The 230,686-nt window shown below is 46.8% G+C and carries 197 protein-coding genes, 11 tRNA genes, 6 rRNA genes, 2 riboswitches and 2 other annotated features (2 of these 218 running past the window's edge); of the genes, 51 read left to right on the forward strand and 163 right to left on the reverse strand.

Features of this window, described 5'->3' with window-relative positions:
• The 4 genes in view from SK066_RS19675 to isdG are tightly spaced (each overlapping or abutting the next) and all read left to right on the forward strand, a layout consistent with a single transcriptional unit that may run on beyond the window.
• Window positions 1–881, forward strand: partial view of an ABC transporter substrate-binding protein gene (locus SK066_RS19675; RefSeq protein ID WP_320542738.1) — the 3' portion only. The gene continues 91 nt to the left of window position 1, outside the view; only the last 881 of its 972 coding nucleotides appear in the window; its start codon lies off the left edge, out of view; its stop codon occupies window positions 879–881.
• Entirely contained in the window at window positions 874–1,884 is a 1,011-nt protein-coding gene (locus tag SK066_RS19680; protein ID WP_320542739.1) for a FecCD family ABC transporter permease, read from the forward strand. The genes SK066_RS19675 and SK066_RS19680 overlap by 8 nt, the downstream gene beginning before the upstream one ends.
• A complete protein-coding gene (locus SK066_RS19685; protein WP_320542740.1) occupies window positions 1,881–2,750 on the forward strand; it encodes an ABC transporter ATP-binding protein in 870 nt (289 codons plus the stop codon). Before SK066_RS19680 ends, SK066_RS19685 begins: the two co-directional genes overlap by 4 nt.
• Entirely contained in the window at window positions 2,710–3,069 is a 360-nt protein-coding gene (gene isdG / locus SK066_RS19690; protein WP_320542741.1) for a heme oxygenase, read from the forward strand. Before SK066_RS19685 ends, isdG begins: the two co-directional genes overlap by 41 nt.
• Window positions 3,070–3,399: 330 nt before the next feature.
• Here the strand turns inward: isdG and SK066_RS19695 are convergent, their stop codons facing one another.
• Both SK066_RS19695 and SK066_RS19700 read right to left on the reverse strand, forming a co-directional pair.
• Window positions 3,400–4,527: a helix-turn-helix transcriptional regulator gene (locus SK066_RS19695; protein ID WP_320542742.1), complete on the reverse strand. Its 1,128-nt coding sequence runs from the start codon at window positions 4,525–4,527 to the stop codon at window positions 3,400–3,402.
• Between the two features lie 163 nt (window positions 4,528–4,690).
• Window positions 4,691–5,080: a DUF5071 domain-containing protein gene (locus SK066_RS19700; RefSeq protein WP_320542743.1), complete on the reverse strand. Its 390-nt coding sequence runs from the start codon at window positions 5,078–5,080 to the stop codon at window positions 4,691–4,693.
• 360 nt (window positions 5,081–5,440) lie between these two features.
• Here SK066_RS19700 and gpmA point away from each other — a divergent pair, with 360 nt between their 5' ends.
• The 4 genes from gpmA to SK066_RS19720 all read left to right on the forward strand — a co-directional run bounded on the left by gpmA (window position 5,441) and on the right by SK066_RS19720 (window position 11,512).
• Window positions 5,441–6,190 carry a 2,3-diphosphoglycerate-dependent phosphoglycerate mutase gene (gene gpmA / locus SK066_RS19705; RefSeq protein WP_188777326.1) on the forward strand — a complete coding sequence of 250 codons (750 nt, stop codon included), beginning with the start codon at window positions 5,441–5,443 and terminating at the stop codon, window positions 6,188–6,190.
• Window positions 6,191–6,359: 169 nt separating this feature from the next.
• Window positions 6,360–7,127 (forward strand): DUF4253 domain-containing protein, encoded by a 768-nt coding sequence (locus SK066_RS19710; RefSeq protein WP_320542744.1) that lies wholly within the window; start codon window positions 6,360–6,362, stop codon window positions 7,125–7,127.
• Window positions 7,128–7,404: 277 nt separating this feature from the next.
• Window positions 7,405–8,547 (forward strand): virulence factor, encoded by a 1,143-nt coding sequence (locus SK066_RS19715; protein ID WP_320542745.1) that lies wholly within the window; start codon window positions 7,405–7,407, stop codon window positions 8,545–8,547.
• A 1,187-nt stretch (window positions 8,548–9,734) separates the two neighbouring features.
• Window positions 9,735–9,932: riboswitch (Lysine riboswitch) on the forward strand.
• Window positions 9,933–10,039: 107 nt separating this feature from the next.
• The gene (locus tag SK066_RS19720) at window positions 10,040–11,512 is read left to right on the forward strand and encodes an amino acid permease (protein WP_320542746.1); all 1,473 of its coding nucleotides are present in this window, start codon (window positions 10,040–10,042) and stop codon (window positions 11,510–11,512) included.
• Between the two features lie 184 nt (window positions 11,513–11,696).
• On the opposite strand, the gene SK066_RS19725 is transcribed toward SK066_RS19720, so the two are convergent.
• The 3 genes from SK066_RS19725 to xylA all read right to left on the reverse strand — a co-directional run bounded on the left by SK066_RS19725 (window position 11,697) and on the right by xylA (window position 16,578).
• Window positions 11,697–12,833, reverse strand: coding sequence for a transglutaminase domain-containing protein (locus SK066_RS19725; RefSeq protein ID WP_320542747.1), 1,137 nt, complete (start codon window positions 12,831–12,833; stop codon window positions 11,697–11,699).
• Between the two features lie 468 nt (window positions 12,834–13,301).
• On the reverse strand, window positions 13,302–14,798 hold the full coding sequence (xylB, locus tag SK066_RS19730; RefSeq protein WP_320542748.1) for a xylulokinase: 1,497 nt from the start codon (window positions 14,796–14,798) through the stop codon (window positions 13,302–13,304).
• 463 nt (window positions 14,799–15,261) lie between these two features.
• Window positions 15,262–16,578 carry a xylose isomerase gene (gene xylA / locus SK066_RS19735; protein WP_320542749.1) on the reverse strand — a complete coding sequence of 439 codons (1,317 nt, stop codon included), beginning with the start codon at window positions 16,576–16,578 and terminating at the stop codon, window positions 15,262–15,264.
• 196 nt (window positions 16,579–16,774) lie between these two features.
• Between xylA and SK066_RS19740 the strand changes: the two genes are divergently transcribed.
• Together SK066_RS19740 and SK066_RS19745 are read left to right on the forward strand one after the other, a co-directional pair.
• Window positions 16,775–17,938, forward strand: coding sequence for an ROK family transcriptional regulator (locus SK066_RS19740; RefSeq protein WP_320542750.1), 1,164 nt, complete (start codon window positions 16,775–16,777; stop codon window positions 17,936–17,938).
• Window positions 17,939–18,182: 244 nt separating this feature from the next.
• Window positions 18,183–18,407: a hypothetical protein gene (locus tag SK066_RS19745; RefSeq protein WP_188777451.1), complete on the forward strand. Its 225-nt coding sequence runs from the start codon at window positions 18,183–18,185 to the stop codon at window positions 18,405–18,407.
• A 253-nt stretch (window positions 18,408–18,660) separates the two neighbouring features.
• On the opposite strand, the gene SK066_RS19750 is transcribed toward SK066_RS19745, so the two are convergent.
• Window positions 18,661–19,023 (reverse strand): hypothetical protein, encoded by a 363-nt coding sequence (locus SK066_RS19750; protein ID WP_320542751.1) that lies wholly within the window; start codon window positions 19,021–19,023, stop codon window positions 18,661–18,663.
• A gap of 938 nt (window positions 19,024–19,961) precedes the next feature.
• On the opposite strand from SK066_RS19750, the gene SK066_RS19755 reads away from it, so the two are divergent.
• Window positions 19,962–21,065, forward strand: coding sequence for a hypothetical protein (locus tag SK066_RS19755; protein WP_320542752.1), 1,104 nt, complete (start codon window positions 19,962–19,964; stop codon window positions 21,063–21,065).
• Between the two features lie 399 nt (window positions 21,066–21,464).
• On the opposite strand, the gene trxB is transcribed toward SK066_RS19755, so the two are convergent.
• From trxB to kduI, 7 genes are all read right to left on the reverse strand, one after another.
• Window positions 21,465–22,406, reverse strand: coding sequence for a thioredoxin-disulfide reductase (gene trxB / locus SK066_RS19760; RefSeq protein ID WP_188777343.1), 942 nt, complete (start codon window positions 22,404–22,406; stop codon window positions 21,465–21,467).
• A gap of 482 nt (window positions 22,407–22,888) precedes the next feature.
• The gene (locus SK066_RS19765) at window positions 22,889–24,841 is read right to left on the reverse strand and encodes a heavy metal translocating P-type ATPase (RefSeq protein ID WP_320544927.1); all 1,953 of its coding nucleotides are present in this window, start codon (window positions 24,839–24,841) and stop codon (window positions 22,889–22,891) included.
• A 420-nt stretch (window positions 24,842–25,261) separates the two neighbouring features.
• The gene (locus SK066_RS19770) at window positions 25,262–26,077 is read right to left on the reverse strand and encodes an SDR family NAD(P)-dependent oxidoreductase (RefSeq protein WP_320542753.1); all 816 of its coding nucleotides are present in this window, start codon (window positions 26,075–26,077) and stop codon (window positions 25,262–25,264) included.
• 98 nt (window positions 26,078–26,175) lie between these two features.
• Window positions 26,176–27,039 (reverse strand): sugar phosphate isomerase/epimerase family protein, encoded by an 864-nt coding sequence (locus SK066_RS19775; protein ID WP_320542754.1) that lies wholly within the window; start codon window positions 27,037–27,039, stop codon window positions 26,176–26,178.
• Between the two features lie 554 nt (window positions 27,040–27,593).
• Window positions 27,594–28,346 carry a 2-dehydro-3-deoxy-D-gluconate 5-dehydrogenase KduD gene (gene kduD, locus SK066_RS19780; RefSeq protein ID WP_320544928.1) on the reverse strand — a complete coding sequence of 251 codons (753 nt, stop codon included), beginning with the start codon at window positions 28,344–28,346 and terminating at the stop codon, window positions 27,594–27,596.
• 422 nt (window positions 28,347–28,768) lie between these two features.
• Entirely contained in the window at window positions 28,769–29,530 is a 762-nt protein-coding gene (locus tag SK066_RS19785; protein ID WP_188777355.1) for a DeoR/GlpR family DNA-binding transcription regulator, read from the reverse strand.
• An 81-nt stretch (window positions 29,531–29,611) separates the two neighbouring features.
• On the reverse strand, window positions 29,612–30,442 hold the full coding sequence (kduI, locus tag SK066_RS19790; RefSeq protein ID WP_188777357.1) for a 5-dehydro-4-deoxy-D-glucuronate isomerase: 831 nt from the start codon (window positions 30,440–30,442) through the stop codon (window positions 29,612–29,614).
• A gap of 337 nt (window positions 30,443–30,779) precedes the next feature.
• Between kduI and SK066_RS19795 the strand changes: the two genes are divergently transcribed.
• The 5 genes from SK066_RS19795 (at window position 30,780) to galU (ending at window position 36,389) form a co-directional block, all read left to right on the forward strand.
• A complete protein-coding gene (locus SK066_RS19795) occupies window positions 30,780–31,457 on the forward strand; it encodes a response regulator transcription factor (RefSeq protein ID WP_188777359.1) in 678 nt (225 codons plus the stop codon).
• Window positions 31,454–33,283 carry a sensor histidine kinase gene (locus SK066_RS19800; RefSeq protein WP_320542755.1) on the forward strand — a complete coding sequence of 610 codons (1,830 nt, stop codon included), beginning with the start codon at window positions 31,454–31,456 and terminating at the stop codon, window positions 33,281–33,283. Before SK066_RS19795 ends, SK066_RS19800 begins: the two co-directional genes overlap by 4 nt.
• A 493-nt stretch (window positions 33,284–33,776) precedes the next feature.
• Entirely contained in the window at window positions 33,777–34,787 is a 1,011-nt protein-coding gene (locus tag SK066_RS19805) for a glycosyltransferase family 2 protein (RefSeq protein WP_320542756.1), read from the forward strand.
• The gene (locus tag SK066_RS19810; protein WP_320542757.1) at window positions 34,774–35,151 is read left to right on the forward strand and encodes a GtrA family protein; all 378 of its coding nucleotides are present in this window, start codon (window positions 34,774–34,776) and stop codon (window positions 35,149–35,151) included. Before SK066_RS19805 ends, SK066_RS19810 begins: the two co-directional genes overlap by 14 nt.
• Before the next feature lie 350 nt (window positions 35,152–35,501).
• Window positions 35,502–36,389 (forward strand): UTP--glucose-1-phosphate uridylyltransferase GalU, encoded by an 888-nt coding sequence (gene galU / locus SK066_RS19815; protein WP_250344958.1) that lies wholly within the window; start codon window positions 35,502–35,504, stop codon window positions 36,387–36,389.
• Window positions 36,390–36,601: 212 nt separating this feature from the next.
• On the opposite strand, the gene SK066_RS19820 is transcribed toward galU, so the two are convergent.
• From SK066_RS19820 to def, 14 genes are all read right to left on the reverse strand, one after another.
• Complete coding sequence (locus SK066_RS19820) at window positions 36,602–37,219, reverse strand: GNAT family N-acetyltransferase (protein WP_320542758.1); 618 nt, start codon at window positions 37,217–37,219, stop codon at window positions 36,602–36,604.
• 15 nt (window positions 37,220–37,234) lie between these two features.
• Window positions 37,235–38,335 (reverse strand): threonine aldolase family protein, encoded by a 1,101-nt coding sequence (locus SK066_RS19825; protein WP_320542759.1) that lies wholly within the window; start codon window positions 38,333–38,335, stop codon window positions 37,235–37,237.
• A gap of 151 nt (window positions 38,336–38,486) precedes the next feature.
• Window positions 38,487–38,828 carry a cytochrome o ubiquinol oxidase subunit IV gene (cyoD, locus tag SK066_RS19830; RefSeq protein WP_188777371.1) on the reverse strand — a complete coding sequence of 114 codons (342 nt, stop codon included), beginning with the start codon at window positions 38,826–38,828 and terminating at the stop codon, window positions 38,487–38,489.
• 1 nt (window position 38,829) lies between these two features.
• Window positions 38,830–39,450: a cytochrome o ubiquinol oxidase subunit III gene (cyoC, locus tag SK066_RS19835; protein WP_188777373.1), complete on the reverse strand. Its 621-nt coding sequence runs from the start codon at window positions 39,448–39,450 to the stop codon at window positions 38,830–38,832.
• Entirely contained in the window at window positions 39,450–41,426 is a 1,977-nt protein-coding gene (locus tag SK066_RS19840) for a cbb3-type cytochrome c oxidase subunit I (RefSeq protein ID WP_188777375.1), read from the reverse strand. Before SK066_RS19840 ends, cyoC begins: the two co-directional genes overlap by 1 nt.
• 180 nt (window positions 41,427–41,606) lie before the next feature.
• The gene (gene qoxA / locus SK066_RS19845; RefSeq protein ID WP_188777377.1) at window positions 41,607–42,542 is read right to left on the reverse strand and encodes a cytochrome aa3 quinol oxidase subunit II; all 936 of its coding nucleotides are present in this window, start codon (window positions 42,540–42,542) and stop codon (window positions 41,607–41,609) included.
• Window positions 42,543–42,856: 314 nt separating this feature from the next.
• Window positions 42,857–43,129: a hypothetical protein gene (locus SK066_RS19850; RefSeq protein WP_320542760.1), complete on the reverse strand. Its 273-nt coding sequence runs from the start codon at window positions 43,127–43,129 to the stop codon at window positions 42,857–42,859.
• 183 nt (window positions 43,130–43,312) lie between these two features.
• Entirely contained in the window at window positions 43,313–44,659 is a 1,347-nt protein-coding gene (locus tag SK066_RS19855; protein WP_320542761.1) for a GH1 family beta-glucosidase, read from the reverse strand.
• Window positions 44,660–45,535: 876 nt separating this feature from the next.
• Window positions 45,536–47,221 (reverse strand): ABC transporter substrate-binding protein, encoded by a 1,686-nt coding sequence (locus tag SK066_RS19860; protein WP_250344954.1) that lies wholly within the window; start codon window positions 47,219–47,221, stop codon window positions 45,536–45,538.
• A gap of 148 nt (window positions 47,222–47,369) precedes the next feature.
• A complete protein-coding gene (locus SK066_RS19865) occupies window positions 47,370–48,272 on the reverse strand; it encodes a carbohydrate ABC transporter permease (protein WP_188777384.1) in 903 nt (300 codons plus the stop codon).
• Window positions 48,273–48,364: 92 nt separating this feature from the next.
• Window positions 48,365–49,345, reverse strand: coding sequence for an ABC transporter permease (locus tag SK066_RS19870; protein WP_188777385.1), 981 nt, complete (start codon window positions 49,343–49,345; stop codon window positions 48,365–48,367).
• 863 nt (window positions 49,346–50,208) lie between these two features.
• Complete coding sequence (locus SK066_RS19875) at window positions 50,209–51,765, reverse strand: response regulator transcription factor (protein ID WP_320542762.1); 1,557 nt, start codon at window positions 51,763–51,765, stop codon at window positions 50,209–50,211.
• A gap of 60 nt (window positions 51,766–51,825) precedes the next feature.
• The gene (locus SK066_RS19880; RefSeq protein ID WP_320542763.1) at window positions 51,826–53,598 is read right to left on the reverse strand and encodes a sensor histidine kinase; all 1,773 of its coding nucleotides are present in this window, start codon (window positions 53,596–53,598) and stop codon (window positions 51,826–51,828) included.
• A gap of 272 nt (window positions 53,599–53,870) precedes the next feature.
• Window positions 53,871–54,446, reverse strand: coding sequence for a peptide deformylase (gene def / locus SK066_RS19885; protein ID WP_407673706.1), 576 nt, complete (start codon window positions 54,444–54,446; stop codon window positions 53,871–53,873).
• A gap of 357 nt (window positions 54,447–54,803) precedes the next feature.
• Between def and SK066_RS19890 the strand changes: the two genes are divergently transcribed.
• Entirely contained in the window at window positions 54,804–55,253 is a 450-nt protein-coding gene (locus tag SK066_RS19890) for a MarR family winged helix-turn-helix transcriptional regulator (protein WP_188777388.1), read from the forward strand.
• 146 nt (window positions 55,254–55,399) lie between these two features.
• On the opposite strand, the gene SK066_RS19895 is transcribed toward SK066_RS19890, so the two are convergent.
• The 14 genes from SK066_RS19895 to SK066_RS19960 form a co-directional block, all read right to left on the reverse strand.
• Window positions 55,400–55,717: a thioredoxin family protein gene (locus SK066_RS19895; RefSeq protein WP_320542764.1), complete on the reverse strand. Its 318-nt coding sequence runs from the start codon at window positions 55,715–55,717 to the stop codon at window positions 55,400–55,402.
• Window positions 55,718–55,895: 178 nt separating this feature from the next.
• On the reverse strand, window positions 55,896–56,669 hold the full coding sequence (locus SK066_RS19900; RefSeq protein WP_320542765.1) for an alpha/beta hydrolase: 774 nt from the start codon (window positions 56,667–56,669) through the stop codon (window positions 55,896–55,898).
• 447 nt (window positions 56,670–57,116) lie between these two features.
• Window positions 57,117–57,938, reverse strand: coding sequence for a ZIP family metal transporter (locus tag SK066_RS19905; protein ID WP_320542766.1), 822 nt, complete (start codon window positions 57,936–57,938; stop codon window positions 57,117–57,119).
• Between the two features lie 501 nt (window positions 57,939–58,439).
• Window positions 58,440–59,348: an aldo/keto reductase gene (locus tag SK066_RS19910; protein WP_320542767.1), complete on the reverse strand. Its 909-nt coding sequence runs from the start codon at window positions 59,346–59,348 to the stop codon at window positions 58,440–58,442.
• Between the two features lie 104 nt (window positions 59,349–59,452).
• Window positions 59,453–59,656 carry a YwbE family protein gene (locus tag SK066_RS19915; RefSeq protein ID WP_188777393.1) on the reverse strand — a complete coding sequence of 68 codons (204 nt, stop codon included), beginning with the start codon at window positions 59,654–59,656 and terminating at the stop codon, window positions 59,453–59,455.
• Between the two features lie 226 nt (window positions 59,657–59,882).
• Window positions 59,883–60,143, reverse strand: a complete 261-nt coding sequence (locus tag SK066_RS19920; protein WP_320542768.1) for a YqkE family protein — start codon at window positions 60,141–60,143, stop codon at window positions 59,883–59,885.
• 267 nt (window positions 60,144–60,410) lie between these two features.
• On the reverse strand, window positions 60,411–61,748 hold the full coding sequence (locus tag SK066_RS19925; protein WP_320542769.1) for a hemolysin family protein: 1,338 nt from the start codon (window positions 61,746–61,748) through the stop codon (window positions 60,411–60,413).
• 420 nt (window positions 61,749–62,168) lie between these two features.
• A complete protein-coding gene (locus SK066_RS19930; protein WP_320542770.1) occupies window positions 62,169–62,672 on the reverse strand; it encodes a hypothetical protein in 504 nt (167 codons plus the stop codon).
• A 436-nt stretch (window positions 62,673–63,108) separates the two neighbouring features.
• Entirely contained in the window at window positions 63,109–64,794 is a 1,686-nt protein-coding gene (locus tag SK066_RS19935; RefSeq protein WP_320542771.1) for a glycerol-3-phosphate dehydrogenase/oxidase, read from the reverse strand.
• Window positions 64,795–65,222: 428 nt separating this feature from the next.
• Window positions 65,223–66,221: an iron-hydroxamate ABC transporter substrate-binding protein gene (locus SK066_RS19940; protein WP_320542772.1), complete on the reverse strand. Its 999-nt coding sequence runs from the start codon at window positions 66,219–66,221 to the stop codon at window positions 65,223–65,225.
• Between the two features lie 513 nt (window positions 66,222–66,734).
• Window positions 66,735–68,228: a glycerol kinase GlpK gene (glpK, locus tag SK066_RS19945; RefSeq protein ID WP_320542773.1), complete on the reverse strand. Its 1,494-nt coding sequence runs from the start codon at window positions 68,226–68,228 to the stop codon at window positions 66,735–66,737.
• Window positions 68,229–68,424: 196 nt separating this feature from the next.
• On the reverse strand, window positions 68,425–69,246 hold the full coding sequence (locus SK066_RS19950) for an MIP/aquaporin family protein (RefSeq protein WP_188777458.1): 822 nt from the start codon (window positions 69,244–69,246) through the stop codon (window positions 68,425–68,427).
• Window positions 69,247–69,605: 359 nt separating this feature from the next.
• Window positions 69,606–70,157, reverse strand: coding sequence for a glycerol-3-phosphate responsive antiterminator (locus SK066_RS19955; protein ID WP_320542774.1), 552 nt, complete (start codon window positions 70,155–70,157; stop codon window positions 69,606–69,608).
• A 224-nt stretch (window positions 70,158–70,381) separates the two neighbouring features.
• Window positions 70,382–70,996 (reverse strand): DJ-1/PfpI family protein, encoded by a 615-nt coding sequence (locus SK066_RS19960; protein ID WP_320542775.1) that lies wholly within the window; start codon window positions 70,994–70,996, stop codon window positions 70,382–70,384.
• A 590-nt stretch (window positions 70,997–71,586) separates the two neighbouring features.
• On the opposite strand from SK066_RS19960, the gene SK066_RS19965 reads away from it, so the two are divergent.
• Window positions 71,587–72,549, forward strand: a complete 963-nt coding sequence (locus tag SK066_RS19965; RefSeq protein WP_320542776.1) for a bile acid:sodium symporter family protein — start codon at window positions 71,587–71,589, stop codon at window positions 72,547–72,549.
• A gap of 79 nt (window positions 72,550–72,628) precedes the next feature.
• On the opposite strand, the gene SK066_RS19970 is transcribed toward SK066_RS19965, so the two are convergent.
• The 3 genes from SK066_RS19970 to SK066_RS19980 all read right to left on the reverse strand — a co-directional run bounded on the left by SK066_RS19970 (window position 72,629) and on the right by SK066_RS19980 (window position 75,539).
• Window positions 72,629–73,087, reverse strand: a complete 459-nt coding sequence (locus SK066_RS19970; protein ID WP_188777403.1) for an RrF2 family transcriptional regulator — start codon at window positions 73,085–73,087, stop codon at window positions 72,629–72,631.
• A gap of 426 nt (window positions 73,088–73,513) precedes the next feature.
• Window positions 73,514–74,440, reverse strand: a complete 927-nt coding sequence (locus tag SK066_RS19975) for a manganese-dependent inorganic pyrophosphatase (RefSeq protein WP_250344943.1) — start codon at window positions 74,438–74,440, stop codon at window positions 73,514–73,516.
• Between the two features lie 187 nt (window positions 74,441–74,627).
• Window positions 74,628–75,539: a LysR family transcriptional regulator gene (locus SK066_RS19980; protein WP_320542777.1), complete on the reverse strand. Its 912-nt coding sequence runs from the start codon at window positions 75,537–75,539 to the stop codon at window positions 74,628–74,630.
• 193 nt (window positions 75,540–75,732) lie between these two features.
• Here SK066_RS19980 and SK066_RS19985 point away from each other — a divergent pair, with 193 nt between their 5' ends.
• A complete protein-coding gene (locus SK066_RS19985) occupies window positions 75,733–76,332 on the forward strand; it encodes a rhodanese-like domain-containing protein (protein WP_320542778.1) in 600 nt (199 codons plus the stop codon).
• Window positions 76,333–76,634: 302 nt separating this feature from the next.
• On the opposite strand, the gene SK066_RS19990 is transcribed toward SK066_RS19985, so the two are convergent.
• A complete protein-coding gene (locus tag SK066_RS19990; protein ID WP_320542779.1) occupies window positions 76,635–77,165 on the reverse strand; it encodes a GNAT family N-acetyltransferase in 531 nt (176 codons plus the stop codon).
• Between the two features lie 223 nt (window positions 77,166–77,388).
• Here SK066_RS19990 and SK066_RS19995 point away from each other — a divergent pair, with 223 nt between their 5' ends.
• The 8 genes from SK066_RS19995 (at window position 77,389) to SK066_RS20030 (ending at window position 86,973) form a co-directional block, all read left to right on the forward strand.
• On the forward strand, window positions 77,389–77,676 hold the full coding sequence (locus SK066_RS19995) for a hypothetical protein (RefSeq protein ID WP_188777411.1): 288 nt from the start codon (window positions 77,389–77,391) through the stop codon (window positions 77,674–77,676).
• Between the two features lie 169 nt (window positions 77,677–77,845).
• Window positions 77,846–78,334, forward strand: coding sequence for a DUF4334 domain-containing protein (locus SK066_RS20000; RefSeq protein ID WP_250344940.1), 489 nt, complete (start codon window positions 77,846–77,848; stop codon window positions 78,332–78,334).
• 420 nt (window positions 78,335–78,754) lie between these two features.
• Window positions 78,755–81,568 (forward strand): hypothetical protein, encoded by a 2,814-nt coding sequence (locus SK066_RS20005; RefSeq protein ID WP_320542780.1) that lies wholly within the window; start codon window positions 78,755–78,757, stop codon window positions 81,566–81,568.
• A gap of 11 nt (window positions 81,569–81,579) precedes the next feature.
• On the forward strand, window positions 81,580–82,845 hold the full coding sequence (locus tag SK066_RS20010) for an efflux RND transporter periplasmic adaptor subunit (RefSeq protein WP_320542781.1): 1,266 nt from the start codon (window positions 81,580–81,582) through the stop codon (window positions 82,843–82,845).
• 1 nt (window position 82,846) lies between these two features.
• On the forward strand, window positions 82,847–83,536 hold the full coding sequence (locus SK066_RS20015) for an ABC transporter ATP-binding protein (RefSeq protein WP_320542782.1): 690 nt from the start codon (window positions 82,847–82,849) through the stop codon (window positions 83,534–83,536).
• Complete coding sequence (locus SK066_RS20020; protein WP_320542783.1) at window positions 83,533–84,702, forward strand: ABC transporter permease; 1,170 nt, start codon at window positions 83,533–83,535, stop codon at window positions 84,700–84,702. Before SK066_RS20015 ends, SK066_RS20020 begins: the two co-directional genes overlap by 4 nt.
• Before the next feature lie 115 nt (window positions 84,703–84,817).
• On the forward strand, window positions 84,818–86,281 hold the full coding sequence (locus tag SK066_RS20025) for a sensor histidine kinase (protein WP_320542784.1): 1,464 nt from the start codon (window positions 84,818–84,820) through the stop codon (window positions 86,279–86,281).
• Window positions 86,278–86,973 carry a response regulator transcription factor gene (locus tag SK066_RS20030; RefSeq protein WP_188777423.1) on the forward strand — a complete coding sequence of 232 codons (696 nt, stop codon included), beginning with the start codon at window positions 86,278–86,280 and terminating at the stop codon, window positions 86,971–86,973. The genes SK066_RS20025 and SK066_RS20030 overlap by 4 nt, the downstream gene beginning before the upstream one ends.
• 208 nt (window positions 86,974–87,181) lie before the next feature.
• Here SK066_RS20030 and SK066_RS20035 read toward each other — a convergent pair whose 3' ends face one another.
• The 94 genes from SK066_RS20035 to SK066_RS20500 form a co-directional block, all read right to left on the reverse strand.
• Window positions 87,182–89,137, reverse strand: a complete 1,956-nt coding sequence (locus tag SK066_RS20035) for a hypothetical protein (RefSeq protein WP_320542785.1) — start codon at window positions 89,135–89,137, stop codon at window positions 87,182–87,184.
• 375 nt (window positions 89,138–89,512) lie between these two features.
• A complete protein-coding gene (glmS, locus tag SK066_RS20040; RefSeq protein WP_320542786.1) occupies window positions 89,513–91,345 on the reverse strand; it encodes a glutamine--fructose-6-phosphate transaminase (isomerizing) in 1,833 nt (610 codons plus the stop codon).
• A gap of 905 nt (window positions 91,346–92,250) precedes the next feature.
• Window positions 92,251–93,591 carry a phosphoglucosamine mutase gene (glmM, locus tag SK066_RS20045; RefSeq protein WP_188777427.1) on the reverse strand — a complete coding sequence of 447 codons (1,341 nt, stop codon included), beginning with the start codon at window positions 93,589–93,591 and terminating at the stop codon, window positions 92,251–92,253.
• 197 nt (window positions 93,592–93,788) lie between these two features.
• A complete protein-coding gene (locus SK066_RS20050; protein ID WP_320542787.1) occupies window positions 93,789–95,390 on the reverse strand; it encodes a CdaR family protein in 1,602 nt (533 codons plus the stop codon).
• The gene (cdaA, locus tag SK066_RS20055) at window positions 95,368–96,210 is read right to left on the reverse strand and encodes a diadenylate cyclase CdaA (RefSeq protein ID WP_188777431.1); all 843 of its coding nucleotides are present in this window, start codon (window positions 96,208–96,210) and stop codon (window positions 95,368–95,370) included. Before cdaA ends, SK066_RS20050 begins: the two co-directional genes overlap by 23 nt.
• Before the next feature lie 299 nt (window positions 96,211–96,509).
• On the reverse strand, window positions 96,510–97,124 hold the full coding sequence (locus SK066_RS20060; protein ID WP_188777433.1) for a zf-HC2 domain-containing protein: 615 nt from the start codon (window positions 97,122–97,124) through the stop codon (window positions 96,510–96,512).
• A gap of 401 nt (window positions 97,125–97,525) precedes the next feature.
• A complete protein-coding gene (gene sigW, locus SK066_RS20065; protein ID WP_188777435.1) occupies window positions 97,526–98,095 on the reverse strand; it encodes an RNA polymerase sigma factor SigW in 570 nt (189 codons plus the stop codon).
• 451 nt (window positions 98,096–98,546) lie between these two features.
• Window positions 98,547–101,342 (reverse strand): phosphoenolpyruvate carboxylase, encoded by a 2,796-nt coding sequence (gene ppc, locus SK066_RS20070; protein ID WP_320542788.1) that lies wholly within the window; start codon window positions 101,340–101,342, stop codon window positions 98,547–98,549.
• A gap of 1,108 nt (window positions 101,343–102,450) precedes the next feature.
• Window positions 102,451–102,524: transfer RNA gene (locus SK066_RS20075), tRNA-Gly, on the reverse strand.
• 6 nt (window positions 102,525–102,530) lie between these two features.
• A tRNA-Pro gene (locus SK066_RS20080) sits at window positions 102,531–102,604 on the reverse strand.
• A gap of 21 nt (window positions 102,605–102,625) precedes the next feature.
• A tRNA-Arg gene (locus SK066_RS20085) sits at window positions 102,626–102,702 on the reverse strand.
• Window positions 102,703–102,706: 4 nt separating this feature from the next.
• A tRNA-Gly gene (locus tag SK066_RS20090) sits at window positions 102,707–102,781 on the reverse strand.
• Between the two features lie 6 nt (window positions 102,782–102,787).
• A tRNA-Leu gene (locus SK066_RS20095) sits at window positions 102,788–102,869 on the reverse strand.
• Window positions 102,870–102,886: 17 nt separating this feature from the next.
• A tRNA-Lys gene (locus SK066_RS20100) sits at window positions 102,887–102,962 on the reverse strand.
• 4 nt (window positions 102,963–102,966) lie between these two features.
• Window positions 102,967–103,041, reverse strand: a tRNA-Gln gene (locus SK066_RS20105).
• A gap of 17 nt (window positions 103,042–103,058) precedes the next feature.
• Window positions 103,059–103,134 (reverse strand) — tRNA-Val (locus SK066_RS20110).
• Window positions 103,135–103,258: 124 nt separating this feature from the next.
• Window positions 103,259–103,330, reverse strand: a tRNA-Glu gene (locus tag SK066_RS20115).
• 18 nt (window positions 103,331–103,348) lie between these two features.
• Window positions 103,349–103,421: transfer RNA gene (locus tag SK066_RS20120), tRNA-Thr, on the reverse strand.
• 1 nt (window position 103,422) lies between these two features.
• Window positions 103,423–103,498: transfer RNA gene (locus SK066_RS20125), tRNA-Asn, on the reverse strand.
• An 80-nt stretch (window positions 103,499–103,578) separates the two neighbouring features.
• Window positions 103,579–103,695, reverse strand: a 5S ribosomal RNA gene (gene rrf, locus SK066_RS20130).
• A gap of 64 nt (window positions 103,696–103,759) precedes the next feature.
• A 23S ribosomal RNA gene (locus SK066_RS20135) occupies window positions 103,760–106,681 on the reverse strand.
• Window positions 106,682–106,937: 256 nt separating this feature from the next.
• Window positions 106,938–108,490: ribosomal RNA gene (locus SK066_RS20140) — 16S ribosomal RNA — on the reverse strand.
• Together the 16S, 23S and 5S rRNA genes with 11 tRNA genes alongside form the textbook arrangement of a ribosomal RNA operon.
• A gap of 439 nt (window positions 108,491–108,929) precedes the next feature.
• Entirely contained in the window at window positions 108,930–109,160 is a 231-nt protein-coding gene (locus SK066_RS20145) for a hypothetical protein (protein WP_188778812.1), read from the reverse strand.
• A 199-nt stretch (window positions 109,161–109,359) separates the two neighbouring features.
• Window positions 109,360–109,974 carry a stage II sporulation protein M gene (locus SK066_RS20150; RefSeq protein WP_320542789.1) on the reverse strand — a complete coding sequence of 205 codons (615 nt, stop codon included), beginning with the start codon at window positions 109,972–109,974 and terminating at the stop codon, window positions 109,360–109,362.
• A gap of 154 nt (window positions 109,975–110,128) precedes the next feature.
• Complete coding sequence (locus tag SK066_RS20155; RefSeq protein ID WP_320542790.1) at window positions 110,129–110,371, reverse strand: hypothetical protein; 243 nt, start codon at window positions 110,369–110,371, stop codon at window positions 110,129–110,131.
• Between the two features lie 33 nt (window positions 110,372–110,404).
• Window positions 110,405–111,514, reverse strand: coding sequence for a P-loop NTPase (locus SK066_RS20160; RefSeq protein WP_188777853.1), 1,110 nt, complete (start codon window positions 111,512–111,514; stop codon window positions 110,405–110,407).
• A 394-nt stretch (window positions 111,515–111,908) separates the two neighbouring features.
• Entirely contained in the window at window positions 111,909–113,084 is a 1,176-nt protein-coding gene (sat, locus tag SK066_RS20165) for a sulfate adenylyltransferase (protein WP_320542791.1), read from the reverse strand.
• 102 nt (window positions 113,085–113,186) lie between these two features.
• Entirely contained in the window at window positions 113,187–113,879 is a 693-nt protein-coding gene (locus tag SK066_RS20170) for a phosphoadenylyl-sulfate reductase (protein ID WP_320542792.1), read from the reverse strand.
• 1,177 nt (window positions 113,880–115,056) lie between these two features.
• Window positions 115,057–115,449, reverse strand: coding sequence for a 30S ribosomal protein S9 (gene rpsI / locus SK066_RS20175; RefSeq protein WP_017815392.1), 393 nt, complete (start codon window positions 115,447–115,449; stop codon window positions 115,057–115,059).
• Between the two features lie 19 nt (window positions 115,450–115,468).
• Complete coding sequence (rplM, locus tag SK066_RS20180; RefSeq protein WP_188777860.1) at window positions 115,469–115,906, reverse strand: 50S ribosomal protein L13; 438 nt, start codon at window positions 115,904–115,906, stop codon at window positions 115,469–115,471.
• A 323-nt stretch (window positions 115,907–116,229) separates the two neighbouring features.
• Window positions 116,230–117,009 carry a tRNA pseudouridine(38-40) synthase TruA gene (gene truA / locus SK066_RS20185; protein ID WP_188777862.1) on the reverse strand — a complete coding sequence of 260 codons (780 nt, stop codon included), beginning with the start codon at window positions 117,007–117,009 and terminating at the stop codon, window positions 116,230–116,232.
• 149 nt (window positions 117,010–117,158) lie between these two features.
• Window positions 117,159–117,524 carry a 50S ribosomal protein L17 gene (gene rplQ, locus SK066_RS20190; RefSeq protein WP_188777864.1) on the reverse strand — a complete coding sequence of 122 codons (366 nt, stop codon included), beginning with the start codon at window positions 117,522–117,524 and terminating at the stop codon, window positions 117,159–117,161.
• A gap of 33 nt (window positions 117,525–117,557) precedes the next feature.
• Window positions 117,558–118,502, reverse strand: coding sequence for a DNA-directed RNA polymerase subunit alpha (locus SK066_RS20195; RefSeq protein WP_188777866.1), 945 nt, complete (start codon window positions 118,500–118,502; stop codon window positions 117,558–117,560).
• 133 nt (window positions 118,503–118,635) lie between these two features.
• Window positions 118,636–119,031, reverse strand: a complete 396-nt coding sequence (rpsK, locus tag SK066_RS20200; protein WP_017815387.1) for a 30S ribosomal protein S11 — start codon at window positions 119,029–119,031, stop codon at window positions 118,636–118,638.
• Window positions 119,032–119,047: 16 nt separating this feature from the next.
• On the reverse strand, window positions 119,048–119,413 hold the full coding sequence (rpsM, locus tag SK066_RS20205; protein ID WP_188777868.1) for a 30S ribosomal protein S13: 366 nt from the start codon (window positions 119,411–119,413) through the stop codon (window positions 119,048–119,050).
• Between the two features lie 22 nt (window positions 119,414–119,435).
• A complete protein-coding gene (rpmJ, locus tag SK066_RS20210) occupies window positions 119,436–119,549 on the reverse strand; it encodes a 50S ribosomal protein L36 (RefSeq protein WP_003333770.1) in 114 nt (37 codons plus the stop codon).
• 115 nt (window positions 119,550–119,664) lie between these two features.
• Entirely contained in the window at window positions 119,665–119,880 is a 216-nt protein-coding gene (infA, locus tag SK066_RS20215; RefSeq protein WP_017815385.1) for a translation initiation factor IF-1, read from the reverse strand.
• A 13-nt stretch (window positions 119,881–119,893) separates the two neighbouring features.
• A complete protein-coding gene (locus tag SK066_RS20220) occupies window positions 119,894–120,190 on the reverse strand; it encodes a KOW domain-containing RNA-binding protein (RefSeq protein ID WP_373289174.1) in 297 nt (98 codons plus the stop codon).
• Between the two features lie 9 nt (window positions 120,191–120,199).
• A complete protein-coding gene (gene map / locus SK066_RS20225; RefSeq protein ID WP_188777873.1) occupies window positions 120,200–120,952 on the reverse strand; it encodes a type I methionyl aminopeptidase in 753 nt (250 codons plus the stop codon).
• A gap of 5 nt (window positions 120,953–120,957) precedes the next feature.
• Window positions 120,958–121,602: an adenylate kinase gene (locus SK066_RS20230; RefSeq protein WP_188777875.1), complete on the reverse strand. Its 645-nt coding sequence runs from the start codon at window positions 121,600–121,602 to the stop codon at window positions 120,958–120,960.
• 91 nt (window positions 121,603–121,693) lie between these two features.
• Window positions 121,694–122,992 carry a preprotein translocase subunit SecY gene (gene secY / locus SK066_RS20235; protein ID WP_188777877.1) on the reverse strand — a complete coding sequence of 433 codons (1,299 nt, stop codon included), beginning with the start codon at window positions 122,990–122,992 and terminating at the stop codon, window positions 121,694–121,696.
• Entirely contained in the window at window positions 122,992–123,432 is a 441-nt protein-coding gene (gene rplO / locus SK066_RS20240) for a 50S ribosomal protein L15 (protein ID WP_188777879.1), read from the reverse strand. Before rplO ends, secY begins: the two co-directional genes overlap by 1 nt.
• Before the next feature lie 46 nt (window positions 123,433–123,478).
• Window positions 123,479–123,664, reverse strand: a complete 186-nt coding sequence (rpmD, locus tag SK066_RS20245) for a 50S ribosomal protein L30 (protein ID WP_188777881.1) — start codon at window positions 123,662–123,664, stop codon at window positions 123,479–123,481.
• Window positions 123,665–123,676: 12 nt separating this feature from the next.
• Complete coding sequence (rpsE, locus tag SK066_RS20250) at window positions 123,677–124,174, reverse strand: 30S ribosomal protein S5 (protein WP_188777883.1); 498 nt, start codon at window positions 124,172–124,174, stop codon at window positions 123,677–123,679.
• A gap of 26 nt (window positions 124,175–124,200) precedes the next feature.
• Complete coding sequence (gene rplR / locus SK066_RS20255) at window positions 124,201–124,566, reverse strand: 50S ribosomal protein L18 (RefSeq protein ID WP_188777885.1); 366 nt, start codon at window positions 124,564–124,566, stop codon at window positions 124,201–124,203.
• An 81-nt stretch (window positions 124,567–124,647) separates the two neighbouring features.
• The gene (rplF, locus tag SK066_RS20260; RefSeq protein ID WP_188777887.1) at window positions 124,648–125,190 is read right to left on the reverse strand and encodes a 50S ribosomal protein L6; all 543 of its coding nucleotides are present in this window, start codon (window positions 125,188–125,190) and stop codon (window positions 124,648–124,650) included.
• A gap of 31 nt (window positions 125,191–125,221) precedes the next feature.
• Complete coding sequence (gene rpsH / locus SK066_RS20265) at window positions 125,222–125,620, reverse strand: 30S ribosomal protein S8 (RefSeq protein WP_188777889.1); 399 nt, start codon at window positions 125,618–125,620, stop codon at window positions 125,222–125,224.
• A gap of 32 nt (window positions 125,621–125,652) precedes the next feature.
• Entirely contained in the window at window positions 125,653–125,838 is a 186-nt protein-coding gene (locus tag SK066_RS20270) for a type Z 30S ribosomal protein S14 (RefSeq protein ID WP_013312154.1), read from the reverse strand.
• 70 nt (window positions 125,839–125,908) lie between these two features.
• Window positions 125,909–126,451, reverse strand: coding sequence for a 50S ribosomal protein L5 (gene rplE / locus SK066_RS20275; RefSeq protein ID WP_188777891.1), 543 nt, complete (start codon window positions 126,449–126,451; stop codon window positions 125,909–125,911).
• A gap of 33 nt (window positions 126,452–126,484) precedes the next feature.
• Window positions 126,485–126,841 carry a 50S ribosomal protein L24 gene (rplX, locus tag SK066_RS20280; protein WP_229685996.1) on the reverse strand — a complete coding sequence of 119 codons (357 nt, stop codon included), beginning with the start codon at window positions 126,839–126,841 and terminating at the stop codon, window positions 126,485–126,487.
• Between the two features lie 53 nt (window positions 126,842–126,894).
• Window positions 126,895–127,263 (reverse strand): 50S ribosomal protein L14, encoded by a 369-nt coding sequence (rplN, locus tag SK066_RS20285; protein ID WP_017815372.1) that lies wholly within the window; start codon window positions 127,261–127,263, stop codon window positions 126,895–126,897.
• Window positions 127,264–127,300: 37 nt separating this feature from the next.
• Complete coding sequence (rpsQ, locus tag SK066_RS20290) at window positions 127,301–127,564, reverse strand: 30S ribosomal protein S17 (protein WP_188777893.1); 264 nt, start codon at window positions 127,562–127,564, stop codon at window positions 127,301–127,303.
• A 51-nt stretch (window positions 127,565–127,615) separates the two neighbouring features.
• On the reverse strand, window positions 127,616–127,816 hold the full coding sequence (rpmC, locus tag SK066_RS20295) for a 50S ribosomal protein L29 (protein WP_017815370.1): 201 nt from the start codon (window positions 127,814–127,816) through the stop codon (window positions 127,616–127,618).
• Entirely contained in the window at window positions 127,806–128,240 is a 435-nt protein-coding gene (gene rplP / locus SK066_RS20300) for a 50S ribosomal protein L16 (protein WP_188777895.1), read from the reverse strand. Before rplP ends, rpmC begins: the two co-directional genes overlap by 11 nt.
• A gap of 2 nt (window positions 128,241–128,242) precedes the next feature.
• Entirely contained in the window at window positions 128,243–128,908 is a 666-nt protein-coding gene (rpsC, locus tag SK066_RS20305) for a 30S ribosomal protein S3 (RefSeq protein ID WP_188777897.1), read from the reverse strand.
• Between the two features lie 15 nt (window positions 128,909–128,923).
• Window positions 128,924–129,271, reverse strand: a complete 348-nt coding sequence (rplV, locus tag SK066_RS20310; RefSeq protein WP_188777899.1) for a 50S ribosomal protein L22 — start codon at window positions 129,269–129,271, stop codon at window positions 128,924–128,926.
• A 35-nt stretch (window positions 129,272–129,306) separates the two neighbouring features.
• A complete protein-coding gene (rpsS, locus tag SK066_RS20315) occupies window positions 129,307–129,585 on the reverse strand; it encodes a 30S ribosomal protein S19 (RefSeq protein WP_188777901.1) in 279 nt (92 codons plus the stop codon).
• A 63-nt stretch (window positions 129,586–129,648) separates the two neighbouring features.
• On the reverse strand, window positions 129,649–130,479 hold the full coding sequence (rplB, locus tag SK066_RS20320) for a 50S ribosomal protein L2 (RefSeq protein WP_320542793.1): 831 nt from the start codon (window positions 130,477–130,479) through the stop codon (window positions 129,649–129,651).
• Between the two features lie 13 nt (window positions 130,480–130,492).
• The gene (rplW, locus tag SK066_RS20325) at window positions 130,493–130,786 is read right to left on the reverse strand and encodes a 50S ribosomal protein L23 (protein ID WP_188777907.1); all 294 of its coding nucleotides are present in this window, start codon (window positions 130,784–130,786) and stop codon (window positions 130,493–130,495) included.
• Window positions 130,786–131,409 (reverse strand): 50S ribosomal protein L4, encoded by a 624-nt coding sequence (rplD, locus tag SK066_RS20330; protein WP_188777909.1) that lies wholly within the window; start codon window positions 131,407–131,409, stop codon window positions 130,786–130,788. Before rplD ends, rplW begins: the two co-directional genes overlap by 1 nt.
• Window positions 131,410–131,434: 25 nt before the next feature.
• Window positions 131,435–132,058, reverse strand: a complete 624-nt coding sequence (gene rplC / locus SK066_RS20335) for a 50S ribosomal protein L3 (protein ID WP_188777911.1) — start codon at window positions 132,056–132,058, stop codon at window positions 131,435–131,437.
• 45 nt (window positions 132,059–132,103) lie between these two features.
• Entirely contained in the window at window positions 132,104–132,412 is a 309-nt protein-coding gene (rpsJ, locus tag SK066_RS20340) for a 30S ribosomal protein S10 (protein WP_009226637.1), read from the reverse strand.
• A 330-nt stretch (window positions 132,413–132,742) separates the two neighbouring features.
• Entirely contained in the window at window positions 132,743–133,933 is a 1,191-nt protein-coding gene (gene tuf / locus SK066_RS20345) for an elongation factor Tu (protein ID WP_188777913.1), read from the reverse strand.
• Window positions 133,934–134,054: 121 nt separating this feature from the next.
• Window positions 134,055–136,127, reverse strand: a complete 2,073-nt coding sequence (gene fusA, locus SK066_RS20350; protein ID WP_188777914.1) for an elongation factor G — start codon at window positions 136,125–136,127, stop codon at window positions 134,055–134,057.
• Between the two features lie 50 nt (window positions 136,128–136,177).
• Window positions 136,178–136,648: a 30S ribosomal protein S7 gene (rpsG, locus tag SK066_RS20355; RefSeq protein WP_017815359.1), complete on the reverse strand. Its 471-nt coding sequence runs from the start codon at window positions 136,646–136,648 to the stop codon at window positions 136,178–136,180.
• A 52-nt stretch (window positions 136,649–136,700) separates the two neighbouring features.
• The gene (rpsL, locus tag SK066_RS20360; protein WP_188777916.1) at window positions 136,701–137,120 is read right to left on the reverse strand and encodes a 30S ribosomal protein S12; all 420 of its coding nucleotides are present in this window, start codon (window positions 137,118–137,120) and stop codon (window positions 136,701–136,703) included.
• 137 nt (window positions 137,121–137,257) lie between these two features.
• A complete protein-coding gene (locus SK066_RS20365) occupies window positions 137,258–137,506 on the reverse strand; it encodes a ribosomal L7Ae/L30e/S12e/Gadd45 family protein (protein WP_188777918.1) in 249 nt (82 codons plus the stop codon).
• A 271-nt stretch (window positions 137,507–137,777) separates the two neighbouring features.
• Window positions 137,778–141,392, reverse strand: a complete 3,615-nt coding sequence (rpoC, locus tag SK066_RS20370; protein WP_188777920.1) for a DNA-directed RNA polymerase subunit beta' — start codon at window positions 141,390–141,392, stop codon at window positions 137,778–137,780.
• 146 nt (window positions 141,393–141,538) lie between these two features.
• On the reverse strand, window positions 141,539–145,087 hold the full coding sequence (gene rpoB / locus SK066_RS20375) for a DNA-directed RNA polymerase subunit beta (RefSeq protein ID WP_188777922.1): 3,549 nt from the start codon (window positions 145,085–145,087) through the stop codon (window positions 141,539–141,541).
• A 429-nt stretch (window positions 145,088–145,516) separates the two neighbouring features.
• Window positions 145,517–146,113, reverse strand: a complete 597-nt coding sequence (locus tag SK066_RS20380) for a class I SAM-dependent methyltransferase (protein WP_250345598.1) — start codon at window positions 146,111–146,113, stop codon at window positions 145,517–145,519.
• 88 nt (window positions 146,114–146,201) lie between these two features.
• On the reverse strand, window positions 146,202–146,561 hold the full coding sequence (gene rplL, locus SK066_RS20385) for a 50S ribosomal protein L7/L12 (protein WP_188777926.1): 360 nt from the start codon (window positions 146,559–146,561) through the stop codon (window positions 146,202–146,204).
• Window positions 146,562–146,648: 87 nt separating this feature from the next.
• Window positions 146,649–147,152, reverse strand: a complete 504-nt coding sequence (gene rplJ, locus SK066_RS20390; protein WP_188777928.1) for a 50S ribosomal protein L10 — start codon at window positions 147,150–147,152, stop codon at window positions 146,649–146,651.
• 65 nt (window positions 147,153–147,217) lie between these two features.
• Window positions 147,218–147,384: a sequence feature (ribosomal protein L10 leader region), on the reverse strand.
• Between the two features lie 75 nt (window positions 147,385–147,459).
• Complete coding sequence (gene rplA / locus SK066_RS20395; protein WP_188777930.1) at window positions 147,460–148,152, reverse strand: 50S ribosomal protein L1; 693 nt, start codon at window positions 148,150–148,152, stop codon at window positions 147,460–147,462.
• A gap of 103 nt (window positions 148,153–148,255) precedes the next feature.
• A complete protein-coding gene (gene rplK, locus SK066_RS20400) occupies window positions 148,256–148,681 on the reverse strand; it encodes a 50S ribosomal protein L11 (protein WP_188777932.1) in 426 nt (141 codons plus the stop codon).
• Window positions 148,682–148,848: 167 nt separating this feature from the next.
• Entirely contained in the window at window positions 148,849–149,382 is a 534-nt protein-coding gene (gene nusG, locus SK066_RS20405; RefSeq protein WP_188777934.1) for a transcription termination/antitermination protein NusG, read from the reverse strand.
• Window positions 149,383–149,404: 22 nt separating this feature from the next.
• Complete coding sequence (secE, locus tag SK066_RS20410) at window positions 149,405–149,596, reverse strand: preprotein translocase subunit SecE (protein ID WP_188777936.1); 192 nt, start codon at window positions 149,594–149,596, stop codon at window positions 149,405–149,407.
• A gap of 350 nt (window positions 149,597–149,946) precedes the next feature.
• Window positions 149,947–150,594 carry an RNA polymerase sporulation sigma factor SigH gene (gene sigH / locus SK066_RS20415; RefSeq protein WP_188777938.1) on the reverse strand — a complete coding sequence of 216 codons (648 nt, stop codon included), beginning with the start codon at window positions 150,592–150,594 and terminating at the stop codon, window positions 149,947–149,949.
• A 186-nt stretch (window positions 150,595–150,780) separates the two neighbouring features.
• Window positions 150,781–151,305: an NYN domain-containing protein gene (locus tag SK066_RS20420; protein WP_188777940.1), complete on the reverse strand. Its 525-nt coding sequence runs from the start codon at window positions 151,303–151,305 to the stop codon at window positions 150,781–150,783.
• Window positions 151,306–151,310: 5 nt separating this feature from the next.
• Entirely contained in the window at window positions 151,311–152,057 is a 747-nt protein-coding gene (gene rlmB / locus SK066_RS20425) for a 23S rRNA (guanosine(2251)-2'-O)-methyltransferase RlmB (protein ID WP_320542794.1), read from the reverse strand.
• 142 nt (window positions 152,058–152,199) lie between these two features.
• The gene (locus tag SK066_RS20430; protein ID WP_188777944.1) at window positions 152,200–152,643 is read right to left on the reverse strand and encodes a Mini-ribonuclease 3; all 444 of its coding nucleotides are present in this window, start codon (window positions 152,641–152,643) and stop codon (window positions 152,200–152,202) included.
• 16 nt (window positions 152,644–152,659) lie between these two features.
• Window positions 152,660–154,057 (reverse strand): cysteine--tRNA ligase, encoded by a 1,398-nt coding sequence (gene cysS, locus SK066_RS20435; protein WP_320542795.1) that lies wholly within the window; start codon window positions 154,055–154,057, stop codon window positions 152,660–152,662.
• A 130-nt stretch (window positions 154,058–154,187) separates the two neighbouring features.
• Window positions 154,188–154,868: a serine O-acetyltransferase gene (cysE, locus tag SK066_RS20440; protein WP_188777948.1), complete on the reverse strand. Its 681-nt coding sequence runs from the start codon at window positions 154,866–154,868 to the stop codon at window positions 154,188–154,190.
• A 57-nt stretch (window positions 154,869–154,925) separates the two neighbouring features.
• Window positions 154,926–155,247 (reverse strand) — a binding site (T-box leader).
• A 109-nt stretch (window positions 155,248–155,356) separates the two neighbouring features.
• A complete protein-coding gene (gene gltX / locus SK066_RS20445; protein ID WP_188777951.1) occupies window positions 155,357–156,820 on the reverse strand; it encodes a glutamate--tRNA ligase in 1,464 nt (487 codons plus the stop codon).
• A gap of 48 nt (window positions 156,821–156,868) precedes the next feature.
• On the reverse strand, window positions 156,869–157,351 hold the full coding sequence (ispF, locus tag SK066_RS20450; protein ID WP_320544930.1) for a 2-C-methyl-D-erythritol 2,4-cyclodiphosphate synthase: 483 nt from the start codon (window positions 157,349–157,351) through the stop codon (window positions 156,869–156,871).
• Window positions 157,351–158,046, reverse strand: coding sequence for a 2-C-methyl-D-erythritol 4-phosphate cytidylyltransferase (ispD, locus tag SK066_RS20455; RefSeq protein ID WP_320542796.1), 696 nt, complete (start codon window positions 158,044–158,046; stop codon window positions 157,351–157,353). The genes ispF and ispD overlap by 1 nt, the downstream gene beginning before the upstream one ends.
• Window positions 158,047–158,207: 161 nt before the next feature.
• A complete protein-coding gene (locus SK066_RS20460) occupies window positions 158,208–159,278 on the reverse strand; it encodes a PIN/TRAM domain-containing protein (protein ID WP_320542797.1) in 1,071 nt (356 codons plus the stop codon).
• A gap of 114 nt (window positions 159,279–159,392) precedes the next feature.
• A complete protein-coding gene (gene pssA, locus SK066_RS20465; RefSeq protein WP_320542798.1) occupies window positions 159,393–160,124 on the reverse strand; it encodes a CDP-diacylglycerol--serine O-phosphatidyltransferase in 732 nt (243 codons plus the stop codon).
• Between the two features lie 55 nt (window positions 160,125–160,179).
• Window positions 160,180–161,256 carry a DNA integrity scanning diadenylate cyclase DisA gene (gene disA, locus SK066_RS20470; protein ID WP_188777961.1) on the reverse strand — a complete coding sequence of 359 codons (1,077 nt, stop codon included), beginning with the start codon at window positions 161,254–161,256 and terminating at the stop codon, window positions 160,180–160,182.
• 12 nt (window positions 161,257–161,268) lie between these two features.
• The gene (gene radA / locus SK066_RS20475) at window positions 161,269–162,645 is read right to left on the reverse strand and encodes a DNA repair protein RadA (RefSeq protein WP_320542799.1); all 1,377 of its coding nucleotides are present in this window, start codon (window positions 162,643–162,645) and stop codon (window positions 161,269–161,271) included.
• A 212-nt stretch (window positions 162,646–162,857) separates the two neighbouring features.
• On the reverse strand, window positions 162,858–165,329 hold the full coding sequence (gene clpC, locus SK066_RS20480; RefSeq protein ID WP_188777965.1) for an ATP-dependent protease ATP-binding subunit ClpC: 2,472 nt from the start codon (window positions 165,327–165,329) through the stop codon (window positions 162,858–162,860).
• 19 nt (window positions 165,330–165,348) lie between these two features.
• Window positions 165,349–166,422 carry a protein arginine kinase gene (locus tag SK066_RS20485; protein WP_250345601.1) on the reverse strand — a complete coding sequence of 358 codons (1,074 nt, stop codon included), beginning with the start codon at window positions 166,420–166,422 and terminating at the stop codon, window positions 165,349–165,351.
• Window positions 166,423–166,435: 13 nt separating this feature from the next.
• The gene (locus SK066_RS20490; protein WP_320542800.1) at window positions 166,436–166,960 is read right to left on the reverse strand and encodes a protein-arginine kinase activator protein McsA; all 525 of its coding nucleotides are present in this window, start codon (window positions 166,958–166,960) and stop codon (window positions 166,436–166,438) included.
• 26 nt (window positions 166,961–166,986) lie between these two features.
• Window positions 166,987–167,445: a CtsR family transcriptional regulator gene (locus SK066_RS20495; protein ID WP_250345602.1), complete on the reverse strand. Its 459-nt coding sequence runs from the start codon at window positions 167,443–167,445 to the stop codon at window positions 166,987–166,989.
• Between the two features lie 470 nt (window positions 167,446–167,915).
• On the reverse strand, window positions 167,916–168,323 hold the full coding sequence (locus SK066_RS20500) for a hypothetical protein (protein ID WP_320542801.1): 408 nt from the start codon (window positions 168,321–168,323) through the stop codon (window positions 167,916–167,918).
• Window positions 168,324–168,910: 587 nt separating this feature from the next.
• On the opposite strand from SK066_RS20500, the gene serS reads away from it, so the two are divergent.
• Complete coding sequence (gene serS / locus SK066_RS20505) at window positions 168,911–170,344, forward strand: serine--tRNA ligase (protein ID WP_320542802.1); 1,434 nt, start codon at window positions 168,911–168,913, stop codon at window positions 170,342–170,344.
• Window positions 170,345–170,673: 329 nt separating this feature from the next.
• Here the strand turns inward: serS and SK066_RS20510 are convergent, their stop codons facing one another.
• The 8 genes from SK066_RS20510 to SK066_RS20545 all read right to left on the reverse strand — a co-directional run bounded on the left by SK066_RS20510 (window position 170,674) and on the right by SK066_RS20545 (window position 182,656).
• Window positions 170,674–171,564, reverse strand: a complete 891-nt coding sequence (locus SK066_RS20510; protein WP_188777977.1) for a carbohydrate ABC transporter permease — start codon at window positions 171,562–171,564, stop codon at window positions 170,674–170,676.
• 15 nt (window positions 171,565–171,579) lie between these two features.
• Entirely contained in the window at window positions 171,580–172,458 is an 879-nt protein-coding gene (locus SK066_RS20515) for a carbohydrate ABC transporter permease (protein WP_320542803.1), read from the reverse strand.
• Between the two features lie 43 nt (window positions 172,459–172,501).
• Window positions 172,502–173,830, reverse strand: a complete 1,329-nt coding sequence (locus SK066_RS20520) for an extracellular solute-binding protein (RefSeq protein WP_407673710.1) — start codon at window positions 173,828–173,830, stop codon at window positions 172,502–172,504.
• Between the two features lie 264 nt (window positions 173,831–174,094).
• Window positions 174,095–174,868, reverse strand: coding sequence for a response regulator transcription factor (locus tag SK066_RS20525; protein ID WP_320542804.1), 774 nt, complete (start codon window positions 174,866–174,868; stop codon window positions 174,095–174,097).
• 625 nt (window positions 174,869–175,493) lie between these two features.
• Window positions 175,494–177,299: a sensor histidine kinase gene (locus SK066_RS20530; protein WP_320542805.1), complete on the reverse strand. Its 1,806-nt coding sequence runs from the start codon at window positions 177,297–177,299 to the stop codon at window positions 175,494–175,496.
• Window positions 177,300–177,743: 444 nt separating this feature from the next.
• A 5S ribosomal RNA gene (gene rrf / locus SK066_RS20535) occupies window positions 177,744–177,860 on the reverse strand.
• Window positions 177,861–177,924: 64 nt separating this feature from the next.
• Window positions 177,925–180,847: ribosomal RNA gene (locus SK066_RS20540) — 23S ribosomal RNA — on the reverse strand.
• A gap of 256 nt (window positions 180,848–181,103) precedes the next feature.
• Window positions 181,104–182,656, reverse strand: a 16S ribosomal RNA gene (locus tag SK066_RS20545).
• A gap of 1,038 nt (window positions 182,657–183,694) precedes the next feature.
• Here SK066_RS20545 and catA point away from each other — a divergent pair.
• On the forward strand, window positions 183,695–184,342 hold the full coding sequence (gene catA, locus SK066_RS20550; protein WP_320542806.1) for a type A chloramphenicol O-acetyltransferase: 648 nt from the start codon (window positions 183,695–183,697) through the stop codon (window positions 184,340–184,342).
• A 532-nt stretch (window positions 184,343–184,874) separates the two neighbouring features.
• Here catA and SK066_RS20555 read toward each other — a convergent pair.
• A complete protein-coding gene (locus tag SK066_RS20555) occupies window positions 184,875–186,266 on the reverse strand; it encodes an NCS2 family permease (protein WP_320542807.1) in 1,392 nt (463 codons plus the stop codon).
• Window positions 186,267–186,439: 173 nt separating this feature from the next.
• Window positions 186,440–186,539, reverse strand: a riboswitch (purine riboswitch).
• A gap of 564 nt (window positions 186,540–187,103) precedes the next feature.
• Between SK066_RS20555 and SK066_RS20560 the strand changes: the two genes are divergently transcribed.
• The 5 genes from SK066_RS20560 (at window position 187,104) to SK066_RS20580 (ending at window position 192,383) form a co-directional block, all read left to right on the forward strand.
• Window positions 187,104–187,892, forward strand: coding sequence for an ABC transporter ATP-binding protein (locus tag SK066_RS20560; RefSeq protein ID WP_407673834.1), 789 nt, complete (start codon window positions 187,104–187,106; stop codon window positions 187,890–187,892).
• A gap of 29 nt (window positions 187,893–187,921) precedes the next feature.
• Window positions 187,922–188,713: an ABC transporter permease gene (locus SK066_RS20565; protein WP_320542809.1), complete on the forward strand. Its 792-nt coding sequence runs from the start codon at window positions 187,922–187,924 to the stop codon at window positions 188,711–188,713.
• Window positions 188,713–189,648 (forward strand): ABC transporter permease, encoded by a 936-nt coding sequence (locus tag SK066_RS20570; RefSeq protein WP_320542810.1) that lies wholly within the window; start codon window positions 188,713–188,715, stop codon window positions 189,646–189,648. Before SK066_RS20565 ends, SK066_RS20570 begins: the two co-directional genes overlap by 1 nt.
• A gap of 166 nt (window positions 189,649–189,814) precedes the next feature.
• Window positions 189,815–190,891: an ABC transporter substrate-binding protein gene (locus tag SK066_RS20575; protein ID WP_320542811.1), complete on the forward strand. Its 1,077-nt coding sequence runs from the start codon at window positions 189,815–189,817 to the stop codon at window positions 190,889–190,891.
• Window positions 190,892–191,024: 133 nt separating this feature from the next.
• Complete coding sequence (locus tag SK066_RS20580; RefSeq protein ID WP_320542812.1) at window positions 191,025–192,383, forward strand: aspartate aminotransferase family protein; 1,359 nt, start codon at window positions 191,025–191,027, stop codon at window positions 192,381–192,383.
• 345 nt (window positions 192,384–192,728) lie between these two features.
• Here the strand turns inward: SK066_RS20580 and SK066_RS20585 are convergent, their stop codons facing one another.
• Window positions 192,729–194,414, reverse strand: coding sequence for a PucR family transcriptional regulator (locus SK066_RS20585; RefSeq protein WP_320542813.1), 1,686 nt, complete (start codon window positions 194,412–194,414; stop codon window positions 192,729–192,731).
• A 391-nt stretch (window positions 194,415–194,805) separates the two neighbouring features.
• Here SK066_RS20585 and SK066_RS20590 point away from each other — a divergent pair, with 391 nt between their 5' ends.
• The 5 genes from SK066_RS20590 (at window position 194,806) to SK066_RS20610 (ending at window position 200,390) form a co-directional block, all read left to right on the forward strand.
• Window positions 194,806–196,194 (forward strand): NAD(P)-dependent oxidoreductase, encoded by a 1,389-nt coding sequence (locus tag SK066_RS20590; protein ID WP_320542814.1) that lies wholly within the window; start codon window positions 194,806–194,808, stop codon window positions 196,192–196,194.
• A gap of 168 nt (window positions 196,195–196,362) precedes the next feature.
• Complete coding sequence (preA, locus tag SK066_RS20595) at window positions 196,363–197,649, forward strand: NAD-dependent dihydropyrimidine dehydrogenase subunit PreA (RefSeq protein ID WP_188775650.1); 1,287 nt, start codon at window positions 196,363–196,365, stop codon at window positions 197,647–197,649.
• Window positions 197,649–199,088: a dihydropyrimidinase gene (gene hydA, locus SK066_RS20600; protein WP_320542815.1), complete on the forward strand. Its 1,440-nt coding sequence runs from the start codon at window positions 197,649–197,651 to the stop codon at window positions 199,086–199,088. The genes preA and hydA overlap by 1 nt, the downstream gene beginning before the upstream one ends.
• Window positions 199,088–199,315, forward strand: coding sequence for a hypothetical protein (locus SK066_RS20605; protein ID WP_188775652.1), 228 nt, complete (start codon window positions 199,088–199,090; stop codon window positions 199,313–199,315). Before hydA ends, SK066_RS20605 begins: the two co-directional genes overlap by 1 nt.
• Before the next feature lie 310 nt (window positions 199,316–199,625).
• A complete protein-coding gene (locus SK066_RS20610) occupies window positions 199,626–200,390 on the forward strand; it encodes a hypothetical protein (protein WP_320542816.1) in 765 nt (254 codons plus the stop codon).
• A 150-nt stretch (window positions 200,391–200,540) separates the two neighbouring features.
• Here SK066_RS20610 and SK066_RS20615 read toward each other — a convergent pair whose 3' ends face one another.
• Window positions 200,541–200,924: a hypothetical protein gene (locus tag SK066_RS20615; protein WP_320542817.1), complete on the reverse strand. Its 384-nt coding sequence runs from the start codon at window positions 200,922–200,924 to the stop codon at window positions 200,541–200,543.
• Between the two features lie 203 nt (window positions 200,925–201,127).
• Between SK066_RS20615 and SK066_RS20620 the strand changes: the two genes are divergently transcribed.
• From SK066_RS20620 to SK066_RS20635, 4 genes are all read left to right on the forward strand, one after another.
• Window positions 201,128–201,298, forward strand: a complete 171-nt coding sequence (locus SK066_RS20620) for a hypothetical protein (protein ID WP_188775655.1) — start codon at window positions 201,128–201,130, stop codon at window positions 201,296–201,298.
• Window positions 201,299–201,999: 701 nt separating this feature from the next.
• The gene (locus SK066_RS20625; RefSeq protein ID WP_320542818.1) at window positions 202,000–203,358 is read left to right on the forward strand and encodes a glycoside-pentoside-hexuronide (GPH):cation symporter; all 1,359 of its coding nucleotides are present in this window, start codon (window positions 202,000–202,002) and stop codon (window positions 203,356–203,358) included.
• Between the two features lie 374 nt (window positions 203,359–203,732).
• Window positions 203,733–204,506: an alpha/beta hydrolase family protein gene (locus SK066_RS20630; protein ID WP_320542819.1), complete on the forward strand. Its 774-nt coding sequence runs from the start codon at window positions 203,733–203,735 to the stop codon at window positions 204,504–204,506.
• 34 nt (window positions 204,507–204,540) lie between these two features.
• The gene (locus SK066_RS20635) at window positions 204,541–205,527 is read left to right on the forward strand and encodes a LacI family DNA-binding transcriptional regulator (protein WP_250343740.1); all 987 of its coding nucleotides are present in this window, start codon (window positions 204,541–204,543) and stop codon (window positions 205,525–205,527) included.
• A gap of 575 nt (window positions 205,528–206,102) precedes the next feature.
• Here the strand turns inward: SK066_RS20635 and SK066_RS20640 are convergent.
• A complete protein-coding gene (locus SK066_RS20640) occupies window positions 206,103–206,762 on the reverse strand; it encodes a restriction endonuclease (RefSeq protein WP_320542820.1) in 660 nt (219 codons plus the stop codon).
• 415 nt (window positions 206,763–207,177) lie between these two features.
• Between SK066_RS20640 and rluF the strand changes: the two genes are divergently transcribed.
• Window positions 207,178–207,891 (forward strand): 23S rRNA pseudouridine(2604) synthase RluF, encoded by a 714-nt coding sequence (rluF, locus tag SK066_RS20645; RefSeq protein WP_320542821.1) that lies wholly within the window; start codon window positions 207,178–207,180, stop codon window positions 207,889–207,891.
• 168 nt (window positions 207,892–208,059) lie between these two features.
• Here rluF and SK066_RS20650 read toward each other — a convergent pair whose 3' ends face one another.
• From SK066_RS20650 to guaA, 3 genes are all read right to left on the reverse strand, one after another.
• Window positions 208,060–208,416, reverse strand: a complete 357-nt coding sequence (locus SK066_RS20650; RefSeq protein ID WP_320542822.1) for a nucleotide excision repair endonuclease — start codon at window positions 208,414–208,416, stop codon at window positions 208,060–208,062.
• 204 nt (window positions 208,417–208,620) lie between these two features.
• A complete protein-coding gene (locus SK066_RS20655) occupies window positions 208,621–209,637 on the reverse strand; it encodes an HNH endonuclease (protein ID WP_320542823.1) in 1,017 nt (338 codons plus the stop codon).
• A 324-nt stretch (window positions 209,638–209,961) separates the two neighbouring features.
• A complete protein-coding gene (gene guaA / locus SK066_RS20660) occupies window positions 209,962–211,500 on the reverse strand; it encodes a glutamine-hydrolyzing GMP synthase (RefSeq protein ID WP_188775665.1) in 1,539 nt (512 codons plus the stop codon).
• 373 nt (window positions 211,501–211,873) lie between these two features.
• Between guaA and SK066_RS20665 the strand changes: the two genes are divergently transcribed.
• The 3 genes from SK066_RS20665 to SK066_RS20675 all read left to right on the forward strand — a co-directional run bounded on the left by SK066_RS20665 (window position 211,874) and on the right by SK066_RS20675 (window position 215,241).
• The gene (locus tag SK066_RS20665; RefSeq protein ID WP_320542824.1) at window positions 211,874–212,551 is read left to right on the forward strand and encodes an alpha/beta hydrolase; all 678 of its coding nucleotides are present in this window, start codon (window positions 211,874–211,876) and stop codon (window positions 212,549–212,551) included.
• 370 nt (window positions 212,552–212,921) lie between these two features.
• Window positions 212,922–213,575: a DedA family protein gene (locus tag SK066_RS20670; protein WP_320542825.1), complete on the forward strand. Its 654-nt coding sequence runs from the start codon at window positions 212,922–212,924 to the stop codon at window positions 213,573–213,575.
• Between the two features lie 208 nt (window positions 213,576–213,783).
• Window positions 213,784–215,241: a stalk domain-containing protein gene (locus tag SK066_RS20675; protein ID WP_320542826.1), complete on the forward strand. Its 1,458-nt coding sequence runs from the start codon at window positions 213,784–213,786 to the stop codon at window positions 215,239–215,241.
• 47 nt (window positions 215,242–215,288) lie between these two features.
• Here the strand turns inward: SK066_RS20675 and SK066_RS20680 are convergent, their stop codons facing one another.
• The 3 genes from SK066_RS20680 to SK066_RS20690 all read right to left on the reverse strand — a co-directional run bounded on the left by SK066_RS20680 (window position 215,289) and on the right by SK066_RS20690 (window position 216,916).
• Entirely contained in the window at window positions 215,289–215,528 is a 240-nt protein-coding gene (locus SK066_RS20680) for a hypothetical protein (RefSeq protein ID WP_320542827.1), read from the reverse strand.
• 191 nt (window positions 215,529–215,719) lie between these two features.
• Window positions 215,720–216,184 carry a thioredoxin-dependent thiol peroxidase gene (bcp, locus tag SK066_RS20685; RefSeq protein ID WP_188775671.1) on the reverse strand — a complete coding sequence of 155 codons (465 nt, stop codon included), beginning with the start codon at window positions 216,182–216,184 and terminating at the stop codon, window positions 215,720–215,722.
• A gap of 312 nt (window positions 216,185–216,496) precedes the next feature.
• Window positions 216,497–216,916, reverse strand: a complete 420-nt coding sequence (locus tag SK066_RS20690) for a universal stress protein (protein WP_320542828.1) — start codon at window positions 216,914–216,916, stop codon at window positions 216,497–216,499.
• A 389-nt stretch (window positions 216,917–217,305) separates the two neighbouring features.
• On the opposite strand from SK066_RS20690, the gene SK066_RS20695 reads away from it, so the two are divergent.
• Together SK066_RS20695 and SK066_RS20700 are read left to right on the forward strand one after the other, a co-directional pair.
• Window positions 217,306–217,863, forward strand: coding sequence for a GNAT family N-acetyltransferase (locus SK066_RS20695; RefSeq protein WP_320542829.1), 558 nt, complete (start codon window positions 217,306–217,308; stop codon window positions 217,861–217,863).
• A gap of 651 nt (window positions 217,864–218,514) precedes the next feature.
• The gene (locus SK066_RS20700) at window positions 218,515–221,769 is read left to right on the forward strand and encodes an S-layer homology domain-containing protein (protein WP_320542830.1); all 3,255 of its coding nucleotides are present in this window, start codon (window positions 218,515–218,517) and stop codon (window positions 221,767–221,769) included.
• A 207-nt stretch (window positions 221,770–221,976) separates the two neighbouring features.
• On the opposite strand, the gene SK066_RS20705 is transcribed toward SK066_RS20700, so the two are convergent.
• From SK066_RS20705 to SK066_RS20715, 3 genes are read right to left on the reverse strand one after another with little or no spacing between them, the layout of a single operon-like run.
• The gene (locus SK066_RS20705; protein WP_320544932.1) at window positions 221,977–222,765 is read right to left on the reverse strand and encodes an ABC transporter permease; all 789 of its coding nucleotides are present in this window, start codon (window positions 222,763–222,765) and stop codon (window positions 221,977–221,979) included.
• Between the two features lie 10 nt (window positions 222,766–222,775).
• Window positions 222,776–223,570, reverse strand: coding sequence for an ABC transporter permease (locus tag SK066_RS20710; protein WP_188775675.1), 795 nt, complete (start codon window positions 223,568–223,570; stop codon window positions 222,776–222,778).
• A complete protein-coding gene (locus SK066_RS20715; RefSeq protein WP_250343752.1) occupies window positions 223,563–224,594 on the reverse strand; it encodes an ABC transporter ATP-binding protein in 1,032 nt (343 codons plus the stop codon). Before SK066_RS20715 ends, SK066_RS20710 begins: the two co-directional genes overlap by 8 nt.
• 439 nt (window positions 224,595–225,033) lie before the next feature.
• On the opposite strand from SK066_RS20715, the gene SK066_RS20720 reads away from it, so the two are divergent.
• Together SK066_RS20720 and SK066_RS20725 are read left to right on the forward strand one after the other, a co-directional pair.
• Window positions 225,034–226,155, forward strand: coding sequence for an LCP family protein (locus tag SK066_RS20720; protein ID WP_320542831.1), 1,122 nt, complete (start codon window positions 225,034–225,036; stop codon window positions 226,153–226,155).
• Window positions 226,156–226,757: 602 nt separating this feature from the next.
• Window positions 226,758–228,074 carry a glutamate-1-semialdehyde 2,1-aminomutase gene (locus SK066_RS20725; protein ID WP_320542832.1) on the forward strand — a complete coding sequence of 439 codons (1,317 nt, stop codon included), beginning with the start codon at window positions 226,758–226,760 and terminating at the stop codon, window positions 228,072–228,074.
• 149 nt (window positions 228,075–228,223) lie between these two features.
• Here the strand turns inward: SK066_RS20725 and SK066_RS20730 are convergent, their stop codons facing one another.
• The 3 genes from SK066_RS20730 to SK066_RS20740 all read right to left on the reverse strand — a co-directional run.
• Entirely contained in the window at window positions 228,224–228,829 is a 606-nt protein-coding gene (locus tag SK066_RS20730) for a YjgB family protein (RefSeq protein WP_320542833.1), read from the reverse strand.
• 73 nt (window positions 228,830–228,902) lie between these two features.
• Complete coding sequence (locus SK066_RS20735; protein WP_188775680.1) at window positions 228,903–229,490, reverse strand: TetR/AcrR family transcriptional regulator; 588 nt, start codon at window positions 229,488–229,490, stop codon at window positions 228,903–228,905.
• 113 nt (window positions 229,491–229,603) lie between these two features.
• Window positions 229,604–230,686: the 3' portion of an aminotransferase-like domain-containing protein gene (locus tag SK066_RS20740; RefSeq protein ID WP_320542834.1), read on the reverse strand. 360 nt of this gene lie beyond the right edge of the window; 1,083 of the gene's 1,443 nt are visible here — the last part of the coding sequence; the start codon falls outside the window, past its right edge; the stop codon is at window positions 229,604–229,606.

Raw genomic sequence — 230,686 nt, forward strand, 5'->3', positions numbered from 1 at the left:
CAGCCGCTGCTGCTACGGGCTCGCCAGTATCGATTACTGATTTTGCTAATCGAACTGTACAGCTTCAGCAGACACCACAGCGCATTGTGGCACTTAGTAACGGAGAGGTGGACATCGTCTATGCGCTCGGTGGTAGCGTGGTTGGACGCCCTACATCAAGTCATGGCGCTCCTGTCAAAGAAGCCGAGCAAGCGCAGATGATCGGCTCTACTCATGAGCTAGATCTGGAAAAGGTCGCTCTACTCCAGCCTGATGTTGTGCTTGGTAATGATCCAATGAATGAGAAGGATATTCCAGCAGTAGAGAGCATTGGCGCTCAGATGGTACTTAGCTCAGCGAACTCGGTCGCCGATATTCAGCGTCAGATTACCCTGCTCGGTGGAATGCTTGCAAAGGAAGAGCGGGCGCAGCAGCTTAACGATCAGCTCACCCAGCATATCGCCGCTCTAGCAGAGCGTAGTCAAACCGCCCATACGAAGCCGAAGGCTTTGCTCGTGTATGGCGCACCGGGTACGTATATGGCAGCACTGCCTAATTCGCTCAGCGGTAACATACTCGAGCTGGCAGGTGGCAGTAATATCGCGGCTGATCTACCTGGACTACAGAGCTTCCCTCAATACGCCCAGCTCAGTACCGAACGGGTCGTAGAGGCAGACCCGGATTATGTATTTATCATGACACACGGCAATAGCGAGGAAGTCAAAGCAGGCTTTCTCAAGGAGATGCAGGATAATCCAGCATGGAGTAGCGTGAAGGCGGTCAAACAGAATCATGTTGAAATCCTTCCCTCCGATCTGTTCGGTACGAATCCGGGTACGCGTGTAACCGAAGCACTGGATCAGATGCATCAGCTACTCTATCCGTCAGACACCGATGAGTAAGCCAGATCTGCTTCGACGTTCACGGCGCAGATGGATGCTGGCGATTGTACTGCCGATCCTGCTCATTGTTGTCTCACTATACAGTATCGTCGATGGAGCGATTCATATCCCTTTTGCCGATCTGATGGCGGTACTTAGCAGTCAGCAACAATCGGTATACCGCACAATTATTATCGATCTGCGCATTCCGCGTGTGCTGGTCGGTATGCTGGTTGGTGCATGTCTCGCCGCTTCCGGTGCTTTACTACAGGGCGTAATGAAGAATCCACTCGCTGATCCTGGCATTATCGGCGTATCGGCAGGCGGCGGAATGGCAGCGATGATCACGATGGTCATGCTGCCGCAGTTCAGCTATTTGCTACCGATTACTGCTTTTATCGGTGCCTTTGTCACCGCGATTGTTATCTATGTGATGGCATGGGAGAACGGGGCTTCGCCTGTGAAAATCGTACTGGCTGGTGTAGCGGTTAACGCATTGCTCGGTGCAGTCACGAATGGCATCATGGTGGTGTTTAGCGATCGGGTACAAGCAGTGCTCCCGTGGCTATCCGGTGGATTAAATGGTCGTAGCTGGCATCATCTGGAGTTCATGGCTCCGTATGCGCTGATCGGATTGTTGCTCTGTCTGTTTGCTATCCAGCCTGCCAACCTATTGCTACTCGGTGATGACTCAGCTCGCTTGCTTGGTCAACGTGTAGAGCTACAGCGCTTCCTGCTCATTATGCTTGCTGCACTGCTTGCAGGCGCAGCTGTTAGTGTTGCCGGGCTGGTAGGATTTGTTGGGCTAGTCGTGCCGCATATGATTCGTTTATGGATCGGTGAGGATTATCGCTTTCTGCTTCCCTACTCGATGATTGGCGGCGCAGCACTCGTCGTACTAGCAGACGGTATTGCACGCTCGTGGTTTGATCCGATTGAGCTGCCGGTTGGCATTTTACTAGCTGTGATCGGTGCACCGTTCTTCCTCTATTTATTGAAACGAAAGGGGGCTGCACAATCATGATCTCTACCAATCACGAGTCTGCTCCCTTTTCCAATCCAGCTATTGAGGTAGAACAGATCACCCTGAACCGTGGACATTTTCAGCTGGACGATATCTCGCTCGCTATTCCAGCAGGTAAATTAACCGCCATCGTCGGGCCAAATGGCTCTGGCAAATCGACCCTGCTACGGATTATGGTACAGTTACTCCAGCCCGATCATGGCATGGTAAAGGTGCAGGGTATGCCTGCCACACATTACACACGGCGCGAATGGTCACGTCAGATCACCATGCTACCTCAGCTCAAGGAAGCCTTACCCCAGCTCACCGTACGCGAGTTGGTCGCCTACGGACGCGCTCCACACAAACGCCGCTTCCAATCCTTACATAGCGCCGAAGATCAAGCCATTATCACACAAATGCTCGACTGGACAGGCATCGCTCGATATAGCGACCGTATGTTTCATACCCTCTCCGGTGGTGAACAACAGCGCGCCCGTATCGCGATGGCACTGGCTCAGCAGACACCGATCGTGTTACTGGATGAGCCGACCACTTTTCTTGATATTGCGCATCAATTTGAAGTGATGGATATGCTGCATCGGATCAATCGGGACACTGGTCTTACGATTGTGATGGTGCTGCACGAACTACAGCAGGCAGCCGCCTACTGTCATCATATGATCGCACTCAAAAACGGCCGCCTTGCCGCGCAGGGTGAACCGCTGGAGCTGTTAACCGATACCTTTATCCAGCACGTATATGGCATGAATGCCACGATTCAATATGAAGGCAAATATCCGGTCATCGTACCGGTCATCCCACACTATTCAGGAGGAATATCCCATGATCATCGTAACGAACACTTCGCAAATCACCAAAGGTAGTGCCCATCTGCTCGTTGAACGTTTTGATAAAATAGGCAAGGTCGATTATATGGATGGCTTTCTCGGTCTGGAAGTACTATTTAACGACAGCAACAAGGAATACGATGAGGTAACAATCAGCACACGCTGGGAAACGAAGGATCATTTCCACGGCTGGACACGTAGCGACGCATTCCGCGAATCCCATGCGCATCGTAATATTCCGGATTATATTCTGGATAATAAGATTACGTTTTACGATGTGAAGATTGTACGTCAGCCTCAGCAGGCGAATATGGCTGAATTGCATGAGGCTGAAGGGGATCAGGCGGTGGTTTGATTGATGGCGAGATTAGAATAACGCTATCTATTCGCTATATGCAGGCTGTAAGTAGATGAAGGTGGCGTATCACTGTTGGTTAGATGTAAGGATAACTATAAAAGAAAAGAATTTTACCGATAAGTGATATGACTATACGATTATTACAGATATTATTTTAAAACAGATAGTATTTAAAACACCAACAATCCACTACATTAAAAGATGTATAGAAAAAGGCTACTTCCGTATTGGTGGGAGTAGCCTTTTTCTGATCGAGATACCTGATGAGATGTGTTATTTAAAGCGAAAGGGCGAAGGCGCTACACTGTCGCTTCTTTATTTACTAATTCACTTCCCTCCACTCTCGCCCCGTACCTGCCGAATCCATTCGATATACTGCGTATCACCCAATCCATAGTGAGGGAATAGATGGAGCATGTGCCGAACTAGCTCTGCTTCAGTTTGATCCCGATGAGCGGCAATATGACGCGTCAGCTCGTTGTCTGATTGTTGCAATTGCAGATACAAACGAATACTCTGATACATCACAGGTAGCATGGGTTCTGTGGGCATTTGGTGATGCAGCACAACTTGCTTATATAATGAAGCGAACGTGCCAAGTGTCATCTCAGTCTGCTGTACATCGTAGGTCTGCTCCTGTACGGTATTGAAATATAACGTGCCGGCATAATGCTGTTGCTCCAGATAAGCGAGCATTGTGAGCAAGTTCAGTTGGCAGAACATATCGTCACCAAACCAGAGCACGATACATTTGTAATCGTGCAGATTTGTAAATAGCTGGTGTAGTGGATAGATGACGATCTGCTCATAACCCAATAATGTACTGCCATGTCCCCTGGCGCGTATAGAGCAGAAAGACTCACTGAAAATCTCCTCTGTCGCTTCGTGCACACACATCGCTTCATTAAAAGGAACATAATCACTAGCGCCCATCCATTGATTGGATTGAAACTTTTCGTACATATGCTGTCCATTGAGTACATTTAATATGTCCTGTTCATGGAGCTGTTCTACCTTATCCTGTAACTGTACAATCACTTCGGTTGTCGTCATATCCATTCGAATCGCTCCCTTGGTTTCGTTTAGATCGCGCCTTGCATACATTTGCAATGGCTGTGGATCACGCCGATAGGCAGCAGGTGTGATACCAAACACATCCTTGAATGCTCTGGAAAACGACTCCTGTGAGGAATACCCGTATTGCATCGCAATATCGATAATTCGCTCGTTCGTCTCGCTCAGATGAGCTGCGGCAAGTATCGTTTTGCGTAAGAGAATGTATTTTTTGATGCTAATACCCGTGTGATGACGGAATAGAAAGGAGCAGTAAAAAGGCGAGTAGCCCATTTGCTGTCCGAGCTTGATCAGCGAAAAGTTTTCCAGCTCGGTGAGTGACTGCTCAATCTGATCGATCATCTGCTGTACCGGATGGTTGGAGGTGTCTGGTTGCTTCATACGTTGCCCCTTTCTCGTGTATACCACTGTAGGATCTGTATGTAGTATAGGCGAGCGATAGCGATTCGTTTTTGATAGTAATTGTGATGCTGGGTCTCTTTTTTACCAGCTGGAAGCTACATCATACTATTCTGCGTAGATCACGGGTGAGGATTACAGCGATTTATTTACACCGTGCTTCTAAAAGAACACGTGCACAGGCATCTACTTCCTCAAGCCGATCTGCTGCATCTGGAGCATGTGCCAGCTCATACAGTTCTGTCTGGAACTGTTGTATCACCTCATCATGCAGGCAAGGCAGAAAATCGCTGACCACAAAATATTTCCAGCTGGAATCCTTCGAGCGCAAAATAGCGCGTAGCGGCTCAACCAGATTCATCTGTTGCGGGATCAAAATCGATTTCACCTCAGCATAGATCGGCCAATTCGCATCCTGTAGCCATTCGAGAAGTTCAGGAATGAGCAGCCTGATCTGCTGTGCTTCTAGCTGCCGTAATCGCTCAATTGACTCAAAATCATCTTTGCTTTGTGGGATATAAGAACAGTTATCCATCGGATTCACGCTCCTGTTTGATATTAAAATGTATGTAGAATGTATGTCGTTCATACAAGTCTGTTCTGTGTTTACTATCGTCTGCTGAATCGATACATCGTGATATCCTTGCCATATCACGTATCGTATATATCGATTGAAGGTTATTCGATAACATCTCTTTTTCAACATAATTCTAGACTGCTACGCATTTCTCCTCATTTTTCATTTTCCAATTGATAAAACGTGTATCGCTCCTCTCGATTGTAACCCGCTAGCTATGGTTAAAATGAACATAGAGAGCTATCATTCCTCCATACAACTTTACCTTCTATCAACCGCAAACAACTCATTTGCATTCATCGAAAGGAGCAAGATCGCATGTACAGCGTAATTCTAGTTCGACATGGAGAAAGTGTGTATAATCAGCAAAATCTATTCACTGGCTGGACAGATGTCGCTTTGACGGAGCGTGGTATTCATGAAGCGCGGGAAGCAGGGCATCTTATTCGCGAAGCAGGCTATACGTTTGATATGGCATTTTCGTCGGTGCTCAAGCGTTCGATTCAGACGATGCATTATATTTTGGATGAGCTGGATCTGCTCTGGATTCCGGAGCAAAAGGCATGGAAGCTGAATGAGCGTCATTATGGTGCGTTACAGGGACTGAGCAAGACGGATACTGCCAACAAATATGGTGAGGAGCAGCTTCACCTCTGGCGGCGCAGTCTGACCGTTCGTCCACCCCTGCTCAAGCCGGATGATCCGCGCAGTCCGCGTATCGAGGAGCGGTACAAAGGTATCCATGAGCATGATCTACCGCTTGGTGAAAGCTTGCAGGATACGGTAGCTCGTGTAGGCGACTTCTGGCATCACCGCATTGTCCCGCTCATTCGTAAAAAGGAACGTATTCTGATCAGCGCTCATGGCAATACATTGCGTGCGCTCATTAAATATATGGAAGATATCGACGAGAAAACATTGACTGATCTGAATATTCCGACCGGGATTCCGCTCGTATATGAGCTGGATGAGCATGTGCAGCCGATTCGCCGTTTTTACCTCGGTGAGCAGGAGCATATCGATCGCAAATCCGCAGAGGTTGCCGATCAGGGCAATGTGACGGAGTGATGGCGCAACTTTATCTATAGTATACTGTACCTGTATATAACGATGTGGCAGATTGAACTGGCTCCTCCCTCACCCGCACACATCATTATATACAGCATGCAGATCATCTATACATATACAGGATAGAATGCCATACTCATATACTTCCCCTATGAAGGAGAGATGGATTATGAATCAGGATATGCGCAGCTTGCTCCGTGATTATGAAACGACCCCGGTTGAGATCAACGAGATTACGTACCCGGCACCTCAGAGTGCAGGTCATTCACTGCTCGTTATTCCCAGTGAGAATCTATTGGAAATGATGGAAGAAACCGCCGAGGAAGAGGATTCCTTTGATGCTACAGTGCAAAAGAACATCGCCGAGTCAGCACAATTGACGCTCGCTGACGGCTTACGTCGCTCCATCGCCTGGCTACTGGAATACAATGAATTGCCAGCCGAATATCAGCCACTGGAAAAGCTATCGACAGATCAATTGTATGCGGCTTATCGACTGCTACAGGAATCGGAAGAACCGCTCGATATGCTGGATGAAGAGATGGTGGCTACCGAGCACCATTTACCTGTACCCGATGCGAACTGGGCGGAATATCGTCAGGAGGATGGTGCATTCTGGCTCAAGCTACCGCAGGGACGAGAATATGAAGCTCCGATCATCATCCCGATGGGCGGCTATAATGAATGCCCGATGCCTGAAATACAGGCAACCGTGTTCCGAGCCTGGCAGCAGCAATATGATGCCCTTCCTATTGCAGTCAGTGAAAGCACATGGATTCTACGCACAGGTCGCCGCCCGGAGACGGATGCGGATGCGCTAATACTGGCAAGACAGCATCTACTCTTTTGCCCATATGTACTGGAAAGCTTTGATACGCTTGGGGAATATGCGAGCTACTTGAAGCAGCAGGATATCTGGTATTTCTGGTGGGATTGAGATAGGAGTATGGTATGCGCATGAGCTTGAAAGCTTCACTATTAGGCAGTAGTAGCTCATGTTGCTCGATGTATCCAATTATAGTTTACACATTCAGCACAGGTGTACCTCGCCTGTGCTTTTACTTTGCTACCTACCGATCCAGTGGATTGCCTATGCATTTTAGATCAAGGCTGTGCCAGTGACCCGTCATTTGGGGTACAATAGATAAGGATCGAACCGTGGATTATTCTACTTGCATACTCATTCCATTTTATATACAGGAGGTACACCGACGATGAATATTTTATCCATTGAGCCTACACCGAGTCCGAATACGATGATGCTACGTGTGGACGAGACGCTGCCCGCTGGCGTACGCAAAACATATACGCTGGATAACGAGCGCTCTGCACCTGCTTTTATTCGTGAGATGCTGCATATTAACGGCGTGAAAAGCGTCTTTCATACCGCTGACTTCGTAGCTCTGGATCGCCGTGCCAATGCGGATTGGTCAGCAATTCTAAATGAAGTACAGGAAAAGCTTGGACGTGACGGCGTTGAGAATAAACTAGAGGTTCCAGAAGACCTGTCTGGCGAGCATTTTGGTGAAGCGAATGTGTTTGTGCAGTTTTTCCGTGGTATTCCGATGCAGATTCGTGTCAAAGCAGGAACGAAGGAAGAACGTATTTCACTATCCGATCGCTTTGTACAAGCGGTCACCGAGGTTGCCAGTGCGACCCTGATCAAGGAGCGTAAGCTGACCGACTACGGTGTTCGTTATGGCGAGCTGCCTGATATCGCTCGTGAGGTTGAGCAGGAGCTCGAAGCCGCCTTCCCACCAGAGCGTCTGCGTAAAATTATCGAGCAAGCGATCTCGCACGGTGCAAGCAATGAGGAATTTATCGAGCAACGCCGCGAAATGTCGCAGGAAGAAATCGCTCAAGCGATGGAGCATGCAGACTGGCGCGTACGCTATGCTGCGTTTGATGTGCTGGAGCCCGACGAAAGCAGCCTGCCGCTCATCCGTAAAGCACTAGAAGATGAAAAAATGCAAATTCGCCGCCTTGCTGTCGTCTATCTGGGCGATCTAAAAACCCCGGCAGCGATGGAGCTGCTTTATCATGCGCTGGAGGACAAATCCGCCGCCGTTCGCCGTACTGCTGGCGACACCCTGTCCGATATCGGCGACCCAGCCGCTACACCAGCGATGCTGAAAACCCTTCAGGATAACAGTAAGCTCGTTCGCTGGCGCGCTGCCCGTTTCCTGTACGAAGTCGGCACCGAAGAAGCACGCGAAGCTCTGGAAGCCGCCGCTCTCGACCCCGAATTCGAGGTCAGCCTGCAAGCCAAAATGGCACTCGAACGCATCGAATCCGGCGAAGAAGCCGCCGGCACCATCTGGCAACAAATGGCACGAAGCCGACAGCAAAATAATTAATTCATCCCAAGCCAAAATGAAACGATCCCATCAATACAATCAACATCAAGCAAGATACGATACAACAACCCATACCAAGTTCAAATCATCTTCGATAACCAGAATCACAAAGACCTTTCTATAAAGTATGGCATATAAAATATAGCCTATACCCTTAAACGCAATACGATAAACTCCATCCCATGTACACAAACTCACCCACAAGTTTGTGTACATTTTTTATGGATCACATATTTCATGAATCGCATCCTTTTCCCCCAACAACAATCCCCCCCTCCCAATATCCACTCCCCACCCCGCCATCCCTATTTTCTTACCAAATACTAACCCCCATGACCTTAATTCCCACCAAATCATCAAACTAAATATCCCACGCCTCTCCTCCACACCTAACCATACATTCTTTAATAAAAAATAAACACCACCGTGCAAAACACAACAAATGCACAACAATAACGCATCCATCCACTCCTACCCACTTCTGCTCCTCCCACCCAAAAAGTTATAAAAATCCCCGCACACACTTCATTTAAGAACACAACATTTAAGAACACAAATTTGAATAGAAGGGCATGGTTACAGTTACAGTTACAGTTACAGTTACAGTTACAGTTACAGTTACAGTTACAGTTACAGTTACAGTTACAGTTACAGTTACAGTTACAGTTACAGTTACAGTTACAGTTACAGTTACAGTTACAGTTACAGTTACAGTGTTAAGTTTAAAAATACGAATCACTCAACACAATACGCTATATTAACTAAATTGCACATCGAGCATATGTGTGCAACCGAATCGGAACGGAGGCAAGGAAATAAGGGAAAAGGACGACTTTGGAGCCCGGGAATCTTCATTCCTTCCTAATCCAAAAGATTCCTGGGCTCCACCCGAGGACGTTCCCTTATTCCTTGCCGCAAGTGGATGCTGCCCCCTCACTAAATTAGCCAAACACGCATCACTAAAACCAAAACACTCACTCAGTTCAAAGCAACACCTCGTATCTCTTGTTACTTGTTATTTTTCTCTTATCGCTTGTAACTTCGCAACACAGCACACCCCATGATTTTTCAACTTTCCCATCAAAATCATTGCCAAACCCCCACCAAAAAGCTATACTGTAACACATCCGTGTCAGTATCCATCTGATACGTACGACAACTGCATAATATGCCTCATCACACAACCACGATGAGGTAGAGGTCGCAACATGAATTAGTATGATCGGAGCAGGCAATGGAGTTGCCATAGATGCCGATCGGAAAGGTCATGCTGCCGAAGTGCGGTGCTGCACTCCAATAGCACTGTGCTGGGGCTGTACTCGAAAGGGACAGAACTGTCACAATGAAAAAAACCTAGCCTTTCATTGTGTTGAGCTATCTTAAAGGGGAAGTATGATGCGGGATCGATATCGATAGATCGCAGCTGGCCTGCGGTCTATTTTTTATGACCCTTCTTCCCCTGAACGATGATGAAGGAGTGTATCCAAGCAATATGAGTTCACCTGCAACAAACACAACCAAGACCCAACTGAAAGCTGGCCTGCGTGCCAGACATATGACCATGATCGCACTCGGTGGATCGATCGGAACCGGTCTGTTCCTTGCGAGCGGCGGTGCGGTAGCGAATGCCGGCCCGGGTGGCGCGCTGCTCGCGTATGCGTGCGTCGGTATTATGGTGTATTTTCTTATGACAAGTCTCGGAGAGATGGCAACCTATATGCCGGACTCCGGTTCGTTCAACACATATGCGGCTCGCTTCGTTGATCCTGCCTTTGGCTTTGCGATGGGCTGGAACTTCTGGTACAACTGGGCAGTGACGATTGCTGCCGAGCTGTCAGCAGCTACGATTATTATTAAATACTGGTTCCCGGACAGCTCGTCCTTTATCTGGAGTCTGCTGTTCCTGGCGCTAATTTTCTTACTGAATGTGTTATCGGTCAAAGGCTATGGGGAATCGGAATACTGGTTCGCTATGATCAAGATCGCGGTCGTTGTACTGTTCCTGATTGTCGGCGTGCTAATGATCTTCGGCATTATGGGCGGCGAAGCGGTAGGCTTCCGCAACTTTACGATGGGCGATGCGCCGTTTCATGGTGGACTGCTTGCCTTTATCGGGGTATTTATGGCGGCAGGCTTCTCGTTCCAGGGCACCGAGCTGATCGGGGTCGCGGCGGGCGAGAGTGAGAATCCGCGCCAGCATGTGCCACGTGCGATTCGTCAGGTATTCTGGCGTATTCTGATCTTTTACATTCTGGCAATTCTGGTGATCGGTCTGCTAATTCCGTATACGACACCTTCGCTGCTTGGTAGTGATCTGACTGATATTGGGGTCAGCCCGTTTACCCTTATTTTTGATAAAGCAGGTCTTGCCTTTGCTGCGGCTGTAATGAATGCGGTTATCCTATCCTCGGTATTATCTGCGGGGAACTCGGGGATGTATGCCTCTACTCGTGTACTGTTTGCACTGGCACGTGATGGCAAAGCACCGAAGATGTTCGCTCGACTGAACTCGCGTGGTATTCCGCAAAATGCACTGATCGTCACAGCGGCTTTTGGCATGCTGGCCTTCTTCGCTTCCCTGTTTGGCGATGGGATCGTATATAGCTGGCTGCTGAACGCTTCGGGAATGTGCGGCTTTATTACATGGCTCGGCATTGCGATTAGCCATTATCGCTTCCGTCGTGCTTTTGTCGCGCAGGGACGCGATTTGAATGAGCTACCTTTCCGAGCAAGATGGTTCCCATTCGGCCCATTATTTGCTTTTGTACTGTGTGCGATCGTTATTGTCGGACAGAGCTTATCGTATATTACAGCCGACGGTATCGACTGGAAATCGATTTTCGCAACGTATGTGAGTGTACCGTTGTTCCTGATTCTATGGCTTGGCTACAAATGGAGTAAAGGCACGCGCCTTGTCCCTTTAAAAGAATGCGATCTGGATACGGGTGCTCGTCAGGACGTATAATGCTGTATCGGTTATACGGTTTGCCTGAAATGAGTATCGCTCCAACGACCTCATTCCGCGTTACTTGAAAAGCTACAACCTGTGAAAATAACAAAAAAACCTTTCCGTATGACGTGAACCGAATCTGATGTACAGATTGGTTTGTATAACGGAAAGGTTTTTTATTATTGGGGCTGATACGGACTTATTGCCAGTACAGCGTTACTTTTAGATCGTTATTCGTGCTATTCATTGATTGGACGGTATAAGAGATCGAGCGTACACCGATCGAAGACAGGGAACGCAGATCGCTTTTCAGGCTATTCAGGTTGCCATTGTAACGGAAGACCAGCATTGTTTTGCCGTTAGTGCGTGCGGATTGTACCTGAGATTTGAGTGCTGCGCCAGAGACATAAGCGGTGCTTGTATCTGCGGTGCCGTTACCGATCGTTGCATAATCGAGTGCACGTGCCAGCTGCTGATATACGCTGGATTGTGTGCCACCTGTGCTGATCAGCTTATCCAGTGTGCTCTGATACGTCGTGTTGGCAGCCGGATAAGTTTTCGTCCAGTTATGATCCTTTTTCATCTGCGCATCGGTTAGCAGATAATACGTTGTATCTACGCCATCGCCCTGATCTGGAACAGGATCATCCCATGTTGTATCCAGGTGATACCATGTACCATCCAGATTTACCAGATTCCATGCATGCAGCTCGCCGCCAGCTGTTCCTTCGACGATTAGATTCTGAATGCCAGCTTCCTTGAGCAGCTCATACGTGAGCAGTGCATAGCCCTGACATACGGCAGTCCCATCATGCAAAGCTTCATAGGCGGTATAACGAGTATACGTCTCATCGTATTTTACATTGCGTACAACCCAGTCATGGATCGCCTTCACCTTTTGGTGATCATTCATCCCTGTTGTCACAATATTAGACAGAATCTGCTTTACCTGACTTTGTACATAGCCAGTCTGTGCAGCAGTTTCGCGATAATTCATTGTGACCGTTACTTTGGCGGAATAGGCATTTTGACGCCAACTCAAGCCATAGCTATCCAGTACATATTGTGTGTACGGATCTTTCTCCAGTGCCTGCTCAAAAGCATCCTGAAGCATCGCCTTCAGACCGGAAGTTGTTCCACTGTATACAAATGTTGTCTCAGCATCACGGTTCATTAAAGCACGATAAAGCTGATCGACTACATCGCTGGAACTGTACATAACGGATTGTGCAGTAGCTGCCTGTGCAGACTGCGGAGCATTAACAAGTGGCAAGCCGGCGAACAACAGAGTTCCGGCCAGCAAGGTTTTGGCCCAGAGATGACTTGAGTTTTTCATTCAGACGTATCCGCCCTTCCCAAATTGAATTCACTTTAATGCATTATATCGGCAAAATGACGGGCTGCAATAATAGAATAAACAAGCAAGTTCACAAATTATTTTTGCCTCTATAATACAACGCATGAACAATTCGATAGTTGCGCGCATTCCGTATATTAGCATCTTCTCCCGGGCGGAAAAGCGTGTCATTTTGCTCATTATAACACTGTAACTTATTTAGCACATAGTCCTGAATTTTGCGGGAGTACAAGGCCTGTTGCTACCTTATGAAAAGGATCGATTGCCTTCATATGTATCCCTGCATCTGCTTGCCTATTCTCCCTTGCCAATAGCCGATCCTTTCTACGATCTATACCGCTGAACAGGTAACAATCCCCGGTAAGATTAAAAGAGAAAAGGCGAGCTATACACGCCATATAGCGTTCATAGCCTGCCTCTCTAGTTCGCTCTAGTATCACCTACAACTCATCCACGCAAAGAAGTCAATCTACGATTCAGCTCAGCGGTCGCTGTGTACACATCGCGATAGATTGCAAACAGCTCATCATACTGCTTCGTACGCTCTGCATCCGGTGCATACGAGCGAGAGGTACGCAGGAATGCCGCTGCACATTGCTCCAGCGATTCGAACCAGCCGCTTCCATATGCCGCCAGCATCGCCGCCCCCATCGCAGGCCCCTGTTCATTTTCAAGACGTACGACTGTTGCGCCAAAAATATCCGCCTGCATTTGCAGCCAGGTCTCATTTTTCGCACCGCCACCGATCGAGATCACTTCAGTAATCGACTTCCCAGATTCGCGTAAAATATCGATCGATTCACGTAGTGAGAACGTGATCCCTTCCAGCACTGCACGGGCAAAATGAGGAAGCTTATGCGAAGCATCCATCCCGATAAAGCTACCGCGGATATCCGCATCTGGATGCGGAGTGCGCTCTCCTACAATATAAGGCGTAAACAGCAAGCCGTCGGCTCCAGGCGCAATTGTATCGATTCCATCCAGCAGTGTCTCAAACGATTGCTCTGCTGCAAACGTACTGCGGAACCATTCCAGGCTATATCCAGCAGCCAGCGTAACTCCCATAATATAGAAGGCATCCCGCTCACTATGATTGAAAAAGTGGACTTTCCCTTCAAAATCAAGATCCTTACGCTCCTCATATGACAGCACCACACCGGACGTACCGATACTGCACATCGTCTGTCCTTCCTTCAAAATACCCGCACCAATCGCACCGCATGCATTATCCGCTCCACCTGCATAAACACGCGTACCTTCACTCAGCCCTGTTGCCGCAGCGATATCCGGCAATAATCCACCAACATCGTCAAACGATTCCACGAGACGCGGGCAAAAGGACATCGGCAGCTCAAAAGCAGTCGCGATTCGTTCGCTCCATGCCTTAGCCGTCACATCCAGCAGTAATGTACCTGCCGCATCTGAATAATCCATCGCCAGATCACCGGTTAGCCGCAGACGTACATAATCCTTTGGCAATACAAAGACAGACGCCCGTGCCCAGTTATCTGGCTCATGCTCCTGCACCCATAGAATTTTCGGTAATGTAAAGCCCTCCAGCGCCCGATTGCGAGCGATCTTCAGCAGATCATCGCCGAGTGCTTGTTCAATACGGCGGCATTGTGCGGTGGTTCGTGTATCATTCCACAGGATCGCTGGACGAATTACCTGATGCTGCTCATCCAGCAGGACCAGACCGTGCATCTGCCCGGAAAAGCTCAGCCCTTCAATCTCACTTGCTGGAACCTTCGATACCTCTAGCAGTCTGCGTAGCGACAATAGCGTCTTCTCCACCCAGTCCTCTGGATGTTGCTCACTATAGCCTGGCTTTGGCTGCGATAACGGATACGACTCCGATGTCTCAAAAGCAACCTGTCCCTGTCGATTCACAAGTACCGTCTTCACCGCACTCGTCCCCAGATCAACACCGATCACATAGCTCATACGATAACCTCCCCAATAATAGCCGTTCGTTTACTTTTCATTGTCCATGTATTGATTACTTTGATATGGATTACATTGATATTGCATAATGTTGATATGGATTACGCTTAGCTTATCTCCATGATGGGCATATTCGATTGCTCCCCTATTGATTACGCTTCTGCCAGTTACATCGAACAATTAGTTAAGTCAAATAGCTCGTTATACTGAACAGCCAGTTACAACCAACAATCAGTTATATCAATAGCCCGTTATACCGAACCATTAGCATTATTTGATTGGAATATTTGATCACACTAGGATTAATCCCAGTGCCAGCTATCTGATTAGCCTTTGTCATTCACTTGCCTGCCACATTCGTATATACATGTATATAAAAAGCAACAAAGTCGCTCCCTGCTCCCTTACGGGAACCGAAGGAAGCGACTGTTGTCTGTTCTTCTCGTAGTTATACTTTCGCCAATTACTCTGTCACCAGATACTGGTTCAGGGTAGCTTTCAGCAGTTCTTCGCGACCCGACTCGTTGGCACGTGGCTGCTCATTGTTCAGCGCATACTCAGCCAGCGATGACAGTGTTGCTTTGCCATTGACTACATCCGCACCGATGCCTTCACGGAAGCTGCTGTAGCGTTTGTCGATAAAGTCCTCAAACACGCGATCTTCCAGCAGACGTGCAGCTGTTGTCAAACCTTTCGCAAATGTATCCATACCTGCGATATGAGCGATCACCAGATCGTCCGCAGCGTAAGAAGGACGGCGTACTTTCGCATCAAAGTTAATACCGCCGCGACCGATACCGCCATTTTGCAGCACTTCATACATTGTTGTGGTAGCTGCATACAGATCAACCGGGAACTCATCGGTATCCCAACCGATCAGCATATCACCCTGGTTCGCATCCAGCGAGCCCAGCATGCCATTTGTGCGTGCCACGCGCAGTTCATGCTGGAAGGTGTGTCCTGCCAGTGTGGCATGGTTCGCTTCCAGGTTTAATTTAAAGTGATCGGTCAGATCGTACTTTTGTAGGAAGGCAATTGCGGTTGCCGCGTCGAAATCGTACTGATGCTTAGTTGGCTCTTTTGGCTTCGGCTCGATCAGGAACTGTGCATCAAAGCCAATTTCCTTCGCATAATCAACAGCCATATGGAACATGCGTGCCATATTGTCCTGTTCCAGCGCATAGTCGGTGTTCAGCAATGTCTCATAGCCTTCACGGCCGCCCCAGAATACATAGTTTTCGGCGCCGAGACGTTTACCTACCTCAAGACCTTTTTTTATCTGAGCAGCTGCATGTGCGTACACATCCGCATTACAGGTCGATGCTGCACCATGCATGAAGCGTGGATTGCTGAACATGTTCGCTGTATTCCAGAGCAGTTTTTTTCCAGTTTGCTTCATATTCTGCTCGATCAGCTCGACAATCGTATCGATATTGTTATAAAATTCGCGGAGGCTATCGCCTTCCGGTGCAATGTCTACATCATGAAAACAGAAATACGGAATGCTCAGCTTGTCCAGCAGCTCGAACAAAGCTTCAACACGAGCCTTTGCCAGATCCATACCTGTATAGGAACCCCATGGACGGGAAGCGGTTTCGACACCAAACGGATCAGCCCCACCGGCAACGAGTGTATGCCAGTACGCCATACCAAAGCGCAGATGCTCTTCCATAGTCTTACCAGCAACGACCTGGGTTGGGTTGTAAAATTTAAAAGCATACGGATTTTTGGATTGGACACCTTCATATTGCACACGTTCAATATCTGCAAAATAAGCCATTACATAAATCCTCCTCTGATTCGTTTTCGGTCATGAACTTCCGCGTCCGAATCGGTGTTGCTCCTGTCGTACGCTGTCCGTTCTGCCATATTTAGCTTGAAAGAAATCGTTTACATCGCTATCCTAACATATATAAAAGACTTTGTCTATTCATTAAACAAAGTCATGATCGTTCATTCTGGAGAGGAGAAACATAATGAAAATCACAGGTGATCAAGCACTTGTCAAAAAAATAAATAAATCGCTCGTCCTCGATAATATTCGCCTCTATGCACCATTATCCAGAACACGTGTCTCTCAGCTCACCGGCTTAAATAAGGCTACCGTATCCAATCTGGTACAGGAGCTGATCGACGATCGATTGGTGCTGGAATCCGGTGAAGGTCAATCCAGCGGCGGTCGTAAGCCGCTCATGCTAGAATTCAATCCGAATGCAGGCTATGCCGCAGGGGTAGAGCTGAGTGTGAATGAGCTAACGATTGTACTCACCGATCTGGAGGGCAAAATCATCACCCGTCATACTGAGCCACTGCCTGATCACCGTGTAGAAACGACATTAGAGCTGATGCAGCGCATGATGGCAGTGCTGGTCGCCGAGGTTCCACCGTCCGTGCACGGCTTGATCGGCATGGGCGTGGGTGTACCTGGCATGGTGGATGAGCAGGGCAATGTGCTATTCGCTCCGAACCTCGGCTGGGAGGGCGTACCGCTTCGCGAGGAGCTGGAGCAGCTATTCGGGCTTCCTGTTACGATCGACAATGAAGCAAATGCAGGTGCGATTGGCGAGCTACAATTCGGTGCAGGACGACATGCAAGGCACCTCGTCTATATTAGTGTCGGTATGGGAATCGGCTCCGGTATTATTATCGATGGGCAGCCGTACAAGGGCGCACGCGGCTATGCTGGAGAAACGGGACATATGTCTGTCGAAGCCAACGGTCTGCCTTGCTCCTGCGGTAGCCGCGGCTGCTGGGAGCTGTACGCTTCCGAGCTAGCCTACGAGCATACCCTGATCGATCCACATCCGAATACAAATACCGCATACTGGGTACAGCAAGCGATGTGGGATGAGCCCGAAGCGATTCGCTTATTCCAGTGCATTGGCGAGTACCTTGGCGTAGGCATTACCAATCTCGTTAATAGCTTCAATCCAGAGCTGGTCATTATCGGTGGACATATGCGCCAGGCTGAGCCGTGGATCGCACCGCATGTAGAAGCTGTCGTATCCCAGCGTACACTGCCCTATCACCGCCAAAAGCTTGTCATTCAATACTCTGAGCTGGGGGAGCAATCGACCGTGATCGGCGCTGCCTATGCCGCGATCTCACAATTTCTCGGTCGAGTACGTGTCTCGATCTGACCGTTCTGCGTTTGCATCATATAAGTACGTAAAGTACGGATGAAGTAGGCACAGTAATGATATTTGCCTCCTCCTAATTCAGCCGCAAATAACCGAAATTGCTTCTGCACGTTCGGGTTGTTTGCGGCTGTTTCTCATTGTATTCAGCTGGAAATTATAGTATGCTAACAGCGTCAGGGCTGCAAGTTCTGCTCTGCATCCGGCAACATCAAAAACCATTTTGAAGGAGTTGGCTATAATGACAATGGACAAAATGTGTATGCAAATGATGATGGGGATGTGCATGGAAGACATGATGAGCAAGATGAACAACATGAAAATGATGATGGACATGTGCAGCAAGTCCGGTATGAGCATGAAGGAAATGGATATGGACATGGATATGATGATGAGTCGTCTGCAAGAATGCGATGAGATGATGACGTCCATGATGACGATGATGCGTGATATGAAACAAGCCAGCATGTAATTCACACGGATCTGAGCGATCTGTGAATTATGCTGGCTTGTGCTGTTGGTTGGAGGCTTGAACGCATACCGGTGCAACGGTATGCTTCGTAATTAATCGCAGACCATGCTGATCGATAGCAATCACAATCGGCTTGTTCCGCGCCTCGATCCGGCCAATTCTCCGTTATAGTCTAAAAGTATAGCTCAATATAGGATACCGACCTTTCGATAAGGTCGGTTCTTTTTTATACTAGAAGGGAAGCATCCCTTGATTATCGACAAGACTCACAATCGCTATTCAGCGACAGGCTTTCTGCCTGAATCTGACGCGATACAGAAATACGCTCCAGCTTCAATTGCCACCACTGCTCCAGCAGACGCTGCTTCGAGGAATCGTCGGTCGTTTCACGAATCGAATCGTACAGCGATAATAGCTGCTGATTAATCCGATCAAACTGTCTCCACAGCTGCTCGGTCACCGCCCATTCACGCTGCCACTCCTCCGAGTAGTTCAGACGCTTCAGATTCAGCAAAATCTCCTGTTGCCATTCCTCATCACCGATCTGGATTGCATAGTTGAGCAAGTCTAGGTAATCATCATTTCGCTCTGTTACGATATTATGGATAGGGTTCACGATTTCATTCACCTTCAATCTCTTTGTATACCGATTATTATACTCGGAATAAATAAGATTTCAACCGAATTTCAGCTAAAAGTGACCGGAATCGTTATAGTTTTATTCGATAACAACGATGCTTCGATAGAGCCCTTTTAAACAGATAGACTGGCAAATATTTTGCTTTTACTTGCTTTTTTATTTTGATTTTGCTTGCTAGCTTATTTAAAATTTGACGTAAAATCGCCTTATTTATAATGAACGATACAGCCGATTATAGTCTATAATTTCGATATTGGTAATTGCAGGAACTTGAAGTGTGCTTGTGTATAATGACTTCTGCTGGTATACATCCGGTAACACTACCCAGCCTACAGATAAAAAGAAAGCACGGATAAATAGAGAGAATCGCGCCCGCCCAGCTTGGACTCTATGAAGCTCGCGCAGTACGACTTTATTGGAAAATGTAGTGTGACTTTATACGCAAACGAGCAAGCGTAACGTCCACGTTCGCTTGCTAATAACGATGACGTAAACAGATCATGAACCTACTGTGAAATGGAGAGAAAGCAACTATGCATTTTTGGGAAACTGCTGATATTTCGTTGCCCTTTTATGTACTGATGTTTTTGTTTGCCCTGATTATTGTGCCATTGTTCAGTCTTGGTGTATTTAATTTTTCGCAAGCGAAGCGCAAAAAAGGGATTTCCCTATTAATGGCCGGCTTTGGAATTTTTCTAGTTTTTCAGGCGATATCGAATGTCTGGTTTTAGTTCAACAAATGGATAAGAATCGATCAATCCGCATCGATTCAAGTATAATAAAGCCAGTAACTCTTTTTGGAGCTGCTGGCTTCATTTGTATATCTTTATAGATGGAACTTTTTTTAGTTTATAGGCCTAGCTCTCTATAGAACGATCCTACTACGACCTAATACATAACGAAGGAGAATGAATATGAATCTTCATGCCGTATCTTTACCACAGCTACAGCCAAGCCCGGGAAACCTGGTGGCTCTGTGTGTACTACCATCCTTCACAGCAGAACAACCGTTATTGTTGGCTTTAAACACGGATGCAGAGCTATGGAAAATTGAACTGCTAACGGGTATGACTCGACAGTTAGCTACGATCCAATTACCGGAATGGGAGCCTGATCATCCTGTGCAATTGATTGTTAGTCCTTGCGGTCGCTTTGCTGGTATATCGAACCGATTTGGCAAATATGCAATTATTGTCGAACTTACCTCAGGTACAACGATACTCACACTTGAACGAGGGGAGTATCATTATGATAAATCCACTTATCCGCTTGCTTTTATTAGACAAAACGACCAGCTGCTACTGGCTCATGGTACAGACTGGAATCGGCTGGAGCTGACCGCCCTTTTGCCAGAAATGAAACCGCTCAGTACACGAACCATTCCCAACCCTCAGGGCGAATCGGATGCAGAAAAGGCGCATTATTTAAACTATTTTCACGGGAAATTACATAGTTCTCCCAATGGAACATTCCTTGCCGAAACAGGCTGGGTATGGGCTCCAGTTGGAGTAACTCTTGTATGGAATAATAATGCATGGCTCGCCAATGTATGGGAATCCGAAGATGGGACATCACTTGATTCCGTCTGGCAACCGCTGATTGACTGGGATCTACCTATGGTATGGCTGAATGATGAATTGCTAGCCATCTGGGGGAAGCTGGATGAAGATTTGCTGGATGAGGAAGATTGGGGAGAAGAAGGTACACAGTCGGTGATTATGATCTATAATGCAAAATTGCGCACTCGCCATACAGTCATTACAGGTGTCCCTGAATTTCAAACCCGCACCGATCTACCAGACGTATTTGTTCATCCGCAGGCTCAGCTTGCTGCATCTTCTGATGGCAAACTATTCGCCTGGGGACGAGCTGTACCTCTACAGGTATGGAATCTTTCGACACAGCAGACGGAGCACCAGCAGTTAGACCATTCGATTCAACCTGATCTGTACCATGCAGAAACCGATCTGTTTCTCAAAATCGGTGCAGACTCTATTCAAGCATGGCGATACGAGTAGCTGCCATTTGTGATAAAGCATTAGCTTGAATAGATTGCTAGACCTGAAACGATGGTTAGACAAAGATACAGCCTCGTCAGCGAATAGGGTATTTGCTTTTTAGCTTTTTAGCTTTTTAGCTTTTTAGCTTTTTAGCTTTTTAGCTTTTTAGCACTTTATTTTTTACGTATTTTAGTATTTTAGTTTTTTGGTCTCTTGCTTCCTCTCGTTTCTATACCTTGCTTTGCTATAACGTTTAACTATCAACAACATCAAAAATGCACTCCTCCATACCTATTCATTTCCCTAAAAGGGCTTCGAATAGACATAGGAAGGAGTGCATTTTATATCGAAAATATATAGGAAGTTCTACACGTCATACGCGCATTCGTTTTGGGTCACAGGGGGCAATTTACGAACTTACAGCGTTACCGCCGCATGCTCCGCTGCTTCAATGAATTTCTCTGCATCCATCGCTGCCATACAGCCGCTACCTGCTGCGGTGATCGCTTGACGGTAGCGTGTATCCTGTACGTCACCACAAGCGAATACGCCAGGGATGTTCGTTTCGGATGTGCCTGGGTGGGTCATGATGTAGCCGTTCTCGTCTGTGGTGATCTGTCCGCCGAGGAATCCGGTGTTAGGATGGTGACCGATCGCTACGAATACACCGTGAGCTTCGATCACTTCTTCTTCGCCAGTCTCGTTGTTCAGTACTTTCAAGCCAGTTACGCCGAGTGGGCCTGCTACGACCTCCAATGGTGTGCGGTTAAGCGCCCATTCGATTTTGTCGTTCGCACGTGCGCGATCCTGCATGATTTTGGATGCACGTAGCTCTTCACGACGGTGAACCAGCGTTACTTTTGATGCAAAACGAGTCAGGAAGCTTGCTTCTTCCAGTGCAGAGTCCCCGCCGCCGACAACGATGATCTCTTTGTTACGGAAAAAGAATCCATCACAGGTTGCACAGGTGCTGACCCCACGACCGATATTGTCCTGCTCGTTCGGGATACCGAGATATTTGGCAGTAGCGCCTGTGGAGATGATCAGTGTCTCCGTTACGATCTCGCCTTTACCTTCTACTTGCAGCTTGAATGGACGCTGGGACATATCTACATTGTCCACCCAGCCTGTATAGAACGTAGCACCAAAGCGCTCTGCCTGTTTACGCATATTATCCATCAGCTCTGGACCCATAATACCATCTGGGAAACCAGGGAAGTTCTCGACTTCAGTTGTTGTTGTCAGCTGACCGCCTGGCTGAGGGCCTTCGATCACGAGCGGGCTCATGTTCGCGCGTGCCAGGTAGATCGCCGCAGTCAGTCCAGCAGGGCCAGTTCCGATAATTACTGATTTATACATAGTGTATTCCTCCATATGCGATAGTTTGCTTTGCAAAAATCCTTTTTCATTTGACCTTGTTCTCGTGTTAGATGATCGCTAATCGTAGAACGATATCGTTTGAATACGTACAGGAATGAGTAAATGCTTGGATCGTTTATATAGCTGTGTGCTAGATTATATGAACCTGATGCACACATATCAAATATTATAAATTATATTGCATACAATTAATTCGCTTTGAAACTATTTATAGTATGCTTCTAATTGTTCAGATAGTCAAATGAAATTTTGATGAAAAGCCGAATCGCTATTTCACGACTGCGGCGATAACATGAAAATGCGCCCACCATATCGTTTACAGTAGACGCATCTCGGGTTAACGCTAGCAATTCATCGATTCCAGCTCGTTTCGCCGGGCAAGTCTAATCATTTCCTTCATCTATACAAACCTGTAAAAGCTCATTCGCCTATCCTGCCTCTGTGATCATAAGCCTGGTGCATCAACGCGCACGCAATAAACGTAAACCATTTAAAATGACCAGAATCGTACTCCCCTCATGCCCTACTACACCGAGTGGCAAAGCGAGATTATCCGCAAAGTTACCGATAATGAGCAGCGTAATGACGGTCAGTGCGAAGATCATATTTTGACGCACGATGCTTCGTGCGCGGCGTGCCAGACGAATCGTAGCTGCAATCTGTTCAATGCCATCATTCATCAACACCACATCTGCCACTTCCAGTGCGGCACCACTCCCCTTCATGCCCATCCCCAGCCCAACGGTAGCCGCGGCGAGTGCAGGAGCATCGTTTACTCCATCGCCTACCATCACCACATGACCGTACCGTTCTCGCAGTTCTTGAATACGTGCAACCTTATCCTCTGGCAGCAGACCTGCATAGATATGATCGACTCCTGCGGCATGTCCAATCGCTTCCGCTACGGCTGGACGATCTCCGGTTAGCATCGCTACTTGAATACCAAGCTGCTGAAGCTGCTCTACTGCCTCCTGCGCCTGTGGACGTAGCTCATCACGAATGGCGATCAACGCTACCATCTGCTCATCTCGTAGCATCAGCGAAACGGTCTTGCCTTCAGCTTCCAGCTCGGCACGACGACGTACCCACTCTATATCCGCAGCGGGCTGATCGAGCAGATCGGCTCGACCTATTTTCCATTGATGACCGTTCCATTCTCCGGCGATCCCCCAGCCGGTGATCGCTTTCACCTGCTCCAGCTCGTATGGCTGAATGCCACGCTCAGTGCTATATTGCACAATCGCGCGTGCAAGTGGATGTCCCGATATCGCTTCAAGCCCGGCTGCAATCGCCAGCAACTGCTCCTGCTCGCCTGCTTCTGCTGCATCGGTCATCAGCCAATCGGTCACCACCGGCTCGCCAAGTGTTAACGTTCCTGTTTTATCAAAGGCAACCACAGCGGTCATGCTCATATTTTCCACATGGACACCGCTTTTGAATAACACGCCATGACGAGCGCGATTGGAGATCGCTGACAGCATAACCGGCATGATCGAAGACACCAGTGCACACGGCGAAGCGACCACAAGAAAGACCATCGCTTTATAAAAGCTATCTCCCCAGCTCCAGCCTGGTAACAGAGGTAGCAGCGCAATCAGCAGCACCGTTACGACAACGACGATGCGCGCATATAGGGACTCGAATCGTTTGATAAAACGCTGTGATGCAGGCACTTCGGTTTGTGCAGATTCGACCATTTTAATAATTTTGGCAAATACCGTACCTTCTGCGGATTGGGTAACCTCGATATATAACGCACCCTCGCCATTGATGGTACCTGTAAATACTTCATCCCCGGACAACTTAGAGATAGGCAGCGACTCTCCTGTAATCGATGCCTGATTGACTGCCGATTGACCACGTACAACCGTACCATCCGCTGGAATCAGCTCGCCTGGCTTCACCATCACCAGATCACCTACGCGCAGCTGCTCAATCGCGACATGCTCGACTTTGCCGTCACGCATGCGCAAGGCGGTCTCCGGCTTGAGTGACAACAATGCTGAAATATCCTTACCGCTACGCTCATTCGTATAGCTCTCCAGCGCTCCACTCAGTGCGAAAATAAAGATCAGCATCGCGCCCTCATTCCAGTAACCGATTGCGGCTGCACCCATCGCAGCGGCAATCATCAGCAGATTCACATCCAGATCACGCTCGTGAATGAGTGTCTCTACACCCTCACGTGCCTTCTGCCAGCCGCCGATTCCATAGGCGAGAATGTACAGCACGACAGACAGTATGCCGGGACCTTCTGCGTAGGATAGCAGCCAGGCGAGCAGCATCATTGCCCCACTGCCGAGTGCTGCCTGCATTTCACGATTTTGGATGAATGCTTTGAGATTTTGACGTCCTTTGCCTCCGGGTGAAAATGGATTATGTCCCTGACGAGCTGTAGGCAGAGCTGGCATCATTTTGATTGGTTTCATTCGATTCACGTTCCTTTCGCTATACGCTAAATAAGATAGGTTACTGCGTAAAATTCCTTTTTTATTGCAATCCGTATGAGGAGATTGCCAGCACTAATTGAGAATGACTCACATTATTAATGCCCTTAAAACAGCTCATGCTGCTTCGGGTAGCCCCAAAGCAGCATGATTGGTATTGAGAATGATATTCATTTTTGACTCGCTACAATTATTTTTACCTAGACCAACTTTTGATTAGATTATAATTGTTCGCCCTATAAAAGTAAAGCACCTTCTGCCCACAAAATCGTCTTTTTAGACATTGTTTGTAGGTGGAAGATGCTGTATCTTTGCTTTGATGAAGATGGTTTACCTTTATCATTGGATGGAAAGGATTCGGTGCCTATGGGTAGCGCTCGCGCCGCACTAAGGCTTATCTACTCGTCCCCATCCATAACCCGCTTCCTCGGACACATCCTCTGGCATTCCCGGTAAAATAAGTCCCCCATCGACACGCAGATTGATGCCTGTAATATAGGAAGCTTCATCCGATGCTAACCATGCTACCGCTTCGCCGATATCGCGCGGTGTGCCCATCCGTCCGAGTGGAATCTTTTTGCCAAGTGGTTCAGTCAGGGCATTCCGATCCAGTCGATTCACGGTAGCACCGGGCGCGACGCAATTGACACGTATGCCATGCGGGGCAAGCTCCAGCGCAAGCGAGCCGGTGGAACGGATTAGAGCTGCTTTCATTCCTCCATAAATGCTATCATCTGGATACGCACGCTCACCGCGCGAAGACGTAATATGCACGATATTACCGGGCATCTTGCGCTCGATCATCGCCTGTGCTGCATACTTCGCTGCCAGCATCGGTGCCCGGTAGTTAAGCTCCAGCATCCAATCGATATCTTCTTCCTCCAGCTCTAGCAGCGGCTTACGTGTGCTTCCACCTGCATTGTTCACAAGCAGATCGATACGGTCAAAATGCTCCACCGTTTCGCGCACGGTTCGCTCGACCTCTCCGGGCTGGGTCAGATCGCTCTGGATAACAAACGGCGCTGCGCCATAAGTATGGGTTAACTCCTCCACAACCTGCTCCAGCTCTTCGCTGTCCGATTTATAGCTGATTGCCAACCGATAGCCCTTCTGAGCAAGCACGCTGGCGATGCCTCTACCGATTCCAATTCCTGCACCTGTAACGAGCGCAACCTTGCGATGCTCCTGTAGTACATTGCTCATGATCGGAATGCCCCTTTCACTTTTCATAGAAATGGTATGGGCATCATTACCCGTCAATGCGGATGATACATCCTTTGTATGCAAGATTACGCAAACTTTTATGAGCCCTGTCTTAAACGTTGCTCGGTCTGCTGCCAGATCTGGCGCATATACAGGGAAGCCTCTGGCAATTGCTCGCTTACTACGCCCTCAAGCGAGATATCGATATGAGGCTTGTACTGCTGAAGCAGCTCGAAAAAGGTTGGATAATCGAGCATGCCTGTGCCTGCTACGCATTCCTCCTTAGAACCATCGGCTGCCATCTGAATATCCTTAGCGTGAATGAGAATGATGCGATCAGCCAGCAGCTCAAATACATTTCGCAAAAAGCCCTGCTGATCGGCTACATATTCTGGCTTCATCATATTGCACGGATCAAAGAGCATCCCGATTGCTGATGAAGGCACCTCCTCCATCAGCCGTACCATCGCCTCAGCGTTATGCACGGTGTGGACAGCAACCGGCTCAATCGCCATATGCACGCCCCATTTATCCGCTTCCTCGGCTAGCTCGGCTACGGTATCGCGGAGTGTGTTCCAGCCCTTTTCCCTATAATGCTCCGGGTCGGACTGCTGATATGTATCCAGCGAGCCGGTCTCTGTTGCTACCATACTACAGCCAAAATCACGCGCATACCGCAAGTGCTCTTTAAATCGAGCAATCTCCTGCTTACGCGCTTCAAGATCGGGATGCACGGGATTAATATAGCAGCCTAGCACGGCAATACGTACGCCCTGACGATCGAATTGCTCGGCGATATAATTGCCCATGCCCGGACTAAGTCTGCCATTACGTGTGTCGATATCGGAAATGGCTTTGGCGAGTGCTAGCTGAACGCCGGTGAAGCCGCCAGCGGCTACGCGTGCAGCCAGATCGGCGACAGGTTGTTTGCCATAGATATGAGAAAGTACGGATTGTTTCATTAGTGCACCTCGTTTTCAATTAGATGGTTGTGAGGTATATGCAAACTTATACGTTATGGGCGAACACCACTCCGGTAAGGAATAAGGGGACGGACTCAGGTGGAGCCGAGGGAATCTACTGGATTGGGAGTTAATTGTAGATTCCCGCCCCTCCAAAGCTGTAAGATATTTTGCTTCGCAAAAATCACTTTTTATTGCACCTCGTGTTAGGAGATCGCTAACACTGTAAATCGTCCTTTCCCCTTATTTCCTTCCCTTCGTTCTGTGCGGCTCACATGTATAAGAGTTTTCATATACCACTTATAGCAGGTTTAACGTTCGTTTATAAATAAAGTGCAATGCACGATGTACATTGCACTTTATATTTTTTTGACATTGTTATTAAAATCCTTGATATACGTTGATGTGATTTAACATATTTTATAGGTTGAGGCTTGTTAGTAGATACTGTGGGTCGTTTTACATGATGTTTGATCATTTTAGTATGACTGCATTCGTACACGATAATTCTACTACATAGACCTCGATACAGGTATAGATATGATCTTAACTGATTAACGTGCCATCCAGCCGCCGTCTACGCATAGGACGTGGCCGTTTAGGTAGTTGGATGCGTCGGAAGCGAGGAAGACGACTGGGCCTTGCATGTCCTCGGCTGTGCCCCAGCGTGCGGCTGGGATGCGCTCGGTGATGGAATCGAAGCGTGCCTGGTCGGCTACGATTGGGGCGGTGTTGTCTGTTAGCATATAGCCCGGTGCAATCGCATTGACCTGGATGCCTTTGGATGCCCATTCATTGGCGAGTGCTTTGGTAATGCCGGCTACGCCGTGCTTACTTGCCGTATAGCCAGGTACATTAATGCCGCCCTGATAGGACAGCATAGATGCGACACTGATGATTTTACCGCTGCCGCGCTCGATCATATGACGGCCAACGAGCTGGGATAGATAAAATACGGTTTCCAGATTCAGATCCAGCACATCCGCAAAATCCTTCCACGAATGCTCTGCTGCTGGTGTGCGGCGGATAATACCTGCATTGTTTACAAGAATATCAATTCGTCCCTTGAAGGCAAGTGCTTCGGTTACGACCGCTTCCAGGCCATCATGCTGGCTCAGGTCAGCCTGAATCGAGATTGCTTCACGTCCCAGCGCTTGAATTTTGCTGACTGTATCCTCACTTTTGGAATACGATACACAGACGACATCGGCGCCTGCTTCTGCCAGACCAAGCGCCATTCCCTGTCCTAATCCACCACTTGTTCCGGTAACAAGTGCTACTTTTCCGCTCAGATCAAATGCGTTCATGCCCTGTTCAACTCCCTGCATCATAGTGGCTATACGATCATAGGCAATCAGCAGCCAGTGAATTCTGGCTGTGCTGTCTGTTTTTCGAGTGGACTTGCACAGGATAGGAAATTCCCTATCCTGAACTTCGTAGATACTGATCGAGCTTATGAGTTTGTGGCACGGTGGATCGGCTTCCAGTACGTTTAACACCAATCGTACTTGCAGCACTTCACTCCATACGCTCATACGCTCATACGCTCATACGCTCATACGCTCATACGCTCATACGCTCATACGCTCATACGCTCATACGCTCATACGCTCATACGCTCATACGCTCATACGCTCAAGCATAACAGCCTTCACAAAAGATGCTACATGGTTAACGCGTATTTATTCATTGGAACGTTATCAACGAATACCCTGTATTGGCTCGCCAGTTATGCGCCTGCCTGATCCAGTGGAATACCTGCTTGCTGAAAATGCTTGGCCTGCTCGCTGGATAGACCGCTATCGGTAATGATCATATCCAGCTCAGAGCAGGTCGCAAATGTCCACAGTGCGAACTGTCCAAACTTCTGATGATCGATTACGCCGTATACCTTTTGCGCGGTATCGACCAGTGCCTTTTTGAATGGCACCAGATCACCTGTATAAATAGACAGGCCAAACTCGGGATGCAATGCGGTCGACGATACGAATGCCTTGTGAATATTTAATCCACGCACATATTCAATCGCCTGACTGCTCACCAGCATATTCCGATTCCGCTCACCGCCCGGTACGACGAGTCGAACCTGCTCTTTTCTCGCCAGCTCGCTCAAAATGAACAGATCGTTCGTTACTACTGTGAGTGGCATGGAGGGCAGACGACGAGCAATTTCTAGCGTCGTGCTGCCGCCATCCAGTGCGATAATGTCGCCAGGCTGAATATAATGGAGCGCTCGCTCAGCGATTTCGCTCTTTTCCGGCATATGCTTCGTATTAGTGCCCTGACCGGACAAAATGCCGTACTGATCATTTTGCGCCAGTACCGCGCCGCCATGTACACGCACGAGTAATCCCATTTCTTCTAATTTGGCAAGATCCTCACGGATCGTTTTGCCTGTAACATGAAGTGTATCGCTTAATTCACCAACCGTAATTTCCTGACTGGCGATTAATATTTCCATAATGCGTTCATGACGCTTCAGTGCACTCATCCGACGAACCCCCGTCCCTTCCAGTGATCGCTCCGGTGTATGTTGTCTCCCGGTGATAGGGCTGGAATGGTGTTTTTGGGTTTATTTTAAATCCTTCATAGCCACGGCGTCCATATCATCGAACGTCTGGTTCTCACCAGCCATCGCCCAGCAGAATGTATAATTGCTTGTGCCAACGCCGCTATGGATCGACCAGCTTGGAGAAATGGCAACCTGTCCATCACGTACAACCAGATGCTTCGTTTCCTGTGGCTCGCCCATAAAGTGGAACACGACGCTGTCCTCTGGCATGTTGAAATACAGATATACTTCGGAGCGACGGTTATGGGTATGACACGGCATTGTATTCCACATATTGCCCGGCTCCAGCTCGGTAATGCCCATCACCAGCTGACAGCTCTTGATGCCGCCCTGATGGATATATTTATAAATGGTGCGCTCATTGGACGTCTTAATATCGCCCAGATGACTTGGAGTTGCATCCTCGCGCGTTGCTTTGGTCGTTGGGTATGCTTTGTGAGCAGGTGTCGATACGAAATAGAATTTAGCAGGTTCCCCATCATGGCTGGCAAAGCTGACTTCCTTCGTGCCGAGCGATACGTACAGACATTCAAAAGCACCGATCTCGTACTTTTCGCCGTCTGCGGTTACCGTACCGGTTGCACCAATATTGATAATACCGATCTCGCGGCGCTCTAAGAAAAAGTCTGTCCCGATATCCTTCAGATTCACTTCCAGCTTAATCTCCTTGGAGGCTGGAACAGCGGAACCTACGATATAACGATCCACATGACTGTAAACGGTTACGAGTTCGTCCGTTGCAAACAGATTCTCGATCAGAAACTCCTCACGCAGACGTGCGGTATCAAACGTTCTTACATCATTCGGGTGGGACACATAACGGTTTTCCATGCTATTCATCCTTTCGTTTCGGTTTTAATTAGGTTCATATGTGTTTATATTAGTTCATTTTGTTCATTTTGAAAAGGGTTAAATAAAATCGTACCTATATTCCTAAGCTTCTATTCATATTCTATACATATTGTTATGGTAGGATAGACAAAAGCCTTGCTTATTGCAGATAGAATTAGCTATACCTCAGCCTATATTCATCTCTATTTTCTCCATGATTGTCGCGTTTTTGCAGAGATGATGAAGGGGCTGGGTAACGATAGAGTATAGGAATACTTTAAGATTTCTTGTCTTTCTCCGATATGTATAAATACCGATAACAAAGGAGCGTAACACTATGGTACGAATACTGGTTGCTGATGATGATGCATCCATTTTGGAATTAATACATGTGTATCTCACACGTGAAGGATATAGCGTGCATCGCGCGCATGATGGACAGGAAGCGTTTGATATGCTGGGCGATGGTAAATGGGATCTGATCATTCTCGATGTGATGATGCCGCATATGGATGGCTGGCAATTGTGTATGGATATTCGCCGCTATTATGGGGATGTGCCGATTCTGCTCGTCACTGCTAAAGGTGAGTCAGAGGATAAGATCAAAGGCTTCCGACTGGGCACAGATGACTATCTGGTTAAGCCATTTGTGCCAGAAGAGCTGGTCATGCGCGTGAAGGCGCTGCTGCGTCGTTACCGTATTTTCGCAGGCGAGTCGCTGACGATTGGCAATGTACGTCTGGATGCCGCGACTAAGGAGGCTGAGGTGAACGGCGCACTACAGCCGCTGCCAGCAAAGGAATTTGAGTTATTTTATACCCTTGCTGGATTCCCCGGACAGATCTTCACACGCGATCAATTGATCGAGAAAATATGGGGACATGATTACGATGGGGATGAGCGAACGGTAGATGTGCATATTAAGCGGCTACGGGATCGTTTTTCCGAGGAAAATGGCTTTCTCATTCAGACGATCCGCGGCATTGGCTACCGGATTGAGGTGAAAATGGATTGAAAAATATATACAGCCAGCTTGTTGTGACGTTCATTATCGTCGTCGCAGCCAGCTTTCTGATTACGTTGCTTATGTCTGATTGGGTATTTCAGCGGCAGCAGGTGAATTTTGTACAGGATCGTATTCTGAGTGATGCTGAAGCGATGGCAGAGATTCAAGCATCGATCCCTGAAAATATGATGCAAAAATATCTGAATAGTCAGGGTGGACAGACGCAGCTTGTCGTGATCGGAGAGGATGGCACCGAATATCGCTCGGAGGGCAATGGCCCGGGCGGCCCGCTCGGTATCTCCCCTCCACCACTTCCACTGGGGAATGACTCATCCTCGTCTAGCGATAGCTCCAGTTCGACATCTAGCTCTAGCAACGATGATAGCACGTCTAGCAGCAATACCAACCAACAAAGCTCAACAACAGATGATTCTAAAGATGGCTCTAACTCTGCTACATCGTCTAGTGACAGCGGTAAAAGCACAAATGACAGTAAATCAACATCAAGTACAACGAACAAAGAGTCCACCAGTACAAGCACAGAGGAATCGGAAACAAGCAGCAAGCCAGCGAAGCCGCTTCCTCCTCATCTCAAAAACAACTCGTCTACCGATGCAGCGACCGATCCAAAAAAGCCACCTGTACCGCCGCCAGCACCAAAGGATATCGATAAATGGGTTATTCCAGAGTCTGTGCAGCAGCTGGTACTGAGTGGTCAGACGTATCATCCCAAGGAAGGCGATAGCCTGAATGATCCGAATATCCCTTCGCTCAATTTGTCACTGGAAGGCAGTGATGAGGAACGAGAGCCTCGCTATGTAGGTGTTCCATTTGAACGAAATGGCGTGCATTATGCCCTGTTTGCTCGTCCAGCAGCTGGTCATTTTGTGAATCAGTTTAATAAATGGATGTTCCTTGTCCTCTTCGTCATGCTGATCACCGGGGTGCTGCTGTTCCTATTCGCAGCGCGCCTGATTGCCCGACCAATCGCCAAGCTATCCGATGCTACACGCCGCGTAGCCAAAGGCGATTATGATGTACGTGTGAATCTCAAGCGTAAGGATGAGATCGGACAGCTTGGGGAAAATTTCAACCAGATGACGACAAGACTATCCAAAATTGAAGCGATGCGACAGGAATTTGTCTCCAACGTCTCGCATGAAATTCAAACTCCACTTACCTCCATTCGCGGCTTCGCAGTAGCGCTCAAGGATACCGCTAGCAGTGAGCAGCTCAAGCATTTGAAGATCATTGAGCAGGAAAGTGAACGATTATCCAAGCTCAGCAGTAATCTGCTACGGCTTGCCTCGCTCGATGTGGTGAAGCTGAACAAGCAGCATTTCCGTCTGGATGAGCAAATTCGAATGGCGGTCGTATCCTGCGGCCCGATGTGGATGAACAAGCAGATCGAGCTGTCCGCCGATCTTAACAAAATTGAAGTCGACGGCGATGAAGACCTGCTTACCCAGGTATGGATGAATCTGCTATCCAATGCGATCAAGTTTACCCCGGAAAACGGTAATATCTATATTATGCTAACGGAGGATAAGAACTGGATCAAAGCCAGTGTCCAGGATACCGGCTGCGGCATTGATGCAGAGCATGTGGAGCATATTTTCGAGCGGTTCTATAAGGCAGATAGCTCACGTACTTCAGCCGTAGGCGGCAATGGTCTTGGTCTGTCGATTGTACAGAAGATTTTGATGCTGCATGGCGGGCGCATTGAAGCGCATAGTCAGGCAGGACAGGGAACGACGATGACGGTATATTTACCACGTCCAGCGGCAGCTGTGAGTGCGGCTGTTAAAATCACTAAAAAGGCAGCCTCGCAATAATCAGGATAGGTATAGATGTGGTTTCGGCAGTGGATCTGGCAGTAGATTCGGAAAATATAGTATGAATCGTATGTAGAATAGGATGAGTGTATAACAACACGCTTATTATATAGTATTTATATTCATTTATTTGAATGTATATTCAAATTTAGCATCCGCTTAATATGTAATTAACATGTTATTTATTATGATGAATCTATAATATAAATGCTCTTTTCCAAGGCGAATAGCTCCTTTTTTCAGCGGGCTATTCGCCTTTTTATATCATTTTAAAACAATCTTCAGTTTCGTTTAAGCTAGCGTTCATTTGCTGTTCATATTGCGTTGTTATATTTTGTACATCAAGTTATAGCCGATGAAGACAGCTGATCTTATAGTTTGCAGAGGCACATTTGTATTCATGCATGATGCAATAGGATTCATGCAGCATTCATGATCGTAACTGTACCTCTGACATTCATGTGCTTGTATATTCCCAAAGGAGGGCTCACCGATGAAATATTCTATTATTGTTCCGGTTTACAATGAAGAAGAGGTTGTACTGGAATGTTACCGTCGTCTGACCGAAGTGATGCAGCAAACTAGCGAAACCTATGAATTGATCTTTGTAAATGATGGTAGTCGTGATCGAACGGCATCTATCGTTAGCCAGTTATGCAGCAGCGACCAATCGGTGAAAATGATCGATTTCTCCCGTAACTTTGGGCACCAGATTGCCATTACGGCAGGTATGGACAACGCCTCTGGCGAAGCGATTGTCGTGATTGATGCCGATCTGCAAGACCCGCCAGAGCTGATTTTGCAAATGATTGAGAAATGGAACGAAGGCTACGATGTAGTCTACGCAACTCGTGCTGAGCGCAAGGGCGAAACAGGCTTTAAGAAATGGTCAGCCTCCCTGTTCTACCGGACACTGAACAAGCTGAGTGATATCGATATTCCACTCGATACCGGCGACTTCCGTCTGATCGACCGCAAGGTGTGTGAAGCGATGAAAAGCCTCAAGGAAAGCAATCGCTTTGTACGTGGGCTCGTAAGCTGGGTTGGCTTCCGTCAAACGTCGATCTCGTATGTGCGTGAGGAACGCTTCGCTGGTGAAACGAAGTATCCACTTAAAAAGATGCTGCGCTTCGCTTCCGATGCACTGATCGCCTTCTCGCTCAAGCCGCTACGTCTGGCGAGTGTACTGGGCAGCTTTGTCTCCCTGTTCAGCTTTATCTTCCTGATCTGGGTTGTAGGGCAAAAGCTACTTAACTTCAACACAACACCAGGCTGGGCATCCATCCTTGCCTGCGTTCTGTTCCTCAATGGGATTATGCTGATTATCCTCGGTGTACTGGGCGAGTATGTCGGTCGTATTTATGACGAGGTGAAGGGTCGTCCACTCTATCTGGTGCAGGAAAAACGAAATTTCGCTGCCATGCAGCAGCAGCCGCTAAACGAGCAGTCTGTCCGTGGTGAGCAACGTCAAATGGTGCAAGAGCAGCGATATGTTGGTTTCTAAGCTGTTTGGAAGTCAGGCGTTTCGTTTTGCTGCCGTCGGTGTGTCCAATACGGCGATTGATTTTATCGTCTTCATGCTGCTACAGCACCTGACCGGTGTTGCAGCAGCTCAAATTATCGGCTATAGTGCCGGAACCGCGAACAGCTACTACTGGAATCGCAAATGGACATTTGCGCGTGTAAAGGGCTGGGACGGTGCTGAGCTGCTACGCTTTCTGCTGGTGAATCTGTCAGTCGCGCTCATTACAAGCTTTGTTATCACCTTGATTCCTGCTACCATTCCAGTGTGGATCGCCAAGCTATGCGTGACCGTTCTAGGACTGGGGATTAACTTTGGCTTTAGTAAGCTATGGGTGTTTCGCTGAGTGTTCTACAGACTAAGAAATCGATGGAGAACAACGTCATACTGAAGAACAACGGTATGTTATGGAATCGCATGGAGCTGGATAAGATTTTATAAAGTCACTTAAAATTATTCATCGTTATATAGTCATTCGATGCTACTTCATGTTAGCTCACTTGAATTACTATCATTTAGCACATAGGTGCAATTTCGTATATCGTGTACAAGCCACTCTAGCTCCATTTACACCTTTTGATCCACTATTTCCTTTCACTGCTATACTCACGATTATGTTTTACTGCTATACTCACGTTAAGTTATTCTTTTATCCTCTATTACACTTTTACACTGCCAAACAAGGAGGCATTTGCCATGAAAGTACGTAAAGCGATTATTCCGGCTGCTGGTCTTGGCACCAGACTATTGCCCGCTACCAAAGCCCAGCCGAAGGAAATGCTTCCGATCGTCGACAAGCCTGCGATCCAGTATATTATCGAAGAAGCCGTTGCCAGTGGGATTGAATCGATCCTGATCGTGACCGGTCGAGGCAAACGCTCGATTGAGGATCATTTTGACCATTCGGTTGAACTGGAGTTGGAGCTTGCTGCCAAGGGCAAAACGACGTTGCTTGAGCAGGTTAATCATATTTCCGAGATGGCGGACATTCATTATATTCGTCAGAAAAAGCCGCTCGGTCTGGGACATGCTGTTTTATGTGCCCGTCAATTTGTCGGTAATGAGCCATTCGCTGTACTGCTCGGCGATGATCTGATCGTGAACGAGCAGCAGCCCGGACTGAAACAGCTCATTAATCAACATGGTTCGCCTTCTACCGCTATCATTGGCGTACAGCATGTGCCTCATGAAGAAACGAACAAATACGGTATCGTTGCACCAGCCAGCATGCCCAATGATCCGCATTCACTGATCCAACTGAGCGGGATCGTCGAGAAACCGGACATTGCCGATGCTCCATCCAATCTCGCAGTCATCGGTCGTTATGTGCTGCCAGCGGAAATTTTCGATATTTTGGAAGATACACTGCCTGGCAAAGGTGGCGAGATTCAATTAACCGATGCACTCTCGCGCTTGCCACATCTCGCTGCACTGGAAATTCAGGGCAAGCGTTATGATATCGGCGATCCACTCGGCTATGTGAAGTCGACGATTGAATTTGCATTGAATCGTCCGGAGCTACGTGGGGAGATTGAGAAGTATGTGGAGGAGTTGTATAATCGCTCGCGTGCAGCTGTAAAATAAATAACGATTCTCTTATCCACACCATTCCAGACCATACCATACCTTTCTACAGGGGATGGCAGCTGAAAAATAGAATGCAAAAAGCCTGCACTTTAACGAGTACAGGCTTTTTTGATTACAACGATAGGGTTACGCCAAATCATGCCAGTACAGTCGATGCTGGGTTAATAATTTAGACGACTTCGTCTAGCACTAGTTGTATAGCATCTACCTTAATCTCGCTTCTGCCGCTGCTGGAATTCACGTGAAAGAATGCTCATATTGATCGCATCATGGTATTCGTAATCATAGTACAGCACTTCTCGCTGAACACCCTCCTTACAAAATCCGAGCTTTTCATACGAACGAATCGCTCGCTCGTTAAAGGAATAGACGGACAGCTCAATCCGATGTAGATTCATATTACCAAACGCATAATCCAGCAGCATCTCCATCGCTTCCGTACCATATCCCTTACCAAAGTTAGACGATTCAAAAATAGCGATTCGGACATGTGCATTACGGTTTATACGGTCGATGTCCATTAAGGAAAGCTCGCCGATCACGTGCTCTACATGAGGAGTATTTTCTAGTAATGAAAGCTCATCCATACGCTGCTCTTCCGGTTGGAGGCAAATGAGCAGATCAATTCGGCTGGAATCACCTGCATTTTCCTCAATAAATCGAGCGACACCATCACGCGTGAATAGTGTATGCGTTCCGGTCAGACGGCGCATCTCCTCATTCATTAACGCCGGATAATAGGTATCTATATCATCTGTCGTGTAGGTACGCAGATATAATCGTTTACTTTCCAGTACGCGGGTACCTTGATATAACATTGGGCTCATTCCTTCCTCGTCTCCTTACGCTCTCTTCGCAAGTTCCCCATCCAGCCATTTCATCGCTGTACGCAATTGCTCTTGCGGAACCAGCGCATATTTATCACCGATGGTGCATTCAAAGCTACAGCTTCCCTGATGATCGGCTACATAGGAAGTGAGTCCAATATCGTGCTGGAGCGCGAATTCCTTGAACACCTGCCGAGTCGTTTCAATAGGACAGTCGATATGAACATGGAACATATTCGATACAGGCACTTCGGGTAAGGTATGAATATGAGAGCAGGCATTGAGCAAGCTAGCGAGCTCTTTAGCCTGTTCGTAATATTCGCTCATTTTCCCAATACGCTGCTCGTAGTAGTATTTGGAGCTTACGATATACGGATACAAGCCGATCAGATTACCGCCATGTCGGTGCTTCCACACCTTCGCTTCCTGCATCACATCTTCATCACCAGCTAGAATCGCTCCAGCAATACCGCCGATGCCTTTATAAAAGGAAATATAGACCGTATCGAACAGGCTGCAAATTTCTGCGGCTGTTTTGCCATAATAGGGAGTAATCTCAAATAAGCGTGCACCGTCCAGATGCAATCGAATCCCTTGCTGGCGACAATAGTCTGCGATCGCTTCTAGCTCTTCATAGGGCGGTAGCTGTCCTCCGATCTCACGCTGCGGTAGCTCAAGCAGCACACAGGCGACATCTTCCGTGATACTCGTTACATCTTCTAGCCGGGTGACACGGTTCTTATCTCCTATCAGTACGGCTTCGATATGATGTAGCTCTTTTAACGCATCCTGCTCATGTAGCTCCAGATGAGATAGCGGATGATACGCAACACGCTTGACGCCTTTCCGATCACACCAGATGCGAAGGGCAATCTGCTGTGCCATCGTTCCACTCGGGAAAAATACCGCCGCTGGCTTACCCAGAACATCAGCCATTTGCTGCTGGAACTGCTCGATTAATTCACCAGTACCATAATGATCACTACCTGTCGTACCATCGACCTGCTCAAATGCTTCCTTCAACACATTAATATTACGAGGGCCATTGCCACTGACTCGAAAAGCGGCCTTCACAAAAGCCTCTTCTAACGTAGGTGTATATGTATGCTCATCCATTGCTGTTCACTCCTATTCTGTGCGCGTTGTGGTTATATTATATGCGAAAATGCCTGCCGACTCTATCTGGATGTGCATCCATACAAAAAAAGCCCTTCCGGTTAACCCGGAAGGGCTTCGTTATGCAGCTAGTATAGCTACAATGGATAACTTAGTAGCCTACGCCATTGTACGTCATGATCCAGATCGAGCCGGATACAACGACCAGTACAATTGCCAGACCGAAGATCAGTGCCATTACGTTCCAACGAGGTTGGTTACCCTGACGCTCACGTACGTGCATGAAGAAGAACAACTGCACGACGAATTGCAGAACCGCTGTAACCATAATAATAAGGATGGTTGGCAGCTGGGACAGCATGTGGTTCAGAACAACAACCAGTGGAATGATGGTCAATACGATCGACAGGATAAAACCGACGATGTAGGACTTCAGCGAGCCATGTGCATGAGCTTCGTCATGACCATGGGAATGATCGGAATGGTTCGCCATCTTACATCACCCCCATCAGATAGACGACCGACAGGAGGAAGATCCAGACGGCGTCCAAAAAGTGCCAGTACAAGCTGATAACATTGACTTTACCGCGTGTTACATCGGTAATGCCTTTGCGTGCTAGCTGAATCATAATCAGCAGCATCCAGCCCAGACCCATCGATACGTGGAGTCCGTGCGTACCAACCAGTGTGAAGAACGAGGTTGCGAATGCGCTGGTACCGTAGTTAAAGCCTTCGTGTACCATTTTGATAAACTCATCAACCTCAAGGAAAATAAAGGATGCACCGAGAATCCAGGTTACGACCAACCAGCTAATCAGCTGTTTAACTTTACCTGCATTCATTGCCAGTACAGCCAGACCACTTGTGAAGCTGGATGTGAGCAGGATGAATGTCTCCGCGATAACACCCGGCATTTCGAAAATCTCGTGAGCTGTTGGTCCACCTGCCGTGTTGTTGTGCAGGACAACATACGTGGCAAACAGCGTACCGAACAGGACAACGTCCGTGATCAGGAAGATCCAGAAGCCAAGCATTTTCAGCTCTTGCGGATCATGGTGACCGTGATCATGACCATGTGCATGATCATGACCGTGCTGTGATACGGCTTGTGCCATTAAAGTGTCCCCCTTAATGAAGCCTCAGTCTTTTCTACTTCCTCGGCAGGGATGTAGAAGCCCTCGTCATCATTCATCGAACGGGCAGCCAGACACGCAAGTACGCCGGCGAGTCCAAGAACTCCCATCCACACCCAGTGGAAGGTGAAGCCAAAGCCCGCAATGAAGAAGAAAGTAGAAAATACAATCGGGATACCCGAGTTGCTAGGCATATGAATTGGTTCGTATTTTGGTTTGGCATCCTTTTGAGGAAGCTTACCCGCAGCACGACGCTGCTTGTCGACCCATAATGGATCTCTGCTGTCCACTACCGGAGTAATGGCAAAGTTGTATTCTGGAGCTGGGGACGGGATTGTCCACTCAAGTGTATGAGCATCCCACATGTCGCCAGTTGTATCTTTTTCACGATATTTGAAGCTATACGCAATTTGAACGGCTTGCAGAATGAAGGCAATACCCATCAGGTACGCACCAACCGTCGAAACGACGTTCAGTGGGCCCCAGCCTGTATCCCAGTCAAATGTACTTACACGACGAGTCATACCCATCAGACCGAGCAGGTATTGTGGCATGAAACATACGTAGAAACCGATGTTCCAGAACCAGAATGACCATCTACCCAGCGTTTCGTTCAGCTTGAAACCGAACATTTTTGGCCACCAGTAGTACATGCCGGCAAAGTAACCGAACACAACCCCACCGATCAGAACCTGGTGGAAGTGGGCAATCAGGAAGTAACTGTTATGGTACTGGAAATCAGCAGGCGCAACCGCGAGCAGAACCCCTGTCATACCACCAACGATAAACGCCGGAATAAACGCTACTGTCCATAGCATCGGCAGATCGAAGCGAATTCGTCCACGATACATCGTAAACAGCCAGTTGAAGATTTTAACCCCTGTCGGGATTGCGATCAACATCGTGGACAATGCGAAGAAGGCGTTAACGTCCGCACCGGAGCCCATTGTGAAGAAGTGGTGAGCCCATGTGAAGAAGGAGACGAACGCGATGATCATCATCGCAAATACCATCGAGGTGTAACCGAACAGCTTTTTGCGTGAGAACACGCTGACGACTTCGGAGAAAATACCGAACGCCGGCAAGATAACGATATATACCTCTGGGTGACCCCACATCCATATCAAGTTGATATACATCATCGGATTACCGCCACCGTCAAGGGTGAAGAAGTGTCCTCCTCCGAAACGGTCGAGGAACAGCAGTGCCAGTGTAACTGTCAAAATTGGGAATGCAAAAATGATGATTACACAAGTTGCAAATACCGACCATGTGAACATCGGCATTTTCATCATTGTCATGCCTGGTGCACGCATTTTAATGATCGTTACAAGGAAGTTGATACCTGTTGCCAGGGAACCAATACCGGAAATCTGGATACCCCAGATATAGAAGTTTTGTCCTGGTCCAGGGTTAAATTGTAGCTCGGACAGCGGTGGATAGCTCAGCCAGCCCGCATCCGGCGAACCGCCGATAACGAAGGACAGGTTGAACAGCATTGCGCCCAGGAAGAACAGCCAGAAGCTGAGGGAGTTCAAATAAGGGAACGCAACGTCACGCGCACCGATCTGTAGCGGTACAACAACGTTAAACAAACCGAACATAAATGGCATCGCCATAAACAGGATCATAACAACACCGTGTGTCGTAAATACCTGATTATAGTGTTCTGGATGCAGGAACTCAAAGTTCGGAATTGCCAACTGAGTCCGCATCATGAGCGCATCGACGCCGCCGCGGAACATCATAATGATCGCAGCCAGAATGTACATGATACCGATTTTTTTGTGGTCAACCGTAGTCAACCAGTTGCGCCAGAGCCATTTCCACTTTTTGAAATAGGTCAATCCGGCAACGATGGCAATGGTTACTAATCCAATGGATACGTCTGCACCATAGATCAACGGATCGCCAGTAACAAAAAACTCGGATGCAAACTGTTTAAGATTTTCAAGCATCGTTGAGCTCCTTTCACTTTCTTGGTCCATGCACAGCATCATGCTGGCATGTATGGTGGCATTGCATGAATACCATTTGAATACAGCACGAATGTCGGGAGAAGCTCTCCCGACTCGATTCATACTTACAACGTGGATGTATGCGGCGCATACCATCCCTACGACAGAAACTCAACCGATTTACTTGCCGTCCATTTGTGTTTCAGGCGTAGTGTGTACCGGTTGACGACTTTCAGACAAACCGCCAGGCAGATATTGTGTCACCAGTTGTTGGAACAAATTCTCCGGGAATGCCGAAAAATACTGCTTGTCCGCTGTACCTGGGATCGCAAGCGACTGATACGTATCCATCGTCATCGGCTGGGATTCGGTTTTCACCTTGTTTACCCATGCTTCATAATCGGATTCAGTCACTGCATTCACATCAAAGTTCATCGCACCAAAGTGCTCACCACTAAAGTTAGCACCGGAGCCGTAGTACTTGCCTGTATGATCTGCCTGCAAATACAGGTTCATCGCCATACCAGACATGGTATAAATCTGTCCACCAAGCTGAGGAATCCAGAAGGAGTTCATCGGAGCATCGGAAGTCAGTTCGAAGCGAATAGGTCGGTCTTCAGGAATAGTCAGTGTATTCACAGCTGCAATTCCTTCCTCCGGATAGAAAAATGCCCATTTCCAGTCCATCGAAACGGCTTGAATAACAACAGGCTGTTTGTCAGACTTAATGGCCACGGAAGGCTCGAGTGCGTACGTATAACGTACAGTCACGATACCGAGCACAGCAATAACGACGATCGGAATACCCCACCAGATAGACTCCAGCACATTGCTGTGGTTGAAATCTGGATCGTACTTAGCCTTTCTGCCCGGCTTGTCACGGTATCTCCATACAATAACAAAGGTCAGTATGGTTGTCGGTACGATAACGATCGCTGTCAGAATCGTAGAAATGATAATGACATCGCGTTGTCCTTCTGCAATCGGTCCTTTCGGGTTAAGAACAGCATAGTTGCTAGAACCAGCAAACAACGCCCAAACCGTCAGAGCCAGCGACAACACCGTCACAACCAGAACAACCCAGAACATAAGGCGCGAACCTGGTTTTTTGCTCATCTTGATCCCCTTTCTCACTTAACGCTCATGACGTTCATAATGTTGAAACCACACATTCCTATGTTAACACTAAGTGTCCTTTTTGCGTATCCATAGAAGGTGTAAATTTCAGTTTTTTTTGGCTTGTTAACAAATCTGTCAATTTATTAGCAGGCAGAAGTGAATGTTTTCACATTATTTAAAGATTAACATATTTTTACTTCGTAAAAAAGCCCCTTTAAGAATTATTCTTAAAGGAGCCTTAATTTTAAAATGCTCGCTGTCTAGCTGTCTTTACCCCCATTGGAATGGCAAACGGCTAGCAGACGATCATCCTAATCGTCCTTAATCCCATCCTTACCTTCATCGCTGCGTGCCTGCATCGAGCCAAGCCATTTGGCGAGCGAATAAATGAAGGCAAAGGCAGCTAAACAGCCTACACCGATCATCAGTCCAAGGTTGTTGTCGTTAAATGGTTGCAGATTCAGCACGATCAGCAGAATCCCTGCCGCGCAGCACAGCCATGCGACTACAGTCAGCATTTTACTCAGTCCATATGTGTTTTGTGCCGAGTTATTACCACTCGGGCCTCTAGATTTGGTAGCCACGAAGTCCACTCCCCTTTCCCGGATAGTCGTATTGCTGTGATGTCTACCTGAATCATTCCATCGATTGGTCTGGCGTACCAGGCAGAAGTACTATACGACTTATTACCACAAAAGGAAGCTTTTGATTCGCTACGTCACATTTATATTTTATAGCGCGCTGCTTCAATAGAAAGAGTACGGAAATTAGCGCGTCTCCATCCAGTTGTTACGGATAACATTTTGATACCAGTAGAAGCTTTCCTTCGGCGTACGTACCTGTGTGCGGAAATCGACATGAATCAGTCCAAAGCGCATCCGGTAGCCCTCTGCCCATTCAAAATTGTCCATCAGCGACCACGCCATGTATCCTTTTAAATGGATACCATCATTGATAACGCGATGCACCTGAGCGATATGCTGCTGTAAGTAGCTGATACGCATGGAGTCATTCACAATGCCATTTTCTGGCCCATCGTTAATGCAAGCGCCGTTTTCCGTAATATAAATATCGATATTGCCGTATTTTTGCAGGTAATGGATCACGTCGTATAAACCAACCGAATCGATCGGCCAGCCGATATCGGTTTTGAACAGTCCCATATCGATCGGCTCGCTGTGCAGATAGCCTGCTTCTGGATTGTAGCGATTCACTGTCGGATGATAGTAATTGATTCCGATCAGATCAATCGGCTGCTGAATGATCTCCATATCGCCCTCCTGCACAGGTGGTGTAGCTCCAGCTTGCTGGAACCAGTTGTACAGTGATGCTGGATAGCTTCCTTTATACACTGGATCAAGGAACCAGTCTGCATACACTTCAATATTACGATTGCAGGCAGCGCGATCCTCTGCACTCTTGCTGTAAGGAACTGCCCATGCCACATTCGGTGCAATTCCGATCTGTCCATCTACCGGACTGATCTCACGGAATAGCTTAACCGCATGTCCATGCGCAACGAGCAGATTGTGACCTACATTCAGCGCAATTTGCAAATCGGTATTCCCCGGCGCATGCTTGCCTTCCAGATTCGATAAAAACGCAATACACCACGGCTCATTGAACGTAAGCCAGAACTTGATTTTACCTGTAAATTCACGGAACATGACCTCCGCATATTTAACAAAGGCATCGATTGTGCGCCGATTCTCCCAACCGCCTACATCCTGTAGCGCCTGTGGTAGATCCCAGTGATACAGCGTACAAAACGGCTCAATCCCTGCCTCCAGCAGCTTATCGACAAAACGATGATAAAAGTCGATCCCTTCCCGATTGATCTCCCCATCTCCATCTGGAATAATCCGCGGCCATGCAATCGAAAACCGATACGTATCAATACCGAGTTCCTTCATTAGAGCAATATCCTCTTCATACCGATGATAGCTGTCTGTAGCAATATTCCCATTATGCCCATCAAACACCTTGCCCGGTGTATGAGCAAACGTATCCCATATCGACAGCCCACGCCCGCCTTCCTGATAAGCGCCCTCAATCTGATACGAAGCTGTAGCTGCACCCCAGCGGAAATCCTTCGGGAATTGGAAAATAGTCATGTGGTAGTACCTCCTGAAAAGTATGTAGTTTGTGAATTTTGTGGCATAGTAGTGTGTACGCTTACATCATAGTTTATCTTGTGGTGGGGCGGTAGGCTGTAACTTATGTTTCTGGGTGCGGAAAATTAAGAAGTTGATATGGTATATGAAATATTATGCTGGGCTTAGGGATATCCACTCCGGCAAGGAATAAGGGGACGGACTCAGGTGGAGCCGCGGGAATCTACTGGATTAAGAGTTAATTGTAGATTCCCGCCCCTCCAAAATCGTCCTTTCCCCTTATTTCCTTTCCTCCGTTCTGTGCTTGGCGTGACATACTGTGCTCTTGATTAAAATATAAATTTAGACTCTCTCATCAAAAATTATTCACTTCGAAAAGTCTGAATTCGTACTTTTCTATATCGACTTATTGGTTATGCATTATCTGCTATGTATATAAAACTTAAGCCTTCAGATCTTGCATTCAAATCTTTAATTCCATAGTCTGTCCAATAAGAAAGCCAAAGTAGGCTATACATCAGCACTCGTATGAACGTAACCTTACGCAACGGAGGGAAGGAAATAAGGGGAAAGGACGACTTTTGAGCGCAGGAGTTCACATTTCACTCCATCTCCCAAGTCCCTTCCTGCGTGAGACGGGAGTCCGTCCCCTTATTCCTTTCCGGAGTGCTTGATGCTCTACACCGAAAGATTTTTACTCATAACAGCTGATTAAAATTATGTATTCAAACAATCCATACTTAGCAACAAAAGAAAAAGGAACGCTACTATGCGCTCCCTTTTCCTAATACTTAATTCTGCTTAACTTCATAATTACATAACCACATATTATACTCGTTCAACTCTCAACTACATCTGGGTAATTCCCGGGAAATATTATTTTTTATTCGTTCCCCACAGCTCGACTGTATTTTTGATCAGTTCGCTGTAGCTTGCTTCCATCTTCTTCATTTCGTCCGTGCTCAGCTCAGAAACCATTTGATCGTAGATGCTGTCGAATTGGTCTGGTTTTGCCAGAATCGCTTCTGGGATGCGTTTGCGGACGATATCCTGGGATTTTTGATAGGCTACATTGTAGCTTGGGTCATCTGGGGATGGCAGATTGTAGGCTGCGCCCCATGCTTTAACCGGGAATTCGTCTTTGGATGGGAACAGGTCTTTCCATGTCGTTGCTCCGTATGCCTTGAGCGCATCTTTTTCTGGTTGACTGTAGCTTGCCAGGATTTGCTCAGGGAAGTTAGTTGTATAGTAGTTACCTGTCGAATCCTTCACACTATCTCCGTAGTGAACAGAGAAGTTGTACATGCCGATACCGGATTCTTTAGTGAAGTTCGTATTGTCATTGATTTTACGTTCCTGAACATCTGCTGGAATGACACGCTTGCCATCCTTCACTTCATAGTGCTTGCCTTCGATCCCCCAGTTGTTCAGCACCTGTGCTTCATCGGAAGCCATCCAGTCCAGGAACTTGATGATGCGAATCGGGTCTTTGGCAGATGTCGTAATACCGATACCATAGCCAACTGGTGGGCCGATATCCTGGAAGGAACGATCCTTCGTCGAATCATCCAGCTGTAATGGATAATGTCCGTATGTGCGCTCTGACATGCCCGATGTTTTCAGCGAATTTTCTGCCTGCTGATAGTCCCAATCCTGATCGATCAGACCCAGCACACGACCGCTGGCGATTTTGGACAGATACTGGTCATTTTTCTGTGTAAAGGTTTCTGGATCCAGCAGACCTTCATTATACATATGGTTCAACCAGCGGAAATATTCTTTTTCCTCTGGACGCTTGTAGTGCAGCTGTGCTTCATATGTTTCTGGATTAATGTAGAATTCGCCGTCATCCGGTGCACCTGTCGCAAGGAATGCCGGGTTCGTTACTGTAATCATAATTTTCCAATCATCTGCGTTCAATGTGAGCGGGATCGTTGGTTGTCCATTGATCGTTGGATGCTTCTCTTTGTACTCTTTCAGTACGTTTTCGAAGTCTTTTACCGTTTTGATCTTTGGATAGCCGAGTTCTTTCATTACCTGATGCTGTACTTCGAAGCCGCCACCAGCATCGAATTTTGCTTCGCCTACGCCTGCATTCGTTGGAATGACGTAGATGGACGGATCGTCTTTGCTGTATTGGAGACGGGACAGATCGTTACCGTATACTTTTTTGATATTAGGACCATATTTGTTGATCAGATCGGTCAGGTCGATCAATGCCCCCGCTTCAACTAGCTTGGTAATCGAACCTTTTGGGAAAATGGTATCTGGATACTCGCCGGAAGCGGTCATCAAGGCGATTTTCTGTGTACCACCGCCGCTCACATCGTACTCGGCATTAATCGTCACATTGGTCGCCTTCGTGATCGCTTGACCTACGTCATCCTTCATATTGTTCCAGGTCGGACTTGCATCCGAGCCGAAGAAGGAAATCGTAATCGGTGTAGATACGTCCGATGTTTCCGTTTGTGTTGGATCACTGCTGCCTCCGCAGGCGGTTGCTGTTGCAAGCGAGACAACCGACAATGGGATCATGATGCGTTTTAACCATTTACCAGCCATTCAAAAGCCCCCTTTGATTTCAGTGGTTGCACTCCATCTCTATATGCTAAGGCGACATAGGCGTCGCCACATAGCTGTTGATTACGATGATACTTTTTTCAAATCTACTTGGATTAGGATACGGCTCAGCTGAATGCGTCCAACCGATTTATGCTTTGACAGCACCCAGTGTCATCCCACTTACAAAATACTTCTGCAAGAATGGATACACAATGAGGATTGGCACGGTAACGACGATTGTGATCGCCATCCGAATCGATTCTGGCGAAATGCTTGCCATTTGCTTGGCCATATCATTCGCATTGACCGCACCGCTTTGCTGTGTACTCTGCTGTAGCACCTTCATCAGCTCATACTGCAACGTTGTCCATTGCGGCGAGCTTGCATTGTACAGATACGTATCAAACCAGGCATTCCATTGACCGACCGCCAGGAACAAAGCAATTGTTGCCAGTACGGGCTTACAAAGCGGTAAAATGACACGCCAGTAGATCGTAAAGTCATTCGCTCCATCCAGCTTCGCTGACTCCTGCAATGCATACGGTAGACCATCGATAAAGGAGCGGATGATAAACACATTGAATGCGCTCACAACACCTGGCAGCACGTACACCCAGAAGCTGTTGATCATGCCGAGATCACGAATCAGCAGGAATGTTGGAACCAGACCAGCAGTGACATACATCGTCAGCGCCAGAAATACCGAGATAAAGCGACGTGCCTGAAAATCGACCCGGCTCAGCGTGAATGCCAGCATCGATGCACTCAGCAGACCGAGCAGCGTACCCACGATGGTACGAAGAACCGAGATTTGCGCTCCTTGAAGCAGTCCCTGATATTGAAAGATAACGGAATAGTTTTCCAGTGTAAAGGCACGCGGGATAATATGAATGCCACCTCGTACCGTATCGGAGGACTCATTGAGTGAAATCGCCAGTACGTTCAAGAACGGATAAAGCGTAACGATCAGCACCAGCGACATCAGAATCGTATTGCACACATCGAATATTTTATCGCCTCGTGTCGCATTGAAGGCTTTGTTAGCCGCCATACGTGATCTCCCCTTTCAAATGAATCGTTGGTGCAGCAAGCCTGTGCCCACTATGACGAGCGGAGAAGACTTGCTACACATGTATCTGTAGGCTACATAATACTTTCCTTGGTTGTTTTCTTGAAAATGCCATTCGCCGTGAAGAGCAGAACAATACTGATCACCGAGTTAAATATACTGATCGCTGTACCATACGAGTATCGGTTCATCTCCAGCCCGTATTTCAGTGCGTACAGATCAAGCACCTGTGAATAATCGGTCACAAGGTTGTTGCCGAGCAAGAACTGCTTTTCAAAACCGATGCTGACAAGGTGACCGATCGACATGATCAGCAGGACGATAATCGTCGTCCGCATCCCTGGCAGCGTGATGTGCCACATTTGCCGGAAGCGTCCTGCACCATCAACCTTGGAGGCTTCATACTGCTCCTGATCGATGCCCGTAATGGCTGCCAGATAAATAATCGTATTCCAGCCCATCTCTTTCCACACATCGGAAGCGGTTACAATTCCCCAGAACCATTGCCCCTGTGCCATAAATTGAATCGGTCGATCAATAATATGGAGTGATACGAGCAATTCGTTAATGATCCCGCCGTCTGTCGAAAGGGACTTGGTCACAATCCCGGCAACAACGACCCACGATACAAAGTGAGGGAGGTAAGAAACCGTCTGCACGGTTCGTTTGAATAAAATCCCGCGTACTTCGTTGAGCAAAATTGCAAACACGACGGGGAAAATAAATCCGAAGATCAAGCCGAGAAAGCTCATCGCCAGTGTATTACGCAGTGCCAGGTAAAACTGCTGATCCTGAAACAATGTAATAAACTGGTCCAATCCCACCCATTTCTGCTCAAAGAACGAGCGCGCTGGACGGAACTCCTGAAAAGCCATCAACCAGCCCCATAATGGTACATAGCTGAATATGAATGCCCAGATGACAAACGGAACCGACATGAGATACAGAAACTTTTGCTGCTTAAATACCTTCCAGAAGCCGCCTGTCTTGAGCTGACGGGCGCTGGCGCTCTCTCCACTTTTACGGGAGGAAGCCTGCTTGGTTGTTGAATCCATCGTCTCATCCACCTTCCTATAATCGGCTTCACCCTGACCGGATGACGCTGTATGAACGTGCCACGCATCTGTGTGGATTACATAACCGATTATAAAAGAAAGCGCTTTCTGTTAATACCTGACAAATTATATGTAAAATCATATAAAAATTAGACATCCTTGTCGGAGCGGCTCGAATCACTAAAAATAATGGTGATTGGTTGTCCAATTTTATAGTTGGAGAGGTATTACGGACTATGCAAAACAAAACTTTAGAAGCAAAATGAAAAACCTGCTTTCTATGGCGAAGCAGGGGGAAGGAGTTTATTTAAGAACATAACAATTTAAAAATGAAATTTTACTGCAAAAGTGCTGTTCTACTGTTTTTGAAGTGGAGGAGCACCATCCACTTCGGTAAGGAATAAGGGAACGGACTCGGGTGGAGCCGCGGGAATCTTTTGGATTAGCAGTGAATGAAGATTCCCGCCCCTCCAAAGTCGTCCTTTTCCCTTATTTCCTTCCCTACGTTCTCTGCTTATTGCGAACTGTATGTAAATATATAAGTGCAGCACTGTACAGTTTTCTGTATCGTTCGTATGTACTTTGCTTAAAGCAAAATACCTTACAGCTTTTAAGCACAGGAATCTACAACGTATTCCTATTTTGTAGATTCCCGTGCGAGACTGGAGTCTGTTTCCTTATTCTTTGCTGGAATGATCGATGTCTCAACAACCAAATAACACTCCAGGATAATTTATTTGATTTGTTTTACAAACTCTCTTAGTAGCAATTTACAAACTAGCATACTTTCAATAACTGCACTATAAACTCACTTTTTGCATGTACTTGCTACAACTACACTACAGCACTCTTAGCATACAGCTTCAATGCTGCTGCCCATCTCCCATCTGCTCGCGATACGCCGACGGCGAAATGCCTGTGTACTTCTTAAATTTGCTGTGAAAATAATCGACGTTGGCATAGCCGACCATCGAAGCGACCTTGTGTACCTTCATGCCCTGAGCGAGCAATTCCTTTGCGCGATCCAGGCGAACGCCGTCGAGGAAATGGTTGAAGGATTCGCCTGTGTACGTTTTGAACATTTTGCCGAGATAGGCGCTGTTGTAGTTGAATACCTCGGCGAGCAGCTCTAGCTTCAGGTTGTCACTATAATGACGGCGAATGAAATCGGTCATTTGCTTCATCACCGACTCGTGGCTGACGCCGTTGATGGATTGTAGCAGTTCCTCCAAGCCCTTTAGGATCAGATCGATCATACTGGCAGCGGTTGGAGCGGAGTATAGCTCGGGGATGAGCGCCAGACACGCCTGTACCGCTGGTCCAGAGCCTGCTACACTGCCAGGTAAACGGCTGAGCGCGAGGGATAGGACGTGCGACGATAAGCTTTTCGTATCGCGCTCGACTAGACCCGCCAGATGGCAGACCGACATTAATTCAGATAGGACACGTTCAGCGGCTTCCAGGCTGCGGATATCGACCGCATAATACAGCCGATCTGCCCACTCGTTTGCCTGTGGAGATGGCAGTGGCTCTTGCTCTATCGGCTCCGACTCGTCGTGATACCGCTTGTTTGCACTCCAGGCAATACCATTTGTACCAAACCAGAAGCGTTGCTCCAGCAAGTCCAGTGCTTCGGCATAACTATCATGAAGGTGCTCCAGCTCATCGGCTACCGATCCAGCTGCCGCATACCATAGCTCGGAGGATGCGGAATGATCCAATAGCCGATCCCGCAGCTCGCCCAGTTCTCGCTCTCCATACGGTCGTCCAGTCAGGATGCCAATATAGTTCCCCGCGCGAAAGGCAATATGGCGCTGCTCCATATTCCACCAGCTATGCAGCTGCTCCAGATACGTTCCCCAGCTATCCAGATGATCGCCACGGCTAGCGTGGTATTCCAGCAGCAGCACCTGATAGGAAGACCAGCCAAGAGATAGCGCCTGCTGCGCGCGCTCCTGCTCTTTGCCAGAGCTACTAAGTAGCATCTGCTCCACCAGCTCATGTGCAGGCACAGGCTGCTGTCGCTGTTCTCCTCTATGCTGCTCCTGCTCCAGTGATTCATGCACACGCAGTAGCTCCTGCTCCATCTCCACCTCATCTACAGGCTTGAGCAAATAGCCGTCTACCCCGTAGCCAAGCGCACGTCTTGCATATTCAAAGTCCGCATGTCCACTCAAAATCAGCACATGCGTCCGACTATGATTGCGACGAAGCTGCTCAATCACCTCAAGTCCGTTCATTCCCGGCATACGAATGTCCATGATCATCAGGTCTGGCTGAATCCGTTCAAACTTTTGCAATGCTTCGCGACCGTTAGCCGCTGCATCCACAACCTCGAATCCGATCCGATCCCAGTCGATAATCGTTTTTAAGCCTTCTCTTATCGCTGGTTCATCATCTACAATCATCACCTTAAACATAATGCTCCCCCTTTATACTCTATTCATCTGCTTCTGTCCTAACGAGAATGCAAGAATGGATTAATCAAACGGGATTTTAAATGAAATCTGAGTTCCTGCATTCGGTGCGCTGGAGATATGCAAGCCATATGCTGCGCCATAGGATAGCGTGAGTCGCTGATGCACATTTTTCAAACCGATCCGATCGCCCTCCCGATCAGCTTGTAGCGATTCACGTACATATTGCAGACGCTCGGCGCTCATCCCAATTCCGTTATCGATCACATCGATCATCACCTCGTGCTCAATCCGAAGGGTACGAATGATAATCAGTCCACCATTTTCCTTCGTCTCCATGCCGTGTACAATTGCATTTTCGACTAATGGCTGGATAATAAGCGGTGGAATGGACGTACCTACGGTCTGCGGATCGATTAATAGCTCATACCCTAGTCGATCTCCAAAGCGAAACTTTTGAATCTCCAGATACGAGCGAATCAGCTCCATCTCGCCCTCAATCGTTGTATGCTTATTGCCAATCTCCAGATTGTTACGGATGAGCTTACCGAGTAACCGAACGATGTAGGCAATCTCCTTTTCGCCGTTCACATGAGCCTTCATCCGAATCGATTCCAGAGCATTAAATAGAAAATGCGGGTTCATCTGGCTCGCCAGCATTTTAAAATTAATCTCACGCTGGCTAATCTCCAGCCGTGTATTCCGTTCATTCGACTCATACACCTGATCCATCAGCTGCCGAATGCTCAGCACCATATCATTGAATCGCCGAGCTAGCTGCCCGATCTCATCCGATCCGCCAATATTAGACGACACCTTCAGATCGCCTGTACCCAGCTTGTTCATCTGTCTGCTTAGATTGGATAGACGGCGTGTAATCAATAACGAGATCATTTGCAAAAAGCCCAGTCCAATGAGTAAAATAGCAACCAGTACACTCGTACCAATCAGGATAATGCGATTGGAATCACGCACAATACTATTGTTGGAAAAGACGGATATGATCTTGAGCCCGTTCGCACTGCTTTCTGGTATTAACGTATCGACAACGATGTTGGATAGCTGCCCATTGACCTCATGCTCATAGATTCCTGGTCCTGCCGAAGGATCGATGTCAATATCAATATTCGGATCATCGAGTCGTTTGCCGATCAGTTCCGTATTTTTGGCAGACACGATATTGCCCTTGTCATCCAGAATCATCGTCTCAAATGGTTCAGCACTAATCAATGAATTCAGATATGATTGGCTTAGCTCAATCACCAGTACACCACTGGTCGTGTAATCGGTAAAATTCACCTTACGCACAAGGCTTAATACCTTGGTCGAGCTGATCGTATCATCCGTGCGATAAAACCAGTTGATAATTCGGCTGTTCATTGCCGCCTGGTACCAGTCACTGCTACGAATATCCGATGTCACACGCATGAATTCCAGATTATCCTGAATCGTATCGTTCGTTGTATAAAAGCGAATCGCAGACACCTCAGAATATAGACGCTGATATTCATCAAACTCCTGGTAATTGCGATACGCTTCAACCAGATCGTATACACGATCATATCTCGTATTCACAACATGGCTGAGACGGGTATCAAACAACAGCTCATTGGAGATATTGGTCGGTACCCGTAGCATGGTGGTCATCTGGTTTTTAATGCGTTCCACATTGTTCGTCGTTTGCTCAATCGCATTGTTCAATGCATCCTGACGCAAATAGTTCACCACGACTCCGCCAATCACAAGCACCGGCAACATGACGACAAAAATGTACGCGATAATGAGCTTGTTTTTAATTTTAATATCGTTAATACGATGGATGAACAACTGCCACATTGGCTTCCCGCTCTCCCTCATCAAGCATGATGACATCAAAGATATTCTTCATAAAACATCAAGGCATGACCTCATTATAAGTAACGACCCTAAAATGTAAAACGCTTACAAACGTGCTTCTGGAAATATACTGTATCATAACATGCTCACAAAGAAAAAGACTGTCTGCAAGCGACAGCCTTCGTTGAAATCCTAAATTTTAAAAAAGTATTAAATTTATCACCCAAAAAGTTTATAAAACTGCAATCCGTAGCCGATATACTAAATTAGCATTAAAGTGGCTTAATATATTCGGTATCCGGCAGACGGAACGGATCTTGCTGATTGATATGATCATAGAACATCACACCGTTCAGATGATCATATTCGTGCTGAAACACAATGGCAGAGAAGCCTTTAAGCTTGAGCTTGAACGGTTCTCCATCTGGCGTATACGCCTGCACGGTTACCTTCTCGTAACGCGGTACATAGCCCTCTATCGGGCGATCTACAGACAGACATCCTTCACCATGCTCCAGATAGGTCATCGCAGCCGAGTGACTCACCAGCTTGGGATTACAGAATACATACTCCACCTGTCGGTCTTGATCATCTACGAAATAGACGACAAACACGCGCTTATCCCAACCGATCTGATTGGCAGACAGCCCAATCCCAGGCCGTAAATCGTATTTTTCAGCTGCTTGCTCATCTTGCGATTGCTTCAAAAACTCCATCATGCGATTGACTTTAGTACGGTCCTCTTCGGACAGCGGAAGGGCTACAGGCTCTGCCACCTGGCGTAATACCGGGTGCCCCTCACGTACAATTTCATCCATAGTTACAAAAGGAAGTGATGATTGATTCAATGTAGCTGATGCCACCTTTTACTTAAAATATTATTTATTTTTTAAAATCATCATGCAAATTGGCAATATTAATAGTTAATTATAAAAAATGTTCAAATTTACGTCAATGACAGCGGTTTTTTGTCTCAATCTGTCGAATTTGCATTGACGTAATACTGGTAACAAATTACTATATTGTTAAGGAAGTTTTAAGAAATGTTTGTGCGAACATCGTAAGACTGTTTTTTGGATTTTGGTTTCTCACATCCTGGCGATCTACATAATGACATTATGATAGCCAATCCATTTCCGGTTGCTTTCATTATACCAATAATTAACTAACAGTTTTATTTATTTTGATTGAGGGGGATTTTACAATTGGAAACATCTGGAGAGCTTTTGAAAAGTTACTTGCTGCTGGTAGATCGCATGCCACGAATTATGGAACTGCCGACGCTGATGCGTCAGCTCAAATCGAATACAACTGAAATCTTTATTCTGCATTTTCTGCTGAACAATGGCAGTCAGTATGGTACAGATATCGTGAAGGCAACAGGACTGACGACAAGCGCAGTTACACAAATTTGCGATAAGCTGGAGCAGGAAGAATTGATCGAGCGTACGCGCTCCGATCAGGATCGCCGCTATGTAAGCATCTCGATCACGCGCAAGGGCGGCCGTGCTCTGGATAAAATTTTTGGCATTATGGCAACCAAGCTGGTCGAGAATATTCGCGACCTGAGTGATGATGAGGCGGATGAATTGCTCCTGCATTTGCGCAGTGTAGAACAACTCGTTTTAAAACGCCGTCAATTGGCAATGAAGTAACCCTTACGACTTTTCGTATACTCAGAATCCACATCACAAAAAGCCTGACAGCTAGGATATGCTGTCAGGCTTTTTGTGTACGGATCGTGATCATAGTCGCGCTCTGGTCGTTCAGCCAGTCTCGCTAGCTACTGTATAGAGCGATCTTACTTAATTTCTGCGAGATATTCGGACACCTGAGCTGGTGTTTTAGCGAATTTACTATGCAGATGAGCGATTTTCTCGCCGCCACGATATACGAGCAGGCTCGGGATACCGCGTACTTCATTTTGCTCTGCCAGATCCTGAAACTTCTCAGCATCCATAGCGAAAAAGCGTTTTTCTGGATTCTGCTCGATAATGTCGCCCATAAAGCGATCCAATGTTTTGCAATCCGGGCACCAGTTTGTATCGAATTTGATCACTGTGTATTCCTGACCATCGATCAAGTTGCGATATTGTTCTTCTGTTTCAATGCGTTCCATGTGTAAAATTGCTCCTTTCTATGCTGGCATACCAGCTTACATCAATGTAGGATGATTCCAAACCAATTATCTTACGGCAATCTATCTTAATTTCAAGAAATATCTTTCTTCATTATCCGCTTTTAAAGCACATTTGGCAAGGTAGTTTTAGCTTATTCGGATCATCCATTTGACTCTACTAGTTCAATAAACGGATCGTATTGCGCGCGAATAACCAATCCATCATTTCAGGAAAACGACGGTAAAACGAATCCGCTTCATGGTCTTCCCCTTCACGCCGTACAAAATACAGCTGATCCGGCTGCTGCTGATTACGCGATAAAATAGCCGCCGCCTCATCGGTTAATGACTGCATCAGCCGTTGACGATTCTGCTTTGCTACACCTTCCAGCGACCCGATATCCATATATACGCGTAACCCGGGGACTAGCTCTCGCTCTGCCATAAACTCAACAAAGCCCTCATACCAGAGCGATGCTGACATCGCCCCAATGCGCCCAAACACCTCTGGATATACATAAGCAGCAAATAACGATACCAGACCACCGAGTGACTTACCAATAATACCTGTGCATTCCGGTCTTGGATCGGTATAAAAGTTACGATCAACCCACGGCTTCACCTGATGGGTTAATGTGTATAGATACTGGCTCGCCCGTCCGCCAAAATGGTCATAGTGGCGACCTGGCTGTAGCTTCTGTGCGGACCAGGGCGTATATTCATGGATGCGATCCTGCGGCGTAATGCCCACCATAATGAGTTCAGGCAACGTACCTGCCGCAAATCGCAGCTCCAGATGATAGATGTTACCATTTAATATCGGATCGAACAGATCGCCGCTATCCTGAACGTACACCACAGGCAATGGATAGCTGGCATGCTCATAGGAAGGCGGCAAATAAATAAGCAGCTCCCGTCCAGCGTGTCTCTCTATCAATAGGGATCCCTTCATAACGACTCTCCTTCTTCCAGCAGCATCTTTTGCAGTTGCGGTGTATAGATGAATTAGAGATAGTTCGGTGATAGGTATGCAATGGTTGTACTTGGTAGTATAGCAAATCCTGTGGAAGATGTCGTGTAGGCGCTTTCCTCTAATTTGAAGATGTTGAGGATAGAGAGCTACAACACGGCGGGAAGGAATAATTAAACCATGGAGAATTAGAAATACCTTATACGATGTTGGTATGCAAGATCTGTATAAACTTTATAGCATTAAAATACCTACATTATCAGATTCCGTCCTATATGCTCCAAATGATGCATTTTGAGAATGATCTTTACAAAACAAGCGGATACATCGATGAATAGACACCGATGTATCCGCTTGTTGGAGTTGAATGTATTCTTTTATTTGTTATATCTCAATACGCTCACAGCTTATTGGACAGCATCTATTCGATCAAATGCTTAACACGAGTGCTGCCAGCAAGCCCATGGAAGCGATCAGGCCGACGATCGGGCCGCCTTCCTCATAGGCTTCCGGTGCCATGGTGGAGCATAACATAGCGATGATGCCGCCGCCAGCGAAGGCGCCAATGCCTGCTTTAAGCTCCTTCGGTAGCATCTCAAGGAACAGATAACCGAGCATGGATGCTAAAGCGGAGATCGTTAGGACGGCGAGCCACATCCAAAATATTTTACGGCGGGAGAATCCGCTTTGCTGCATACCTACCGTACTGGACAAGCCTTCCGGGATATTACTAACAAAAATCGATACTACCAGAACGGCACTTACGCCCTGTCCGGTAAGCAGGCTAGCACCGATCATAATCGATTCCGGGATAGCATCCATAACCGTACCGGCGAAGATGCCGAGTCCGCTCTGGCTTTTGCCGTCTTTGCCCTGCTTGTTTGAGCTGGAGTCTTGTGTACTGGCTTGTTGGTCTTTTTGCTGTGCGGTTCCCTCATTGCTGATCGGGGAAATTTCCTGCTTGATCACATACGAGCGCTTGCGGTTCGCACCGCCCTTGCTGGATACGTATAGATCAAAGATCGTATACACGACCGCACCAACTAAAAATCCAATCGCAGTCGCTGCCAGACCGCCATCCTCGATAGCATCCTCTAGTAGCTCAAACGATGCAGCACCGATTAGCGTTCCTGTACCAAATGCCATAATCCAGCCGATAATCTTTTTCGGAATTTTAAAAAAAGCGGCTACGACTGCACCTAGCAAAACCGCTGAGCCTGCAATCGCGCCCCACATCAGTGCACCCCACATCTCCGTCGCCTCCCGTCTACTATTCACTCTGTCCACTTATTAACCATATTGACGGAGTGTGTCATGCTTTTTATGTCATTTTCTTCGTATGGGTGATGTGGGAAATATACATTTTTCAGTAGGGTTCGTATAACAGGTGGATAAAGATATTTGGGTTGGGTTGGGTTGGGTTGGGTTGGGCTTAGTTCGAACTTAGAATGGATGTGAATGGATCTAATTTTGATTTTATGCAAATCGATGCTATATCCAGCTGCATTCTGCTACACGATATTATGCCTACATTTCCTGTCTTCATTCGCATTCACTCTTTTTACACAAAATAAAAAAGGAGCTACTCTCTACTTTAATAAAGAGAAGCTCCTTTGACAGAGGGCAGTTCCTTTAGCAGGCATCAGCTTCTTTCAGAACCTCCAGAGGCTGATACCTTTGCAAACTTCATTTATAGGTAAACTGTCGTTGATCACGCCAGATACAGCTATGCTTTTTCGTATTCCTGTTCACTTATCGATGCTGTGTATACGTATTTGCAGGACGCAGCGAGCGAATGAGCGATACTTCCTGCTCCGTCAGTGGAGGGAGATTGCCCGCTTCGACGTTATGACGTAGCTGCTCAGATGAGCTTGCTCCTGGAATCACCGCTCCTGTCGCTGGATGTGCAAGTGAATACCGGATGGCGAGCTGGGTCAGGCTACGCTTCTCATCACAAAGCTGCTCCAGATGATGGCGCAGCTTCACAATCTCCTCGCCTTCTATACCTAGATAGCCCTTTTGCGCCTTATCTTCGCGTCCGTGTGCTAGCGCTCCGCTTGCAACAGGACCACGCACGATCGCGCTAATGCCGTGCTCTGCCAGCAGGGGTAATACTTCTTCCTCAGGACGGCGATCCAGTATGCTGTACTGACTCATCAGGCTCACCATATGCGAGCGTTTCACATATTCACGAATGACATTTGGGCGAATCGAGGAAATGCCATACTGACGAATGACACCTTCACGCTTCAATTGTTCAAATGCCTCGATCGTTTCATCGATTGGATCGTCCAGTGTACCGCCATGAAGCTGGTACAGATCGATATAATCGGTTTGCAGACGACGCAGACTGTCCTTCACCGCCTCCATAATGTACGCTTTGGAGGCATCCCACACCCAGCCATCCTTACCCGGAATACGGCGATTACCCACCTTGGTTGCGAGTACAACATCGCTACGACGACCCTTGATTGCTTTACCGACGATCTCCTCATTACGGCCTTCATCGTACAGATCGGCGGTATCCAGTAAGGTGACGCCCAGATCGATCGCTTCATGCAGTAGCGAGATCGCCTTCTGTTCATCCGTACCGAGTGACATACAGCCCAGACCAATCTCACCTACGACCAGATCGGATGCGCCCAGTTTATTTTGTCTCATATGATATGCCCCTTTCTTATTTTGGCTTGCTATGTGTGCATTGCATCGTTTATGAGCTCTACGAGCATATGGATGCGATCGTTCTCGTTGCTATCGAGCTACCTTCATGATGAAGGCGCAATAATATGTTTTACCCGTCCGACGTGTCCAGATACCAGTCGTACCTTAATTCCGTGTGGATGGTTTGGAGAATTGGTCAAAATATCCTTTACCACACCACGTGTTAGTTTACCAGAACGTTGATCCTGCTTGAGTACAATATCCACTTCCAGACCGGCACGGATATTTGCTCGTGTTTGTCCATTCATTTGTTTGCTTCCTCTCATGAACCCTGTCGCATGACATATTGAAGATTATAATACGATAATCATCGATGCTCACGACAGGGTTATTTTCACTTCTTTTTTATATAATTACACCTATTATCACACTGAATAATAACAAAAAAGAGCACCGGCGTTGCGGCAGCAACTGCCACCCTGTTCACACCGGTGCTCCCTTCAACGGATCATCCGTAATGCTATAGCGCTTCGCTTACTTATACTTCTTCCAATCCTGTTTGCTATTCTCCAGCAAATAGCCAAAATCATTATCACGGCGCTTCTGCTCCGCACGGCGCTCTTCCTCTACCTTGAGGCGCTGTTGCTCCTGACGCTCATGCTCCTGCTCACGCAGCTCCGTCGCCTGTGCTTTCAGCTTATCCAGCACATCCGCACTCAGCATATCTTTGAGCGTTGCTGGCTTGTCCTGTGATGGCGCTGCTGGACGTGCAGACGCTTTATTCTTTTTCGCCATATTGTTCACCCCGCTGATTCATATCATACGCGATATTAGCCTGTTTTTACGGGCTCATATCGTTATAAAGCTTCCCTCTATTATACCATAATGAGCCTGCTATCCTCCATGCTCAATCATCCTTACACTAAAGTCTGTAGAGCGAACAGCTATATCTCGAACCAGCATAATAACCGAAAATAAATCCTCATTTGCTCCTGATATACACTACAGCTCATACAGATATAAGAGGGGCTCACCCTATCCTCTAACTATGCTCATGCTGTACTATTTTCGCTCGTCCATATCGATCGTATCGTCCTCTATATACGGCTGCACCTCAATTGCACGAATATGCTGCTGCTCCATCCGCGTCACGGTAAAAGCAAATCCATCCTCGACGACCGAATCGCCTTCACGTACATTGAATTTGCGCGACCAGATCCAGCCGCCAATCGTATACGCTTCACCAGCTTCAATGTCTGTACCGAGACGACGGTTTACCTCATGAATGAGTGCCTGCGGCTGAAGCTGGTAATGCTTTTCGCCCAGCTTCGTAATCGCCGGTGTTGGTGGCGGCTCACTATCGGACTTGGACGGAATATCGCCTACAATTTCCTCCAGTACATCCTCCAGCGTTACGATCCCCGCTGTCCCGCCATATTCGTCCAGCAGCACCGCCATATGAATATTATCCTTTTGCATCCGTCCTAGCAGCTCGCGTGCAGGCACCGTTTCGATCAATTGTAGTACCGGACGGATAAATGGCACGATCGGCTCTTCAGGTGAATGCTGCGCCTGTACCACATCACGTAGCACCTCTTTCACATTGAGCAGGCCGATAATTTTGTCTTTGTCGCCTTCCAATGCCACAGGCAACAGGCTAAATGGCTCTTCCTTCACAATCTCATAAAAGCGCGCCAGTGTCGCATCCTGTGCAATATAGATCATTTCCGTACGCGGCACCATAATCTCACTGCCGACCAGCTCATCAAAATCAAACACATTGTTCAAATACCGATACTCTGTCGGTGTAATGCTACCGCTCTTATACCCCTCAGACAGGGCAAAACGAAGCTCAGCCTCACTCTGCGCCGCCTCATGCTCTGAGATCGGCTTTACCCCGAACAGCCCGGTAATCAGGCGCGAGGAACGACTCAGCACCCAGTTAAATGGATACGTAATCCGGTAAAACACGATCATCGGACGTGCAAAAAATAGCGCCATCGGCTCCGCAACCTGAATCGCAAATGACTTCGGCACCAGCTCACCGATCACCACCTCAAAATACGTCAGCAGCAGGAATGCCAGAATAAATGATAGGATCGACGTGATCGCCTCTGGAATATGCAGCAATACAAACAGCGGATGCAGCAGCTCCTCAATCGTCGATTCTCCTAACCAACCAAGTGCCAGTGAGGTGAGTGTCGTTCCGAGCTGACATGCGGACAGAAATTCATCCAGCTTGCTAATGATCGACTGTACCGCACGAGCATTTTTATTGCCTTCCTCTGCCAATTGATTAATACGCGATACACGCACACGAATAATCGAATATTCTGATGCCACAAAAAAGGCAGTCAATAAAATGAGTAAAATGACGAGAATGACGTTAATCGTCTCCATTCTTATAATCGCTCCCTTCGCAATGCTTGCTATATGTACCCTTTTACTCAATGTATTCTAGTATATACCCTTATTCATCCTTTTTCTTATCTTTTTACTTGTTGCGACATCTACTCATCCTTTAACCATAAGCTCAGACCGTCTCCCATCCCATTCAAACCATAACAAAAAGCCTGCTCTACAAGTAGAACAGGCACATATGGGTTTGTGATATAGGATTTTATGATATAGGACTTTATGATATAAGACGTATACCTTCCTGGTATCTATTAACTACAGATGTACGACTAACTACAAATGTACGACGACCGATCCACCTGTATGAGGCATCCGATCATTCAAAATTCAATATCGTTTATCCTTCACTGTACCCCTTGATCTACATCGGTACAGCTTAATCTAGGTTGCAGCAAGATACACCTACCACTCCTGCTTACGCGCAAACATCAGCCATGCCCCACCTAGCAGCAGCGCAACGGCTACAAGCGGCTGCACAAATACAAAACGCGACAGCACCGAATCGATCGAAAATACCGCAAAAAATAGCAAGGACAGCACGGTTAGCAAATTAATCGGAATGAGCAGCCATTTATTCCGCGATCCAAACCAGTAGAATTCAAACAATCCGACCGCCACCGCCAAAATAAAGCCCGGCCACATTACACTCCACAGACCAAACATTTGTGCAATCTGGCTTACCAAGCCGCCCACAATTAAAATCCCGCCCGGAATCAGCATTCCAATCCCTTTTCTCCCGACGAGTGAAAAGGTCAGCCAGTGCAAAAACAATCCTAGCGGAATGACAAACAGGGTTGGCCAGAACACAGCAAAAATCTCACCTGTATTCCCCGAGCCGCCCGGATTCAAAAATAAATACACACCCAGCAACAACAAAACAGGTGCCAGAATCGCCCTTCTAATCATGCGTAATCCCTCCTCTGGTTATGATGCTCTTTTTTATATGTAGCTTGCGTATACAAATGAAGCGTTGCCGATTCATGATGTTCACTAGCCCTCATTGTACCACAGCGCCTACCGAGTGACTTCCGCCCCCGGGTAATGCGTCAACCTAGACTTTAGTCGGGGAAGCCAAAAAGCCCTTCAGCTACTCTGATGAGCAGCTTGAAGGGCGATATAGAAGATATAGAATACGTGATAGCATCCACAATCGACACACATTTACTTTCATCAATGAACAGACACGTATTTATCTACAGTAAACACAGACGCGAATGCTAATCATCCATCATTCATTCATCCGCAAAGATATGAATGATGCGTGTAGGTGCTACTACTACGTATAGATACTGCTTGTACCGTCTATCAAGACGCTTGAGGCTACGCTGCAAGAGATGATGAATTAGACCGCAAATTCACTGCTTGCTTCGGCATCGGAAGGAACAACAGCATCATGCAATTGCGCTTCCAGCTCATCCGTATAATGACGTTTTTGCTCTGGTGTCCAATCCAGACGTTTAGCCATATACTCGATCACCGGCTGCTTCCATTGCTGTACCCATGCGATATTGAAGAACAGGGCACCGGTACGACGAATGAAGAAGTCGACTGGCTTGACGGTCATTTCCTCTGTCATTGCATAAGCGATACGTACACGCACATCGACAGGTAGATTCAGCTCAGCAGCAAACTCATCCTTCTGATTCACCAGTGCGAACAGCTTGCTTACATTGGAGCCATAGAAGCTTGCCAGATACTCCCCTTGCTCACGTGTCAGTCCAACATTGGCACCTGCATCGGCATGCTGACGGATGAACGCAGGCAGACCTTTCGAGCCACCGACATTACCGCCGGAGATTGCCATATGCTTTGTTTGGCAAGGCTTGAACGTTTTGCCAGTTTCCTTGCTCAGCAGTGTACTTGCTAGATCCACAACCATCTCTGCCATTTTACGATAACCGGTCAGCTTACCACCAGCGATCGTGATCAGACCGCTATCGGACTGCCAGATTTCATCCTTACGGGAAATTTCAGACGGCGATTTGCCATCCTCGTGAATGAGTGGACGTACACCCGCCCAGCTGGATTCCACATCATCTACAGTAACATGCACGGTTGGGAACATATAGTTAATCGCATCGATCACATATTGACGATCCTCGGTCGTCATACGTGGATGAATCGGATCCGCTTTGTAGACCGTATCGGTTGTTCCGACATAGGTTTTTCCATCGCGTGGAATAGCGAATACCATCCGGCCATCCGGTGTATCAAAGTAAAGCGCTTGCTCCAATGGGAAGCGTGCATGATCAATAACAAGGTGAATCCCTTTGGTCATTTGCAGCGTTTTACCTTTTTTCGAATTATCGATCTTACGCAGTGTATCTACCCATGGGCCTGCTGCGTTAATGACCTTGTGAGCCATAATCTGATATTCCTTGCCACTGATGGTGTCTTTCACCTTCACACCTTTGAGCGTACCATTCTCATAAATGAAGTCGACCGCTTTGGCATAGTTTACAGCATAAGCACCACGCTCTACCGCTTCCTTGATCACCTCGATCGTCAAACGTGCATCATCGGTACGGTACTCTACATAATAGCCGCCGCCCTTCAAGCCATCCTGCTTGATCAGCGGTTCCTTTTGCAACGTTTCCTGAGAAGTGAGCATTTTGCGGCGTTCACTGCTTTTTACACCTGCGAGGAAGTCATATACACGCAGACCGATCGATGTGCTGAAGCTACCAAATGTACCACCCTGGTGGAACGGCAGCAGCATCCATTCTGGTGTAGTAACGTGTGGGCCGTTTTCGTATACGATCGCACGCTCTTTCCCTACCTCTGCCACCATCTTCACTTCAAATTGCTTCAAATAACGCAGACCGCCGTGTACGAGCTTGGTCGAACGGCTCGATGTACCTGCCGCAAAGTCCTGCATCTCGATCAGACCTACGCTCATACCGCGTGTGACTGCATCCAATGCGATACCTGAACCTGTAATCCCACCGCCAATGACCAGAACATCCAGCGTTTGACTACTCATCTTTTGCAATTCTTCTGTTCTTTTGTGTGCCGAAAAGATCGTCATTTGTATTGCCTCCTATATGTTAATGAGATGGGGAATGGTGCAGCTGTACAATCACACCATTTCATTTGAATATTTTTCCAGATGAAACCGTAAAAAAGAGACCACGAACAGTACACTGAATCGGCAAAAGCCGTGTGTATGCGTGGTCTCTCAAAGTCTCATGACGAATTTATTAACTTGTTAACGTTATTATAGCATATTCATGTGAGGGTAGCAAAGAAATCGTTCAAATTTTATAAAGATTTTGAATCGACTGATCGTTACGCTCATTTTCTGGATGATTGCTCACGTAAACGAATGACGCTTGAGTAGCGGAAGATTGTAGGATTTTAGGTTTAGTTTAGGACTTATATGAGCTGCTCTATGCTTGTTAGATCGTCTGAGGTTATCAGATAAGGATGAGATATTCTATGCTTGCGTTCACTCACTTATGAAGCTGAACCGGTCAAGCTTTTCACGATAAAATCAAGCTGTGCATCCATCGAGATCGGATCGTTGAAATAATACGCGACCGGATCGATATTGAACACATGCTTTTCTTTAACCGCAGGCAGGTTTTTCCACAAACTACTATTGTAGAGTGCCAGACCGCTCGTATCGCCATCGCCACCCCATGGAGCGGTGAAGATATAATCACCTGCAAAGTCAGGTACATTTTCCAGTGAGATATCGACATAACCCGGGCCATTATCGATCGCTTCTTTTTGTGTGGTTGGTGTGCCTTTTAGACCTAGCTCCTGGTAAATAATCTCGCCGCCACGTCCGTAACTATCCCCCATAATATACACGCCTTTGGCATAGGGCTGAATGATCGAGATCGTTTTGTTGCCTACCGCTGCCTGTACTTTTGGCTTGGCTTCAGCGATTTTGCTTTCCCATGCGGACGCAAGCTCTTTCGCTTTGTCTTCTGTGCCTGTCATTTTACCGAATTCCTGTAGCTGCTCTTTGTAGTTGTATTGACCGTATTTGATCGCTACAGTTGGAGCGACCTTTTCATAGTTAGCAAGATTCGCATCGCCATCCCATACGACGATCAGGTCTGGATTCAGTGCCAGCACTTCCTCTACCTTTGGCGTCTCTCCCAGATTCGTAACGCCATCGGTTGTACCTTTTAGCATACTGCTAGCGAATACATGATCGACTGTCGCGATTGGCTTCAAGCCCAGTGCCACAAAATAACCATAATAGCTATCTGCCAGCACCACGATGCGTTTTGGATGATTCGGTACTTCGACCTCGCCGTTCGCTGCTTTATATTTGATCGTAGTCGGCTGTGCTTCTGTCGACGTTGCTGCTTCATTGCCGCCTGCTGGCGCGGTCGAAGCGTTGCCTGATTGTGAACCAGTCTGTGCCTGTCCACATGCTGCCAGTACAACGACCAGTAGCATGGTCATCAGAATCATGCTGTAATTGCGAAAAGTATGCATATCGTAAAACCGCCTTTTCCTCTAATTGTTTGATTGATAAAGATTATCATTTTCAATAGGGATTATCGTAGCATATTATGCTCTGTATTTCACTATGTAATTTCAGGAAAATATCCGATTACATCGCATCGCTAGGGGATTGTCGGTAAGGTGTCGCTAAAGTATGAATAGGATGAGAGAGGACGGGTAATCGATTAGCTCCTAGCTTCTATGTTCTAATAACTCGTTCACAAGGGGCTACTCTTCTGAATCGATAAATCAAAAGCCTGCATGTCTGTATGGTAGACCGCCAAATGTTCATTAGTTAACCCGAGGGATATTCTAATGTTCATTTGGATCGGTATACTCCATGTCAGCATGCAGGCTTTTTAAGTGTTCGCTTCTTATCTTGCTATGATTTTAATGATTTTTATTATTCTAATCCTCTTTCATCGTGCATCCATCATTCATCTTTCATCGCGGTGTGATGGAATCACACTTCACTGTGAGCTTCATATACAGCGAAGTCATTATTTATTTGAATGCCATCGTCGCATGAACTGCTTTTTGCCAGCCAGCATACAGCTCTTCGCGTTTCTCTTCTGGCATCGATGGTGCAAAGGTATCCACCAGATCGCTATGTGCCGAAGCGATCTCATCCAGACTGTTCCAGTAGCCTACAGCCAGACCTGCCAGATAGGCTGCACCCAGTGCAGTCGTTTCATTAACTGCTGGACGCTCGACCGGAACGCCGAGGATATCGCTCTGGAACTGCATCAGGAAGCCGTTTTTCACCGCGCCGCCGTCTACTTTGAGTGCTTCAACCGTTACGCCGCTATCGCTTTCCATTGCCGTCAGTACATCCTTCGTCTGATACGCCAGGGATTCCAGTGTCGCGCGGATAAAGTGCTCCTTGCTTGTACCACGTGTCAGACCGAAGGCTGCACCGCGCACATCGCTATCCCAGTATGGACTACCCAGACCAACAAAGGCAGGTACGATATATACTCCCTCGGTAGATTCCACGCGAGTCGCATAGTTCTCACTCTCTGCTGCATCACGGAACATACGCAGACCGTCGCGCAGCCATTGAATCGCCGAACCGGCTACGAAAATACTACCTTCCAGCGCATAGCTGATCTTATCACCTACACCGCAGGCGATCGTTGTGATCAGACCGTGCTCGGAGCGGATTGGTTCCTCGCCTGTGTTCATCAGCATGAAGCAGCCTGTACCGTATGTGTTTTTAACCGAGCCCTTTTCATAACAAGCCTGACCGAACAGGGCTGCCTGCTGGTCACCTGCTGCACCAGCAATCGGTACATTTTGACCAAAGAAATGATAATCCACTGTATGTGCGTACACTTCGGACGATGGACGAACCTCTGGCAGCAGAGAAGCCGGAACGCCCAGAATCTCCAGCAGCTCTTCATCCCATTTTAGATCGAAGATGTTGTACATGAGTGTACGGGAAGCATTGGAATAGTCGGTCACATGCGCTTTACCACCGGACAGCTTCCAGATCAGCCAGGTGTCGATCGTACCGAACATCAGCTCACCACGTTCTGCACGCTCACGTACACCGTCTACATTGTCGAGAATCCATTTTACTTTGGTACCGGAGAAGTAAGGGTCAATCAGCAGACCTGTTTTCTCACGGAATTTGGCTTCCAGACCTTGAGCTTTCAGCTCGTCACAGATGCTGGCGCTCTGACGGGACTGCCAGACAAGTACATTGTATACTGGATCGCCTGTTTTACGATCCCAGATTACTGTCGTTTCGCGCTGGTTCGTAATCCCGATACCGGCAATTTGCGATGGCTTGATATGAGATTCGGACAGACAGGAAGCGATAACCGCCAGAATGGAGCTCCAAATCTCGTCTGCATTTTGCTCAACATGACCTGGCTTGGGGAAATATTGTGGAAATTCACGCTGTGCCATATAGACGATCTCGCCTTTTTTGTTAAACAGAATCGCACGGGAGCTTGTTGTACCTTGATCAAGTGCCATAATATATTGTTCCATGAAATAGTTCCTCCTCGAATAGGTTACTGTTCTGCTTGATGATCGATCTGGTTGATCGGTGTATAGAAGGCAATGAGCTACCGGCAAACCGGACGCTTCAATTTGCAATACCGCAATTTGGAGTATAGAGGCTAGAGCAGGGCAGACTGTATCGTCTGCCCATTAAGTATATGTCAGCATCATGTGTAGAGAGGGATCAAGCCGCAGCTTGCTTGGAATTGGTACGCTGAATTTTGCGACCATTCAGATAAGCGAGCAGTAAGCAGATGATCGTCACGCCGATAATGACCCATAGCATCGGTGTAGATTGACCGAGAAATACATTTTTGTAAAAGAGCCCACCGAGCGAGCCACCAAGCAATGGACCGACAACAGGTACCCATGCATATTTCCAATTAGATGGGCCTTTGCCCGGGATTGGCAACAGGAAGTGCATGAGACGCGGACCGAAGTCACGTGCAGGGTTGATCGCATAACCGGTTGTACCACCGAGCGACAAGCCGATACTCACGACGAGCAGACCGACGATCAATGGATGCAGACCCTGTGTGAACTGATTAGCCCCCATCGACAACAATACCATGACGAAAATAAATGTACCAATAATCTCACTCAGCATATTACCGACCGGATGCTGAATGGCAGGCGAGGTGGAGAATACTCCTAGCTTGGTCGCAGGATCCGGGGTAGCTCCCCAGTGTGGCAAGTATTGTAGATAGACGAGCAATGCACCTGCCATCGCACCAATAATCTGTGCCAGAATGTACGAGGGCACCTGGCTCCATGGGAAATCACCATTAAACGCCAGCGCCAGTGTGACGGCCGGGTTCAGGTGCGCTCCGCTAAAGCTACCGACTGCGTACACTGCCATCGCTACGGCGAGGCCCCAGCCTGCACCGATAACCATCCAGCCTGAGCTTTCTGCAAATGTCTTACGTAGCGAGACGCCTGCACAAACACCGCCGCCTAGAGCAATCAAAATCATCGTTCCTACAAGTTCAGCCAAAAACGGTGACATCATATTACCTCCATTCAAGTTGGGAAAATAGATGATTCAACCTTTTTACTGGTGACTAGACAAGATGTAACGAACGTGTACTGCAACAAACCATGAACTGGTTGATACAGCTACAAAGACGCAAAAGAGCCATCGCAAATTCTCCACTGATATTCAGTGGGCTCTGCGTGGCTCTCCGGTTCTCCGTCACATGTATTAACTTGAGTTCATCATATCGTAACATGTAAGCGGTGTCAACATGATTTTTTTCATGTATCCGTCATGCAATATCACTTTAAAAACGCTATACTATTTTTTTATGTCCCCTCAACGGGGCGCATATGCGTGTAACGACAAGCAGTCGAGCGCTAATGTCGTTTCTATTTATAATGGGCAAACAGCTGCGGATTCGATGTCGTTACCGCAGTCGCTCCCGCCTTTAACGCTTGCTCCACTTCCTCTACTGTACGAATGAGCCCACCTGCAAATACAGGCACCCCTGCACGCTGTACAATCTCATGAATCATATGCGGCACTACGCCCGGCAATACTTCAATATAATCTGGCTGCGTCTTTTCCAGTAGTGCATAGCTCTTTTCCAGCGCGATCGTATCCAGCATGAAGACACGCTGAATCGCGATCACCCCTTTTTGCTTGGCTTTTAAAATGACATTGCCGCGTGTCGAGATAATGCCATACGGCTTGATCTCCTGGCATAAATATTCGGTCGCATACTCATCATTTTTCAATCCATGCACCAGATCGGCATGCAAAAACATCTGCTTGCCCTGCCCCTGCGCCATCCGGTAAATGCTTTTCAGCTGAGCGACATGTGTATCCAGAAATACCCCGTACCGATACGAGCTATCCATCAGCTGATCAAACTGCTTCATCGTCTTGATCGCAGGCAAAATAGCCTGTCCTTCGAACATAAGATGATCTCCTTTCCCTTCATTAAATAGATGTTGCTGTACTTGATAGATTTTGCTGTACTTACAAATACATTTGGCTGTACCTGCATGTTGTTGGTCATCTATATTCTACTCAATCCGGTCACGATATTAAGGTGTAAAAACATTTCTCCTATTATATAGTAGATGCTGCATCTAGTGGATACTGGATCGTTATCGTAGCCCCATCGTTCTAACTGCACCGCTTACTCTGCTTCTGGCTCCCAATCATACTCCATCCGCTTCGCCGTAAGCTTCGCAACCTCCATCCCATGATAGCGTCCAACCATATGTAGAGACATATGAATACCAGCAGAGATACCACCGGACGTTACAATCCAGCCCTGATCGACGAACTTCACGCCGGACTGCACCTCGACATGCGGATAATCCTCCTCCAGTCGCTTGAGATCCATCCAATGCGTTGTTGCACGCAGTCCATCCAACAGACCTGCTTCAGCGAGCAGGAGTGCGCCTGTACATACAGAAGCAATCTGTACGCCTGCTTCCGCATAGCTGCGAATCCAGTTCAGTACCTCTGGCTTATAAATCTCGATTTCCTCTGCTCCATAGCCTCCTGGAATAATGAGCAAATCCAGGCGTGGCAATTGATCGAAGCTATATTGCGGCTGCACCTGCAAGCCGTTACGAGCACGAATCATTCCACCATCTGCGGATACCGTATGCACCTGGAAGCCTTTCATACCCGGTTCTGTTTCGGTAATAGAGAACACTTCAAATGGCCCGGCAAAATCCAGCACCTCTACTTCATCAAATAAAAAAATGCCGACTTGATACGGCTTGCATACAGGTCGTTCCATCGTCTCTTCCCCCTTGAATGGTTACGTATGTTACGTATCTTGTATTTAACGCTACTCTCAGAATGACGAGCAGGTATCGTTTCAATCGCCTCAATAGCTGAATATGCGTATGTAGATCATGCTGAATATTTTGATTCTTCCTATAACTATACCGCCTTATGCTGCAAACCGCTTCTGAAATTTTAAATCGTATACGGTCTAGCCTGCTCTTTACCCTTATTGACTTATCTTCATTCTAAGATGGTTACACCCTGCATGCTAGAAAATGAGCAAAGCATGCGCTCTCATCGCAAAAAATAAAGTTACAATGGAGCGAAAAATCGCCATTGTAACTTTATCGTTCAAGACTTTATGTATATTTTACCCATTGCAACCACAAAAAGAGCAGCTTTTGTGCATTATGGACAAAAAATCGGAGGATAAGCTTCCAATTTTCTGGATTTAGAACCATAGTTATGTCAGGTTTTTTAGTGTAAAATGTTTCTTACTGTTATTTGGCACTGCACAGTAATAGAGCATGAACCATAGGCTTTCTGAGCGTTTCAAGCTCGCTATAACAACAAAAAGATAGACGAAGGGGTACGATCATCATGAATTCAATCGCTAAAGCAAGTAAATTTGTCGGGGATACCTTCTCTGTCTGGGTGATTCTTTTTGCATTATTAGGCTTCCTACTACCTGAATGGTTCACAGGGCTAAAAGGACAAATCTCACTTTTACTCGGCATCGTTATGTTCGGTATGGGGCTAACGCTATCTTCTGCGGATTTCCGTGAAGTGTTTCGCCGTCCACTCGATGTCACACTTGGTGTGATCGGTCACTATATTATTATGCCGCTGCTCGCTTATGGACTGGCGGTAGGGCTACATCTTCCACCTGATATTGCAGTAGGTGTGATTCTCGTCGGCTGCTGCCCAAGCGGTACCGCCTCCAATGTGATGACCTTTCTCGCCAAAGGCGATGTTGCACTTGGCGTATCCATTGCCTCGGTATCGACCTTAATCGCTCCGCTGGCTACACCCGCGATGATCTCTCTGCTTGCTGGTCAATGGATGAATGTGAGCGCCAGCAGTCTGATTCTCGATATTTTAAAAGTTGTGATCATTCCGATCGTGCTGGGCGTCATCGTGAAGGCGTTGTTCCGCAAGCAGGCGGAGGCAGCAGCAGTGACGTTACCGTTCGTTTCTACACTGGCGATTGTACTGATCGTCGCGATCGTCGTCGCGCTCAACAAAACGCATATTGTGGAATCCGGTTTGCTGATTTTTGCAGTTGTGATTTTGCATAATGGTCTGGGCTATGCGCTCGGCTATGGCTTTGCCCGTCTCGTCGGTATGAGTCCAGCGAAGCGCAAAGCGATTGTATTTGAGACGGGCATGCAAAATTCTGGCCTTGGCGCCAGCCTTGCTGCTGCTCACTTCAATCCGCTTGCCGCTGTACCGAGCGCAATCTTTAGCGTATGGCATAATATTTCCGGCTCTCTGCTTGCCACCTGGTTTGCACGGCGTGAGCAAAAGCGTCAAGCCCAGCAACAGAATCCTCCAGCTGTCTAAGCGCATAGCAAGCAAAGCTCTGATGCCACATGTACCCATGTGGTGTCAGAGCTTTGTTGTTTTGCGCCTATAGCTGAACTTAATCCGCCATCTGGGCTTGCTGACTCGCGTCCTGCTTTTTGCGTTTACTGGCATCATGCAACAGATCGGACAGTGTATATTTTCTCAAATATTCAATCGCCTGTCCTTCCGCATCCTGCATTACGCTGCTCAGTGCATCGCTCAATGGTGCACAGCTTGTTTTGAACGTCTCGCGCCCTTGTTCTTCGGTACGAATGGCCTGATAAATGTCTGCCAGTGTTAATGTATCTGCTGGTATACGCAGCGAATAGCCCCCATCTCTTCCTTCACGCGTATCGACAATGCCGTGACTAGCTAGCGTCGCCAGAATACGACGTAAAAATGTCGCATGTGACTGAACCTGTGCAGCGATGATTGAGCTTGATACGGTGCCTCCATTGTGTGCAAGGCCTGCCAGGGCGTGCACAGCGGTGTTGAATCGTGCAGGACCAATTGATCTGGCTCTAGATGCAGTCATAACCTTCCCCCTTCTCTTTCCTCATCTCAGATTTTAGCTCAGCGATTAAGTTAAAGCAACACTAATTTGTACTTTCTACAATTCGGCAAATAATAGGTTCACGCACAATTATATGCTTATATGCTTCATTCCGATCACTTTCAAAAGATTCCAGCAGAGCACCCTTTTGCACTTTTCAATTCAGGATCGTGTGTCGGGAATTGAATCATGCTTATAAGCTAAAGTAGAGTTTAAAGTTCATCGATCTTCACGCTTCTACGTATGATTTGACGTATACGCGTTCAAGCTATATTCGTAGCTAAAAAGGCTGTCCCGATCACGAAGCGTGTGCTTCAACGGAACAGCCTTTTGGTTGACTGCGATACCAGCTATCCATGTCGATATGACTCGGTATAGCTGGGGCGACAGCGGTGATCTAAGTATGAATTACTTGGTGAACGTTTCTGTCAGTACAGGAACAACCTGAGACTTACGGGAAACGACACCTTTCAGCAGTGCAGTGTTGTTGTTCAGAGATACATTGTATGCTGCTTCTACAACATCCTGACGTTTACCCAGTGCCAGACCGACAGAGTCATTGTTCAGGATATCTGTAACGACGAGCAGGAACAGATCCAGACCCTTTTGCTCGATAACGCCTTGAATTGTTTGCTCCAGTTCAGCTTGCAGGGACAGTACATCGTTGATTTCAACGGTGTTAACCTGTGCGATTTCAACCTTTGCATCGCCCATCTGGAATTCTTTTGCATCCAGAGAGATCAGCTGTGCTGGTGTTTTGCCGCTCAGATCAGCGCCTGCTTTCAGCATATCCAGGCCGTATTTCTCTGCATCTACACCAGCGATTTCAGCCAGCTCGCGCGCTGCTGCTACGTCTTGATCGGTGCAGGTTGGGGACTTGAACAGCAGGGAATCCGAGATGATCGCAGACAGCATCAGTCCAGCGATTTCCTTGGTGATTGTTACACCGTTCTCTTTGTACAGCTTGTTCAGGATCGTCGCTGTGCAGCCTACTGGCTCTGCGCGATAGTACAGTGGAGCGCTTGTTTCGAAGTTAGCGATCCGGTGGTGGTCAATAACCTCTGTAACTGTAACTTGATCGATATCGTCAGCACTTTGCTGGCGCTCGTTGTGATCGACGAGGATAACTTCCTTCACTTCGCTCACTTTGTCAACCAGACGCGGTGCAGCTACTTTGAAATAATCCAGTGCATATTGTGTTTCACCGTTCACTTCGCCGAGACGAACAGCCTCAGCATCCACGCCCAGCTCTTTTTTCAGGGCTGCATAAGCGATTGCGGATGTGATTGTGTCTGTATCGGGATTTTTATGGCCAAAAACCAGTACCTGTGGCATAATGACACTCCTTTAATGATATAGGTTTGCGGGAAAAGTATATCTTACTTTGCCCGTTTTCTTCAATAGTATACCTTGATTCCAAATTAAAATGAAGTTTATTCTTACTATTTTTATAGGAATTAACAAATTTAACCCGATCCATTTATAGCTACAGCAGCATAGGAGCAGTATCGCTCCGAGCGGACTAGCGTATCATTGATCCTGTAGCAAGTCGGAGACGGCTTAACCGGACAAAGGATTCTACTATGTTGCCCGATTGGGGTGAGTAGAGTAGCTGTGTGTACAGATTCATATCTGGCTGTACCCACGGTAGTAACTGAATGCCCTCTGTGCTGCCCTGCTGAATGCCCATTCCCTGCACCACATATTGTGGCAGAAAACCAATCCCCCAGCGCTTATCAACCGCCTGCCGAATTGATTCCATGCCTGCCATCTCCCAGCGAATATCTGCCTTAACTGCCGCCTCCTGCATCGTACGCAGCAAATACGCCCGATACGTACAGCCTTCCTCTGTCAAAATAAGCGGATGCCCTTGTAAATCCATAGCCGCTATACCTGCCTGTTCGCTTAATTCATGTCCTTCTGGCAGCAATACCATCATGTCCACGGCAAACAGAATCGCTGTGTTCATGCCATCCTCTTGCACCGGAACATCCAGTATGAGTGCGACATTAATCTTCCCCTGCTGTAGCTGAAGAAGTAGCTCCGACTCCGAAGCAAGGACAATCCGTACCTTACAATCAGGCTGCTGGGCGCGAAATTGCTCCAGCAGCTCGGGCAGCACATAGAGGGATAGCGATTCGATCGTTCCGATGGTCAGTATATCCTCCTGCTGGCATGGTGCCTGCAATGCTTGATGTGCCGCCTGCTGTAGCTCTAGCATTTGCCGAGCATAGGGAAGGAGCTGCTCTCCGGCTGCTGTAGGCACCACCTGATTCCCACTGCGAACGAGCAGACGCTGCCCCCCATATAGCTGCTCCAGGCGCTGGATATGGTTCGTGATGCTGGACTGCGCATAGTCCAGTTCCAGCGCTGTGCGTGTATACGTTCCCCATTTGACCAGCTCGCAAAATGTGCGCAAATAGAGCAGTTCCATCTCTCTTCCTCCTGCTATCCGTCATCGATTGGTGTACCTGTGATGTACTATTATGCACTCGATACGGATCAGAGCGCAATGGTCTATTGGAATAGAGTCGTGCGTATGAAGCTGGCGATAATCTTACGTAGTACAAGCTTATACATGACGATTATAGATAGGATGATCAGATACATACATAGGAGCGATAACGATGTACATGTACACTGATGGTTGCATTATCGATCAGATCGATAGCAATCATCAGACTTATCACCGTAGCTGCATCGATTCGATCACGTACAATAAATCGTATATCCATTATCAATTGATCAGAGGAGATGTGATGAATATGACTCAAGCTACACCTCGTTATTCTGCTGTACTCCATACCCCCGCAGCCCCACCGGAGCAGGCGGCATCGTATTTTGCAATGCGCGCTGCTTATGAAACGGATGTGGCCGATGTGATGTCGGATATGCACAAGGGTGCTATCTCATTTCGTTTGTTAGATGTGCGCGATGCCGTTGCCTACGAGCAGTGTCATATTCCAGGGGCGATCCATCTAGCAGGCAGACAGATTAATACACAGACGACAGCGGATTGGGATCGCGAGCAGACGATTGTGACGTATTGCTGGGGACCTGCATGTAATGGCGCTACCAAGGCAGCGGCTACGCTCGCCAGTCTTGGCTTTCGCGTGAAGGAGCTGCTTGGCGGTATGGAATACTGGCGGCTGGAGGGCGGCTCGTTGGAAGGTAGTTTAAAAGAACAGGCACCACTGCACTGGCGTATGCCGGATCAGGTTCGTTAATGGGATTTAGTGGGAGGCTGCTCTGCTCGTCACTACATGAAACAGAATTTCAGTAAGCCGTTCGCAATTGCTGCGTACAGGAGCATAAAAAGGGGCTACAATTCTAACTACTATTTAACGTTTCTGAATAGATTGTAGAGTGAAAGAACAGAATATCTAGCCAAAGATATAACAATTACAGCCAGACAATGAACACAGCAAAATAAAGTCATCTTTCGTAGTAAGCAACAGTTATATTTCATAAGCAACAAGCTGCTATGTCCCCACATAGCAGCTTGTTATCGTTCGCTATCTATTTTTCCTCAACCTTCAAATTCATGCTGCAATATCGAGTACAGCAGCGAATCATGATACGCCCCCTTGTACAACCAGTGCTCTCTCATTCTTCCCTCCAGCTTCATCCCGATGCGCTGCATCACCTTCTCCGATGCCGTATTTTCCGGTCGACATTTGGCAAAGATGCGATGCACACCCAGCTCATGAAAGCCTAGCTGTAATAAAGCATTACAGGCTTCCGTTACATAGCCCCTACCCTGATAGGCAGGATGCAGCACATAGCCTAGCTCGGCATTCGTGGATTCTATAATATGCAGACCTGCTCCACCGATGAGCATATCGTCTTCTTTTCGGCAAATCGCCCATTCATAGCCTGTTCGTGGATTCGCTTGCTGCATCTGGATGACGTCCTGCACATAGCCTCGTGTGTCTGCCTCTGTATTTGGTCCCCATGCTGTATGTATTGTCACTTCAGGTAGGGTAGTGTACTGGTGTATGTATGTCCAATCTTGTTCTACAATCTCGCGAATAATAAGTCTATCTGTACTGAATTGCATGCTGAATCACTCCTTTGATTGTATCGGGTACTTAGTTATCTACAGAGATAGTTACTTATATACACAGAAGTTTACGCTATTTTATACTAGCTTATCGCATCTGGGGTAAAATTTATAATCATATGACCTGTAGTGCCCATTTGAGTTAAGCTTACATTGTACAGGCTTGTATCTATTGCATCTGAAATGCTTTGTCATAGTAATGAAAAATAGGAGGCTACCTATGGACGATCTATCTAAGGAAGTAGACGAGCTACAAAAACAGTTTAGCAGCTCACTCAAGCAATACAGCGAAATGGAGCAAAAGCATTTACTAGAGCAGTTTATACATAATTTAAAAGGTCATAAGGAAAACCAGCCTTATGTGAATGAGGACGATTTGAGAAGCGATTGGGATCGGATTAAAGAATATTTTAGTATTCCATTTGTGCGATATTCCTATCTGTTGGCTATTTTAATTCCGGTTGTTGTGGTTATAGGATTTATTTATATCGCTTTGTGGGTAGAATAGAGTACTGGACAAGAATGAAGAAGACAGTGGATTTTTCCTGTTTTTTAAAATGTCAGCGTTTCACAAATGGTTCTTTCGCCTTATAATGAATTATCAGGATTTTTTACCTGTTAATTACAATTATCTGCGATTCGAGTATTGGATGCCAATTTCATAAGGGGGCGCTTCTATGCTGGAAACACTGGAACCACAATTTTGGAGTATGACGTATCAGGAACGTATCTCTCCACAGGAAGCCTTTGATCTGTACGATGAGCTGGATGCAGTCGAACTCGATGACATGATGGGCGTATGGCGCGGCTTTGAGCTGCATACCGGGCATCCAATGGAGGGTGCATTAGAGAATTTACACTGGTACGGCAAAGCTTTTCATTCCGTGAACCAGGTTGATCCCCTGCTCTTTTACAAGCGTAACGGTAATATTTTCGCTGCCGATCCGGGTCGCATTTTTGATAAAATGAAGATTATCCCGAGCGATGGCGGAGAAGGTCGTCTGCGGATGGTCGAGCATCGTGGTCGCATTACAGCTACACTGCTGTATGATCACTTGCCAATTATGGATCATTTTCGCCGTGTGAGCCCTGATGTGCTGATGGGCTATATGGATATGAAGGGCAATACGGAGCCGTATTTCTTTTATTTGAAAAAGCTCGGTTGAGTTGAAGGCAAACGGGGCTAGGTGCTGTTATAAAATTGTATGGTGTGGATATGGTATGGTACGAATATGGATTGAATTCACTCGCATCGATACGGATCAAATCTGAAATAGAATACACCTATACGATCATCTGTATGAATCGAATAATATCACAACTGAAATAGACATAAACAAGCGTAGCTGCGAGTGCATGAGTAGCTGCGCTTTTTGGCATACCTATAAGATTGCCCTCCTCTTATGCTCTCTACGAACAGCACTTGATCCACCAACGAAAAGCAATTCAGCCACCAGTTTATAAAAAGTTTAAACTTCGTTTAAGCTCTGGATAGAATCAGCACCCTTTTATTTATGGGAACTTTATCTTCGTGATCTACACTACCTCTATAGATATTACATAGACCAGAATCAGGAGGAAAACGAATGAAGAAGTACCCCGCTTATCTCATGCTGCTTGCTGGTATAGTAGCAGCTAATAGCCTATCCGGCGTGCCTGTCGCGCTCGCGGCTCCCGCCAATGTCTCTGCTACACAGAATAACACCACAGCGAATCGCACGCTTGCATCCTTACCGACCATCTCACTCCAATCCGGCGTTAGCGTCCGACTGACGGATATCCAGCTTTCCGCACGGAATACGAGTGGTGTATTAACCTACACACTCACCTACACCAATAAAACCTCCAATCCCTATAAATTAGTCAATTCCTTCTCACGCGCCTATACCTCGCAAAATGGCTTTGTTAAAGGTGTTCCTGTTCCCGAAGATAAGGATCGTATCACAATCGCCGCAGGTAGCAGTCAGGCGATCACGTATTATGTACGCGTACAGAATCAGAATGCCGTCGCTGCTAGTAAGATTGCCATGTACGGCTGGGATTTTAATAGCTCGTCTTATGAAAAGAAGCTCGGTACGTTTACGATTCCTGCCAGCTATTCCGCTGCTATTCCGTCCGGACAGAGCAAAAAGGTTACCGTTAGTGGTACACCGCTCAAGCTACAGACCCAGCAGCTACAGATTGTGAATTTTAATGGCAAGCGCTATGCACGTCTAACGGTCAATTTGACGCATCTGGGAAGCGGAGTCCTAAGCTCACTGCCCTACACGGCGTATTTGCAATCCGCAGGCGGAGCTAGCTATGAGCTTGCACTGGATCAGACAAGTCGCAAGCTAGATATTCAGCCTGGCGAGACCAGCAGTGTGAATTACGTGGCTGCTATTCCTGATTCACTCCAAGCAAACAAGCTGGTAATGCAGATTACACAAACGAATAACGCAGCAGATGGCAAAAGTGACGCCACCTCCAATACGACCAGTCTGGAGCTGCCTGTCGCTTCCTTTAAGCTGCCTGCTGCCAGTGCTTCCAGTCTGATCGTCCCAATTGCCAAGTCACGCAAGCTCACGATTGACGGAACGACGATCGATACACAGTTGCGCGCTGCCAGCATGTCGACCAGTGGCGATAAGGCGGCATGGACACTGCAATTCCGTTTAAAAAATACAGGCAATAAAACGATCATCTTACCCGCTTATGAGACATCGATTCGTTCATCTGAGGGCTATACATTCCCTATTACAACCAAAGCCTTTTCCAGCCTGACACTGAAGCCACTGGAGGAAAAGCTCGTCCAATTGTCTGCCGAAGTTCCGCTACAGCTCAAGCAGCAACAGCTTCAGTTGCAATTGATTGAGCCTGCTGCAACAGTAGCACAGGATAGCAATACGAGCGGTGCCCAAGCAACGGAAACGGCACGTACCGGTACGTCGATTATTTTACCGACCGCCTTTTATATGATTCCGTACCAGCAGGAGCAGCGTCAGTCGATCCAGACCGAGTATACGTTTGATAACAATTATGGCAGCTTCGGCGCTACGGTTGAATCGGTACAGCGTCTGCCATGGACAACCGATGATATCGTCGTTACCAAGCTTCGTCTGCATAATGCAGGTGCTTCCTCCATTGATCTGCCTGCACTTGGCGGCTGGATGAAAACACAAAATAACCGGATCAGTCGCTCGATTCAGCTTATTCCTGAAAATAATGACAGTTCACTTGGCGCTGGCGAGAGCCGTGTCTACTATGCAGTCGCTCATTTTGATACAGGGATCGATATGGATCAGCTCAAGCTGGAGCTGGCTCCAGCTGCGGATTCATCGTCGGACAACTCAGGCAAGACCACATCGTCCACACTGGATAACAGCAATCCGTTCCTAGCGCTTACGATCGGACAACCTGATTCTGCTGTTGCCCGTATTGCTCGCGGGGCATCATTCCATATTCAGACGAATGGTAAAAAGGCTGAAATCAAGGAACGCCGTACACTCACCTATGGCGAAAATAGCCAGAAGATCGTATATACCGAGCTGGATATGAAAAATGAAGAAAAACGCAGTTCCGCATCATCTCGTCTCGTCGCCTACTACAAAACAAAAGATAACGAATACTATGAAGCCACTGTTGTACAACCTGAGCAAGCAATCGGCCCGGACGGCAAGAGTCTGATCAATGTATCTGCCAAGCTCCCTGCTTCGGTGAGCACCGCTGATCTGACACTCGTGATCGGTGAAGGAATTACCGATGGCAAAATGGCTGCAACAGGCACCGCACCAACTGGCTATATTAATGCGACTGAGCTCACCCTTCGTCCACAACCAGCACCAGTTGCTACAAGTGCAAGCAGTGAGATGGATCTGTTCCCGTATCGCTTCGCCATTAACGGTGCAACCGGAACGCTCAATCAAGGCGAGGATACGATTGCGATTAATATGACGTATAGCCTGAGCAAAGACAATACGTACACGATGGGCACATATGGACATACACTGGTGCTGCAATGGGTCGATCAGAATGGTCGCATTCAGGAGAAGAGCTTTGCACCAGGAACGGATCTCACCATTGGTAAGTCGATTCCGTACTCACTTTCCCTGACAAGCAATACGTACAAAACAAGCACCGGCGGTAACTTTACCATTAATGTATACGACGAATTCCAGGGCGAACGCATATTGCTCGGTACGCAGAGCTACCCTATCGACTACGCTGCAATCATTATTCCACCTACCAGCTCGTCACAGGGGAATGGCAATACACCATCTACCGGCGGAACAGGCAATGGTTCTGGTTCTGGTTCTGGTTCTGGTTCTGGTTCTGGTTCTGGTTCTGGTTCTGGTTCTGGTTCTGGTTCTGACAAAGGAAATGACAACAATCCCAGTAACGGCAGTCAAGCTGGTAAATAACGGAGGCTCTCATGTATAACAAAAAGAAAATCTGGATCACTGTAGCTGTGGTCGTTGCGCTTGCTGCTGCCTCTGCTACGGTCTACCTTTTATGGCCCAAGCAGGTACAGGAAACGGTGATTGATGCTACCCCCTCCATCGCCGTGCAAAAGGGCGAAATTACCGTCCTGATCAAAGGCTCTGGCGCTGTCAAAGCAACCAATCAGACCGTTGTTTATACCGAACAGGAGGGCACCATTCGCGAGGTCAAGGGCAAACTGAACGAGCGCGTCAAAAAAGGACAGGTGCTCATCACCTACAAGCCCAAGGATAACACCAAGGACGTAACGCAGCAGCAAAATACACTCAAGCAGCAACAAACCGACCTGCATGATAAGCAGGAGCAATACAAGCAGCAAATGATGGACAATGCCGCCCAGACCGATCTGGACAGCACCCGTCAGGCGATTGAAAAGGCAAAGGATGACATCGCCACCACTCAGACTGAGATTGCACGTCTACTCAAGGAGCAAGCGCCTCCGGCTTCACTTGTCGCTCCCTCGGATGGCACGATTACAAAGGTAAGTGTCTTCTCTGGCAGTGCAACCAGTGCAGGTGCCGAAGCATTTACGATTGTGAACTATCGTGATCTGAGTGCTACGATTCAAGTGGATGAAATGGACATTTTAAAGGTACGTCAGGGCATGAAGGCAACGCTTGCGCTGGATGCTTTACCCGATCAGACTTTTTCCGGCCATGTGTCCACGATTGCCAATGAAGGCTCTGCCAAAAATGGCGTTTCCACCTTCGGTGTAACGATCCATCTGGATGATCCCGGCGAGATCAAGGCAGGCATGTCGGCACAGGCAAGCATTCTCGTACAGCATAAGCAAAATATACTGGTATTGCCGATTGAATCGGTCATCCAGCAGGGCAATCGGTATGTCGTGAACAAGCTCAATAGCACCGCAGGAGCCGCACCAACCTCCAGCCCATCGACAGAAGAGCTGCCCGTTACAGTCGGTATTCACGACCAGAGCCAGGTCGAGATTATTAAAGGGCTAAAAGAAGGCGAGCTGGTCAGCCTACCCTCCTCTGATATGAGTGGACTGAGTACATCGACGGATTCAGCTAATCAGGGAATAGGCGGCTTTACAGGGGATAGCTCCACTACGACCGATTCCAGCTCATCAGCTGCAACGGATAGCTCCTCCACAAGCAGTGGCAGCACAAGTAGCGATACAAGCAATAGCAGCACGGGAGGTAGCGATAGCTCCAGTAGCGGAGGTGCCAGCTAAGATGGAGCCTTTGATACAGATTGAACATATGTCGCACGGCTATATGATGGGTGGACAACGGATGCCGATTTTACAGGATATTTCGCTCACCGTGCATAAAGGAGAATTTGTCGCGATTATCGGTCCTTCCGGCTCTGGTAAGTCCACGCTCATGAATATGATCGGCTGTCTCGATCTGTCCAATAGCGGTGATTATAGGCTAGATGGTCATAATGTGCGCAAGTTATCCGATAATCGACTTGCCCGCATCCGTAACGAGAAGATCGGCTTCATTTTCCAGAGCTTCAATCTACTGCCCAAGCTATCCGCTGTGGAAAATGTCGAGCTGCCGCTCATCTATCGCGGTCTATCTCATCGTGAACGCAAAGCGCGAGCGGTGCAGGCATTAGAGCAGGTCGGACTAGAAGAGCGTATGCATCATCGCCCCAATCAGCTATCCGGTGGTCAGCAGCAGCGCGTCGCTATCGCACGTGCGCTAGCTGGCGATCCACCGCTTCTACTTGCCGATGAGCCTACCGGTGCACTGGACACGAATACCGGGCGTGAAGTGATGCAAATGATCAAAGGGCTGCATGCACAGGGGCATACGATCATTTTGATCACACATGATCTGGATATCGCTGATCAGGCGAAGCGAGTCGTGCGCATTCAAAATGGGCTGCTGACCGAGGACCGGAGGAATGAAGCATGATCTTTTTTCAAAGTATACGCATGGCGCTACTGAGCATCATCGGCAATAAAATACGTTCATTTCTAACGATGCTGGGCATTATTATCGGCGTCTCCTCTGTTATTCTGATCGTATCGCTCGGCCTCAGCTTCAACAACCAGGTAACCGATCAATTTGGTGATCTGGGTACCGATCTGTTGTCTGTGAATATTTTCGGCTATGGAGCGGTCACCTCCATGACACCAGAGGAAGTGAACGATCTTGGTCATATCCCCGGTGTCGGCGGTGTATCGCCGACCATTACCGGCAGTGTCACGGCCAAAAATCGCAATCGCAATACGGATACAAATGTAGAGGGTGTATTACCGGCGTATGAATACGTCAAAGACTTTCACGTACAGCGCGGACGCTTCCTACTCAATATCGACAATCAATATCGGCAAAAAGTCGCCCTGATCGGCTCCGAGACAGCAACGAAGCTGTTCGGCATGCAAGATCCGGTTGGACGCGATATTCGACTGAATGGTGATACCTTTACCATCGTCGGACTGCTCAAGGCAAAGGGCGATAGCCTGATGGGCTCCAATGATAATAAAATCCTCATTCCGCTAGCTACCGCAGAGCGTTTTTTGCAAACAAAAGGGATTCAATCCTTCGAGGTTAAGGCGCGCAATCCGCAAAATATTCCGGCGATCAAGGAACAGCTACAGCAGGTGCTGACTACCAAAATTGGCGATCCATCCGGCTTTGATATTTTCGATGCGCAGGCGATGATCCAATCAGCAGAGAAGACGACTGCTCTGCTCTCTGCTTCCCTCGCAGGTATTGCCGGCATCTCTCTGATCGTCGGCGGGATCGGGATTATGAATATTATGATCGTATCGGTCAATGAACGTACACGCGAGATCGGTATTCGTAAAGCAATTGGAGCGAAAAAGGGCAATATCTTGCTGCAATTTATGATCGAATCGATCTTCCTGAGCACGCTGGGCGGTAGCTTTGGCATCGGTACAGGGCTCGGACTCGTATGGATTGCCGGGCATTTCACACCATTTCAGATTCAATATGCGTGGAGTATGGTGGTAATCTCGTTTGCCTTTTCATTTATTATTGGAGTGGTGTTCGGTATTATTCCAGCGAACAAGGCAGCACGTCTGCGTCCGATCCATGCACTGCGTACGGATTGATTCGATTGATGCGGAGTGGTACACCTACCAGGGCACAGCATTATCCTATTGTGCATTCTATTCTATGCTACAATAAAGCCGTAAACGCACATTTAATGCTCAAAGGAGTCAAGGTATGACTATTAAGCACCGATTGATTATTTCTAACATTTTAATGATTGTCGTACCTGTTCTGATCTCTGCAATCATTATTGCTGCAGGTCAATATATGTCGCTTCAATATTGGAAAGCAAAGTATCCGAGCGATCCGTATGGCTATGATGTGCCTGATACGCTGACCTCTACTGCGATAGCTCTGAGTCAGGATACAGGCAACACACTGTCTCAAAATCGGCAAAAGCTCGAAAGCTATTTGCAAACGAATCATATGCGACTGACGGTGCATAATTATGAGTCGCATAAGCTGCTGCTAGATATGGGCGATACGAATATTGACTCTGCAAATGCGATGATTCAGGCAATCTGGGCATTAAATGGTAAGGGTAGCGTCGTTTTAGAAAATTCCAGTCTGAGCAGTAACACAGTTACTATGGGCGGCAAGACGTATGTCATATCTACGTTTAACGAATATGCCCCTCTCAGCGATACGGCATACAATAATGAATATGATTCGCTTATTACCCTGTTTACAATTTTGTTCATTGTCGGCGGACTGGTAACGATCTTTTTTACCAACCGATTCTTAACCCATTTTGTATTCAAGCATATTAATCAGCCGCTACGGATGCTGATCGAGGGCGTGCAGCAGATTCGCGATGGCAATCTGGATACACGTATCCGTTATACCGGGAAAGACGAATTCGCTGGCGTCTGCCACGACTTTAACGATATGGCAGAAAAGCTCAAACAATCGATGCAGTTAATCCAGCGCCAGGAAAACAATCGCAAAGAGCTGCTTGCCAGCATCTCACACGATCTGCGCTCTCCGCTCACCTCGATTCGTGCTTATTCCGAGGGATTAATGGACGGTGTAGCCAACACACCGGAAGCGCGTCATAATTATATTAAAATGATCAAAACCAAAGCCGAGGACATCGACCGGATGGTAGCGAAAATCTTCCTCTTTTCCAAAATGGATATGGGCGATTATCCATACGACCCGGAGCTACTGGATGTGAATCGCGAGCTGGAATCGCTTGTGCGTGCCACGACCGAGGAATATCGGGATCGCGGACTAGATGTGCAGTTAGATCTTGCTTCCGAGCCTGCCCGCATCTTCGCTGATCCGCTACAGCTCGATAGCATCTTCACCAATATTATGGAAAATAGTCTTAAGTATCGTGAGAAGGAACGCGGCGTATTACAAATCCAGACGATTGTACAGCGAGAACAGATCATTATCTATTTGACCGACGATGGCCCGGGTGTACCGGAACAGTCGCTGGCGCATCTGTTTGATGTGTTTTACCGTAGCGACCCATCCCGTAATAATCCTAATAAAGGTAGCGGACTGGGACTCGCGATTACCGCCAAAGCCGTTGAACGAATGGGTGGCAGCATCAAGGCGCTACTCGCACCATCAGGTGGACTACGTATCATTATTCGTTTACCGTTAATCGTGCAGGAGGAACAAGCATGAAGAACATTCTAATTATCGAGGATGACGAAGCGATCGCCGCCATTGAGCGCGATTATCTGGAGATTAATAACTTTGCCGTACAGATCGCAGACAACGGTATCACCGGCGCAGAGCTGGCACTGTCGGGACGCTTTGATCTGATTCTGCTCGACCTGATGCTACCCGGCGAAGACGGCTTCTCCGTCTGCCGTAGACTGCGTGAGAAGCTCGATATCCCGATTCTGATGGTCACTGCCAAGCAGGAGGATATCGATAAAATTCGTGGTCTGGGTCTGGGTGCGGACGATTATATTGTAAAGCCCTTCTCGCCCAATGAGCTGGTGGCACGGGTCAAGTCGAATCTGGCGCAATATGCACGCTTAAAAGGCAATCTAGAGCAAAGCGCACGCGGTGGCAATATTGAGATTGGCCCCTTTTTGATCAACATCGATGCACACCGTGCGTATTTGAACGGACAAGAGCTGGAACTGAAAAAGAAGGAATTCGAGCTGCTGCATTTTCTCGTTATTAATTCGAATATTGTGTTTAGCAAGGACGCGCTGTATGAGCGGATCTGGGGATTGGATTCGATCGGCGATAGCGCGACGGTGGCGGTGCATATTAACCGGCTGCGGGATAAGATTGAAGCTGATCCGGGGAATCCACGGTATATTCAGACGGTGTGGGGTGCGGGGTATCGGTTTCAGTTGTGAAGATAAATAAAAAGGAAGCTGTGTAGTAAATACGACCACTGCACGACTTCCTTTAATACCTTCACACATTGTTTTAATACTTATATTTGTAAAAATATGAAGCTGGGATTCATTATTTCTTCTTAAAAAATCTATGATGATCCAACTTTTCACTTAGGATAGTTAAATTCTACCAGAGACATATTGGTATAATGAGCTGAACTTAATCTTATCCAGAAATTAGTTGTGCATATTGAAAATAAATTTCCGGAGTAGCTTCTTCCAATGTCATTCTCTGCTCTATCATTTCAACATTATCTTTAACAATATCAATAATTTTAGGATTAGAAAGATAAGATTTTAAATTCTCAAAAAAACTAACATTATCTTTCCATAAATATATTCTTTCTATTTCTTCTGTAGTAAATTCTCCATCTTCTAATTTAGACTTATTATTAATTATATATCCTTCATCCATATAATTTTGAAATGCCATATAATCAATAATTGGTACTTCATCAATTGATATACCTGTAAAATGAGTGTAATTAGTAATAACTACACAAAGAATTTCTTTGCCCTCAATATCTCCTAATGAATCTAAAAATTCATTTTTATTTTTTAGTAAAAAATCTTTTTTTCTAATAACTTGATGTGCACCCTCTTCAAGCCTCTTCAACGAATTATGATAATCTCTCGGTTCCATAGGGAATTTTATATTTTTTATTTCTCCTAAGATTATTACATTATCAAACGATATTAATAGATCGATTTCTTCGGAATTCTCTATATCGATTTTAAAATTACTAGCTTCTAGTATTTTAAAATCGCCTTTACCTTTTAGCTTATTTTTCAAATTACTTTTGATAAATATTTCAAGTGCTGATCCTCTCAAATCCAATGAAAATCGGGCACTTTCTAGCCAAGCATCAATCAGTTGTAAATAATTAGGGTGCAATAATGCAGGCAAGGCAAAATAATACACTTCTTTAACTTTAATAAGTGGCTTCTCCCAAAGGTTAATTCTACTTTCACCATAAAAATCACTCTCGACTAAAGATAAATAAGATTCAATTTGTGACTTGCTATAATGAGTGACTTTCAAAAAATAGTTAATTAATTCCTTTCTTTTAATTCTTACATTATAATCATTTGTTTCATCTAATTTTTTAATTAAAATATGGCCGACTGCTATTAATTCTATATGTAATGCTTGTAAATCATGTACTGTAAGATTACCAATCCCCTCCAACTGCTCATTAGTTAAATGTGGATAAAATGCTACTAATATCGCATATGCTGAAATAAAATCATTTATAATTTCTTCAGGGATGTCTCCATCCATGACAGAAATTTTTATAAATCCTCTAATATTTATATCAACTTGAGATATAAACAAACCTCTACGTTGTCTTTTAAGAGTTTCCAACAAAATTGGTTCTGCCTTTTGAGTCATTATCATCTTATTAGCCAGTTCGTTCCTAATTAGTCGCAAATTACCTACTTGTTTTAAAATAGTCCTGTTTTCATCAATATGTCTTAAATAAATTTTTTCATTCTCTTTATCAATTTTTCCATTTTCCCACAAAACAGTATCATAGGCCTCTTTTATAACATACATAATATTAGCTGCCCTATACATTTTAAAACAATTCTCGTGTAATACTTCCTTATTAAAATTATTATGTATATCTTTCTCATTTGTAAAATATTTTAAATAATTCAGTATAAGATTTAATATATCGACTTGTACTTCGTACATTGCTTCTGCATTCATTGAACCCATAAGACTATGCTCATCTTGTATATGCATTGATGCAAAGTCCTCTATTTTAAACTCTGAGTTATCTTCAATAAAATGTTTTATATCTCTAGTGATTTTACAAGTATCATGATTAGAAAATGAAATTACATATTTTAATATACTTTCGACACTCCCTTCTGAATTGTCTATCATAAGTTTCATATATTGATACATCATCTGAAAGTAATCATTAAAATGATTAGAGTTTTCTAAAATAGATAAAGCATAATGATTGTCTAAAGTCTCTTTTTCTTTCATATTCGCAGAATTTTTTTTCATATAAGATTCAGCTTTATTTAAGGCTTTTTCAAAATTAAATGAATCACTAAAAGGATTAAAACATTTCTCATTCCTCATAATTGAGCGAATCGATTTAGCCATTGTATTCTCCCTTAATTATATTTATTTTATCTTTTAATTTTTAAATAAATATTCTCATAACAACTATTCCTCTACAAATATTATTATCTATTGAGATTTAAATCAATATTTTTTAAAAAAATATAATAATGTATTTTTTTGTAAATAAATTAAATATGAAAATTTCATCCTATGTTCAGCCTTTAATATTTGAAATTCTACTAAATCTAGGATATTTTAAGAAAAATAAAGACGTCCTAAAATTTTAGGACGTCTCATAACAATTACATCATTCATTAAACTAAATCAATAAATGTTTTTTAATCTTTAAGATTACTGAATAAACTCATTCTATTATTGAGTCATACACCAAAAATTCATACTATTTGAGTTCTACTACTCCACCGTCACACTCTTCGCCAAATTACGCGGCTTATCCACATCATGCTCCAGTGCAAGCGAAGCATAATAAGCAAGCAATTGCAGCGTAACAACTGACAGTGCTGGGCTCAGCAGTGGCAATGTTTTTGGAATCGTCATCACGTAGTCAACCGATTTCAGCAGGTCTTCGCGATGCTCGTCATACGAGACAACCATCACTTCGCCGCCGCGTGCTTTCACTTCCTTGATGTTGCTGACGGTTTTCTCCAGTACGTCTTCCTGTGTCGCCAATGCGATAACTGGAATACCGTCCTCGATCAGAGCCAGTGTACCGTGCTTCAATTCGCCCGCAGCATACGCCTCGGAGTGGATGTAGGAGATCTCTTTCAGCTTCAGTGAGCCTTCCTGTACAACCGCATAGTCTACACCGCGTCCGATGAAGAACAGGTGCTTGTGCTGTGCGATATGCTCAGCGTATTTTTTAATCTCTGGTGCCATAGCCAGTACAGTCTCAACTTGCTCTGGCAGAGCTTCCATCGCTGCCAATGTAGTAGCGATTTCCTCTGTTGTTTGTGTACCACGTACTTCAGCCAGATACAGACCGAACAGATAGAATGCGATCAGCTGTGAAGTGTAGGCTTTGGTCGAAGCAACCGCAATCTCAGGGCCTGCCAGCGTTGCAATCACATCGTTCGCATCACGAGCGATCGAGCTACCTACAACGTTCGTTACAGCGATAACGTGAGCGCCGTTTGCCTGTGCTTCACGCAGTGCTGCCAGTGTATCCGCTGTTTCACCCGATTGACTTACCACGATAACCAGCGTGTTTTTGTCAACGATTGGGGAACGATAACGGTACTCGGAAGCAACATCCGTTTCTACTGGAATTTTCGCCAGCTTCTCAATGATATTACGTCCTACCAGACCTGCATGGTACGCCGTACCACAAGCGATGATCTGCACGTTACGGATGTTACGGATTTGCTCAGGTGTCAGCTTCAGATCACTGAAATGAACGCCTTTACCATCGTCATTGATGCGTCCGAGCATTGTATCACGATAAGCTTTTGGCTGCTCGTGAATTTCTTTCAGCATGAAGTGGTCATAACCGCCTTTTTCAGCTGTTACGGCATCCCAATCGATGCGAGTAACTTCGCGAGCAATGAAGTTACCTTCGATTGTCATCAGCTCAACAGCATCACGAGTCAGAACAGCCATTTCACCATCGTTCAGGATGTATACGTTACGAGTATATTTCAAAATAGCTGGAATATCGGAACCGATGAAGTTCTCGCCTTCACCTACACCGATAACGAGTGGGCTTGCTTGACGAACAGCAACCAGCTTGTCTGGCTCATGCTCAGTCAGTACGCCCAGTGCAAATGCACCTCGCATGTAAGTAACAGCCTTTTGTACGGCTTTCACGATGTCACCTTCATATTCGCGTGCAACGAGGTGAGCGATTACCTCAGTATCTGTTTCCGATACAAAATTAATACCGGAGCGAATCAATTCATCCTTCAGCTCCAGATAGTTCTCAATAATACCGTTGTGCACAACGGAGAACTTATGCTGTGCATCTGTATGCGGGTGAGAGTTCGCGTCCGATGGTTTACCGTGTGTAGCCCAGCGTGTATGTCCGATTCCTGCTGTACCTACGAGTGGATGCTGCTCCAGCTTCGATTCCAGGTTAGCCATACGTCCTTGAGCCTTTACAACTTGCAGACCTTCTCCAGTAAATACCGAGATGCCTGCGGAGTCATACCCACGATACTCCAGCTTACGCAGACCATCGACCAAAATTTCTTGTGTATCCTGATTTCCAATATATCCAACAATACCGCACATGTTTATATTCCTCCGCTTCAATAGTTCATTCTAGGGATGAATATACATGAGCACAAGGAAATAGGAGCTCTAACAGTATTCAATTGTGAATGTACATGTCTTCGCTCGCTCTTGTTCCTGCTGCTATGCACATTCATGATTATGATCATTTGTGTTGCACCTGGCCGAATCTTTGTCACCAGGATCACTCCTGGCATTTGGATTCCGCTTTACGGTATGGTGCATTACCGGAAGGTCCCCGCCGAATGTTTCGAACACCTTCACCTCGTCAGCTCGATGCATTTCCGTCCGTCTCTCGAGCTCTGGCGCTTGGTTTAACTAGGATGTACCTCGATCCTCACTTTCTTTTCTGAAGTTAAGCTGCGATCGTAATATAGCGAATGTTACAGTTATATTACAAACAGCAACTCGTTCATTATATGCATCTTTTGCGATTATGGCAATGATAAAAATGTGACAGCTGTATGATTGCTCTCTATGTCGTGCTAGACAGCTACCAGAAGCCAGACCATGTACCATTAACCCGCAGCCAGAAATGTTAAACCGATGCGCGCACGAGGCAGAAGAAAGCCGTTCCATTCAGCTATGGAGGTGAAGCACAGGGTATGTCCTGATTCGCAAACGATCTGTCAGCGTAGTATGCGATGATTAGCACGATGAATGATATGAGAAAAAGTGTGTTATTCCTGTTATCGACACCCAAATCCCATATTATTACATTATTACCTCAAAATTATTAATGAAAATCATAGAAAATAGAATCGGATAACCTATAACAGTAGCGTCTCTGGCTCTATACAATGATCCGAATCGATAACGTTAGATAGCAAACAGATATCTAGGAGAGCTGTATCGATCAAAAAAGAGCATCCCACTTATGCGGATGCTCTTTGCCTATGCAAGTATTACACAAGTTCTTTTTTCACTACATCAACGATTTCAGCCACGAATTGCTCCAGCTCGTCTTTATCTGGGCCTTCCGCCATAACGCGAATCAGCGATTCGGTACCGGACGGACGAACAAGAACACGTCCATTGCTGCCCAGCTTATCTTCTACGCTTTTTACAGCTTCAGCAATTGCTGGATTGCCTTCGTAACGAGCTTTGCTCTCTACACGCACGTTAACAAGCACCTGTGGATATTTATCCATCATCGATTTGAGCTCACTCAGCTTTTGACCGGATGCAACCAGTGTATCCACCAGCTGTACCGCTGTCAGAATGCCATCACCCGTCGTGATGTAATCGAGGAAAATAACATGACCAGACTGCTCGCCACCAAGTGTATAGCCCCCACGCTTCATTTCTTCCATTACATAGCGATCACCTACAGCTGTCTGTGCAGTACGCAGCTCCAGCTTCTCCGTTGCTTTGTAAAAGCCAATATTACTCATAACTGTCGATACGATTGTGCTATCCTTCAGCTTACCTGCGCGATTCATCGCATCGCCGCAAATGCACAGAATGTAGTCACCATCGACCTCTTCACCTTTATCATCAATCGCAATCAGACGATCCGCATCTCCGTCAAACGCCAGACCGATATCAGCTCCGTGGCGTAGCACCTCTTGCTTGAGCATTTCTGGATGCGTCGAACCGCAATGATCGTTAATATTCAGACCGTTTGGCTCAGCGCCAATCGTAATAATTTCAGCGCCTAGCTCTTTAAACAATGCAGGAGCTAGCTCGTAAGCCGAACCATTCGCACAATCGAGTACAATTTTCAGACCTTCAAAGGAATGAGTAATCGTTGATTTCAGATGCTCCAGGTATTTGAACTTGGATGTATCATCATTCACGATCGTCCCCAGCTCTGCGCCTACTGGACGTGGCAGTGTATCCTGCTCCGCATCCATAAGCGCTTCAATCTCCAGCTCTGTTTCATCGGACAGCTTGAAGCCATCTCCGCCGAAGAATTTGATCCCATTATCCTGTACCGGATTGTGTGAAGCAGAGATCATTACACCTGCATCTGCTCCCAGCAGACGGGTAATATAAGCAACTGCCGGCGTACTCACAACGCCCAAACGAATAATATGAGCTCCGATCGAGAGCATACCCGCGACCAGTGCAGATTCCAGCATCAGACCGGAGATACGCGTATCCATACCAATGACCACGGTTGGTTTTTCGGCACCGTGAGTCAGTACGTAACCTCCACAACGTCCGATTTGATAAGCCATTTCTGCTGTAAGCTCTTTGTTGGCGACGCCGCGTACGCCGTCTGTTCCAAAATATTTACCCATGAATTATGCTCCCTTATGATTATATTCAGTTGGATTCTCTCATCCAGTTAGACTGTTAAAATAACAAATTGGGCACATGGATACATCGGTGCGAATGACTTCGACCGATGTATCTGTGTGCAACCCTTCCTTTATACGTCTTCTATATGGTAGCTGTCAATAGCGCAATTCTGATATTTCTGTTTGTGCTATTGCTATTAATGATACGTATTGGCAGATACTGCTGGCTTTCCGAGTGCTTGATCAACGGTGCTAGCTTGAGCACCTGTATTCGTTCCAGCATCCCCCGAGTTGGCAGAGGAATCATTCGATCCGTCTGTTGGTGTGTCTGTTCCCGTACCACCGCTATTGCTTCCTTCCTCGGAAGGCGTTTCGGTGCCACTGCCTGTACCTGTGCCAGATTCACTTCCTGGGGTTTCAGAAGGAGTGGATGAGCCATTTCCTGAATTATTACCTGCTTCTGTCCCGTTACCGGGCTCTCCCTCCCCGGTATTGCCGGAGGAGCCTTCATTGTTATTGGGCTGTGATTCAGTTGACGTGCCTGATCCATTCCCCTCGGTTACCGTGACGGTCACACTAATCTGCTCACCTGGATTGGATAGGCTGACTGTCTCGGGTAGCACAACCTGTACGGGTAGCTTGTATGTGCCTGCTGCGCGTCCACTCAGATTGATCGAAGCTTTAATATCCTCTGGTCGCACGGCCTGAATCGCATCTGGCGCTCCTTTAATACTAATTGCCACCTGCTGACTTTGTGGCTCTGTAATCGACGCTTCCAGATTCGTACCAATTCCCGTTAAGCGCACCGGTACATTTTGCACGGTACGTTCGGAGAATTCCTCCGTTGTAATCTTCACCTGTACAGACGAAGGAGAGATTCGATCAGTTCCCTCCGGCAGATCCAGTGCAGCTGTAAGCGTTACGGTTCCTGCCTGATCAATCGAGCTAAGGTTTACCGAAGCCGTAATCGATGAGCCAAGCGAGGACAGCTCAGATTCAGAGCCGTACACCGTTACCTCATCTGCACTCACCTCTGTACCTGCCAGTACGAGATTGTCTGGCAATTGACCGATATAGCTCAGATTCAGTGGAAGCGTACGTGAAGACGCTCCAATCGGTACCTGTACCTTAATCGATGCTGGCGAGACAACAGCATCCTTCATCGCTGTACCACTTTTATCATAGACTGCCAGTGTGACTGTCTTGCTTACGGTATCACTGGCACCCGCGATATTGATCACACCCTGTACGCTGCCTACATCGCTGAGGCGGCTTTCTGGTAGTGTTACCTTGACCTTGTCAGTGCCATCGGTAATGACAGGATCGCCCTTTTGGTACCCTTCCGCAGGTTCGCCTTCTACCTTAATCTGTGGTACGAAGGTATTCGATGTTTTCTCTTCAATCGTTACCTTTACAAATCCCGGTGTAGACGATACATACTGCACACTTGCAGGCGTCTCTGCTACGATCGGCAGGGTCACTGTACCTGCACCTTTAATATCGCTCAGATTCACCTTCGCTTTATAACTATTGGTCGAAAAGTAGGAAATCAGATCAGATTGTCCGCGCACCTCAATATTAACGGTGGCGGGTTCAATGGATTTTAATACATACTTGTCCTCATCAAATCCATATGGCTGTACCTCTACGTTGTTGATGACACTCGTCCCCATCGCAGCGGACGTTGTCGAGGTGGGAATCGTATTATTATCCATATGAACCATAACCCATAGCAAAATGCTCACCACTAGCGCGAGCACCTTGGCGACAGTATTATTACTGATCCATTTGTCCATCATCTTTATTTCCCCCCTTCCGCTTCCAGAACGGGAGCTTTTTCTCTGTCGTTACATTTGGCTTCAATGCCTCATGCAGCTTCGAGATCAGCGATTCTTCATTAATATCGCGTACGACCTGCCCATTCATTGCCAGTGATACCTGACCCGTTTCCTCCGATACGATCAGCGAAATGGCATCGCCCACCTCACTAATCCCAATCGCAGCACGGTGCCGTGTACCCAGCTCCTTACTAATAAATGGATTCTCTGATAAAGGAAGATAGCAGGCTGCCGCCGCAATTTGTTGTCCTTGAATAATGACTGCACCATCATGGAGCGGTGTATTCGGGATGAAAATATTAATCAGCAGCTCGGAGCTAATCACCGACTGCATCTTGATACCAGATTCCGTATACTCGTTCAATCCAGTCGTTCGCTCAAATACAACAAGCGCTCCAATTTTGCGCCTTGATAAGTAATTGACCGCCTTGATCACTTCATTGATCATACGCGTGATTTCCTCTTCATCCGCCACGGTACGTCCAAATATTTTACCGCGTCCCAGCTGCTCCAGACCACGCCGTAGCTCCGGCTGGAAGATAATAAAGATCGCCAGCACCCCAAATGTAAATGCCTGATTCATCAGCCATTTGAGCGTGTACAGATCAAACCAGCTACTCAGTGCCCATACGACAACCAGCACTAGAATACCCTTTAGCAGCTGCACTGCACGTGTACCACGTACGAGTAGAATCAACTGATAAATGATATACGTTACGATCAAAATATCGATAATATCTTTAATGGAATCCTTCCAAGTCAAGTCCGCAAAATACTCCATACTGCAACCCCCGTTATGTTCTATCTGGTGGACCCTTAACCTGGCATTTGCCGTCCAAGTCTTTCAGGGCTGCCGGTAACGATGCCCATAAATGAGCGTTATTATCCTATTACCCTAACCTGCTACCAACATGACGATCTTTTTTGAAAATAAATCGATGCCTTGGCGGCTGCGGACGATGGGTGAATCTCATTCCTATTTTCTTATTTTACACGCTTTTTCATTCAACATGCAAAGAACATCGGCACCTGCACAAAAAAAGACGCCATCTTGGCAAGAGGCGCCTTTCAGTTCATGATTTAATTGGTAGAGGCGACATCCGCAAATGCAGTTGAAATTTTGTACCAGAGCCAGCCCACTGCTTGATCAATCGTTTGAACCTGTCCGGAGATATGGGCAGTGCTTGCCTGAAATACGCTACCGTCGATGACTGTTACATTGCCTTCGACATCACCGTAGATCCTGGCTTGTCCTTTTTCTATCGTCAAATTGCCGGCGATGGTCTTTCCTTCCGGCACAATAACCGTATTACCTTCAATCACAACTTGATCCAGATTCTGCCCTTTGACGATCATCTCAGGACCTTCATCCCAAAGCGGCAGCGTACCGAGCAAAATCACAAAAAATGCGGCTGCTGCGGTTAGTGCCGGATGACGTTTTAACCATGTTACCCATGCCGACGGCTTTTTAGGCTTTGGCAATGACTGCATGATCCGGTCAGTGAGCTCATCAGATACTGGCGGTTTGCGATGATTGACAGCAAACAAGAGCAATTCTGTCTGCTCTAGCTCTTTAAAAACGGCTCGGCATTCCGCGCATTCAGCCATGTGCTGCTTCAGCTCTGCTGCCTGTCCATCCGGTAGATCGCCGTCCAGATACTCATGAATATAGGAGACGGCCAGTTTGCAATCCATATGAGCCATTCCTTTCTCGTAAAATAGTGCCTCATGCATCATACCATAGATGGCAATGTGCATGGAACAGCGAATACTCTGTTAAATACGGTGTAGCTCCAGTAACGTTTCAAAAATACGCTAAGATTTTTTAGGATATTTTTCCAAGCGTAATTCATACGTCAATATCGATATACTACATCGATATAACGATATCTTACGTAGAGATAACGCTATACTACGTAGCAAATAAGCTAGAATCCGCTACTTACAAAATGTCTTCTTTGGCGTACAATCGAATCCTGTTAGCGTTCATGTTAGCCAATATTGCAGGTAGCTATCCGCAGTCCATTTTGTAACCGCTCAGAATAGATCACTTTGATTGTGAAATTGTCATGCTTATCCTCTATACATATGGAACATCACAATTTATTTTCCAGCTTCTTACGTAAAAACTCCCGACCACGGTGCACACGCGTCTTGATCGTCGTCACTGGCATATCCATCACATCGCTAATTTCCTGTAGCGACAACTCCTGTAAGTAACGCAGCACCATTACCGTTTTATATTTATCTGGTAAGGAATCAATCGCCTGATGAATCAACTGCTGCGTTTCGGTTAGCATATATTCGCTTTCCGGAGTGCGTTCATCCCCAGGGATGAGGGCATAGCCATCGGTATTGTCCTGATCATTCAGCTCCGCATCCAGTGAAAAGCTCGGCTTACGTTTACGCAATCGGTCAATACACAGATTAGTCGCAATCCGATAAATCCAGGTTGAGAACTTTTGCTTCGGATCATAACGATCCAAATTTTTATATACTCTTAAAAAGGTCTCCTGTACGACATCCTCTGCCTCATGCCGATTACTGAGCATACGATAGCCAAGGTGAAACAGCTTGTCCTTATATAAATCCACGATCTCGGCAAATGCGCGCTGATCACCCTTTAGCGCCAGCTTCGCCAGTCGCGTATCTAGATTATCCACCATCACTCCCCCAAACTATGTTCCCGATATGTATAGGTTTACTGCATTTTGTCCTTTTACAGTCCACTTAAAATCGTACTGGATGATCCGGTAAATTGCAATCTTAATCGAACAGTAAATATACAATTTGTTAAAATTCGTCTATAAATTATTCAATTTAGCATGTAATTCGTGCTTATCGAACAACAAATGAAGAATTTACATACCACTCAAATAATTTATATCCCCTCAAGCTACGGTTAAAACCCCCATTTACCGAAGCTAGCAACCGATTACTATTACTATTACATTATTTTAGCAATATAAAAGCTAAACCTGATAAGTAGTCCATAGACTTAACCCAACCTACATATGCTCAATAAACAAAATGGAGCGGCACATAAGCCCGCTCCATTTTAAATAACGTTGTCGTTGGATCATATTCTTCACTTCGACTCCGTCTGTATAACAGATATCAACCTGTATTCCGCAGACCTGCAGCAATACCATTGATAGTGAGCAACACTTCACGTAACAGCTCAGCATCATCTGAACCATCCTCACGGATGTTACGCAGCTCGCTTAGCAGTTGTACTTGAAGGTAGCTTAATGGATCAACATACGGATTACGCAGACGAACCGATTCCTGAATAACCGGTACATTGTCCAAAATCTCCTGCTGGCCGCTAATTTGCAGCACCAGATCACGAGTCAGATTGAACTCTGTTTCGATCATACCGAAAATACGCGTACGTACCGCATCGTCCTTGCACATTTTGGCATATTCCTGCGCGATCATTAGATCCGCCTTTGCAATTGCCATTTGCAGCGTATCGATCAGCGTTTTAAAGAATGGGAACTCCTTGTACATTTGCTGAAGTGTTGCCATATTTTCTGGCTTGTTCTGGTAAAAATGCTGGATACCTGTGCCGGCTGCATACCATGCAGGTAGCAGGTAACGGCTTTGTGTCCATGCAAATACCCATGGAATCGCACGCAAATCCTCAAAACGATCACTATTTTTACGCTTGGATGGACGGGAACCGATATTCAGCTCGCCCACCTCAGGCAATGGTGTCGATTGCTTGAAGAATTTCATAAAGTCGGGATCACGGAAAATCAGATCCTGATACTTGTTGAGCGATACTTCGGAAATGCTACGTACAATCTCATCCCATGCTTGATTATTTTCACCTGCTGGCTCGCCAACTTTGGCAATCATCGCCGATGTAATCAATGCCGAGATCGCTTGCTCCAGACTGCGATACGCAATCCCTTGCAGCGAATAACGAGAAGACAGCACTTCACCCTGCTCCGTAATTTTGATACCGCCACCGATCGTATGTGGTGGCTGTGCCATAATACTGCGATCCAGAGACATACCACCGCGACCGAGCGCTCCACCGCGACCGTGGAAGAATTTGAGCTTGATGTCATATTCCTGACCCATCGCCGTAATTTCATTCAGCGCCAGACGCAATTCCCAGTTCGCAGTCACCACGCCGCCATCCTTGTTGCTATCGGAATAGCCCAGCATGATTTCATGCAGATTGTTCATCGCTGTTACCCCTGCACGATAAGCAGGCAAATCAAGCACACGGCGCATAATCGCAGGTGCTGCATGCAGATCGTCGATCGTTTCGAACAGTGGCACCGCTTGAAGTGTACAATGTACTGTACCATCTGGTAGCAGACGGAACAGACCCGTTTCTTTAGCAAAGACCATAACCTCAAGGATATCACTTGCTCCCTGTGTCATACTGATCAGATAGCTAGAGATACACTTCTTACCGAATTCCTGCTGTGCACTGGCAATCGTACGATACACAGCCAGACACTCTGCTGTACCTTCACTGTAGTTCAGGTAAGGCGAAGTGAGTGGACGCGGATCAACGAGCAGCTTACCGAGCAATTCGATCTTCTCGTCCTCGTTTAATGTGGAGTAATCGTCCACAATTTGCATGCCAGCCAGAATTTCCTTCAGTGCATTTTCATGCTCCTGACTATGCTGACGCACATCCAGTGTTGCCGTATGGAAACCAAATAGCTCGACCTGGCGAATCATTTTCTGCACATACGTATCTGCAACATAATCGGCATAGTGGTGACGTAGACTCTTATCAATCGTCCACAGGTCCTCCAGCAGCTCCGACACGTCGTTGTAACGCTCTAATGTACCACGCTTCGAATCGTCTACAACATTGTTCAGCTTACGCAGCATATACGCAATCTTGATACGATAAGGCTCGTTTTCATTGTTCCAGCTATATGTTTTGTCGATCGTTACGTGAAGACGGTCTTTTTGAATCGAAGACAGCAGTTCTTCCGAAACATCGATAATCGTTGTACTAAAGCTCAGTGAGTTCATCATCTCACGCAGGATGCGCTGATATTCACGAATTGCTAGCTTACGCTGCATCTGTAGCGTTTTCCACGTCACATCAGCGGTTACAGATGGGTTCCCGTCACGGTCGCCACCAATCCAGGAACCAAAGCGCAGGAAGCCTGGTACATGCCAGTGATGATCTGGATAATGCTTAGCAAGAGAACGCTCAAGCTCCTGATACAGCTCAGGCAATACATCAAAGAGCGTTTCGTGGAAATAATACATTCCATTTCGTACTTCATCCAGCACCGTCGGCTTGCGATCACGTAGCTCGTCCGTTTGCCAGAGCGTAATCACTTCATTAAGAAGCTTCTCACGCAGCTGCTCACGCTCACGGAAGGTCAGAGTCGGATTGTCCAGCAGCTTCACATCTTCAGAGATGCGCTTATGGATATCGAGAATAACACGACGCATCGCTTCTGTTGGGTGAGCTGTCATAACAAGCTCCAGCGACAGATCAGCGAGTAACGCTTCAATCTCATCCGCTGTAAAATTGTTCTTCTTCAGCTCCTGTACAGCACTCTCCATTGAGCCCTTCTGTACAGTCTCCCCAGCAGAACGCTCATAATCGCGCTTACGGCGAATACGATGATTCTGTTCAGCAATATTAACGAGTTGAAAATAAATCGCAAATGCACGAATAACCTGATGTCGGTTATCTGAATCCAGATGACGGATTAATGTTTTAAACTCGTCAAATACTTCAGGTAATGATACAGCACGAAGCGATTTGCTAAGCTCACGGATTTTCTCTACAATATCCAAAAGCTCCTGTCCGCCCTGATGCACGAGAACTTCACCCAGAATGTTCCCCAAAAAGCGTACATCACGACGTAGCAAATTGTTAGAATGATTTTTACTTACATTCACAGTCAACTCAGACATGCTTCTCCTCCTATCCTTCCCTACCGGTGTTGATTCTATTGAAGGTTAACATCTTCTTCACATCATACAACAAAGCATGTATGAATACTTTAATTAATTTGCAGGTTGTGAGTATTTATGCAAACATTCTGTCAATCATTCATAATGACTTCACAGCGTTATCGCACTACATTATTATACTACAATCCTTTAAAGTGTGAAGGCTAAATTAGTCCTATTGTCAAAATGACAATCTTCCTGTCTCTAATGTCTTACAGAACATCGCAACCTTACTTTCAATCTATATTAATAAAGTATAGATTCAATTTAAAAAATAAATGTGCTAAATATAGTAGCTCCAACGAATATCGGGCTGCTAATTCTTTAACGAGTAATAACATTCATCCTTGAATACTTGACCGAATACTAACGCCAGTAATAGAAACAATGTGTATCCGCATTATTTTTATACATGATCGTTAAAACAGTACAAAATTCTTATATATGATCTTTAAAGCAGTACAAATGCTTGATAGACAATTTCCTTTTTGATCATACGAACCTTTAACAAGATACTTAACAGAATCAACTTATCCAGCCTGACCCAATCATTACAGTTGCTTTAGCCTATTGAATACGTTTGCATAAAGCAGAGTAAATTAATCCTATCGTACATAATAATCCCCATCAAAATCAAATACCACACATGCCCTATTGCACCCATAGGTGATACTATTTGATGACACTCATCAATACGACTCCATCGTACTTCATCATAGTTTTTGTATTCATTCATTTTATATTGTTTATCGTTCGTTTCTCATCGTCTTTCAACGTTTAACTATTTATGTCTATTTCTATGTCCAATGCCCATCTTTTCCGCATCTCTCGATCTCTCGTTTATAAAAGCTGTGACCCGTATATTCATCCAGTCTTATTTAAACTTAAATTTAAACTTAATAATAAACTGACTAATATTTGAACTCACTAATATTTGAGATCAACAATTATATTTTCTAACATAACTCTTTTAACTAATCTAATTGTTCATTCACTAATTCCATTTCTCATTTTTGCAATTAAAGCTGTATATAGCAAAAAAAGACCGTTTCCGGTCTTATTCACATAATGGAGCGGGTGATGGGAATCGAACCCACGCTACCAGCTTGGAAGGCTGGAGTTCTACCATTGAACTACACCCGCGTACAATCGGGATGACACGATTTGAACATGCGACCCCCTGGTCCCAAACCAGGTGCTCTACCAAGCTGAGCTACATCCCGATGTGCAGTAATATTAAAATATGGCGCGCCCTAAGAGATTCGAACTCCTGACCTTTTGATTCGTAGTCAAACGCTCTATCCAGCTGAGCTAAGGGCGCATAATGGAGCGGACGACGGGAATCGAACCCGCGACCCTCGCCTTGGCAAGGCGATGCTCTACCGCTGAGCCACGTCCGCATGGTATGCGCGTGGAGGGACTTGAACCCCCACGTCGTAAGACGCTAGATCCTAAGTCTAGTGCGTCTGCCAATTCCGCCACACGCGCACATTTTGAATGAAGAATGGTGAGCCATGAAGGACTCGAACCTTCGACACCCTGATTAAAAGTCAGGTGCTCTACCAACTGAGCTAATGGCTCTTAATGGCTGGGGATATAGGATTTGAACCTATGCATGACGGAGTCAAAGTCCGTTGCCTTACCGCTTGGCTAATCCCCAACGTTTAAGAAAAACGATGGTGGAGACTGACGGGATCGAACCGCCGACCCTCTGCTTGTAAGGCAGATGCTCTCCCAGCTGAGCTAAGTCTCCAAAGTATTAGTCGTAAAGGTAATGCCGTCAATACACATTATTCAAACGTATTTCCCAGGCCAGATAGGCACTGACAAACCTTTACATCTTTAATCTTTTAATACCAATTAAAAGAAGAAAGGAATGACCCGTAGGGGATTCGAACCCCTGTTACCTCCGTGAAAGGGAGGTGTCTTAACCCCTTGACCAACGGGCCTCATTAAAAGTGATAACAAGCTCTCAACCGGGATCGAACCGGTGACCTCATCCTTACCATGGATGCACTCTACCTACTGAGCTATGAGAGCATGGCTCCCCGAACAGGACTCGAACCTGTGACAACTCGATTAACAGTCGAGTGCTCTACCAACTGAGCTATCAGGGAATAGTACCCGCTCTTGCGAGCGGCAGCTTACGCTTTCGAAGCCAGCTTTACAGAATAAAGCTGTGAGGTCTTGCTTGTTCGCTTGGCGACGTCCTACTCTCCCAGGACCCTGCGGTCCAAGTACCATTGGCGCTGGAGGGCTTAACGGTCGTGTTCGGGATGGGTACGTGTGGAACCCCTCCGCCATCATCACCAAACGTTCTTGCTACAGGTTAATCACCTGAAAACTGAATCCGAAACGAATCATCGCGTCTTAAAAGTTAGGATAAGCCCTCGACCGATTAGTATTGGTCAGCTCCATGTGTTGCCACACTTCCACCTCCAACCTATCTACCTCGTCGTCTTCAAGGGGTCTTACATACTGGGAAATCTCATCTTGAGGGGGGCTTCACGCTTAGATGCTTTCAGCGCTTATCCCTTCCGCACGTAGCTACCCAGCGATGCTCCTGGCGGAACAACTGGTACACCAGCGGTGCGTCCATCCCGGTCCTCTCGTACTAAGGACAGCTCCTCTCAAATTTCCTACGCCCACGACAGATAGGGACCGAACTGTCTCACGACGTTCTGAACCCAGCTCGCGTACCGCTTTAATGGGCGAACAGCCCAACCCTTGGGACCTACTTCAGCCCCAGGATGCGATGAGCCGACATCGAGGTGCCAAACCTCCCCGTCGATGTGGACTCTTGGGGGAGATAAGCCTGTTATCCCCAGGGTAGCTTTTATCCGTTGAGCGATGGCCCTTCCATGCGGTACCACCGGATCACTAAGCCCGACTTTCGTCCCTGCTCGACTTGTAGGTCTCGCAGTCAAGCTCCCTTTTGCCTTTGCACTCTTCGAATGATTTCCAACCATTCTGAGGGAACCTTAGGGCGCCTCCGTTACATTTTAGGAGGCGACCGCCCCAGTCAAACTGCCCACCTGACACGGTCCCCGTACCGGATCACGGTACCAGGTTAGAACTCAGATGCGATCAGGGTGGTATCCCAACGGCGCCTCCAAGGAAGCTTGCGCTCCCTCTTCCTAGGCTCCCACCTATCCTGTACAAATCGCACCCCAGTTCAATATCAAGCTGCAGTAAAGCTCCATGGGGTCTTTCCGTCTTGTCGCGGGTAACCTGCATCTTCACAGGTATTAAAATTTCACCGGATCTCTCGTTGAGACAGCGCCCAAATCGTTACGCCATTCGTGCGGGTCAGAATTTACCTGACAAGGAATTTCGCTACCTTAGGACCGTTATAGTTACGGCCGCCGTTTACTGGGGCTTCGGTTCATAGCTTCGCTTGCGCTAACCACTCCCCTTAACCTTCCAGCACCGGGCAGGCGTCAGCCCGTATACTTCGCCTTGCGGCTTCGCACAGACCTGTGTTTTTGCTAAACAGTCGCTTGGGCCTTTTCACTGCGGCCCCCTCGTGCTATTCACACTACCGGGGCACCCCTTCTCCCGAAGTTACGGGGTCATTTTGCCGAGTTCCTTAACGAGAGTTCTTCCGCGCGCCTTAGAATTCTCTTCTCACCTACCTGTGTCGGTTTACGGTACGGGCACCTGCTTCCTGGCTAGAGGCTTTTCTTGGCAGTGTGAGATCATGACCTTCGCTACTGTAATTTTCGCTCCCCATCACAGCCTGGCCTTAAAGTGTGCGGATTTACCTACACACAAGCCTCACTGCTTAGACAGGCATCCATCAGCCTGCGTCACTACCCTCCTGCGTCACCCCGTTGCTCATAGCGGCTTTCGGTGGTACAGGAATTTCAACCTGTTGTCCGTCGACTACGCCTTTCGGCCTCGCCTTAGGTCCCGACTTACCCTGAGAGGACGAGCCTTCCTCAGGAACCCTTAGGTTTTCGGCGGATCAGATTCTCACTGATCTTTTCGTTACTCATACCGGCATTCTCACTTGAATTGTGTCCAGCACTCCTTACGGTATACCTTCAACCTCAATTCAACGCTCCCCTACCCCTGATGCAAGCATCAAGCCATAGCTTCGGTGGTGTGTTTAGCCCCGTTACATTTTCGGCGCAAAGTCACTCGACCAGTGAGCTATTACGCACTCTTTAAATGGTGGCTGCTTCTAAGCCAACATCCTGGTTGTCTGTGCAACTTCACATCCTTTCCCACTTAACACACACTTGGGGACCTTAGCTGATGGTCTGGGCTGTTTCCCTTTTGACAATGGACCTTAGCACCCACTGTCTGACTCCCGGAATAAAGTCTGCGGCATTCGGAGTTTGACTGAGCTTGGTAACCCTTGCGGGCCCCGCACCCAATCAGTGCTCTACCTCCGCGACTCATCTTCCGAGGCTAGCCCTAAAGCTATTTCGGGGAGAACCAGCTATCTCCGAGTTCGATTGGAATTTCTCCGCTACCCCCACCTCATCCCCGCACTTTTCAACGTGCGTGGGTTCGGACCTCCAGTACGTGTTACCGTACCTTCATCCTGGACAGGGGTAGATCACCCGGTTTCGGGTCTACGTCCACGTACTAAGTCGCCCTATTCAGACTCGCTTTCGCTGCGGCTCCGGCTTCTCACCTTAACCTTGCACGGGAACGTAACTCGCCGGTTCATTCTACAAAAGGCACGCCATCACCCATTAATCGGGCTCTGACTTTTTGTAAGCACACGGTTTCAGGTTCTATTTCACTCCCCTTCCGGGGTCCTTTTCACCTTTCCCTCACGGTACTGCTTCACTATCGGTCGCTAGGGAGTATTTAGCCTTACCAGATGGTCCTGGCAGATTCATACGGGGTTTCACGTGCCCCGCACTACTCGGGATCCGTCTCGGAGAGAACTTGATTTTAACTACAGGGCTTTCACCTTCTCTGGCGGGCCTTTCCAGACCTCTTCATCTACCAAACTCTTTTATCACTCCAAAGAGACGTCCCACAACCCCAAGAAGCAAGCTTCTTGGTTTAGGCTGTTCCGCGTTCGCTCGCCGCTACTGACGGAATCACTCTTGTTTTCTCTTCCTGAGGGTACTTAGATGTTTCAGTTCCCCTCGTCTGCCTCTCCACACCCTATGTATTCAGATGTGAGTCACTGGAGATGAATCCAGTCAGGTTTCCCCATTCGGACATCCCCGGATCAATGCTTGCTTACAGCTCCCCGAGGCCTTATCGTTGTTCGCCACGTCCTTCATCGGCTCCTAGCGCCTAGGCATCCACCGTGTGCTCTTACTAGCTTAACCTAGTTGGTGGTCTTCTTTACAGAAGAACCTATATCTTACATATTCATGACCGATCCTGTTTACACAGTGTCAGTTAAGAACAGTTTCTAAAACGCGATGTTTCGTTTCGGTATCCAGTTTTCAAGGATCAACTTGAAAGAGGGTTGCTCTTTCAAAACTGACAACGAGTGAGTGTCGGTCAACTAGTGACCCGCGTCTGATTACTCAAACGACTTATATTTGAATGTTTCCGCTCTCCGGAAACGATTCTCCATAGAAAGGAGGTGATCCAGCCGCACCTTCCGATACGGCTACCTTGTTACGACTTCACCCCAATCATCTACCCCACCTTCGGCGGCTGGCTCCTTGCGGTTACCCCACCGACTTCGGGTGTTGCAAACTCTCGTGGTGTGACGGGCGGTGTGTACAAGACCCGGGAACGTATTCACCGCGGCATGCTGATCCGCGATTACTAGCAATTCCGACTTCATGCAGGCGAGTTGCAGCCTGCAATCCGAACTGAGATCGGCTTTTAAGGATTGGCTCCACCTCGCGGCTTTGCTTCCCGTTGTACCGACCATTGTAGTACGTGTGTAGCCCAGGTCATAAGGGGCATGATGATTTGACGTCATCCCCACCTTCCTCCGGTTTGTCACCGGCAGTCTGCTTAGAGTGCCCACCATGATGTGCTGGCAACTAAGCATAAGGGTTGCGCTCGTTGCGGGACTTAACCCAACATCTCACGACACGAGCTGACGACAACCATGCACCACCTGTCTTGAATGTTCCGAAGAAAAGGCACATCTCTGCACCGGTCATTCAGATGTCAAGACCTGGTAAGGTTCTTCGCGTTGCTTCGAATTAAACCACATACTCCACTGCTTGTGCGGGTCCCCGTCAATTCCTTTGAGTTTCAGTCTTGCGACCGTACTCCCCAGGCGGAATGCTTAATGTGTTAACTTCGGCACCAAGGGTATCGAAACCCCTAACACCTAGCATTCATCGTTTACGGCGTGGACTACCAGGGTATCTAATCCTGTTTGCTCCCCACGCTTTCGCGCCTCAGCGTCAGTTACAGCCCAGAGAGTCGCCTTCGCCACTGGTGTTCCTCCACATCTCTACGCATTTCACCGCTACACGTGGAATTCCACTCTCCTCTTCTGCACTCAAGCCCTCCAGTTTCCAGTGCGACCCGAAGTTGAGCTTCGGGATTAAACACCGGACTTAAACGGCCGCCTGCGCGCGCTTTACGCCCAATAATTCCGGACAACGCTTGCCCCCTACGTATTACCGCGGCTGCTGGCACGTAGTTAGCCGGGGCTTTCTTCTCAGGTACCGTCACTCTCAGAGCAGTTACTCTCCAAGACGTTCTTCCCTGGCAACAGAGCTTTACGATCCGAAAACCTTCATCACTCACGCGGCGTTGCTCCGTCAGGCTTTCGCCCATTGCGGAAGATTCCCTACTGCTGCCTCCCGTAGGAGTCTGGGCCGTGTCTCAGTCCCAGTGTGGCCGATCACCCTCTCAGGTCGGCTACGCATCGTCGCCTTGGTGAGCCGTTACCCCACCAACTAGCTAATGCGCCGCAGGCCCATCCTTCAGTGACAGATTGCTCCGTCTTTCGTTCTCTTTCCATGCAGAAAAAGAAAGTATCCGGTATTAGCTACCGTTTCCGGTAGTTATCCCAGGCTAAAGGGCAGGTTGCCTACGTGTTACTCACCCGTCCGCCGCTAAGTCTCAAGAAAGCAAGCTTTCTATCGACTCCGCTCGACTTGCATGTATTAGGCACGCCGCCAGCGTTCGTCCTGAGCCAGGATCAAACTCTCCAATAAAGTGTTTGACGTGCTCATTTTGTTGCTGGCGAGAACATTGCTGTTCTCTATATTTTGAAGAACCGAAGTTCTTCACTCACTCGTTGTTCAGTTTTCAAAGATCAAACTCTTTCGTTGCCGCTCAGTGTCTCTCGCAGCAACTTTTATATCATATCATGTTGTGTTTCTTTCGTCAAGCACTTTTTTTGAAGTGTTTTTCGCTTCAAAGCGCTTCACGAAGGAAGCTCATGATATCTTTTCTTTCATTGTCACTCGTTCGTGACAACTTTTATAATATATCATGTGAACTTCAGAGTGTCAACACTTTTTTCAAACTTTTTAGCCCCGTTGTAGTCAGGAGTGAGTTAATTGAACTCAATCTCCTTCCTAGCGGCGCTAAAAGTTAATTAGTGCGAAAATCAATTTATCATAAATAGCGGAAGCCGTCAACTATATTGAATTAGTTTTTGGCTTCCGGATATCGCGCACTACGTACATATTTAGCTAGTTCCTTTTGTGGGGCAAAGCGTGCATACATTTTGAAGATCGTTTTGTAACGTTTATCGATCGCCTGTCGGATGTCCTGGTTTAAACGCTGATCGCTAAGATCGAATAGCATCTCATCCAGTTCTTTTCGCAATACGTATGCCATCTCTTTGCATTCGTTCTCATTCAGCAGCATTCCAAGCATATTAAGTCCTCCCTAAGTTAGCTCCTCACTTCATCTATCTCGTCTCCCAGACTTGTGCTATTACCATTCCTTTTATAGAAGAAAGTATATGGCTCAGCAAGCAGTTCCGCAGTCTGGTGTTGATATAGTCTGGATAGTGATGATTTAACCGTATTCTATATGCTTGTAAACACATCGTTGCAAAAAGGAAGACACTGTTTTAACTCATTAGCCAGTATGTTAAAGTACTCTCGATTACTGCTGCAACAAACAACAGAATTACGATCCATAGGCTAGCTGGAATGATAGAGCGTAGAAATAGGCGTCGCTCGCTTTTGAGTCTTTGCCGCCCAGGCGCATTCCATGTTGTCAGGGTATCCAGCATAAGCTTACCAAATCGTAGTCCATATGCAGATGCGATGATGATAGCTGGGATCTCAATGATTCCATGTGGAAGAAGACCTTTGACGATGAGCTCAGTAATATTGGCACCATGAACGCTAGCCGATTGGAGCAGATAACCAATAATCATCCCGTTCATTACAAGGAAGAATGCTGGGATAATTCCGATAAAGAAGCCTAGTAAAAGAACGAGAATACTTTTGACGGCGTTATTGAAGAAAATGAACAGGAAGTAGTTCATCTGCACATTGCCGCCCTGTTTTAACTGACTACTGATCGTTCGAAGCTGATCTAGTTGACTGGCTAAGTAGTTACCCAGCTGCTCTGACCAGATGATACCCGCTATAAGACCAAAAACGAATAGAATGGTCGCCACGACAATCATCGAGCGATTTTGTCTTAGATCGTACAAGAAGGTACGAAAGGATAGCATATACTCACTCCTCTATGAAATGATAGGTAGTATGTTGAACAGGTACCTCACAATATATAGAAGATTAATGTGCCGATGTTTAGATTCGTAAGAGCCCTATCGATTATATAGACGGCATTCAGGCTTTCTTTTATATAGTTAGAGAATGACAATATCAGTGTAACATAGCGGGGATGCGAATCACGAATTGCGAATGGTGCGTATGATACTTATAGTAAGAAAAGAAAAACAGGGTGATGCCCTGCGGCTTCATCCCTGTTTGAAACTCCATGCTCCATGCTCCATGCTCCATGCTCCATGCTCCATGCTCCATGCTCCATGCTCCATGCTCCATGCTCCATGCTCCATGCTCCATGCTCCATGCTCCATGCTCCATGCTCCATGCTCCATGCTCCATGCTCCATGCTCCATGCTCCATGCTCCATGCTGATTAATTGTATTTTTCCAGTACTCGCTGCGCAAGCTCCAGATACATTTGTCCGATTTCTGTGTCTTCGGCATATACGGAAGGTGAGAAATCAGGATCGGTTGCTAGATTATCCGGGGCGCCGAGTGGAATTTGTGCTAGCAGCTCGGTATGTAGATTTTCCGCCAGCATGCCGCCACCACCGCGGCCAAACACATAGTCTTTTTGTCCATCACGCGTCTGGTAGTATGCCATGTTTTCGACTACACCGAGAATATCGTGATTGGTCTGAATAGCCATTGCACCGGCACGAGCTGCCACGAACGATGCTGTCGCATGCGGAGTAGTGACCAGAACTTCTTTACTTTGCGGAAGCATCTGATGCACATCCAGTGCGACATCGCCCGTACCTGGAGGCAGGTCCAGCAGCATATAGTCCAGTTCGCCCCACTCTACATCTGCGAAAAATTGACGCAACATCCGTCCTAGCATTGGCCCACGCCAAATGACCGGATTATTTTCACGAATAAAGAAGCCCATCGACATGACTTTAACGCCAAAGCGCTCGACTGGCTGAATGCGACCTTCTTCCACTTCAGGGTATTCTTCAATTCCCATCATATCCGGTACGCTAAAGCCATAAATGTCCGCATCGATAATGCCGACTCGTTTACCAAGACGAGCTAGCGAGGTTGCCAGATTGACGGTAACTGTAGATTTACCTACCCCGCCCTTACCACTTGCAACCGCGATAAAACGCACCCCAGACTCAGGATGAATAATCGACAGATTCTCTAGCCCGGCAGCATGCCCCTTCTGCTCGATCTCTTCGGCTGTAGGCTCTCTTTGCTCATCTGGAGATAATAGTTGTCTTACCGTTGCCATCTCACGCTCAGACGGCTCTCTGAAACGAATATGCAGATCGATCGGCTCCACGATTTTGAAAGCAGCGCGTACAGACTGCTCTACCGCCTCTTTATATTCCTGTCCCAGCTCTATACATACCACAGTCAAGGAAATACGCGTATCTTTGACCATGACATCACGAATAAATTGCATCTCCAGGAGTGGAAATTCATATTGTGGATCTTTTACCTTGCTTAATAGTTCCAATACATAGTCTCTTGATAACATGATGCGCACTCCTTGTTATGATGAATTTCATGGATCCTCTTTCATCGCCAACCCATAATATTGCTATTATAGCATTGTATACGGTTCCGTAGGCAATGAACTACAAATCGATCATGCTCGCACTTTATATGTATTATATAAACGCAATAAACACATTGTACAAATACATTTTGGCTTCAAACAAAAAGCCCTTGTACGATATAACACTATGCGCTACTGGAAACTGCCTTTCGGCTCATTCCTGTTTTACATCGTGTATATGACAAGGGCTAACTATCGACACGCTCCAGAAAATAGAGCTACGTTATGGAATCCATTATTATTGGATCTACTATTCCGTATGACGTTACATTATACTTTTGCAATTAATACTTTCAGATCACGAGTAGTTGAATTAAGCACGGCTCGTTACATGCTCTGCCATACCTTCAATCAACACTTCCGCTACCTCTGGACGTGTAAACTCCGGTGGTGGACATTGACCATCACGCAGCAGCGCACGAACCTTGGTACCGGACAGCGTAAGGTGCTGTTCTTTGGAATGTGGGCATGTTTTACTGGATGCCATATTACCGCACTTAGTGCAGAAGAAGCTATGCTCAAAAAAGAGTGGTGTAATATCTAGCTCTTCCGGCGTAAAGTTAGAGAAAATCTCCTGTGCTTCATACGTACCATAATAATCGCCGACACCAGCGTGATCTCGTCCTACGATAAAATGGGTGCAGCCATAGTTTTTACGCACCATCGCATGGAAGATAGCCTCTCTAGGGCCGGCATAACGCATAGCCGCTGGGAACACACCGAGGAATGTACGATCCTTTGGATAGTAGTTTTCCAGCAGTACAAGATAGCTGCGCATCCGCACATCAGCTGGTACGTCATCCGATTTCGTTTCACCAACTAGTGGATTCAAGAAAAGAGCGTCCACAATCTCCATCGCGCTTTTTTGAATATACTCATGTGCGCGGTGAACTGGATTACGTGTTTGGAAGCCAACAACGGTTTTCCAGCCCTTTTCTGCAAATAAACGACGCGTCTCCGAAGGATCAAAATAAAACTCGCCGAACTTCGCAGGGACCGGACGGTTTACAACTTGAATCGGACCACCCACATAAGTCGTTGGACGAACCAGCAGCTTCTGCACACCTGGATGCTCGGGATCATCGGTTTTGAATACATTCACCGCTTCACGCTGCTGATCTACTGTGTAGATACTGCGTACTTCCAGCACGCCATAGATCACACCATCTTCTTCACCAACAAGCGCTACCTGTTCTCCTATTTGTAGCGTAGCGGCTAGCTGCTCTTGTAATGCTAGCGTAATCGGAATACTCCAGACCGTACCATTCGCTAAACGCATACGCTCCACTACCGACTGATAATCCGCCTCTTCTAGAAAGCCTTCTAATGGAGAAAAAGCACCGACACCAATCAGATCAAGATCAGAAACCGTCCAGCTATTGATCGGAATCTGCTTCCATCCTTTGGCTTGCTCCAGTAATTGAGTACGTGCTTCGCCTTCTACAATACGTTGAACTAGCTTGCCTCCGTGCGGTGCTATGGACGTCATTGAAGTCTCTCCCTTATTTTCAATATAGTTAACGTTGGATTGCTTGCATATAGGGTATTTCTATATGCGAGAACATTTGTATTGATGCTTATGTGCGCTATCTTATTTATGCAAACCACATTCCGTTTTATCATTCCCTGCCCAGCGTCCTGCACGTGGATCTTCACCTGGCATGACCTGACGTGTGCAATACTCACAGCCGATACTCGGGTAATTACGATCATGCAGCGGGTTATAGATAATATCGTTATCTCGAATATAGTTCCAAACGTCTTCGGATGTCCAATCTGCAATCGGATTAAACTTCATCAGACCAAACTTCGTATCATATTCAACCTTCTTCGCATTCGCGCGTGTAGGTGCCTGGTCACGGCGGATACCTGTAATCCATGCATCGTATTGGGAAAGAATACGAGTCAGCGGCTCCACTTTACGAATATTGCAGCAAGCATTTGGGTCTACAGTCCACAGAGACTCTCCATGAGCAGCAGCTTGTTCTTCCGGCGTCAGCTTGGGAGCTACACGCACAAAGTTCATTCCGTAACGTTCAACCATGCGATCCCGTGTCTCGTACGTTTCTTTAAAATGAAAATCAGTATCGAGGTAAAAGATATCTGTCGATGGACTGATCGTTTGCAGCATATCTACAATGACAACATCCTCCGCGCCAAAGCTGCATGCAAAGGTCAAACTATCAAAATTATCTACCGCCCAACGAATGACCTGCTCCGCTGAAGCATGCTCCAGTTCTTCTGCCTTTACTCTAGCCAGCTCTTCTTTTTCCAACAGATTCATATAATTTCCCCCATCATGGAATTTAGATTCTTTTTTCCAAACTGGTTTTAAGTAGGTAAATAAAAAGAAAGTGGTCGGATCTGCAATTCAGCACGATGTTGGACCTGCCTGTTTGCAGCCTATAGCTGGATATATACAATAACTGCATAGATCAGCTTACAGGATGACCGACTTACGATTGTCATGTTTATTACCTTCTTAACCAGTAATTCACTTGCTGATGATTCGCTTGTTGTGAGCTTGTTATGGAATACAATGATTGTCTCCATCGCTTGATCGACTTTGTAGTATTTAAAAACACTAAAACCAACTAAAACACTAAGAATTATATGTATATTATAAAAGTCGTTGATCCCCAATACAAGAGAAAATTCAATATTTTTGAGATCAATTGTTATTTATAAGTGAAAATAGCTTCTTATGCCTATCACCAGCTTGATTTACAAGCTTATATTGATTTCTATGAGCAGTTTACAGATAGCTGTTGATAACTTTTGAAATGATCATGATTTTTTCAGAATTCATTCACATACTCACAAAGTTATCCCCTTTATACCCAGGTTGTTGTTGAATATTGACTCTATTGGGGATTAAAAATGAATTTCAGCTGTGGATGAAAAGCTTTATATGTTTTTGTTAAGCGAAGATTGGGGATAAGTAATCCGGCTTTTATTGGATTCAAGCTGTATTGCGCAACGATAGTATTGCTTGCTATGCAGGATAGTGAATCCAAATCAGACGCATAAAATACGGACTGGTTTACCATGTATAGAGCTAGCGCCAGCATACGGATCCATGTTGATGAAATGAAGCGTATGGCAGTATGCCGCAAGGAGTAAAGAATTAATAGGATTGTAGCTATGGACTTTTACATCATAGATATTTTACAACTAGTATGGGATTGAATGATCGGTATTCTGGTGATGCTGCATCGTGGATGAGTATATCGCATATATTCCAATATAGGCTGCATAGCTGTAGTTTATATTGGGTATGAATGAGGATATAACGAAGTGATACTTATGAGGTGGGGTTCATATGTATGTTCACTTATAACGAAATGTAGCGAGTATCCAGCTGGTAACGAATCATGCTTAGCCAATGTTCACAAGCAAAACAAAACCCCTGACCTGAAAAGGCCAGAGGTTTCGGTACACCTTGTAATATACAAGGAATATTAACGTTTGGAGAACTGAGGTGCGCGACGAGCCGCTTTAAGACCGTATTTTTTACGCTCTTTCATACGTGGGTCACGAGTCAGGAATCCTGCTTTTTTCAGGGAACCGCGCAGTTCAGGATCTGCTTTCAGCAGAGCACGGGAGATACCGTGACGAATTGCGCCAGCTTGACCAGAGATACCGCCACCGTGAGCCAGTACGATTACATCGTAGCTACCCAGAGTTTCAGTCAGGTTCAGTGGTTGCTTAACGATCAGCTTGAGTGTTTCCAAACCGAAATATTCATTGATGTCGCGTTTGTTAATGACAATGCGTCCTTCACCCGGTACAAGGCGAACACGTGCTACCGAATGTTTACGACGACCTGTCCCATAGTATTGTACTTGTGCCATGAAACTGTCCTCCTTTTAATTATCCGCGAAGTTCGTAAACTTCTGGTTTTTGTGCTGCATGTGGATGTTCTACGCCAGCATAAGCTTTCAGGCGCAACTTCATTGCATTACCTTGACGAGTTTTTGGCAGCATGCCGTGAACAGCAGCTTCGATTACACGCTCAGGTTTACTGTCGATCATCTGTTGAGCAGTAGTCACTTTCAGACCACCTGGGTGCATGGAGTGACGATAGTATTTCTTGTCTTGCATTTTTTTACCAGTCAAGCGGATTTTTTCGGAGTTGATTACGATTACGAAATCGCCGCCGTCCACATGAGGTGTGAAAGATGGTTTGTGTTTACCACGGATCAGTGCTGCAACTTCGCTTGCCAGACGGCCCAGCGTTTTGCCTTCAGCATCAATAATATACCACTGGCGTTCTACTTCACTTGGCTTCGCGATATAAGTTGTACGCATGAGAAGTTCCTCCTTAGTCTTTTTGAACATCTGTTGTTCTCGTGCTCTGACGCTCAAGAAGATATTCAATAAATGTAATGTTCACAGTGCATAAGCTGCATCTGTATATATGATCGTTCTTTAATTGGTTGTGTTGTTTATACACGATGTTACATTGTTGTTAGTCAATGGATAAAGCCTTTTAATGGTTATCTTGATTGGGGGCTGTGGGAGAGCCATCAAGAAAACACAACTTTTATTTTACAGGATGGTTCAACGTTAATCAAGCATTATTTATGGTTTTTTCAGACTTTTTTATTGAAAGGTTTCTCAATACGATAAGCCTAAAATTCCAATTCATCATAATGCACGCCCCACATCGTTAACGCTTTGCTGACCGCTGTAGGCCCAGCTGCACTCCGATCACAGGCAGCAATCATACCTGGAATATCATCCGGTGTATATTTGCCTTCCCCAACCTGAATGAGCGTTCCCATAATGATCCGCACCATATGCTGCAAAAAACCATTGCCTGTGATGTAAAAGTGAAGAATGCCCTGGTCCCTTGTATTCTGCCTGGTTTGCGACAGATCGATCTCCAGCCTGGTTTCCAGCACTGTACGCACATGACTTTGCTTTTGCGAATAACGAGACGCAAAGCTGGTAAAGTCATACGTGCCTACAAAATGCTGAAACGCCACATTCATTGCTTCGATGTTCAGTTTACCTGGATGATGCAGCTGCATATGACGCAAAAACACATCTGGATACTGATTCGCATTGATCGTATACCGATACGTTTTACGTTTAGCTGAACGACGTGAATGAAATTCGAGTGGAACTTCATAGGCACCGGTGACAATAATATCACGTGGTAAACGACCATTCAGCGCCAGTGGCCAACGATCTACCGGAATCGGTGACTCCGTACAAAAGTTGAACACTTGCCCTACAGCATGCACGCCAGCGTCTGTACGCCCAGAGCCATGAATTTTGGGACGTTCTCCAATCATAGAGGCGATCGCTTTTTCCAGATGATCCTGTACGGTATTACCGTCAGGCTGCGTCTGAAAGCCGTTATACCGAGTTCCGTCATAATTGACGGTCATACATAGATTACGCATGGGTTATCACCTTTATATCCACATACAAAGTGAGGGAGCTCCAGATGGAGCCCCCTCCTTCATGTTGTTAAACACAACCTTACCCAGACAGAGAAAAAAAGGGCTTTGCCAGAATCACAAGACCCTGTCCACCCTTCTTTATCTGCATGTTACGCGCGGTCTACCAGTTCCAGATAAACCATAGGAGCTGCGTCACCACGACGAGGTCCCAGTTTCAGGATACGAGTGTATCCACCTGGACGCTCTGCATAACGAGGTGCCAGTTCAGAGAACAATTTTTGGATTGCATCCTGGTTGCCATCGAGAGTCTCGCGGCGAACGAAAGAAGCTACCTGACGACGAGCATGCAGATCTCCACGTTTGGACAGGGTGATCAGCTTTTCTGCGATAGAACGAAGTTCTTTCGCTTTTGCTTCAGTCGTTTGAATACGCTCATATAAGAACAGGTCAGTTACCAGATCGCGGAACAGAGCTTTACGAGCGCTGGAGTTACGACCCAATTTTTGGTATGCCATTTTGTATTCCCTCCTTCATCAATGATTAGATGACTATTCTTCCTGACGCAGACCAAGACCAAGTTCCTGTAGCTTCTCTTGAACTTCTTCAAGAGATTTGCGTCCCAGGTTACGGACCTTCATCATGTCGTCTTCGGATTTAGTAGTCAGTTCCTGCACCGTGTTGATGCCGGCACGTTTCAAGCAGTTGTAAGAACGTACGGAGAGATCGAGTTCTTCGATCGTCATCTCAAGCACTTTCTCTTTCTTATCTTCCTCTTTTTCAACCATAATTTCTGCATCTTTTGCTTCGTCTGTCAGACCAACGAACAGCATCAGGTGCTCGGTCAAAATTTTGGCGCCCAGGCTAACGGCTTCTTCAGGACGGATGCTGCCATCTGTCCAGATTTCAATCGTCAGCTTGTCATAGTTCGTAACTTGACCAACACGAGTATTCTCGATGCCATAGTTAACACGGGAAATCGGAGTGTAGATCGAATCGATTGGAATCACGCCAATTGGCTGATCCGCACGTTTGTTCTTGTCTGCCGATACATAACCGCGACCACGGTTTGCAAAAATACGCATGTGGAGTCTGGAACCTGGAGCAAGGGTGGCAATATGAAGATCCGGGTTAAGGATTTCCACATCACTATCTGCACGGATATCGCCAGCAGTGACCACACCTTCTCCTTCCGCGTCAATCTCCAACACTTTTTCTTCATCGGAGTGGATTTTCAGCGAGAGGGCCTTGAGGTTCAAAATGATCTCGGTAACGTCTTCCATTACGCCTTGAACCGTTGAGAACTCGTGCAATACACCATCGATCTGTACAGATGTTACTGCCGCACCCGGAAGGGAGGACAACAAAATCCGACGAAGTGAATTGCCAAGTGTTGTGCCGTAACCACGTTCGAGAGGTTCTACGATGAACTTGCCATAGGTTCCTTCATCATTTACATCTACGGTCTCAATTTTCGGCTTTTCGATTTCTATCACTGCAATATCCCTCCTTCAAAACGTCGCTTCGATGAAACTGTCGCTAAAACTTTATACAATAGACATGCAGCAATCCCAGGCAAGCGGTACGCCTGCACCGGAGTTTGACTACATTTGTAGAGACATGCCTCGATTATACGCGACGACGTTTTGGTGGACGGCATCCGTTATGCGGGATCGGAGTTACATCCTTAATCAGGTTAACTTCCAGACCAGCTGCTTGCAGGGAACGAATCGCTGCTTCACGGCCTGCGCCAGGACCTTTAACCATAACTTCAACGGCTTTCATGCCGTGCTCCATAGCTGCTTTAGCTGCAGTTTCTGCTGCAAGCTGTGCTGCGAAAGGAGTGGATTTACGGGAACCTCTGAATCCAAGACCGCCGGAGCTTGCCCAGGAAATAGCGTTGCCGTGAGGATCCGTAATCGTAACGATTGTATTGTTAAACGTGGAACGAATGTGAGCCACGCCAGATTCGATATTTTTACGGTCGCGACGTTTAGTACGTACGACTTTTTTCGCTTTAGCCATTGATCATTAACCTCCCTTACTTCTTCTTGTTCGCTACTGTGCGACGAGGACCTTTACGTGTACGAGCATTTGTTTTGGTACGTTGACCACGAACCGGCAGACCACGACGGTGACGAACACCACGGTAGCATCCGATTTCGATCAGACGTTTAATGTTCAAAGAGATCTCACGACGAAGATCACCTTCTACTTTTTTACCTTCAATTGCTTCACGCAGTTTTCCTACTTCATCTTCAGTCAGATCGCGGACACGAGTGTTCAGGTCAATACCTGTTTCACTCAGAATTTTCTGAGAAGTCGTTTTACCGATTCCGAAAATATATGTCAAGGCGATCTCAACGCGCTTATCACGTGGTAAATCCACACCAGATATACGTGCCATTACGCTACACCTCCTCGATTAATTAACCTTGCTTTTGTTTGTGTTTCGGGTTTTCACAAATAACCATTACATTCCCTTTGCGGCGAATGACTTTGCATTTTTCGCAGATGGGCTTTACAGAAGGTCTTACCTTCATGTTAATTACCTCCTTAAGCTTTACGGTTGTAAAACTTATTTCGTCAGCATTTTATCTGCAGCACAAATTAGTCCACATAAGTATCTATTATAGCATACTTTTTTGCATTTGTGTTTTATTTACGATAAGTTATACGACCTTTTGTCAAATCATAAGGTGAAAGTTGAACAACCACCTTATCTCCAGTCAGAATACGAATGAAGTGCATCCGCAGCTTACCGGAAACATGAGCGAGAATTTGGTGACCATTCTCCAGCTCAACCTTGAACGTTGCATTCGGCAATGGTTCAAGAACCACGCCTTCTACCTCAATAACATCTTCTTTAGCCACAATGAGTTCCTCCTTAAACCGTATTGTTTTCGGCAGATTCGACAAACTTGGCTACTGCATGACGCAGCTTTCCATTTGTGACCCGTCCGCTTTCTTGCAAACTGTTTACAACTTCGCTGCTGATCACCGCTGTCAGCTCCAGATGAAGAACATTCTTCTTCTTCGGCTGATCAAACTTGCGTTTGTTGCCATCGGCGATATAAACAAATTTCTCATCCGGTATTGCAATGATTACAGCAGGCTGGCCAGCTCCCTTGCCTTTTGAAACCTTCACAATTTGACCAACCTGCGGGGATGTTCCTGCTTTCAACAAAATCACCTACGCATTCAGTGTTGTGAAAATCTCCATACCGTCCGGTGTTACCGCAACCGTATGTTCAAAATGGGCACACAGTGAGCCGTCTACCGTAACTACTGTCCATTTGTCTTCCAACGTTTTAACATGCCGTCCGCCAGCGTTCACCATCGGTTCAATTGCAAGCACCATGCCTGGCTTGAGGCGTGGTCCCCGATCCGCAATTCCGTAATTCGGAATCTTTGGATCTTCGTGCAGCTTGGTTCCAATGCCGTGACCTACGTACTCGCGTACGACAGACATGCCGGCATTCTCGATAAAACGCTGTATTGCATGCGATATAGTAAACAGACGCACATCCGGCTTCACTAGCTCCAGACCCGCAAATAAAGCTCCCTCCGTAACGTCCAGAAGGCGCTTCGCTTCGTCGGAAATGGTGCCGACCGGATATGTCCACGCCGAATCACCGTGATATCCCTGATATTGGGCTCCAATATCGAAAGTCACGATGTCGCCCTCTTGCAGTTTGCGTTTGCTTGGGAATCCATGAACGAGTTCTTCGTTCACCGAAGCACAAATACTGGCAGGAAAACCATTGTATCCTTTGAATGACGGCAAGGCATTCTGGCTGCGAATGTAACGATCCGCAATGACATCAAGCTCTTCCGTTGTAATCCCTGGCTCGATGTATTGCTTGATCAGAGCATGAGTTTCAGCAACAATTCGCCCTGCTTCTCTCATAAAGCCAAGTTCTGTTTCGGATTTGCAAATGATCATTCGACTTAACCCCGAAGCAGTGACACAATATCAGAGGATACTTTGTCAATGCCCTGTTCGCCATCAATGTCTCTCAGCAGGCCTTGATCACCGTAGTAAGTCAACAGCGGGGCAGTTTTGTTGCCGTACTCGTCAAGACGAGTCGCTACGCTTTCTTCGTTATCATCAGGTCTCTGGTAGAGCTCACCACCATCAAGATCGCAAATGCCCTCTTGTTTTGGTGGATTGAAAACAATGTGATACGTAGCGCCGCATGTTCTGCAAATGCGTCGTCCGGTAATGCGAACGAGCAGCTTATCGCGGTCTACCTTCAGATTGATTACGTGGTCCAGCTTACGGTCCATTGCTGCCAGCATGTTGTCGAGCGCTTCAGCCTGAGCCAGCGTTCTTGGATAACCGTCAAGCAAAAAACCTTTCTCACAATCAGGTTGAGCGAGTCGCTCTTCCACAATTCCGTTGGTTACGTCATCCGGTACAAGCAGACCTTGATCGATGTAGGACTTCGCCTTTACACCAATAGGTGTCTCCTGCTTGATCGCCAGACGAAATGCATCGCCTGTCGAGATGTGAGGGATACCAAGCTCCTTAACGATAACAGCAGCTTGAGTTCCTTTACCAGCTCCCGGAGGTCCCATGAATATGATGTTCACGCTACTTCACTCCCCCCAAAACGACTATTGCAAGAACAGCACGGAAAGGTGCCGGTTAGAACGGAATTAACCATTCACCGGAACCTGCCGTCTATTTATTGATAAAACCTTTGTAATGACGTTTGATAAGTTGGCTTTCGATCGTTTTCATCGTATCCAGTGCAACACCGATTACGATGAGAAGCGATGTACCCCCGATTTGAACCGATTTTGGCAAACCGGAAATAGCCCCGAGGAATACCGGTAGTACCGAAATGATTGCCAGGAACAGAGAGCCTGTCATCGTCAAACGTGTCATAACTTTCGTCAGATACGTTGCCGTTGGCTTGCCTGGACGAACACCCGGGATGTAACCACCGTTCTTCTTCATATTATCTGCCATTTGCGTAGGGTTCATTTGTACAAATGTATAGAAAAACGTAAATCCGATAATCATTACTACATACAAGACCATACCCAGCGGTTTGTCATACCACAGATTTGCGGTAATCCATTTTGCCCAACCGTGTGTGGACCAGAAGCTTGCAATAATGATAGGGAATTGAAGCAGGGATACAGCGAAGATTACAGGGATAACACCAGCTGAATTGATCTTCAGCGGGATATGTGTATTCTGACCGCCATACATTTTGTTGCCTACTACGCGTTTTGCATATTGTACCGGAATTTTACGAATACCCTGTTGGATAAAGATAACACCGACTACAATCAAAATTACGACGAGAACAACAACAACCAGCTTGATCACGTTCATGAACGTCTGGCCCTGAGCTAAGAAATCTGATTGAATCATATCGCGGATGTGCTGCGGGATTGCCGCAACGATACCTGCAAAGATAATAATCGAAATCCCGTTACCAATTCCTTTTTCGGTGATTTGCTCACCTAGCCACATCAAGAAAGATGTACCGGCAGTCAATACGATAGCAATAAGAGCGTAACTCCAGAACGTAGCGCCTGGAATCATCTCTGTATTGTATAAACGGTTAAAACCGATAGACGTACCAAAAGCCTGGATCAGACCCAAAATGATTGTACCATAACGGGTGACCTGCGCCAGTTTCTTTTTACCGTGTTCCCCTTGTTTAGCCCATTCCGCAAATTTCGGAATAACATCCATCGACAGTAACTGTACGATGATGGATGCGGTGATATACGGCATGATTCCGAGGGCAAAGATCGAGAAACGAGACAATGCACCACCGGAGAAAGTGTTTAGAAGACCGAACAATTCTTGCCCCTGGTTATTTACAGCAGTGAAAACTTCCGTGTTTACTCCAGGTACTGGTACGAACGAACCGATACGGTAGACAATCAGCACCAGCAAAGTAAAAAGTATCCGATTTCTAAGGTCTTCCACCCGCCATATATTCTTCAGGGTCTTGAACATTAGATCACCTCGGTTTTACCGCCGGCAGCCTCGATCTTCTCTACCGCAGATTGAGAGAACTTATTCGCTTTTACAGTCAGTTTTACAGTCAGATCACCGTTACCGAGGATCTTAATGCCGCTCTTCGCGTTTTTGACCATACCTTGTTCCATCAAGAACTCCGGAGTCACTTCTGTGTCAGCAGCCAGACTGTTCAGTTCAGCTACATTTACCAGAGCGTACTCTTTACGGGTAGGGTTAACAAATCCACGTTTTGGCAAACGACGATACAATGGGTTTTGACCGCCTTCAAATCCTGGACGAACGCCACCGCCAGAGCGGGAGTTTTGTCCTTTGTGACCACGACCCGATGTTTTACCTGTACCGCTACTAGTACCACGACCTACGCGTTTGCGTTCTTTGCGGGAACCAGGAGCTGGAGAAAGCTCATGCAATTTCATCGTTCGTTGCACCTCCTTATTGATAATAGGCTAATCTTTCGATCAATTAGCCTTGAATTTCTTTTACAGATACCAAGTGTTTTACTTGGTTAACCATGCCGCGGATTGCAGCATTGTCTTCTTGAATGACCGAATGGTTCAGCTTACGCAGACCCAAAGTTTTCACAGTAACACGTTGTGTTTCTGGACGGCCGATCACGCTACGGACGAGGGTAATTTCCAATTTAGCCATGTGATTCCCTCCTTAACCGAGCAGCTCTTCGATTGTTTTTCCACGCAGTTTAGCTACGTCTTCAGCACGTTTCAGGCGAGACAAGCCTTCCAGTGTAGCATTAACCATGTTCATGGAATTCGAAGAACCCAGGGATTTTGTCAAGATGTCGCCTACGCCAGCGAGTTCCAGAACAGCACGAACTGGACCACCAGCGATAACGCCAGTACCTTCCGATGCTGGTTTCAGCATAACGCGGCCTGCGCCGAATTTACCGTTTACCAGGTGAGGAATTGTTGTTCCTACGAGTGGAACGTGGATCAGGTTTTTCTTAGCATCTTCGATACCTTTACGGATCGCGTCAGGTACCTCGCCAGCTTTACCCAAACCAGCACCAACCCAGCCTTTACCATCGCCTACTACTACCAATGCGCTAAAGCTAAAGCGACGTCCGCCCTTTACTACTTTAGCAACACGGTTGATGTGAACTACTCTTTCAGTCAGTTCCAAAGTATTTGGATCAATACGCAAGTCGTTTACCTCCTTTTTGCAATAGATTAGAATTGAAGACCCGCTTCACGAGCTGCATCTGCCAGGGCTTTAATCCGTCCGTGATACAAATAGCCACCGCGATCGAATACTACAACCTCGTGTCCTTTGTCTTTCGCACGTTTTGCGATCAGTTCGCCAACTTGAGCAGCTGCTTCTACGCTACCGCCGTTTTTGATTTCGCCGATCTCTTTATCCAGAGTGGAAGCAGAAACGAGAGTTACGCCAGCCACGTCATCGATCAATTGAGCATAAATGTGTTTGGAAGAACGGAACACGTTCAGACGTGGACGTGCAGCTGTACCAGTGATGTTCTTACGAACACGCAGGTGTCTTTTCAGACGAGCTTTGTTTTTATCCGCTTTAGTAATCATGACTTATCTTTCACTCCTTTCATTATACATGAGCTAGCTTCAAGCTAAGCAGCTTGGGGTAATTCAAAATTATCCCCTAGCTTACTTCTTCTTACCAGCTTTACCTTCTTTACGCAGAATGCGTTCGCCTTCGTACTTGATACCTTTACCTTTATACGGCTCTGGTTCACGAACGGAACGGATTTTCGCAGCATAAGCACCTACGCGCTCTTTATCGATACCGTTAACGACGATACGTGTGTTCGAAGGAACATCGAATTCGATGCCAGCTTCTGGAGTGATTTCTACCGGGTGAGAGTAACCAACGTTCAGAACGATTTTATCGCCAGATTTGCTTGCGCGGTATCCGACACCAACCAGTTCCAGGGCTTTGGAGAAACCAGTAGTTACTCCGCTTACCATGTTGCTTACTACGCTGCGTGTAGTTCCGTGCAGGGAACGATGCAGTTTGTTGTCAGAAGGACGCTCAATCGTGATCACGTTACCTTCGATGACTACTTTCATATCTTGGTGAAGTTCACGGGACAGGCTTCCTTTCGGACCTTTCACCGTAAGAGTAGTGTTGTTCAGAGTCACCTCTACACCACTTGGTACTTCAATTGGTTTACGACCAATACGGGACATTGCATTGCACCTCCTTATTTTATGACGTCAATTACCAAACGTAGCAAATAACTTCGCCGCCGCTTTTTGCTTGACGAGCCTCTTTATCAGTTACTACTCCACCGGAAGTAGAGATGATCGCGATTCCGAGTCCACCAAGAACGCGAGGAACCTCGTTGCTCTTTGTGTAAACACGAAGTCCTGGTTTACTGATACGTTTCAGGCCAGTAATTACGCGCTCGTTATTTTGACCGTACTTCAGGAAGATACGGATAATTCCTTGTTTGTTGTCCTCAACGAATTCAGCATCACGGATGAAGCCTTCGCGCTTCAGAATATCAGCGATTTGCTTTTTCATTTTGGAAGCTGGAACTTCTACTGTTTCGTGACGCACTGTATTGGCGTTACGAATACGTGTAAGCATATCAGCAATTGGATCTGACATAGACATGTGTGTGAACCTCCTTCCTGTTAATCAATGATTTACCAGCTTGCTTTTTTCACGCCAGGAATCTGGCCTTTGTACGCCAATTCGCGGAAGCAAATACGGCAGATTTTAAACTTTTGCAAAACGGAATGTGGACGACCACAACGTTCGCAACGAGTGTAAGCACGCACTTTGAACTTCGGAGTACGCTGTTGTTTTACTTTCATTGAAGTTTTAGCCACTTCGCCTGACACCTCCTAAAGATTTTCGGAGAAAAAGGGGCTTATATTAGAACCCCGTACTTAGACCATCTTATTTTACGAAAGGCATTCCCAGTTGAGTCAGAAGCTCACGGGACTCTTCGTCTGTTTTCGCAGTTGTTACGATAACGATATCCATACCACGTACTTTATCGACTTTATCGTACTCGATCTCTGGGAAGATCAGTTGTTCTTTCAGACCCAGTGTGTAGTTACCACGACCGTCGAACGCTTTGGAAGAAACACCACGGAAGTCACGTACGCGAGGCAGTGTAACGTTAACCAGTTTGTCCAGGAAGTAGTACATGCGGTCACCGCGCAGTGTTACTTTAACACCGATTGGCATACCTTCACGCAGCTTAAATCCAGCGATGGATTTTTTAGCGCGAGTGATAACTGGCTTTTGACCAGCGATCAGTTGAAGATCGTTTACAGCAGAATCCAAAACTTTGGAGTTCGATACCGCTTCGCCCACACCCATGTTGATAACGATTTTCTCAACTTTAGGTACTTGCATTACCGTTTTGTATTGAAACTTCGTAGTCAGAGCAGGAACGATTTCGTTCAGGTACATATCTTTCATTCTTGAAGCCATTGGGGAAGGTCCTCCTTTCTTTAACAGTAGTTATTAATCGATTGTATCGCCGGAGCGCTTAGCCACACGAACTTTCTTGCCGTTGTCCAGTGTTTTGTAACCAACGCGGGTTACTTTCTTTCCGTCCTTTGGATCAACGTGCATTACGTTAGACACGTGGATAGGTGCTTCTTGCTCAATGCGTCCACCTTGCGGGTTCAGCTGAGACGGTTTTTGGTGCTTCGTAATCATGTTCACACCTTCAACCAGCACGCGGTTTTCACGAGGATAAGCAGCGATGATGCGACCTTTTTTACCTTTGTCTTTACCGCTGATTACGATAACCGTGTCGTCCTTTTTAACGTGCAGCTTGTTGTTGTGGGATTCCAAAACCTTTTTCACTTTAGCCATTTCTGTACACCTCCTATAACTCACTCAGGCACAGGGCCCTATATCGGAATCGTTTAGATGACTTCTGGAGCCAGGGAAACGATTTTCATGTAATCGCGATCGCGCAGTTCACGAGCAACTGGTCCAAAGATACGAGTACCACGAGGGCCTTTATCGTCTTTGATTACCACTGCTGCGTTTTCGTCAAATGCGATGTAAGAACCGTCTTTACGACGCACAGAGCTCTTCGTACGAACAACTACTGCTTTAACAACATCACCCTTTTTGACAACGCCGCCTGGTGTTGCTTGTTTTACAGAACATACGATAGTGTCACCGATTGCAGCTGTACGACGTCCAGTACCACCCAATACGCGGATACACATCAGTTCTTTTGCGCCGGAGTTATCGGCTACAGCCAAACGTGTAAATGGTTGAATCATTTCTAGTTCCTCCTTCCGGGCAGCTTATCGTTAATCATCAAATGATGACTGCTTCTTCTACGATCTCCACGAGTCTCCAGTTTTTGTCTTTCGACAGTGGACGAGTTTCCATGATTTTAACAGTGTCACCGATTTTCGCAGTGTTGTTTTCATCATGAGCTTTGAATTTTTTAGTGTACTTAATGCGTTTGTGGTACAGGTCATGCTTTTTGTAAGTTTCTACAGCTACAACGATTGTTTTGTCCATCTTGTCGCTGACAACTTTACCTACCTGCACTTTACGGGCATTACGTTCGCTCATAGTGGGCCTCCTCCCTTGCTGACGGGCTCACAGTCCGTCAAATATTGGATATTATGAAGTAATTCCGAGTTCTCTTTCACGAACTACTGTTTTAGCACGTGCAATTTGCTTGCGGACAGCGCTAATGCGAGTAGGATTATCCAATTGACCGGTAGCAAGTTGAAAGCGCAGGTTAAAGAGTTCCTCTTTAAAACCAGCAATCTTTTGCTCGATTTCAGCAGTGGTAAGGTTGCGCAATTCATTAGCCTTCATTTGCTTCACCACCCAATTCTTCACGTTTCACAAACTTAGTTTTAACAGGCAGCTTATGGGAAGCCAGACGCATTGCTTCACGCGCGATTTCCTCAGATACGCCGGCAAGTTCAAACATGATTTTTCCTGGTTTTACGATGGCAACCCATTTTTCTACGTTACCTTTACCGCTACCCATACGAACCTCAAGAGGTTTTTGAGTGATTGGCTTATCCGGGAAAATTTTGATCCATACTTTACCACCACGTTTGATATAACGAGTCATAGCAATACGGGCAGCTTCGATCTGACGGTTTGTTACCCAAGCAGGTTCCAGGGACTGCAGACCAAATTCACCAAAGTTCAGTTCAGTACCGCCTTTAGCGCGTCCTTTCATACCTGGACGATGCTGTTTACGGTGTTTTACACGTTTAGGTACCAACATGATTAGTTGCCTCCTTCCTGAGCAGCTTGTTTCTTAGCCGTAGGAAGAACCTCGCCACGATAGATCCATACTTTTACGCCGATACGACCGTAAGTAGTATGAGCTTCAGCTGTACCATAGTCGATATCAGCACGAAGTGTATGCAGTGGAACAGTTCCTTCGCTATAACCTTCGGAACGGGCGATTTCAGCACCGCCAAGACGTCCGCTAACGGCTGTTTTAATACCTTTAGCGCCAGAGCGCATAGTTCTTTGAATCGATTGTTTCAGAGCACGACGGAAAGAAACGCGACGTTCCAGTTGTTGTGCAATGCTTTCAGCAACGAGAGTTGCATCCAGATCTTGGTTCTTGATTTCGGAAATGTTGATGTGAACTTTTTTACCGCCCGCAATTTTAGTTACTTCGTTACGAAGAACTTCAACTTCGGAACCACCGCGTCCGATAACCATACCTGGTTTTGCGGTGTGGATTGTTACGTTCACACGATTAGCCGCTCTCTCGATTTCGATACGGGAGACAGCGGACTCCTTCAGTTTCTTCTTCAGGTATTCACGAATCTTAACGTCTTCCAGAAGAAGATCGCCAAAATCTTTACCAGCATACCATTTAGATTCCCAGTCACGGATAATACCTACACGCAATCCGATGGGATTTACCTTTTGGCCCACACGTTTTCCCTCCTTTTATTTTTCAGTTACCACCAAAGAAATGTGGCTAGTACGTTTGTTGATCTTACTTGCGCGTCCCATTGCACGAGGGCGGAAACGTTTCAAAGTAGGACCTTGGTTTACGTAAACCTCAGAAATGAACAGGCTGTTCACGTCCACAGATTCGTTTTTCTCGGAGCTGATGAACTCAGCGTTTGCGATTGCGGAATTGAGCAACTTCTCAACTACCGGAGACGCAGATTTTGGTGTGTGACGCAGAATTGCGATCGCTTCACCAACTTGCTTACCGCGGATCAGATCAACAACGAGTTGAACTTTGCGCGGAGCGATGCGTACAAACTTTGCATGTGCTTTCGCTTGCATTGCGTGACCTCCTCTCTTACTGTTACCACTCTATATTAACGTCTTGTTTTTCTGTCGTCATCAGTGTGACCTTTGTACGTACGAGTTGGAGCAAACTCACCGAGTTTGTGACCTACCATATCCTCAGTTACGTATACAGGCACGTGCTTGCGTCCATCATAGACTGCAAATGTGTGTCCGATGAATTGTGGGAAAATTGTAGAGCGACGGGACCAAGTTTTGATCACTGCTTTTTTGCTATCAGCATCCAGCACTTCTACTTTTTTCAGCAAGTATCCATCCACGAAAGGACCTTTTTTAAGACTACGGCTCATCGTTGAAATCCTCCCTTCACTGTTCATGCTTCTTTAACCGGGTACATCAGTCACGCACAAAGATTACTTCGTGCGGCGACGAATGATGTATTGATCGGAAGCTTTACCTTTTTTACGAGTTTTGTAGCCAAGAGTTGGTTTACCCCATGGCGACATTGGAGATTTACGACCGATAGGAGCTTTACCTTCACCACCACCGTGTGGGTGATCGTTAGGGTTCATAACTACGCCTCGAACTTGTGGACGTTTGCCCAACCAGCGGTTACGACCAGCTTTACCGATTTTAACCAATTCGTGATCTTCGTTACCTACGGAACCGATTGTAGCGCGGCATACTTTCAGTACGCGACGTACTTCACCGGAAGACAGGCGGATAGATACGTATTTTTCTTCTTTACCAAGCAATTGGGCTTCCGTACCAGCTGCGCGAACGAGCTGACCACCTTTACCTGGTTTCAATTCGATGTTGTGGATAACTGTACCAACCGGAATGTTTTCCAGTGGAAGGGAGTTACCGATTTTGATATCAGCGTCCGGACCGGAGAATACTTGATCTCCAACTTTCAGTCCTTTTGGAGCGATGATGTAGCGCTTTTCACCATCTGCATAGTGCAGCAGTGCGATGTTGGAAGTACGGTTTGGATCGTACTCGATTGTAGCAACGCGACCTGGTATTCCATCCTTGTTGCGTTTGAAGTCGATGATACGGTATTTACGTTTGTGTCCGCCGCCGTGGTGACGAACAGTGATTTTACCTTGGTTGTTGCGTCCAGCTTTTTTGAAAAGTGGAGCCAGCAACGTTTTCTCCGGTTGATTCGTTGTAATCTCTTCGAATGTAGAAACACTCATATTACGACGAGCCGGCGATGTCGGTTTGTACTTTTTAATAGGCACAGGTTGTCCCTCCTTACTCTACAGATTCAAAAAACTCTAGCGGTTTGCTATCAGAAGTCAAAGTTACGATAGCTTTTTTCCATTCGGAAGTATAACCATTGTAACGACCATAGCGTTTTGGTTTAGCAGGCATGCGAAGAGTGTTAACTTTCGACACTTTCACTTTGAAGATTTCTTCAATTGCCTTTTTGATTTCGGTTTTGTTAGAACGAATGTCTACTTCGAAAGCATATTTCAATTCGCTCATATACTCAGCAGTGCGCTCAGTAATTACCGGACGCTTAATGATATCACGAGGATCCTTCATTACGCGAACACCTCCTGTACCTTCTGAACTGCATCCTTAGTCAGAATCAGTTTGTCGTGCACGAGCACGTCGAGAACATTCACACCATCAGCTGCAACAAATTTAACGCCTGGGATGTTACGAGCGGACAGAGCAACGTTGTTGTCGTATTCCGAAGCAACTACCAGTGCTTTGCGGTCTACGTTCAGGTTGTTCAGAATCGCTACGAATTCTTTTGTTTTTGGAGTGTTCAGAGTCAGAGCATCCAGAACGATGATTTCGTTAGCAATTACTTTAGAAGACAGGGCCGATTTGATCGCCAGACGACGAACTTTTTTAGGCAGTTTGAAAGCATAGCTACGCGGAGTTGGTCCGAATACTACGCCGCCGCCTTTCCATTGTGGGGAGCGGATAGAACCCTGACGGGCACGTCCAGTTCCTTTTTGTTTCCAAGGTTTGCGTCCACCACCGCGTACTTCAGAACGTCCTTTAACTTTGTGAGTACCCAGACGAAGGGAAGCGCGTTGCATAACTACTGCATCGTGGAGCACGCTGGCATTAGGCTCGATACCGAATACGGAATCGCTCAATTCGATTTCGCCTACTTGTTTGCCATCAATGCTGTAAAGTGCTACTTTTGGCATTTCATGTTCCTCCTTTCTTTTTTACTTATTTCTTCACCGTTTCTTTTACTTTAACGAAGCTGTTTTTCGGGCCTGGGATGGAGCCTTTAACGAGGATTACGTTACGCTCAGCATCGACGCGAATAACTTCAAGACGTTGGATCGTTACTGTATCATGACCCATATGTCCTGGCAGACGTTTACCTTTTGGTACACGGTTAGCCTGGATGGAACCCATGGAACCTGGTCTACGATGGTAACGGGAACCGTGAGACATTGGTCCGCGGCTTTGACCCCAACGTTTAATTACGCCGGCAAAACCTTTACCTTTGGAAATACCCGTTACATCAACGAATTCACCTTCAGCAAACAAATCTGCTTTCAGTTCCTGTCCAACCTCGACACTAGCGAGATCAACATTGCGAATTTCGCGAACGTAGCGCTTAGGCACAGTGTTTGCTTTAGTAGCATGTCCTGCTTCCGGTTTGTTTGCGCGATTAGCTTTCTTGTCGGCAAAACCGATTTGTACCGCTTCGTATCCGTCATTTTCCAGGTCTTTCTTCTGCAGAACCACACATGGTCCAGCTTCGATAACCGTTACAGGAATAACGTTACCTTCCGCGGTAAAGACTTGAGTCATACCCAGTTTTCTTCCTAAGATACCTTTCATGTTGACACCTCTTTCTACTTTCCGTAGTACCACAATCTATGTGGATTACAATTTAATTTCGATATCTACGCCAGACGGTAAGTCCAGACGCATCAGAGCATCCACAGTTTGTGGAGTTGGGTTTACAATATCGATCAAACGTTTATGTGTACGTTGTTCGAATTGTTCACGAGAATCTTTGTATTTATGCACCGCACGGAGAATAGTGATTACTTGCTTCTCAGTTGGCAGCGGGATCGGTCCGGATACTCCTGCGCCGGAACGTTTAGCCGTTTCAACGATTTTCTCTGCGGATTGATCAAGAATTCTGTGATCGTAAGCTTTCAAGCGAATACGAATTTTCTGCTTTGCCATTTTAGTCCCTCCTTCTATCGCCCAATTTATTATCGGACATACTCCGTGAAAATTTTCCGACCGCACCGCTCATGGCAAAGGAGCCGGGTGTGTCAGTAACCTCTCACATCATCGCAACGTCTCAGCACAACATTAACTATTATATATGATGAGTTAGCATTGACGCAAGCCTTTTTTGAAACTTTTCCATAAAAAAATAAGACCTGCTTCACAATGAAGGAAGCAGGCCTTATCTACACGTTCGATTAGGATACAATGTTGCTTCGTTACAATACAATGTTGCTTATAGGAATCTTCCTGATCTCTTACGAGACTACAAGGAAAGATTTATTATTTGGAGATGCTAGCAACCGCGCCAGCGCCTACAGTACGTCCGCCTTCGCGAATCGCGAAGCGAGTACCTTCTTCGATAGCAATTGGGTTGATCAGGGATACGCTAACAGTGATGTTATCACCAGGCATAACCATTTCAGTACCTTCTGGCAGAGTGATGATACCCGTTACGTCAGTTGTACGGAAGTAGAACTGTGGACGGTAACCACTGAAGAAAGGCTTGTGACGGCCACCTTCTTCTTTTGTCAGAACGTAAACCTGAGCGGAGAACTCAGTGTGTGGGTTAACGGAACCCGGTTTGGACAGTACTTGTCCACGCTCGATTTGAGTACGATCAACACCACGCAGCAGTGCGCCGATGTTGTCACCCGCTTGAGCGGAATCCAGCAATTTACGGAACATTTCTACGCCCGTAACAACGGATTTTTTAGTTTCTTCGTGGATACCAACGATTTCGATTTCATCGCCGACTTTAACCACACCACGCTCTACGCGACCAGTAGCAACTGTACCGCGACCAGTGATGGAGAATACGTCCTCGACAGGCATCAGGAAAGGCTTGTCAGTTTCGCGTTCTGGAGTTGGGATGTAAGTATCGATTGTTTCGAACATTTCAACAATCTTCTTAGCCCACTCACCATCAGGGTTTTGCAGAGCTTCACGAGCAGAACCACGAGTGATTGGAGTGTCGTCGCCTGGGAATTCGTACTCGCTCAGCAGGTCGCGAACTTCCATTTCAACCAGTTCCAGCAGCTCTTCGTCTTCAACCATATCACATTTGTTCAGGAATACTACGATGTAAGGAACGCCTACTTGGCGGGACAGCAGGATGTGTTCACGAGTCTGTGGCATTGGGCCGTCAGCTGCGGATACAACCAGGATCGCTCCGTCCATTTGTGCAGCACCAGTGATCATGTTTTTAACATAGTCGGCGTGACCTGGGCAGTCAACGTGTGCGTAGTGACGGTTAGGAGTTTCGTACTCTACGTGTGCAGTAGAGATAGTGATACCGCGCTCGCGCTCTTCTGGAGCTTTATCGATTTGGTCGAATGCTACAGCAGCACCGCCGTAAGTTTTGGACAGTACAGTTGTGATTGCAGCTGTCAGAGTTGTTTTACCATGGTCGACGTGACCGATAGTACCGATGTTAACGTGCGGTTTATTACGTTCAAATTTAGCCTTTGCCATTTTAAACATTTCCTCCTTAAAGGTAGTGTTGTAGTGTATTGAAATAAGTACGGAATGCAATTCAGAAAGCGGTCAACCCGCTCTCTGCACATCCCATAGGTAAAAACGAAGATTGGGCGTATTAGCCGTTAGCTTTTGCGCTAACTGCTTCAGCAATGCTCTTAGGCACTTCTTCGTAATGAGAAAGTTCCATGGAGAACACGCCGCGTCCCTGTGTACCGGAACGAAGTGTTGTGGAATAACCAAACATTTCGGACAGAGGTACTTTAGCACGGATAATTTGAGTACCGTTACGGGAATCCATACCTTCGATACGGCCGCGACGGGAGTTCAGCATACCCATTACGTCACCCATGTACTCTTCTGGTACTGTAACTTCAACTTTCATGATTGGCTCCAGCAGGACAGGTTTACACTTGTCTTTTGCGGATTTCAATGCCATCGAACCGGCAATTTTAAATGCCATCTCGTTGGAATCGACATCATGATAAGATCCGTCTACAATTGTAGCTTTAACGTCTACAACCGGGAAGCCTGCAAGAACACCGTTCTTCATTTGCTCCTCGATACCTGCGAGTGCAGGACCAACGTATTCTCTTGGTACGGAACCACCGACGATTTTGCTTTCGAATTGGTTACCAGTACCTGCTTCGAGAGGTTCGAATTCAACCCATACGTGACCGTATTGACCACGACCACCGGATTGACGTACGAATTTACCTTCGACGCGAGCTGGCTGACGGAATGTTTCACGATAAGCAACCTGAGGTTGACCTACGTTAGTTTCAACCTTGAACTCACGACGCATACGGTCGATGATGATATCAAGGTGAAGCTCACCCATACCTGCCAGGATCGTTTGACCTGTTTCTTCGTTAGTCGAAGCGCGCAGAGTAGGATCTTCTTCTGTCAGTTTGCCCAGAGCAGTAGCCATTTTGTCTTGGTCTGCTTTGGTTTTAGGTTCTACAGCGATTTCGATAACCGGATCAGGGAAGTTCATGGACTCCAGAATGATCGGGTGTTTCTCATCACACAGTGTATCACCTGTTCCTGTATCTTTCAAACCTACAGCGGCAGCGATGTCACCAGCGTATACTACGCTGATTTCTTCACGGCTGTTGGCGTGCATCTGCAGGATACGACCGATACGTTCGCGTTTGCCTTTAGTAGCATTCACAACGTAAGAACCGGATTGCAGTACACCAGAGTATACACGGAAGAATGTCAGTTTACCAACATAAGGGTCAGTCATGATTTTGAATGCCAGTGCAGAGAACGGCTCTTCATCCGAGGAATGACGAACTTCTTCTGTACCATCTTCGAGCTCACCTTTGATCGCCGGTACATCCAGAGGAGACGGCAGGTAGTCGATTACAGCATCCAACATCGGCTGAACACCTTTGTTGCGGTAAGAGGAACCACAGATTACTGGGAAGATCTTAACGTCACAAACACCTTTACGGAGAGCAGCTTTGATCTCGTCGATTGTCAGCTCTTCACCTTCGAGGTATTTCATCATCAGGTCTTCGTCCAGTTCTGCAACTTTCTCTACCAGTTCCATGCGAAGCTCTTCAACAGTATCTTTCAGATCGGCTGGGATCTCGATATCTACCGGATCTTTACCCAGATCGTCTTTGTACTGGATAGCTTTCATTTCAACGATATCAATGATACCAACGAAGTCGTTTTCAGCACCGATTGGCAGCTGAATTGCAACTGCATTAGCTTGCAGACGCTCACGCATGTCTTTAACAACATTCAGGTAGTCTGCACCAATGATATCCATCTTGTTAACATAAGCGATACGAGGTACACCATAACGGTCTGCTTGTCTCCAAACAGTCTCGGATTGTGGCTCAACGCCCTCTTTCGCACTAAATACGCCTACGGCCCCGTCCAATACACGCAGGGAACGTTCTACTTCAACGGTGAAGTCAACGTGACCTGGAGTATCAATGATATTAACGCGGTGGCCCTTCCACTGAGCAGTTGTAGCAGCGGACGTGATAGTGATACCACGCTCTTGCTCTTGCTCCATCCAGTCCATAGTCGCAGCACCCTCGTGAACTTCACCGATTTTGTGCGTACGGCCTGTGTAGAACAGGATACGTTCTGTAGTGGTTGTTTTACCAGCGTCAATGTGTGCCATGATACCGATATTACGTGTATTTTTCAAGGAGAACTCTCTTGCCATGAATAGGTACTCCCTTCAAAAATATGAATTTTTGAAAACAGGCTTGAATCCTACCAGCGGTAGTGTGCGAATGCTTTGTTCGCTTCAGCCATTTTGTGTGTGTCTTCGCGTTTCTTCACGGATGCGCCAGTGTTGTTGGATGCATCGATGATCTCAGCAGCCAAACGCTCTTCCATAGTCTTCTCGCCGCGGTTGCGGGAGTAGTTTACGAGCCAACGCAGACCAAGGGAAGTACGTCTCTCCGGCTTAACTTCGATAGGTACTTGATAGTTAGCACCACCGACACGGCGAGCTTTAACTTCGAGAACTGGCATGATGTTTTTGATTGCCGCCTCGAATACTTCCATAGGATCATTTCCTGTACGTTCTTGAATCAGGTTGAACGCATTATAAAGAATGCTTTGAGCAACTCCACGTTTTCCGTCGATCATGATGCGGTTAATCAGGCGAGTAACAAGCTTGCTGTTATACACCGGATCCGGCAGCACGTCTCTTTTGGTAACTGGGCCTTTTCTTGGCATGTTTATCCCCCTTTCTTAAATATGCAGTGCTATTGTCTGCACGATCACTAAATTATTTCTTTTCTTTCGGACGTTTTGTACCATATTTGGAGCGAGCCTGCATGCGGTTGTTAACACCCGCTGTATCCAGAGCACCACGAACGATATGGTAACGAACCCCTGGTAAGTCTTTTACACGACCACCGCGTACGAGTACTACGCTGTGCTCTTGCAAGTTGTGACCGATACCTGGAATGTAAGCAGTAACCTCGATACGGTTAGTCAAACGTACACGGGCATACTTACGAAGCGCGGAGTTCGGTTTTTTCGGAGTCATCGTACCTACACGAGTACAAACACCACGTTTTTGTGGAGCACTCAGGTTTGTCTCTTGACGTTTCAGAGCGTTAAACCCTTTTTGCAGTGCAGGAGACTTCGATTTCTCGATTTTCGCTTGGCGTCCTTTACGGACCAATTGATTAATAGTTGGCATTGTATTGCCACCTCCTTCCAATATGTTTGAGCCTTTTGTAAACCGTCTGTTAAGCCCACAGACCCAGGCGGTTCATAAAAGGACAAATGAAAAGTTTTTGCCTGTCCCTCGACCTGCAAAAACGTTCCTGACTTCCTTTATTTAAGGACGACAGCCATCGCACTTCCAACTTCAATCCCGCAAGCTTTGCCGAGCTCCTTCATCGTCTCCACATAGGTGACTTTGACGTTATGCTTCTCACATAGCTGTACGATCTTGGTAATTAGATGCTGTTCTGCATCCTGCGCAATATAGACTTCTTCAGCCTGGCCTTGCTCAACATTTCGCATTGTCTGCTTCGTGCCGATCTTGATCCGGGCATCCTGTAATCCTTTATCATTAGTCATCTTACGATTCCCTCCAAAAGATCAGGGATAACGTTCTATTCACGCACCTTTGCTATAGTAGCATTACCTTAGGCCAGGTGTCAATACATAAATGAATTTGATTCTAAAAGATTATGACAATATTAAACGCCAACGTATACCAAACACAAAATGGAAACCCGTCCGGAAAAAGGAAAACCCTTCTCCCGTCCGGATTCTCTTTTGAAGTAGCTACAATTATTATCTAACTGTAGCTACTGTATTTCAACACCTGAAGCTAAGCTCCGATCGACTACTCGACCGTTACAGTTTCCAGGTTTTCTTCGTTGCCTTCCAGTTGCTCTGGCTCTTCGAACTTAACGCTACGGTAACGGTTCATACCTGTTCCGGCAGGAATCAGTTTACCGATAATAACGTTCTCTTTGAGGCCGAGCAGCTTGTCGACTTTACCTTTGATTGCAGCATCAGTCAGGACACGAGTCGTCTCCTGGAACGATGCAGCGGACAGGAAGGAGTCAGTCTCCAGAGAAGCCTTCGTAATACCGAGCAATACCGGTTTCGCAACAGCAGGTTCACGATCTGCAATGATTGCCACTTTGTTTGCATCTTCATACTCATACATGTCAACAAAGGAGCCTGGCAGCAGTGTCGTTTCGCCGTTATCTACGATACGGATTTTGCGCAGCATTTGACGGATCATAACCTCAACGTGTTTATCGTTGATTTCTACGCCCTGGTTACGATATACGCGTTGAACTTCTTGCAGAATGTAGTTCTGCACACCGCGAATACCTTTAATACGTAGCATTTCTTTCGGGTCGATCGAACCTTCAGTCAGCTCGTCCCCTGCTTCGATCTCAGCGCCTTCGCGTACACGCAGACGGGAACCGTAAGGTACAGAGTAGACTTTCGTTTCTGCTTCGCCTTCGATCTCGATTTCACGACGGTCTTTCGCTTCGCGAATTTCTTTCACGATACCATCAATCTCACTGATTGTAGCCTGACCTTTAGGGTTACGGGCTTCAAACAGCTCCTGGATACGCGGCAAACCTTGTGTGATATCGTCTCCGGCTACACCACCGGTGTGGAACGTACGCATCGTCAACTGTGTTCCTGGCTCACCGATGGATTGGGCAGCGATAATACCAACCGCTTCACCGATCTCCACATGGTTACCAGTTGCCAGGTTACGACCGTAACATTTTTTACATACGCCATGACGCGTACGGCAGCTCAGTACGGAACGAATCTGTACTTTGTTGATGCCAGCAGCAACGATCGCTTCTGCTTTGTCAGAATCGATCAGCTCGTTGCGACCAACGATAATTTCGCCAGTTTCTGGATGACGAACAGTTTCGAAGCAGTAGCGTCCTTCCAGACGATCGTACAGATCCTCGATAACCTCTTTACCATCCTGGATACGACCAACGATGAAGCCTTTATCTGTACCACAATCGTCTTCGCGAACGATTACGTCCTGTGCTACGTCAACAAGGCGGCGAGTCAGGTAACCGGAGTCAGCCGTACGAAGCGCTGTATCCGCCAGACCTTTACGCGCACCGTGAGTGGACAGGAAGTACTCAAGGACTGTCAGACCTTCACGGAAGTTCGATTTGATTGGGAGCTCGATGATCCGACCGGATGGGTTGGCCATCAGACCACGCATACCGCCCAGCTGGGTGATCTGCGATTTGTTACCACGGGCTTTGGAATCAACCATGAGCATGATGGAGTTGTAGCGATCCATCGATTTCATAAGGATATCCGTCAGCTCGTCCTTAGTACGAGACCAGATTTCGATAACACGGTCATAACGCTCTTCATTTGTGATCAGACCACGACGGTATTGGTTCGTAATAACCGCAACCTTTTTATCGGATTCAGCCAAGAGTTCGGTTTTTTCCGGTGGAACCACAACGTCTGACACGGCAACGGTAATACCCGCACGTGTAGAGTATGTGAAACCAAGCTGCTTGATTTTATCCAAAATGACCGAAGTCAATGTTGTATGGTAAATTTCGAAACAACGCGCAATGATGGTACCGAGATATTCTTTACCGATCGCGCCGGTTTGTGGAACAGCCTTCATGAATTCCAGTACGTCTGTACCTTTTTCATAGATGAAGTAGTGATCCGGAATACCTTGATACAGGTTCGCACGAGTCGGCTCGTTGATGTAAGGGAAGGATTCAGGGAAAATCTCGTTGAAGATAATCCGTCCAACCGTCGTTACGAGCAGACCTGTTTGTTGCTTCTCGGTAAAGCTTGTTTTACCCAGAGCTTTTGCCGGAATTGCAACACGAGCATGCAGGGAAGCTGTTCCACGCTGATATGCAGATACCGCTTCGTTCACGGTACGCAGAATCATGCCGGAGCCTTTGGCTTCCATGTTGTCCATTGTCAGGTAGTACGAACCAAGCACCATATCCTGGGATGGTGTAACAACCGGTTTGCCGTCCTTAGGGTTAAGGATGTTACCAGATGCCAGCATCAGCAGGCGTGCTTCAGCTTGTGCTTCAGCAGACAATGGTACGTGAACCGCCATTTGGTCACCGTCAAAGTCAGCGTTGTACGCTGTACATACGAGTGGGTGCAGACGGATCGCGCGGCCTTCAACCAGAATAGGTTCAAATGCCTGGATACCGAGTCTGTGCAGCGTCGGTGCACGGTTCAATAGAACCGGGTGCTCTTTGATTACTTCTTCCAGCACATCCCACACTTCAGGGCTTACGCGTTCAACTTTGCGCTTCGCACTCTTGATGTTGTGTGCCAGACCTTTGTTTACCAGCTCTTTCATAACGAAAGGCTTGAACAGTTCCAGTGCCATTTCTTTTGGCAGACCGCACTGGTACATTTTCAGGTAAGGACCTACGACGATAACGGAACGACCAGAATAGTCGACACGTTTACCGAGCAAGTTCTGACGGAAACGACCCTGTTTACCTTTCAGCATGTGGCTGAGAGATTTCAATGGGCGGTTACCCGGACCTGTTACCGGACGTCCACGACGACCGTTATCGATCAGAGCATCTACCGCTTCTTGCAGCATACGTTTCTCATTTTGTACGATAATGTCAGGCGCGCCCAGATCAAGCAGGCGTTTCAGACGGTTGTTACGGTTGATGACACGACGATACAGATCGTTCAGGTCAGATGTTGCAAAACGTCCGCCATCCAGCTGTACCATTGGACGAATTTCCGGTGGAATAACCGGCAGTACGTCCATAATCATCCAATCTGGAGAGTTGCCGGAATTACGGAATGCTTCGATAACTTCAAGGCGTTTGATCGCACGGTTACGACGTTGACCCTGTGCAGTACGCAGCTCTTCACGCAGGAATTCCAGTTCTTTGTCCAAATCGAGGTCTTGCAGCAATTTTTTAATTGCTTCTGCACCCATACCTGCTTGGAAGCCATAGCCATATTTTTCACGGTAGCTACGGTATTCTTTTTCAGACAGCAGTTGTTTCTTCTCCAGTGGTGTCTCGCCTGGATCCGTAACAACATAAGATGCAAAGTAGATAACTTCCTCAAGGGAACGTGGGGACATGTCCAGTGCCAGACCCATACGGCTCGGGATACCTTTGAAGTACCAGATATGCGATACAGGTGCTGCCAGTTCGATGTGTCCCATACGCTCACGGCGTACTTTTGCACGAGTTACTTCAACGCCACAACGGTCACAAACGACCCCTTTGTAACGTACACGCTTGTATTTACCGCAATGACACTCCCAGTCCTTGGTTGGTCCGAAAATGCGTTCGCAGAACAGACCATCCTTTTCTGGCTTGAGCGTACGGTAGTTGATTGTCTCCGGTTTTTTAACTTCTCCGCGGGACCAAGAACGAATTTTGTCTGGGGAAGCAAGCCCAATTTTCATAAATTCGAAATTGTTAACGTCTATCAAGAGACACCCCTCCTAAGGCCAAATCCTATTTATTGTAAAACTCTGTATTCCGCACAAAACCCAATGCTCTGTCCCATGAATAGGATAGACCGGAAAAGCTCCGGTCTACTTTCATAGGACAATGCTTGGGAATATGACAAGTGTTATTAATCTACGCCAACTTCGGAGCCTTCAAGGTTGAGGCTCAGTTTATCATTAGTCGTACCTTCGTCTTCGTCATCCAGCTCTTTCATTTCGATCTCGTTTTCTTCTTCGTTCAGGATCTTCACATCCATACCTAAACTTTGAAGCTCTTTGATCAAAACTTTGAACGATTCAGGAACACCTGGTTCTGGAACGTTCTCGCCTTTAACGATGGACTCGTACGTTTTCACACGACCAACGACATCATCGGATTTGACGGTAAGGATCTCTTGCAGAGTGTAGGCGGCGCCGTAAGCTTCCAGTGCCCAAACCTCCATCTCCCCGAAACGCTGACCACCGAACTGAGCTTTACCACCCAGCGGCTGTTGCGTAACGAGCGAGTAAGGACCAGTGGAACGGGCGTGGATTTTATCGTCAACCATGTGCGCCAGTTTGATCATATGCATAACGCCGACCGTAACTTCACGCTCGAACTCGTCACCGGTTCTGCCATCGTACAGGATGGTTTTACCGTTACGTTGCATACCGGCTTCTTCCATCGTATCGAATACATCGTACTCGTTCGCACCGTCAAATACCGGTGTGGACACGTGGATACCGAGTTTCATAGCAGCCATACCAAGGTGAACTTCAAGAATCTGACCGATGTTCATACGGGAAGGTACGCCCAGTGGGTTCAGTACGACCTGTACAGGTGTACCGTCCGGCATAAATGGCATATCTTCTTCCGGCAGAATACGGGCTACGACCCCTTTGTTACCGTGACGTCCCGCCATTTTGTCACCTTCGGAGATTTTACGTTTTTGCGCGATGTATACACGTACCAGGTGGTTAACGCCTGGTGGCAACTCATCGCCGTTCTCTCTGGTGAACACTTTAACGTCTACGACGATACCGTCTGTACCGTGAGGTACTCTCAGGCTCGTATCGCGGACTTCACGAGCTTTCTCACCGAAGATCGCGTGCAGGAGGCGTTCTTCTGCTGTCAGCTCGGTTACACCCTTAGGCGTAACTTTACCAACGAGAATGTCGCCAGCAGCAATCTCAGCACCGATACGGATGATACCGCGCTCGTCGAGATTTTTCAGTGCGTCTTCCCCAACGTTCGGGATATCGCGCGTAATTTCTTCCGGTCCAAGCTTGGTGTCGCGAGCTTCGGATTCGTATTCCTCGATGTGAATCGAAGTGTATACATCTTCCTTCACTAGCTTCTCGCTCAGCAGGATCGCATCCTCGTAGTTATAACCTTCCCAGGTCATAAAGGCTACGACAACGTTACGTCCCAGTGCGATTTCGCCCATCTCAGTGGAAGGACCGTCTGCCAGGATATCGCCTTTTTTGACAATATCGCCAGTTTTCACGATCGGACGCTGGTTAATCGATGTCCCTTGGTTCGAACGCATAAATTTGTGTAATTTATATCTAACAAGGTCGCCTTTGACTTCCTTGCCATCTACATGTTCGATACGGCGCAGTGTAATCTCACTCGCAGTGGAGCGCTCAATTACACCATCAAACTTACTTACGATACATACGCCGGAATCTTTTGCAGCTTTGTGCTCCATACCTGTACCGACCAGTGGCGCCTTAGGAATAAGCAGTGGCACCGCCTGACGCTGCATGTTGGAACCCATGAGCGCACGGTTGGAGTCATCGTTTTCTAAGAACGGAATGAGCGCTGTTGCTACCGATACAACCTGTTTAGGCGATACGTCCATGTAGTCAACACGTTCACTTGGCATAGGCAGGATGTTGTCAGCCTGCTTGTTGTAACGAACGATAACCATCTCGTCCGCAAACGAGCCATCTTCCGTCAGCTGTGCATTCGCCTGAGCGATTACATAGTTGTCTTCCTCATCAGCTGTCATATAGTCGATATGTTCCGTTACACGGTGTGTTTTCGGATCAACACGACGATACGGAGCTTCGATAAAGCCGTATTCGTTAATACGAGCAAAAGTAGACAGGGAGTTGATCAAACCGATGTTCGGTCCCTCTGGAGTCTCGATCGGACACATACGGCCATAGTGACTCGGATGGACGTCTCGAACTTCAAAGCCTGCGCGCTCACGAGTCAAACCACCCGGTCCGAGTGCAGACAGACGACGTTTGTGCGTCAGTTCGCCCAGTGGGTTCGTTTGATCCATAAACTGCGACAGCTGGGAGCTACCAAAGAACTCCTTGATCGATGCAATAACAGGACGGATGTTGATGAGTGCCTGTGGTGTGATCACGTTAGCGTCCTGAATGGACATTCTTTCGCGAACAACACGTTCCATACGGGACAAACCGATACGGAATTGGTTTTGCAGCAGTTCACCTACGGAACGCAGACGACGGTTACCCAGATGGTCAATATCGTCTGTATCGCCGATACCATGCAGCAGGTTCAAGAAGTAGCTGATGGAAGCGATGATATCTGCTGGAGTGATATGCTTCGTCACTTTTTCGATGTTGCCGTTCGCGATTACGGAAACGACTTTACCATCTTCAAGCGGAGAAAATACGTTAATGGTTTGCAGTGGGATGTCGTTTGCATCCAATACACCACCAGCAACGTGATACGTTTTGAAGTTCAGTTCGCCTTCAAGGTATGGCATGATCTCGTCCAGCAGACGACGATCGACCATTTCACCTGCTTCAGCCACGATCTCTCCTGTAGTGGAGTCGATCAGTGTTTCAGCCAGACGCTGGTTGAACAGACGGTTTTTAATGTGCAGCTTTTTGTTGATTTTGTAGCGACCAACATTCGCCAGGTCGTAGCGCTTTGGATCGAAGAAGCGTGCTACGAGCAGGCTTTTCGCGTTATCCAAAGTTGGTGGCTCGCCCGGACGAAGGCGCTCATAGATCTCGATCAGCGCTTTTTCAGTCGAGTCGGTATTGTCCTTATCCAGGGTATTACGAATGTATTCGTCATTACCGAGCAGGTCCAGAATTTCAGCATCGCTGCCGAATCCAAGCGCCCGCAGCAAGACAGTTACTGGAATCTTACGGGTGCGGTCAATACGAACATAGATAATGTCCTTCGCATCCATTTCCAGTTCCAGCCATGCTCCACGGTTAGGAATGACGGTAGCTGTATATGATGTTTTACCATTTTTATCGACTTTAGTGCTGAAATAGACGCTGGGAGAGCGAACCAACTGGCTGACAATAACCCGTTCTGCACCATTGATAATAAAAGTGCCGGTTTCCGTCATCAGCGGGAAATCACCCATGAATACTTCCTGCTCTTTGACTTCACCCGTTTCTTTATTGATGAGACGGACTTTAACCCGCAGTGGAGCGGAATACGTAACGTCGCGCTCTTTCGCGTCGTCTACTGTATACTTAGGCTCACCCAGGCTGTAGTCGATGAACTCAAGCACCAGGTTACCAGTGAAATCCTGAATTGGCGAGATATCCTGGAACATTTCACGCAATCCTTCATCCAAAAACCACTGATAAGATTTTTGTTGGATTTCGATCAGGTTTGGTACTTCAAGAACTTCGTTAATTCGTGCATAACTTCGCCGAGTGCGTCGACCATATTGAACAAGATGTCCTGCCAACTTATACTCACCCCTTAATGTCTACTCACTTAAAAATTTCATTGCGAACTGCTGTTTGGATCACGTATAATAAGTCCATAACACAGAAGTTCACACCCATAAATAGAGAAAAGCTCTTATCGAATTGTTTCGAAAAAAGAGCACCATCAGCTATCAACGGATGTGATCCAGTATCTGAAACCCGGATTAAGGTTGAAAATAACCGAAATACCGATTATTATACGTTTATGGGCAATATTAAACACCCTTTAGTATGCATAATTTTCGTAACTTTCAGAAAACTAAAGCCAAAAAGGGCATCTTAATACTGACATTTTGTAATAATATCATATTAAGCAATCAGAGTCAACCTCTATCGCTTATTCTATAGTGTCTATTCATCGCTGTTTCGATAGGAAGCTGCTTACCCTGGCCGGTAGGCGGCTTTTTTCATTTGGTTGCTTTGAAAATGCGGTAGCCCTTGTCCTTAGTGACTTCCTCTACCTCATCAAATAGCTGCTCCAGCTTTGCTTTCGCTGAAGGCGCACCCTGTTTCTTCTGAATTACAATCCATAGCGAACCGCCTGGCTCCAAATGCGCCGCGGCTTGCTCGAAAATCGTATGCACGGTTTCCTTGCCCGCTCGAATCGGTGGATTAGTGATGACCACGGTAAAGGTTTCCCCTTGTACAGCCTCGAATAGATCGCTCACTCGGATATCAACGTTATGAATGTCATTTAGCTTTGCATTTTCCCGTGCTAGCTCAACGGCTCGTTCGTTCACGTCAACCATCGTTACCCGTCCCTGTGGTGCAAGCACAGCAGCAGACAAGCCCATTGGACCGTAGCCACAGCCTACATCAAGCACACGTGCATCTTGCGGAATATCGAGTGCTTCGATCAAAACTCGGCTACCATAATCAATTCCAGTCTTGGAAAAGACACCGGCATCACTAATAAATGTAAATGGACGTCCACGCAGCTCGGTTTCTAGCTTGCGACGTTCATGTGCAGCTCCTGGCTGACTGGAATAATAATGATCTCCCATATCATTCCCTCACCCTTTCTTCAAAACCTCTTTATAAAACAAACCCCTTGAACGAATTCAAGGGGTTTGTAAGAAACAAGAGAGTCTCTTATTTCAATTCTACAGATGCGCCAGCTTCTTCCAATTTTGCTTTGATGGATTCAGCTTCTTCTTTAGCAATACCTTCTTTGATTGCTTTAGGAGCGTTGTCAACCAGTTCTTTTGCTTCTTTCAGACCCAGACCAGTTACTTCGCGAACTGCTTTGATTACGTTGATTTTGGAAGCACCAGCGGAAGCCAGTACTACGTCGAATTCAGTTTGCTCAGCTTCTGCTGCGCCACCTGTTGCTGCTGCTGCTACTGGAGCTGCTGCAGTTACGCCGAATTCTTCTTCGATTGCTTTTACCAGATCATTAAGTTCCAGTACAGTCATGCCTTTGATTGCTTCAAGGATTTGTTCCTGACTCATTTATAAACCCTCCATATTGGTTGTATTTTTTGTTTGGCTATTAGCCGGCTTTACGCCACATGGGCGTGAGGCAGATGAACAAGGTGCTTACGCGCTTTGCTCTTCTTTCTCGGATACTGCTTTAACTGCCAGTGCGAAGTTACGAACTGGAGCTTGAAGTACGCTAAGCAGCATGGACAGCAAACCTTCGCGGGATGGCAGAGCTGCCAGCGCTTTGATTTCGTCCGCGCTTACTACGCGACCTTCTACAACGCCGCCCTTCAGTTCGAGAGCATCGTTGGTTTTAGCAAAATCGTTCAGAATTTTAGCTGCGATTACTGCATCGTCTTTGCTAAACGCGATTGCGGTAGGACCTACCAGCACTTCGTTCAGTTCAGTCAATTCAGCAGACTCAGTTGCGCGGCGAACCAGTGTATTTTTCAATACCTGGAACTCAACGCCAGCTTCACGCAGTTGTTTGCGCAATTCTGTAACTTGAGCAACGTTCAGACCACGATAGTCAGCAACAACTGTAGATACGCTCTCGCGCAGCTTAGCTGCAACTACTTCTACCGCTTCCTGTTTGGATTGGATAACTTTTGCGTTTGCCAAGTTTGGACACCTCCTGATTGTTTTTTGGCCTTTTGATCATTCCGAAGGAGCAACCAAAAAGTTCTACGGGCATTAAAAAAGCCCCCGTAGAATCACGAAGGCTTGATAAGTTGGAATACCAGGGAGACTGCCGGAGCAGTAAACCTGGTATCCTTTATTCTATCAGAACACCTCGGTAGGAAATTAAGCCGCAAGCGGCACCTACTGTCTACGGTTAAACATATTCAAGTGTAATTGCAAGAACAAGTTCGTGCATCATCACAACTTTTACAGATTATCAAATGTGTTGACAGATGTCAACACTAAATTATCTGTAGTTCGCAGCGTTTACGCGAGCGCTTGGTCCCATTGTGGAAGATACCGCAATGTTTTTCAGGTAAACACCTTTTGCCGCAGCCGGTTTAGCGCGGTTCAGAGCTTCGATAAGAGCCTTAAGGTTCTCGTTCAGTTGCTCTTCAGTGAAGGATACTTTACCGATTGGCGCGTGAATTTGTCCTGCTTTGTCCAGACGGTATTCGATTTTACCAGCTTTGATTTCTTGAACAGCTTTGGAAACATCGAATGTAACTGTACCTGCTTTAGGGTTAGGCATCAGACCTTTACCACCAAGCAGACGGCCCAGTTTACCAACTTCACTCATCATGTCCGGCGTAGCTACGCAGACATCGAAGTCGAACCATCCTTGTTGAATTTTGTTGATCATGTCCTGATCGCCAACGAAGTCAGCACCAGCAGCTTCCGCTTCTTTTGCTTTTTCGCCTTTTGCGAATACGAGAACACGTTGAGTTTTACCAGTACCGTGTGGCAGTACAACTACGCCACGAACAGCCTGATCTTGTTTACGAGGGTCAACACCCAGACGTACTGCTGCTTCAACAGTTTCGTCGAATTTTGCAGTAGCTGCCTTTTTAACCAGGGCAACTGCCTCGGCTGGCTCGTAACTAGCTTCGCTGTCAATCAGCTTAACAGCTTCCAGATACTTTTTACCATGTTTAGCCATTTATTATTCCTCCTTTGTGGTATTAGCGGATATTCCTCCCACATATGCGGAACTAGATGATTCCGCACAGACTGCATTCTTACGAAAGCAGTAAAGACTAATCTTAGTCTTCGATTGTGATACCCATGCTACGTGCTGTACCTTCAACCATCAGCATTGCAGTCTCAACGGACGCTGCATTCAGGTCAGGCATTTTTTGTTCAGCAATTTCACGAACTGCGGAACGTTTAACAACTGCAACTTTCTTCTTGTTCGGTTCGCCAGATCCTTTTTCGATCTTAGCAGCAACTTTCAGAAGAACTGCAGCCGGTGGAGTTTTTGTGATGAAAGTGAAAGAACGATCTTCAAACACAGTGATCTCAACCGGAATGATCAAACCTGCTTGATCTGCTGTACGAGCGTTGAACTCTTTACAGAATGCCATGATGTTGACACCTGCTTGACCCAAAGCCGGACCTACTGGAGGAGCCGGATTCGCTTTACCAGCTGGGATTTGCAGTTTTACCATTTTGATTACCTTTTTAGCCATGTAAAACACCTCCTTGCGAATAGTGGTAGACGGACATCGCTGCCCTCCCACGTAAAACGCCGCCGTTGCGAGCCTAAGCTACACAACCTGCGGTTAAACCGGAAACACCGGTCAGAATCGCTACAGATTGCTCTGTATCAATCCCCTGTGTCATCCTAGAAACCTGCTTATATCTTTTCCACTTGAGTGTAATCCAGCTCAAGCGGGGTTTCCCGTCCGAACATGTTAACATGCACTCTGAGCTTGCTCTTGTCTACCAAAATTTCTTCCACGGAGCCAACAAAGTTCGCAAACGGTCCAACTTTGATGCGTACGGATTCCTTGACCTCGAAGTCGATGTTCTCCTTCGGCTCAACCATACCCATATGTTTGAGAATTTGTTCTACTTCTTCTGGCAGCAGCGCAGTCGGCTTGGAGCCTGAACCTGTTGAACCGACAAAGCCGGTTACGCCAGGCGTATTGCGTACTACATACCAGGAGTCGTCAGTCTGGATCATTTCAACAAGCACATAACCTGGGTAAACTTTACGCATAACGGTCTTTTTCTTACCGTCCTTGTTTACCAGCTCTTCTTCCATAGGAACAAGAACTCGGAAAATCTTGTCTTCCATGCCCATCGACTCAACGCGTTTTTCCAAATTGGCCTTGACCTTGTTTTCATACCCGGAATAGGTATGAACGACGTACCATCTTTTTTCCATATCAAGCCACCTGGAACCCTTCTTAAATTATCGCTTCGATCACAGCGGAAATGCCGATGTCCAAAACCCAAAAATAAATGCCGACAAACAGAATCGTACCAATAACGATAAGCGTGTAGTTGGTCAGCTCTTTACGATTAGGCCAGCGAACCTTTTTAAGTTCAGCCCAGCTTTCGGAGAAAAAGGAAAACACAGACTTGAAGCTTCGTGCCACGATTACACCTCCAAAAGACGATCTGGTTAAACGAAGACCGCATCCAGACCCAAGAGTCTGTTTTGCTCTTCATCCCCATGTGGTCAGGGTGGTTACGCAAGTTCTCAGGCACGCCATTCTTCAAAGCTTTAAAGATTGGCACACTTAAAAACAGGCGATTTTTGGCCTACCTAAAACACTTTAGCATAGCACCCTTACACTGTCAACGAATATTAGCGTTTGTTTTACAAAAATTTTCCGTTTTGTAACATGGTCATTTCCGGCGCAAACGGCCGTATCTTATAGTGGCATCGGCAAAATAAAAAAGACTCTATGACAGAGTCTTCACTTGGTTGCTTTCACTTCGGAGTTCAGTTGTCGTCCCTTACTTCCAAATATCGCTCCAGCTTGCGTTTAACACGCTGTAGCGCATTATCGATCGACTTCACATGACGGCACAGATCCACCGCGATTTCCTGGTAGGAGCGTCCATCCAGATACAGCATCAGAACTTTACGCTCTAGATCGCTAAGAATCTCGGACATTTTATCCTCAAGGCCGGTAAACTCTTCCTTGTTGATCACCAGTTCCTCTGGATCAGACATCGGTGAGCCACAGATCACATCGAGCAAGGTACGGTCGGAATCTTCGTCATAGATCGGCTTATCCAGCGACACATACGAATTGAGTGGAATGTGCTTTTGCCGGGTTGCTGTTTTGATCGCCGTAATAATCTGGCGAGTGATGCACAGCTCGGCAAACACTTTAAACGAAGACAGCTTATCGTTTTTAAAATCGCGAATTGATTTGTACAGGCCAATCATACCTTCCTGCACGATATCCTCGCGATCGGCACCGATAAGGAAATAAGACCGGGCTTTTGCGCGCACGAAGTTTTTATACTTGGTAATCAAGTATTCCAGCGCTTCGGAATCGCCATGGCGGACGGCTTCTACAAGATCTTCATCACTCTGGTAATCATATGGTGATACCATGATATCTTTGAGGTCGACACTCACAAACAATCCCTCCGGTTGCAACGCAAGGTCTCCGTTACCCTATAAAATATAGCATCAGTATATATTATGTAACCTCACATCGTCAACCGAATTTACGCCATTTAACACGGGATTGCACACATATCTGTTCGTATCACCCTAAACAAGAACAGGGGTTCGTAGATAAGCTGTCATATTGCTAACAGCCTACTCTCCCCTGCGCCATTTTTCAAACATGATTCGTTGATGAGCATTAAGCTTCCCATCCAGTGTATTGCGATTGCTATCCAGCTTCTGCTCACGCAGACGCTCTTGAATTTGCTTTTCGCTAATCTGCACCTCAACCAGTAGCTCACGTGCAGATACACGCAGTGCACCCTGACCGAAAATGACGTGCTGCTCAGTCATATCACTGGTCGCTACATAAATCTCTCTGCGCCGATGCCGCAATTGTCCAACAAAGCGCTCAATCGCTTCATCTGCCGTTTCTTTTTCCTTCGTAAAATACAGCTCGACCTTGCCCTGCTCATATACCTTGCCCAGTCCGGGTACTCGATAGGCATCGAATACGGCAATAACCCGACGTCCAGAAAACGCCTGGTAATTTGCCAATCGTTCTAGCAGGCGGTCGCGTGCCTCCTGTAGATTAATCTCCGACAGCTTGGCGAGTTCGGGCCAGGCTCCGATCATATTGTAGCCATCTACCAGCAGCACATCACGGAGATCAGCCATAGTCTCTAACCTAGCGACTGTCGGCGGCGTAGCACTTCGTACATGATTACGCCAGCCGCTACAGAAGCATTCAGGGAATTGATCTGACCTTGCATCGGCAACTTAACCAGCACATCGCATTTCTCGCGAATGAGTCTGCCCATGCCTTTACCTTCATTACCGATGACAATCGCTACCGGGCCGGTGAATACGTCTGCCTGGTATAGATTACTGTCTGTGTTCACATCTGTACCGACAACCCATACACCTTGTTCTTTCAGGCGATCGATCGTCTGACCGAGATTCGTTACACGCGCAACAGGTACATATTCAACAGCACCCGCAGACGTTTTCGATACGGTTGCTGTGATGGATGCAGAACGACGCCTTGGAATCACGACGCCATGTACACCCGTGCAATCCGCTGTACGCAAAATCGAGCCCAGATTGTGTGGATCTTCAATCTCATCCAGCAGCAAAATAAATGGCGCTTCGCCCTTCGCTTCCGCTGCTGCCAGAATATCCTCCACTTCGGCATATGCATACGGTGCCGCCTGGGCGATAATGCCCTGATGCTGTACACCCGGTACAAAGCTATCCAGCTTACGCTTGTCTACATACTGGATCACGATGCCTTTTTCGCGTGCTTCTGTTACGACAGGCTGCACAAGATTCTTTTGCGCACCATCGGCAATCCAAATTTTATTGATACTTCTTCCAGCACGTAGCGCTTCCGTAACGGAGTGCTTACCGGCGATATATTCCTCTTCCATATGTGTTCCTCCTGTATTGTAGATCCCATGTCTACTGTTCATTCATTACCCGCTTTGCTAGCGAGTGCACAATCCTTTACTTTTCAGTCTATTCTGACTGGAACGATAACCGTATATTGAAAATGGAAGCAGCCGCACCTGCTCAAGGCTTAGACGGCTGCTCCAGATGCTGTATTCCTGCGGTAATCAGCTCCAAAATACGTGACTGATTGCCTTTATAGTACAAGTAACCAAGCAGACACTCCCATGCGGTCGCATAGCGATAATCGAGTACGCTGGCATTTTTGGGAACGGTACCCGACTTGGCGTTACGTCCCTGTCTAACGATGCTTGCTTCTTCATCGGTAAGCTGCGGCTCCAGATGCTGTAGCATTTTAGCCTGCGCGCCTGCCGACACAAAGCTGGTCGACAGACGATGCAGGTGATTCGGGCGCAGATTTTTACCGGATATGAGATACTGACGAATTGCTACCTCATGAATCGCATCACCGATATACGCGAGTGCGAGCGGCGGCATCTGATCCAGTGGGCGAGATAGCTCAAAAGGGAACCATAAGCGTGGTTGTTCCTGATCGGAAGATGTCATAAGTTGCCCCCTCCGTTCATTTGCGGCGCCATCTCATACCCTGTGGTGTATCTTCAAGCAAAATGCCCTGTGCGGACAATTGATCACGAATTTCATCCGAGCGTGCCCAGTTTTTGTTGCTACGCGCTTCAACACGTTCAGCGATTAGCTTCTCTACGTCCTCGTCGAGCAGCTGCTCATCTTCCCAGTATAGACGCAGCACTTCGTTCATCTCATCGAACAGAGACAGTAGCGCTTCAAGCGATGCTTTTTGCACGACTTCACGTTGCAGCAGCTGATTGGCTTCGTTGACCCACTCGAATACAGCTGTAATCGCATCCGGTGTATTGAAGTCATCTTGCATTTTCTCATGGAACAGCGCACGAATCGCTTGCAGGCGTACTTCCAGCTCTGTATCTACAGGAGAGGAAGTGTCTGAAGCCGATAGACGGTGCTTCACATTGCCGACTGCATTAGCAATACGCTCGATGCTATTTTCCGCCTGTGTCATCGTATCGTCTGTGTAATTGAGTGGGTTACGATAATGGGTAGACAGCATCAGATAACGAATCGCTGCTGGCTTATGTGCCGCACGCAGGTCTTTAACAAGAATACCGTTACCAAGTGACTTGGACATTTTCTCATCATCGATACGGATAAAGCCGTTATGCATCCAGTAGTTGGACAACGGCTTGCCAGTTACCGATTCGGATTGAGCGCATTCGCACTCATGGTGTGGGAATTGTAGATCCTGACCACCACCGTGAATATCCAGCGTGTCACCAAGATAATGACGCACCATCGCTGAGCACTCGATGTGCCAGCCTGGGCGACCATTGCCCCAAGGACTTTCCCAGAAAATCTCACCAGGCTTCGCTGCTTTCCATAGCACGAAGTCCTCTGGATTCTCTTTACGCTTATCCACCTCGATGCGGATACCAAATTGCAGCTCATCCAGCTTCTGATGAGACAGCTTGCCATAGTCAGCGAATTTGCGCGTACGGAAGTACACATCGCCTTCCTTCGCATAAGCAACACCTTTATCAATCAAAGCGCTGATGAAATCAAGAATAACATCCATATTTTCCGTTACACGCGGATGCATCGTCGCACGGCGAATACCGAGTCCTTCCAGATCAGCAAAATAAGCCTCGATAAAACGCTCAGCCACTTCGATAACCGTCGTATTCAGCTCCTCCGCCTTGCGGATCAGCTTATCATCCACATCGGTAAAGTTTACTGCATAGTCGACTTTATATTTTTGATTTTCCAGATAGCTACGCACTACATCAAAGAAGATCATCGGACGTGCATTACCGATATGAATGTAATCGTAAACGGTGGGTCCGCAAACGTACATTTTCACTTCGCCTGGCACCTGGCTGACGAAATCTTCTTTTTTGCGGCTCATTGTATTGTAAATTTGCAATGCCATACGTTTATCCCTCTCTCTGTTCAACGTCGAATCACTCGGATTCGGCTAGATTATGCTGCTATGCTTCGTGCTATACCTGCTACATCGTAGAGTGCGAGCTCAGATGTGAATCAAGCGAAACCGCTTCGACTCAGCAGGAATGACGATTATGCTCGCGCCCGCTCATCATGCGATGATCAAGCTGGCGTTGCTGTTGCTCCAGCTCCTGCTTGAGTCGATCAATCTCGGCTTGCAGCTCAGCCAGTCGGGATGCCACCGGATCGGGCATCTGGTGACTGAGGCGATCGGCACGCTTCCCATCCTGAATGACAATTTTGCCGGGAATACCGACTACTGTACTGTTAGGTGGTACCTCGCGCAGCACGACTGAATTGGAGCCAATATTGGAATTCGAGCCGACAGAAAAGGAACCAAGAATCTTCGCGCCGGATCCAACAACGACGTTATTGCCAATCGTTGGGTGACGCTTTCCTTTCTCTTTACCTGTACCGCCCAGTGTGACCCCCTGATAGATCACCACATCGTCGCCAATCTCGCAGGTTTCTCCGATGACTACACCCATCCCATGATCGATAAACAGCCGTCTGCCGATCGTAGCACCGGGGTGAATCTCGATACCCGTCATAAAACGGCTCATCTGCGAAATCACACGTGCAATCGTAAAAAATTGTTTGTTGTAAAACCAGTGAGCAAGCCGGTGCGCCCAGATTGCATGCAACCCTGAATAGGTAAAGATGACTTCAAACCAGCCCCGCGCGGCCGGATCATTATCGAACACAGCGCGGACATCGGATTTCAAATTGGTCAGCATTGGATTACCTCTCTTTGCTTGCGCTCATTAAAAAACGCCCCCGCAGCCAGTAATGGCTGCAGAGGCGTCGGTTTACGCGGTTCCACTCTGCTTGGACAAACTGGCGAATTCTGCTCGCCTGACTGCACCGCTATGGATGACAGCCTTTGCCCAACTTGTACAGTCCGTAACGAAGGACCAGACGGCAGAGCCTACTTGTTCGCCATCCGCTTTCACTCAAAATGGGTGAAAGCGGACGGGAAGGTTCGGCTCCGCAGCTCACAGGTGCATTTTCCAACTGGATGAAGTAGATGATTCGCAGCTATCCGCTGTTATACAGCAGAGTCATCCTCTCTGAGACTTCATACACAGATGTACTTTTCCTGATCATTGCCATTATATATGCGGGTTAAAACGACTTGTTATCGAGTTAAACGTATAGAAAAAATGAATCACTGTTCAGGTGATCATTATAACGGACTATACGCTAATAAACAATATACTTTTCGTTAAGCGCCTTTGATCTGTGCTTCCAGACGGGCAATGACGCGGTCACGACCGAGCAGGTAGATCGTATGGTTCAGGTCGCGTCCATGCATTTCGCCTGTCAGTGCAACGCGGATCGGCATAAATAGCTGTTTGCCCTTGTAGCCTGTTTCCTTTTGCACTTCCTTGATCAGCGTTGCTGCAACGGTTGGACTGAACTCATCCGAAGCTTTGATTTTATCCAGCAAAGCTTGCAGAACGGTCTTCACATGCTCTTCACCGAGCAGTTGCTGTGCTTCGGTATCCAGCTCCAGATGCGAGCGGAAGAACATCGCGGACAGATCAACGATATCGGATGCCGATACCATTTGCTCCTGATAGAGAGCGACCAGATCATGTGCCCATGCTTGCTGCTCTTCGCTCAGCTCCGCTGGCAGACGACCTGCTTTTTGCAGATGCGGAATCGCCATCGCTGCGATACGATCCGTATCGGCTTTTTTGATATACGTGTTGTTCAGGTGAGCCAGCTTGTTCGTATCGAATACAGCCGGGCTACGGGACAGACGCTTCGCATCAAAGATGTTGATCAGCTCTTCACGGGAGAAAATCTCTTCTTCTCCTTCTGGTGACCAGCCCAGCAGCACGATAAAGTTGAACAATGCTTCTGGCAGGTAGCCCAGCTGATCATATTGCTCGATAAATTGAATGATCGATTCATCGCGCTTGCTCAGCTTTTTGTGGTTTTCGTTGACGATCAGCGTCATATGACCGAATTGCGGCGGCTCCCAGCCGAGCGCTTCATAGATCATCAGCTGACGCGGTGTATTGGATACATGGTCTTCCCCACGCAGTACATGGGAAATCTTCATCAGGTGGTCATCCAGTGCAACCGCAAAGTTGTACGTTGGGATGCCGTCCTTTTTCACAATAACGAAGTCACCGGTATCTTCCGTCGTAAACGAAATCTCGCCTTTGACGATATCGTTAAAGGTATACGTTTTGTTCTCCGGTACACGGAAACGTATGCTTGGTACGCGACCTTCTGCTTCATAGGCGGCACATTGCTCTGGAGTCAGATCACGGTGCTTACCAGAGTAACGAGGAGTTTCGCCGCGAGCGATCTGCTCTTCGCGCTCCTGCTCCAGCTCTGCCTCTGTGCAATAGCATTTGTAAGCCAGTCCACGATCAAGCAGATCTTGCCAGTATTGACGATAGATGTCCAGACGCTCGGTTTGGCGATAAGGGCCATATTCGCCACCTACGTCAATACTCTCATCCCACTCGATACCGAGCCATTTCAGATAGGACAGCTGATTTTCCTCGCCGCCCTCCACATTACGTTTTACGTCTGTATCCTCGATACGAATGATGAATTTACCACCCTGACTGCGGGCAAATAGATAGTTAAACAATGCGGTACGCGCATTGCCGATATGCAGGTGTCCGGTTGGACTCGGTGCATAACGTACACGAATTTCATTAGACATAATTAGTTCCTCCTGATTCAACAAAATGGTTACCTGCTGTACTCCAATTTAGACGTCTTTCACCAGACAAATCACTGCCTGTGCTGCAATGCCCTCACCACGTCCAGTAAAGCCAAGCCACTCGGTTGTAGTTGCTTTTACATTCACCTGATCTGCTTCTTCCGCTTCCAGTATAGAAGCGATCACTTCCACCATTTGTGGAATATACGGTGCCATCTTCGGCTTTTGCGCGATAATTGTAGCGTCCACATTGCCAAGACGATAGCCACGCTCTCGAATCAGACCCCATACATGCTGAAGCAGCTTCACGCTGTCCGCATCCTTGAATGCCGGGTCGGTATCTGGAAAATGCTTGCCGATATCACCTAGTCCAAGTGCGCCAAGTGCCGCATCTGCAATCGTATGCAGCAACACATCGGCATCGGAATGGCCAAGCAATCCTTTTTCATATGGAATGGTCACTCCGCCAATAATACACGGGCGGCCCTCGACCAGCTGATGCACATCAAATCCCTGTCCTACACGAATCATCATCTATTCTCTCCCTTGCGAGCAAGTAAATATGCAGCGTAATCCAGATCGTCGGGTGTGGTCAGCTTAATATTCGTATAGCTGCCCTCAACGACTGTAATCGGTGTACCCAAACGTTCAACCAGCATCGCATCATCCGTGCCACGAAATCCGGTTGCCTCTGCCTGCTGGTGTGCAGCAAGCAGATCGGTATAGCGAAAGGTCTGAGGTGTCTGAATGGCCCATAATGTACTGCGGTCAGGCGTATCCGCGATGTGCAGATTACGATCTACTTGCTTGATCGTATCCTTAACCGGTACAGCCAGCACGGAAGCACCTACCTGCTGTGCGGCTTCCAGGCAGTGATGAAGCTGCTGATCCGTGACAAACGGACGCACACCATCATGCACCATCACCCAGTCGGATTGTAGCTGCTGAAGTCCATGGTACACGGACTCCTGACGATCATAGCCGCCAGCGACAACCTCTGTCACCTTGAGCAATCCATATTCCTTGATCCAGTCCTTACAGCGTTCCAGATCATCCGCTCCTGTGACGACAACGATCTCGTCTACAAGCTCTGAACGTTCAAACACTTCCAGTGTATGTATAATGATCGGCTTGTTTTGGAGTCTAAGATACTGCTTGCTTTCCACCGTGCCCATACGCGAGCCTTTACCGGCTGCGACCACGATGATTCCGGCTTTTTGTGCCATAATCCCCATCCTTAGCGATAAAGCGTGTGAATTCCATTCCTTAATAATATACCCGTCTGCACCTACAGCACAACAGCGAATAGGAGTAGACACCGCATCCAGCGCTATCCACTCGTTGATTTGCTGGTGGTTTTAAGGCTCTGTCGCCGTTTCGCTTGCAGTTACTGTTCACTCTGTGGATCATGCGGACGGGCGAAGATCATTTTACCGTTAGCGGTCTGTAGTACACTGGTGATCACGATGTCTACCTCACGTCCCACATACTCGCGTCCTTGCTCGATCACGATCATCGTACCATCCTCCAGATGTGCGATGCCCTGTCCTGCTTCCTTTCCTGCTCTTGTCACCTGTACCTGTAATAGCTCTCCAGCAAGCAGCTGCGGCTTTAGCAGGGCTGCCAGACGATTGATCGACAGCACCTGAATCCCATGCAGTCCGGCAATCTGCTCCAAATTGCGATCATGGGTCACCAGAACAGCTTTACGTGCTGCTGCCAACTGTACTAAGCGCTCATCTGCGCTAAGTGTCTCCGAATAATGCGTCGTTGCCACCTCTAGCTCAATGCCAGGTAACGTATGTAAACGAGTGAGCGTATCCAGTCCCTTTTTGCCACGCTGACGACGTAGCGTATCTGAGGAATCGGCGATCCATTGCAGCTCCTGCACAATAAAATCCGGCACGATCACTATTCCATTCATAAAGCCGCATTCGATCACACCTTCAATTCGTCCATCAATCGCAATATTCGCATCGATCACACTAATCATAGGCATCGTAGCGGGCAAAGCTTCCTCTACCGCCTCCACGGGTACTTGCTTTATCTCTGGCTGTGGCGTATCATGATCAGCCTGCTCTGTTACAGCTATCTTTGATTTTCGAAATAATAGCTCGCCTGCACGCTCATAACCGGTGCGCATACCGAGATACCCGAGCGTGAGCATGAGAAATGTACGCACGATCTCATACATAGGCTCCCACCAACCAACAATCGAAGCCCCTAGCCAGCCGAGTACCAGTCCGAGCAGCAGCCCACAGGAAGCAGAAACAACTTTATCGATCGGCATCGCCAGCACCTGCAAGCGGCGCTTTTCCAAGATGACCAGTAATCGCCGAATGATCAGCGACAGTAGCAGTGCAGCCATTAAAATAAGCGCAATTTCAAAAAATGTGCGTAGCGGACTCCCCTCCCCTTGCCACAGCACCATATTCCATTGAATGAGTTGATCGAGCATCTGTCTATCTCCTTTGTTGTCATTTTGCCAATAAAAAAAGCATTCATTCCCCAAGTGAAGTCGAGAAATAAATGCTTTTTATCGTGTGCTTTAATACGTCCGCCTTCGCTTGATTTAACGAAGGGACTCTTTGGATGGATTATCATCATCCTGACGAGTTTGCCGATGGCGGCGCATCAATTTGCGAATATTCTGTTTGAACCCGTAAAGGGCATAAGCCGCAAGAGGTACGAAAATAAGCTTGGATACTTGATCCGGGAACATGATTGCAATCACAACCGCTGCGATGATCACGACCGGTGCGAGCCACAATGCTTTTTTCGGAATGCCGACTTTTTTGAAATTCGGATATTTTACCTGACTGACCATCAGATACGATACGATAAATGTACTGATAATCATATAGGGTGTAGATACTTCATTATGGAAAAGCGACAACGTTGCCAGTACGCCACCAGCTGCCGGAATGGGCAACCCGGTAAAATAGCCCGGTACTCCAGCTTTGACATTAAATCTGGCCAAACGCATCGCTCCGCACATCGGAAAAATCAATGACGCAGTAATCGCAAGAACAGGGTTAATGTCTTTGAATACCATAGCATACATAATGACAATCGGTGCTACACCAAAGGAAACCAGGTCAGACAGGGAGTCCAGCTCTTTCCCAAATTCGCTTTGCGCATTCAGCGCACGCGCCATACGTCCGTCCAGACCGTCCATTAACATCGCTACAATGACCATAATAGCCGCCAGACTATAATTTTCATTGAGCGCCAGTAAAATAGCCAACATTCCAAGTCCCAGGTTAAACAGCGTACACAGGTTTGGAATTGATTTCGTTATCATTTTGTCACCTCAAAGATGGATATATTAACCAATTAACTTTACGATTCTAACGCTTTTAGATTTGTCTGTCAATAAATACTTGCTCTTGAATCCGCTCCAGACCGGAACGAATAGTACGTGCACGAACCTCGCCAATGCCGTCTACCTCGTCTAATTCATCGATAGTGGCGTTGATCACATGATGCAATGCACCGAAGCGCTCAACCAGATTATGAATGATCACATTCGGCAATCGTGGAATTTTGTTCAGCACACGATAGCCGCGTGTCGGTACGATCTCCTCCGATTGCGCTGCCGCCATCGGATAGCCGAGCATTTTGACAATCTGATTCGCATCCATAAGCTCATTATCGGTAATTCGCTTCAATCCATTAATGATCTCATTCAAACGTTCCTCGCTAATATCGCGTCCGTAATCCTTGAGCAGCAGACGGAACTCTTCTTCGATCGTACCGATCAGCTCCTCCATCTGCATCGAGATCAGACGACCTTCCGCACCCAGCTCGGTAATATAACGATCAATCTCCGTCTGAATACGCAACACCATCTCGACGCGCTGGATCACGCCTGCGACCTCGGCAATCGTTACCATTTGCTCAAACTCGGATGCGGTCAGATTCGTCAGTGCCTGACCCAGTACAACCTGATAACGCTCCAGCGTCTGAATCGCCTGATTCGCTTTGGTCAAAATAACACCGATTTCCTTGAGCGCATAACGCAAATTCCCTTTATACAGTGTAATAATGTTACGGCGCTGCGAAATGGAGATCACCAGCTCGCCCGTCTGCTTGGCAACGCGCTCTGCTGTACGGTGACGAATCCCGGTCTCGATCGACGAGATCGAGGAATCTGGGATTAGCTGTGTATTGGCATACAAAATCCGTTTCAGATCATCACTCAAAATAATCGCACCATCCATCTTCGCCAGCTCATACAAATAGTTGGGCGAAAACTCGCAATCGATCGAAAAGCCGCCATCTACGACCTCCATCACCTGAGGGGTGGAGCCGACGACGATCAGTCCGCCCGTTTTGGCGCGCAGCACGTTCTCCAGTCCATCGCGAAAAGCAGTGCCTGGCGCTACCATTTTCAATAAACGATTGATTTTCTCAGCTTGGCTGAGCTCCTTCATTCCCTGTTCCCCCTAGTCCAACGCAGCCTTTAATGCTTCCGCTATCGTATTTACACCTATTAATTGAATATCCTTCGGATGCTTCCAGCCCTTCATGCTCTTCTCCGGCATGATCACCCGTTTAAAGCCCAGCTTGGCAGCTTCCTTCACACGCTGCTCTGCTCTTGATACAGCACGTACTTCACCAGTCAAGCCGATCTCACCAAATACGACATCATCTGGCTTGGTCGGTGCATCACGGAAACTGGAAGCGAGACTGACTGCAATTGCCAGATCGACCGCCGGCTCATCCAATCGCACACCGCCAGCTACGTTCAAGTAAGCATCCTGATTTTGCAGGAACATGCCCATCCGTTTCTCCAGTACCGCAATGATAAGCGCAAGGCGATTGTTATCGATGCCTGTCCCCATACGCCGTGGTGATGGGAAATGCGTTGCCGCAACCAATGCCTGCAATTCCACCAGCATCGGACGTGTTCCTTCCATGCTGGCAATAACCGTCGAGCCTGCCGCTCCCATTGCACGCTCCGACAGGAAGAGCTCAGATGGATTCGACACCTCAGTCAAGCCTTCTTCATGCATCTCGAAAATACCCATTTCATTCGTCGAGCCAAAACGGTTCTTGACCGCACGTAGCAATCGGTACGTATGATGACGCTCTCCTTCAAAGTACAGCACACAGTCGACCATATGCTCCAGCATACGTGGACCAGCAATCGCGCCCTCTTTGGTTACATGACCTACGAGTACCGTAGCGATCCCACGAATTTTGGCAACACGCATGAAGCGCGACGTACATTCACGCACCTGTGACACACTACCTGGTGCACTCGTCACCTCAGGCTGATATACCGTCTGGATCGAGTCAATAACGAGAAAGCCCGGATTGATGCTATCGATCGCTTCCTCGATCAGATCCATATTACTTTCACAAAGTACAAATAGCTCATTGGACAATGCACCCAAACGTTCGGCACGCAGCTTCGTTTGGCGAACTGATTCCTCGCCTGAAATATATAGCACACGCAAGCCTGCCTGTGTGAGCGCATGAGAGGTTTGCAGCAACAGTGTGGATTTCCCGATCCCTGGATCGCCACCGACCAGCACGAGCGAGCCGGGTACAACACCACCGCCAAGCACACGATTTAGCTCTTGAATACCGGTTTGAATGCGCGGCTCCTGACCTGCTTCTACTTCGGTAATCGCCTGTGCTTTTTGCGTTGTTTGAGTCTGGAACAGACTGGAGTTCATCCCCTGCGTTTTGACCGCAGTGGTTTCCTTTTCCTCGATCATCGTGTTCCATGCCTGACAACCCGGGCATTTGCCATACCACTTCGGTGATTCATACCCACAATCGGTACAGAAAAATTTTGTTTTTACTTTTGCCATGGACGTCCCTTTCTATTTATACGTTAACTTGATGTTAACATTTCATTTATTTTAGTGCTAATTCCGAAAACTATCCGGCAATAGCAGACAATATTTTGCAGTCTATTCTATTATAACATTAAAAAGGTTGGTTCCGCGGGCAGATTTGCCTTTGGAACCAACCTTTATTTTTACGATGCTTTCGTTAAAACGAAGTGATTCTAATCCATGGATTAGGACTTCGTCTGGTTGGCAGATACTTCATCTGTCTGCTCGGAAGGCGCTGCCTTCTCTACAGTCAGTGCGCCATCCTTCTCATTGATGATCAGGTGATCACCTTTGGTGACATTTCCAGTCAACAGCTCTTCGGACAGACGATCTTCGATATGCTTCTGGATTGCACGACGCAGTGGACGTGCACCATAGGCAGGATCGAAGCCTTCCTTCGCAAGGAATGCTTTGGCTGTATCTGTCAGTGTAAAGTCAACCGCGTATTCACGCAGACGCTTGCGCAGTTCTTCGGACATGAGGGTAACGATCTCGGCGATATGCTTTTCTTCCAGCGAGTGGAATACGATCACATCATCGATCCGGTTCAGGAACTCCGGACGGAAGTGACGTTTCAGCTCATCCGTTACTTTACCTTTCATGTTGTTGTACTCTGCACCGGAATCAATTGTAGCCGTGAAGCCGAGCGTTGTGTTCCGGCGAATCGCTTCTGCACCTACGTTGGAGGTCAGAATGATCAGCGTATTACGGAAGTCAACAACACGACCTTTGGAATCGGTCAGACGACCGTCTTCCAGTACTTGCAGCAGGATGTTGAATACTTCCGGGTGAGCTTTCTCGATCTCATCCAGCAGAACGACCGAGTATGGCTTACGGCGTACTTTCTCTGTCAGCTGTCCGCCTTCTTCATAGCCTACATATCCTGGAGGCGCACCTACGAGACGGGAAGTCGAGTGCTTCTCCATGTACTCGGACATATCGATACGGATGATTGCATTTTCATCACCGAACATCGATTCTGCCAGCGCACGAGCCAGCTCGGTTTTACCAACACCCGTAGGACCGAGGAAGATAAATGAGCCCATTGGACGCTTCGGATCCTTCAGACCTGCACGCGCACGACGGATCGCACGGCTGACAGCAACAACTGCTTCTTCCTGTCCGATGACACGCTCATGCAGCAAGCTTTCCATGTTGAGCAAACGATCGGTTTCCTCTTCCTTCAGCTTCGTTACCGGGATCCCCGTCCAGTTAGCTACGATATCCGCGATATCCTCAGGTGTTACCTCGGAATCGGTACGACCTTGTTTTTCTTTCCACTGATTACGAGTCGTATCCAGCTCTTCACGGATTTTTTGCTCCGTATCACGTAGTGCTGCCGCTTTTTCAAACTCCTGGCTTTGTACAGCCGCGTCTTTTTCCTTACGGATATCTTCGAGACGGCTTTCCAGCTGCTTGAGATTTGGCGGTACAGTGTACGAGTTCAGCCTTACTTTGGAGCCCGCTTCGTCAATCAGGTCGATCGCTTTATCCGGCAGGAAACGATCGGTAATGTAACGATCCGACAGCTTCACTGCCTGCTCGATCGCTTCATCCGTAATTTTCACACGGTGATGGGCTTCGTAACGATCGCGCAGTCCCATCAGAATCTGAATCGCTTCTTCTGGAGATGGCTGATCCACCGTGATTGGTTGGAAACGACGCTCCAGCGCTGCGTCTTTTTCGATATATTTGCGATATTCGTCCAGTGTGGTGGCACCGATACATTGCAGCTCACCACGTGCCAGTGCAGGCTTCAGAATGTTAGATGCGTCAATCGCACCTTCCGCTCCACCTGCGCCAATCAATGTGTGCAACTCATCAATGAACAGTACGATATTGCCAGCCTGGCGAATCTCGTCCATGATTTTTTTGAGGCGGTCTTCAAACTCACCGCGGTATTTCGTACCGGCAACAACCGAACCCATATCCAGCGTCATGACACGTTTGTCACGCAGCGTTTCTGGAATTTCGTTGTTGATGATCTTTTGTGCAAGACCTTCGGCGATGGCAGTTTTACCAACGCCCGGCTCACCGATCAATACCGGATTGTTTTTCGTACGACGGCTCAGAACCTGAATGACGCGCTCGATTTCTTTGCTACGTCCGATAACCGGGTCAAGGTTGCTATCCTTAGCAATCGCTGTCAGATCGCGTGCCAGACTATCCAGCGTTGGCGTGCTCACGTTAGCAGGTGTGCCATGATGACTGGATACAGCCTCATTGCTACCCAAAAGCTGCAACACTTGCTGACGTGCTTTGTTCAGGCTAATGCCCAGATTGTTCAGTACACGGGCTGCTACGCCTTCACCCTCGCGGATCAGACCGAGCAGTATATGCTCTGTGCCCACATACGTATGACCAAGCTTACGCGCTTCGTCCATCGAAAGCTCGATGACCTTTTTCGCACGCGGAGTATAAGCAATGTTGGTAGGCTGCTCTTGACCACGGCCAATCAGCGATTCTACCTCGTCCTGAATTTTTTCAAGTCCAAGACCAAGACCAATCAGCGCTTTGGCAGCAATGCCTTCGCCCTCACGAATTAATCCAAGCAAAATATGCTCTGTACCGATGTTATTATGACCGAGACGAACCGCTTCTTCCTGTGCCAGGGCCAGGACTTTTTGCGCCCGCTCCGTAAATCTGCCAAACATCATATTCAAGCACCTCCACGGTTTAGTCTGCTACGTGTACATCACTTAGTGTATCGCGGATCATCTGCGCCCTGTACTTATCGCGTTCTCCTGATCCCATTTTAACACCGAACGTTTTCTGAAGGAAACCCGGTTGTGTCATAATCAGCAATTCGTTCATTTGACCTGCTGATGCTCGGTCAATCAGACCGAGATCCACACCGAGTCGTACATCAGATATACGTTGAAAGGCTTCCTTCGCATCCATCATAGTCGCATAGGACAAAATCCCATACGAGCGCATAATACGGTCGGTAATGCGTAGACGAGATTCGTCCAGCAGCCGACTGCGCGCATGCTGTTCATATTCGATAATCTGCATGACTACACTGCGCAGATTATCAATAATCTCTTGTTCAGACAGACCCAGTGTGATCTGATTGGAGATTTGAAAAATATTCCCGAGTGCTTCACTGCCTTCACCGTACAATCCGCGCACCGCCAGACCTACCTGCGATACCGCTGATAAAATACGACCAATCTGATTCATGATCGCAAGCGCTGGTAAATGCAGCATAACCGAAGCGCGTAGCCCTGTACCGAGATTAGTCGGGCAGCTTGTCAAATATCCACGCCGATCATCAAAGGCATAATCGACTACACGTTCAAACGCATCATCAATCGCGGTTGCGCGCTGCCATGCCTCCTCCAGCTGAAAGCCGGGATACAGACACTGAATACGCAGATGATCCTCCTCATTGATCATAATGCTCACCGATTCATTTTCCGCCAGTAATACTGCTCCAGCGCGTGAGTCATTGATCAGGTTCGGACTGATCAGGTGCTTCTCCATCAATACTTCTTTATCGACATCATCCAGCTCATCCAGCACAAGCGGCTCAAATGGTCCCTGCGCCTGCACACCTTCATCCTGCAAGGCAGCGGTCAATCGTTCGCGCACCTGCTGGGCTTGCTCGGTGGAAGCGATAATCGGGAATGGCTGATGCACCAGATTGCGGGCAATACGTACCCTGCTGCTGATTACAACATCCGAGTAATCTCCGCCCTTTTGCATCCATTCGCTCAAAGGCTTTTCGGTAAAACGGAGATTCGGCATACGTCATTCCTCCTTACAACTCCTGTGAAATTTGCTTGTCCAGCTCGCGAATCTGATCTCTCAGCTGCGCTGCCTGTTCAAATTCCTCTTCGGCAATACGCTGCTGCATCTGCTGGCGCAGCTCGTTAACCTGTCGTCTCACCTTGATCTGCTCACCTGCACGTGCGGGCAGCTTACCCGAATGGGCAGTACTACCGTGTACACGCTTGAGCATCGGATCAAGCTGGCGATCAAAGGTCTGGTAACAGGAGCTACAGCCAAATCGTCCCAGCTTACGAAATTGCGCATAGGTCATTCCGCATTCTGGACATTGCAGCTGCTGCGCTGGCGTTCCAGCGACCTTCGCCTTGTTCCCTGCATCAAAATCCATTAATCCAGACAATAGATTATGGATGGAAAAGCCTCCGGAAGTGCCCGGGATCAGCTCCCCCTTTTCACGCGCACAATGCTCGCAAATGTGAAATTCAGTCTTTTCGCCATTTACGATTTTGGTGAAATGCAGGGTAGCCGGCCGCTGCTGGCATTCCTGACAAATCATTCAAATAACCCCCTTCTCCCGAGTGATCAAGAGCCAAGCAAGGCGATCAGCATCGCTTTCATCATTCTTGCACGGACTTCATCTCTATAGGGAAGATTGATTGAAATGACATCTCTACATACAACCGCACGCATCAGCTCAGACTCACGCTTTGAGATCAGCCGTGCCTCCAGAAGCTGATAGATCAGCCCCTCCGCAGCACTCTGACTCATACTCTGACCGATACTTTCGTGGATATGCGTGTGAATCGTCGATTGTGCAGGTAGCTCAATGCGACGAATGCGGATATACCCGCCACCGCCACGCTTACTTTCCACCAGATAGCCTTTTTCCAATGTGAATCTCGTACTGATCACATAATTGATCTGCGACGGTACACAGGAAAACTGGTCAGCCAGATCGTTACGCTGAATTTCCAGCGCGCCTTCGCCCTCCTGAAGCATGCGTTTCAAATATTGTTCGATAATGTCGGAGATATTACGCATCGTATCCTCCTCCATGTATAGTTAAAACATGAATTCGTCAATGATAATATCAAAGTCTACATAAATAACACTTAACCATATCATTCATGGTCAGAAACGAATGCATAACACAGTTATTGTGACATTTAGGTCGCCATTTCCAGGCATCATCACATCCATTTCAAGTGTTGATGATTTTCAAACACGAGGTGCAATGAAAATGAATTCGCGTAGCAAAACATAATTCCCTGTCATCACAGTAAATGAATAGATTTGCTCGCTGACTTTGACTTTCTTTGACTTTATAATATTATACCATAAAATTCCGGTTTGCCAATACTGCATATCTATGAATAGTTCTAACACTACGCTATTTGATATATCCCCAAACCATCTACTTTTAATATCATAGTCATTCATTTCCATACGATCCGTATTTCGATGCATCATCATCCATGTTGAGAACGCAGCTTACATTTTATGTCTCACCATTACAGTGTACCTTCAATAATAATCATATCTGCATTCTCCAGCTTTGTTCTAATCCATGTTGTAAATTGAAAAATAAACTGCCGCTGCTCTTCATCCTGTACGGGCAATTGATCCAGCTCGGCTAAAATAATATGCCATATTTTTGCCTCGATCGGATTGTCCCAGCACGGATCAAACCTATCATGTGTTTCTCCCGTAGAGGGATCAACGAGTGGAAATTGAGCTTTGACGATGGGCAATATACACTCAAAATCTTCACTATAGATGAAAAGCATATACTCGTTCTGATTATGATACGGTGTATCCATATCGCCTCCGTTAACAGCGACGAAAATATAACCAGGACTATTTTGAACGCCATCGTACTGGTAAATCAGCTGGGGAATCTTGCGTTTCTTTTTTGCCATCAGGATCACTCCTTTGTTCATGGTTATGTATGCAACTATATCTGCATTTTTATAGAGAATGTATAATCATTTTATCGGATGCTCACAGGAGTTTGGTTGCCATCTCCAGTGTGTATAATCAGCATTGTAAACGTTTATTTATTCCCCCGCAAATCGATTCTTTATCGTCTATCTATCAGTGTAGTTCTAGCTATACTGATGTGTTCCTCGCACTGTTCGTACACCTATCTCCAGCGGTGAAAATCAATCCAAATCCCTTTTACACCTTGACGCTCCCCTTCTCATCCTGTACACTGTGACAAAATCCATATTCGGCAAATCGCCTGTGAAGGGAATCCAACCCGGAGGCGTTCTCGTCAAGGAGTTACTGCTATGTAGCGTTATGATCGGTTGCAGTAATGTCCCTAAGTTAAACGGTATTCGCCCGTTATCGCGGAACCTGAGTGGATCGGAGACTGTGTCTCTGATTAAATTGGGTGGCACCGCGAGCAGAGCGCTCCTCGTCCCAAGTTGATGAGGAGCGCTCTTTGTGTTTTACAAAATAAGCGGCAGCACAGACACTGCCCGATGCCCAAGGAGCGAATACGATGTTAGACATTCAGTACATCCAGCAACATGCCACCCTTTTACAGGAGATCGCCATCAAAAAGCACATTCCGCTCTCGATTGAACAGCTTACCCAGACGTATCAAGCACGTAATGGGCTTATGCAACAGATCGAGCAGCTACGTCAGCAGCGTAATCTATTGACTCGTCAGATCGGCAAAGCGATGAAAAAGCCGACAAGCAACACGACGGCTATCACGCCAAACGCTGTTGAGCAAGCGCCAACGACGATTACAGAGCAAGGGAAGCCTACGACTCCCGATCATACTCCTGCTCGCTCGATGGAGCAGCTTACAAGCATTCCTGAACCTATCGATCCTGAACAGCTACGACAGCAGGTCAAAGATATTAATCAGCAATTACAGCAGCTAGAGCCCCAAGCAGAGCAGTTTCAGCAGCAGTACAACACATTGATGAATCTTGTACCTAATGTGGTCTCGCCAGATACACCGGAGGGCGAATCGGACGCAGATAATATAGTGTTGAAGCAGTATGGCGACATGCCTGCATTTTCTTTTCCCATTCGAGATCATGTAGAGCTGGGCGAGCTACATGGCTTATTTGATGCTGCCAGGGGAGTCAAGGTCAGCGGTAGCCGGCAATATTATTTGACCGGAATGGGTGTATTGCTGCATCGTGCTGTGCAGCAGCTTGCCTTTGATCTGCTGCTCCGTAAAGGCTACACGCCATTAGAAGTTCCGATGATGGTCAGAGGCGCAGCACTGCAAAATACAGGCTTCTTCCCACTCGGTATGGATCAGACGTTCAAAATCGAAGGCGAGGATCACTGGCTAACCGGTACCTCGGAGGTCGCGTTGGTCTCGTATTATCAAAATGAGGTCGTCGATCTAAGCCATGGAGCAATCAAGCTCGCAGCCGCTTCGCAAAGCTTCCGTAGTGAAGTCGGCTCGGCAGGTAAGGATGTACGCGGCCTATATCGTGTACACCAATTTGCCAAGGTAGAGCAGGTTATTTTATGTGAAGCTGATCCAGAGCAATCGGAGCAGATTCATCACGAGATTACCGCCAATGCAGAGGAGCTCCTACAATTGCTAGAGCTACCCTACCAGATTGTAGCAGTCTGTATCGGCGATATGTCGCAAAAAACGTACAAGCAATACGATATCGAGACGTGGATGCCTGGTCGTCAGGCATATGGCGAAACCCATTCGTCGTCGAATCTTCACGACTTTCAAGCACGCCGTGCGAATATTCGCTATCGTACAGGGAATGGCAAGCTCCGTTACTGTCACACGCTTAATAACACCGCTGTCGCATCGCCACGCATCCTAATTCCTTTACTGGAAAATCATCAACAGGAGGATGGAAGCATTTATATTCCGGTAGCGTTGCGTCCGTATTTGAATGGGTTGGAGCGTATTCAAGCGCCAAACCTGCATCATATTGAAGCTTAATTAGCCATTTAAACAATTAATCGGTCGAGGGCTTATCCTAACTGCTAACATCGCGATGATTCGTTTCGGATTCCGTTTTCAGGTGATTAACCTGTAGGTAAGAACGTTTGGTGATGATGGCAGAGGGGTTCCCATTCATCTGCTTATTTGCGAATGATCCTATTCATATAAAATAGCGCCGCTTCTTTATTAGAAGGGGCGCTATTTTCGCACAAGACTATTTTCATACATGTTTCTGCGACGATTCCGGCATAAAGATATATCATTGCTCCTCACTGCTCTAATGTATCTTTATACATTTTACGATACAATCCTATTCTACTTACTATTTAACCTTTCACCGACCCAGCAGCCAACCCTTCCACAATCCGATTACTCAGCAGCAAAAACGCCACCAGAATCGGAATAATGCTAATCATCAGCGTCGCGCCAATCGCACCCCAATCGGTTAAATACTGACCGACAAAGTTGTTCACCCCAACCGTCAGCGTTTTCCAACGATCCGAGCTAATAAATGTATTCACAAATACGAATTCATTCCAGTTATAGATCATATTAATAATCGCCGTTGTCGCAATCACCGGTGTCGTCAGCGGCAACACGATACGGAAGAAAATCCGATGCACCGAGCAGCCATCGATCACTCCTGCCTCCTCAATCTCACGTGGAATCGCCTGATAAAAGCCCAGCAAAATCATAATCGTTACCGGCAAATTAAACGCTGTATACGATAAAATGACCGAGAGCGGATTATCAATCAGATTCACATGCTTGAAAAAGTTAAACAGCGGAATCAACGTCGAATGCAGTGGAATCATCAAACCGATGATGAACAGTCCCAACACCAGCTTGCTTAGCTTCCAATGCATTCTTGTAATCGCAAAGGTCACAAAGCTCGCCAGCACAATCGTCAAAACAACCGCTGCTACCGTATACCAGACGCTATTGAGGAAATAAAGATTAATATGCCCCTGGCTCCATACCTTTGGATAATTTCCCCATTGCGGATTTTGCGGCAGTGCAAATGGCGACATGCCGAACACTTCCTGATTCGTTTTTAAAGAGAACAGGAACAGCCACAGCAACGGATAAATCTGAATGACAGCCAGAATACCGAGTATTAGATATAGAATACCAAAGCCAATTCGTCCTACCCATCTTGCTTTTACATGCGTGCCCGAGTCTGCATCGGATCGCTTACGTGCAGCCAATTCACTCATTGGTCCCTTCCCTCCTCAGTATTGGACATCTTCGTTCGATGCCGTCAGTTTGCGAATAAGCCAGGTCATCAGCAGACAGATCACCAGCAAAGCAAAACCAATCGCGCTTCCGTACCCGAAGTTGTATTTACTGAACGCTTCGCCATACATGTACGAAGCCATAACCTCACTCGCATGGTTCGGCCCACCGCCCGTCATAACGAAGATCAGGTCAAAATATTTGAGTGAGCCGACCAGTGCAAGAATAATCGTCACCTTGAACACTGGAGCGATAAGCGGCAACTTCACACGCGTCGCCACCTGCCATGCGGTTGCACCATCGATCGTTGCTGCCTCTACGACTTCCTCTGATACATTTTTTAGAGCAGCGTAGTAAATAATGATGTAGAATCCAGCATACTGCCATACAATCGGTACGAAGATCGAATACAGCACAATATTCGGATCAGACAGCCATAAAGGTGGATTTTCTACGCCAAATGCCATTAGTAGATTGTTCAGCATTCCGTTTGCCGGGTCATAGATTTTCGACCAGAGCTGTGCAATTGCAACCGACGATAGCAGCATCGGAATGAGATAAATTTTACGAAATAGATTAGCGCCTTTGATCCGGCTTGCCAGCACCATCGATACCGCTAAATAGATGAACAGGCTAAGCGTAGAGAAGATGCCGAGCAGTACCGAATGATATGTGCTTTTCCAGAACATGGAGTCGTGGATCAGCTTGTTATAATTGCCTAACCCGATAAACTTCATCGGCGCAAAGCCCTTCCAATCCATCATCCCATAGTATCCAGTAAGCACGAGTGGGACGTAGATAATGACCATAATTAATAGCAGTGCCGGCAGTACATACATCGCAATCGCAGCCCTGTTGGACATGACAGCTTTCATAATGGATTGCCTCCCTTTGATCCCATTCCACAGTGTAACGACGTTATTGCTGCTTTTCCTCTTCCAGCGCAGCCGCCGTCTGATCAACAAATTGCTGTGGTGTAATCTGCTTGCCGAACAGCGCCGCGATCAGATCATGATGCAGCTCCGCTACATTCGGACTCGCCTGAGTATCAAAGTACGTTGTTACGTTGGAAGCTCCACTCAAATCCTTCAAAATCTCCACATACATCGGATCAAGCTTCTTGTCTGCTGTATCCACCTTCGTAGCTGGAATCACACCTGCATCGGTCACCGATTTGTTGCCCCATTCCTTCACTAGAAAAGCAGCAAAGTCCTTCGCCTGCTCCTTCACCTGAGAATGATCTGCTACGAACAGACCGACACCCGGGCCACCCACATAGCTGTTAATATCTGTTCCTTTTCCACCCTCATACAATGGGAATTTGAAGTAACCAATCTTATCTTTAAATTCCTGCGGTACATCCTTGCTAGTCGTGTAGTTTGGCAGCTCCCATGTTGCTGTCAGGAACATCGCTGCCTGCTCATTCATAAAATAGCCCTTTGCTTCATCATTGGACAGACCGCTATTCCCTTTTTCAAATGTGTTCATATCCACCAGATTTTGAACCTCCGTCGCTGCTTTTAGAATATCTGGATCGTTAAAGCTACGTTTTCCTTGAATCACATCCGTCAGAATCGTTGGCCCACCGATGCGATCAGCCAGATACATAAACCAGAATGAGCCTGGCCAGCCTTCCTTGTTACCTACTGCTGCTGGAATGACTTTATTTTGATTCAACGTATTTACGATATTTTTGAATTCTGTGTATGTTTTAGGTACCTGGAGATTGTATTTCTTGAAAATTTCCTTGTTGTAGAAAATATAGGAAATGTTCAGCTCCAGCGGCATGCCGTATGTTTTGCCATCAATTGCGTATGATTCCTTCACACCCGGAATGAACGCATCCTTGAGGTTCGCATCAATTACATCATCCAGCGGTGTGAACAGCTGACCTTCCACGTAAGGCTTCAAAAAGCCGTCTGACCAGGTCATGCCTACATCCGGAAGCTCATTGGATGAAGCTAACACCTTGAGCTTTTCACGATATTGATCATTACCGAGAATTTCCGTTTGGATTTTCACATCTGGATGCTGTTTTTCGTAATCTTGAATAATATCGTTCACGATCGTATATTGCGCCTTCGAGCTACCCTCCGGCCACAAGTGCATAAATTTAATTACCGTCTGTCCACCACTAGCCGCATTACTACCATCCGCATTGTTGGCAGAAGAACCACAGCCCGCAAGGGCAAAAGACATCATCAGCAATACAGCCAACATTAGGGGAAGCGCTTTCTTTTTTAACAATGAAACTACCTCCTTTGTGGGTTCATAGCCGTTTGACTATAGCTCAAGTCTAGCAGTTGACTCGAATCCACATAAGGCAACAACCATTGGTAAAAATTCTCTTTTGTTTGGGGATTTGGTATTTAAAGTGGATTTATCCTGGTTAAATCGCATAGAGAGCTACAATCAATAGAGTCACAGTTTACACCCTCATCTGTAGTAGTATTTAGAAGCACATAGATAAAAGCAAAAATAACAGCAACTCCACCTGCTTTCCTTACCCTCTCAACGCACCGATTTACGATACGTGCTTGGCGTGATGCCTTCCAGTTCCTTAAATATTTTAATAAAATACTTCGCCGTCCGATATCCCGACTGCTCCGCAATATCACTGATCGGCAAGCTGGTCGAAATGAGTAGCTCCTTCGCACGCTGCATACGCTGACGGGTTACATATTCGCTGAACGTCAGCTCCATCTGCTCCTTAAAAAGCACACTCAAATAACTCGGATTCAAATGAATATAGTCGGCTAGCTCCTTCAGCGTCAGCTCCTCCTGCAAATGGGTATCGATATAATGGATTGCCTCTCGAATACGTTCCCCCGCTGTCTGGCTCTTCTCATTCACCTGGAGCAGCTTATCATCTACAACCTTCTCCATCATCGTCGCACGCGTCTGCTTCGCCTCCACTTCAAGCGCATTCTCCACAGCATCGATTAGATCCGACTTACTGATCGGCTTCAGCAAATAATTGACTACTCCAAGCCGAATTGCCTCCTGCGCATAGGCAAATTCTGAATACGCTGAGATTAAAATAACGACAGGCGTTTGCCCCTGCGCTCGTATTTGCTGTAGCATTGCCAGCCCCGTCATCTCCGGCATGCGAATATCCGTTAACAACACATGAATCTGCTGTCGACCGACAATATGAATCGCTTCCTCGCCATTCTCAGCCATAATCACCTGATACTTTCCCTCACACCACTGATCCAACACCTTTTTCAATCCCTGCCGTGTACGCGGCTCATCATCCACAATCAAAATCGTTTTGCTGTACATGCGATGCATTGCCCCCTTTGATCTAATCGTTATCTGTTCTAGCAAAACTCTGTTTAAGATATATTTTGATCCATCCTATCGTTTCCGGTTTATTTTACAAAAGACACGCCATCACCCATTAATCGGGCTCTGACTTACTGTGAAGCAAGCCTATGCTAGCGTATAGCTGGATGGACTATACAGCTTTTTTCATCCTACATCCGATCTCCCCGATACCATAATCTATACGCAGTTTGCTTTGATTCAATTCCGAATTGCAGCACATCGTGATGCATTATACTGTATCAAATGCTTGATCTTAAAGACACACTACAGGGCATTTTGGGCTACTGCTAGTTAGTTTTGTCTCAAGAATAGGAGATCACTCATTACCATCTACACTCAGGCTTTATGCATTGCGATCCACTATGCAGCTCGCTCTAATCTAACCTCCAGCTATCATGCTTCGGTGAACCACTATATAGCTTCATCTAACCTCCAGCTATCATACATCAGCAAGCTACTGTATAGCTTCATCCAATCTACAGCTGTCATACATCGGCGAGCTACTGTGTAGCTTCATCCGCCACATCTCTTTTTCTACGCTACTGATATTTATCCATTTTACATTACCTCCATATAGCTTCTACCCCTGCCTTACCTCAGCCGTATGAAATGGAATAACCAAGCTAATCCTTGTTCCCTTTCTAGATCGGCTCTCAATATGAATACGCGAGCCCTCCTGTTCTGGAAAATAAAGCTGTAGCCGCTGATACACATTCGATAAAGCAATGCCATTTCCATTCGATTCTGCATTCTTGATCTGCCCCTCGATCATCCCTCCATATGCCGAAAAGCCCCCATTTTCCATCGAGCGTTGCACACGTTCCAGCATCTCCGCTGACATGCCTGGCCCATCATCCTGTACAATGATCTGTAATTGCTCCCGCTCCTCCTGAGGCTCAGCCGATATCGTAATCGTACTGTCCCCTTTCTTATTTCCAGCTCCATGCAAAATTGCATTTTCCACCAATGGCTGAATAAGCAGACGTGGAATACGTACACCCAGAGCCTCCTTCGGTACCCTCACACGATAATGCAATCGCTCCCCAAAGCGCATTTTCATAATTTCCATATAATTATCGATATGCCGTAACTCATCTCGTAGCAGCACCCATTCATCATCATGCTGACGGGTAATCGTGTAACGGAACAGATTCGACATTGCCACAACCTGCTCAGCTAGCTCCTCCTGCTCCTTATCCTCCAATGACCAGCGCAGTGCATCCAGTGCATTAAATAGAAAATGCGGATTAATCTGTGCCTGTAACGCTTTAAGCTCACTCCGATTACGAATGATCTCCTTCTCATACACCATTTTGATCAAATGATTCGTTTCTTTAACCAGTTGATTATACGTGCTATTCAGCTCATTGATCTCGTTAACCGTGTTAATCTTCGGATTCAGCGTCATCGGCCCTGCAATCGCCTGCTGCATCGTATGAGTTAAGCGCACAATTGGCTTCGTAATCAGCGTCGATAGAAAATACGAACAAATAAAATAAATCACGATGCCAATTACTCCTGCATATACAATCCCGTTACGGAGCACATGAATACTTTCGTATAAAGCGCTTACAGGAGTTAAAATCAAAACCGTCCAGCCCGTAATCGCAGACAGCTGCCTTGCCATAATATACTGCTGCCCATCTAGCTCTACGATCGGCATCTGCTGCGGATGATCGATAATCGTCGTCAACGACCCATTATAGTTAGAATTAATCGTCTCCATATTCTGACCTAGCAAAATCGAATACTGATCTGCCGCACTCGCCAGCTGCTGATTAGCAAATTGAAAATAATAACGATACATACTCACAAGTAAATAGCCACCTGTCGTATAATGCTGCTCCATCAAATTCACCCGTCGAATCGCTAAAAAATAGTTCTTATCCGTCGGATCATCACCAAGCCAGACTAACCGCCCCCCAGCCTGATCGGCTCGTGCAATCCATTCTTCGGTAATCCGCCCGGTTGGACTTACCCCATCCAACGGCAAAATGCGCTCAGACTGCTTCGTATATAGCTCAAAAGAAGAGATACCATCCGAATTCGCCTGAATCGTATTTACAATCCCTTTTAGCTCCTGCCGATCCTTAAAAGATACTTCATTGTTATGATATCTACGTAGCAATACATTTTGCACATTCTCATTCGTCGTCACCAGTTTGGATACCATATTCACCTGTTCATATAACGATTCAAAGCGCCCATTTGCCTCCACCGCCACCTGCTGAATCTGATGCTCCGTGTTCGCCTGTAGCATTGAAGAAATCGGTCGAAACGTCATCACACTAACTACCAGCAACACAATCACCATCACAAACAGAAACACAAACAGCACCTGATTGCGAAGCGTATTCCATTTCCTCAACACATGCAGCATATTCATCGCCTTTCTTTCGCTTTAAACGCCAAATACGATCGTCATCTCTATTTATATGCTATCCATTTATATGCTACCAACCACTCTAATTCTTATATGCTACCAATCGCTCTAATTCGCACCCCTCACTCTGCTTGGCTTCCTATCACTCTTTTTAATAACGCTCTTGTGTGTAGCTCTTTTATGTGTAGCGCTTCTGTGTGTAGCTTGCTTATGTCTATCTTATTATTACGCTACTATTTATTTATTATTTTACTGTTCATTACTTTACTTTCTATCTTTGCATGTTTTCCTCTCCCATAGTTCTTCTCGCCCTCACTGCCTTACACTAAACCCTATCCTATAGCATAACGCAGACGACTCTATTATGTAATATACAATTAAAGGTAATACCAGAAAACAACAAAAAAAGAGACACGATCCATTATGGATCGTGTCTCTTCCTCATGTGCTTGGCGACGTCCTACTCTCCCAGGACCCTGCGGTCCAAGTACCATTGGCGCTGGAGGGCTTAACGGTCGTGTTCGGGATGGGTACGTGTGGAACCCCTCCGCCATCATCACCAAACGTTGTTGCACAGGTTAATCACCTGAAAACTGAATCCGAAACGAATCATCGCGATTTTAGAAGATAGGATAAGCCCTCGACCGATTAGTATTGGTCAGCTCCATGTGTTGCCACACTTCCACCTCCAACCTATCTACCTCGTCGTCTTCAAGGGGTCTTACATACTGGGAAATCTCATCTTGAGGGGGGCTTCACGCTTAGATGCTTTCAGCGCTTATCCCGTCCGCACGTAGCTACCCAGCGATGCTCCTGGCGGAACAACTGGTACACCAGCGGTGCGTCCATCCCGGTCCTCTCGTACTAAGGACAGCTCCTCTCAAATTTCCTACGCCCACGACAGATAGGGACCGAACTGTCTCACGACGTTCTGAACCCAGCTCGCGTACCGCTTTAATGGGCGAACAGCCCAACCCTTGGGACCTACTTCAGCCCCAGGATGCGATGAGCCGACATCGAGGTGCCAAACCTCCCCGTCGATGTGGACTCTTGGGGGAGATAAGCCTGTTATCCCCAGGGTAGCTTTTATCCGTTGAGCGATGGCCCTTCCATGCGGTACCACCGGATCACTAAGCCCGACTTTCGTCCCTGCTCGACTTGTAGGTCTCGCAGTCAAGCTCCCTTTTGCCTTTGCACTCTTCGAATGATTTCCAACCATTCTGAGGGAACCTTAGGGCGCCTCCGTTACATTTTAGGAGGCGACCGCCCCAGTCAAACTGCCCACCTGACACGGTCCCCGTACCGGATCACGGTACCAGGTTAGAACTCAGATGCGATCAGGGTGGTATCCCAACGGCGCCTCCAAGGAAGCTTGCGCTCCCTCTTCCTAGGCTCCCACCTATCCTGTACAAATCGCACCCCAGTTCAATATCAAGCTGCAGTAAAGCTCCATGGGGTCTTTCCGTCTTGTCGCGGGTAACCTGCATCTTCACAGGTATTAAAATTTCACCGGATCTCTCGTTGAGACAGCGCCCAAATCGTTACGCCATTCGTGCGGGTCAGAATTTACCTGACAAGGAATTTCGCTACCTTAGGACCGTTATAGTTACGGCCGCCGTTTACTGGGGCTTCGGTTCATAGCTTCGCTTGCGCTAACCACTCCCCTTAACCTTCCAGCACCGGGCAGGCGTCAGCCCGTATACTTCGCCTTGCGGCTTCGCACAGACCTGTGTTTTTGCTAAACAGTCGCTTGGGCCTTTTCACTGCGGCCCCCTCGTGCTATTCACACTACCGGGGCACCCCTTCTCCCGAAGTTACGGGGTCATTTTGCCGAGTTCCTTAACGAGAGTTCTTCCGCGCGCCTTAGAATTCTCTTCTCACCTACCTGTGTCGGTTTACGGTACGGGCACCTGCTTCCTGGCTAGAGGCTTTTCTTGGCAGTGTGAGATCATGACCTTCGCTACTGTAATTTTCGCTCCCCATCACAGCCTGGCCTTAAAGTGTGCGGATTTACCTACACACAAGCCTCACTGCTTAGACAGGCATCCATCAGCCTGCGTCACTACCCTCCTGCGTCACCCCGTTGCTCATAGCGGCTTTCGGTGGTACAGGAATTTCAACCTGTTGTCCGTCGACTACGCCTTTCGGCCTCGCCTTAGGTCCCGACTTACCCTGAGAGGACGAGCCTTCCTCAGGAACCCTTAGGTTTTCGGCGGATCAGATTCTCACTGATCTTTTCGTTACTCATACCGGCATTCTCACTTGAATTGTGTCCAGCACTCCTTACGGTATACCTTCAACCTCAATTCAACGCTCCCCTACCCCTGATGCAAAGCATCAAGCCATAGCTTCGGTGGTGTGTTTAGCCCCGTTACATTTTCGGCGCAAAGTCACTCGACCAGTGAGCTATTACGCACTCTTTAAATGGTGGCTGCTTCTAAGCCAACATCCTGGTTGTCTGTGCAACTTCACATCCTTTCCCACTTAACACACACTTGGGGACCTTAGCTGATGGTCTGGGCTGTTTCCCTTTTGACAATGGACCTTAGCACCCACTGTCTGACTCCCGGAATAAAGTCTGCGGCATTCGGAGTTTGACTGAGCTTGGTAACCCTTGCGGGCCCCGCACCCAATCAGTGCTCTACCTCCGCGACTCATCTTCCGAGGCTAGCCCTAAAGCTATTTCGGGGAGAACCAGCTATCTCCGAGTTCGATTGGAATTTCTCCGCTACCCCCACCTCATCCCCGCACTTTTCAACGTGCGTGGGTTCGGACCTCCAGTACGTGTTACCGTACCTTCATCCTGGACAGGGGTAGATCACCCGGTTTCGGGTCTACGTCCACGTACTAAGTCGCCCTATTCAGACTCGCTTTCGCTGCGGCTCCGGCTTCTCACCTTAACCTTGCACGGGAACGTAACTCGCCGGTTCATTCTACAAAAGGCACGCCATCACCCATTAATCGGGCTCTGACTTTTTGTAAGCACACGGTTTCAGGTTCTATTTCACTCCCCTTCCGGGGTCCTTTTCACCTTTCCCTCACGGTACTGCTTCACTATCGGTCGCTAGGGAGTATTTAGCCTTACCAGATGGTCCTGGCAGATTCATACGGGGTTTCACGTGCCCCGCACTACTCGGGATCCGTCTCGGAGAGAACTTGATTTTAACTACAGGGCTTTCACCTTCTCTGGCGGGCCTTTCCAGACCTCTTCATCTACCAAACTCTTTTATCACTCCAAAGAGACGTCCCACAACCCCAAGAAGCAAGCTTCTTGGTTTAGGCTGTTCCGCGTTCGCTCGCCGCTACTGACGGAATCACTCTTGTTTTCTCTTCCTGAGGGTACTTAGATGTTTCAGTTCCCCTCGTCTGCCTCTCCACACCCTATGTATTCAGATGTGAGTCACTGGAGATGAATCCAGTCAGGTTTCCCCATTCGGACATCCCCGGATCAATGCTTGCTTACAGCTCCCCGAGGCCTTATCGTTGTTCGCCACGTCCTTCATCGGCTCCTAGCGCCTAGGCATCCACCGTGTGCTCTTACTAGCTTAACCTAGTTGGTGGTCTTCTTTACAGAAGAACCTATATCTTACATATTCATGACCGATCCTGTTTACACAGTGTCAGTTAAGAACAGTTTCTAAAACGCGATGTTTCGTTTCGGTATCCAGTTTTCAAGGATCAACTTGAAAGAGGGTTGCTCTTTCAAAACTGACAACGAGTGAGTGTCGGTCAACTAGTGACCCGCGTCTGATTACTCAAACGACTTATATTTGAATGTTTCCGCTCTCCGGAAACGATTCTCCATAGAAAGGAGGTGATCCAGCCGCACCTTCCGATACGGCTACCTTGTTACGACTTCACCCCAATCATCTACCCCACCTTCGGCGGCTGGCTCCTTGCGGTTACCCCACCGACTTCGGGTGTTGCAAACTCTCGTGGTGTGACGGGCGGTGTGTACAAGACCCGGGAACGTATTCACCGCGGCATGCTGATCCGCGATTACTAGCAATTCCGACTTCATGCAGGCGAGTTGCAGCCTGCAATCCGAACTGAGATCGGCTTTTAAGGATTGGCTCCACCTCGCGGCTTTGCTTCCCGTTGTACCGACCATTGTAGTACGTGTGTAGCCCAGGTCATAAGGGGCATGATGATTTGACGTCATCCCCACCTTCCTCCGGTTTGTCACCGGCAGTCTGCTTAGAGTGCCCACCATGATGTGCTGGCAACTAAGCATAAGGGTTGCGCTCGTTGCGGGACTTAACCCAACATCTCACGACACGAGCTGACGACAACCATGCACCACCTGTCTTGAATGTTCCGAAGAAAAGGCACATCTCTGCACCGGTCATTCAGATGTCAAGACCTGGTAAGGTTCTTCGCGTTGCTTCGAATTAAACCACATACTCCACTGCTTGTGCGGGTCCCCGTCAATTCCTTTGAGTTTCAGTCTTGCGACCGTACTCCCCAGGCGGAATGCTTAATGTGTTAACTTCGGCACCAAGGGTATCGAAACCCCTAACACCTAGCATTCATCGTTTACGGCGTGGACTACCAGGGTATCTAATCCTGTTTGCTCCCCACGCTTTCGCGCCTCAGCGTCAGTTACAGCCCAGAGAGTCGCCTTCGCCACTGGTGTTCCTCCACATCTCTACGCATTTCACCGCTACACGTGGAATTCCACTCTCCTCTTCTGCACTCAAGCCCTCCAGTTTCCAGTGCGACCCGAAGTTGAGCTTCGGGATTAAACACCGGACTTAAACGGCCGCCTGCGCGCGCTTTACGCCCAATAATTCCGGACAACGCTTGCCCCCTACGTATTACCGCGGCTGCTGGCACGTAGTTAGCCGGGGCTTTCTTCTCAGGTACCGTCACTCTCAGAGCAGTTACTCTCCAAGACGTTCTTCCCTGGCAACAGAGCTTTACGATCCGAAAACCTTCATCACTCACGCGGCGTTGCTCCGTCAGGCTTTCGCCCATTGCGGAAGATTCCCTACTGCTGCCTCCCGTAGGAGTCTGGGCCGTGTCTCAGTCCCAGTGTGGCCGATCACCCTCTCAGGTCGGCTACGCATCGTCGCCTTGGTGAGCCGTTACCCCACCAACTAGCTAATGCGCCGCAGGCCCATCCTTCAGTGACAGATTGCTCCGTCTTTCGTTCTCTTTCCATGCAGAAAAAGAAAGTATCCGGTATTAGCTACCGTTTCCGGTAGTTATCCCAGGCTAAAGGGCAGGTTGCCTACGTGTTACTCACCCGTCCGCCGCTAAGTCTCAAAGAAGCAAGCTTCTTATTAACTCCGCTCGACTTGCATGTATTAGGCACGCCGCCAGCGTTCGTCCTGAGCCAGGATCAAACTCTCCAATAAAGTGTTTGACGTGCTCATTTTGTTGCTGGCGAGAACATTGTTGTTCTCTATATTTTGAAGAACTAAGTTCTTCACTCACTCGTTGTTCAGTTTTCAAAGATCAAGCTCTTTCGTTGCCGCTCAGCGTCTCTCGCAGCAACTCTTATATCTTATCATTCCATCAACCATCTGTCAACAACTTTTTTTGAAGTTGTTTTCAAGCTCGTTTTGACGTGAGTTTGAAAAGCAGATTGTGTTGGCTACTTAGTGTAGCTAACCGGTTGGAAAGATTATTTTGTTCAGCCAGCAAACTTGTTTGTTTGTCGACCGGAATTAGAATATACCATAGATCGAAACAAGAAAGCAACCCCTTTTGTAAATTTATTTTATCAGGCTGACAGTGCTATCTTGTATTCTATCTTAATATCGCTTGTACTTCTTTATTGCACAGCTAATAATATAGCCTTTACTCATCCTAGCATAATAAGGAGAACCGTTAGCATTCAATCTGCGGTTTAAATTCTTCCCACTATAAATTAGGTAGTTATTGTATAGGTGATTTTCAATGCATTCTATTATCTATCTTAATAGATAGTAAGCTCACTTTTATATTTTTGTCTCCATGCTTTATTAGAGATGCCGATATGTTTGGTGTATACGCACACATTAGGTTAAGGCATCGTCTCTCAATGTCTCTCCATCGTATCTTATATGGTATGACTATGTTTTAATTCACGTTTATATCAGTATGCCTATATGCATAAGCATTCTTATATATCTTCTCTATACTTTAAATGAATTAGTTCTTATCATGTTAGAAGCTATTAGACGCCACATAGGTATGCATTACAAATTAGCTGGATATAATGGGGTCGTTATTTAAGCAAATGATCGATTTGGGGCTTTAGAGGAATAATCAGGACAATAAAGCCAGCTTAAAAGGATTTTGTTGTGCTAAAATATCAGGTAACTCTTAACTAAGGATGAGTTTGAATGAAAAAAACAGACAACGTTGCCTCCTAAATTCGTTTCATATTTAAAATTTAGGAGGCAGATCGAATGAGATTTAATCCAATTGATTTTAATACCTGGAAGAGAACGGAAACCTTTCACCATTATATGAATCAAAACACTTCATTTAGCCTGACGAATGAAATCGACATCCATGCTTTATATCAGTTTACCAAGCAAAAAGGATATCGCTTCTATCCTGTATTTATTTTCTTGATTACTAAGGTGATCAATTCACACGTTAATTTTAGAACGGGCTACAATAGTCATGGGGAACTGGGTTATTGGGATACGCTGGAACCACTGTATACTATTTTTGATCAAGCATCCGAGTCATTCTCTGCGATATCGACTCCTGTTGTAAGTGATTTTCAGACGTTTTACGATGCCTGCATTTCGGATATCGAAATCTATCAAGCTTCGGCTAAGCTATTCCCTAAGATGCCTGTGCCTGAAAATGTATTTTCTCTTTCGATGATTCCGTGGACGGCGTTTACTGGATTCAACTTGAATATTACCAATAGTCGTTACCTACTGCCTATTGTTACGGCAGGAAAATTCATTCATAAAGATGACTCTATCTTTTTGCCATTGTCGTTGCAGGTTCATCATTCGGTGTGTGATGGTTATCATGCTGGCTTGTTTATGAATACGGTTCAAGAGTTAGCCAGCCATCCTGGGAATTGGCTTTTATAGAGAAGAGCGACTTTTATAGAGAAGAGCGACTTTTATAGAGAAGAGCGACTTTTATAGAGAAGAGCGACTTTTATAGAGAAGAGCGACTTTTATAGAGAAGAGCGACTTTTATAGAGAAGAGCGACTTTTATAGAGAAGAGCGACTTTTATAGAGAAGAGCGACTTTTATAGAGAAGAGCGACTTTTATAGAGAAGAGCGACTTTTATAGAGAAGAGCGACTTTTATAGAGAAGAGCGACTTTTATAGAGAAGAGCGACTTTTATAGAGAAGAGCGACTTTTATAGAGAAGAGCGACTTTTATAGAGAAGAGCGACTTTTATAGAGAAGAGCGACTTTTATAGAGAAGAGCGACTTTTATAGAGAAGAGCGACACGATAGCTAGGTAGCTATCGTGTCGCTCTTCTTTGATTTCTCTAGATGCATCGTTGCTACAGATCAGTTCTTAACATCATTCATCGTTGTATATCGGATTCAAACATAGACTAAAGGTGAGCAGATTACTCTGCTCACCTTCATAGAAATACGATTAGATTATTCCGAACCGAGGAATACATAACGAGCTACAACGATGATCGCTAGAATCCACATCAGCCAGTGAACTTTCACTTTGTAGCCTGTGAAGGTGTTCGCGAAGAAGCCCAGGATTACGTAGGACAGAATACCTGCGGAGATACCATTGGCAATCCCGTTTGTGAATGGCATGAAGATAATAGTCAGGAATGCTGGGAAAGCTTGCATGAAGTCGTCCCATACGATATTACGAACCTGACTCATCATCAGTACACCCACAATGACCAGCGCTGGAGCTGTCGCTGCCGATGGAACCATCAGTGCCAGTGGAGCGATGAACAGTGCGAGCAGGAACAGTACGCCAGTTGTTACCGCAGTCAGACCTGTACGGCCACCTGCTGCAACGCCGGATGTACTTTCTACATAAGAAGTGATCGTACTTGTACCGAGAACGGCACCTGCACTTACACCAACAGCGTCAACGAGCATCGCTTTGCTGACTTTTTTCTCGCCTTCTTTACGGTTCTTGAACAGACCTGCACGTTCAGCAGTACCGACCAGTGTACCGAAGGTGTCGAACAGCTCGACAAAGGTAAAGATAAATACAATCTCGAACAAACCAAGACCAATAGCGCCTTTGATATCGAGTTGACCGACTGCCAGGTTATCGAACGACGGCAGCCATTGTGCATGCGATAGACTGCTCACATCGGTCAATCCCATTGGAATTCCGATCAGTGTCAATAACACGATCCCGATCAATAGTGCGCCGCGGATACGCATGACCATCAGTACACCAATCAGGAACAGACCGATCAGAGACAGCAGCGTATCTTTGTTATGAACGAAGTCGCTCAGAGCAAGCTGGAAGTTACCGCCTTTTACCGTTACCGGGCCAGCCAGCTGACTTACATCGGTTACGCCTGTTACTGTTGCGGATACGGAGATGACATTACCAAGCTTCAAACCGATGATGGTGACGAACAGACCGATACCGACGGTGATCGCCATTTTCAGTGAATGAGGAACGGCCACTAGTAGCAGCTGACGAACCTTTGTAATCGTTAAAATGATGAAAATAATACCGGATAGGAATACCGCACCCAGTGCAGCCTGCCAGGTGATCATACCATTGGAGCTAAGTACGACTGTCATAAAGTAAGCATTCAAGCCCATACCTGGTGCAAGTGCAACCGGAATGTTTGCAAATAGTCCCATCAAAATCGTAACCAGACCTGCACCTACCGCTGTGGCAAAAAATACGCCCTGTGCAGGAATACCCGCGCCGTCTGGTCCTAAGAACAGATTGTTAACGAACAAAATGTACGCCATCGTGATGAATGTTGTCAGACCTGCGATCATCTCTGTTTTTACATTCGTGCCGTGTTCCCGTAGCTTAAAGAAACGCTCCATAATGAATACATGTCCCCCTGTTTTTTTGAATATGGATAAGAAAACGACAAAGACCCCGATGCGTACGATTACTCATCGGGGTCTCTAGGTCAGATTGCACCTGCACTTCTGTTCCCGATCATGTATGTAGTAAACAAACGTTCCACTACTCTTAATCTAGCCCAGAAGCAACAGGTTATATATCTGAATTCCGTAGAGAGATCATTCCGGTGATCACGTAGAGACTCCTGTGCCCATTCACAGGATTATACGAAAACATTATAACTGTCGATATTGTGAAGCTTATCCGTGTTCATGTTGTTTTTGCCATATCGTTATGACTTACCTGTTACATTCTAGGATACTGTTTAGTTGTTGTCAATCGAAAAATACGAATGTTTATGTTATCGCTTCCTTTTATTGTTCGGTAATACTTTTGCAATTCCCCCTCATTTTGGATGTGCGTAGGAGTAAGCGCTATCGAATTGCTATTTTACCAGCATATAACGGGAACAAAATAGACAAACTGACTCAATTTCATGGGAGCTATCTTACTTTTTGTCTAATGCATAGGTAGAATGCTGCAAGTATGATGTTAGTCAACAGAACATGATGTAGACACATAACGTGAAAATAAAGAACTCAAGATCACAAATCAAAGGATTTAAGGTGTTATACTAACGCCGTAAGAAGTTATATTAACAGCGATTATGATAAAAACTATTTACATGTTCAATTATATGTCATCAATATTCCTAATCTTTATTGTATGGCTTGGATGTAGTTCGTAATGAGCTTGGATGTAGGTTGTAATGACAGATTGTATTTTGATGTAGGAGGCGATGATCGATGTCTACAATGCCTGTACCGTCAGTCGGAACGGGAATGCCAGAAATTCAGTTAAGTAATGTAGAGATGCGTTATCGGACGGGCAATACTGAGGTGCTGGCATTACATCAGGTTAGTATGGATATTGCTAAAGGCGAATTCGTCTCACTGCTTGGGCCCTCGGGTTGTGGTAAAACAACGTTACTACGCCTAATGGCGGATCTGCTGGAACCAACGACAGGCTCGGTTACGGTGGCAGGCGAGAGTGCACGCGAGGCAAGACTTGCGCGTAAGTATGGCATTGTATTCCAAAGTCCGGTGCTGTATGACTGGCGCAAGGTCAGGCATAATGTCGCGCTTCCACTTGAAATGATGAAGGTACCGAAAAAGGAACGTGATGCTCGTGCAATGGAGCTATTGGAGCTAGTTGGACTGCAAAGCTTTGCAGATAAATATCCGTGGCAGCTCAGTGGTGGAATGCAGCAACGTGCAGCGATTGCGCGCGCACTGGCGATGGAGCCGGAAATTCTGCTGATGGATGAGCCTTTTTCCGCACTGGATGAATTTTCACGCGAGCGATTAAATGAAGAGCTACTGTCGATCTGGAGCAAGGTGCAAAATACGATTGTATTTGTCACGCACAGTATTCCAGAATCGATCTTCCTGTCCGATCGGGTATTCGTGCTCTCCCCTCATCCAGGGCGCTTATCTGCAGTGGTAGATATTCCGCTACCCCGTCCACGCACACCGGAGATGCGTAATAGCCCTGAATTTTTCGAACTGATTGCAAGGATTCGAGATAGCTTTGAAGGGGTGTGAGTGAGGCGATGAGATCAGGAGCGTTATTCATGCGAAATCGATTCGTGCCTGCGCTGGTATGGATTGTAGCGATTCTGTTGTTATGGGAAGCAGGTTCGTGGGCGTTACTGAATCTGGCTCAAGTCCCATTAGCACAATCTAAGCTTCCTTATGTACATGCGATTTTGACAACGAGTGTACAGTATAGCGGAACTTTACTCAAGGAAGGCAGTGCGACCTTTGGCAATGCAGCGATTGGCTTTGTGATTGGAGCGGCAGCTGGCGTATTACTCGCGATCTTGATGAGCGTGTCACGCTGGATTGAACGCTTAACCTTTCCCTATGCGGTCGCTTCGCAAATGATCCCTATTTTAGGGCTGGCACCGATCATCTACGGTATTGTACGTGATGAATACATATCACGGATTATCATTTCCGGGTATATTACCTTTTTCCCGGTTGCGCTGAATATGCTGCGTGGTCTGCGCAGTGTCGAGCCGTCTGCACTGGAATTGATGTATTCGTATGCTGCCACGCCGTGGTCGGTGTACTGGAAGCTTCGATTTCCAGCCGCTCTGCCAAGCTTATTCAGTGGATTAAAAATCGCTGCTCCCCTCGCAGTAACTGGAGCTATTCTGGTAGAGCTGATGGGTGCGCAGCATGGTATCGGCGTAATCATGCTGCGCAATCTGTATTACGGCCCCTCTCATGTGTATATGTTCTGGTCGACTGTCGTTGTAGGTGCATTACTTGGCATTCTGAGCTACTGGGTGATCAGTCTGATCGAACGCATCATTGCACCCTGGCAGCCGGAGTTCCGAACACGAGGAGGTGAACAGTAATGGAAAATGGATATACTCGCACGCCATCTGCTACAGAATCGAGTCATCCTTCCACTTCCGCTCATTCGCCTGCCTCAACTTCACATTCTGCATCTCGATCATCCGATCATTCCACTTCACAAGCAGCTCGCTCGGATCGCCGCTCGTCCCCCTGGCAGACACTTATAAATAGCTCGACCATCTGGTTGCCCTTGCTCGCGGGTGTATTGTTCTTACTATTATGGCAGCTGGAAGTGTTCCACCGCATACTTGATCTGAAAAAGTACCAGCTTCCTCTCCCCTCTGCTATTGCTAATGCGATGATGGAAAATTGGAGCATGCTCCTTTCCTATACTGGGTATACGCTGACCGAAGCGGTACTCGGCATGTTATGCGGCTCAGCACTCGGCTTTGTCATCGCACTAATCGCTACAGCATGGCCGCGCTGGGGTGGGGCGAGTCTGATCGTGGTTGCAGCGATGAATGCCGTGCCGATCGTTGCACTGGCTCCAGTGATGAATCTATGGTTTGGTGATGGCATCGGCTCCAGAGTGGCGATTGTGACGGTCACTACTATGGCGGCGATGGCGATCAATGCTTATAAAGGAATGACCTCGGTCAATCCGCTCGCACTCGATCTGATGCATTCCTATGCTGCTGGACGAGTAGGGATCTTTCGTTATTTGCGGACTCAAAATAGCTTGCCGCATGTATTCACCGCGCTCAAAATCAATGCTACCGCGAGTATGATCGGTGCGATCGTCGGTGAATTCTTTTTCTCCTCGCAAGGGCTTGGTTATCTACTCTCCAACTCGATCAAGGTTGCCAAAATGCCGCTTGGCTGGTCATGTATCGTACTGGCTGCTATCGCTGGCGTGATCTTCTATCTCATCGTAGAACGACTGGAAAAAGGGCTCATTCGCTGGCATGCATCACAGCGTGTTGAGACAAAATAACGCTCAACATGCTGGTTCACAGGCATCGAGCAATACGCTTATATAGCAAGATGTATAAAGCAGCATGGCTCTGTGCCATGAAAGGGTACGCATCTGGAGAGTGGTAGCACATACGATAGATCCAGAAATATCTATTGTAATCGAATATACAGGGGGGCATGGATGAATGAAGATGATGGGTTGGAATACACGGATGAGTATGCTGCTGATAGTTGTATTATCGCTATGTCTGATCGTGGCAGGCTGTGGAGGCAGCAGTAATGAAAGTACAAGTGCCGCCGGACAAACAGGCAGCACTGAAGCGTCGGCAGAACCAGTCACCGTCAAGCTTCAGCTCAAATGGGTACCACAGGCGCAATTCGCTGGCTATTATGTCGCACTGGACAAAGGCTATTACAAGGATGAGGGCTTGGATGTACAAATTCTGCCCGGCGGCCCGGATATTGTACCTGAACAGCAGGTCGCCGGTGGCTCAGCCGATATCGGTGTCGATTGGGTTGCAAGTCTGCTGACCAGTCAGGAGCAGGAAATGCCGCTCGTGCAGATCGCCCAAATTTTCCAAAAAAGCGGATTGGTGCTGATCTCTAAAAAGTCTGCCAACATCCAATCTCCTGCTGATCTCAAAGGCAAAAAGGTGGGCAACTGGATGGGCGGCAATGAGTTCGAGGTGCTGGCATTATTCGATAAATACAAGCTCGACCCGAATAAAGACCTCAGCTTCACGAAGCAGGGCTTTACGATGGATCAGTTCCTAAATGGTGAACTTGATGCCGCTTCCGCCATGACGTATAACGAATACCAGGTCGCCATCGAATCCGGTGTGAAGGCGGATGATATGAATGTGATCGATATGAATAAGGAAGGCGTTGCGATGCTGGAGGACAATCTGTTCGCCAATAGCGAATGGCTGGCAAACAACAAAGAAACTGCCGCCAAGTTCGTGCGTGCTTCACTCAAGGGCTGGCAGGATGCTATCAATGATCCAGAGGGTGCAGTCGATATCGTGATGAAGCAGGCTGAATCGGGCAGTACAACGAAGGAGCATCAACTCAAAATGATGCAGGAGGTTGCAAAGCTAATTCTACCGGATGGCTTTGATAAAACAAAAATGGGCTATACAGATGGCACCATGTTCAAGCAGACCGCAGATATCGCGCTCAAATTCGGCGTGATCAAGCAGGCTGCGGATACAGAGAAGGCTTATACCAATGAGATTATGGATATGGCTACACAATCGAAGTAGTTTCTTTTAACTTTCTATTCGCTTAGCCATTCTATTGGCACCATCCATTTCACTATTCATCTCACTACACTACATTTCGGCGGGTAGCTCTGCTCCATAACGGCTACCCTCGAATGCTCAGGAGGAACACAGGATGATCAAGTCAGCCATTAACAGTGAAGCCGCTCTGCAAAAGGATCGTCAATATCTATGGCACAATATTACGCCCTATAACGAAGCCGCTCCGCCGATGATTGCGGAATCAGGACAGGGTGCCTGGATTACCGATATTCATGGAAAACGCTATATGGACGGTATGTCTGGACTATGGTGTGTAAATGTTGGTTATGGACGCAAAGAGCTTGCCGAAGCCGCATACGAGCAAATGATGCAGCTTCCTTATTTTCCGCTCACCCAAAGTCATATGCCTGCGATTCGACTTGCTGAAAAGCTGAATGAATGGCTGGGCGATGAATATGTTATTTTCTTCTCTAATAGTGGCTCGGAAGCGAATGAGGCTGCTTTTAAAATGGTACGCCAATATCATCAGCAGACCGGGCAGCATTATCGCCATAAATTCATTTCCCGCTATCGTGGTTATCATGGCAGTTCACTTGGCGCATTGTCGGCAACCGGACAGGCACAGCGTAAATACAAATACGAACCGCTCACCTCGGGCTTTCTACATGTAGCCCCACCCGATAGCTACCGCCGTCCAGCCGGGCAATCGGTAGAGGAATTCAATCTACAATGTGCACAGGTCATTGAGGATACGATTATCTGGGAAGGCGCGGAGACGGTGGGCGCGGTGATTATGGAGCCCGTTATTACCGGAGGTGGCATTATTGTACCGGAGTCGATCTATCTGGAGCGTGTGCAGGAGATTTGTAAACGGCATGGTGTGCTGCTTATTATCGATGAGGTGATCTGCGGGTTCGGACGTTCCGGGCAAAAGTTCGGCCATCATAACTTCGGCATCAAGCCGGATATCGTTACGATGGCTAAGGGATTGACGAGTGGGTATTTGCCCTTGTCTGCTACCGCAGTACGCAAGGACATCTATCAAGCGTTTAAAGATCCGGAGGATGAGTATTCGCATTTTCGTCATGTGAATACATTCGGTGGTAATCCAGCGGCATGTGCGCTTGCACTACGTAATCTGCAAATTATCAAGGAAGAGCAGCTGATCGAGCGTGCGCGTGTACTCGGTCAACGGCTACGCGATGCGCTTCAGACGCTAGTCGATCATCCGTTGGTCGGCGATATTCGTAGCTTCGGTCTGCTGGCAGGGGTTGAGCTGGTAGCGGATAAAGCGACAAAGCAGCCTGCTTCGCTTGATATTGTGAAAAGTATTATCGCAGGCTGTAAGCAGCATGGGCTGATTATTGGCAAAAACGGTGATACGGTGGCAGGCTTCAACAATGTGCTGACATTTGCTCCACCGCTGGTGTGTACGGATGAGGATATGGAGTTTTTGATCACTACTTTTTTGAGGGTAATGGGGGAACACTGATCGATGTTGGGAGACACCACTTCGGGAAGGAATAAGGGGATGGACTCGGGTGGAACCGCGGGAATCTACTGGATTAGGATTAAATGTAGATTCCCGCCCCTCCAAAGCGGTAAGATATTTTGCTTCGCAAAATCACTTTTTCATTGAACCTCGTGTTAGGAAACCACTAACACTGCAAGTCGTCCTTTCCCCTTATTTCCTTCCCGCAGTGAAGTGCTTATCGCAAAATCGATCAGCGCTTGTAGCAGGGAGAGATGGGATTATTGCTACATTAATTAAATTACTCCATTCCTTATAATACTCGTTATCTTACAATCGGTACGGAGCTTGATTGTATTGCACTTCTTATAGAGAAGATTGCATATGAGGCAGGCTTAGCTTTTCGGGATAGAGCAATTGATAGGCGCGCAGGGCGACTTGGATGGAGATGCGGTTTTCGGGTGACATGAAGTCTTCGCCTAGCAGCTCGGTGATTTTGTCGAGTCGGTAGTATAGGGATTGGCGGACGATGAATAGCTTCTGGGCGGCGATTTGTTTGGAGCCGTCGTGGTCGAGATAGACGCGTAAGGTGAGTAGTAGCTCGCTGCCTTTGGATTCATCGTGATCGATCAGTGGGCCGAGATAGTTGCGGACAAAGGTTTGCAGGCGCTGCCCATCATTTAAGCTGAGCAATAATTGATATACACCTAGCTCCTCGTAAAAGAGCACTCGACTGCCTGAGCATGAATAGACTGATAGCGCCTGCACCGCTTCCTGATAGCTGGTGGAGGCGTTTTTCAATTGTTTGTTTGCTTTGCTTACGCCTATGATCAGTTGCAGGTCTTTGAGCTTATCGTCAGAGCGAATATGGCGCAGTGCATGTATCGCCTGCTCCAGACGTGGCTTGGCTGGCATGCGTGGCTGCTTATCGAGAGCGATCACGGCAAGGCGGTTATTTTTGAGTGTGATCAGCGGATGGAATAGATATTGCTCGAAGATGGAACGCAGCACAATCGACAGGTGAAAGGTGATCGATTCCCATTCGTATTCCGAGCTACTCCAGCGTACATCCTGCGGATTCTCGATCTCGATCAAGCATATGCGATAAGGCAGATCATTCATCGCACCAAAATCAGGGCCGATCAAGCTTTTCAGTCGATGCTCCTCCTTCAGGCGTCCGTTGATCAATTCCTCCACCCATAGATTTTCCGAAAAGAGACGACGCTCCTCCATATATCGTGTACGCAGTAGCTCCTGAGCAATAGACAGCGCCGCCGAATCCAGCAGCAGACAATCGTATTCCTGCGGACGATGCGGACAGATCATCATAATATATGCCCATGTCTGATCGAGTGCCCCGACCGGCTTTAATACTAGCGTCTCATTACCGAACTCGCGAAAATAAGGTGCGGCATCGGGCTCCATCCCTTCCTTCCCTGCTTCAAATGCAGTAAATTTCTCCAGCCAAGCGCGCTGCTTATCCGGTGCAATCGGTGGGTAAAAGGTCGGCTTGCCGCCCATTTGCACATACATAAGCTGATTACCTGTGCTACGGTGTAGCAGCTGCAATACTTTACTCGTGCCCTGCGAGCTAAGGGTTAACCGATTAAACTCGCGCGAAATCCCCTCCAAATCCTGTAGCAGTCGGTGATGTCGATTAATCAGTAAAGAATGTAGATCCAGCGTAATATCCACAAAGCGGACCGTCTTGGTGAATACGATTAATGGAAATTGATGCTGATCTGCCAGCTCCATCATTTCCTTTGGAATCTGATCAAAGTATTGTCCCAGCTCAATACATAGGCAAGCCGCACGCTTCTGCACCAGATCACGCATAAAGGATAATGCTGACTCCAGATCGGTATGAAAACCCAGCCCGGTCGTCAAAATCATCTCTTCTCCATGAATTAGACTCTCGATATTGGCGCTCTCCAGCACATGCACCCACCGGATCGTACGATGTAGTCCAGCGCTTCCTCCGACTACCTGAGCTTCCCCAAACAGCGGACGTGTCAATGCATCGTTGATCGTAAACATACGTTGTCCATTCATTTGTTCTCCCCCCCACCTGCTTGAATGGTAATCTACCGTCTTCCTGCCATCGATGCCGTAAAAATTAAACTTTTGAAATTAGACAGTCTGTCTAATGTAATAAAATCTCCAATTCACTATAGTTTGTATAACTAATGTCAGTATATATAACTCTTATTTAGTGAATTCAGTTCGATAATGAACTATTATATTTCATTTTGTTAACTTTAGTTACACATTTTCTTGATTTGATGTGAATTATTTTATGTAAATGTCTATTTTTAAAGATTATAGAACAGAATAGCTACGTATAGCTCACATAATATCGAATAAAGCTGTCCTGTATTGTTATCCCATTCCCTGTATGCCCATATTCCTTTCCATATCGGATATTCCAAAAGGAGGCTGACCTATGAAGCATTCTGCAATCACCGCATTTTCGCCGGATATGTTCATGCACAATTTTGCTGAAGCAGAGCCAGGACTAACATCTAAAGGAGCCGTCGAGGAATCGAATCGCTGTCTTTACTGTTATGATGCGCCCTGTATCAAAGCATGTCCGACCAGCATCAACATCCCCTCCTTTATCAAACGAATTGCGACCGATAATCTACGCGGTGCGGCAACGACGATTATGGATTCCAATCCAGTCGGTGCTAGCTGTGCCCGTGTCTGTCCGACAGAGGAATTATGTGAAGGTGCCTGCGTGCTAAATGATGCATCGGCTCCGATTCAGATCGGAATGCTTCAGCGCTATGCTACCGATTGGGCGATTGCTAACGATGCCGAGCTGTTCAAGCGTGGCACGGATAATGGATACAAGGTTGCTGTTATTGGTGGTGGGCCTGCTGGTCTATCCGCTGCTCGCGAGCTGGCACGTCAGGGCATGAGTGTGGTGATCTATGAGGCACGTGAGCAAGCAGGAGGTCTGGATACATACGGCATCGTGTCCTTCCGTCTTCCACAATCGATCTCACTCTGGGAAGTGGAGCAGGTGCAGAAGCTCGGAGTAGAGATCAAAACAGGTGTACGCGTAGGCACCGATATTGCCGCGGATGAGTTGCTGGAGCAATACGATGCCGTCGTGCTAGCCGCTGGAATGGGCTATGTACCGCCAATCGGTATCGAGGGTGAGCAGCTTACAGGTGTATATGATGCGATCAAGCTGGTCGAGCAAACGAAAATAGGATTGCCATCGGTGAATATGATCGGACAACATGTCGCTGTGATCGGTGCAGGGAATACGGCTATTGATGCCGCTACCTGCTCCGTACGACTTGGTGCCGCCAATGTAAAAATGATCTATCGCCGTACACGAGAGGAAATGACGGCGTACGATTTTGAATACGAGTTTGCCAAGCAGGAAGGTGTAGAGTTCCGCTGGCTCACCTTGCCTAAACGCATCGTGGGCGATGATGGCGGTAAGGTCACTCATCTGGAATGTGTGCAGATGACTCTCACTGGCGAAACAGGCAAGGATGGTCGACTCATTCCTATGCCAGTCGAAGGCTCGGAATTCCTGTTGCCGGTTGATGCTGTCGTACTGGCGATTGGTCAGGAGCGCCAGCTCAGCTTGATTGAGCATTTTGGACTCAGCCACACATGGGGTGTCGTTGAGGTGGACGATCATACGTATCGTACCTCTCATCCGAAGGTGTATGCGGCAGGCGATATTATTTTCGGTGCCGGTCGCGGCGAGGCGATGGTCGTATCTGCGGCTCAGCAGGGTAAGCTAGCCGCTCATGCGATTATTCGTGAGCTACTACCTCAGACCTCACCAGCGATAAGCTCCGCAGTATAATGTTTTCCAATATACAGCCTGTGTAAAGTCCGAATGCACTCTAATCTAGTCCGAATATACTTTAATCTATGTAAGAAAAAGGCGTACTTCTGGCTGAACTATCGGTTCATCGGAGTACGCTCTACGATAAGCCCAAGCGAGTTCACATATGACTGGAGGTCATCAACTATGGCAGATCTGAGCACTAATCTTGCAGGCATTCGCTCGCCCAACCCGTTCTGGCTGGCTTCCGCGCCACCGACCAACACTGGCTATCAGGTACAACGTGCCTTTGAAGCAGGCTGGGGTGGTGCCGTCTGGAAAACGCTGGGCGATCCGATCATTAATACATCCTCTCGTTTTGCAGCGGTTAGCTTTAACGGACAGCGCGTAGCCGGCTTCAACAATATCGAGCTGATTACCGACCGTCCACTTGATGTGAATCTCAAGGAAATCTATGAAACGAAGAAGCGTTTTCCCAACCATGCGATCATCGCTTCATTGATGGTGGAGCCGAAGCAGGAAAAGTGGCATGAGATCGTCAAGCGTGTCGAGGATGTCGGTGTAGATGGATTAGAGCTGAACTTCGGCTGTCCGCATGGGATGGCAGAGCGCGGGATGGGTGCAGCCTCCGGGCAGCAGCCTGATCTGGTCGAGGCGCAGACACATTGGGCAAAGGAAGTGGCGACCACACCTGTTATCGTCAAGCTCACGCCGAATATTACGGACATCACCGTGGTCGCTCGCCATGCTGTGCGCGGCGGTGCGGATGCGATTAGTATGATTAATACGATCAATAGCCTGGCCGGGGTGGATATCCATACATGGAATACGATTCCCCATGTGGGTGGACAAGGTGCACACGGCGGCTATTGCGGCCCTGCGGTCAAACCCATTGCCCTTAATATGGTCGCAGAGTGTGCACGTCATGCGGATATCGGTGTACCGATCTCTGGAATTGGCGGCATCTCAACCTGGCAGGATGTGGTGGAATTCATGCTGATGGGCGCTACTGGTGTACAGGTATGTACTGCGGTTATGCACCATGGTTTCCGTATCGTTGAGGATATGATCGATGGATTAAGCAATTATTTGGATGAAAAAGGATTAGCTTCGGTGGAGGAGCTAATCGGACGCTCGGTACAAAAGTATTCGAACTGGGGCGATCTGAACCTGAACTATCAGGTGGTAGCACGCATTAACGAAGATAACTGCATCAACTGCAATAAGTGCCATATCGCCTGTGAAGACGCATCCCATCAATGTATTGATATGCTGACCAATGCAGACGGCAAAAGTGTGCTTCAGGTACGTGAGGAGGATTGCGTAGGCTGTAATCTGTGCTCGATCGTCTGTCCGGTAGATGGCGCGATTGATATGGTTGCGATTGAGAACGACCTGCCACCGATGACATGGAATGAGCGTCAGCGCACGATTGCCTCACTGAATGACGCGTACAATGTGGAGGTGATGTAATGAAGAAAATCATCAAGAACGGTACGATCGTGACCGCATCGGAAACGTATAAAGCGGATATGCTGATCGAAAATGGCATCATTGCGAGCATCGCTGTACAGCTCGATGCACCGGATGCCGAGGTGATCGATGCTACTGGTTGCTATGTATTCCCCGGTGGTATTGATCCGCATACCCATCTGGATATGCCGTTTGGCGGCACGGTGACACGGGATGACTTTGAATCCGGTACGATGGCCGCGGCATTTGGTGGAACGACGACGATTATCGATTTTTGCCTGACCAATAAAGGCGCTTCTTTACAAAGTGCAGTCGATACCTGGCACGCCAAATCGCATGATAAGGCAGTGATCGATTACAGCTTCCACCTGATGATCTCGGAAATTAACGATGAGGTGCTGGCAGAGCTGCCGATCATTATGGAAAATGAGGGCATTACCTCGTTCAAGGTATTTATGGCGTACAAAAATACGTTTCAAGCTGATGATGGCACCCTATTCAAAACGCTACAAACCGCACGCCGCGAAGGTGCACTCGTTATGGTGCATGCCGAAAATGGCGATGTGATCGAATACTTAATCGAGCAGGCACTGGCTGCCGGACAGACCGATCCAATCTATCATGCGCTCACTCGCCCACCCGAGCTGGAGGGCGAAGCAACCGGACGCGCGATCTATCTGACCGAGCTAGCAGATTCACAGCTCTATGTAGTGCACGTCACCTGCGCGGATGCTGCTCTGAAAATTGCCGAGGGTCGTAAAAAAGGACTCCGCATCTACGGCGAAACCTGTCCGCAATATCTGGTACTGGATCAAACCGATCTGGAAAAGCCCGACTTTGAAGGTGCGAAATATGTATGGTCACCTCCATTACGTGAAAAATGGAATCAGGAGGTACTGTGGGATGGCCTATGGAGCGGAAGCCTGCAAACGATCGGCTCGGATCAATGCTCGTTCGACTTTAACGGTCAAAAGGAGCTAGGACGTGGCGATTTCTCCAAAATTCCGAATGGTGGCCCGATTATCGAGGATCGATTCAGCATTTTATATTCGGAAGGTGTGGCAAAGGGGCGAATTTCGCTCAATCAATTTGTATCGATGATCTCGACGACGAGTGCGAAGCTGTTCGGGATGTTTCCGCAGAAGGGTACATTGTCGATTGGTAGTGATGCGGATATCGTGATTTTCGATCCTACCGTGAAACGCACACTGTCTGCCAGCACGCATCATATGCGCGTCGATTATAGCGCCTTTGAAGGGTTGGAGGTGACGGGCGAGCCGATATCGGTGCTGAGTCGCGGTGAATTTGTCATTCGGGATAAGCAGTTTGTCGGTGTGCCGGGTAGCGGACAGTATCTGCACCGTAATCGCTTTGAAGCACCGACTACACTTGATCCCAAGCCTAGCGCTGAAAAAGTGTCCAGTGGAGGGATGTCCTGATGTCTGCCTTTGCTGAATTTGAACAAGAAAAGCAACAAATCGATGCCATTCTCGCCCAGGGCTATACAATCGCAGCGATTCAGGAAAATCTGGATGGTGCTCTGCTGCATTTTATACAGGCTAGCTCTCATGCGGAGCGTACACAGCTACAGATTCTGACTGCGGATGCACGCAAATATGTGACCACGCTGCTATTCGCCAGACAGACACAGCTTGCGCCGGGATAATCGATTATCACAGGCAATCTCATGAATGACGTAACAGGTGTATGCTACAGAGCAGATCGATGCTTCCCTGTATCGTACTGTCTCTGCTTTAGCATAGAATTACTCGCTTGGCCCTCATCCTCCCCCATAGGATGCGTTGTACTTTACTCCATATTTTGAAGCGATTCTGCACCAGCAGATGACTTTGAAATATGGAGCTTTTTTATGTTATTTCCTAGTAATTTCATAAAAAGGTGTAACGATTACACGAAACGAGTCGTCTATAAGTATAAGTCGCAAATTGACAATCCCGATAAAAGGAGTGTTCAACATGAGATCGACCTACAAAATCACAACACTCGGTGCAGCTATGGCGGCTGTACTCCTGCTCGGTGCATGCAGTAATGAGGCTGCAACAGGTACCACTGGACAGACGAATCCCCCTGCTACCGGGCAATCGACCGCAGAGACAGGGACAGAGGCTACGACGACTGATCCAACTGCATCGACTGGAACAACAGATAGCGATGCGACAACCGAAAACGAGCCTGCTACCGAGGCAGCTGGCAGCACGACTGAAATGGGTACAGACGCAGAATCGACTTCTTCAGCTTCCGCTACACGTCCTGAAAAGGAAACATTCGAGCTTATGACAGAAGGCACACTTGAAAAGCGTACAGCCAAGCTTCAGCAGGGTGACGGTTATTCAATGTATGTATTTGATGCGTACACGCTGGACAAGCAAAAAAGCCGCTTACAGCTAACAGCCTTCCCTCAGTACCATGTAGAGATTACAAAGCTGGATAGCAAAGCGAATATTGACGAGCTACGCAAGCAAGGTAAAGAGGCATTAAAAAAATACGGTAGTGCGAAGGAATATAGCGGCGATCAGCTATACGAAGACCCGATGGTTGGAGCCAAGCTCTATTTGCAGGTATCCAGCGACAAAGGCACGTATGATTTTGTCGTATGGGAAGCCAAGGATGGGAGTCAGTATACATTCCTGATGATCATGCCACAGGGAGAAGCCTCGGAAACATTCCGTCTGCCTGCGGTAACCTCCCTGTCCACGATTGCAGCAGATTCCGCTTCTTGATTAATGCGATAATGTAGATGGGCAAGCAACGCTGGATAATGATAGATGGAAAATAAGGACTTTACGAGTGGTGCTTCCCTTAGTGGAGGCACCACTCACCACTCACCACTCACCACTCACCACTCACCACTCACCACTCACCACTCACGTTTAAGGATAATGAATCGAGCCCTTCACTGCAACACGCAAACCTTTACGTGTCTCCAATACACGCACTGGAACGCGCAACCCTTCCTGAAAGCGACTACGATGAATGGAATACACGATCACAGTGGCTGTCGTCTCCACCGGCAAACGAGTTCTCGATTCAATACGCAGACGCAATTGCAGCTCTGGCTGCCCGGAGTGATAATTCCCTGTAGGGATCACATCTAAAATATATCCCTGTGCCGCATAGCCCTCCTCCACCGTACGCTCCATATCATACTCACGATTCTCGCGCCGCTGTATGCGAGGTAGCACAACAATCGCAAACAGAAATAACACCAGCAAGCCGATGCAGCTCAGGATTAGTGTTAGAGATATCGTATTCATCGCTGTGCCTCCTTCCATGATGTTGCCTGATGCTTTAGACGTGCTGCTCTATGCTGCTTTATAAAAGTATCCTTTGTTCATTCCTATGTCCAAGCGTCACATGAATAGTTAATGGAGCTTATCTAGCCATCACATGGTTCATCATTTTGAATATTACCAATTTTGTTATATTATTGAATACAAATCATAAGGGGGTGAATAGGATGATATGCAAAGCTTGTGAAGGCAGTTCATTTATTCAAGCAACCGACTACATAAACCTGCGTCCGCTCGATAAAAAGCTCGCAATCGGTTCTGAGAAAATCTACACCGTGTGCGAAGACTGCGGCGAGGTCGCATCGATCAAAATTACGAATCCTGAAAAGTTAAAATAACCTGATGGACGAACAGGTAGAGCAAGAACGAAGACCTCTTGATGAGGTCTTTTTTATGTAGGATGGACGTATGGTATATCACGGTCAGCTATTCAGATGGCGTCTAAGCTGGTATGCGTTATATAAACCTATAACCTATACGCCTGTCTATAGTTAGACTCGGTATGAATCACCTTTGAGAGGTAGCAGTTAAGTTAAGCTGGTCTCTCTTTATATTATATCAGTCTATATCCGTCCTGGTGCTGATTCTTGTAGTCTAGTTAACCGCTTGAGGAATAGGTCAATCACTCTGTACATCATAGTATTCGATCTGATTATACGGCGGTAATATATGGCTGTAATGGACATAGACAATCTGCTTAGTGGCAAACATTGAATGACTAATCCTTGATAACTAATAAATAAGGATAGCATAGTGCATGGAATCTGTAAGATCGTTACTATGAAAACGATTGACATATATATTTTAACCAGAAAAATTACTCAGATTATTTAATCAATGATGATTACATTCGATAATATACGATATCTAACATTACCCCAGCTTATATCCCCTTTTCAATCTATCAAAATAATAACAATACTATAACAAAAATGTGGTAACGATTGACACATTACGAACCATGTATATAATAACTTATACGAGTAAGCGATTGCAAAATCGTTTTACAGGAACGTTTATGTTGAGGGGAGCATTAACGATGGGTAAAAAGCTAACGTTATTCAACAAGGTGTCGTATGGATTCAGCGATCTTGGTAACAATCTGGTCTTTGTCGCGGTGACGAACTATCTGATGTTCTATTACACCGACGTTGTGGGTATGGGCTTAGGTGCGATCGGACTGCTGTTTCTGATCATTCGGATTGTGGATGCGGTGTCTGGTCCTGTGTTTGGTGTGCTGGTGGATAAGACGAATACACGCTTTGGCAAGGTACGTCCGTGGTTTCTGTGGATGTCGATCCCCTATGCGATCTCAACGATACTGCTCTTCTCGATCGGCTCCTTTCATCAAAATCTCCAAATCCCGCTCGCTTATATCACATACGGCATTTTCTCACTCTGTTATGTTGGATTAGGCACCGCGATTAATGCGATCTTACCTAGCCTGAGTGCCGATCTAGGTGATCGTGCGCAGGCGAATATGTTCCGCAATATTCTCGGACAAACGGGCGGTCTGCTGTCGGGTCTGATCATTTTACCGTTAGTTACGCTGCTTGGTGGTGGAATTAATCAGCCTGGCTTTCTGAAGGCGATGAGCATCTTTGCCATTTTGCTGGCGATCTGCGAGCTGGTGACCTTTTTCGGTGTGCGTGAGCATGTGCAAGCACAGACTGACACACCGCCTACACTCAAGCAAAGTCTGAGTGCGTTACTGCCGAATCTGCCGTGGTGGACGATTGCACTGACCAATCTGGTCATTTTCCTCGGGGTCGTTGTCAAAATCTCGTCGATGGTGTACTTCTTTAAATATATTTTGAATAATGCAAATGATAGCTCGGTTGCGAATAGTGTGAATGCCGTCTCCATGATCATCGGTGCATTATGTATTCCACTACTTATACGTCGATTCAAAATGCGGACAATCGTTATTGCAGGACTCGGGATTGCGATTGCCGGGCAAGCCATTCTGTATATTGCTGCGACGGCTGTCTCGATTCCAATCGCGATGATTGGCATTTTCGTAAGCTCGTTTGGATTGGGGAGCGCGCAGAGTCTGATGTTCGTAATGACAGCAGAAACGGTCGATTATGGCGAATGGCGCTTTGGCGTACGCGCGCAGGGCTTCCTCATTTCCATGTCTACAGTGGGTGTGAATATCGGGGCAGGATTAGCAGGTGCGCTTACTTCGTTCGTGCTAGCTGCATATAGCTTCGTACCGAATGTGCAGCAGAGCGCGCAGGGAATCGCAGGCATTAATATGCTATTCGTTGTCATTCCAGCGATTATCTTCGCGATCTGTATCGGGTTGATCAGCTTCTATCGCCTGGATGCCGATTCCAAGCAAATGCATCAGGAGCTTGGAGAAAAGCGGCTGTTGCTCAATAAAAATCCAGCATGATCTGAAAATGGAAGGTAGAGGCATAAGTTGAGGATGTAAAGTGCGTTCTGGCAAAACAGCATAGGGAATGGTGTAAAGTATGGTTGATAGTTGTATGACTCACAAAAGGCGCGCTATTGAATCGCTATGGAATCTAAAGCCGATCAAATATGGCAGTCGTCTTATTAATATGAGCACTACGCCAAGTCATTCATTATTCTGTTAGTACGAACACCATACTAGATCGCTTATTATTGTATAACGCTACTCTATTACAACTTCTATTTCTAATTTCCGCTTCTTATATTTAATCGTAACGTTCCATTCTATACGCACATTTTATCTATAGGCATTCCAATCCATCCACTCATCACTCATTCAGGAGGTCATGACTCATGATGCAACCGATCACCACAACTATTAACGGTAAAACGCTACGCGGCACCGCTCATATTCCAGATAGACAGGGACAAAGATTCCCAACGGTGCTCATGTTCCACGGCTTTGGCAGTATGCGTAATGAGTATTTCTATGCCTTCGTGCATATGGCGCGACAACTGGAGGAAGCTGGCATCGCCTCCCTCCGTTTCGACTTTTCGGGTCATGGTGAAAGTGACGGGGAATTTTTCGATTTCACCTTTTCAAATGAAGTGCAGGAAGGAATCGAGCTGGTGCAGTATGCGCGTACGCTGGATTTTGTAGACGAGCAGCGTATTTCTCTGCTGGGGATGAGTCTCGGTTCGGTTGCAGCCAGTATGGTGGCTGGCGCGATTCCAGACCAGATCGACTCGTTATGTCTCTGGTCGCCAGCAGCGGTATTCACAGACGAGATTCTGGTGCGCGGCACACTGCAAGGTCGTAGCATCGACATTGTGCAGGAGCAGGGCTACTTCGACTTTAACAGCCTCAAGCTTGGCCCTGCCTTCTTCGAGGATGTAAAGCATATTCAGGTATACGAAGCAGTACGTCCATATAAAGGCAAAGTGAAAATTCTGCACGGCATCGACGACTGGATCGCACCTGTTGAGTATGCGCGCCGTTATGTGGACACGTATGAGCAGTATGTCGAGCTGGTCGAAGTCGAGGGTGTAGATCATAGCTGGGGCGATGTGCCAAGCCGCGCGCTGCTGTATAAGCAAACGCTTGATTTTTTTACCAGTAAACCGTAATATTCGATTGAACTAAGTGAAAGGAGGGTCACCTATGGCAGCTACATTGGACGAAGTCGCACAGCGAGCAGGTGTATCCAAAACGACCGTTTCCCGTGTGATCAACAATCGTGGGTACATTTCTACCAAAACCCGTAATCGGGTACAGGCCGCAATCGATGAGCTAAACTACCATCCCAACTCGGTGGCACGCTCCTTACTCGGCAAAAGCACCCAGCTCATCGGTCTCATTTTCCCGAATACGAGCAATGTATTCTATGCGGAGATGATCGAGCATATCGAGACCCGGCTATTCAAACGGGGCTATAAAACGATCCTGTGTAATAGCTTCAACGATCCGCAAAAGGAAGTCGAGTATCTGAAAATGCTACAGGGCAACCAGGTTGACGGTATTATCACGGGATCATTGAATGAAAATATTGCGGAATACCGTAAGCTGACCCTGCCGATCGTATCGTTCGATCGTTATCTAGGGAATCGGATTCCGACGGTAAGCTCGGATAACTTTGAAGGTGGACAGCTTGCGGCGGCAGCACTGATTCGTGGTAAGGTTAAGCGCGTGCTGCTGATCTCCACCAGTCTGAGCGAGATGTCACCGACGGATGATCGGATTAATGCCTTTGCAGAGAAAATGGAGCAGCAGAAGATTACGTATAAGCAGATTAATATTCCGTTTCAGACGTCACCGACGATGAAAAAAATGTTTATTCGGGATGAGATTCGGGAGTTCCAGCCGGACGGCATCATGGCGACGGATGATGCGACAGCGATGCTCGTGCGGTATCAGCTGGAGCTACTAGGCAAACGGGTGCCGCAGGATGTGCAGGTGATCGGGTACGATGGGACGCGGTTTATGCAGGAGGCGTTTCCTGAGCTGAGTACGATTGTGCAGCCGATTCCGGATATTGCGGAGCTGCTGATTGAGCTCTTGATTGAGCGGATTGAAGACCCGGAGAAGGAATTGGGCAAGCAGTATACGTTGCCAGTGGCGTTGTATGGTGGGGGGACGGCGGGGAGTTAATTGGATGAGGTACGTGGTTGGATTGTTTGCGTTGGGTGGCTATTGGGGTGAATGCATTGGGGTGGAGGTTAATTGCTCACATTAAAGGCTGAATGCAAAATAACAGTTCGGTGGGTGCTTTTGCAGCAACCACTCCGGGAAGGAATAAGGGGACGGACTCCGGTATCGCACAGGAATCTACGGAGTAGGAGTGAAATGTAGATTCCCGTGCTCAAAAGTAGTAAGATATTTTGCTTCGCAAAAATCACTTTCTATTGAACCCCGTGTTAGGAAATCACTAACACGGTAAGTCGTCCTTTCCCCTTATTTCCTTCCCTTCGTTCTGGTGGGGATGCCTCATATATCTCTCTGCGTTTCTGTTTCTATATCTTTAAAATCTTACTTTTAGAAAAAGCTTTAAGTACAGGTGAAACATGTTAAGCAGATGGTTAGAACTAAAATGCTCAAAATCAGTAGAGCAGTTTAGACTACGTGACAAAGTATGTAGAATTAAACACATCCTTGTATAGAAGGCATACGATTATAACTCTTACTCCTCGGTCTATTGCTTTTAAATGTCCCCATTACTTCTATGGTCACTTTGCTTTTCGCAGTTCATTCACTCGCTTCTCCGCTTTATAATCCTTTTTAATATCACGTAGAACGGGATCGTTCATCTCGCTCCATGTTTCTAAGATCATACGTGGTTCGGCTTCGATGCGGTTTTTGATGGCTGTGTGATCATCTTGTTGAAGTGCTGCAATGATCGCAATGAGATCGCTCCGATCTAGGAGCTTGACGTGATTGATTCCTGCCAGGGTTTCGCATGGATCTGTGAATTTGGATGATGTGATGACCATGGACTTTTTCGCTTTGTAATACCTCATGGCAGAAAAAGCCTCCTGTACAGCGCCCAATCCTACATGATTATCTACAGCATAACGCTTCGCTTGGATGACGTTTCGGATACCTTCCCGATCTGTGAAGATTACATCTGCACCAAAATCACGACTTCCCTGCGTTTTATACACACCATCATAGCCCAGCTCCAAGAACAGTCTATACAGATATACTTCAAATTCAGAGCCATCTTGCATTTGGTCAATGTGGTTAATCGTGATATCCTTCAAATTGTATTCTTTTAGATCCTGTGGGCTGAGCTTCTTTGGTTTGTGAGTTTTCACATAATATATGACTCCGACAATTACTCCGAGAATGATTAATGTGATAATAATAGCTAATATAAAATCTCCCAAATGATTATTCCCTCCAGCTATGTAATTGCTCATCCATTCTTGAATGCAATTCTGTCGAAGATGATTATTCTGGATTAACGACATTAGAATAATCATCACCCACTTCTTACTGGATGAACAGTAAAATCATACCATGTTACTTAGCAATTTAGAATAGACGACAACTATAAGAACCGATAATTGAACTAACCACACAATGGAGCATGATCCATTTTAGTGCGGGTATATTATATTCAGTCACCTATGTTTTTGTATGTACCCTACATCTCTTTACATAGCAGTCTACCTTTCAAAAACGCAACAAAAAGGGTATCCTAGAGATAGACTGAAGTGAATCAGGCTCTACCATCATGCTGTGCAGTATAGATCAGCAACGATACAAGCCATTGTGGAACAACAGAAAGGTGTGTCAACTGTGCGAATTAATAAATATATCAGTGAGTCGGGTGCGACTTCTCGCCGTGGGGCAGATAAATGGATCAATGAAGGGAAAGTAACGATCAACGGCGTTGTTGCCGAGCTGGGTAGTCAGGTGCAGCCGGGTGACGACGTACGCTATAAAGGTCAAAAGATCGGTGCCGAGCAGAAAAAAGAGCATGTGTATATCGCGCTGAATAAGCCCGTTGGGATTACGAGTACGACCGAGCGACATATTAAAGGGAATATCGTGGATTTTGTTAATCATCCGCTGCGTATTTTCCATATTGGTCGTCTGGATAAGGATTCGGATGGGCTGATCCTGCTGACGAACGATGGGGATATCGTAAATGAGATTTTGCGTGCGGAGAATAGGCATGAGAAGGAATATATCGTTACCGTGGATCGCCCAATCACTCATGCTTTCCTGCAAAAGATGGCATCTGGTGTGGAGATTCTGGATACGGTGACGCTGCCTTGTAAAGTGACACAGCAGTCGAAATATGTATTTAAAATTATTCTGACGCAGGGATTGAACCGTCAGATTCGCCGGATGTGTTCGGCGCTGGGGTACGAAGTTCATGGACTGCGCCGTACGCGGATTATGAATATCCAGCTGGGGAGTCTGCCTGTGGGCAAATGGCGTGATTTGACGGATAAGGAACGTGAGCAGTTGTTCCGTGATTTGGATTATACGCCGCGTCCGTTGTGAGTGATTTTTAGAGGAATGATGTACGGTCTGTAGCCATGATTTGAGTACGGTTTAGCGGAATGAATTATGATCAGATGGATCGTAAATGAATACAAGAAAAGCTGCTTCCTTGATATTGGGAAGCAGCTTTTTCTTATGTCTGTCAGCGGTATGATGCGGATTCGTAGTTTACTTGTAAAATACCTTGTCCACATTGTAACGCGCGTGCAGGCTGTTGATGATGTATGTCTCATAAATTTCGCGCTCCGTTGCATCCTCTACGATGCACACATCGATACGAGTGACTTCGTCACGATGGTTTTTGATCGGCGAAACGGTATCTTCAAAATGCTTTTTGATACGCGGTCTGAGTTTGCGAGCTTTGCCGACGAACAGCAGTTCATCTTGCTCGTTGTAGAACATGTAGATGCCGCCAAGTTCGCGGGTGATGAGGTGGAAATCGGTAAAACCGTAGATGTGGCTGAGTTGTGGGTTACTTTGTTTTGTAATGGATACGTCCGGTGTAGGGATCGTGATTTGGATCAAGTGGTGGTCACTTCCTTTTTTGATGTAGGGGGTTATTTTAGCATAGATGAGATGGGATGAGTATAGTTAAAAAGTATTTCCAATTTCATTAATATTAGCAATATATGCTATAGATACGTAATGGAACGGCTATTTTCTCTATCATTCAACTAAAATACCTATTAAAATTCTATCTATTTTAAGCCGCAATATTTACAATAAAACTTATATGCTTTTTTTCACGATCTGTTTAAGTTCTTCAACACTGAGAACATTATCTTTCTTTCTATGCACCATTCGATGACAATTAGCACAAAGAGGAACCAGATCTGTTTCAGGATTTATTTCCATCGCCTCTTCTAATGTACTTAATGGCTGAATATGATGAACCTCTATAAAGTCTTTTCCACGATCTCCATAAGTGTCTTCAAAATTAAAGCCACAAACATAGCAGTCTAATCCATGCTTTTTAATTGCTAATTTTCTATTATTTAAATCTCTCTCATAACGTTTACCGTAGTAATATTGAACAGCACCTTCAATTCCACGTCCTTCTTCTACTTGCTCAGCTTCAATATCATCATTAATTGCATTTACTAAGGCAGTATTATCTAATAAACTTAACAAACGCACAGGTTCTTCATAATCCTTACCTTGTTCACTTAATATTCCTATAACTTCCTGTAATTCTTTCCCTTCAAATAAGCCCTTATAATCCGCTCGGATTCCTAAAAAATGAAGTATCCCCATTGATTGAAAACCTTTACTATTCTGACTATTAAGTCCAAGAATAACTTCATCAAGTTCTCTATGTTGTAACCCGTTAACGATATGTTCAAAAATAATATTTGCTTTTAAAATATCACTATAGCTATTAAATTCTCGAATTCGACCACTGGGTTGTAATGGTGGCAAGTTAGTTTTTTCATTATCTATTTCATAATTGAACTCATGTAATCTATTTTTGGCAAGTTCTAACTCTTCTATAGTGAACAAAGGCCTAAACTTCTCTCTTAATATTATTGCTTCAGTTGATAAATCCAATCTATTTAATTCCCATAAATTATTGAATCCACTTGAAGTTTTAACTATAAGCTTTTTTGCTACTACATATCCTCCTTCTTCTAATAACATTCGGTTAAATTGAGTTGGGTTGTAACCCAAACTTCTGGCTTCTTTTGCTGCCTTTAATAGTTCTATATGTAACTCCTTTTTTAATTCCAATAAGTTCGGCTCTATCATAAACTTAGTTCCTCCTGATTCACTATAGATATTAAATTCAATTCAATGTTTTAACTCTACTACATTATAACTAGCAACTTTTAATATACCCAAGATAATAATTTCGCCATACTTCTCAAATCTTTTTTTATTACCTTATCTACATACTATTATATAAATTTAGTAAATTATACATATATAGAAGTGAAAAAATTTATAGCATAATAACATTTACGAGGAATTAGCCAAATAAATGTTATTAAAAAAGACACCCTCGTATTTAGATAATTTATCATTACGAGGATGTCTTTTAATTTAATTATTAAAAAAATAATTACTTTCCCCCTACTCCCACTCGATCGTAGCCGGCGGTTTCGAAGTAATATCATAAACAACCCGATTCACATTATCCACTTCATTCACAATACGCACCGAGATCTTCTCCAGCACGTCCCACGGAATACGTGCCCAGTCCGCAGTCATGCCATCAATCGAAGTTACCGCACGGATACCCACTGTATACGAGTAAGTACGTGCATCACCCATAACGCCAACGCTCTTCATGTTCGGCAGCGCTGTGAAGTACTGCCAGATTTCGCTTTCCAGACCTGCCTTAGCGATCTCTTCGCGCAGGATGTAGTCGGAATCACGAACGATGGTCAGTTTGTCTTCCGTCACTTCGCCAAGTACACGAATCGCCAGACCTGGACCTGGGAAAGGTTGACGCCATACGATCGCACGTGGCAGGCCGCATTCTTCGCCGACTTTACGTACTTCGTCTTTGAACAATGTTTTTAGTGGCTCTACGAGTTCAAATTCCATATCTTCTGGCAGGCCGCCAACGTTATGGTGGGATTTGATCGTTTGCGCCGTAGCTGTACCACTTTCCACGATATCCGTATACAGGGTACCCTGTGCCAGGAAGGCAAAGTCGCCCAGCTTTTTGGATTCTTCGTCGAATACATAGATAAACTCGTTACCAATGATTTTACGTTTTTGCTCTGGATCGTCTACGCCAGCGAGCTTGGACAGGAAGCGCTCCTGTGCATCGATTTTGACAACTTTCATATCGAACTTACCGACAAACGTCTCCATTACGCTCTCGGCTTCGCCTTTACGCAGCAGACCGTGGTCGATGAACATACAAGTGAGCTGGTCGCCGATGGCTTTGTGCAGCAGGATCGCTACGACGGAAGAATCTACGCCGCCGCTCAATGCGCACAGTACATGCTTGTCGCCCACCTGTGCACGAATATCTGCGATCGTGTCGTCGATGAAGGTCTGCATGCTCCACTCGCCGTGACATTTACACACTTCGTACAGGAAGTTACGGATCATTTCGTTACCGAACACGGAGTGACGTACTTCCGGGTGGAATTGTACTGCGTACAGCTGACGTGCTGCATTACTCATCGCTGCGATCGGTGCAGACTCCGTGCTTGCATCCACGACAAAGCCTTCTGGCAGACCTACAACATGGTCACCATGGCTCATCCATACGGTGTGACTTGCTTCCATTCCTTTGTTCAGCGCGCAATGCGGCATGAAATCGACATCGGATTTACCATACTCGCGTTTTGCAGAACGTTCTACTTTACCGGACAATTGTTGAGCCATGAGCTGCATACCGTAACAGATCCCGAAGATTGGCACATTCAGGTCATAGATAGCCGGGTCCACATGCGGAGCATCTTCTGCGTACACGCTCGATGGGCCACCGGAGAAAATAATTCCTTTTGGAGCCAGTTCACGAATTTTCTCGACAGGGGTGTTAAAAGGCAAAAGCTCACTGTATACGCCAAGGTCACGAATACGTCTTGCAATTAACTGATTGTATTGTCCACCAAAATCAAGGACAACGATAATTTCATTTGGACTGTTCATTATGTGCCTCCCACTTTTCAATGAGTCTAATTATACCTATCCCTAAAAGAGACCGTCAAGGCTTGTCGTACCTAGATTTCAGCATTTTTCACATGATTTCATTGTTTTTTTCATGACTGATAAATGAGACGCTTGGATATGACGTACACATCTGGTAATGAGCTTCCATTATTATAGAAGAATGTTGTTGCTTTACCTGATGCGGATATACGCATAGCCATGAAGTAACTGGAGCCATACCAAAGGGATATGCCTGCTGCTCTGCCAAACTTTTCATTGTGTAGGATAAACAGTTATGATAAGAATCTAGCATCTGGTAATCATAAGCGTATTCTACAATAGTTTACATTAAATAAAATCAAAGGAGCTTATTGTGAAAGTATGTCTTCTGATCCACGGATTCACCGGAGGAGAGCATGAAGTCTCTCCGTTAGCTGAATATTTAGAAGCGCAAGGGTATACGGTTAAAATGTTCACGTTGCAAGGGCATGGCGGCAGTAAAGCCGATCTGCGTAGTGCTACTCGGCATGATTGGATTAATGGGGCTGAGTTCGAGTTAAAGCAATTGCTCACTACCTATTCTAAAGTACACCTGATCGGCTTCTCAACCGGCGCACTCATTGCGGCTCATCTGGTCTTAAAGTATCCGGACCAGATCGGCTCGTTAACGATGCTAGCTGCGCCTGTGTTTCCACTCAATCCGCAGCAGATCGTTCGTACCTTAGCGAAGTGGCCTATGGTGCGGGCGTATATTCGCAACTTCTTCGTAGTGCCTTCTAGAGCCACACGCGAATTTTATCGGATGGTTAGTGAAAGCTTTGCGGTCTATCCTCGTATTCACATTCCTGTACTGATCGTGCAGGGAGATCGAGATCATCTGGTCAAAATGAAAAGTGCTACGTATCTTGCCCAACATCTAGGTACACGAGATACTGGAGTCATGATTGTGCCTCATAGTGGGCATTTGGTCTGTTATGCAGAGCGTAAACATGATGTTTTTGAAGCTGTGCGTGTCTGGGTGGACACCCATCATACTACGTCTCTAAAGTGATGGACTGCTGCTGAATATCCGCAGCAACACTACCTACCTGTACTTGCTTTATCGTGTCGTTAGCATTTGACTGTAGCGTAACCAGCAGTTGGGAAAGTAGGTTCATCGTGTATCCCTGTTCAACCAGATATGGTGAAGTCGCTGTTGATGGGATTAACTGATATCCCCTTAATCACATCGAAGTGGGGTTGTATCTGTTGCAGTATATGTAATGAAAGAATCGATACGATAGCGTATCCTATAAACATATGACTGGAAATTTCCGTTATTATAGAAGAAAGCGATTGCCCCCTCTTATACAGACATGGGCACAGAAACGCCACTTCCTTGTACTATACTAAAGATCATTCTAGCTTTTGGAGGCAATCTCATGGGAATCGTGCAATATTTGGAGTCTTTATTCACGCATCATGGCTATCTGGTGCTCTTTCTCGGCTTGCTGCTGGAGTTTATCGCGCTCCCTTTTCCAGGTGAGACGACGATGGCGTATGCCGGATATTTATCGTATATGCAGCATTTGAATTTTGGATTTGTTTTACTATGTGCATTTGCAGGCACGACAATCGGGATGATGATCACGTATTTTATCGGTAAAAAGGCAGGCTTGCCCTTTATGCGTAAATACGGCAAATGGATTTTACTGCCTGAGCACAAGCTGGATAAAGCGCAGAAGTGGTTTAATAAGTATGGTTATACGCTCGTTTTCGTTGGATATTTTATTCCGGGGGTGCGCCATTTTACAGGGTACTTTTCCGGGATTATGAACTATAAATTTTGGCGCTTTGCGGCGTATGCGTATAGTGGTGCTTTTTTATGGGTGCTGACGTTTACGTTGTTGGGGAAGATTTTCGGGCCGCAGTGGAATCAGATCTTTCACTGGATTCACGAGTATTCGGCTGAAGCGATTGCGATTATTGTGGCGCTAATTATAGCGGCAGTGATCGTGAAGTATCGTCGGCAGATGGGAATTTATCTGGTGGATCGATTTGGGAAAAAGAAGTCAGAGAACTCGTCGGAGGAATAAGACGACCGGGTACACGTATAGGAGAAGGAGCAACGTTTATCATTTAAGCGTTGCTCCTTCTCCTATTTACCTTATATTGAGATGGATACGATTGGACGGTATCCGCATACTGTTATCGCTATATTCAAAGTATTATTTTGTACATTGGAATTAGATAATATATACTCTTTATGTAATAAAAACCATATCTCATCAGGAGGAACATGAAATGAAGTTACGTCAGTACATCCTACCGTTGTGTATTTGTTTTTGTCTTAGTCTATGGTTACCTGTTCAAACAACAGCAGCTCCAAATAGTACAGCACATGCACTTCAGTCGATCGTCTACATACAAGCTTCATCCTACAATGCTTATGCTATCGATAATAAAGGAACGACATGGACATGGGGAGGAGCTGGAGGCTATGGAAAATACGCTGGCACAGGCGATACCTATCTTCATTCATCACCCGTTTCTTTTCCAGACTCCACTACGAAGTTTACTAGTATTGCTAGTGGTTCTGGTGTATATTCAAGCGTACTTACAGACGACGGGCTTGTCTATACCTGGGGTGTAGATGATCCGGGTGATCAAAAAGGAGCTTCTCCCGTACAAGTCCAAGACTTGAAAAATATGACCTCGATCGCTACAGGCGAAAAACATTTTCTCGCTTTGGACAACACCGGACAAGTATGGGGATGGGGATCTAATGATGCTGGGCAATTAGATAAAGCAACCATGGCTACCATGGCAGTCGTTAAAAAACCTATACGCTTATCCGCACTCCATCATGTTAAAGCCATTGCGTCCCACAATAATTATTCTATTGCTTTGAAAAATGATGGTACCCTCTGGGGCTGGGGTTCGATTGATGATTCGATTACTAAATTTATTGCTCCACCGACCTTGTTGGGAGATGGGCAACATATCACCTCCATGCACATCAATGATGGCCGAATTGTAGCTACGAACACGAAAGGTCAAATCATCTATTGGAATTTAACTAACGCTCATCCTAAGCCCTACATTCTTAATTTTAAATCACCGGTGATTGCAACAGACAACTTTGTATCCAGCTATATGTATTTCATTACAAACGATCATAAAGTATGGAAGATTGATCCAGTAGACAGCCCCCATTCTCCTCAACCAATATCGGGATTGAAAGATATTATTCAAGTTGTATCTGGAGACGGCTTCACACTGGCATTGGATAAAAACGGAATCGTGCATAGTATGGGGATCAATGATGGTGGACAGCTTGGAGTAGGAGATCCATTCTTAAAATATAGTCCGGATACTCCTTTGATCGTTCAAAAGGCAATCGCTATCCAATTGAATGGACAGCAGCTTCGTATGCCTAACCCTCCAATCTTCATACAAAACGCCGTCTATGTACCTGTTCGAGGTCTGTTCGAAAAAATGAATGCAACGGTCAAATGGGAGCAAAAGAATAAAAACGATGTATGGGTTACAAGCGGTTCTACAACCATTCAACTAACCAAGGGCAAAAATACCTCTATTGTTAACGGCAAGGAAGTGCCTTTATCTGCACCTCCTCAATATGCGAATGAGAGCATCTTTATTCCACTTCGCTTTATTTCAGAAACGATTGGTGCTCATGTGAATTGGAACAGTGCCGACTATGCGGTGACAATTAATACGAATAGTTCCTCAAAACAATAGTTTTCGCTGTAAAATGAATGATATTTCTATAATTTATAATACTGCTCCTACACCATCTTACATCCATTCGAACGCATACTGAGCAACAACAGCACAACGATCACAATATCCGCTATCGTAATTGCATAAAACAGTGTTGAAGTCATCGGCTGGATCAACAGCGATAATACGATCGTACTAACTGTCATACCAAAGTTCTCCAGGCGATAACGACCGGGACGGCGAAAAACGCGATAGGCAAGGACAATAATGGTATACAGGATGATGGCGGCAATCACATAATTCATGCTGTACCTCCTTATTGATGTTACGTTTAATATGTATAAATAAACACTACTATCTCTAATCAGCATACCCCATTTTGCATATATGCGCAAAAAACCACCACCCGGTCGCTTACCTGCGGCTCGGGTGGTGGTTTTTTGTATGCCTCTTCAACGATTGCCTATCGTTCATATCGTCGTTAATACTATGCGTCCTACGCCTGGATCGCTTCTAGCACGGCATTCACATGTCCTTTGACCTTCACATTACGCCATTCCTGCTGTAGATTGCCTTCTTCGTCAATCAGGAAGGTGGAGCGCACGATGCCCTCGTATTCCTTGCCATACATCTTTTTGAGCTGCCAGACTCCATATGCTTCTGCTACAGCATGATCGGGATCGGCAAGCAGTGGAAACGGTAGCTCGTGCTTGGCGATAAATTTGTCATGCGACTTGACGCTATCCGGGCTGATGCCGAGTACGACAGCACCGTGTTGTTCGTAGCCTGCGGTACTATCGCGGAAATCGCAGGCTTCCTGCGTGCAGCTGGAGGTATTATCCTTCGGGTAGAAATACAATACAACTTTGCGTCCACGATAGTCGCTCAAGGAGATTTCTTTACCACCGGATGCCTCCAGTGTAAAGTCCGGTGCAGGCTGTCCAATTTGCAATTCACTCATGATCATAGCTCCTTTTCAATATACGGTTAGGTCTTGCAGGTATGCTCTCATGTATATAATAGTAGAAAGCTGATGCTGTGAAAAGAATCGCTCCGCGCATGTCTTCTCTTCTCGCCATTGCTTGGAATATATGGATGATAGAAGAACGAGTAATCGGATATTCTCGTTTACTTTACCTACATTACACATTGAGTGTGAATTATCAAAATGCTGCTATCGCTCGTGTCGCTGCAAGTGAAATTATATCCGATTATTTACCTGGGTATGACCCAATCTACCTGGCATGAAATTACTCAATTGATACGACTCCATCTACTTCACGATTAACACCGGACAATGAGCGCGCTTAACCACCTTATGGCTCACACTGCCAAGTACAAATTCCTGCAAGGCATTCAAGCCACGGGTGCCGATCACGATGAGGTCTACATTATTAGCATCCGCGTATTTTACGATTGTTGGGCCAGGCTCGCCTTTTACCGTGGTCAGCTTGGGCTGCAACTCCGCTCCAGATAGTACATCCAGCACAGGCTGTAATCTCTCCTGACGGTAAAACTCGATCTCCTCATGGTTCGGTGAATGTAGCACTTCGTCTCGTATTCGATCTGGATCGATAACGAGTAGCACTTCGATGAATGTGTCTGTACTCATACGTGCCAGCTTCACCGCTTCATTCGCCGCTCTGACCGAGTTATCTGAGCCATCAGCAGCAATAAGGATATGCTTGTACATCGTGAACACTCCTTTTTGGGCATGGTAGCCATTCGCGTTATGTCGCGTTGCAGCTTATCGAGGCGAGGCGATATAACGCTCTTGATCATATATACCCATTTATCTACAGGCTGTTACGTGCACCGGGTGAGATGATACTAATCCGATGCTCCTATGTAAAATTGGGATCGTGTCTGTAGTATGCTAGTATAGAATGGTATCTCCCTACCTACATAGCTTGAGCTGGCTTTACGCTTGTACGCGATATCGTGTCACTCGTCTTATTTCAAAGAAATAGAATTCCAATGGAGTAAAAGGGCACAGGATCGCCGCTTTACTCAGTGCGTCTTTTACCAATACCCTCCCCCCATGCATCCGTTTGCCACACTCTGACAAAGGAGCTTGATCTCATGACCAAACTAGCTACCGTATTACAAAATGACCGCATACAGGTACGTCTGATCCACAGCGAAGACGCAGCCCAGATGTTAACGCTAGAAACGCGTAATCGTGAGTTTTTCCAGCAGTTTACGGGTACGCATGATGAATCATTTTATACACTGGAAGGACAGCAGCAGGTTACACAGACTCGTATCGAGCATGCAGAGCAGGATCATGGCTACTGGTTCGTGATTGTTCATCGTGAGACCGAGCAGATCATCGGCTATATTATGCTGACCGAGGTGGTACGAGCTAACCTGCAGAGCTGCTGGATTGGTTATTTTCTTGATGCAGCCTATAACGGGCAAGGCATTATGACGGATGCAGTGAAGCTGGTGGTGCAGTATGCGTTTGAGCAGCTCCATTTTCACCGACTGGAAGCAGGTGTCATGCCGCATAATATAGGCTCAATTCGTGTGCTGGAGAAGTCTGGCTTCGAACGTGAAGGGCTGGCACAGAAAAATGTGAAGATTAATGGTGTCTGGCAGGATCATGTGACGCTGGGGATCGTGAATCCGAACGATTAAGGCAAAAGAAAAAGCATCTCTTTCATACGATGGCGACGGCTGATAATGCCGTTGTGTCGTTGATGAATAGAGATGCTTTTTGTTGATGAACCGAGATGCTTTTTAATGTATGCCTGTAATTAGGTGGTCGTGGCTTCTCTTGCTGACTGGCTTCTCATACACAGGAAAACTTATCATTCAGATTAACATGTCCTATTCCTTTTTTGCCAGCTGATTGGGTACAGATAAAAGATACGAATATACGTGTTTCAGTATACTATAATTCACCAGACAACTGGTTGACATAATATATATACCATTATGGTATCTACAAAAATATCATTATATTGATGACGTTAATTTCAATTATAGGTTAAGCAACTAATCTATATAAATAAACGCATAATATTTAATTTTTTGCAATTATCCTGATTTTTATTTATATGTTAATCAGCAAAAATGCTGATATATCAACGAAAAATTAACTTAATCTCTACTTCAATTAACAACGTCTATATATATCCATATTTTATGATAAATTTAATAATTATACTTTTTTATAAAAAATACTAAATTATTGATCACAGCTTCCGACATATAATAGCGGAGGGTAACATAACTCCACTCCAACATCGTTGTGCAAACATAACTTATATACGAGGAGCGTTCATTTTGAAATTAGTTAATCGTCAGAAATTCATCGCTACTGCCATCATTCTAGGTATCGCGACAACCCCATTTACATCTTCTCTCTTTTCATCCACCTCCACTGCTTTTGCAGCAGAAGCAGGCACACCTTCCGTAACTGAAGTCCGTACACTCGGATTGATGACAGGCAATGCAAAAGGCGATTTTATGCCAGAAAAAGTACTCACACGTGCTGAAATGGCTAAAATTCTATGTAATATTTTTGAACTAGATGTACAACCCGCTTCCAATACATTATATCTCGACGTCTCCGCTGCAAACTGGAGCGCACCTTATATAGAAGCCGTACAAAAAGCTGGCTATATGGACGGTACAGGCGAGCTGTTCCATCCGAATCAGGCAGTTACTCGTCAGGAGTTGATCACGTCTCTGGTCAAAGCGATGGATCTGCATAGTGACAGCAACAATGGTGCTACACTAAGCTCGATGGATGTGGCACGTTCGTATGGACTCGCGATCGCAGATAACGCTACGGATGCGAATGCTCCGCTGAATCGCCAAACAAGTGCCGATCTGTTCATCCAGCTGCTGGATCATCCGGTAGGTCAGGTGGATGCACAGGGCAACACAGTGCGTGTTGGTAACATTCCATATAGAGTGAATGGCGATTTGCAGGGACTGTTCGGTGTAGAGAATGGCACTGTACTTAAAGGCGCCAAGCTCGATATTGACCGTAGTCAGCGTACCGTAACTCATGTGAATACGATTGAGCTGAACAGCAATGGCGGCGTGTTCGATGGCAAAGGAATTTCTTTTAACGGTAATCTGACCGTCAACGGATCGGTGACGCTGAAAAATATTCAGTCTACAGGTAATCTGCAAGTGAATGGAGATGCGAATTCCACACTTACTACACAACTCAGCAATAGCAGCTGGGCAAATGTAGTTGTCTCTTCGCCAACCTCAATGATTCAAGCTTCAGGCGATTCCAAGATTGGCAAGTTAACTGTGAATAATATAGCAACAGTAAAAACAAATGATTCTGCTTCCATTCAACAGCTCGTCATTCAATCGAATTTGAAACAGCTGACACTGGATGGCCGTGTGGATGAACTGGATGCTTCGCAATATGACGGTAACCCACTTGTTACCCTACAGCCTTCCGCTGGTATCGGAAATATCAAGCTATCTGATACCAAAAAGACGACTGATATCATTCGCAACTATACCGAACAGAAGTCTAACGTATCTAACATCAATGGTACGAAAAATACAGATGCGATCTCTTCTAATACTGCTGCAACAGGCAACAATATTAATCCAAAGAAAAAAGATAAAGACAAAACATCATCGATTATCAAGCTGGATGTATCTCGCTTGCTGGACGGCATTGATCAAGCGAATGACCTGCTGACGCATCCTAAACTTATGCCTGAGCTAGAAGAATTACCAACAACCTGGAGTGATATGCTACATCAAGCAGTGCTGGATGCTAAAGCGGCGTTAAATCAAGACAATCCTACACAACAGGATATTAATACTGCTGCTGAAGCGATGGCCAAGGCTAATCAACGGTATGCTGCTTCGCAAAATGCGCTCTACAGTTACTATGATCTGTTTACGACAATTAGAAGAATACCTATCAACTATACAGATGCAGGACGCTTTGATTTCAAAGAACGTCTGAGAGGCTTCGGACTGGACTACTACAATCCGTCTACAACAAAAGAGCAATTTGACGAGTATACAGCGGCAATTGCTGACATGAAGATGCAATTCGAACAAATCCAGCATATTGATTTTACTGAATTGAATGTCATGCTGAATAACATTTACGATCTGGCTCATATGACAAAAGATCCTCAAGATTCTACAACATTAACTGAAATGTATTATCGTTATATGGATAAGATGCATAAGTTGATGACACAGGATGAAGTCAATGCGTTGTTGCAGCAACTGACGCAAGAATTCAGTGCCAGCGGCTTGGATCGTCCACAACACGAAGATATCGACTATCATCAGAAACTGCTGTCACTCGTTAATGAAGTTAGTCAAACCTTATATAACAACAATAATGACCTGGAACGCTATATGGAAGGCGACTTCTTCTCTATTGATATCGCTGTACGTACTGCTTCCATGTCATTGTGGAAAGAAGATCCTACTGTATCTCCAGAACAAGCCTATCATACGCTGACTGAAGCCTGGAAAGTGTTCAAGCCTGCCTATGAGATGAAATTAACTGAACTGCGTAACAGCGTAAGCGAGCAAATCGTTCAATTGGATGATGCGCTGACTAAGTACGGCAAATATATGCCAGAATATGATGCACAACAATTATCATCACTGCGATCTCAGGCACAAAATTTGCTGGATACAAACTCTACCAGTGTAAGTCAACTGGGTTATATGCAATCCAATATTAGCCGTATGCTAAAAAATGCGAACCTGAAGGATCCAACTCGTCTGCTGGTGTTGATTGATCAGGCCAAAGCAGAATACCAGAAATATAGTAAATACCATCGTGACTTCTACAGCCAGGAGAGCTACAAGGACAATATGAGATTCAGCAGTGCGATTAATTATGCCGAATCCATCATTGTGAGCGAGAATGCAACACAAGAAAATATCATTGAGCAAGAAGGCATTCTGCAAATGGCGCTGGCAGACTACAGCACCGACTGGATCACAGAAAGCATGATCTACAACATGGTGAGTAGTGCGCATTATAGCTTAGATCGTTATGGCAATCCGTCGAATCCGTATTCTGTACGTCTGCAAAAAGCGGTCGATGCGATGGAGTCCGGGCAATCTGCCAACCCGCGTCTTACGTTCCCAGAGCTGCGTGATCTGTATGTCAATCTGGTAGATAAAAAGGTTGCCTTTGAACAGCATCCAGATGCAGTGGAGGAGCCAACTCCAGATTCGTCTACACCAGAAGGGGGAGGGATTTCCGATTCTCCTACGACTACACCAAATGATCCGAATCCGTCTTCTACAAATGAGCAGCAGCCAAGCTCGAATAATGAAGAGACGCCTAACTCAGGTTCAACTACTGAGCCACAGGCTCCTGCTACAGAGGAACCAAGTACAGGTACAACACCCGTTTCAAGCAATGAACCATCGGATCAACCTGTGAATAATGATCCGCAACCAACAGTAATCGAGCCATCGGATCAGCACTATGATTACAACCGTCCACCACAGCCTAGTGAGGAAGCTCCGGCAGCAACGCCTGTGATGACGCAAGATCCGAACACCACAGAAACTCCTTAATATCCCTCAGATAGACTGAACTGTATGGAACGAAATGAGCTTCAAAACGTTCACTTCGTTCCATCAGCCTTCGATATCCCTCTCACATCCTCCACTATAAAAAACGACCTTTTCTCGAGACTTCATTCGAGGAAAGGTCGTTTCTTTTATAGGTATAGAGGCAGTTTACGAGTATAGAGAAAGTTTATACGTATAGAGAGAGGTAGCTTACGAGCCTGCCCCACGATACCGCTTCACACCCGTATTCCACAGGAGCAGACTGGCGGTAAAGAAGATCAGCCCCATCACCGGTGTCAGCCATGCCATCGTCAGCATCTCCTGACGTTGCAGGAACAGTGCCGCTGGATAGATGCCTACAAATGCAAACGGCAATACCCATGTCAGTACAATCTGGATCACGCGGTTATAGATCGTGATCGGATAGCGTCCGTAGGTCTGAATATTCACCATCAGCGGAATGATGCCGGTTGGTGAATCCGAATAAAACGATACCGACGTTAATATAATGTAGATTCCAGCATAGATGAGCGTCGAGCCAATCACCATCAGGATCATAACAGGGACGAACCACCACTGCATATCCAGCCCTAGCTGCCCACCGCTCCAGATCATAATGATCAGTCCAATCGCCGAGCCGATCAATGAAGGCGGGTCTAGATTTTCCAAAAAAATCTGAAACAGACTATGCGCCGGACGGGTGAGAATGCGATCCATCTCGCCCTTTACAATATACCGATCTCCGAAATTCCACAGATTAATAAAGCAGCTATACAGTCCATATGGCACCATAAAGTAGCCATACACGAACACAACCTCAGCTTCGGTAAAGCCGCCCAGCGTCTCGGTATGAGCAAACACAACGAAGATAAAGATCAGATTGGTTGCCTGAAACAGCAGATCCGAGATCACTTCGACCCAGAAGTCGGCGCGATACGTCAGCCTTGTTTTCATATAATTCGTAAAATACTCCCAGATCAGCCCAACATAATATGCGATTCGCATCGACTCAACCTCCCTGCACGAACAGTCGTACCCGGGCGGCACGCCATACGATAATCATTGGCACAAGCAAAATCACAAACCAGAGCACCTGAATACCCAGCACTTCCAGAATGCCTGTCCCCTGTACACGTCCTGTAAATACCGAGCCCGGCAAGTACGTGATCGCCTGAAACGGCAAAAAGTTCATAATCGACACGAGCCAGCCCGGGAAGAAGCTAATCGGAATGAGCAGCCCGGAGAACAGATCGACCACAACACGCTTCATACGCATCAAACCATCGTTATTTTCGATAAAAAATGCCATCAATCCAACGAGAATATTAAGCTGTGTATTAATAAGGAAACTAAAAAATAGCATCACGAGAAATCCAATCCACGATACCGGGCTTGTCGGCAACTGCACCGGAAACAGTATAATCGCAATGATCATGCCCGGAATCATAAACATGGTGAACCGGAACAGTCCCTCGCCAAAGCCCTGCATCATTTTCACGAGCAAATAATTGTACGGACGGATAAATTGAATCGCAATCGTACCATCTCGAATCTCGGTCGCAATCTCCCGATCCAGATTGTTAAAGTAAAAGGCACGCGCCATCCATGATACCGCCACATAGGTCGTCATCTGTGCCGCTGTGAAGCCAGCCAGTTGCTCCTTGCCACCATAGATTGCTTGCCAGGTAAAATAGTACACCCCAATATTGAGCGTATACACGAGAATGCCGGAATAATAATTCACCCGATACGCCAGCATCGTCAGAAAGCGAATTCGGATAAAGTCGAGATACAGACTAGACATGAAGGATGCCTCCTGCTCCCGGCTTCTCCGCTGATCCTGAGCTGTAAATCTGGCGTACAATCTCATCCGTACTCGTCTCGGAAATCTGTACATCCGTTACTTCAGCGGCACCGAGCACGCGTGAAAATAAATCCGATACCGCGGTATCTACCGGAATAAGCGCTGTAGCGACCAGTTCACTCTCCTGTGTCCATGTGACAGGCAAGCCCCCCGTCCATGCGGTTAGCTCGGCTGCGGTCACCGCCTTACCAAATTGGAATCGTACCGCACGTCCACTGCCCCAGCGCGACTTGAGCTCATCCAGCCCACCATCGTAAATGATGCTGCCCGCATCGAGCATAATGACGCGTGAGCAGAGCGCTTCGATATCCTGTAGATCATGCGTGGTCAGCAGAATGGTTGTGCCCTGCGTGCGATTGAGTTCTTTTAGAAATTCACGAATTTCGGATTTGACCACGATATCGAGTCCAATCGTTGGCTCATCAAGGAAGACGATCGATGGATTATGCAGCAGTGCTGCTACCAGCTCACAGCGCATACGCTGTCCCAGACTGAGCTTACGCACCGGACGACTGAGCAGCTCCTGTAGCTCCAGACGCTCCACCAGCTCATCCAGTCGCTTACGAAAATCCGACTCGGATACGCCGTACACCTTACGTAATAATTGGAAGGATTCGATCACACCGATATCCCACCAGAGCTGACTGCGTTGCCCGAAGACGACACCGATGCCGTTGACGAATTTCTCACGCTCCTGATACGGAACGTAGCCGTTGACGCGAATGTCACCTGAGGTCGGTACGAGAATACCGGTGAGCATTTTGATTGTAGTCGATTTACCGGCACCATTTTCACCGATATAGCCGCAGATCTCTCCCTGCGGAATCGTAAAGCTAATATCATTGACCGCAGCTACCTCGCGATATTCTCTAGCGAACAGGTCTTGCAGCGCGCCCTTGAGCCCACCGCGGCTTTGCTGGATGCGGAAGTTTTTGCGTAATTGATGAACCTCGATTGCCTGCATAGTGCACTCCTTTGTGACGGCGTAATCGTCGCCGTGTGATCTATAAAATGGTCTGCCCACTTGAGTAGAGACTGAGCCTGCGGAAGGTCTGTCCATCCTATTCATGACAAAATCGATGTAAAATGCTGCGTACAGCAACAGGATTGTCATTTTTATTCTCTTTTTTTCGTCACCAAACCGCCGTATGATAGGGTACAGAAAAAGAGGGATTGACAGCAGCATATCCGCCTGTTCCACCGCTATGTCAGAATTGATTGTTGCCCGAAAAGAAATTATAATGTACGGGTGTTGTTAACACAATGCAAAGCTATTAACTTTTATCCGCCATGCATATCGCAGATGCATAGGCACGAAGTGTCTCTGTGCAGTTTTTGTTTGTCCGAATATGAGGTACAACCTTATACATCGCGAAACCCCATCCTTGAAAGGAAGAACGTGCATGAAATCAAAAACAAAGCGTACGCTGTTATGGAGCCTGGGCATTATCGCCGTGGCGGTCATCGGCTATGCCATTTATTACTTTACAGCAGTGTATAACCAGATTGGCGCTCTGCAAAAAACAGGCGGCGATTCTCCATTCAAAAATATACCGACCAATACCGCTGTTGCAGCTGCTCCTCCCGTATGGGAAGGAACCGAGCCCGTTAATATTTTGCTCATGGGCGTCGACTCCCGTCAATCAAATGACGGCGAAGTGCCTCGTTCGGACACCATGCTTGTTGCCTCGCTTGATCCGGTGAAAAAGACGATCCATCTGTTCTCGATCTTGCGTGATACGTACGTCGACATTCCGGGACATGATCAGAACCGTATCAACTCGGCGATCACACATGGCCCAACAACCGCCATGCAGACGGTAAGCGATGTGCTCGGTATTCCAGTGCAATATTATGTATACACCGACTTCCAGGGCTTCATTAAACTCGTCGATGCCGTGGGCGGCATTGACTTTAATGTAGAAAAGGATATGCATTACGTCAGCGCAGCAGATAAGCATGAGTACGATATCGATCTGAAAGCCGGCATGCAGCATCTGGACGGTAAAACAGCATTGCAATACGTTCGTTTCCGCCATGATGCCATGTCCGACTTCTCCCGTACCGAACGTCAGCGTGCCTTCCTGACAGCAGTCGGCGATAAATTAAAATCGACCACCTCGATTATGAACCTGCCAGACATTTTACAGCAGGTGAACCCATATATCGATACGAACCTGAGTGTCGACGACCTGTGGAAGCTCGCCAGCGTTGCCTACGATAGCAAAATGAGCGGCAGCGACCAACTCCCACCGAATAACCTGCTTGTTGAAAAGCATGTAGGCGGTGCACAGGTGATCGGCATCAGCAGCGAAAGTAAACTGAAACAATTCGTACAGGACGCTCTGAGCAAAACAACGACTGACCCTGTTCCAGTATCATCAGATGGCAAATCAGGTACTTCCACTGATCCAGAAGCAAGCAGCTCCACTGAAGGCTCCAGCTCGTCCAGTACACCATCATCCAGTACGACAAGCAATAGCTCTTCTAGCCCAGAATCAAGCTCTACATCATCCAGTAAATAAAGCATTCATGGCTAATCAATACTGCGTTTATTTCCAGTAAATAAACAATCCAAAGGAAGCTTCGTTCACCGAAGCTTCCTTTTTGTTGTCTAATCGCATGTCTAACCCGTTACAATTAGCGACTTGTCCCCATTTGTTCATACCATCGTCATTTGCCAATAAGGATGGTCATGTTAAAATAGATACGGTCTTTCAACAACGTAACGCACGGATTTAGGATTTAAGATTTAAGATTTAAGATGTGAAATTTAGAATCTAAAAATTAAGATTTTGAATTAAAGATTGTACATCTACTACTTGAGAGTTAGAAGCCCATCTAAATCTTACTTTCTAAATCTCACTTTTACTTTTCACTTTCTCTCTCGCTTTTCATTCCTCAAAATCCTTGATGTTGGATTTTAAATACAGGTGCGAGATGCACAGAACGAAGGGAAGGAAATAAGGGGAAAGGACGATTTTGGAGGGGCGGGAATCTTCACGTACTCCTCATCCAAAAGATTCCCGCGGCTCCACTGAGTCCGTCCCCTTATTCCTTCCCGGAGTGATCCACCTCAAAACCTCATAAACCCCAACACCATCCCAGTACAAAGGAGATTATACCCATGAACCGAAAACGTTCGGAACAATTATATGAACAGGCACTCCAGCATATCGTTGGCGGTGTGAATAGCCCATCCCGCTCCTTTAAAGCCGTTGGCGGTGGCGCGCCCGTATTCATGTCATCTGCTCGCGGCGCTCATTTCTTCGATGTAGACGGTAACAAGTATATCGATTATCTGGCAGCCTTCGGTCCGATCATCACAGGCCATGCGCATCCGCATATTACCGCAGCTATCACACGCGCAGCGGAAAATGGCATTTTGTACGGTACACCCACCGAGCTAGAAATTCATATGGCGCAAATGCTTAAAGACAGCATTCCATCTCTCGATAAGGTACGTTTCGTCAACTCCGGTACCGAAGCGGTCATGTCGACCATCCGTGTCGCGCGCGCGTACACCGGACGTACCAAAATTATCAAATTCGCGGGCTGTTATCACGGTCACTCCGATCTGGTGCTTGTTGCCGCTGGCTCAGGCCCATCCACACTTGGTACACCGGATAGCGCTGGCGTTCCAGCCAGTATCGCGAATGAAGTGATCACCGTACCTTTTAACAATCTGGACGGATTGAAAGAAGCGCTGGAGCACTGGGGCGAAGAAGTCGCCGCTGTGATGGTTGAGCCCATCGTCGGTAACTTCGGTATGGTGATGCCGGAGAAGGGCTTCCTTGAAGGACTATGCCGTATGGCACACGAGCACGGTGCACTCGTTATTTACGATGAGGTCATCACCGCGTATCGCTTCCATTATGGTTCAGCTCAAACGTATGCTGGACTCGATAACCATGACGAGATCACGCCCGATCTGACGGCACTCGGCAAAATTATCGGTGGCGGCCTGCCGATTGGTGCCTATGGCGGTCGCAAGCATATTATGGATCAGGTCGCTCCACTCGGCCCTGCCTACCAGGCAGGCACGATGGCAGGCAACCCAGCATCGATCGCATCGGGTATCGCCTGTCTGGAAGTGCTACAAGGTCAGGGCGTATATGAGGAAATGGAACGTCTGGCGATTCGCCTGACCGATGGCATCCAGTCTTCGGCAGAACGCTATGGTGTACCGCTGACCATTAACCGTATTCGCGGTGCGTTCTCGACTCACTTCTGCGATCATCCAGTGACGAATTATGATGAGGCACAGGATACGGATGGCGAGCAATTCGCAGCGTTCTTCCGTCATATGCTGGATCGTGGGATCTGCCTGGCAGCGTCCAAGTATGAAGCATGGTTCCTAACCACTGCCCATACCGATGGCGATATTGATCTAACGCTGGAAGCAGCGGATGAAGCAATGAAGCTGGTATCGCAGGGGAAATAAGATTGCTTTTCTTTTAAAAAAGAAATAGAAGTTCACAGAATAAGAAATAGAAGTTCATAGAGCAAATAGGCTCTCAACGCTTTACAACAAAACATCCCCACCGTATCGTCGGAATACGGTGGGGATGTTTGTGTATTTATAAGATACTATTATTTTTTCAGCAGATTAATATGATCCAGATCGGTTGGACTATTATAGATGAACTCCAGCTTATAGTCTCCACGGTTGTACGTCAGCTTCGTTTGCTTCTGGCCACCTGTGGTCATTGTCGACGTCGAGCTTGGTGCGTACCATGTTTTCTTGAGCACGCTCATCGTAATGCTGCCAATCGTCTGCTTACGCTCAACCTGTGTACCCAGATAGCGAATTTCCTTTAGCACATTCGCGCTGTTATAGGACATGGCATACCCTGGTGTACCCATCTCCGCATGATAAATATCATAACCGGATGCTGTCGTACGAGAGGTTGTCGGCTTGCCGTAGGTAGCAACAACCGTACCACGCGTCGTTTTGCCAACGACGAATTTGTCTACTGGATTGCCATTAGCAGAGGGGAGCATACCCTTCAATGCTGGCTTATAAAATGTGTTCAGCAGCGCGGCTCCTGTCATTTGCTGGCTCGCCGTGCTGCTTGTGCTTGCGGCATAGGCAGACGGTGACGTCAGGCTAGTGCTGGCAGCGAATGAACCAACGGTAGCGACTCCGGTTAGTGCGAGTGCGATTCCTGTTTTGTACATCATACTTGTGAATTTCATCTGGTATTCCTCCTTGATGGGCAAAGCCTAGAGTGTTCCCTTTTGATGTATCGTCTATATGATCTAAAAAGCATTACTGCTTTTTGATACCTTGAAATAACAGGCGAATCATCTTCGCCGTCGCTTCATCGTCTAGCGGCGGCTGATTAGACAGCATCCGATAGCTGGACGGTGAATGCAGCAACTCAATCGTCAGCATCGCATCGATCGTATCATCCAGCTCGCCACGCTCCAGCGCACGATTCCAGATGATCATACATTTGTCGTACAGCATGGCGCGTAGCCGTTCCTGAAAAGGTAACAGCATTTCCTGCCGACTCTGACTTTCCGCCATAATCTGTGCTAGTACACGTCCCTCTGGACTAGAATAGAAGCGATGCAGCTTACAGAACCAATCGATGTAATCATCCACAATATTGCCTGTGTTCATAATCGTGCCCTCGATCTGCACGTGATAGACAAAAGCCTCCATCGACAGCTGTACCTTGTCGCTCCACCAGCGATAGATCGTTGCCTTGCTCACACCAGCATGCTCAGCGACCTTGTCGATTGTCATTTTACGAAGACCGTGCTCCAATAATAGCTCCATTGTAGCCTTAAAAATGGCAGTTCTGGCTTTTTGACTGGGTGGTCTGCCAGGCTTACGCTTTGTTCCCTCCATAGCGAGTCTCCTTCACAATTATGAAACGAATAGTTCCGTAATTAAAATACACGTTTCAGCGATTAATGTCAAATTTGATCATGTTCAATTATACATATGATTCAGAACGCATTCTATTCATTACCCTGATTTACCGGATCTGCCGCATCACGTAAGGGGTTAGAATCGGGACGATCTGCTGTGCTGTTCATAGGTAGCGCAAGTGGCATCGCAATCAGTCGTCTCACCTGTGCCGCAACGATCTGTAAGGTAGGGGCGATACGCTCCTCCTGCACATTGGACACATTGATCCGTAGCCCATTCCAGCGATACGGACTATCCTTCATAAAATAACGATCCAGCGAATCCGCTACAATATTCAGCTCCTGTAATCGGCGGAGCAATGCCGACATCGGGAAATTATCCGGTAATGGCAGCACCGCGTGCACAGCATCGATATGATACACACGCGCAAATAATGGATCGCTTGCCGCCTGCTCGCAGATAGCCGAATGTAGCCGCTTCGTCCGTCTGCGATACGCTTCCAGCATCAGTCTGCGATAACGCGCATACATGCCATTTTTAATATACATCTGTAGCGCAGCCTGGGAGAGCACCGAGCTATCGATATCCAGTAGCTTTTTGTAGCGCGAGAAGGTTGCGGTCAGGCAATCCGGCAGCACGGCAACGCCGATGCGCAGACCGGGAAAGAGCATTTTGGAATAGCTTTTCAAATAAATCACATGATCAGAGCGATCGTACGCATATAGCGGATCGATGCCTGTATACTGCTCCAGATCAGCTAGATAATCATCCTCCACCAGATACACATCATATCGCTCTGCCAGTACGACCAGCTTCTTCTTATCGATCGCTGCCAGTGAGTGCCCGAGCGGATTATGGAAGCGCGGCATGATATAAAAGAACTTGATCTCTCCAGTCTGAAACCATTCCTCGATCTTCTCCATATCCAATCCGCAGGAGGTACGCTCGACCTGCACTACCGGTACGTTTAACGATTCCAGTAGCTCAATGAGTAAATGATAGCCGGGCTGCTCAATCATAATGCGTTGCTGTCCACCGGGAAATGGCATCATCGTCAGAATCGATAGCGCCTGCTGAACGCCAGATGTAATGTACAGATTCGATGGACGCGCAAAGACCTGCACGCGTTCCAGTTGCTCACGCACCTCATGTAATAAAGCAGGCAACCCCTG

Source organism: Paenibacillus hunanensis, assembly GCF_034055775.1.
Classification (GTDB): Bacteria; Bacillota; Bacilli; order Paenibacillales; family Paenibacillaceae; genus Saccharibacillus; species Saccharibacillus hunanensis.

Coding starts and splice junctions, on each gene's coding strand:
- SK066_RS19680 (WP_320542739.1), top strand. CDS start 874: ATGAGTAAGCCAGATCTGCTTCGACGTTCACGGCGCAGATGGATGCTG.
- SK066_RS19685 (WP_320542740.1), top strand. CDS start 1,881: ATGATCTCTACCAATCACGAGTCTGCTCCCTTTTCCAATCCAGCTATT.
- isdG (WP_320542741.1), top strand. CDS start 2,710: ATGATCATCGTAACGAACACTTCGCAAATCACCAAAGGTAGTGCCCAT.
- SK066_RS19695 (WP_320542742.1), bottom strand. CDS start 4,527: ATGAAGCAACCAGACACCTCCAACCATCCGGTACAGCAGATGATCGAT.
- SK066_RS19700 (WP_320542743.1), bottom strand. CDS start 5,080: ATGGATAACTGTTCTTATATCCCACAAAGCAAAGATGATTTTGAGTCA.
- gpmA (WP_188777326.1), top strand. CDS start 5,441: ATGTACAGCGTAATTCTAGTTCGACATGGAGAAAGTGTGTATAATCAG.
- SK066_RS19710 (WP_320542744.1), top strand. CDS start 6,360: ATGAATCAGGATATGCGCAGCTTGCTCCGTGATTATGAAACGACCCCG.
- SK066_RS19715 (WP_320542745.1), top strand. CDS start 7,405: ATGAATATTTTATCCATTGAGCCTACACCGAGTCCGAATACGATGATG.
- SK066_RS19720 (WP_320542746.1), top strand. CDS start 10,040: ATGAGTTCACCTGCAACAAACACAACCAAGACCCAACTGAAAGCTGGC.
- SK066_RS19725 (WP_320542747.1), bottom strand. CDS start 12,833: ATGAAAAACTCAAGTCATCTCTGGGCCAAAACCTTGCTGGCCGGAACT.
- xylB (WP_320542748.1), bottom strand. CDS start 14,798: ATGAGCTATGTGATCGGTGTTGATCTGGGGACGAGTGCGGTGAAGACG.
- xylA (WP_320542749.1), bottom strand. CDS start 16,578: ATGGCTTATTTTGCAGATATTGAACGTGTGCAATATGAAGGTGTCCAA.
- SK066_RS19740 (WP_320542750.1), top strand. CDS start 16,775: ATGAAAATCACAGGTGATCAAGCACTTGTCAAAAAAATAAATAAATCG.
- SK066_RS19745 (WP_188777451.1), top strand. CDS start 18,183: ATGGACAAAATGTGTATGCAAATGATGATGGGGATGTGCATGGAAGAC.
- SK066_RS19755 (WP_320542752.1), top strand. CDS start 19,962: ATGAATCTTCATGCCGTATCTTTACCACAGCTACAGCCAAGCCCGGGA.
- trxB (WP_188777343.1), bottom strand. CDS start 22,406: ATGTATAAATCAGTAATTATCGGAACTGGCCCTGCTGGACTGACTGCG.
- SK066_RS19765 (WP_320544927.1), bottom strand. CDS start 24,841: ATGATGCCAGCTCTGCCTACAGCTCGTCAGGGACATAATCCATTTTCA.
- SK066_RS19770 (WP_320542753.1), bottom strand. CDS start 26,077: ATGAGCAATGTACTACAGGAGCATCGCAAGGTTGCGCTCGTTACAGGT.
- SK066_RS19775 (WP_320542754.1), bottom strand. CDS start 27,039: ATGAAACAATCCGTACTTTCTCATATCTATGGCAAACAACCTGTCGCC.
- kduD (WP_320544928.1), bottom strand. CDS start 28,346: ATGAACGCATTTGATCTGAGCGGAAAAGTAGCACTTGTTACCGGAACA.
- SK066_RS19785 (WP_188777355.1), bottom strand. CDS start 29,530: ATGAGTGCACTGAAGCGTCATGAACGCATTATGGAAATATTAATCGCC.
- kduI (WP_188777357.1), bottom strand. CDS start 30,442: ATGGAAAACCGTTATGTGTCCCACCCGAATGATGTAAGAACGTTTGAT.
- SK066_RS19795 (WP_188777359.1), top strand. CDS start 30,780: ATGGTACGAATACTGGTTGCTGATGATGATGCATCCATTTTGGAATTA.
- SK066_RS19805 (WP_320542756.1), top strand. CDS start 33,777: ATGAAATATTCTATTATTGTTCCGGTTTACAATGAAGAAGAGGTTGTA.
- SK066_RS19810 (WP_320542757.1), top strand. CDS start 34,774: ATGTTGGTTTCTAAGCTGTTTGGAAGTCAGGCGTTTCGTTTTGCTGCC.
- galU (WP_250344958.1), top strand. CDS start 35,502: ATGAAAGTACGTAAAGCGATTATTCCGGCTGCTGGTCTTGGCACCAGA.
- SK066_RS19820 (WP_320542758.1), bottom strand. CDS start 37,219: ATGAGCCCAATGTTATATCAAGGTACCCGCGTACTGGAAAGTAAACGA.
- SK066_RS19825 (WP_320542759.1), bottom strand. CDS start 38,335: ATGGATGAGCATACATATACACCTACGTTAGAAGAGGCTTTTGTGAAG.
- cyoD (WP_188777371.1), bottom strand. CDS start 38,828: ATGGCGAACCATTCCGATCATTCCCATGGTCATGACGAAGCTCATGCA.
- cyoC (WP_188777373.1), bottom strand. CDS start 39,450: ATGGCACAAGCCGTATCACAGCACGGTCATGATCATGCACATGGTCAT.
- SK066_RS19840 (WP_188777375.1), bottom strand. CDS start 41,426: ATGCTTGAAAATCTTAAACAGTTTGCATCCGAGTTTTTTGTTACTGGC.
- qoxA (WP_188777377.1), bottom strand. CDS start 42,542: ATGAGCAAAAAACCAGGTTCGCGCCTTATGTTCTGGGTTGTTCTGGTT.
- SK066_RS19855 (WP_320542761.1), bottom strand. CDS start 44,659: ATGACTATTTTCCAATTCCCGAAGGATTTCCGCTGGGGTGCAGCTACA.
- SK066_RS19860 (WP_250344954.1), bottom strand. CDS start 47,221: ATGGCTGGTAAATGGTTAAAACGCATCATGATCCCATTGTCGGTTGTC.
- SK066_RS19865 (WP_188777384.1), bottom strand. CDS start 48,272: ATGGCGGCTAACAAAGCCTTCAATGCGACACGAGGCGATAAAATATTC.
- SK066_RS19870 (WP_188777385.1), bottom strand. CDS start 49,345: ATGGATTCAACAACCAAGCAGGCTTCCTCCCGTAAAAGTGGAGAGAGC.
- SK066_RS19875 (WP_320542762.1), bottom strand. CDS start 51,765: ATGTTTAAGGTGATGATTGTAGATGATGAACCAGCGATAAGAGAAGGC.
- SK066_RS19880 (WP_320542763.1), bottom strand. CDS start 53,598: ATGTGGCAGTTGTTCATCCATCGTATTAACGATATTAAAATTAAAAAC.
- SK066_RS19895 (WP_320542764.1), bottom strand. CDS start 55,717: ATGGAACGCATTGAAACAGAAGAACAATATCGCAACTTGATCGATGGT.
- SK066_RS19900 (WP_320542765.1), bottom strand. CDS start 56,669: ATGAAGGGATCCCTATTGATAGAGAGACACGCTGGACGGGAGCTGCTT.
- SK066_RS19905 (WP_320542766.1), bottom strand. CDS start 57,938: ATGTGGGGTGCACTGATGTGGGGCGCGATTGCAGGCTCAGCGGTTTTG.
- SK066_RS19910 (WP_320542767.1), bottom strand. CDS start 59,348: ATGAGACAAAATAAACTGGGCGCATCCGATCTGGTCGTAGGTGAGATT.
- SK066_RS19915 (WP_188777393.1), bottom strand. CDS start 59,656: ATGAATGGACAAACACGAGCAAATATCCGTGCCGGTCTGGAAGTGGAT.
- SK066_RS19920 (WP_320542768.1), bottom strand. CDS start 60,143: ATGGCGAAAAAGAATAAAGCGTCTGCACGTCCAGCAGCGCCATCACAG.
- SK066_RS19925 (WP_320542769.1), bottom strand. CDS start 61,748: ATGGAGACGATTAACGTCATTCTCGTCATTTTACTCATTTTATTGACT.
- SK066_RS19930 (WP_320542770.1), bottom strand. CDS start 62,672: ATGATTAGAAGGGCGATTCTGGCACCTGTTTTGTTGTTGCTGGGTGTG.
- SK066_RS19935 (WP_320542771.1), bottom strand. CDS start 64,794: ATGACGATCTTTTCGGCACACAAAAGAACAGAAGAATTGCAAAAGATG.
- SK066_RS19940 (WP_320542772.1), bottom strand. CDS start 66,221: ATGCATACTTTTCGCAATTACAGCATGATTCTGATGACCATGCTACTG.
- glpK (WP_320542773.1), bottom strand. CDS start 68,228: ATGGAACAATATATTATGGCACTTGATCAAGGTACAACAAGCTCCCGT.
- SK066_RS19950 (WP_188777458.1), bottom strand. CDS start 69,246: ATGTCACCGTTTTTGGCTGAACTTGTAGGAACGATGATTTTGATTGCT.
- SK066_RS19955 (WP_320542774.1), bottom strand. CDS start 70,157: ATGTTCGAAGGACAGGCTATTTTGCCTGCGATCAAGACGATGAAGCAG.
- SK066_RS19960 (WP_320542775.1), bottom strand. CDS start 70,996: ATGGAACGACCTGTATGCAAGCCGTATCAAGTCGGCATTTTTTTATTT.
- SK066_RS19965 (WP_320542776.1), top strand. CDS start 71,587: ATGAATTCAATCGCTAAAGCAAGTAAATTTGTCGGGGATACCTTCTCT.
- SK066_RS19970 (WP_188777403.1), bottom strand. CDS start 73,087: ATGACTGCATCTAGAGCCAGATCAATTGGTCCTGCACGATTCAACACC.
- SK066_RS19975 (WP_250344943.1), bottom strand. CDS start 74,440: ATGCCACAGGTACTGGTTTTTGGCCATAAAAATCCCGATACAGACACA.
- SK066_RS19980 (WP_320542777.1), bottom strand. CDS start 75,539: ATGGAACTGCTCTATTTGCGCACATTTTGCGAGCTGGTCAAATGGGGA.
- SK066_RS19985 (WP_320542778.1), top strand. CDS start 75,733: ATGTACATGTACACTGATGGTTGCATTATCGATCAGATCGATAGCAAT.
- SK066_RS19990 (WP_320542779.1), bottom strand. CDS start 77,165: ATGCAATTCAGTACAGATAGACTTATTATTCGCGAGATTGTAGAACAA.
- SK066_RS19995 (WP_188777411.1), top strand. CDS start 77,389: ATGGACGATCTATCTAAGGAAGTAGACGAGCTACAAAAACAGTTTAGC.
- SK066_RS20000 (WP_250344940.1), top strand. CDS start 77,846: ATGCTGGAAACACTGGAACCACAATTTTGGAGTATGACGTATCAGGAA.
- SK066_RS20005 (WP_320542780.1), top strand. CDS start 78,755: ATGAAGAAGTACCCCGCTTATCTCATGCTGCTTGCTGGTATAGTAGCA.
- SK066_RS20010 (WP_320542781.1), top strand. CDS start 81,580: ATGTATAACAAAAAGAAAATCTGGATCACTGTAGCTGTGGTCGTTGCG.
- SK066_RS20015 (WP_320542782.1), top strand. CDS start 82,847: ATGGAGCCTTTGATACAGATTGAACATATGTCGCACGGCTATATGATG.
- SK066_RS20020 (WP_320542783.1), top strand. CDS start 83,533: ATGATCTTTTTTCAAAGTATACGCATGGCGCTACTGAGCATCATCGGC.
- SK066_RS20025 (WP_320542784.1), top strand. CDS start 84,818: ATGACTATTAAGCACCGATTGATTATTTCTAACATTTTAATGATTGTC.
- SK066_RS20030 (WP_188777423.1), top strand. CDS start 86,278: ATGAAGAACATTCTAATTATCGAGGATGACGAAGCGATCGCCGCCATT.
- SK066_RS20035 (WP_320542785.1), bottom strand. CDS start 89,137: ATGGCTAAATCGATTCGCTCAATTATGAGGAATGAGAAATGTTTTAAT.
- glmS (WP_320542786.1), bottom strand. CDS start 91,345: ATGTGCGGTATTGTTGGATATATTGGAAATCAGGATACACAAGAAATT.
- glmM (WP_188777427.1), bottom strand. CDS start 93,591: ATGGGTAAATATTTTGGAACAGACGGCGTACGCGGCGTCGCCAACAAA.
- SK066_RS20050 (WP_320542787.1), bottom strand. CDS start 95,390: ATGATGGACAAATGGATCAGTAATAATACTGTCGCCAAGGTGCTCGCG.
- cdaA (WP_188777431.1), bottom strand. CDS start 96,210: ATGGAGTATTTTGCGGACTTGACTTGGAAGGATTCCATTAAAGATATT.
- SK066_RS20060 (WP_188777433.1), bottom strand. CDS start 97,124: ATGGATTGCAAACTGGCCGTCTCCTATATTCATGAGTATCTGGACGGC.
- sigW (WP_188777435.1), bottom strand. CDS start 98,095: ATGGTGGATAATCTAGATACGCGACTGGCGAAGCTGGCGCTAAAGGGT.
- ppc (WP_320542788.1), bottom strand. CDS start 101,342: ATGTCTGAGTTGACTGTGAATGTAAGTAAAAATCATTCTAACAATTTG.
- SK066_RS20145 (WP_188778812.1), bottom strand. CDS start 109,160: ATGCTTGGAATGCTGCTGAATGAGAACGAATGCAAAGAGATGGCATAC.
- SK066_RS20150 (WP_320542789.1), bottom strand. CDS start 109,974: ATGCTATCCTTTCGTACCTTCTTGTACGATCTAAGACAAAATCGCTCG.
- SK066_RS20155 (WP_320542790.1), bottom strand. CDS start 110,371: ATGGAGCATGGAGCATGGAGCATGGAGCATGGAGCATGGAGCATGGAG.
- SK066_RS20160 (WP_188777853.1), bottom strand. CDS start 111,514: ATGTTATCAAGAGACTATGTATTGGAACTATTAAGCAAGGTAAAAGAT.
- sat (WP_320542791.1), bottom strand. CDS start 113,084: ATGACGTCCATAGCACCGCACGGAGGCAAGCTAGTTCAACGTATTGTA.
- SK066_RS20170 (WP_320542792.1), bottom strand. CDS start 113,879: ATGAATCTGTTGGAAAAAGAAGAGCTGGCTAGAGTAAAGGCAGAAGAA.
- rpsI (WP_017815392.1), bottom strand. CDS start 115,449: ATGGCACAAGTACAATACTATGGGACAGGTCGTCGTAAACATTCGGTA.
- rplM (WP_188777860.1), bottom strand. CDS start 115,906: ATGCGTACAACTTATATCGCGAAGCCAAGTGAAGTAGAACGCCAGTGG.
- truA (WP_188777862.1), bottom strand. CDS start 117,009: ATGCGTAATCTATGTATGACCGTCAATTATGACGGAACTCGGTATAAC.
- rplQ (WP_188777864.1), bottom strand. CDS start 117,524: ATGGCATACCAAAAATTGGGTCGTAACTCCAGCGCTCGTAAAGCTCTG.
- rpsK (WP_017815387.1), bottom strand. CDS start 119,031: ATGGCTAAAGCGAAAAAAGTCGTACGTACTAAACGTCGCGACCGTAAA.
- rpsM (WP_188777868.1), bottom strand. CDS start 119,413: ATGGCACGTATATCTGGTGTGGATTTACCACGTGATAAGCGCGTTGAG.
- rpmJ (WP_003333770.1), bottom strand. CDS start 119,549: ATGAAGGTAAGACCTTCTGTAAAGCCCATCTGCGAAAAATGCAAAGTC.
- map (WP_188777873.1), bottom strand. CDS start 120,952: ATGATCATTTGCAAATCCGAAACAGAACTTGGCTTTATGAGAGAAGCA.
- secY (WP_188777877.1), bottom strand. CDS start 122,992: ATGTTCAAGACCCTGAAGAATATATGGCGGGTGGAAGACCTTAGAAAT.
- rplO (WP_188777879.1), bottom strand. CDS start 123,432: ATGAAATTGCATGAGCTTTCTCCAGCTCCTGGTTCCCGCAAAGAACGC.
- rpmD (WP_188777881.1), bottom strand. CDS start 123,664: ATGGCTAAATTGGAAATTACCCTCGTCCGTAGCGTGATCGGCCGTCCA.
- rplR (WP_188777885.1), bottom strand. CDS start 124,566: ATGATTACTAAAGCGGATAAAAACAAAGCTCGTCTGAAAAGACACCTG.
- rplF (WP_188777887.1), bottom strand. CDS start 125,190: ATGTCCCGTATTGGTCGTAAACCAATTGAAGTACCAAGTGGTGTAGAG.
- rpsH (WP_188777889.1), bottom strand. CDS start 125,620: ATGTCTATGTCAGATCCAATTGCTGATATGCTTACACGTATTCGTAAC.
- rplE (WP_188777891.1), bottom strand. CDS start 126,451: ATGGCTTCAAGAATGAAAGATATGTACCTGAACGAAATCGTTCCTGCT.
- rplX (WP_229685996.1), bottom strand. CDS start 126,841: ATGGCTAAAGTGAAAAAGGTTTTGGAATCCCACAACAACAAGCTGCAC.
- rplN (WP_017815372.1), bottom strand. CDS start 127,263: ATGATTCAACCATTTACACGTTTGGCTGTAGCCGATAACTCCGGCGCA.
- rpsQ (WP_188777893.1), bottom strand. CDS start 127,564: ATGAGCGAACGTAATGCCCGTAAAGTGCAGGTAGGTAAAGTTGTCAGC.
- rpmC (WP_017815370.1), bottom strand. CDS start 127,816: ATGAAGGCTAATGAATTGCGCAACCTTACCACTGCTGAAATCGAGCAA.
- rplP (WP_188777895.1), bottom strand. CDS start 128,240: ATGTTGGTACCTAAACGTGTAAAACACCGTAAACAGCATCGTCCAGGT.
- rplV (WP_188777899.1), bottom strand. CDS start 129,271: ATGCAAGCGAAAGCACATGCAAAGTTTGTACGCATCGCTCCGCGCAAA.
- rpsS (WP_188777901.1), bottom strand. CDS start 129,585: ATGAGCCGTAGTCTTAAAAAAGGTCCTTTCGTGGATGGATACTTGCTG.
- rplW (WP_188777907.1), bottom strand. CDS start 130,786: ATGAAGGATCCTCGTGATATCATTAAGCGTCCGGTAATTACTGAGCGC.
- rplD (WP_188777909.1), bottom strand. CDS start 131,409: ATGCCAAAAGTAGCACTTTACAGCATTGATGGCAAACAAGTAGGCGAA.
- rplC (WP_188777911.1), bottom strand. CDS start 132,058: ATGAAAGGTATCTTAGGAAGAAAACTGGGTATGACTCAAGTCTTTACC.
- rpsJ (WP_009226637.1), bottom strand. CDS start 132,412: ATGGCAAAGCAGAAAATTCGTATTCGCTTGAAAGCTTACGATCACAGA.
- tuf (WP_188777913.1), bottom strand. CDS start 133,933: ATGGCAAAGGCTAAATTTGAACGTAATAAACCGCACGTTAACATCGGT.
- fusA (WP_188777914.1), bottom strand. CDS start 136,127: ATGGCAAGAGAGTTCTCCTTGAAAAATACACGTAATATCGGTATCATG.
- rpsG (WP_017815359.1), bottom strand. CDS start 136,648: ATGCCAAGAAAAGGCCCAGTTACCAAAAGAGACGTGCTGCCGGATCCG.
- rpsL (WP_188777916.1), bottom strand. CDS start 137,120: ATGCCAACTATTAATCAATTGGTCCGTAAAGGACGCCAAGCGAAAATC.
- SK066_RS20365 (WP_188777918.1), bottom strand. CDS start 137,506: ATGACTAATGATAAAGGATTACAGGATGCCCGGATCAAGATCGGCACG.
- SK066_RS20380 (WP_250345598.1), bottom strand. CDS start 146,113: ATGGGAGATCATTATTATTCCAGTCAGCCAGGAGCTGCACATGAACGT.
- rplL (WP_188777926.1), bottom strand. CDS start 146,561: ATGAGTCAGGAACAAATCCTTGAAGCAATCAAAGGCATGACTGTACTG.
- rplA (WP_188777930.1), bottom strand. CDS start 148,152: ATGGCTAAACATGGTAAAAAGTATCTGGAAGCTGTTAAGCTGATTGAC.
- rplK (WP_188777932.1), bottom strand. CDS start 148,681: ATGGCTAAAAAGGTAATCAAAATGGTAAAACTGCAAATCCCAGCTGGT.
- nusG (WP_188777934.1), bottom strand. CDS start 149,382: ATGGAAAAAAGATGGTACGTCGTTCATACCTATTCCGGGTATGAAAAC.
- SK066_RS20420 (WP_188777940.1), bottom strand. CDS start 151,305: ATGGCTGATCTCCGTGATGTGCTGCTGGTAGATGGCTACAATATGATC.
- rlmB (WP_320542794.1), bottom strand. CDS start 152,057: ATGGAAGAGGAATATATCGCCGGTAAGCACTCCGTTACGGAAGCGCTA.
- SK066_RS20430 (WP_188777944.1), bottom strand. CDS start 152,643: ATGACATCTTCCGATCAGGAACAACCACGCTTATGGTTCCCTTTTGAG.
- cysS (WP_320542795.1), bottom strand. CDS start 154,057: ATGGCATTGCAAATTTACAATACAATGAGCCGCAAAAAAGAAGATTTC.
- cysE (WP_188777948.1), bottom strand. CDS start 154,868: ATGCTGACCAATTTGAAATCCGATGTCCGCGCTGTGTTCGATAATGAT.
- gltX (WP_188777951.1), bottom strand. CDS start 156,820: ATGTCTAATGAAATTCGTGTACGTTATGCACCGAGTCCAACCGGACAC.
- ispF (WP_320544930.1), bottom strand. CDS start 157,351: ATGATTCGTGTAGGACAGGGATTTGATGTGCATCAGCTGGTCGAGGGC.
- ispD (WP_320542796.1), bottom strand. CDS start 158,046: ATGGCACAAAAAGCCGGAATCATCGTGGTCGCAGCCGGTAAAGGCTCG.
- SK066_RS20460 (WP_320542797.1), bottom strand. CDS start 159,278: ATGCTCGATCAACTCATTCAATGGAATATGGTGCTGTGGCAAGGGGAG.
- pssA (WP_320542798.1), bottom strand. CDS start 160,124: ATGATAACGAAATCAATTCCAAACCTGTGTACGCTGTTTAACCTGGGA.
- disA (WP_188777961.1), bottom strand. CDS start 161,256: ATGAAGGAGCTCAGCCAAGCTGAGAAAATCAATCGTTTATTGAAAATG.
- radA (WP_320542799.1), bottom strand. CDS start 162,645: ATGGCAAAAGTAAAAACAAAATTTTTCTGTACCGATTGTGGGTATGAA.
- clpC (WP_188777965.1), bottom strand. CDS start 165,329: ATGATGTTTGGCAGATTTACGGAGCGGGCGCAAAAAGTCCTGGCCCTG.
- SK066_RS20485 (WP_250345601.1), bottom strand. CDS start 166,422: ATGCCGAATCTCCGTTTTACCGAAAAGCCTTTGAGCGAATGGATGCAA.
- SK066_RS20490 (WP_320542800.1), bottom strand. CDS start 166,960: ATGATTTGTCAGGAATGCCAGCAGCGGCCGGCTACCCTGCATTTCACC.
- SK066_RS20495 (WP_250345602.1), bottom strand. CDS start 167,445: ATGCGTAATATCTCCGACATTATCGAACAATATTTGAAACGCATGCTT.
- SK066_RS20500 (WP_320542801.1), bottom strand. CDS start 168,323: ATGGCAAAAAAGAAACGCAAGATTCCCCAGCTGATTTACCAGTACGAT.
- serS (WP_320542802.1), top strand. CDS start 168,911: ATGTTAGACATTCAGTACATCCAGCAACATGCCACCCTTTTACAGGAG.
- SK066_RS20510 (WP_188777977.1), bottom strand. CDS start 171,564: ATGAGTGAATTGGCTGCACGTAAGCGATCCGATGCAGACTCGGGCACG.
- SK066_RS20515 (WP_320542803.1), bottom strand. CDS start 172,458: ATGAAAGCTGTCATGTCCAACAGGGCTGCGATTGCGATGTATGTACTG.
- SK066_RS20525 (WP_320542804.1), bottom strand. CDS start 174,868: ATGTACAGCAAAACGATTTTGATTGTGGATGATGAGCCGCGTACACGG.
- SK066_RS20530 (WP_320542805.1), bottom strand. CDS start 177,299: ATGAATATGCTGCATGTGTTGAGGAAATGGAATACGCTTCGCAATCAG.
- catA (WP_320542806.1), top strand. CDS start 183,695: ATGAGATTTAATCCAATTGATTTTAATACCTGGAAGAGAACGGAAACC.
- SK066_RS20555 (WP_320542807.1), bottom strand. CDS start 186,266: ATGGAGCGTTTCTTTAAGCTACGGGAACACGGCACGAATGTAAAAACA.
- SK066_RS20560 (WP_407673834.1), top strand. CDS start 187,104: ATGCCTGTACCGTCAGTCGGAACGGGAATGCCAGAAATTCAGTTAAGT.
- SK066_RS20565 (WP_320542809.1), top strand. CDS start 187,922: ATGCGAAATCGATTCGTGCCTGCGCTGGTATGGATTGTAGCGATTCTG.
- SK066_RS20570 (WP_320542810.1), top strand. CDS start 188,713: ATGGAAAATGGATATACTCGCACGCCATCTGCTACAGAATCGAGTCAT.
- SK066_RS20575 (WP_320542811.1), top strand. CDS start 189,815: ATGAAGATGATGGGTTGGAATACACGGATGAGTATGCTGCTGATAGTT.
- SK066_RS20580 (WP_320542812.1), top strand. CDS start 191,025: ATGATCAAGTCAGCCATTAACAGTGAAGCCGCTCTGCAAAAGGATCGT.
- SK066_RS20585 (WP_320542813.1), bottom strand. CDS start 194,414: ATGAATGGACAACGTATGTTTACGATCAACGATGCATTGACACGTCCG.
- SK066_RS20590 (WP_320542814.1), top strand. CDS start 194,806: ATGAAGCATTCTGCAATCACCGCATTTTCGCCGGATATGTTCATGCAC.
- preA (WP_188775650.1), top strand. CDS start 196,363: ATGGCAGATCTGAGCACTAATCTTGCAGGCATTCGCTCGCCCAACCCG.
- hydA (WP_320542815.1), top strand. CDS start 197,649: ATGAAGAAAATCATCAAGAACGGTACGATCGTGACCGCATCGGAAACG.
- SK066_RS20605 (WP_188775652.1), top strand. CDS start 199,088: ATGTCTGCCTTTGCTGAATTTGAACAAGAAAAGCAACAAATCGATGCC.
- SK066_RS20610 (WP_320542816.1), top strand. CDS start 199,626: ATGAGATCGACCTACAAAATCACAACACTCGGTGCAGCTATGGCGGCT.
- SK066_RS20615 (WP_320542817.1), bottom strand. CDS start 200,924: ATGAATACGATATCTCTAACACTAATCCTGAGCTGCATCGGCTTGCTG.
- SK066_RS20620 (WP_188775655.1), top strand. CDS start 201,128: ATGATATGCAAAGCTTGTGAAGGCAGTTCATTTATTCAAGCAACCGAC.
- SK066_RS20625 (WP_320542818.1), top strand. CDS start 202,000: ATGGGTAAAAAGCTAACGTTATTCAACAAGGTGTCGTATGGATTCAGC.
- SK066_RS20630 (WP_320542819.1), top strand. CDS start 203,733: ATGATGCAACCGATCACCACAACTATTAACGGTAAAACGCTACGCGGC.
- SK066_RS20635 (WP_250343740.1), top strand. CDS start 204,541: ATGGCAGCTACATTGGACGAAGTCGCACAGCGAGCAGGTGTATCCAAA.
- SK066_RS20655 (WP_320542823.1), bottom strand. CDS start 209,637: ATGATAGAGCCGAACTTATTGGAATTAAAAAAGGAGTTACATATAGAA.
- guaA (WP_188775665.1), bottom strand. CDS start 211,500: ATGAACAGTCCAAATGAAATTATCGTTGTCCTTGATTTTGGTGGACAA.
- SK066_RS20670 (WP_320542825.1), top strand. CDS start 212,922: ATGGGAATCGTGCAATATTTGGAGTCTTTATTCACGCATCATGGCTAT.
- SK066_RS20675 (WP_320542826.1), top strand. CDS start 213,784: ATGAAGTTACGTCAGTACATCCTACCGTTGTGTATTTGTTTTTGTCTT.
- SK066_RS20680 (WP_320542827.1), bottom strand. CDS start 215,528: ATGAATTATGTGATTGCCGCCATCATCCTGTATACCATTATTGTCCTT.
- bcp (WP_188775671.1), bottom strand. CDS start 216,184: ATGAGTGAATTGCAAATTGGACAGCCTGCACCGGACTTTACACTGGAG.
- SK066_RS20690 (WP_320542828.1), bottom strand. CDS start 216,916: ATGTACAAGCATATCCTTATTGCTGCTGATGGCTCAGATAACTCGGTC.
- SK066_RS20695 (WP_320542829.1), top strand. CDS start 217,306: ATGACCAAACTAGCTACCGTATTACAAAATGACCGCATACAGGTACGT.
- SK066_RS20710 (WP_188775675.1), bottom strand. CDS start 223,570: ATGTCTAGTCTGTATCTCGACTTTATCCGAATTCGCTTTCTGACGATG.
- SK066_RS20715 (WP_250343752.1), bottom strand. CDS start 224,594: ATGCAGGCAATCGAGGTTCATCAATTACGCAAAAACTTCCGCATCCAG.
- SK066_RS20720 (WP_320542831.1), top strand. CDS start 225,034: ATGAAATCAAAAACAAAGCGTACGCTGTTATGGAGCCTGGGCATTATC.
- SK066_RS20725 (WP_320542832.1), top strand. CDS start 226,758: ATGAACCGAAAACGTTCGGAACAATTATATGAACAGGCACTCCAGCAT.
- SK066_RS20730 (WP_320542833.1), bottom strand. CDS start 228,829: ATGAAATTCACAAGTATGATGTACAAAACAGGAATCGCACTCGCACTA.
- SK066_RS20735 (WP_188775680.1), bottom strand. CDS start 229,490: ATGGAGGGAACAAAGCGTAAGCCTGGCAGACCACCCAGTCAAAAAGCC.